The sequence below is a fragment of the Dactylosporangium sp. CS-033363 genome, from assembly GCF_050942475.1.
GTDB lineage: Bacteria > Actinomycetota > Actinomycetes > Mycobacteriales > Micromonosporaceae > Dactylosporangium.
The window spans coordinates 2,150,236-2,377,379 of record NZ_CP192032.1; the positions used below are offsets into that span (position 1 = coordinate 2,150,236).

General features: G+C 72.3%; 201 protein-coding genes, 4 tRNA genes and 1 pseudogene (2 of these 206 only partly in view). 127 read left to right on the top strand and 79 right to left on the bottom strand.

The annotated features are described in order from the left end of the window. Positions 1 to 92, bottom strand: partial view of a hypothetical protein gene (locus ACQPZ4_RS09895; protein WP_433058121.1) — the start only. 3,076 nt of this gene lie to the left of the window's left edge; only the first 92 of its 3,168 coding nucleotides appear in the window; it begins with the start codon at positions 90 to 92; its stop codon lies beyond the left edge, outside the window. A 587-nt stretch (positions 93 to 679) separates the two neighbouring features. On the opposite strand from ACQPZ4_RS09895, the gene ACQPZ4_RS09900 reads away from it, so the two are divergent. From ACQPZ4_RS09900 to ACQPZ4_RS09910, 3 genes are all read left to right on the top strand, one after another. Continuing rightward, entirely contained in the window at positions 680 to 1,537 is an 858-nt protein-coding gene (locus tag ACQPZ4_RS09900) for an AAA family ATPase (RefSeq protein WP_433058123.1), read from the top strand. A gap of 294 nt (positions 1,538 to 1,831) precedes the next feature. Further along, positions 1,832 to 2,872 (top strand): vWA domain-containing protein, encoded by a 1,041-nt coding sequence (locus ACQPZ4_RS09905; protein WP_433058125.1) that lies wholly within the window; start codon positions 1,832 to 1,834, stop codon positions 2,870 to 2,872. Next, positions 2,865 to 3,977, top strand: a complete 1,113-nt coding sequence (locus tag ACQPZ4_RS09910; protein WP_433058127.1) for an XdhC family protein — start codon at positions 2,865 to 2,867, stop codon at positions 3,975 to 3,977. The genes ACQPZ4_RS09905 and ACQPZ4_RS09910 overlap by 8 nt, the downstream gene beginning before the upstream one ends. A gap of 2 nt (positions 3,978 to 3,979) precedes the next feature. Here the strand turns inward: ACQPZ4_RS09910 and ACQPZ4_RS09915 are convergent, their stop codons facing one another. The 4 genes from ACQPZ4_RS09915 to ACQPZ4_RS09930 form a co-directional block, all read right to left on the bottom strand. Further along, on the bottom strand, positions 3,980 to 4,903 hold the full coding sequence (locus ACQPZ4_RS09915; RefSeq protein WP_433058129.1) for an NADP-dependent oxidoreductase: 924 nt from the start codon (positions 4,901 to 4,903) through the stop codon (positions 3,980 to 3,982). A 120-nt stretch (positions 4,904 to 5,023) separates the two neighbouring features. Further along, positions 5,024 to 5,407, bottom strand: a complete 384-nt coding sequence (locus tag ACQPZ4_RS09920; protein WP_433058131.1) for a MerR family transcriptional regulator — start codon at positions 5,405 to 5,407, stop codon at positions 5,024 to 5,026. 53 nt (positions 5,408 to 5,460) lie between these two features. Continuing rightward, positions 5,461 to 6,306 (bottom strand): alpha/beta fold hydrolase, encoded by an 846-nt coding sequence (locus tag ACQPZ4_RS09925; protein ID WP_433058132.1) that lies wholly within the window; start codon positions 6,304 to 6,306, stop codon positions 5,461 to 5,463. Between the two features lie 41 nt (positions 6,307 to 6,347). Then, positions 6,348 to 6,941 (bottom strand): hypothetical protein, encoded by a 594-nt coding sequence (locus ACQPZ4_RS09930; protein ID WP_433058134.1) that lies wholly within the window; start codon positions 6,939 to 6,941, stop codon positions 6,348 to 6,350. A gap of 78 nt (positions 6,942 to 7,019) precedes the next feature. On the opposite strand from ACQPZ4_RS09930, the gene ACQPZ4_RS09935 reads away from it, so the two are divergent. The 6 genes from ACQPZ4_RS09935 to ACQPZ4_RS09960 all read left to right on the top strand — a co-directional run bounded on the left by ACQPZ4_RS09935 (position 7,020) and on the right by ACQPZ4_RS09960 (position 14,188). Then, a complete protein-coding gene (locus ACQPZ4_RS09935; RefSeq protein ID WP_433058136.1) occupies positions 7,020 to 7,265 on the top strand; it encodes a hypothetical protein in 246 nt (81 codons plus the stop codon). A gap of 149 nt (positions 7,266 to 7,414) precedes the next feature. Further along, complete coding sequence (locus tag ACQPZ4_RS09940) at positions 7,415 to 7,903, top strand: (2Fe-2S)-binding protein (RefSeq protein ID WP_433058137.1); 489 nt, start codon at positions 7,415 to 7,417, stop codon at positions 7,901 to 7,903. Continuing rightward, on the top strand, positions 7,900 to 10,254 hold the full coding sequence (locus ACQPZ4_RS09945) for a xanthine dehydrogenase family protein molybdopterin-binding subunit (protein ID WP_433058139.1): 2,355 nt from the start codon (positions 7,900 to 7,902) through the stop codon (positions 10,252 to 10,254). Before ACQPZ4_RS09940 ends, ACQPZ4_RS09945 begins: the two co-directional genes overlap by 4 nt. After that, on the top strand, positions 10,251 to 11,102 hold the full coding sequence (locus ACQPZ4_RS09950; protein ID WP_433058141.1) for an FAD binding domain-containing protein: 852 nt from the start codon (positions 10,251 to 10,253) through the stop codon (positions 11,100 to 11,102). The genes ACQPZ4_RS09945 and ACQPZ4_RS09950 overlap by 4 nt, the downstream gene beginning before the upstream one ends. Before the next feature lie 66 nt (positions 11,103 to 11,168). After that, the gene (locus ACQPZ4_RS09955) at positions 11,169 to 11,858 is read left to right on the top strand and encodes an SRPBCC family protein (RefSeq protein ID WP_433058142.1); all 690 of its coding nucleotides are present in this window, start codon (positions 11,169 to 11,171) and stop codon (positions 11,856 to 11,858) included. 77 nt (positions 11,859 to 11,935) lie between these two features. Next, positions 11,936 to 14,188: a S8 family serine peptidase gene (locus tag ACQPZ4_RS09960; RefSeq protein WP_433058144.1), complete on the top strand. Its 2,253-nt coding sequence runs from the start codon at positions 11,936 to 11,938 to the stop codon at positions 14,186 to 14,188. A gap of 6 nt (positions 14,189 to 14,194) precedes the next feature. Here the strand turns inward: ACQPZ4_RS09960 and ACQPZ4_RS09965 are convergent, their stop codons facing one another. Further along, the gene (locus tag ACQPZ4_RS09965) at positions 14,195 to 15,394 is read right to left on the bottom strand and encodes an NAD(P)/FAD-dependent oxidoreductase (RefSeq protein WP_433058145.1); all 1,200 of its coding nucleotides are present in this window, start codon (positions 15,392 to 15,394) and stop codon (positions 14,195 to 14,197) included. Between the two features lie 149 nt (positions 15,395 to 15,543). Here ACQPZ4_RS09965 and ACQPZ4_RS09970 point away from each other — a divergent pair, with 149 nt between their 5' ends. Together ACQPZ4_RS09970 and ACQPZ4_RS09975 are read left to right on the top strand one after the other, a co-directional pair. Next, a complete protein-coding gene (locus ACQPZ4_RS09970; protein ID WP_433066425.1) occupies positions 15,544 to 16,929 on the top strand; it encodes an OFA family MFS transporter in 1,386 nt (461 codons plus the stop codon). After that, a complete protein-coding gene (locus tag ACQPZ4_RS09975) occupies positions 16,926 to 17,036 on the top strand; it encodes an MFS transporter small subunit (RefSeq protein WP_433058147.1) in 111 nt (36 codons plus the stop codon). The genes ACQPZ4_RS09970 and ACQPZ4_RS09975 overlap by 4 nt, the downstream gene beginning before the upstream one ends. Before the next feature lie 509 nt (positions 17,037 to 17,545). Here the strand turns inward: ACQPZ4_RS09975 and ACQPZ4_RS09980 are convergent. Next, on the bottom strand, positions 17,546 to 18,127 hold the full coding sequence (locus ACQPZ4_RS09980; RefSeq protein WP_433058149.1) for a hypothetical protein: 582 nt from the start codon (positions 18,125 to 18,127) through the stop codon (positions 17,546 to 17,548). A 211-nt stretch (positions 18,128 to 18,338) separates the two neighbouring features. On the opposite strand from ACQPZ4_RS09980, the gene ACQPZ4_RS09985 reads away from it, so the two are divergent. From ACQPZ4_RS09985 to ACQPZ4_RS10000, 4 genes are all read left to right on the top strand, one after another. After that, positions 18,339 to 19,550, top strand: coding sequence for an alginate lyase family protein (locus ACQPZ4_RS09985; protein WP_433058151.1), 1,212 nt, complete (start codon positions 18,339 to 18,341; stop codon positions 19,548 to 19,550). Positions 19,551 to 19,941: 391 nt separating this feature from the next. Beyond that, the gene (locus ACQPZ4_RS09990) at positions 19,942 to 20,487 is read left to right on the top strand and encodes an RNA polymerase sigma factor (RefSeq protein WP_433058153.1); all 546 of its coding nucleotides are present in this window, start codon (positions 19,942 to 19,944) and stop codon (positions 20,485 to 20,487) included. Continuing rightward, positions 20,480 to 21,073 (top strand): permease-like cell division protein FtsX, encoded by a 594-nt coding sequence (locus ACQPZ4_RS09995; protein ID WP_433058155.1) that lies wholly within the window; start codon positions 20,480 to 20,482, stop codon positions 21,071 to 21,073. Before ACQPZ4_RS09990 ends, ACQPZ4_RS09995 begins: the two co-directional genes overlap by 8 nt. A gap of 307 nt (positions 21,074 to 21,380) precedes the next feature. Further along, the gene (locus ACQPZ4_RS10000; protein ID WP_433058157.1) at positions 21,381 to 22,220 is read left to right on the top strand and encodes an amidohydrolase family protein; all 840 of its coding nucleotides are present in this window, start codon (positions 21,381 to 21,383) and stop codon (positions 22,218 to 22,220) included. Positions 22,221 to 22,375: 155 nt separating this feature from the next. Here the strand turns inward: ACQPZ4_RS10000 and ACQPZ4_RS10005 are convergent, their stop codons facing one another. From ACQPZ4_RS10005 to ACQPZ4_RS10015, 3 genes are read right to left on the bottom strand one after another with little or no spacing between them, the layout of a single operon-like run. Continuing rightward, entirely contained in the window at positions 22,376 to 23,011 is a 636-nt protein-coding gene (locus ACQPZ4_RS10005; RefSeq protein ID WP_433058159.1) for a nucleoside/nucleotide kinase family protein, read from the bottom strand. A gap of 1 nt (position 23,012) precedes the next feature. Further along, positions 23,013 to 23,801, bottom strand: a complete 789-nt coding sequence (locus ACQPZ4_RS10010; protein WP_433058161.1) for an SDR family oxidoreductase — start codon at positions 23,799 to 23,801, stop codon at positions 23,013 to 23,015. Positions 23,802 to 23,850: 49 nt separating this feature from the next. Then, complete coding sequence (locus tag ACQPZ4_RS10015; protein ID WP_433066428.1) at positions 23,851 to 24,819, bottom strand: LLM class F420-dependent oxidoreductase; 969 nt, start codon at positions 24,817 to 24,819, stop codon at positions 23,851 to 23,853. A gap of 150 nt (positions 24,820 to 24,969) precedes the next feature. Here ACQPZ4_RS10015 and ACQPZ4_RS10020 point away from each other — a divergent pair, with 150 nt between their 5' ends. Both ACQPZ4_RS10020 and ACQPZ4_RS10025 read left to right on the top strand, forming a co-directional pair. After that, the gene (locus tag ACQPZ4_RS10020; RefSeq protein WP_433058163.1) at positions 24,970 to 25,176 is read left to right on the top strand and encodes a hypothetical protein; all 207 of its coding nucleotides are present in this window, start codon (positions 24,970 to 24,972) and stop codon (positions 25,174 to 25,176) included. Positions 25,177 to 25,281: 105 nt separating this feature from the next. Further along, positions 25,282 to 26,742 (top strand): GH1 family beta-glucosidase, encoded by a 1,461-nt coding sequence (locus ACQPZ4_RS10025; RefSeq protein ID WP_433058164.1) that lies wholly within the window; start codon positions 25,282 to 25,284, stop codon positions 26,740 to 26,742. Here the strand turns inward: ACQPZ4_RS10025 and ACQPZ4_RS10030 are convergent. Both ACQPZ4_RS10030 and ACQPZ4_RS10035 read right to left on the bottom strand, forming a co-directional pair. Continuing rightward, complete coding sequence (locus ACQPZ4_RS10030) at positions 26,703 to 27,368, bottom strand: response regulator transcription factor (RefSeq protein ID WP_433058166.1); 666 nt, start codon at positions 27,366 to 27,368, stop codon at positions 26,703 to 26,705. The genes ACQPZ4_RS10025 and ACQPZ4_RS10030 overlap by 40 nt on opposite strands. Then, a complete protein-coding gene (locus ACQPZ4_RS10035; protein WP_433058168.1) occupies positions 27,365 to 28,612 on the bottom strand; it encodes a sensor histidine kinase in 1,248 nt (415 codons plus the stop codon). The genes ACQPZ4_RS10030 and ACQPZ4_RS10035 overlap by 4 nt, the downstream gene beginning before the upstream one ends. 189 nt (positions 28,613 to 28,801) lie before the next feature. On the opposite strand from ACQPZ4_RS10035, the gene ACQPZ4_RS10040 reads away from it, so the two are divergent. The 4 genes from ACQPZ4_RS10040 to pth2 all read left to right on the top strand — a co-directional run bounded on the left by ACQPZ4_RS10040 (position 28,802) and on the right by pth2 (position 31,245). After that, on the top strand, positions 28,802 to 29,326 hold the full coding sequence (locus ACQPZ4_RS10040) for a DUF1707 SHOCT-like domain-containing protein (RefSeq protein ID WP_433058170.1): 525 nt from the start codon (positions 28,802 to 28,804) through the stop codon (positions 29,324 to 29,326). Positions 29,327 to 29,406: 80 nt separating this feature from the next. Further along, positions 29,407 to 30,039, top strand: a complete 633-nt coding sequence (locus tag ACQPZ4_RS10045; protein WP_433058172.1) for an SDR family NAD(P)-dependent oxidoreductase — start codon at positions 29,407 to 29,409, stop codon at positions 30,037 to 30,039. 43 nt (positions 30,040 to 30,082) lie between these two features. Further along, complete coding sequence (locus ACQPZ4_RS10050; RefSeq protein ID WP_433058174.1) at positions 30,083 to 30,898, top strand: metal-dependent hydrolase; 816 nt, start codon at positions 30,083 to 30,085, stop codon at positions 30,896 to 30,898. Next, positions 30,895 to 31,245, top strand: coding sequence for a peptidyl-tRNA hydrolase Pth2 (gene pth2, locus ACQPZ4_RS10055; protein ID WP_433058176.1), 351 nt, complete (start codon positions 30,895 to 30,897; stop codon positions 31,243 to 31,245). The genes ACQPZ4_RS10050 and pth2 overlap by 4 nt, the downstream gene beginning before the upstream one ends. A gap of 3 nt (positions 31,246 to 31,248) precedes the next feature. Here the strand turns inward: pth2 and ACQPZ4_RS10060 are convergent, their stop codons facing one another. The 6 genes from ACQPZ4_RS10060 to ACQPZ4_RS10085 form a co-directional block, all read right to left on the bottom strand. Continuing rightward, on the bottom strand, positions 31,249 to 32,142 hold the full coding sequence (locus ACQPZ4_RS10060) for a DUF72 domain-containing protein (RefSeq protein ID WP_433058178.1): 894 nt from the start codon (positions 32,140 to 32,142) through the stop codon (positions 31,249 to 31,251). 708 nt (positions 32,143 to 32,850) lie between these two features. After that, a complete protein-coding gene (locus tag ACQPZ4_RS10065; RefSeq protein ID WP_433058179.1) occupies positions 32,851 to 35,091 on the bottom strand; it encodes a DUF3488 and transglutaminase-like domain-containing protein in 2,241 nt (746 codons plus the stop codon). After that, entirely contained in the window at positions 35,085 to 36,194 is a 1,110-nt protein-coding gene (locus ACQPZ4_RS10070; protein ID WP_433058181.1) for a DUF58 domain-containing protein, read from the bottom strand. The genes ACQPZ4_RS10065 and ACQPZ4_RS10070 overlap by 7 nt, the downstream gene beginning before the upstream one ends. Before the next feature lie 4 nt (positions 36,195 to 36,198). Continuing rightward, complete coding sequence (locus ACQPZ4_RS10075; protein ID WP_433066430.1) at positions 36,199 to 37,173, bottom strand: AAA family ATPase; 975 nt, start codon at positions 37,171 to 37,173, stop codon at positions 36,199 to 36,201. A gap of 33 nt (positions 37,174 to 37,206) precedes the next feature. Next, positions 37,207 to 39,786 carry a fibronectin type III domain-containing protein gene (locus ACQPZ4_RS10080; protein ID WP_433058183.1) on the bottom strand — a complete coding sequence of 860 codons (2,580 nt, stop codon included), beginning with the start codon at positions 39,784 to 39,786 and terminating at the stop codon, positions 37,207 to 37,209. Between the two features lie 103 nt (positions 39,787 to 39,889). Then, complete coding sequence (locus ACQPZ4_RS10085; protein ID WP_433058185.1) at positions 39,890 to 41,155, bottom strand: hypothetical protein; 1,266 nt, start codon at positions 41,153 to 41,155, stop codon at positions 39,890 to 39,892. Positions 41,156 to 41,285: 130 nt separating this feature from the next. Here ACQPZ4_RS10085 and ACQPZ4_RS10090 point away from each other — a divergent pair, with 130 nt between their 5' ends. Next, complete coding sequence (locus ACQPZ4_RS10090) at positions 41,286 to 42,020, top strand: TetR/AcrR family transcriptional regulator (RefSeq protein ID WP_433058186.1); 735 nt, start codon at positions 41,286 to 41,288, stop codon at positions 42,018 to 42,020. Between the two features lie 889 nt (positions 42,021 to 42,909). Here the strand turns inward: ACQPZ4_RS10090 and ACQPZ4_RS10095 are convergent. Together ACQPZ4_RS10095 and ACQPZ4_RS10100 are read right to left on the bottom strand one after the other, a co-directional pair. Beyond that, positions 42,910 to 43,731: a helix-turn-helix domain-containing protein gene (locus ACQPZ4_RS10095; protein ID WP_433058188.1), complete on the bottom strand. Its 822-nt coding sequence runs from the start codon at positions 43,729 to 43,731 to the stop codon at positions 42,910 to 42,912. A 101-nt stretch (positions 43,732 to 43,832) separates the two neighbouring features. Further along, the gene (locus ACQPZ4_RS10100) at positions 43,833 to 44,273 is read right to left on the bottom strand and encodes a hemerythrin domain-containing protein (RefSeq protein ID WP_433058190.1); all 441 of its coding nucleotides are present in this window, start codon (positions 44,271 to 44,273) and stop codon (positions 43,833 to 43,835) included. Positions 44,274 to 44,560: 287 nt separating this feature from the next. Here ACQPZ4_RS10100 and ACQPZ4_RS10105 point away from each other — a divergent pair, with 287 nt between their 5' ends. The 12 genes from ACQPZ4_RS10105 to ACQPZ4_RS10160 all read left to right on the top strand — a co-directional run bounded on the left by ACQPZ4_RS10105 (position 44,561) and on the right by ACQPZ4_RS10160 (position 56,255). Beyond that, positions 44,561 to 45,145, top strand: coding sequence for an aldolase/citrate lyase family protein (locus ACQPZ4_RS10105; protein WP_433058192.1), 585 nt, complete (start codon positions 44,561 to 44,563; stop codon positions 45,143 to 45,145). 490 nt (positions 45,146 to 45,635) lie between these two features. After that, the gene (locus tag ACQPZ4_RS10110; RefSeq protein WP_433058194.1) at positions 45,636 to 48,389 is read left to right on the top strand and encodes a sensor histidine kinase; all 2,754 of its coding nucleotides are present in this window, start codon (positions 45,636 to 45,638) and stop codon (positions 48,387 to 48,389) included. A 57-nt stretch (positions 48,390 to 48,446) separates the two neighbouring features. Next, a complete protein-coding gene (locus tag ACQPZ4_RS10115) occupies positions 48,447 to 48,839 on the top strand; it encodes a roadblock/LC7 domain-containing protein (RefSeq protein WP_426511112.1) in 393 nt (130 codons plus the stop codon). Further along, entirely contained in the window at positions 48,836 to 49,414 is a 579-nt protein-coding gene (locus ACQPZ4_RS10120) for a GTP-binding protein (RefSeq protein ID WP_433058195.1), read from the top strand. The genes ACQPZ4_RS10115 and ACQPZ4_RS10120 overlap by 4 nt, the downstream gene beginning before the upstream one ends. Before the next feature lie 22 nt (positions 49,415 to 49,436). Continuing rightward, complete coding sequence (locus ACQPZ4_RS10125; protein WP_433058197.1) at positions 49,437 to 50,627, top strand: ABC transporter substrate-binding protein; 1,191 nt, start codon at positions 49,437 to 49,439, stop codon at positions 50,625 to 50,627. 4 nt (positions 50,628 to 50,631) lie between these two features. Further along, entirely contained in the window at positions 50,632 to 51,498 is an 867-nt protein-coding gene (locus tag ACQPZ4_RS10130; RefSeq protein ID WP_433058199.1) for a branched-chain amino acid ABC transporter permease, read from the top strand. After that, on the top strand, positions 51,495 to 52,532 hold the full coding sequence (locus ACQPZ4_RS10135; RefSeq protein ID WP_433058201.1) for a branched-chain amino acid ABC transporter permease: 1,038 nt from the start codon (positions 51,495 to 51,497) through the stop codon (positions 52,530 to 52,532). Before ACQPZ4_RS10130 ends, ACQPZ4_RS10135 begins: the two co-directional genes overlap by 4 nt. Further along, a complete protein-coding gene (locus tag ACQPZ4_RS10140) occupies positions 52,529 to 53,230 on the top strand; it encodes an ABC transporter ATP-binding protein (protein ID WP_433058203.1) in 702 nt (233 codons plus the stop codon). The genes ACQPZ4_RS10135 and ACQPZ4_RS10140 overlap by 4 nt, the downstream gene beginning before the upstream one ends. Then, positions 53,227 to 53,361, top strand: a complete 135-nt coding sequence (locus tag ACQPZ4_RS10145) for a hypothetical protein (protein ID WP_433058205.1) — start codon at positions 53,227 to 53,229, stop codon at positions 53,359 to 53,361. Before ACQPZ4_RS10140 ends, ACQPZ4_RS10145 begins: the two co-directional genes overlap by 4 nt. Beyond that, positions 53,358 to 54,059, top strand: coding sequence for an ABC transporter ATP-binding protein (locus tag ACQPZ4_RS10150; RefSeq protein WP_433058207.1), 702 nt, complete (start codon positions 53,358 to 53,360; stop codon positions 54,057 to 54,059). The genes ACQPZ4_RS10145 and ACQPZ4_RS10150 overlap by 4 nt, the downstream gene beginning before the upstream one ends. A 237-nt stretch (positions 54,060 to 54,296) precedes the next feature. Next, positions 54,297 to 55,115 carry an AraC family ligand binding domain-containing protein gene (locus ACQPZ4_RS10155; protein ID WP_433058209.1) on the top strand — a complete coding sequence of 273 codons (819 nt, stop codon included), beginning with the start codon at positions 54,297 to 54,299 and terminating at the stop codon, positions 55,113 to 55,115. Positions 55,116 to 55,673: 558 nt separating this feature from the next. Further along, complete coding sequence (locus ACQPZ4_RS10160) at positions 55,674 to 56,255, top strand: PadR family transcriptional regulator (protein ID WP_433058211.1); 582 nt, start codon at positions 55,674 to 55,676, stop codon at positions 56,253 to 56,255. A gap of 236 nt (positions 56,256 to 56,491) precedes the next feature. Here the strand turns inward: ACQPZ4_RS10160 and ACQPZ4_RS10165 are convergent, their stop codons facing one another. After that, the gene (locus tag ACQPZ4_RS10165) at positions 56,492 to 56,848 is read right to left on the bottom strand and encodes a DUF2795 domain-containing protein (RefSeq protein WP_433058213.1); all 357 of its coding nucleotides are present in this window, start codon (positions 56,846 to 56,848) and stop codon (positions 56,492 to 56,494) included. Positions 56,849 to 57,004: 156 nt separating this feature from the next. Between ACQPZ4_RS10165 and ACQPZ4_RS10170 the strand changes: the two genes are divergently transcribed. Beyond that, positions 57,005 to 57,733 (top strand): hypothetical protein, encoded by a 729-nt coding sequence (locus tag ACQPZ4_RS10170; protein WP_433058215.1) that lies wholly within the window; start codon positions 57,005 to 57,007, stop codon positions 57,731 to 57,733. Positions 57,734 to 57,739: 6 nt separating this feature from the next. On the opposite strand, the gene ACQPZ4_RS10175 is transcribed toward ACQPZ4_RS10170, so the two are convergent. Then, complete coding sequence (locus ACQPZ4_RS10175) at positions 57,740 to 58,660, bottom strand: DMT family transporter (protein ID WP_433058217.1); 921 nt, start codon at positions 58,658 to 58,660, stop codon at positions 57,740 to 57,742. 101 nt (positions 58,661 to 58,761) lie between these two features. Continuing rightward, the gene (locus ACQPZ4_RS10180) at positions 58,762 to 59,847 is read right to left on the bottom strand and encodes an S-(hydroxymethyl)mycothiol dehydrogenase (protein WP_433058219.1); all 1,086 of its coding nucleotides are present in this window, start codon (positions 59,845 to 59,847) and stop codon (positions 58,762 to 58,764) included. 24 nt (positions 59,848 to 59,871) lie between these two features. Here ACQPZ4_RS10180 and ACQPZ4_RS10185 point away from each other — a divergent pair, with 24 nt between their 5' ends. Then, positions 59,872 to 61,503, top strand: coding sequence for a RecQ family ATP-dependent DNA helicase (locus tag ACQPZ4_RS10185; protein ID WP_433058221.1), 1,632 nt, complete (start codon positions 59,872 to 59,874; stop codon positions 61,501 to 61,503). Here the strand turns inward: ACQPZ4_RS10185 and ACQPZ4_RS10190 are convergent. Continuing rightward, positions 61,472 to 63,826, bottom strand: coding sequence for a putative bifunctional diguanylate cyclase/phosphodiesterase (locus tag ACQPZ4_RS10190; protein ID WP_433058223.1), 2,355 nt, complete (start codon positions 63,824 to 63,826; stop codon positions 61,472 to 61,474). The two genes, ACQPZ4_RS10185 and ACQPZ4_RS10190, sit on opposite strands and share 32 nt — an antisense overlap. 105 nt (positions 63,827 to 63,931) lie before the next feature. Here ACQPZ4_RS10190 and ACQPZ4_RS10195 point away from each other — a divergent pair, with 105 nt between their 5' ends. From ACQPZ4_RS10195 to ACQPZ4_RS10205, 3 genes are all read left to right on the top strand, one after another. Then, positions 63,932 to 64,933, top strand: coding sequence for a glycosyltransferase family 4 protein (locus ACQPZ4_RS10195; protein WP_433058225.1), 1,002 nt, complete (start codon positions 63,932 to 63,934; stop codon positions 64,931 to 64,933). 212 nt (positions 64,934 to 65,145) lie between these two features. After that, a complete protein-coding gene (locus ACQPZ4_RS10200) occupies positions 65,146 to 66,315 on the top strand; it encodes a tetratricopeptide repeat protein (RefSeq protein WP_433058227.1) in 1,170 nt (389 codons plus the stop codon). 67 nt (positions 66,316 to 66,382) lie between these two features. Then, entirely contained in the window at positions 66,383 to 66,943 is a 561-nt protein-coding gene (locus ACQPZ4_RS10205) for a GtrA family protein (RefSeq protein WP_433058229.1), read from the top strand. A 642-nt stretch (positions 66,944 to 67,585) separates the two neighbouring features. On the opposite strand, the gene ACQPZ4_RS10210 is transcribed toward ACQPZ4_RS10205, so the two are convergent. After that, the gene (locus ACQPZ4_RS10210) at positions 67,586 to 67,978 is read right to left on the bottom strand and encodes a roadblock/LC7 domain-containing protein (RefSeq protein ID WP_433058231.1); all 393 of its coding nucleotides are present in this window, start codon (positions 67,976 to 67,978) and stop codon (positions 67,586 to 67,588) included. Next, positions 67,975 to 69,819, bottom strand: a complete 1,845-nt coding sequence (locus ACQPZ4_RS10215) for an ATP-binding protein (protein WP_433058232.1) — start codon at positions 69,817 to 69,819, stop codon at positions 67,975 to 67,977. The genes ACQPZ4_RS10210 and ACQPZ4_RS10215 overlap by 4 nt, the downstream gene beginning before the upstream one ends. A 200-nt stretch (positions 69,820 to 70,019) precedes the next feature. On the opposite strand from ACQPZ4_RS10215, the gene ACQPZ4_RS10220 reads away from it, so the two are divergent. Both ACQPZ4_RS10220 and ACQPZ4_RS10225 read left to right on the top strand, forming a co-directional pair. Continuing rightward, the gene (locus ACQPZ4_RS10220; protein WP_433058234.1) at positions 70,020 to 71,927 is read left to right on the top strand and encodes a DUF1800 domain-containing protein; all 1,908 of its coding nucleotides are present in this window, start codon (positions 70,020 to 70,022) and stop codon (positions 71,925 to 71,927) included. Positions 71,928 to 71,931: 4 nt separating this feature from the next. Next, complete coding sequence (locus tag ACQPZ4_RS10225) at positions 71,932 to 73,293, top strand: DUF1501 domain-containing protein (RefSeq protein ID WP_433058235.1); 1,362 nt, start codon at positions 71,932 to 71,934, stop codon at positions 73,291 to 73,293. Here ACQPZ4_RS10225 and ACQPZ4_RS10230 read toward each other — a convergent pair. Beyond that, positions 73,283 to 73,702, bottom strand: coding sequence for an SSI family serine proteinase inhibitor (locus ACQPZ4_RS10230; RefSeq protein ID WP_433058237.1), 420 nt, complete (start codon positions 73,700 to 73,702; stop codon positions 73,283 to 73,285). The two genes, ACQPZ4_RS10225 and ACQPZ4_RS10230, sit on opposite strands and share 11 nt — an antisense overlap. A gap of 158 nt (positions 73,703 to 73,860) precedes the next feature. Between ACQPZ4_RS10230 and ACQPZ4_RS10235 the strand changes: the two genes are divergently transcribed. Together ACQPZ4_RS10235 and ACQPZ4_RS10240 are read left to right on the top strand one after the other, a co-directional pair. Further along, on the top strand, positions 73,861 to 74,466 hold the full coding sequence (locus tag ACQPZ4_RS10235) for a MarR family winged helix-turn-helix transcriptional regulator (RefSeq protein WP_433058239.1): 606 nt from the start codon (positions 73,861 to 73,863) through the stop codon (positions 74,464 to 74,466). 145 nt (positions 74,467 to 74,611) lie between these two features. After that, a complete protein-coding gene (locus ACQPZ4_RS10240) occupies positions 74,612 to 74,959 on the top strand; it encodes an STAS domain-containing protein (protein WP_433066433.1) in 348 nt (115 codons plus the stop codon). Here ACQPZ4_RS10240 and ACQPZ4_RS10245 read toward each other — a convergent pair. Together ACQPZ4_RS10245 and ACQPZ4_RS10250 are read right to left on the bottom strand one after the other, a co-directional pair. Then, positions 74,956 to 75,963: a YihY/virulence factor BrkB family protein gene (locus tag ACQPZ4_RS10245; RefSeq protein WP_433058241.1), complete on the bottom strand. Its 1,008-nt coding sequence runs from the start codon at positions 75,961 to 75,963 to the stop codon at positions 74,956 to 74,958. The genes ACQPZ4_RS10240 and ACQPZ4_RS10245 overlap by 4 nt on opposite strands. 44 nt (positions 75,964 to 76,007) lie before the next feature. Next, a complete protein-coding gene (locus ACQPZ4_RS10250) occupies positions 76,008 to 76,403 on the bottom strand; it encodes a response regulator (protein ID WP_433058243.1) in 396 nt (131 codons plus the stop codon). A 43-nt stretch (positions 76,404 to 76,446) separates the two neighbouring features. Here ACQPZ4_RS10250 and ACQPZ4_RS10255 point away from each other — a divergent pair, with 43 nt between their 5' ends. Beyond that, a complete protein-coding gene (locus ACQPZ4_RS10255; RefSeq protein WP_433058244.1) occupies positions 76,447 to 77,289 on the top strand; it encodes a hypothetical protein in 843 nt (280 codons plus the stop codon). On the opposite strand, the gene ACQPZ4_RS10260 is transcribed toward ACQPZ4_RS10255, so the two are convergent. After that, the gene (locus ACQPZ4_RS10260; RefSeq protein ID WP_433058246.1) at positions 77,250 to 77,630 is read right to left on the bottom strand and encodes a MerR family transcriptional regulator; all 381 of its coding nucleotides are present in this window, start codon (positions 77,628 to 77,630) and stop codon (positions 77,250 to 77,252) included. The two genes, ACQPZ4_RS10255 and ACQPZ4_RS10260, sit on opposite strands and share 40 nt — an antisense overlap. Before the next feature lie 52 nt (positions 77,631 to 77,682). Here ACQPZ4_RS10260 and ACQPZ4_RS10265 point away from each other — a divergent pair, with 52 nt between their 5' ends. The 4 genes from ACQPZ4_RS10265 to ACQPZ4_RS10280 all read left to right on the top strand — a co-directional run bounded on the left by ACQPZ4_RS10265 (position 77,683) and on the right by ACQPZ4_RS10280 (position 82,788). Further along, on the top strand, positions 77,683 to 78,651 hold the full coding sequence (locus ACQPZ4_RS10265; protein ID WP_433058248.1) for an aldo/keto reductase: 969 nt from the start codon (positions 77,683 to 77,685) through the stop codon (positions 78,649 to 78,651). 178 nt (positions 78,652 to 78,829) lie between these two features. Beyond that, positions 78,830 to 80,659: an anthranilate synthase family protein gene (locus ACQPZ4_RS10270; protein WP_433058249.1), complete on the top strand. Its 1,830-nt coding sequence runs from the start codon at positions 78,830 to 78,832 to the stop codon at positions 80,657 to 80,659. Between the two features lie 2 nt (positions 80,660 to 80,661). Next, on the top strand, positions 80,662 to 81,489 hold the full coding sequence (locus ACQPZ4_RS10275) for a YhjD/YihY/BrkB family envelope integrity protein (protein WP_433066436.1): 828 nt from the start codon (positions 80,662 to 80,664) through the stop codon (positions 81,487 to 81,489). A 54-nt stretch (positions 81,490 to 81,543) separates the two neighbouring features. Next, positions 81,544 to 82,788 carry an MFS transporter gene (locus ACQPZ4_RS10280; RefSeq protein ID WP_433058250.1) on the top strand — a complete coding sequence of 415 codons (1,245 nt, stop codon included), beginning with the start codon at positions 81,544 to 81,546 and terminating at the stop codon, positions 82,786 to 82,788. A gap of 85 nt (positions 82,789 to 82,873) precedes the next feature. On the opposite strand, the gene ACQPZ4_RS10285 is transcribed toward ACQPZ4_RS10280, so the two are convergent. The 4 genes from ACQPZ4_RS10285 to ACQPZ4_RS10300 form a co-directional block, all read right to left on the bottom strand. Then, entirely contained in the window at positions 82,874 to 84,163 is a 1,290-nt protein-coding gene (locus ACQPZ4_RS10285) for a methyl-accepting chemotaxis protein (protein ID WP_433058252.1), read from the bottom strand. 166 nt (positions 84,164 to 84,329) lie between these two features. Further along, the gene (locus tag ACQPZ4_RS10290; protein ID WP_433058254.1) at positions 84,330 to 85,256 is read right to left on the bottom strand and encodes a sugar kinase; all 927 of its coding nucleotides are present in this window, start codon (positions 85,254 to 85,256) and stop codon (positions 84,330 to 84,332) included. Next, entirely contained in the window at positions 85,253 to 86,146 is an 894-nt protein-coding gene (locus tag ACQPZ4_RS10295) for a dihydrodipicolinate synthase family protein (protein WP_433058256.1), read from the bottom strand. The genes ACQPZ4_RS10290 and ACQPZ4_RS10295 overlap by 4 nt, the downstream gene beginning before the upstream one ends. Before the next feature lie 46 nt (positions 86,147 to 86,192). Beyond that, a complete protein-coding gene (locus ACQPZ4_RS10300) occupies positions 86,193 to 87,803 on the bottom strand; it encodes a mandelate racemase/muconate lactonizing enzyme family protein (protein WP_433058258.1) in 1,611 nt (536 codons plus the stop codon). A 166-nt stretch (positions 87,804 to 87,969) separates the two neighbouring features. Between ACQPZ4_RS10300 and ACQPZ4_RS10305 the strand changes: the two genes are divergently transcribed. From ACQPZ4_RS10305 to ACQPZ4_RS10340, 8 genes are read left to right on the top strand one after another with little or no spacing between them, the layout of a single operon-like run. After that, positions 87,970 to 88,797: an IclR family transcriptional regulator gene (locus tag ACQPZ4_RS10305; protein ID WP_433058260.1), complete on the top strand. Its 828-nt coding sequence runs from the start codon at positions 87,970 to 87,972 to the stop codon at positions 88,795 to 88,797. 12 nt (positions 88,798 to 88,809) lie between these two features. Beyond that, entirely contained in the window at positions 88,810 to 89,676 is an 867-nt protein-coding gene (locus ACQPZ4_RS10310; protein ID WP_433058262.1) for a carbohydrate ABC transporter permease, read from the top strand. Continuing rightward, a complete protein-coding gene (locus ACQPZ4_RS10315; RefSeq protein WP_433058264.1) occupies positions 89,673 to 90,560 on the top strand; it encodes a carbohydrate ABC transporter permease in 888 nt (295 codons plus the stop codon). Before ACQPZ4_RS10310 ends, ACQPZ4_RS10315 begins: the two co-directional genes overlap by 4 nt. 43 nt (positions 90,561 to 90,603) lie before the next feature. Beyond that, positions 90,604 to 91,896 carry an ABC transporter substrate-binding protein gene (locus ACQPZ4_RS10320; protein ID WP_433058266.1) on the top strand — a complete coding sequence of 431 codons (1,293 nt, stop codon included), beginning with the start codon at positions 90,604 to 90,606 and terminating at the stop codon, positions 91,894 to 91,896. After that, the gene (locus tag ACQPZ4_RS10325; RefSeq protein WP_433058268.1) at positions 91,893 to 93,053 is read left to right on the top strand and encodes a mandelate racemase/muconate lactonizing enzyme family protein; all 1,161 of its coding nucleotides are present in this window, start codon (positions 91,893 to 91,895) and stop codon (positions 93,051 to 93,053) included. The genes ACQPZ4_RS10320 and ACQPZ4_RS10325 overlap by 4 nt, the downstream gene beginning before the upstream one ends. Then, entirely contained in the window at positions 93,046 to 93,783 is a 738-nt protein-coding gene (locus ACQPZ4_RS10330; protein WP_433058270.1) for an SDR family NAD(P)-dependent oxidoreductase, read from the top strand. The genes ACQPZ4_RS10325 and ACQPZ4_RS10330 overlap by 8 nt, the downstream gene beginning before the upstream one ends. Beyond that, entirely contained in the window at positions 93,780 to 94,397 is a 618-nt protein-coding gene (locus tag ACQPZ4_RS10335) for a bifunctional 4-hydroxy-2-oxoglutarate aldolase/2-dehydro-3-deoxy-phosphogluconate aldolase (RefSeq protein WP_433058272.1), read from the top strand. The genes ACQPZ4_RS10330 and ACQPZ4_RS10335 overlap by 4 nt, the downstream gene beginning before the upstream one ends. A gap of 11 nt (positions 94,398 to 94,408) precedes the next feature. After that, the gene (locus ACQPZ4_RS10340; protein ID WP_433058273.1) at positions 94,409 to 95,563 is read left to right on the top strand and encodes a family 16 glycosylhydrolase; all 1,155 of its coding nucleotides are present in this window, start codon (positions 94,409 to 94,411) and stop codon (positions 95,561 to 95,563) included. Positions 95,564 to 95,605: 42 nt separating this feature from the next. Here the strand turns inward: ACQPZ4_RS10340 and ACQPZ4_RS10345 are convergent, their stop codons facing one another. Together ACQPZ4_RS10345 and ACQPZ4_RS10350 are read right to left on the bottom strand one after the other, a co-directional pair. After that, on the bottom strand, positions 95,606 to 97,057 hold the full coding sequence (locus tag ACQPZ4_RS10345; RefSeq protein WP_433058275.1) for an MFS transporter: 1,452 nt from the start codon (positions 97,055 to 97,057) through the stop codon (positions 95,606 to 95,608). Between the two features lie 89 nt (positions 97,058 to 97,146). Beyond that, entirely contained in the window at positions 97,147 to 97,719 is a 573-nt protein-coding gene (locus ACQPZ4_RS10350; RefSeq protein ID WP_433058277.1) for a TetR/AcrR family transcriptional regulator, read from the bottom strand. Between the two features lie 198 nt (positions 97,720 to 97,917). Here ACQPZ4_RS10350 and ACQPZ4_RS10355 point away from each other — a divergent pair, with 198 nt between their 5' ends. Both ACQPZ4_RS10355 and ACQPZ4_RS10360 read left to right on the top strand, forming a co-directional pair. Further along, positions 97,918 to 100,155, top strand: coding sequence for a glycoside hydrolase family 6 protein (locus tag ACQPZ4_RS10355; RefSeq protein ID WP_433058279.1), 2,238 nt, complete (start codon positions 97,918 to 97,920; stop codon positions 100,153 to 100,155). Between the two features lie 73 nt (positions 100,156 to 100,228). Continuing rightward, the gene (locus ACQPZ4_RS10360; RefSeq protein WP_433058281.1) at positions 100,229 to 101,101 is read left to right on the top strand and encodes an SCO6745 family protein; all 873 of its coding nucleotides are present in this window, start codon (positions 100,229 to 100,231) and stop codon (positions 101,099 to 101,101) included. Here the strand turns inward: ACQPZ4_RS10360 and ACQPZ4_RS10365 are convergent. Next, positions 101,076 to 101,342 (bottom strand): GNAT family N-acetyltransferase, encoded by a 267-nt coding sequence (locus tag ACQPZ4_RS10365; RefSeq protein WP_433058282.1) that lies wholly within the window; start codon positions 101,340 to 101,342, stop codon positions 101,076 to 101,078. The genes ACQPZ4_RS10360 and ACQPZ4_RS10365 overlap by 26 nt on opposite strands. Then, the gene (locus ACQPZ4_RS10370; protein WP_433058284.1) at positions 101,343 to 102,308 is read right to left on the bottom strand and encodes a pirin family protein; all 966 of its coding nucleotides are present in this window, start codon (positions 102,306 to 102,308) and stop codon (positions 101,343 to 101,345) included. A 122-nt stretch (positions 102,309 to 102,430) separates the two neighbouring features. Between ACQPZ4_RS10370 and ACQPZ4_RS10375 the strand changes: the two genes are divergently transcribed. From ACQPZ4_RS10375 to ACQPZ4_RS10385, 3 genes are all read left to right on the top strand, one after another. Further along, positions 102,431 to 103,114 carry an ArsR/SmtB family transcription factor gene (locus ACQPZ4_RS10375; protein ID WP_433058286.1) on the top strand — a complete coding sequence of 228 codons (684 nt, stop codon included), beginning with the start codon at positions 102,431 to 102,433 and terminating at the stop codon, positions 103,112 to 103,114. 67 nt (positions 103,115 to 103,181) lie between these two features. Further along, the gene (locus ACQPZ4_RS10380; RefSeq protein WP_433058288.1) at positions 103,182 to 103,373 is read left to right on the top strand and encodes a hypothetical protein; all 192 of its coding nucleotides are present in this window, start codon (positions 103,182 to 103,184) and stop codon (positions 103,371 to 103,373) included. Between the two features lie 11 nt (positions 103,374 to 103,384). After that, on the top strand, positions 103,385 to 103,585 hold the full coding sequence (locus ACQPZ4_RS10385) for a hypothetical protein (RefSeq protein ID WP_433058289.1): 201 nt from the start codon (positions 103,385 to 103,387) through the stop codon (positions 103,583 to 103,585). On the opposite strand, the gene ACQPZ4_RS10390 is transcribed toward ACQPZ4_RS10385, so the two are convergent. Continuing rightward, positions 103,582 to 104,529, bottom strand: coding sequence for a glutathione S-transferase family protein (locus ACQPZ4_RS10390; RefSeq protein WP_433058291.1), 948 nt, complete (start codon positions 104,527 to 104,529; stop codon positions 103,582 to 103,584). The two genes, ACQPZ4_RS10385 and ACQPZ4_RS10390, sit on opposite strands and share 4 nt — an antisense overlap. Positions 104,530 to 104,548: 19 nt before the next feature. Here ACQPZ4_RS10390 and ACQPZ4_RS10395 point away from each other — a divergent pair, with 19 nt between their 5' ends. From ACQPZ4_RS10395 to ACQPZ4_RS10410, 4 genes are read left to right on the top strand one after another with little or no spacing between them, the layout of a single operon-like run. Further along, entirely contained in the window at positions 104,549 to 105,301 is a 753-nt protein-coding gene (locus tag ACQPZ4_RS10395) for a crotonase/enoyl-CoA hydratase family protein (protein ID WP_433058292.1), read from the top strand. A 4-nt stretch (positions 105,302 to 105,305) separates the two neighbouring features. Beyond that, entirely contained in the window at positions 105,306 to 106,223 is a 918-nt protein-coding gene (locus ACQPZ4_RS10400; protein ID WP_433058293.1) for a serine/threonine dehydratase, read from the top strand. Further along, a complete protein-coding gene (locus ACQPZ4_RS10405) occupies positions 106,210 to 106,758 on the top strand; it encodes a QsdR family transcriptional regulator (RefSeq protein WP_433058295.1) in 549 nt (182 codons plus the stop codon). Before ACQPZ4_RS10400 ends, ACQPZ4_RS10405 begins: the two co-directional genes overlap by 14 nt. Beyond that, positions 106,758 to 107,945 (top strand): FAD-dependent oxidoreductase, encoded by a 1,188-nt coding sequence (locus ACQPZ4_RS10410; protein WP_433058297.1) that lies wholly within the window; start codon positions 106,758 to 106,760, stop codon positions 107,943 to 107,945. Before ACQPZ4_RS10405 ends, ACQPZ4_RS10410 begins: the two co-directional genes overlap by 1 nt. On the opposite strand, the gene ACQPZ4_RS10415 is transcribed toward ACQPZ4_RS10410, so the two are convergent. Continuing rightward, positions 107,942 to 109,549, bottom strand: coding sequence for an alkaline phosphatase D family protein (locus ACQPZ4_RS10415; RefSeq protein WP_433058299.1), 1,608 nt, complete (start codon positions 109,547 to 109,549; stop codon positions 107,942 to 107,944). The two genes, ACQPZ4_RS10410 and ACQPZ4_RS10415, sit on opposite strands and share 4 nt — an antisense overlap. Positions 109,550 to 109,703: 154 nt before the next feature. Between ACQPZ4_RS10415 and ACQPZ4_RS10420 the strand changes: the two genes are divergently transcribed. From ACQPZ4_RS10420 to ACQPZ4_RS10455, 8 genes are all read left to right on the top strand, one after another. Continuing rightward, positions 109,704 to 110,390, top strand: coding sequence for a response regulator transcription factor (locus tag ACQPZ4_RS10420; protein WP_223102380.1), 687 nt, complete (start codon positions 109,704 to 109,706; stop codon positions 110,388 to 110,390). A 38-nt stretch (positions 110,391 to 110,428) separates the two neighbouring features. Further along, complete coding sequence (locus ACQPZ4_RS10425) at positions 110,429 to 111,826, top strand: sensor histidine kinase (protein ID WP_433058301.1); 1,398 nt, start codon at positions 110,429 to 110,431, stop codon at positions 111,824 to 111,826. Between the two features lie 239 nt (positions 111,827 to 112,065). Continuing rightward, positions 112,066 to 114,129 (top strand): RICIN domain-containing protein, encoded by a 2,064-nt coding sequence (locus tag ACQPZ4_RS10430; protein WP_433058303.1) that lies wholly within the window; start codon positions 112,066 to 112,068, stop codon positions 114,127 to 114,129. Beyond that, entirely contained in the window at positions 114,126 to 114,767 is a 642-nt protein-coding gene (locus ACQPZ4_RS10435; RefSeq protein ID WP_433058304.1) for a hypothetical protein, read from the top strand. Before ACQPZ4_RS10430 ends, ACQPZ4_RS10435 begins: the two co-directional genes overlap by 4 nt. 99 nt (positions 114,768 to 114,866) lie before the next feature. Continuing rightward, a complete protein-coding gene (locus tag ACQPZ4_RS10440) occupies positions 114,867 to 115,100 on the top strand; it encodes a hypothetical protein (protein WP_433058306.1) in 234 nt (77 codons plus the stop codon). A 107-nt stretch (positions 115,101 to 115,207) separates the two neighbouring features. Next, positions 115,208 to 116,272, top strand: coding sequence for a LacI family DNA-binding transcriptional regulator (locus tag ACQPZ4_RS10445; RefSeq protein ID WP_433058308.1), 1,065 nt, complete (start codon positions 115,208 to 115,210; stop codon positions 116,270 to 116,272). A gap of 229 nt (positions 116,273 to 116,501) precedes the next feature. Continuing rightward, positions 116,502 to 117,098: a hypothetical protein gene (locus tag ACQPZ4_RS10450; RefSeq protein ID WP_433058310.1), complete on the top strand. Its 597-nt coding sequence runs from the start codon at positions 116,502 to 116,504 to the stop codon at positions 117,096 to 117,098. Further along, positions 117,095 to 117,817 carry an isocitrate lyase/PEP mutase family protein gene (locus tag ACQPZ4_RS10455; protein ID WP_433058312.1) on the top strand — a complete coding sequence of 241 codons (723 nt, stop codon included), beginning with the start codon at positions 117,095 to 117,097 and terminating at the stop codon, positions 117,815 to 117,817. Before ACQPZ4_RS10450 ends, ACQPZ4_RS10455 begins: the two co-directional genes overlap by 4 nt. Here ACQPZ4_RS10455 and ACQPZ4_RS10460 read toward each other — a convergent pair. Further along, positions 117,799 to 118,815, bottom strand: a complete 1,017-nt coding sequence (locus ACQPZ4_RS10460) for a LacI family DNA-binding transcriptional regulator (protein ID WP_433058314.1) — start codon at positions 118,813 to 118,815, stop codon at positions 117,799 to 117,801. The genes ACQPZ4_RS10455 and ACQPZ4_RS10460 overlap by 19 nt on opposite strands. Positions 118,816 to 118,897: 82 nt before the next feature. Here ACQPZ4_RS10460 and ACQPZ4_RS10465 point away from each other — a divergent pair, with 82 nt between their 5' ends. Genes ACQPZ4_RS10465 through ACQPZ4_RS10475 form a run of 3 tightly spaced genes read left to right on the top strand, consistent with a single transcriptional unit; the run spans position 118,898 to position 121,547 of the window. Further along, the gene (locus tag ACQPZ4_RS10465; protein ID WP_433058316.1) at positions 118,898 to 119,584 is read left to right on the top strand and encodes a cupin domain-containing protein; all 687 of its coding nucleotides are present in this window, start codon (positions 118,898 to 118,900) and stop codon (positions 119,582 to 119,584) included. Continuing rightward, positions 119,581 to 120,738: a Gfo/Idh/MocA family protein gene (locus ACQPZ4_RS10470; RefSeq protein ID WP_433058318.1), complete on the top strand. Its 1,158-nt coding sequence runs from the start codon at positions 119,581 to 119,583 to the stop codon at positions 120,736 to 120,738. The genes ACQPZ4_RS10465 and ACQPZ4_RS10470 overlap by 4 nt, the downstream gene beginning before the upstream one ends. Next, complete coding sequence (locus tag ACQPZ4_RS10475; protein ID WP_433058320.1) at positions 120,735 to 121,547, top strand: sugar phosphate isomerase/epimerase family protein; 813 nt, start codon at positions 120,735 to 120,737, stop codon at positions 121,545 to 121,547. The genes ACQPZ4_RS10470 and ACQPZ4_RS10475 overlap by 4 nt, the downstream gene beginning before the upstream one ends. A 3-nt stretch (positions 121,548 to 121,550) precedes the next feature. Here the strand turns inward: ACQPZ4_RS10475 and ACQPZ4_RS10480 are convergent, their stop codons facing one another. Both ACQPZ4_RS10480 and ACQPZ4_RS10485 read right to left on the bottom strand, forming a co-directional pair. Next, entirely contained in the window at positions 121,551 to 122,948 is a 1,398-nt protein-coding gene (locus tag ACQPZ4_RS10480) for a serine/threonine-protein kinase (RefSeq protein WP_433058322.1), read from the bottom strand. 231 nt (positions 122,949 to 123,179) lie between these two features. Continuing rightward, entirely contained in the window at positions 123,180 to 123,644 is a 465-nt protein-coding gene (locus ACQPZ4_RS10485; RefSeq protein WP_433058324.1) for a MarR family winged helix-turn-helix transcriptional regulator, read from the bottom strand. 324 nt (positions 123,645 to 123,968) lie between these two features. On the opposite strand from ACQPZ4_RS10485, the gene ACQPZ4_RS10490 reads away from it, so the two are divergent. Further along, on the top strand, positions 123,969 to 124,883 hold the full coding sequence (locus ACQPZ4_RS10490) for a Kelch repeat-containing protein (protein WP_433058326.1): 915 nt from the start codon (positions 123,969 to 123,971) through the stop codon (positions 124,881 to 124,883). Between the two features lie 172 nt (positions 124,884 to 125,055). Here ACQPZ4_RS10490 and ACQPZ4_RS10495 read toward each other — a convergent pair whose 3' ends face one another. After that, positions 125,056 to 125,823 carry a DUF72 domain-containing protein gene (locus ACQPZ4_RS10495; RefSeq protein WP_433058328.1) on the bottom strand — a complete coding sequence of 256 codons (768 nt, stop codon included), beginning with the start codon at positions 125,821 to 125,823 and terminating at the stop codon, positions 125,056 to 125,058. A 172-nt stretch (positions 125,824 to 125,995) separates the two neighbouring features. On the opposite strand from ACQPZ4_RS10495, the gene ACQPZ4_RS10500 reads away from it, so the two are divergent. The 11 genes from ACQPZ4_RS10500 (at position 125,996) to ACQPZ4_RS10550 (ending at position 137,080) form a co-directional block, all read left to right on the top strand. Then, positions 125,996 to 126,124 carry a hypothetical protein gene (locus tag ACQPZ4_RS10500; RefSeq protein ID WP_433058329.1) on the top strand — a complete coding sequence of 43 codons (129 nt, stop codon included), beginning with the start codon at positions 125,996 to 125,998 and terminating at the stop codon, positions 126,122 to 126,124. A gap of 306 nt (positions 126,125 to 126,430) precedes the next feature. Then, positions 126,431 to 129,190 carry a helix-turn-helix transcriptional regulator gene (locus ACQPZ4_RS10505; protein WP_433058331.1) on the top strand — a complete coding sequence of 920 codons (2,760 nt, stop codon included), beginning with the start codon at positions 126,431 to 126,433 and terminating at the stop codon, positions 129,188 to 129,190. Between the two features lie 72 nt (positions 129,191 to 129,262). Beyond that, positions 129,263 to 129,517: a DUF6412 domain-containing protein gene (locus ACQPZ4_RS10510; RefSeq protein ID WP_433058333.1), complete on the top strand. Its 255-nt coding sequence runs from the start codon at positions 129,263 to 129,265 to the stop codon at positions 129,515 to 129,517. Between the two features lie 86 nt (positions 129,518 to 129,603). Then, on the top strand, positions 129,604 to 130,203 hold the full coding sequence (locus ACQPZ4_RS10515; protein ID WP_433058335.1) for a YidC/Oxa1 family membrane protein insertase: 600 nt from the start codon (positions 129,604 to 129,606) through the stop codon (positions 130,201 to 130,203). Between the two features lie 151 nt (positions 130,204 to 130,354). After that, positions 130,355 to 131,461 (top strand): inositol-3-phosphate synthase, encoded by a 1,107-nt coding sequence (locus tag ACQPZ4_RS10520; protein ID WP_433058337.1) that lies wholly within the window; start codon positions 130,355 to 130,357, stop codon positions 131,459 to 131,461. Beyond that, positions 131,458 to 132,276 carry an SCO3242 family prenyltransferase gene (locus ACQPZ4_RS10525; RefSeq protein WP_433058338.1) on the top strand — a complete coding sequence of 273 codons (819 nt, stop codon included), beginning with the start codon at positions 131,458 to 131,460 and terminating at the stop codon, positions 132,274 to 132,276. The genes ACQPZ4_RS10520 and ACQPZ4_RS10525 overlap by 4 nt, the downstream gene beginning before the upstream one ends. Then, the gene (locus ACQPZ4_RS10530) at positions 132,273 to 133,100 is read left to right on the top strand and encodes a sugar phosphate isomerase/epimerase family protein (protein ID WP_433058340.1); all 828 of its coding nucleotides are present in this window, start codon (positions 132,273 to 132,275) and stop codon (positions 133,098 to 133,100) included. The genes ACQPZ4_RS10525 and ACQPZ4_RS10530 overlap by 4 nt, the downstream gene beginning before the upstream one ends. Then, positions 133,097 to 133,687: an EboA domain-containing protein gene (locus ACQPZ4_RS10535; protein ID WP_433058342.1), complete on the top strand. Its 591-nt coding sequence runs from the start codon at positions 133,097 to 133,099 to the stop codon at positions 133,685 to 133,687. The genes ACQPZ4_RS10530 and ACQPZ4_RS10535 overlap by 4 nt, the downstream gene beginning before the upstream one ends. Beyond that, entirely contained in the window at positions 133,687 to 134,535 is an 849-nt protein-coding gene (locus ACQPZ4_RS10540) for a TatD family hydrolase (RefSeq protein ID WP_433058344.1), read from the top strand. The genes ACQPZ4_RS10535 and ACQPZ4_RS10540 overlap by 1 nt, the downstream gene beginning before the upstream one ends. Next, the gene (gene eboE, locus ACQPZ4_RS10545) at positions 134,535 to 135,719 is read left to right on the top strand and encodes a metabolite traffic protein EboE (protein WP_433058346.1); all 1,185 of its coding nucleotides are present in this window, start codon (positions 134,535 to 134,537) and stop codon (positions 135,717 to 135,719) included. The genes ACQPZ4_RS10540 and eboE overlap by 1 nt, the downstream gene beginning before the upstream one ends. Further along, positions 135,716 to 137,080: an alkaline phosphatase family protein gene (locus ACQPZ4_RS10550; RefSeq protein WP_433058348.1), complete on the top strand. Its 1,365-nt coding sequence runs from the start codon at positions 135,716 to 135,718 to the stop codon at positions 137,078 to 137,080. The genes eboE and ACQPZ4_RS10550 overlap by 4 nt, the downstream gene beginning before the upstream one ends. Here the strand turns inward: ACQPZ4_RS10550 and ACQPZ4_RS10555 are convergent. Next, on the bottom strand, positions 137,031 to 138,116 hold the full coding sequence (locus ACQPZ4_RS10555) for a diguanylate cyclase (protein WP_433058350.1): 1,086 nt from the start codon (positions 138,114 to 138,116) through the stop codon (positions 137,031 to 137,033). The genes ACQPZ4_RS10550 and ACQPZ4_RS10555 overlap by 50 nt on opposite strands. Before the next feature lie 138 nt (positions 138,117 to 138,254). Here ACQPZ4_RS10555 and ACQPZ4_RS10560 point away from each other — a divergent pair, with 138 nt between their 5' ends. The 5 genes from ACQPZ4_RS10560 to ACQPZ4_RS10580 all read left to right on the top strand — a co-directional run bounded on the left by ACQPZ4_RS10560 (position 138,255) and on the right by ACQPZ4_RS10580 (position 143,416). Further along, positions 138,255 to 139,208 carry an ABC transporter ATP-binding protein gene (locus tag ACQPZ4_RS10560; RefSeq protein WP_433058352.1) on the top strand — a complete coding sequence of 318 codons (954 nt, stop codon included), beginning with the start codon at positions 138,255 to 138,257 and terminating at the stop codon, positions 139,206 to 139,208. Continuing rightward, a complete protein-coding gene (locus ACQPZ4_RS10565; RefSeq protein WP_433058354.1) occupies positions 139,192 to 140,058 on the top strand; it encodes an ABC transporter permease in 867 nt (288 codons plus the stop codon). Before ACQPZ4_RS10560 ends, ACQPZ4_RS10565 begins: the two co-directional genes overlap by 17 nt. Before the next feature lies 1 nt (position 140,059). Then, positions 140,060 to 140,974, top strand: coding sequence for an ABC transporter ATP-binding protein (locus ACQPZ4_RS10570; RefSeq protein WP_433058356.1), 915 nt, complete (start codon positions 140,060 to 140,062; stop codon positions 140,972 to 140,974). Further along, on the top strand, positions 140,971 to 141,684 hold the full coding sequence (locus ACQPZ4_RS10575; RefSeq protein WP_433058358.1) for an ABC transporter permease subunit: 714 nt from the start codon (positions 140,971 to 140,973) through the stop codon (positions 141,682 to 141,684). Before ACQPZ4_RS10570 ends, ACQPZ4_RS10575 begins: the two co-directional genes overlap by 4 nt. A gap of 265 nt (positions 141,685 to 141,949) precedes the next feature. Further along, on the top strand, positions 141,950 to 143,416 hold the full coding sequence (locus ACQPZ4_RS10580) for an MFS transporter (RefSeq protein WP_433066438.1): 1,467 nt from the start codon (positions 141,950 to 141,952) through the stop codon (positions 143,414 to 143,416). Here ACQPZ4_RS10580 and ACQPZ4_RS10585 read toward each other — a convergent pair. The 3 genes from ACQPZ4_RS10585 to ACQPZ4_RS10595 form a co-directional block, all read right to left on the bottom strand. Beyond that, positions 143,379 to 145,532: a transglycosylase domain-containing protein gene (locus tag ACQPZ4_RS10585; RefSeq protein ID WP_433058360.1), complete on the bottom strand. Its 2,154-nt coding sequence runs from the start codon at positions 145,530 to 145,532 to the stop codon at positions 143,379 to 143,381. The two genes, ACQPZ4_RS10580 and ACQPZ4_RS10585, sit on opposite strands and share 38 nt — an antisense overlap. Positions 145,533 to 145,632: 100 nt before the next feature. Then, positions 145,633 to 146,388: a 3-ketoacyl-ACP reductase gene (locus ACQPZ4_RS10590; protein WP_433058362.1), complete on the bottom strand. Its 756-nt coding sequence runs from the start codon at positions 146,386 to 146,388 to the stop codon at positions 145,633 to 145,635. Between the two features lie 43 nt (positions 146,389 to 146,431). Further along, on the bottom strand, positions 146,432 to 147,718 hold the full coding sequence (locus ACQPZ4_RS10595; RefSeq protein WP_433058363.1) for a hypothetical protein: 1,287 nt from the start codon (positions 147,716 to 147,718) through the stop codon (positions 146,432 to 146,434). A 388-nt stretch (positions 147,719 to 148,106) separates the two neighbouring features. On the opposite strand from ACQPZ4_RS10595, the gene ACQPZ4_RS10600 reads away from it, so the two are divergent. Continuing rightward, on the top strand, positions 148,107 to 148,469 hold the full coding sequence (locus ACQPZ4_RS10600) for a hypothetical protein (protein ID WP_433058365.1): 363 nt from the start codon (positions 148,107 to 148,109) through the stop codon (positions 148,467 to 148,469). 1,463 nt (positions 148,470 to 149,932) lie between these two features. Here the strand turns inward: ACQPZ4_RS10600 and ACQPZ4_RS10605 are convergent. The 5 genes from ACQPZ4_RS10605 to ACQPZ4_RS10625 all read right to left on the bottom strand — a co-directional run bounded on the left by ACQPZ4_RS10605 (position 149,933) and on the right by ACQPZ4_RS10625 (position 155,254). Continuing rightward, positions 149,933 to 151,540, bottom strand: coding sequence for a DUF2334 domain-containing protein (locus ACQPZ4_RS10605; protein WP_433058367.1), 1,608 nt, complete (start codon positions 151,538 to 151,540; stop codon positions 149,933 to 149,935). A gap of 18 nt (positions 151,541 to 151,558) precedes the next feature. Beyond that, the gene (gene wecB, locus ACQPZ4_RS10610) at positions 151,559 to 152,731 is read right to left on the bottom strand and encodes a non-hydrolyzing UDP-N-acetylglucosamine 2-epimerase (RefSeq protein WP_433058368.1); all 1,173 of its coding nucleotides are present in this window, start codon (positions 152,729 to 152,731) and stop codon (positions 151,559 to 151,561) included. 71 nt (positions 152,732 to 152,802) lie between these two features. Further along, positions 152,803 to 154,113: a glycosyltransferase gene (locus tag ACQPZ4_RS10615; protein ID WP_433058370.1), complete on the bottom strand. Its 1,311-nt coding sequence runs from the start codon at positions 154,111 to 154,113 to the stop codon at positions 152,803 to 152,805. 3 nt (positions 154,114 to 154,116) lie between these two features. Continuing rightward, on the bottom strand, positions 154,117 to 154,284 hold the full coding sequence (locus tag ACQPZ4_RS10620; RefSeq protein ID WP_433058371.1) for an LPXTG cell wall anchor domain-containing protein: 168 nt from the start codon (positions 154,282 to 154,284) through the stop codon (positions 154,117 to 154,119). 178 nt (positions 154,285 to 154,462) lie between these two features. After that, on the bottom strand, positions 154,463 to 155,254 hold the full coding sequence (locus ACQPZ4_RS10625; RefSeq protein WP_433058373.1) for a serine/threonine-protein kinase: 792 nt from the start codon (positions 155,252 to 155,254) through the stop codon (positions 154,463 to 154,465). A 163-nt stretch (positions 155,255 to 155,417) separates the two neighbouring features. Between ACQPZ4_RS10625 and ACQPZ4_RS10630 the strand changes: the two genes are divergently transcribed. Then, on the top strand, positions 155,418 to 156,413 hold the full coding sequence (locus ACQPZ4_RS10630; protein WP_433058375.1) for a LacI family DNA-binding transcriptional regulator: 996 nt from the start codon (positions 155,418 to 155,420) through the stop codon (positions 156,411 to 156,413). Position 156,414: 1 nt separating this feature from the next. Next, positions 156,415 to 157,773 carry a serine/threonine-protein kinase gene (locus tag ACQPZ4_RS10635; RefSeq protein WP_433058377.1) on the top strand — a complete coding sequence of 453 codons (1,359 nt, stop codon included), beginning with the start codon at positions 156,415 to 156,417 and terminating at the stop codon, positions 157,771 to 157,773. Here ACQPZ4_RS10635 and ACQPZ4_RS10640 read toward each other — a convergent pair. Beyond that, a complete protein-coding gene (locus tag ACQPZ4_RS10640; RefSeq protein ID WP_433058379.1) occupies positions 157,770 to 160,445 on the bottom strand; it encodes an ATP-binding protein in 2,676 nt (891 codons plus the stop codon). The genes ACQPZ4_RS10635 and ACQPZ4_RS10640 overlap by 4 nt on opposite strands. A gap of 157 nt (positions 160,446 to 160,602) precedes the next feature. On the opposite strand from ACQPZ4_RS10640, the pseudogene ACQPZ4_RS10645 reads away from it, so the two are divergent. Further along, positions 160,603 to 161,319: pseudogene (locus tag ACQPZ4_RS10645) on the top strand (PP2C family protein-serine/threonine phosphatase); the annotation flags it as partial. 71 nt (positions 161,320 to 161,390) lie between these two features. Here ACQPZ4_RS10645 and ACQPZ4_RS10650 read toward each other — a convergent pair. After that, positions 161,391 to 162,404: an FAD-dependent oxidoreductase gene (locus tag ACQPZ4_RS10650; protein WP_433058381.1), complete on the bottom strand. Its 1,014-nt coding sequence runs from the start codon at positions 162,402 to 162,404 to the stop codon at positions 161,391 to 161,393. Between the two features lie 127 nt (positions 162,405 to 162,531). On the opposite strand from ACQPZ4_RS10650, the gene ACQPZ4_RS10655 reads away from it, so the two are divergent. After that, on the top strand, positions 162,532 to 165,177 hold the full coding sequence (locus ACQPZ4_RS10655) for a putative bifunctional diguanylate cyclase/phosphodiesterase (RefSeq protein WP_433058382.1): 2,646 nt from the start codon (positions 162,532 to 162,534) through the stop codon (positions 165,175 to 165,177). A gap of 140 nt (positions 165,178 to 165,317) precedes the next feature. Here the strand turns inward: ACQPZ4_RS10655 and ACQPZ4_RS10660 are convergent, their stop codons facing one another. Continuing rightward, entirely contained in the window at positions 165,318 to 167,972 is a 2,655-nt protein-coding gene (locus tag ACQPZ4_RS10660; protein WP_433058384.1) for an MGH1-like glycoside hydrolase domain-containing protein, read from the bottom strand. A 155-nt stretch (positions 167,973 to 168,127) separates the two neighbouring features. Between ACQPZ4_RS10660 and ACQPZ4_RS10665 the strand changes: the two genes are divergently transcribed. The 6 genes from ACQPZ4_RS10665 (at position 168,128) to ACQPZ4_RS10690 (ending at position 176,116) form a co-directional block, all read left to right on the top strand. Continuing rightward, positions 168,128 to 170,056, top strand: coding sequence for an amylo-alpha-1,6-glucosidase (locus ACQPZ4_RS10665; RefSeq protein WP_433058386.1), 1,929 nt, complete (start codon positions 168,128 to 168,130; stop codon positions 170,054 to 170,056). Positions 170,057 to 170,274: 218 nt separating this feature from the next. Continuing rightward, positions 170,275 to 171,546, top strand: coding sequence for a glycosyltransferase family 4 protein (locus ACQPZ4_RS10670; RefSeq protein WP_433066441.1), 1,272 nt, complete (start codon positions 170,275 to 170,277; stop codon positions 171,544 to 171,546). A gap of 134 nt (positions 171,547 to 171,680) precedes the next feature. Beyond that, on the top strand, positions 171,681 to 173,372 hold the full coding sequence (locus tag ACQPZ4_RS10675; RefSeq protein ID WP_433058388.1) for a protein kinase domain-containing protein: 1,692 nt from the start codon (positions 171,681 to 171,683) through the stop codon (positions 173,370 to 173,372). Continuing rightward, positions 173,365 to 174,198 carry a patatin-like phospholipase family protein gene (locus tag ACQPZ4_RS10680; RefSeq protein WP_433058390.1) on the top strand — a complete coding sequence of 278 codons (834 nt, stop codon included), beginning with the start codon at positions 173,365 to 173,367 and terminating at the stop codon, positions 174,196 to 174,198. The genes ACQPZ4_RS10675 and ACQPZ4_RS10680 overlap by 8 nt, the downstream gene beginning before the upstream one ends. After that, positions 174,199 to 175,188, top strand: a complete 990-nt coding sequence (locus tag ACQPZ4_RS10685; RefSeq protein WP_433058392.1) for a lysophospholipid acyltransferase family protein — start codon at positions 174,199 to 174,201, stop codon at positions 175,186 to 175,188. Between the two features lie 34 nt (positions 175,189 to 175,222). After that, complete coding sequence (locus ACQPZ4_RS10690; RefSeq protein WP_433058394.1) at positions 175,223 to 176,116, top strand: Gfo/Idh/MocA family protein; 894 nt, start codon at positions 175,223 to 175,225, stop codon at positions 176,114 to 176,116. Positions 176,117 to 176,138: 22 nt separating this feature from the next. Here ACQPZ4_RS10690 and ACQPZ4_RS10695 read toward each other — a convergent pair whose 3' ends face one another. Continuing rightward, positions 176,139 to 179,981: an SCO7613 C-terminal domain-containing membrane protein gene (locus tag ACQPZ4_RS10695; RefSeq protein WP_433058396.1), complete on the bottom strand. Its 3,843-nt coding sequence runs from the start codon at positions 179,979 to 179,981 to the stop codon at positions 176,139 to 176,141. Positions 179,982 to 180,327: 346 nt separating this feature from the next. Here ACQPZ4_RS10695 and ACQPZ4_RS10700 point away from each other — a divergent pair, with 346 nt between their 5' ends. Next, complete coding sequence (locus tag ACQPZ4_RS10700) at positions 180,328 to 180,675, top strand: hypothetical protein (protein WP_433058397.1); 348 nt, start codon at positions 180,328 to 180,330, stop codon at positions 180,673 to 180,675. Positions 180,676 to 180,961: 286 nt separating this feature from the next. Next, positions 180,962 to 181,261, top strand: coding sequence for a hypothetical protein (locus ACQPZ4_RS10705; protein ID WP_433058399.1), 300 nt, complete (start codon positions 180,962 to 180,964; stop codon positions 181,259 to 181,261). On the opposite strand, the gene ACQPZ4_RS10710 is transcribed toward ACQPZ4_RS10705, so the two are convergent. From ACQPZ4_RS10710 to ung, 3 genes are all read right to left on the bottom strand, one after another. Next, complete coding sequence (locus ACQPZ4_RS10710) at positions 181,258 to 181,890, bottom strand: response regulator (RefSeq protein ID WP_433066443.1); 633 nt, start codon at positions 181,888 to 181,890, stop codon at positions 181,258 to 181,260. The two genes, ACQPZ4_RS10705 and ACQPZ4_RS10710, sit on opposite strands and share 4 nt — an antisense overlap. Before the next feature lie 549 nt (positions 181,891 to 182,439). Further along, positions 182,440 to 183,585: a MacS family sensor histidine kinase gene (gene macS, locus ACQPZ4_RS10715; RefSeq protein WP_433058400.1), complete on the bottom strand. Its 1,146-nt coding sequence runs from the start codon at positions 183,583 to 183,585 to the stop codon at positions 182,440 to 182,442. A gap of 232 nt (positions 183,586 to 183,817) precedes the next feature. Beyond that, complete coding sequence (gene ung, locus ACQPZ4_RS10720; protein ID WP_433058402.1) at positions 183,818 to 184,504, bottom strand: uracil-DNA glycosylase; 687 nt, start codon at positions 184,502 to 184,504, stop codon at positions 183,818 to 183,820. Between the two features lie 75 nt (positions 184,505 to 184,579). Between ung and ACQPZ4_RS10725 the strand changes: the two genes are divergently transcribed. From ACQPZ4_RS10725 to ACQPZ4_RS10740, 4 genes are all read left to right on the top strand, one after another. Continuing rightward, complete coding sequence (locus tag ACQPZ4_RS10725; RefSeq protein WP_433058404.1) at positions 184,580 to 185,878, top strand: hypothetical protein; 1,299 nt, start codon at positions 184,580 to 184,582, stop codon at positions 185,876 to 185,878. Between the two features lie 235 nt (positions 185,879 to 186,113). Then, positions 186,114 to 187,397, top strand: a complete 1,284-nt coding sequence (locus ACQPZ4_RS10730) for a citrate synthase (protein WP_433058406.1) — start codon at positions 186,114 to 186,116, stop codon at positions 187,395 to 187,397. Positions 187,398 to 187,523: 126 nt separating this feature from the next. Further along, positions 187,524 to 188,183 carry a hypothetical protein gene (locus ACQPZ4_RS10735; protein WP_433058407.1) on the top strand — a complete coding sequence of 220 codons (660 nt, stop codon included), beginning with the start codon at positions 187,524 to 187,526 and terminating at the stop codon, positions 188,181 to 188,183. Positions 188,184 to 188,762: 579 nt separating this feature from the next. Beyond that, positions 188,763 to 189,518 carry a hypothetical protein gene (locus ACQPZ4_RS10740; RefSeq protein WP_433058409.1) on the top strand — a complete coding sequence of 252 codons (756 nt, stop codon included), beginning with the start codon at positions 188,763 to 188,765 and terminating at the stop codon, positions 189,516 to 189,518. Here ACQPZ4_RS10740 and ACQPZ4_RS10745 read toward each other — a convergent pair. Together ACQPZ4_RS10745 and ACQPZ4_RS10750 are read right to left on the bottom strand one after the other, a co-directional pair. Continuing rightward, on the bottom strand, positions 189,515 to 189,895 hold the full coding sequence (locus ACQPZ4_RS10745) for an STAS domain-containing protein (RefSeq protein WP_433058411.1): 381 nt from the start codon (positions 189,893 to 189,895) through the stop codon (positions 189,515 to 189,517). The two genes, ACQPZ4_RS10740 and ACQPZ4_RS10745, sit on opposite strands and share 4 nt — an antisense overlap. A gap of 47 nt (positions 189,896 to 189,942) precedes the next feature. Then, a complete protein-coding gene (locus ACQPZ4_RS10750) occupies positions 189,943 to 190,908 on the bottom strand; it encodes a sodium:calcium antiporter (protein WP_433058413.1) in 966 nt (321 codons plus the stop codon). Positions 190,909 to 191,443: 535 nt separating this feature from the next. Between ACQPZ4_RS10750 and ACQPZ4_RS10755 the strand changes: the two genes are divergently transcribed. From ACQPZ4_RS10755 to ACQPZ4_RS10790, 8 genes are all read left to right on the top strand, one after another. Further along, entirely contained in the window at positions 191,444 to 192,151 is a 708-nt protein-coding gene (locus ACQPZ4_RS10755) for a hypothetical protein (RefSeq protein ID WP_433058415.1), read from the top strand. Between the two features lie 58 nt (positions 192,152 to 192,209). Further along, positions 192,210 to 192,620 (top strand): response regulator, encoded by a 411-nt coding sequence (locus tag ACQPZ4_RS10760; RefSeq protein WP_433058417.1) that lies wholly within the window; start codon positions 192,210 to 192,212, stop codon positions 192,618 to 192,620. An 82-nt stretch (positions 192,621 to 192,702) separates the two neighbouring features. Beyond that, positions 192,703 to 193,323 (top strand): hypothetical protein, encoded by a 621-nt coding sequence (locus ACQPZ4_RS10765; protein WP_433058418.1) that lies wholly within the window; start codon positions 192,703 to 192,705, stop codon positions 193,321 to 193,323. Between the two features lie 265 nt (positions 193,324 to 193,588). Then, positions 193,589 to 193,661 (top strand) — tRNA-Leu (locus tag ACQPZ4_RS10770). A 47-nt stretch (positions 193,662 to 193,708) separates the two neighbouring features. Further along, complete coding sequence (locus ACQPZ4_RS10775) at positions 193,709 to 194,152, top strand: HNH endonuclease (protein WP_433058420.1); 444 nt, start codon at positions 193,709 to 193,711, stop codon at positions 194,150 to 194,152. 59 nt (positions 194,153 to 194,211) lie between these two features. Then, positions 194,212 to 194,284 (top strand) — tRNA-Ala (locus ACQPZ4_RS10780). Between the two features lie 11 nt (positions 194,285 to 194,295). After that, positions 194,296 to 194,381, top strand: a tRNA-Ser gene (locus ACQPZ4_RS10785). Positions 194,382 to 194,396: 15 nt separating this feature from the next. Next, a tRNA-Ser gene (locus ACQPZ4_RS10790) sits at positions 194,397 to 194,482 on the top strand. Positions 194,483 to 194,708: 226 nt separating this feature from the next. On the opposite strand, the gene ACQPZ4_RS10795 is transcribed toward ACQPZ4_RS10790, so the two are convergent. Both ACQPZ4_RS10795 and ACQPZ4_RS10800 read right to left on the bottom strand, forming a co-directional pair. Further along, positions 194,709 to 195,605: a glycosyltransferase family 2 protein gene (locus ACQPZ4_RS10795; protein WP_433058422.1), complete on the bottom strand. Its 897-nt coding sequence runs from the start codon at positions 195,603 to 195,605 to the stop codon at positions 194,709 to 194,711. A 1,466-nt stretch (positions 195,606 to 197,071) separates the two neighbouring features. Beyond that, positions 197,072 to 199,600 (bottom strand): hypothetical protein, encoded by a 2,529-nt coding sequence (locus ACQPZ4_RS10800; RefSeq protein WP_433058424.1) that lies wholly within the window; start codon positions 199,598 to 199,600, stop codon positions 197,072 to 197,074. A 408-nt stretch (positions 199,601 to 200,008) separates the two neighbouring features. On the opposite strand from ACQPZ4_RS10800, the gene ACQPZ4_RS10805 reads away from it, so the two are divergent. After that, positions 200,009 to 201,562 (top strand): DUF2334 domain-containing protein, encoded by a 1,554-nt coding sequence (locus tag ACQPZ4_RS10805; protein WP_433058425.1) that lies wholly within the window; start codon positions 200,009 to 200,011, stop codon positions 201,560 to 201,562. A gap of 709 nt (positions 201,563 to 202,271) precedes the next feature. Here ACQPZ4_RS10805 and ACQPZ4_RS10810 read toward each other — a convergent pair. Further along, positions 202,272 to 203,549, bottom strand: coding sequence for an MFS transporter (locus ACQPZ4_RS10810; protein WP_433058426.1), 1,278 nt, complete (start codon positions 203,547 to 203,549; stop codon positions 202,272 to 202,274). Between the two features lie 99 nt (positions 203,550 to 203,648). Between ACQPZ4_RS10810 and ACQPZ4_RS10815 the strand changes: the two genes are divergently transcribed. Further along, on the top strand, positions 203,649 to 204,212 hold the full coding sequence (locus ACQPZ4_RS10815; RefSeq protein WP_433058428.1) for a hypothetical protein: 564 nt from the start codon (positions 203,649 to 203,651) through the stop codon (positions 204,210 to 204,212). A gap of 17 nt (positions 204,213 to 204,229) precedes the next feature. Here ACQPZ4_RS10815 and mgrA read toward each other — a convergent pair whose 3' ends face one another. After that, positions 204,230 to 205,222 (bottom strand): L-glyceraldehyde 3-phosphate reductase, encoded by a 993-nt coding sequence (mgrA, locus tag ACQPZ4_RS10820; protein WP_433058430.1) that lies wholly within the window; start codon positions 205,220 to 205,222, stop codon positions 204,230 to 204,232. A 17-nt stretch (positions 205,223 to 205,239) separates the two neighbouring features. Between mgrA and ACQPZ4_RS10825 the strand changes: the two genes are divergently transcribed. Next, positions 205,240 to 205,737: a response regulator gene (locus ACQPZ4_RS10825; protein ID WP_433058432.1), complete on the top strand. Its 498-nt coding sequence runs from the start codon at positions 205,240 to 205,242 to the stop codon at positions 205,735 to 205,737. Here the strand turns inward: ACQPZ4_RS10825 and ACQPZ4_RS10830 are convergent. The 9 genes from ACQPZ4_RS10830 to ACQPZ4_RS10870 all read right to left on the bottom strand — a co-directional run bounded on the left by ACQPZ4_RS10830 (position 205,724) and on the right by ACQPZ4_RS10870 (position 215,452). Next, a complete protein-coding gene (locus ACQPZ4_RS10830; RefSeq protein WP_433058434.1) occupies positions 205,724 to 205,972 on the bottom strand; it encodes a ribosomal protein L7/L12 in 249 nt (82 codons plus the stop codon). The genes ACQPZ4_RS10825 and ACQPZ4_RS10830 overlap by 14 nt on opposite strands. An 83-nt stretch (positions 205,973 to 206,055) precedes the next feature. Beyond that, positions 206,056 to 207,090, bottom strand: coding sequence for an ABC transporter ATP-binding protein (locus ACQPZ4_RS10835; protein WP_433066446.1), 1,035 nt, complete (start codon positions 207,088 to 207,090; stop codon positions 206,056 to 206,058). 107 nt (positions 207,091 to 207,197) lie between these two features. Continuing rightward, positions 207,198 to 208,277 carry an ABC transporter ATP-binding protein gene (locus ACQPZ4_RS10840; protein ID WP_433058436.1) on the bottom strand — a complete coding sequence of 360 codons (1,080 nt, stop codon included), beginning with the start codon at positions 208,275 to 208,277 and terminating at the stop codon, positions 207,198 to 207,200. Positions 208,278 to 208,329: 52 nt separating this feature from the next. Next, a complete protein-coding gene (locus ACQPZ4_RS10845; protein WP_433058438.1) occupies positions 208,330 to 209,331 on the bottom strand; it encodes an ABC transporter permease in 1,002 nt (333 codons plus the stop codon). Between the two features lie 151 nt (positions 209,332 to 209,482). After that, positions 209,483 to 211,243, bottom strand: coding sequence for an ABC transporter substrate-binding protein (locus ACQPZ4_RS10850; protein ID WP_433058440.1), 1,761 nt, complete (start codon positions 211,241 to 211,243; stop codon positions 209,483 to 209,485). A gap of 181 nt (positions 211,244 to 211,424) precedes the next feature. Continuing rightward, positions 211,425 to 212,507 (bottom strand): ABC transporter permease, encoded by a 1,083-nt coding sequence (locus tag ACQPZ4_RS10855; protein ID WP_433058442.1) that lies wholly within the window; start codon positions 212,505 to 212,507, stop codon positions 211,425 to 211,427. A gap of 414 nt (positions 212,508 to 212,921) precedes the next feature. Further along, positions 212,922 to 213,737: an exodeoxyribonuclease III gene (locus tag ACQPZ4_RS10860; protein WP_433058444.1), complete on the bottom strand. Its 816-nt coding sequence runs from the start codon at positions 213,735 to 213,737 to the stop codon at positions 212,922 to 212,924. 19 nt (positions 213,738 to 213,756) lie between these two features. Beyond that, on the bottom strand, positions 213,757 to 214,767 hold the full coding sequence (locus tag ACQPZ4_RS10865) for a LacI family DNA-binding transcriptional regulator (RefSeq protein WP_433066449.1): 1,011 nt from the start codon (positions 214,765 to 214,767) through the stop codon (positions 213,757 to 213,759). Positions 214,768 to 215,068: 301 nt separating this feature from the next. Beyond that, positions 215,069 to 215,452, bottom strand: coding sequence for a hypothetical protein (locus ACQPZ4_RS10870; RefSeq protein WP_433058446.1), 384 nt, complete (start codon positions 215,450 to 215,452; stop codon positions 215,069 to 215,071). 92 nt (positions 215,453 to 215,544) lie between these two features. On the opposite strand from ACQPZ4_RS10870, the gene ACQPZ4_RS10875 reads away from it, so the two are divergent. Together ACQPZ4_RS10875 and ACQPZ4_RS10880 are read left to right on the top strand one after the other, a co-directional pair. After that, complete coding sequence (locus ACQPZ4_RS10875; protein ID WP_433058449.1) at positions 215,545 to 216,087, top strand: AAA family ATPase; 543 nt, start codon at positions 215,545 to 215,547, stop codon at positions 216,085 to 216,087. Between the two features lie 32 nt (positions 216,088 to 216,119). Then, complete coding sequence (locus ACQPZ4_RS10880) at positions 216,120 to 216,620, top strand: hypothetical protein (RefSeq protein ID WP_433058451.1); 501 nt, start codon at positions 216,120 to 216,122, stop codon at positions 216,618 to 216,620. Here ACQPZ4_RS10880 and ACQPZ4_RS10885 read toward each other — a convergent pair. Further along, positions 216,617 to 219,763: a penicillin acylase family protein gene (locus ACQPZ4_RS10885; protein WP_433058454.1), complete on the bottom strand. Its 3,147-nt coding sequence runs from the start codon at positions 219,761 to 219,763 to the stop codon at positions 216,617 to 216,619. The genes ACQPZ4_RS10880 and ACQPZ4_RS10885 overlap by 4 nt on opposite strands. 128 nt (positions 219,764 to 219,891) lie before the next feature. Between ACQPZ4_RS10885 and ACQPZ4_RS10890 the strand changes: the two genes are divergently transcribed. Beyond that, positions 219,892 to 222,789: a DEAD/DEAH box helicase gene (locus tag ACQPZ4_RS10890; protein ID WP_433058457.1), complete on the top strand. Its 2,898-nt coding sequence runs from the start codon at positions 219,892 to 219,894 to the stop codon at positions 222,787 to 222,789. 79 nt (positions 222,790 to 222,868) lie between these two features. Then, the gene (locus ACQPZ4_RS10895) at positions 222,869 to 223,255 is read left to right on the top strand and encodes a hypothetical protein (protein ID WP_433058459.1); all 387 of its coding nucleotides are present in this window, start codon (positions 222,869 to 222,871) and stop codon (positions 223,253 to 223,255) included. Here the strand turns inward: ACQPZ4_RS10895 and ACQPZ4_RS10900 are convergent. Genes ACQPZ4_RS10900 through ACQPZ4_RS10910 form a run of 3 tightly spaced genes read right to left on the bottom strand, consistent with a single transcriptional unit; the run spans position 223,229 to position 225,844 of the window. After that, positions 223,229 to 224,140: a septum formation family protein gene (locus ACQPZ4_RS10900; protein WP_433058462.1), complete on the bottom strand. Its 912-nt coding sequence runs from the start codon at positions 224,138 to 224,140 to the stop codon at positions 223,229 to 223,231. The two genes, ACQPZ4_RS10895 and ACQPZ4_RS10900, sit on opposite strands and share 27 nt — an antisense overlap. After that, the gene (locus tag ACQPZ4_RS10905; protein ID WP_433058465.1) at positions 224,124 to 224,927 is read right to left on the bottom strand and encodes a DUF3105 domain-containing protein; all 804 of its coding nucleotides are present in this window, start codon (positions 224,925 to 224,927) and stop codon (positions 224,124 to 224,126) included. Before ACQPZ4_RS10905 ends, ACQPZ4_RS10900 begins: the two co-directional genes overlap by 17 nt. 35 nt (positions 224,928 to 224,962) lie before the next feature. After that, positions 224,963 to 225,844 carry an SDR family oxidoreductase gene (locus ACQPZ4_RS10910; protein ID WP_433058468.1) on the bottom strand — a complete coding sequence of 294 codons (882 nt, stop codon included), beginning with the start codon at positions 225,842 to 225,844 and terminating at the stop codon, positions 224,963 to 224,965. Positions 225,845 to 225,907: 63 nt separating this feature from the next. On the opposite strand from ACQPZ4_RS10910, the gene ACQPZ4_RS10915 reads away from it, so the two are divergent. Beyond that, complete coding sequence (locus tag ACQPZ4_RS10915; protein WP_433058471.1) at positions 225,908 to 226,483, top strand: TetR/AcrR family transcriptional regulator; 576 nt, start codon at positions 225,908 to 225,910, stop codon at positions 226,481 to 226,483. A gap of 62 nt (positions 226,484 to 226,545) precedes the next feature. After that, positions 226,546 to 227,144: the 5' portion of a hypothetical protein gene (locus tag ACQPZ4_RS10920; protein ID WP_433058474.1), read on the top strand. It continues 37 nt past the right edge of the window; 599 of the gene's 636 nt are visible here — the first part of the coding sequence; the start codon lies at positions 226,546 to 226,548; the stop codon falls past the right edge of the window.

Sequence of the window (227,144 nt, forward strand, 5' to 3'; positions counted from 1 at the left end):
GCGACCGGCCGCCCGGGACCTGCGACGTCACCCAGGGGCCAGACGCCCTCGCGGGCGGCCGGCAGCACCCCACCCGCAAGCCGAGTCGTCACGCCGCCATGATGGCGCCGCGGGCATCGACCGCGCAGCGCATTTTCCGCCCGCCGACGCTCTCGGGGCGCCGGACGTTTTCGCGGGGATCGGCAGCAGGCCACATCGACCGGCCGAAGCACTCGCGGAGCCGGACGCTCTCGCGGGCGGCCGTTTGCACCGGACGCTCTCGTGGGCGGCCATTGGCCCCCCACCGGCGAGCCGCGTCATCACGCCGTCGGGATGGCGCCGCGGGCGTCGGTCGCGCCGTTGTGATGGTGCGGCGGGCGTCGGTCGCGCCGCATGATGGCGCTGCGGGCGTCGCGTGCGCAGGGCGCTTTCGGCCTGCCGAGGCGCTCGTGGGGCCGGACGCTCTCGTGGGCGGCCATTGGCACGCCACCGGCGAGCCGCGTCATCACGCCGTCGGGATGGCGGCGCGGGCGTCGGGCACGCCGTCGGGATGGCGCCGCGGGCGTCGGGCACGCCGTTGTGATGGTGCGGCGGGCGTCGGTCGCGCCGCGTGATGGCGCCGTGGGCATCGGCCGGGCAGCGTATTTCCGGCCGCCGAAGCTCTCGTGGAAGGCACGGGTCGTGGCGCATAGTTGGGGGCGTGCCGGACTTCGCGTCGCCGGCCGCTCTCGCGGCGCGCCTGGCCGACGTGGGCTACCTCGCCGACGAGGGGCTCGCGATGGCGGGCTTCCTCGCGCTGCGCCTGCACCGGCCGATCTTCCTGGAGGGTGACGCCGGGGTGGGCAAGACCGCGTTCGCCGGCGCCCTGGCCGACGCGGCCGGCGTCGAGCTCATCCGCCTGCAGTGCTACGAGGGCCTGGACGCCGCGCAGGCGCTCTATGACTGGGACTTCCCCCGCCAGGTGCTGCACCTGCGCGCCGTGGAGGCGGCGGCAGGCGGGCAGGTCTCGGCCGAGGAGCTCGAATCCGGCCTGTACTCCCGCCGCTTCCTCCTCGCCCGCCCCCTCCTGCAGGCCGTCGAGCGCGCCCCGTGCGTACTGCTGGTCGACGAGATCGACCGGGCCGACGACGAGTTCGAGGCCTACCTGCTCGAACTGCTCGCCGACGCCGCGGTGACCGTCCCCGAACTCGGCCGGATCGTGGCCGAGGTCCCGCCGGTCGTGGTGGTCACGAGCAACCGCACGCGCGAGGTGCACGACGCCCTGAAGCGCCGCTGCCTGTACCACTGGGTCGCGCACCCCACCCCCGAGCGCGAGGCCGCCATCCTGCGGACCCGCCTCCCCGGCATCGAGGAGCGCCTCGCCGCCCGGGTCGCCGCCGCCACCGCCACGCTGCGCACCCTCGACCTGGTCAAGCCGCCGGGCGTGGCCGAGGCGATCGACTGGGCGGCCGCCCTGCGCGCCCTGGGCCTGACCGCGCCGGGCCTGGACACCCTGGGCGTCGTGCTGAAGGTCCGCGAGGACATCGAACTCGTCCGGAGCGCCGATGTTCTCGCCTGACCGCGTCGCGCTGGACCGGCGGCTCGCCCTGCTGCGAGTCGCTGCCAGACGGCGTGGAGCGACGCACGCACGAACCGGCGCGGATGTCGCGCCTGACCGGGTGGCGCTGGACCGCTGGCCGGCCTGCGTGCGAGGTGCCGATGTTCTCGCCTGACCGCGTCACGCTGGATCGGCGGCTCGCCCTGCTGCGAGTCGCTGCCAGACGGCGTGGAGCGACGCACGCACGAACCGGCGCGGATGTCGCGCCTGACCGGGTGGCGCTGGACCGGTGGCCGGCCTGCGTGCGAGGTGCCGATGTTCTCGCCTGACCGCGTCGCGTTGGATCGGCGGCTGGCCTTCCTGACCGCGCTCGATGCGGTGGGCGTCGAGCACGCGTACTGGGTCGGCCGCCTCACGCTGTGCGGCTCGCCGGAGGACATCGCGCGGTACGACGCCGCCTTCCTCGGTCAGCAGCGCGAGCCCTCGCCGCGGGGCACGCCGTGGCAGGTCCGGCGGCTGCCCGAGCGGTCGCTGTTCCGGGCCACGATGCCGCCCGAGGCGCCGACCAGCGAGGGTGACCCGGGGCTGGCCGTGCGCGCGAGTGCCGAGGAGGTCCTGCGCCACCGCGACCTCGCGACCCTCTCCGCGGTCGAGCGCGCCGAGGCGGGCCGGCTCCTGGAGCTCACCGCGCGGGCGCACCCGATGCGGGCGGGCCGCCGGTACCGGCCGGCCTCCCGTGGTGTCGTCGACCGCCGCCGCACCGTGCGCGGGCTGCTGCGCGGCCCCGATGCGCTGCTGCGCAAGACCCGCCGGCCGCGGCCCCGGCGGCTGGTGCTGCTGTTGGACGTGTCGGGCTCGATGTCGCCGTACGCCGACGCGCTGCTCCGCTTCGCGCACGCCCTGGTCCGCAACTGTCCACGGTGGACGACGGCGTACGCGCTCGGCACCCGCCTGACGCCGCTCACCACGGCCCTGCGCACCCGCGACCCGGAGACCGCCCTGCGCGTGGCCGGCCAGGCGATCCCGGACTGGCGCGGCGGCACCCGGCTGGCCGACACGATGGGCTCCTTCGTCCGCGGCGACGGCCACCGCGGCGCCGCCCGCCGCGCGGTCGTGGTCGTCTTCAGCGACGGCTGGGAGACCGGCGACGCCGCCCGCCTGGCGGACACGGTCGCTCACCTGCGCCGCCTGGCCGCGCGCGTGATCTGGGTGAGCCCGCACGCCGGCCGCCCGGGTTTCGCCCCGTCGGCGGCCGGCCTGGCGGCGGTCCTCCCGCACGTCGATGCCCTCGTCGCGGGCCATACGATCGCGGCGCTCGACGAAGTGGCCCGGAACCTGGAGGTGCGCCGTGCGTGAGGTGATCGACGATCTGCTCGGCTGGTGGCGCTCCGGGGCGACCGTGGGCATGGCCACCGTGGTGCGGACCTGGCGCAGCTCGCCCCGCCCGCCCGGCGCCACCATGCTGGTCGGCCCCGACGGTACCGCGGTCGGCAGCGTCTCCGGCGGCTGCGTCGAGGGCGCCGTCTACGAGCTCGCCCAAGAAGTGGTCGGCAACCGCGCGCCCGTCGTCGAGCGGTACGGCGTCAGCGACGACGACGCGTTCGCGGTCGGCCTCACCTGCGGCGGGATCATCGAACTGCTGGTCGAGCCGGTCGATCGGACCAGCTTCCCGGAGCTGGAACGCGTCGCCCAGGCCATCGCCCGCCGCGACCCGGTCGCCGTGGTGTCCATCGTGGAGGGTCCGGCGGACAGCGTCGGCCGGCGCCTGGTGGTGTGGCCGACCGACGCGGACGGGACGCTGGGCTCGGCGCGGCTGGACGCCGCGGTGACCGATGACGCGCGCGGGCTGCTCGCGGCCGGGCGTACCGACACGCTGCACTACGGACTCGGCGGGGAGCGGCGCGGCGAGGGGCTGACGGTGTTCGTGGCCTCGTACGCCCCGCCCGCGCGCATGCTCGTGTTCGGGGCCATCGACTTCGCCGCGTCGGTCGCGCGGATCGGGGGCTTCCTCGGGTACCACGTGACGGTCTGTGACGCCCGCCCCGTCTTCGCCACCTCGAAGCGGTTCCCGGGCGCCGACGAGGTGATCGTCGATTGGCCGCACCGGTACCTCCAGGGCGAGATCGACGCCGGCCGCGTCGACGACCGGACGGTCATCTGCGTGCTCACCCACGACCCGAAGTTCGACGTGCCGGTGCTGCAGGTCGCGCTGAGCCGCGAGTTCGCGTACGTGGGCGCGATGGGTTCCCGCCGCACCCACGACGACCGCATGGACCGCCTGCGCGAGGCCGGGGTGACCGCGACCGAGCTGGCCCGCCTGTCCTCGCCGATCGGCCTCGACCTGGGCGCGCGCACCCCGGAGGAGACCGCGGTCAGCATCGCCGCCGAGATCATCGCCGGCCGCTGGGGTGGCGGGGGAGCGCGCCTCACCACCACCGCGGGCCGGATCCACCACGACTGATCTCATGCCACCTTGATTACAACCTTGCCCGAAACGTGACCGTTCTCGACGGCGGCGAGGGCGGCCGGAGCGCCGGCGAGTGGATGCATCGCAGTGATCGCGGGTGTGAGGACTCCGTCGAGGGCCAGGCGGGCGGCCCGCTCCAGATTCTCGCGGTCGAGGCGACGTTCGACGAATCGCCCACCGATGTCGGACACCGACGTGTCACTCACGGCGATGACGTTGCGGGGATCCTTGGCCAGTGGGGCGACCGTCCGCAGCGAGGCGCCTCCGACCAGGTCGACGATCCCGTCGAAGTCCTCCGGAACCAGCTCGCGGGCCGCGGTGGCCACGCCCCCGGCGGTGTAGTCGATGAACCGCACCCCGATAGCCTCGGCGGGCTCGCGCTTGGTGCTGCTCCCGGTGCCGACCACCCGCAGCTCGCGCTGGACGGCCAACCGGGCGACCAGGAGCCCCACCCCGCCCCCGACCCCGTTGACCATGACAGTGGCGCCGGGTGGGAGGCCGAGCTGGTCGAGCGCGTCCACCGCGGTTGTTCCGGCCACCGGCAACGTTGCCGCCACCGTCGCGGACAGGCCTACCGGGATGCGAGCCGTGTTCAGTGCGGACAGCACCGTCGTCTCGGCGTAGGTCCCGCCACCGGTGAGGGCGAAGCCGAAGACCAGGTCACCCACCGCGAGCCCATCGACGCCCTCGCCCAGGGCGAGAACGGTTCCGGCTGCCTCCATGCCCAGAACCCGGGGAAACGGACGCCCGCTGTCGAGCCCGGGGATCGGGGTCGAGCGCAGAACGTGGTCCATCGGGTTCACGCCGGCGATGTCGACCCGAATCAGCACCTCGCCGTGGCCGGGGACCGGGTCGGGACGATCAAAGAACTCCTGTACCTCGGGCCCGCCAAACCTGCCGAAACCCCACGCCTGTCCCATGTTCTGCCGCCTCCTGCATGACCGGCCCGGTCGTTCCGGGCTCCAAGGCCATGCTCACCGCTGACATCGGTGTGAAGGGCAACCGGCTGAGGCGCGAGTCACAACGTCGGGCCTGCGGTGTCACCCCGGGACCGGGGCCGAGGTCAGCTCCGCCCAGTACCTACGGTTGATCCCGATCAGTACATCGAGTGCATCCCGGGTCTGGAGCAGGTGCGCGATGTCGGCGTCGATCCGCTCGCGCTCGTGCGTCATTGTGACGAAGGCCGACTCGGTGATCGCCGGGTCGGTCGGAGTGTCCACGCATGGCAGCACAGACGCGATCACCCGGCTGGACATGCCCGCGTCGAACAGCTGCCGGATCAACGCCACGCGCTTGACGTCGGCATCGGAATAGTGCCGCTGCCCGGCATCGGAGCGCGCACTGGCCAGCAGGCCCTGATCCTCGTAGTACCGCAGGGACCGCGGACTCACGCCCGTGCGCTTGGACAACTCGCCGATCCGCATTCCTGAAAGCCTACGCGCGCATGATCAAGGGCTCAGAACTTGTGAAACGCAGCCTAGTCTGCGGGTACGACAGAAAAGTCGGTCGTCAACAGCTCGGCCAGGCGCCCCGGCTGATCCAGCGGGATCAGCGTGTCCGTGTCCGCCACCTCGACCAGCCGCCCCTGCGGCAACAGCTCCGCGAGCCGCCGCCCGTGCTCCGGCGGCATCACGCGATCCTGCGCCGCCCAAACCACCAGAGCCGGCCTGTCGTACCCGCGCAGCTCCGAAGCCGCCCGCACGAGCACCGAGCGATCGCGGAAGATCGAGCGCAGCACCCGTACCGTATCCGCCGCAATCCCCGGCGTGGACAGCAGCGGCTCCATCCAGCCGCGCGTCACGGCGTCGCCGCACCGGGTCAGCCAGCCGAACGCGATCGGCAGCCGGCGCATCGGGCGCAGCCGCATCTGCTGCATGAACGCCCGGAACAGCCCGGCCGGCAGCCGGCCCAGCAGCGCGACCGCGCGGCCCGTCAGGCCCGGCGGCAGGTTGTCGAACGCCTCGCAGGACACCAGCACCAGCCGCCCCACCCGCGGGTGCCCGGCGGCCAGCTGCGCCACCGCGCCGCCCGTGTCGTTGCCGACCAGCGTCACGCCGTGCAGGTCGAGCCGCTCCAGCAGCTCCCCGACGATCGCGGCCTGTCCCGGCAGCGACAGATCGGCGTCCGCGCGTACCGCATGCCGGTGCGCCCCCAGCGGCAGCGTCGGCGCGACGACGCGGAACCCGCCCGCCACCACGAGCGGCACCACCGCGTCCCACAGCGACGCGTCCATCAGCAGGCCGTGCAGCAGCACCATGACCGGCCCGTCGCCCCCGGTGTCCCGGTACTCGACGGTCCCCACCCCGAGCTCGACCGATGTCATGCCAAAAGTGAACCACGTGGTTCGCATTCGGCGCCAGACCCTCAGCCCGACTGCTCCTCGCGCTCGAGGGCCCGCAGCAGCGCCCGCAGCCCGGCGGCGATGCCCTCCTCGTCGCCGCCGGTGACCCGGTCGAGCAGCAGCCCGCGCAGCGTCGCGAGGACCATCTCGGCCACCTCGGCCCTGCGTTCGGCCGCCCAGTCCGGCGGGCACAGCGAGAGCAGCGCGGGGAGGTACCGGTCGGTGGCCTCCCGCCCGAACTTCGCGTACCGGGTGGGGTCGTACATGGCCAGCCCGGTCGACTGCTCCAGCACGCGGTGCCCGAAGCGCGGATCGGTCAGTACCGGCCACAGTGCGGCGACCCGCGACGCCAGCGTCCCCGAGCCCGCCACCGCGAGCGACGTGTCGATCCGCCGCTCCCGCAGCCGGTCGACCGCCTGGACGAGCAGGTCGTCGACGCCCGCGAAGTGGTACAGCAGCACCTTGTGCGTCGCCCCGGCCGCCCGCGCGGCCCGGCGCAGCGAGAAGTCCACGAGCCCGTTCGCGGCCAGGTCCTCGACGACCGCCTCCAGCAGTTCCTGCCTGCGCGCCTCGCCCCGTGACGTCCCGGCCGACCGCCGATACCCTGCGCTCTCCACGGTTGTCAGCATCGCAGCCGAAAAAATACGGCTGGGAGGATGGTCCGCCCAGCGGAACAGCCACGTAGCATCCTGCGAATGCTCGCGACGATGTGCGCCGCGGCGGCGATCGCCGGCGTCTACGTAGTGCTGATCGGCCGTCACCTGTACAAGGCCGCCGAGTCCGGCCGCCCCCAGCGCCGCCGGGCCACGGCCGAGCGCCTGGCCACCATCCGCCTGTTCACGGGCGACCTGGACCGCGCCGGCTACCGCGCCGAGCTGGAGGCGCTGGCCGCACTCGACGCCGTGGAGCGCCCGCTGACCGTGCCGGCTGCGGAGCACTGACGAGCAGTACTGACGAAACAACCCCTTGCTTTGATCTTCGTGGGTGCGGTCTGCTGATCAGGCAGTGGCCCGTGTTGCGTCCGCCGCGTGACGGGGCCGTTCGGCACCCCAGAGCGGGAGGCAGCATGTCCTCTGGCCAACGTGTTCGCGTGAGTGTTGACGTCGACGGCAGCCGCTACGTCGATGATGTCGAGCCGCGAACCCTCCTCGTCCAGCATCTTCGCGAGCGGCTCGGCAAGGTTGGCACGGTCGTCGGATGCGATACCAGCAACTGCGGCTCGTGCACCGTGCTGATGGGTGGTGCCGGCGAGGCGCCGCAGAGCGTCAAGAGCTGCTCCGTGCTCGCCGTGCAGGCCGACGGGGCCGGCGTCACCACGATCGAGGGGCTGGCCGGTCCCGGGGGCGAGCTGCACGCGGTACAGCAGGCCTTCCACGAGCTGCACGCGCTCCAGTGCGGCTACTGCACCCCCGGCATGATCATGTCCGCCGTGGACCTGCTGCGCGACAACGACGACCCGTCCGAGGAGGAGATCCGCGAGGGGCTCTCCGGGAACCTCTGCCGCTGCACGGGGTACCAGAACATCGTCCGTGCCGTGCAGAAGGCGGCGAAGAGCCTGCGTGAGGTGGTGCCCGCATGAGCACCACGGAGGTCGGAACGGCCCGGCGGCGCAAGGAGGACGCGCGGCTGATCACCGGGCGGACGCGCTGGACCGACAACATCGCCCTGCCCGGGATGCTGCACCTGGCGATCCTGCGCAGCCCGCACGCCTCGGCCCGGATCGCGCGCGTCGACGTCTCGGCCGCCCTGCGCGCGCCCGGCGTGGTGGCCGCGTTCAGCGGGGCCGACGTCGCCGACGTGCAGGGCAGCCTGCCGTGCGCGTGGCCGGTCACCGAGGACATCGTGCACCCGGTCCGGCCGCCGCTGGCGGTGGACTTCGTGCGCCACCACGGCGAGGCCGTCGCGGTCGTCGCCGCCCGGGACGCGGCGAGCGCGATCGACGCGCTGGAGGCGATCGAGGTCGACTACGAGCCCCTGGATCCGGTACTCGATCTTGACAAAGCATTTGAAAACCAAGGACTTGTCCACCCGGACAAGGGCACCAACCGCTCGTACACGTGGATCTTCGATTCGGCCGACGCGGGCACCGGCACCAGCGTGGCGGACGCCGAGGGCGAGGTGCGCATCGAGCGCCGCTACGTGCAGCAGCGCCTGATCCCGGCCTTCATGGAGCCGCGCAGCGTCGTGGTGGACCCGGGCGCCGGCGACTTCACCATCTGGTCGGCGACCCAGATCCCGCACATCCTGCGGGTCTTCTACGCCCTGCTCACCGGCGTGCCCGAGCACAAGATCCGGGTCATCGCGCCCGACGTGGGCGGCGGGTTCGGCGGCAAGCTGCAGGTCACGCCGGAGGAGATGATCGCCTTCCTGGCCGCGCAACGCATCGGCAAGCCGGTCAAGTACACGGAGACGCGCGGCGACACGATGCTCTCCGCGCACCACGGCCGCGACCAGATCCAGCACATCACGCTGACGGCCCGGCGGGACGGCACGCTGACCGGCATCGACGTGAAGCTCATCGCGAACATGGGCGCCTACCTCGGCCTGGTCGGGCCGGGCGTGCCGATCCTGGGCGCGTTCATGTACAACGCGATCTACAAGGTGCCCGCCTACCGCTTCGAGTGCACGGGCGTCTTCACGAACACCACGATCACCGATGCGTACCGCGGGGCAGGGCGGCCCGAGGCGACGTACGCGATCGAGCGGGCCATGGACGAGCTCGCCGCCGAGCTGGGGCTGGACCCGATCGAGGTGCGCCGCCGCAACTGGATCAAGGCCGAGGAGTTCCCGTTCACGACCGTGGCCGGCCTGGTCTACGACTCCGGCGACTACGACGCGGCCACGGACCGGGCGCTGGAGCTGTTCGGCTACGACGAGCTGCGCGCCGAGCAGGCGAAAAGGCGAGAAGCGGCGGATCCGGTACAGCTTGGGCTCGGGGTTTTGACCTACACCGAGATGTGCGGCCTGGCGCCGTCGCGGATCCTCGGCGCGCTGCGGTACGCGGCCGGCGGCTGGGAGAGCGCCTCCGTGCGTGTCCTGCCGACCGGCAAGGTCGAGGTGGTGACCGGCACCAGCCCGCACGGCCAGGGCCACGTCACGGCGTGGAGCCAGATCGTCGCCGACGAGCTCGGGGTGGCCTTCGACGACGTCGAGGTGCTGCACGGCGACACCCGCACCTCGCACAAGGGGCTGGACACGTACGGCTCCCGCTCCCTCGCGGTCGGCGGCGTCGCGCTCGTCGAGGCGTGCCGCAAGGTCCGCGACAAGGCGCGCACGGTCGCCGCCCACATGCTCGAGTGCAGCCCCGACGACGTGGAGTTCAGCGCGGGGGCGTTCCGGGTGCGCGGTACCCCCGACGCCGCCAAGACCCTCGGGGACTGCGCGTTCGCCGTGTTCGCGGCGCACGACCTGCCCGACGGGGTGGAGGCGTCGCTGGACGCCGACGCCACCTTCGACCCGCAGACGTTCTCGTTCCCGCACGGCACCCACCTGTGCGCGACGGAGGTCGACACGCTCACCGGGCGGGTCACGATTCGCCGGTACGTCGCCGTCGACGACGTCGGCCGCGTGGTCAACCCGCTGATCGTGGAGGGCCAGGTGCACGGCGGCGTCGCGCAGGGCATCGCGCAGGCCCTGCACGAGGAGGCCGTCTACGACGCCGGCGGCACCCTGCTGACCGGGTCGTTCGTGGAGTACACGATCCCGACGGCGGCCGATCTGCCGACCATCCTGTCCGACCGGACCGAGACCCCGGCGACCTCGAACCCGCTCGGCGTCAAGGGCGTCGGCGAGGCGGGCGCGATCGCCGCCACGCCGGCCGTGGTCAACGCGATCGTCGACGCGCTGCGGCCGTACGGGGTGTCCGACGTCCCCATGCCGTGCACGCCCGAGCGCGTGTGGCGGGCCGTGCAGCGAGGAGGTGCGGCATGATCCCGGTCCCGTTCGACTACGTGCGGGCGTCGACCGTCGAGGAGGCGATCGCCGCGCTCGGCTCGGCCGAGGAGGGCAAGCTGCTGGCCGGCGGGCAGTCGCTGCTGCCGGTGCTGCGGCTGCGGCTCGCGGCGCCGACGGTGCTCGTGGACCTCGCGGCGATTTCGGGGCTCAGGGGAGTACACGTGGAGGGAAACGAACTCGTGATCGGGGCCATGACGACCCATGCGGAAGTCGCGGCCTCCGACCTGGTGCGCGAGCACGCGCCGCTGCTGGCCGAGGCGGCCGCCACCGTCGGCGACCGCCAGGTGCGCCACCGCGGCACGATCGGCGGCTCGCTCGCGCACGCCGACCCGGCCGCCGACCTGCCCGCCGTGGCGGCGGCCCTCGACGCGACCTATGTCGTGCAGGGCCCGGCGGGGCGGCGGCCGGTCCCGGCGGGCGAGTTCGCGGTCGACCTGTTCACCACCGCCCTCGCCCCGGACGAGATCGTGGTCGAGGTGCGCCTGCCCTCGACCGCCGGCTGGGCCGTGCAGTACGAGAAGTTCCACCGCACCGCCCAGTCCTGGGCGATCGTGGGGGTGGCGGCGGCCGTGCGCCGGGACGGCGGCGGCATCGCGGCGGCCCGGGTCGCGCTGACCAACGTCGGGCCGGTGCCGCACCGCGCCCGCGCGGTCGAGGCGGCCCTGACCGGCGCCGCGGCCACCCCGGCGGCGATCGCCGAGGCCTGCGCGCAGGCGGCGGCCGGCACCGCGCCGGTCGACGACCTGAGCGCGTCGGCCGACTATCGCCGGGAACTGGCCCGCGTCCTCACCACCCGCGCCGTGTGCAAGGCACTTGGCGTCTAGGGTGGAACAGTTCAGGTGGCCCCGGCTCCTGTGCCGGGGCCACCTACTTCTTGGAGGTAGGGGCCCGTGCAACTGGAGAACACCTTCACCGTCCCCGTCCCGGTCGAGCAGGCGTGGAGCGTCCTGCTCGACATCGAACGGATCGCGCCCTGCATGCCCGGGGCGACGCTGACCTCGGTCGTGGGCGACGACTTCACCGGCACCGTCAAGGTCAAGCTCGGCCCGGTCAGCCTGACCTTCAAGGGCAACGGGCGCATCGCCGAGCGCGACGAGGAGGCCCGGCGGGTCGTCATCAACGCGTCCGGCGCCGACAGCCGGGGCGGCGGCACGGCCCGGGCGACGGTCACCGCGGCGCTGGTCACCGAGGGCGACGGCACCCGGGTGAACGTCTCGACCGACCTGGACATCACCGGCAAGGCCGCACAGTTCGGCCGCGGGCTCATCGGCGACGTCAGCGGCCGGCTGATCGGGCAGTTCGCCGACTGCCTGGCCGGCAAGCTGGCGGGCGACGCCGAGGCGCCGGCCGAGGCGCCGAGCGAGACGGCCCCGGCCCCCGAGGGCACCGCGCTGCTCACCACCGACGCGGCCCGCGCGGGCGAGCCGGTGGCGCCGGTGCAGCCCGAGGCGGAGCCGATCGACCTGCTCGCCGTGTCGGGCGTCGGCGCGGCGGTGCGGCGCGCGGCGCCGTACGTGGTCACCGCGGCCGCGAGCTTTGCGGTGGTCCTCGGCATCATCTGGTGGATCCGCCGCCGCTGAGCGGTCTTGATCCAGACCCGCGGTTCATCCGATAAGGTGACGTTGAGTAATTGTCGGATGACCAAAGGTGATGGCTGATGATCGGCATCGGATCACGGCGCCGCCTCGGCCCCCTGGCTGTCGCGGTGGTCGCCGCGCTCGGCCCGGGGGCGCCGGTGAACGCCGCTCCGCCCATGGGGATCCTGTTCAACGCGGACGCGACGGCGGTGTCCAGCGGCTACGTGGTGACGCTGAAGAAGCCCGCGGGCGCGCAGAGCGCCGGGCAGGCCAAGGCGGCGGTCGCGGAGGCGGCGGAGGACATCGCCGATCAGTACGGCGGGGACGTCGGCGCCCAGTACAGCCGGGCGGTTCTCGGGTTCAGCATCGACGACATCAGCGACGCCGACGCCAAGCGGATCGCGGCCCAGTCGAACGTGGACAGCGTCGAGCGCAACATCCTGCTGCACAAGGACGCCACCCAGTCCTCGCCGCCGTGGGGGCTGGACCGCATCGACAGCCACCCGTACTCGCTCGACAGCTCGTACACGTACCCGAACTCGGCCCCGGCCGTCACCGCGTACGTGCTGGACTCCGGCATCCGGATCAGCCACAACGACTTCGGCGGCCGGGCCACCTACGGGCACAACTTCGTCGACCGGGACCTGCACCCTTCGCCGACCCCGGCCAACGTCAACAACAGCAACGACCCGGCCAACGCCAACGACTGCGACGGCCACGGCACCCACGTGGCCGGCACCATCGGCGGCACCAGCTACGGCGTGGCCAAGCAGATCTCGCTGGTGGCCGTGCGCTCGCTCGACTGCGACGGCAACGGCTGGCTGGACGAGGTGCTCGGCGGCATCGACTGGATCACCACGTACGCGCAGCAACCGGCCGTGGCCAACATGAGCCTCGGCTCCGACGAGCCGACCGTCTCGCTCACCCAGGCCCTGCAGAGCTCCATCGCATCCGGGGTGACCTGGTCCGCCGCGGCCGGCAACGGCGACGCCGACGGCAACCCGACCAACGCGTGCAACAACTCGCCGGGCAACGTCGGCGAGGCGATCATCGTCGGCGCGACGGACCTCGACGACCGGCCGGCGCCCTGGTCCGACTACGGCCCCTGCGTGGACCTCTACGCGCCGGGCGTCGGCATCACCTCGGACTGGATCACCACCGACGCGGCCACCAAACAGCTCGACGGCACCTCGATGGCCTCGCCGCACGTCGCCGGGGCGGCCGCGCTGATCCTCCAGGCGCACCAGGACTACAGCCCGGCGCAGGTCCGCAACGCGCTCGTGCAGGGCTCGTCGGTCAACGTGCTCGACATGTCGTCCTATCCCGTGTACGCCCGGGCCAGCTCGCCGAACCGGCTGCTCTTCGTCCGCCAGGCCGACCCGCCGCGCCCGGTCGGCAAGCCGCAGAACCTCTACAACCCGCGCTTCGGCACGACCGAGGTCTATGCGCGCTCGAACACGAGCAACCACCTGATCTACGCGTACTGGGCCGGCGACTGGTCGGACTGGGGCGACCTCGGCGGCAACCTCCAGGGCGACCCGGCGGTGCTCTACAACCCGAACTACGGCACGACCGAGGTCTATGCGCGGCTGTCGAACAACCATCTCGGGTACCGCTACTACGCCAACGGCTGGTCGCAGTGGATCGACCTCGGCGGCGACCTCGCCGGCAACCCCGCGGTGATCTACAACCCCAAGTTCAAGACCACCGAGGTGTACGCCCGGACGTCCGCGAACGCGCTCGCCTACATCTACTACGCCAAGGGCTGGTCGGGCTGGAACGACCTCGGCGGGACGCTCACCAGCGACCCCGCGGTGCTCTACAACCCGAAGTACGGCACCACCGAGTCGTACGCGGCGACCGGCAACGGGCTCGCGTACCGGTACTGGTTCAACGGCTGGAAGGACTGGATCACCCTCGGCGGGACCGTGCAGGGCACGCCGGCGGTGCTCTACAACCCTTCAGTCGGTACCACCGAGGTCTACACGCGCACCGCGGGCAACCAGCTGGCCTACGTGTACTACTACAACGGCTGGTCCGGCTGGACCGGGCTCGGCGGCAGCGTGGACCAGGACCCGGCGGTGATCTACAACATGGCCTCCAAGACCACGGAGGTGTACGTCCACACGCCCGGCAACGAGCTGCAGTACCTGTACTACTTCCGCGGCTGGTCGGGCTGGAACGACCTGGGCGGGAACACGGCCGGGAGTCCGTCGGTGCTGTACAACCCGCGGTTCGGCGACACCGAGGCGTACACGTTGCAGGGCGACGGGCACGCGTACTACCGGTACTACGCGAGCGGCTGGTCGGACTTCATCGATCTGACGCCCTGATCTCTGCTAGAGGGTCAGGCCTGGATACGGCGGCTGGGGGAGGGTGAAGGTCGCGACGCCTTCGGGCGCGCTTCCCGAACCCACCCAGTCCGCCAGGGCGGCGCCGGTGGCCGGGGCCATCATGATCCCGGTGGTGAAGTGGCCGCCGGCGAACCAGGCGTTGGACACGCCGGGGAGCCGGTCCACGACCGGGGTGCGCCTTTCGACCTGCGGTCTGAAGCAGCACCATCGGTGGGTGATCGTGGCCTCGGCAGCAGCCGGGAGCAGGGTGGCCAGGTCCTTGGCCATCGGGTCGCTGACCTCGGGCCGGACCTCTGAGCTGGTGTCGCCCTCGTCGAAGGTGCCGCCGCAGACGATGCCGCCGCCCGGGAGCGGGGTGCCGCCGCCGTAGGGGCCGGCCAGGACGCTGCCGAGCCGCCACGGGCCGGGGGCGAGGGCGAGCATGTGACCCTTGATCCAGCGCTGCGGCACGCCCTGGTGCCACGGCGGCGGGACCAGGCCGGTCGCCACGATCAGCGCGCCGGGGGTGAGATCGCCGGCGGTGGTGTGGACGGTCGTGACGCGGCCGCCGCGCACCGAGACGCCGATCATCGCGACGCCGGTGACGACCTGCCCGGCCCGTTGCGCGAGCGCCGCGGCCAGTCGCACCGGATCGACGCCCAGTTGGTGCTCGACCATCAGCGCGGCGGCGCCGTCGGGCAGGCGGACGTCCGGTTCCAGGGCGCGCAGCTCGTCCTGGTTCAGTACTTTTCCGGTCTCCTTGGCTTTGTCGGTCTCCTTGGCTTTGTCCGTCTCCTTGGCTTTTTCCGTCTCCTTGGCGATCGACTCCAGCGGGCGGATGTCCAGCCAGCGGGTCGGCCAGGTGCCGATGGCGTGGTGCCATTCGTCGTCGAGTTCGCGGTACAGCTGCCGGCTCCTGCGACCGAACGCCACGAACTGCGGGGTGTCGGTGCGCTCGTGCATGTCCGGGGCGATCGCGCCGCCGTTGCCCGAGGAGGCGGCCGGGACCAGGCGCGGGGCGCGCTCGATCAGCACCACCCGGCCGAGCCCCGCCCGCCGGGCGAACACCGCCGCGGCCAGGCCGATCGCGCCGCCGCCGACCACGAGGACGTCGGGGCTGCGGTCCAGGTCCTGCGGGCGGCCGGGCGCGAGCAGAGCCCGGTGGTCCGCGCTGCACCGGTCGTCCCAGACGGTCACTCGATCCACCGGGCAATTGTTCCTCACGCATGGCCAACTTTGGATCACAGCTCCTTGTCATTGCTGCGCCCATCTTTCTGATCAGCGGAAAGCTGCGCTGCGAGATAGACCGTCTGCGATCTAGACTGTGGCTCTGCCAAAGGAGGTGTCCGATGTCACTGTTATCGGCTCTGGACTCCAGGCACACGGTGGCCCCGGAGGGTTACAGCCGCTGGCTCATCCCGCCGGCGGCGCTCTCCGTGCACCTGTGCATCGGTCAGGCGTACGCCACGAGCGTCTACAAGAACTCGCTCATCGCCCACTTCGGCGTCAGCCAGACCGCGATCGGCATCATCTTCAGCATCGCGATCGTGATGCTCGGGCTGTCGGCCGCGGTCGGCGGCACCTGGGTCGAGCGCAACGGGCCGCGCAAGGCCATGTTCGTCTCGGCGTGTTTCTGGGGCGCGGGCTTCCTGGTGGCCGCGCTCGGGATCAGCACCAAACAGCTGTGGCTGGTGTACCTCGGCTACGGCGTCCTGGGCGGCATCGGCCTGGGAATCGGGTACATCTCGCCGGTCTCCACCCTGATCAAGTGGTTCCCGGACCGCCCCGGCCTCGCCACCGGCCTGGCCATCATGGGCTTCGGCGGCGGCGCACTGATCGCCAGCCCGCTGTCCCGCCAGCTCCTGTCCCTCTACGACGCCGGCTACGACCCGGCCGACGCCAAGTCCGTGGCCGGCGGCTCCGCCCTGGTCCTGCTCTTCGTCACGCTGGGCATCGGCTACTTCCTCATCATGATGTTCGGCGTCTTCAACGTGCGCGTACCCCGCGAGGGCTGGCGCCCGGCGGGCTTCGACCCCGCCTCGATCCGCGAGAAGCCCCTGGTCACCACCGCGAACGTGAGCGCCGCCAACGCCCTGCGGACCCGGTCCTTCTGGCTGCTGTGGATCGTGCTGTTCTGCAACGTCACCGCCGGCATCGGCATCCTGGAACAGGCCAGCCCGATGATCCAGGACTTCTTCCGCGACAACGGCGCCTCCACCGTCAGCGTCGCCGCCGCGGCCGGCTTCGTAGGCGTCCTCTCCCTGTTCAACATGGCCGGCCGCTTCGCCTGGTCAGCCACCTCCGACGCGATCGGCCGCAAGCCCATCTACATGCTCTACCTGGGCGTCGGCATGATCCTCTACGCCCTGCTGGCCTCGGTCGGGCACACCGCCACGGCCCTGTTCGTCCTCCTGGCCGGCTTCATCCTCTCCTTCTACGGCGGCGGCTTCGCCACGGTCCCCGCCTACCTGCGCGACCTCTTCGGCACGTACCAGGTCGGCGCCATCCACGGCCGCCTCCTGACCGCCTGGTCCGCCGCCGGCGTGGCCGGTCCCCTGATCGTGAACGGCTTCCTCGATGCCCAGGGCAAGCCGGGCACCCTGACCGCGTCCGCCTACCAGCCCGCCCTCTTCACCATGGTCGGCGTACTGGCGGTGGGCTTCATCGCGAACCTCCTGATCCGCCCGGTCCCCCAGCGCTACCACGAACAGGCCCCAGAACCCGAGAAGGTGGCGTCATGAACAACTCCCACTCGGTGCGCCTGCTGGTGAGCTGGGCGCTGGTGGCCGTCCTGCTGGGCTACGGCGTCATCGAAACCATCATCACCGCCGCCAAACTCTTCAACTGACAGCTCTTTCGCCGCACTCCGCCGGCGCCCCACCGCCCAACCGATTCCCCGGGGCGCCGGCGACCTTTCCGCTCGCTTCGCGGGCCCGAGCTTCGGTTCGCCGACTCGGGCCTCGGTGCGGGGGCGCGCGCTTCGGTTCGGCGGCCGGCGCTCCGCTTCGCGGGCCTGCGCTTCGGTTCGCCGACTCGAGCCTCGGTGCGGGGGCGCGCGCTTCGGTTCGGCGGCCCGCTCTCCGATCTGCGGACGCGCGCTTCGGTTCGGCGGTCCGCGCTTCGGTCCGTGGGCGCGCACCTTTGGTTCGTCGGCCCGCGCTCCGATCTGCGGGCGCGCCCTTTGGATCGCCGGCACGTGCCGATCGGCGCTCGGAGCCATCGGCTGCCGGGCCGATGCTCTCGGCTGCTCGTTGCTGGTCTCTGCGCTCGTTGGCGCTCGGGGCGTCGGCTGCCGGGCCGGTGCTCCCCGTGCTTGGTTCGTGCTCGGTTCGCCCTCGGGGCGTCTGCTCGCTGGGCTCAGTCGGCTTTCGGTGCGTCGGCGGCCAGGCGGCGGCCCTCCTCGAAGAACGACAGCAGGTCGGGCAGCTCCCGGACCGGGTGCGCGGCGCCGAAGGGCACGTTCCAGAAGTCGCCGGTGCGGGGGTGCCAGGGGCCGACGTACGCGTACGGTTCGTCGATCGTCGAGTCGCCCGCGGACACCCCGAAGTTCACCTCGTCGAGCGAGATGCCGAGGTCGAAGTGCTCCGGCCAGAGCACCGGGGTGACGTCGGCGCTCAGCGAGCGCAGCGCGGCATCGCCCTGGACGAACGCGGCCAGGATCTCCTCGGCGTCGTCCAGCACCACGCGGTCGTCGGCGGTCGCCCCGGACCCGTCCGGGTACAGGCCCGTGGGCGCGCCGATCTCGACGCCCGCGACGGACGCCAGCTCGCCGAGCGTGCGGCCGGCCAGGGGCACGCACCGCCCCGGGCCGAGCACGAGCTCAGTCGCGGTCACCCCCAGGTCCGGCGCGGCCACGGTGGCGAACCCGCCGTTGACGATCCGCAGCCGGATGGTGCCGCTGGCGCGATACTGCGGGCCGGCCAGGACCAGCTCGCCCAATCCATGAAGCGAACGTCGCGTCTCGTTGGTCACCGACCCATGATGCCTGCTCCGTCATGCCCCAAACGCTAGACCCGGGGTACGACACTTTTCCCGGACAACCTCATCGACGCCCGAACGGACTCTTAAGTTTCGATGTGTTGGCTTCCCGGGGCTGGTCGCGGCGCGTTAGGCAGACTGCCTAACAGATGTGACACCCCCGGGAGGCTCCATGTCACGACGGCTCGTTCTCCTTGGCGCGGCCGGGCTGGCGGTCGCCATAGCGGTGGCCGGCGCCACGTACGCGTCCGCCGCATCGTCGTCGTCCGGCCGCGCGCCGCAGGTTGCCGCCGTCGCCGCTGCCCCGGCGACCTTCGCGCATCCGGGCGTGCTGGTCAGCCAGGCGCAGCTCGACTTCATGCGCGGGAAGGTGCAGGCCGGCGCGCAGCCCTGGAAGGCGGCGTACGACCAGATGATGGGCTCGAAGTACGCCTCGCTGACGCGCACGCCGAAGCCGCGGGCGACGGTCGAGTGCGGGTCGTACTCGAATCCGAACAACGGCTGCACCGACGAGCGCGAGGACGCGATCGCCGCCTATACGTTGTCGCTCGCGTGGTTCGTGACGCGGGACAGCCGGTACGCGGCCAAGGCGATCGCGATCATGGACGCGTGGTCGACGACGATCAAGGACCATACGAACAGCAATGCCCCGCTGCAGACGGGTTGGGCGGGCTCGTCCTGGCCGCGGGCGGCGGAGATCATCCGGTACACCTATGGGAATTGGCCGAATCAAGCGCGGTTCGCGACCATGTTGCGCACCGTGTATCTGCCGAAGGTGATCGGCGGTAGCAGCAGCAACGGCAATTGGGAACTGTCCATGCTGGAGGCCGCGATCGGGATCTCGGTGTTCCTCGAGGACCGGGCGAGCTGGGACAAGGCGATGGCGAAATTCCGCGCCCGGGTGCCCGCGTACATTTATCTCGCCACGGACGGCGCATATCCCAAGGGCATCGGATCCATCGACACGAAGTCGGAGATCATCGGGTACTGGCAGGGGCAGGCCACCTTCGCCGACGGCATCGCGCAGGAGACGTGCCGCGACTTCACGCATACCGGATACGGCATTTCCGCGATCTCGCACATCGCGGAGACGACACGCATCCAGGGGCAGGACACGTACCCGGAAATCGCCGATCGTCTACGTCATGCGCTCGGGTTCCACAGCAAGTACCAACTGGGGGAAAATGTGCCGGGATGGCTCTGCGGCGGCAAGCTGAACCTCGGGCTGGGGCCGGTGACCGAGGTCGCCTTCAACGCGCTGCACAATCGGATGGGCATCGCGATGACGAACACGCAGCGGCTGACCGAGCAGTCGCGGCCGGCCGGTAGCAACAACCTGTTCGTGGCGTGGGAGACGCTGACGCACGCGGACAACCCGGCCTGAGCGCTGTGACCCCCGGCGGCCGTGCAGTCGCGGCCGCCGGCAGCCTTGTCGCGCCGAACGAACCGGGCCTGAGCGGGTGCGACACCAGGCGGTCGTGTGGCCGTCGGCAACCGCGGCCCGTTCGTGGCGGCAAAGCCGTCGGCGCAGGCGCACAGTGCGGTCTGAGCGGGTGTGACGCCGTCGGCCGTGTGGTCGTAGCCGTCGGCGAGAGCGGGCCGTTTGTGGCGCCGAAGATGGCGGCGCAGGCGAACAACGCGGTCCGAGCGGTGTGACGCCGGCGGTCGTGGCCGTCGGCAACCGCGGCCTGTTTGTGGCGCAGGAGACGCCGGCGCGTGTGAACAACCCGGCCCGAACGGTGTGACACCCGGGCGCCGTCGGGCGTGTAGATGGTATGACGACGATCCACACGCTCGACGGTGTTCCGCCGTCGGCCGTCGCCGGGAGGGGCATGCCGCCCGATTTCGCGGAGTGTTACACCGCCTCGTTCGCGCCGATCGCGGGGCAGCTCGCGGTGTACCTTGGGAGCGCCGAGGAGGCTCAGGAGGTCACGCAGGAGGCCTTCGTGCGGGCCTGGGTGCGCTGGGGCCGCATCGCGCGGTACGAGGACCCGGCCGCCTGGGTGCGCCGCGTCGCCTGGAACCTCGCCACGAGCCGCATTCGCCGCGCCCGGGTTGCGCTGCGGCACTGGCGGGGGCAGCGGGCCGAACCGGTCGTGGCCGGTCCGGGGCCCGAACGCGTGGCGCTCGAACGCGCCCTCGCGACGCTCCCGCCTGACCAGCGGCGGGCCGTCGTGCTCTTCTACCTGGCCGGCCTGCCCGTCGCCGAGATCGCGGAGCTCTGCCGCGTGCGCGAGGGGGCCGTGCGGACCTGGCTGTACCGGGCGCGGCTCGCCCTGGCCAAACACCTGACCGACGACGAGGGGGACGATCATGCCTGAGTTCGACGAGCACCTTGATGATCGCCTTCGCGCCGCCCTCGGCGAGCTGGGCGACGGCGCACAGTCCGCGCTGCGACCGCCCGGTGCCGCGGGGATTCCGGCCGCCGCACGGCGTCGTCGTCTCGCGGGCCTTTCCGCCGGTACCGCGACGCTCCTCGCCGCCGTCGGCGCGATTTGGCTCATCGGCGGCCCGGTGACGGGGTTGGGGCCGGCCGCTCCGGCCTGCCTGCCGGCTCAGGGGCGCACGTTCCTGCCGGACGGGGCGACGGACGTGCAGAAGGAGCAGCTTCGCGCGGCGATCGCGGGCTCGCCCTACATCACGTCGTACACCTACGTGTCGGAGACCGAGGCCTGGGAACGCTTCCGCGTGATGTACAGCGATGCGCCGGAACTCGTGGAGGCGACCGATCCCATGTCGATCCCGGCCGGGTGGGACTTCACGCTGCGCTGCGCCGGAGACTTCCCGGCGTTGGAGGAGCATTTGCTGCCGTACTCGAGAGGCGTCTGGTGCTCGTGCGTGCCGATCGACAAGCCGGTTGAGCCCGCGGGCACGCCGTCGAGCTGGGAGCCGCAGCCGACCAACTGAGGTGGCGCGGTGTCGGTGTCGGCGCCTGCTGCATCGGCACCGCCCTGGCTCGGCTGCTGCCCTGGTGGCGAGCCGGTTCGCGAAAAAGTGTCGTACCCCCTCGTTAGGTTTGGGCCACGAAACCCGGTCGGTCTGCCGGAACCAGCCGGGGTTCGAAGACCAGGCCGGAACCAGCCGGGGTTCGAGGACCAGGCCGGAACCAGCCGGGGTTCGAGGACCAGGCCGGAACCAGCCGGACTGGCCGGACCCGGCCGGGGTCCGACGAGACGAGGAGGGCGATGCGAACGAGGGACATAGACTTCGAGCCGTGACGCGAGCGCTGTTCGATGTGCACACGCACTTTCTGCCGCCGCGGATGATGCGGAAGGTCTGGGCGTACTTCGACGAGGCCGGGCCCCTCGTCGGAAGGCCCTGGCCGATCCTCTACCGCGGGTCGGACGAGGAGCGCGTGGAGACACTGCGCGAGTTCGGGGTGCAGCACTTCTCCGCACTGGCGTACGCACATCGGCCAGGGATGGCGGCGGACCTCAACACGTGGACCATGGACTTCGCCGAGCGCACGCCGGGGTGCCTGCCGAGCGCGACGTTCTTCCCCGAGCCGGGCGTGCCCGGCTACGTGGAGGACGTTCTCGCCCGAGGGGCGCGGATCTTCAAGGTGCACCTGCAGGTCGGGGGGTACGACCCGCGGGAGGCAGCCCTCGATCCCGTCTGGGGCCGGCTGGCCGAGGCGCGCGTGCCGGTGGTCGTGCACGCCGGATCGGGCCCGGTCGCGAACGGGTTCACCGGCCCGGGACCGTTCGGCGAGGTGCTGCGGCGCCACCCGGGGCTGGTGGCGATCGTCGCGCACATGGGCGCGCCGGAGTACGACGGCTTTCTGGAACTGGCTGAGGAGCATCGGGAGGTGTACCTGGATACGACGATGGTGTTCACCGACTTCTTCGGTTCGCCGGCCGCCTCGCTGCTGCCGCGGATCAGGAAGCTCGGGCTGGCCGGGCGGGTGCTGCTGGGGAGCGACTTTCCGAACATCCCCTATCCGTACGAGCACCAGCTGGAGTCGCTGGAACGGCTGGAACTCGGGGCGGAGTGGCTGCAGGCGGTGTACTGGGACAACGCCGCGCGGCTGTTCGGGATCGAACCCGCGGCATAACCACGCCAACCCGAGAAAACGCCGCGCGAGGTCGGGCGGCCATCCGCGTGAACCCGAGAAAAACGCCGCGCGAGCTCGGGCGGCAGGGAGTCGTGCGAATCTGCGGCGAGGCGCGCGGAATCGGGGAATCTGGCGCCCGTGAGTGAGGCGGGGCGTCAGCGGGTGAGGATCAGGTCGGCGCGGTCTCGGGTGCCGGCGATCACGGCGGCGTTGCGTTCGTCGCTGCGGAAGACCCAATCCTCAGCATCCGGCAGGTCCAGGCCCTTGGCCAACTGGCGGCGCACCAGCGAGTCCTGGCGTACCGCGTCCGGAGCGTCCAAGTACAGCACCAGATCAACCAACCCCCGCACCGACGCCCAAGGGCCGTGGTCCAGCAGCAGGTAGTTGCCCTCCACCACGATGACACGGACGTCGGCGGCGATCGGGATCACGCCGCCGATCGACTCGTGGAGGGTGCGGCTGTAGGCGGGCGCGTACACCAGATCCTCGCCCGCCCGGAGGCGGCGCAGCAGATGCACGAAGCCCGCCGCGTCGAACGTCTCCGGAGCGCCCTTGCGGTCGGCCAGGCCGAGCCGCTCCAGCTCCACATTGGACAAGTGGAAGCCGTCCATCGGCACCGCCACACTGGACAGTCCATCGTGGACGTTCAGGGCGTCCGACAAGGCCGTGGACAGCGTCGACTTCCCGGCCGCGGGCGGGCCGCAGATGCCGACGACCGTGCGGCCCTGGCGAGCGCGGACGTACGGGACTACCACGTCCAGGGCCGGTTGGAGCACGTCGGGGTGTCGCATCTCAGGCCAGGTTGTCGCGCAGGTTGCGCATGCCGGCCAGCCAGCGGTCGGTATCCGTAGCGCGGTGCAGGTAGTACTTGGCGACCTCGGGGTGCGGCAGGATCAGGAACTTCTCCGTGTCGAGCCCGGCCACGACCGATTCGGCGACGGACTCGGCGGACAGCACCGCCCCGCCCGCCGCGGTGACCTTGGCGCCGATGTGGCCCTCCGCCAGCCCGTCGCGCAGCATCGGGGTGTCGACGCCCTGGGGGCAGAGGGCGCTGACCTTCACGCCCTGGTTGCCGTAGGTGATGGAGAGCCACTCCGCGAAGGAGACCGCGGCGTGCTTGGTCACCGCGTACGGGGCGTCGCCGACCGCCGTGAGCAGGCCGGCCGCCGAGCACGTGTGCAGCAGGTACCCCGAGCCCCGTTCGAGCATCGAGGGGAGGACGGCGCGCGCGGAGTACACGTGGGACAGCACGTTGACGCCCCAGGTGCGCGCCCAGGTGTCCGCCGAGGCCTCCAGGCCCGCGCCGGTGGTGATGCCGGCGTTCGCGCAGAAGAGGTCGATGTGGTCGTAGCGTTCGAGGGTCTCCTCGACCAGCTCGGCGACCTGCTCCTCGTGGGTGACGTCGGCCTCGACGCCGATCGCCTCGCCGGGCAGGGACGCCGCGAGTTCGGACGCGGCCGCGCCGTCGAGGTCGGCGAGCACCAGCGCGGCCGTCTTCTCCGCGGCGAACCGCCGGGCCAGCGCGGCCCCGATGCCGCCGGCCGCCCCGGTGATCACGACGACCTTCCCGTCCAGCTTCACGACCGCATCCCCAATCCTCGCAACGTTTCGAGCAAAACCGGCACGGCGATCACGGCCGCGCTCCCAAGCCGCGCAGCGTCTCGAACAGCACCGGCGCGCCCCCCGCGACGAGCTCCCGCGTCGGCAGCAGCGCGATCACCGGCGTCGTGACCCCCGCAGCCGCGTACCGCGCCACGTGCTCCCGGCAGGCGGCAGGCGAACCGTGCACGATCAGCTGGTCCACGACCTCGTCCGGGATCGCGGCCAGCGCGCCCTTGCGATCGCCGGCCGCCCACGCGTCCCACATCGGCTTGAGCACGTCGCCGCGGCCGAGCCAGCGGTGGAACGCCGCGTACGCGGGCACCGTCAGGTAGGCCGTGATCAGCCGCCGCGCCGTCGCCCGGGCCTCGGCGGCGTCGTCGGTCGGGCAGACGAAGATCCGCGCCGCGATCTCGAAGTCCGCCGGCGCGCCGGTCAGCTCGGCCCGGGCGGTCGCCACGTCCTCGACCGAGAGCCAGTTGAGGACCGCACCGTCGGCCTCGGCCGCCGCGAGGCGCAGCATGCGGCCACGAAGACCAGCCAACAGAAGCTTCGGTTGTACTGCCGGTGCTCGCTCCAACCGGAACCGCCGCACGGTGAACGTGTCGAAGGTCCCGTCCACGAGCTCGCCGGCCAGGGCGGCGCGCAGGAAACGGAGCAGGTCGCGGCTGCGTTCGAACGGGCGGTCGAACTCCACCGCGTTCCAGTCGCCGACCACGACGGGCGACGAGGCGCCGATGCCGAGCGCGAACCGGCCCGGCGCGGCCTCGGCGAGGGTGGCCGCCTGCATGGCGAGCAGGCCGGGTCCGCGGGTGAAAACGGGGACGATCGCGGTGCCGAGGCGCAGGCGCGGCGACCAGGCCGAGGCCAGCGCCAGCGGGGTGAACGCATCGGTGCCGGCGACCTCCGAGGACCACACGTCCGAGTACCCGAGATCCGGTAGCGCGGCGAGCAACGCAGCGTGATCGGGCAGCGGGACCCCGGTCAACGGGATCGTCAGCCCCCATTGGCTGTTCATCAGCCGATCATCTCCGCGAAACGGCCGATGTGGCAAGCAGAACGGCACAGTCGTCTACGGACCCTCACGTTGCAGTGGGTAGGGACGCGACGTAGCCTGGCGCGGGTTTCCATTCGAGAGAAGGAGCACAACATGCTTGGTCTGGAAAAGAAGCTCATGAAGGAGTGGGAAGGCAAGAGCGCGCAGGAGCTCGCCGACGCCCCCGTCACCGCGATCGCCGGCGTTTCCGACGGCGACGCCGAGAAGCTGCAGGCCGCCTTCGGCATCAAGACCGTGCGTGACCTGGGCACGAACAAGTACTTCCGCTGGGCCCAGGGCATCGTCGCGCTCGCCGACTGATCACCCTCACGCTCCGCGACGGCCGCTCCCCGCCCGGGGGCGGCCGTTTGTCATATTTCACAGAAAAATCAGCCCGCTGGCGCGCACCCGTTACCGTGTCTGGGCATGCGACGGCGCCAGGTGCTCACCCTCGCCGCCGTAGGAGCGGCCGTCGCCGGCTGCACCCCGGAGCCACCCGCGTCCGCGCCCGCACCGGGTGCACCCGCCGCGCCGGGCGGCGCCGCGACCGGGCTCGTGTTCCCGCCGGGCTTCGCGTGGGGCGCGTCGACGTCGGCGTACCAGATCGAGGGCGCGGCGGCGGAGGACGGGCGCGGCAAGTCCGTCTGGGACACCTTCAGCCACCAGCCGGGCCGGACCCGCGGCGGCGACACCGGCGACGTGGCCGCCGATCACTACCACCGCCTGTACGAGGACCTCGACCTCATGAAGGACCTGGGCCTCAAGAGCTACCGGTTCTCGATCTCCTGGTCGCGGGTCCTGCCCGAGGGCCGGGGCGCGCTCAACGCCAAGGGGCTGGACTTCTACCACCGGCTCGTGGACGGCCTGCTCGCGCGCGGGATCACCCCCATGGCGACCCTGTTCCACTGGGACACCCCGCAGGCGCTGCAGGACAAGGGCGGCTGGGAGCAGCGCGACTGTGCGCACTGGTTCGCCGACTACGCGCAGCAGATGTTCTACTCCCTCGGCGACAAGGTGCCCGCCTGGCTGACGCTGAACGAGCCGAAGACCGTGGTCTCCCTCGGGTACACCTCGGGGATCCACGCTCCGGGCAGGAAGGACCGGCGCGCGGCGTATGTCGCCGGCCATCACCTGCTGCTCGGGCACGGGCTCGCGGTCAAGGCCTTCCGCGGTACCGGCCGCAAGGGCACGATCGGCGCCGCCCTGAACCTGTCGCCGGTGTACCCCGCGGACGGCTCGGCCGGCGCCGCCGAGCAGGCGAAGGCCGTGGACCTCGACGAGAACCGGCGCTGGCTCGACCCGGTGCTGCTCGGGCGGTATCCCGACGGCTGGCTCGCCGGACAGCCCGCCGATGCGCCGGTGCACGCGGCGGTCAAGGACGGCGACGCGGCCCTGATCGGCGAGCGCTCGGACGTGCTCGCCGTGCAGTACTACAACCCGATGCACGTCACCGCGCAGGGCGGGCGGGTCACGAAGCACCCGACGACCCAGGCGACCTGGCTGGAGGTCTATCCCGACGGCCTGTTCGACCTGCTCACCCGGATCAAGCGGGACTACGGCGACATCCCGCTGACGATCACCGAGAACGGCATGCCGACCGTCAACGACGTGCAGGACGACGACCGGATCGCGTTCCTGCGCGACCACTTCGCCGCCGCGCACCGGGCGATCGCCGCCGGCGTGCGGCTGCAGGGCTTCCACGTCTGGTCGCTGCTGGACAACTTCGAGTGGGCCGAGGGGTACTCCCAGCGCTGGGGCCTCATCCGCGTGGACCCCGCCACCCGGGACCGGCGGCGCAAGGCGAGCGCCGAGTGGTACCGCGGCGTGATTGCGAAGAATGGCTTGGCTCAACCGAGCCAGCCCGGTCGGACCAGTCCGGCCTCGTAGGCGAAGACCACCAGCTGCGCGCGATCCCGGGCGCCGAGCTTGATCATCGCCCGGCTGACGTGGGTCTTGGCGGTGGCGGGGCTGACGAAGAGCTTGGCCGCGATGTCCTCATTGGACAGTCCGGCCCCGACCAGGGCCATCACCTCGCGCTCGCGGTCGGTCAGGGTGTCCAGCGACATCGGGGCGAGCGGCGCGCGGGAGCGGCTCGCGAACTCCTCGATCAGGCGGCGGGTCACGCCGGGGGAGAGCAGCGCGTCGCCGGCCGCGACCGCGCGCACCCCGCGCAGCAGGTCGACCGGCTCGGTGTCCTTGACCAGGAAGCCGCTGGCGCCGACCCGCAGCGCCTCGAAGACGTACTCGTCGAGGTCGAACGTGGTCAGGATGACGATCCGCACGTCGGAGAGTTCGGCGTCGGCGGCGATCTGCCGGGTCGCCTCCAGGCCGTCCAGCACCGGCATCCGGATGTCCATCAACACTACATCCGGGCGGGTACTGGCGGTCTGGCGCACCGCGTCCGCGCCGTCCACCGCCTCGCCGACCACCTCGATGTCGGACTGGGCGTCGAGCAGGGCCCGGAAGCCGGCCCGGACCAGCGCCTGGTCGTCGGCCAGGAGAACCTTGATCACGTCGTCTCTTCCTCGCTGAGGGGGATGGTCGCGCGCACCTCGAAGCCGCCGTCCTCGCGCGGGCCGGCCTCGACCGAGCCGCCGAACGTGGCCGCGCGGTGGCGCATGCCGGCGATGCCGTTGCCGCCCTCGCCGGCCGGGGCGGCGGTGCCGTCGTCGGTGACGGTCAGGGTGAGCTCGCGGGGCGCGTACGTGACGATGACCGTGGCCGTCGCCTCCGGGCCCGCGTGCCGGCGGACGTTGGTGAGGGCCTCCTGCACGATGCGGTACGCCGCGCGGTCCACCTGCGGCGGCAGCGTCCTCGGCGCGCCGACCGTGTCCAGCGTGACCGGCAGGCCGGCGCCGCGGGCCTCGCCGGCCAGCCGCTCCAGGTCGTGCAGGCCGGGGGCGGGGGTGCGCGGGGCCGCCTCGCCCGGGTTGAGCCCGGCCAGCACCGCCCGGGTCTCGCGCAGGGCCTCGGCGCTGGCGTGCTTGATCGCCGAGAGGGCCACCCGGGCCTGCTCCGGCTGCTCGTCCATGAGGTGCAGCCCGACGCCCGCCTGGACGTTGATCAGGGACAGGTGGTGCCCGATGACGTCGTGCAGCTCGCGGGCGATGAGCAGGCGCTCGTCGCTGGCCTGGCGGCGCTGCTGCTCCTTGCGGGCCTTCTCCTCCTCGGCCCGGGCGAGCGCCTCCTGGTGCGCGCGGTCGCGGGCCATCTGGCTGTACCGCATCCCGCGCACCCGAGCCGCCTCCCCGAACACGGCGATGATCAGGCACCAGACCCCGATGACGACCAGGTGCCCGACGGACGTGCGGGGCAGGGCCAGGATCACGTACGACGCGTAGGCGACCAGCACCGCCAGCCAGGTCAGCCAGCGGAACCCGGCCGACAGCGCGCCGAAGACGGCGACGATCGCGGCGAGGAAACCGGGCCCGTTGGGGTACGGATGGGCGAAGTAGGCCACGGTGGCGGCCAGGGCGCCCGCCAGCGAGAACAGCGGCAGCTTGCGCCGGAACAGCAGGGCGGCCGGCCCGGCCACCAGCAGCAGGTAGCCCGCCTGATCGAGGGCCTGCGCGGTCGAGCCGTAGGCGGCGGCCCGGGTGCCGAAGACCTGCACGAGCGCGAGGAACACGGCGATCGGCAGCGCGTGCGGGCCGTTGAAGCGCTGCCCGCGCCGCCGCTCGAGGCGCTCCTCGAAGCGCTCGAACTTGCGCTCGAGGCGCGCGGCGCGATGCTCGCTGTGCCAGGGCGCGTGTCTCACAGGTCAAACGGTAGTGGAGCCGGTTCACCAGCGGCATCGCCTTCCCGGCGCGGCGGCGACTACTCCCGCTGGAGTACGCGGGGCGGCCGGCTGCGTCCAGGGGGGTACCGCACGAGCCGTCCCCGGTGCGACGCGCCGGCTCGCCGCGTTCGGCACTCTGGAGTCCGTCAACGGAAGGGGGCCGGGAACATGGCCGGCGAGAGGGTGCGAGCCTCGGACGAGGAGCGCGAACAGTACGCCAACATGGTGCGGGCCGGCATGACCGAGGGCCGGCTCACGCTCGAGGAGGGGGAGGAGCGGCTGGCGCAGGTCTACGCGGGGAAGTACCGCGACGAACTGCCGCCGCTCACCGCGGACCTGCCCGAGGGGGGCCGGCGCGGGATCTACGAGACGCCCGAGGCCAAGGAGCAGTTCGCCCGGGACAGCCGCCGCCACCTGTGGGGCCACGCGGGTTTCGTCGCCGTGATCGCCGCGGTGCTGACCGGATTGTGGGTGCTCTCGGGCGCGCACTTCTTCTGGCCGGCGATCCCGCTCTTCTTCATGGTGTTCAGCCTGGCCAGGCATGCGCGCTGGCGGGCGTACGGCGGCCACCCGGGCTTCGGCCGGGGGCCGTGGGGTCATCATCACCACCACCGCGGCCAGGGGGGCCAGGGCGGCTGGGGGCGCGGACCGTGGGGGGCCGCGTCGGACCGGCAGCAGGGCTGGGGCCGCTAGCACCACCACCGGGGGCCGCCGCCGGCACGCGGCGGCCCCCGCCGTCCACGAGGGAGTGAGGCGTCGTGTTGGGATCATCGTTGGAGCTCAAGGGTCGGGTCGCGGTGGTGCTGGGCGGCCCCGACGGGGTCGCGGCGGCGGTGTGCCGGATGCTGGCCGAGCGGGGCGCGCGGGTCGCGGTGGTCGGGGGCGACGAGCTCTCGGTCGGCGACCTCGTCGACGAGCTGCGCTGGAACGGCGCGGAGGCGGTCGGGATCGTCGCCGCGGGCGGGGGCGACGCCGCCGCCATGGACTCGGTGCGGCACAGCGTCCTGGGCGAGCTCGGCGCCCCCGAGATGCTGTTCGTGCTGGCCTGCCCGGCGGTCACCGGCGGCTGGCAGCGCACCGTCGACAGTGGACTGACGGCGACCTTCCTGGCCCTGCAGGCGTTCGTACCGGCCATGGCCGAGTCCGGCGCCGGCGCGGTCGTCACCCTGGCCCCGGTCGGCACCGACCCGGCCACCACCGCGGTCGGCGGCGGTGTGACGGCGCTCACCCAGCACTACGCGCGCCTGTTCGCCGAGCACGGCGTACGGGCGAATGTCGTGTCCTGGACACCGCGCGCGGCGACCGTCGACGACGCCGCGTTCGCCGCCCTCTACCTGGCCTCGGACGCCGCGGCGAGCATGACGGCAACGACACTCGACGTTGCGGGCACATTGATGCGACTGTAGATCCTATGTACGAATGACCGTCCACCTGGGATAGTCACTGCGCATGATGGGATCGTCACACGCGTTGTCCGGGGCGGCCGTCTGGTTGACGGGATCGCTCGCGCTGGACCAGCTCGCGGGATTCCACCAGACGCCCCTCCAGCTCGCCGTCGGCACCGCGATCTGCGCCGGCGGTGCCCTGCTGCCCGACCTCGACCTCTCCGGCCGCGTCACACGGCGCCAGGGCGGCGCGACGGTCGCGCACACCTTCGGCGTGTTCTCGCTGTTCCTGGCCGAGTGCATCGAGAAGCTCTCACTCGGCGTGTACCGCCTCACGCGCATGAAGTACGACCCGCCCCGCCGCAACGGGCACCGCACGCTCACCCACACCATCGTGTTCAACGTGGGCGTCGGCTACGGCACGCTCGCCCTCTGCGAGGCGTACGGCAAATGGGCCGTCATGGGCGTGCTCTTCTTCGCCTTCGCCCTGGCCCTGCGCGGCCTGTTCGAGAAGTGGGCCGAGCGCGCCGGCTGGGTCATCGTCACCCTGGCCTCGGCGGGCGCCGCCTTCGTCGTCTTCGAGCGGCTGCCGGGCGACCGCGGCTACCCCCTGCTCGGCGTCGCGGTCGGCATCGGCGGCCTCATCCATCTGCTCGGCGACATGGTCACGAGGCACGGCTCGCCGATCCTCTGGCCGATCCCGACGGGCCGCCGCATGTGGCGCTGCTTCGGCCTGCCGCACCGCATCGCCCTGACCGCGGGCGACAGAACAGAAACCGTCTTCCTGCGTACCGTCTTCGCGACCGTAGCCATCTTCGCCGCCGCCGTCCTCGTGGCGCCGATCATGCTCGACCGCCTTCACCTAACCTTGGGCACGTGAGCGAAACCCGGCTGGTCATCGTGATGCGGACCGACCTCGGCATGGGCAAGGGCAAGATCGCCGCCCAGGCCGCCCACGCCGCCGTCGGCGCGGCCATGCGCAACCAGCGAACCGCCGCCTTCGCCGACTGGTGGCGGGCCGGCCAGCCGAAGGTGGTGCTGAAGGTCCCGGACGAGGACACCCTGGGCCTGGTGGTGGCGGCCGCGGAGGAAGCCGGTCTGCCGATCGAGGTCATCCACGACGCCGGCCGCACCCAGGTCGCCGCCGGCACCGCCACCTGCTGCGCCATCGGCCCGGCCACGCAGGACGCCCTGCACCCGGTGACGGGCTCGCTGTCCCTGCTCTGAGCGCTACGCCGTCAGCCGCAGTCCGGGCGGATCGATGCCGAGCAGTTCCGCGAGCCGGGCCGCGTCGCGCTGGGCCTGCCCCGCGCAGCAGGTGTTCATCAGCACATGCACCTCGTCGGCGTCCTTGCTGAGCATGCGCAGCCGCTCGGCCCAGTCGGCGAGCTCGCGCTCCGAGTAGGCGTACCGGAACTTGTCCTCTTTGGACCCGCGCTCCCAGTTCGAGCTGTGCCCGTGAAACCGCACGACGGCTGGGGAGGCGGTGACGGCGAGCACTGGGGGTACCGACGAGGGAAACCCCTGCGGCATGTCGACCGCCACGAACGAGGCCCCCGCGCGCTGCAACATGAGCAGCGTGTCGAGCGAGCGCTGGGGTCCGGCAAACCACGACCCGTGCCGCAGCTCAACGGCCGGGCGCAGGGGCCGGGTCCGGGCGATGGTGTCCTCGATCCGCCGCACGGCCGCATCCCCGGCAGCCAGCCACGGCGGGAACTGCAACAACTCGGTGCCGAGCCGGCCGCGGAGGGGCTCCAGGGCCGCGTGGAAGCGCCGCCAGAGCTCGTCGATGGTCTCGGCTGGCAGATCGGAGCGGCGCAGCGTGCCGGTGGCGCCCTCGGGCCGCAGATCGGGCGGCAGCGTGTTGGCCCGGGTGGGATGCCCGGTGAGCAACGCGTATGCCTTCACGTCGAACGTGAACCCGTCGGGCGTGGCCGCGGCCCAGCCTTCGGTCATCTCGGCCGCCGGGATGGCGTAGTAGCTGGTGTCAGCCTCGACGATGTCGAAGTTCATCGCGTAGTAGGCCAGGCGTTGAGCAGCAGTCCGCGCCACGCGCGGATACCAACCGGACGCGAGCAACTGCCGATCCGCCCACGACGCCGTGCCGAGCCGAATGACACCCATGTAATTCAGTAGACGCCCTCAACGTCAACGCCGCCACCGGAGCATGGTCTTTTGCATTTCTCCTCCTGGACCACCGAACGTCGACCACGGCGGACCCGGCTCCCGAATGTACGGTCTGGACCACCGAACGGTGACCAAAATCGTCTGCGGGACCACGCTAATACATTCCGGTCGCGCCAGCGGCCGGGGACCATCGGCCGAGGGCACTTCGCGGTGCCCATCGGTCCGGCGCGGGGTCTTTTCCACCCGCCCGATGGTCACCAGAATTGTGCGTTCGGCCGATGGTTCGGCCCGCCTGTCGGCGGCCCACAGGGTTGAGTGGGCGCGGTTCGACGCTGCTTGCGGGGAGGTGGGCCAGACCGTTGGGGGCTGCCGGGTTCGTCGTGGTCGACGATCGGTGGTACAACTCAGGAATTTGCTTCATATGGAGTCGTCTGGGGTTTGTGCGGGGCTGGTGGGACAATTGTTGTGTGGGGCAGATGTCATTGTTTGGTCGGGCCGAATTGACCGCCATGCGAGATACCACGAAGCGCCGGAATTACTCGCCTGCGAATGAGGCATTTCGGCGGGAACACAAGCGGCATCGGGATTGGGGGCTTGCTCGGCGGCATGCTGAGAAGCTGCGGTTGCTGGCGTTGGAGCGCGAGGCCGCCAAAGTCGCCGAGGCCGCCAAAGTGGCCGAGGCCGCTGAGGTCGAGGCCGAGCCGGTCAGCGCTTGCGGTGCCAGCGGAGCGGGCGCGGGTCGAATGTCCACAGGAGACGGCGCCACCACGGGCGGCGGGAGCGAAGATCGTCCACGTACGCCGTTGCCGCCGCCGTTGCCCGTGCCGCCTGGGGCTCCCCAGGGCCCGCGGCACCCGCGAACGCCACCGCGTTCACCAGCGTCGCCAGCTCGTCCACCGGAGGTACGGCCGGGCGCAGGGAGCGGCCGGGGACGTGGGCGCGGGGTTCGGCCGCCTGCGTGGCGTACCGGGCGACCTCGCCCGCCGTCAGATGGGGCGGTGCGGGGCGGCCCGCCTGGCGCAGGCCGATCAGCACTTCGTTCCAAGCCGCGTCGATGCGTACCGAGGGCGGCCCTGCGGTCAGGCGACGTTTGCGGCGGTTGGCGAGCACTAGCGGTACCGACGCGAAATAAGCCAGCACGAGAACCACTGCCGCCGAGGTGGCGGCCAGGGCCAGGAGGGTCGTGTTGCCGCCGGTTGCCGGGGCGGCTGCCGCCGACGCCGGCGCCGAGTGGGAGGGGGCGGTGCTGGTGTCGGCCGACGGGGGAGGGACGGACGGGGGCGGGGGCTGCGAGGGCGGGGCCTTGGGCTTGAAGTCGTCCTCGACGGGGCGCTGGACCGTGTCGGACTTCGGGAGGGGGTCGAACGGGACCCAGCCGAAGCCCTTGAACTCGACCTCCGGCCACGCTATTGCGTCGGCGCCGTGGATTGCGGTCGATCCCTTGTGGGTCTGGAAGCCGACCGCCACGCGGGTCGGGAGGCCGGCCAGCCTGGCCAGGACGGCGAAGGCGGCGGTGAACTGTTCCGAGGTGCCCTTCTGGCCGCCGAGTTGCTTGTTGCCGAAGAGGAAGTGCTCGACGTTGGGGTACGCGTGGCCGCTCGGGGCGTCCGCGACGAGTTTGTAGTGTTCCTCGAGCCACTGCTGGATGGCGAAGGCGCGCTGGTACGGGTTGGAGACGCCCTCGCCGAGGTGGGTGGAGAGCTGGGCGATCGAGTCGGGGACCTTGCCGGGCAGGGCGACGAAGCGGGCGGCCTGTTCCGGGGTGGGGACCTCGGCGACCAGCAGCTCCTGGTCGTTCGGGAGCGGCTTCTGGCGGGACGTCACCGTGTACGTCAGGCCCTTGCGCAGGCTGTCGGCCAGCGCGACGGTACCGGTCTCCGCGTCGTACGCCACCCGCACGCCCTCCACGCGCTCGGGCGTGGCGATGCCGGGCAGGAGCCGGCCGTCGAGCTCGTCGATGGTGATCGTCTGGGTGACCTCTGGGCCGTCGCCGTCGGAGCGGCCCAGGACGCGGCCGGCGTTGCGGTACACGGAGCCGATCCGCCAGGTCACGCCGTCGTAGTCGTTGAGCACGGCGAGGCGGATGACCGGCTCCTCCTGCGCGCCCGGGCCGGGCTGGACGACCGCGTCGAAGAGGTGCTGGTCCTTGTTGAGGTTCCAGCCCGACAGCCGGACCAGGGGGTTCTCGTCGAGCGCGTCGAGCTGGGGCGGGGTGACGTAGTTGCGGGGGTCGACCGGGGTCGCGTTGCCCTGCTCGGCCACGGCCGGGCCGAGGAACTGCGACAGCAGCACGATCACGGCCAGCCCCGCCGCCGCGCCCGCGCCGACCCGCAGGCCGAGGGTGCGCCGCTGGGCCCCGGTCAGCGCGTCGCCGCCGAGGTCGGGCCGCGCGCTCGCGACCAGGCCGACGATCGCCAGCGCGGCGTAGGCCAGCGGGATCCACGTCGTCGCGCGGGCCGCGGTGGTGTCGGGCCCCACCAGATAGAGCGCGCCGCCGAACAGTGCCGTGGGGGCGCTGTAGGACAGGAGCACGCGGTTGTACCGTACGCCGGCCTCCGCCGCCGCCAGTCCCGCCAGCCAGGTGGCGATGACCGGCAGCAGGACCGTGTCCGGCTGCGGCTCGATCGGGATGAGGGCGGTCAGCAGGCGCGGGATGCTGTTGCCGAGCGCCTCGCGGGCCACGTCCGGCACCGGGCCGGCGATCTGCCCGGCCTTGGCGGAGACGCGGACGGTCACGAAGACCATCACGGCCAGGCCCAGCACGGAGGCGGGCGCGGCGGTGTACGCGGGCAGCCGGCGCACGGCCACGCTGATCAGTACGGCCCCGGCCGCGGCGACCGTGGTGAGCAGCGGCAGCAGGGTGCCGTTGTAGATCGGCGCGAGCTGCAGCCCGCTGAGGATCAGCATGCCGAGCAGCGCCAGGGGCACGAAGACCCGTCTCACCATGCCTGGACCCCGTCCCAGGCGGCGGCGAACTCGGCGCCGTCGCGCACGGCCAGGACGACCACCCGCTCCAGGGCCGGGCGGGCGTCGCCGAAGACGCCCGCGACGAGCGTCGGGTACGCGGTGCGCAGCGTGCTGACCCGCGACAGGTCCGGATCGCCGGTGAGATAGATGAGCGTGTCGCCGACTCTCTGGGTGCGCAGCTCTTCGACGGACTTTTCGGACATTTCCGAAAAGTCGGCCTCGGCGAGCAGGTCGAGGAAATCGCGCGCGGAGTTCCCGGCAGGCGTCCGCCCCGACAGCAGGCGCAGGGCGATCGGGAGCTCCTCCCGCGTGGCCGCCATGACCAGCGAAGCCGCGGCCTCGCAGGCGGACTCGAAGCGCTCCGGGTCCGGGTACGAGGCGCGCCGGTCGTCCAGCAGCACCGCCAGCCGCGGCAGCGACGTGTCCAGCTGCTCGCGCACCATCAGCTCGCCCACCTTGGCCGACGTGCGCCAGTGCACGCGGCGGAGTTCGTCGCCCACGACGTACTCGCGCAGGGTGTCGAAGGTGATCGTGCCGTGCGGGACCCTGTCGTCGCGCCCGTCCAGCGACCTGGTGATGCCCGTGGGGATCGCGGTCAGGCGGTGCACCAGCGGATAGACCCACACCTGGGCCGTGCCGCCGTAGCCGCGCGCCAGGGCCAGCAGCCCGAGCGGGTCGCGCCGCACCACGCGCAGCGGCCCGATCGCGACCACCCCGCGCCGCGCGGTCGGCACCGGATAGTCCGCGGTCGTCTCGCCACCGGCCTTCAGACGCAGCAACGGTACGGGCACCGAGACCGCCCCGCACCGATCGTGCGCGACCAGCGTGGCCCCGCGCAGCCGGCTGGTGTTGCCGACCCGCAGCGTGACGGTGCTCGACTCGCCGCGCATGACCCGGTCCGGCTCGACCGACCGGGCGACGGTGAGCCTCGGGCGCCACCAGACGTACCCCGCGGCGAAGATCAGCGACGCGGCGCCGGCGGTGCCGAGGACGACGAGGTGGCGGTACCCGAAAAGGAGCCCGACGGCCAGCAGGACCACGGTCGCCAGGCTCAGCCCGGCCCCCCGCGCGGTGAGACGCATGACGTCAGGCCGCGACCGGGGACGGCACGGGCACCGCCTCGAGCACCTGGCGCACGACGTCGGCCGGCGACACCCCGCGCACCTGGGCGTCGGGGGAGAGCACCAGCCGGTGCGTGAAGACCGGCTCGGCGAGCGCCTTGAGGTCCTCCGGCACGACGTACCCGCGCCCGTCGGTCAGCGCATAGGCACTCGCGGCCCGGGTCAGCGCGATGACGCCGCGCGGGCTCACGCCGATGCGGACCTGCGGATGGGCGCGGGTCGCGTTGCCCAGCTTCACCGCGTAGGCGAGCAGCGGGTCGGCGATGTGCGCGCGCCGGGCCAGCCGCACCAGCTGGGCCACGGTCTGCGTGTCGGTGACCGGGTCGAGCGCCTCGGGGGAGCGGCTGACGGCGCCGCGCAGCACCTCGATCTCGACCGCCTCGGCCGGGTACCCGATCGAGAGCTTCATGAGGAACCGGTCGAGCTGGGCCTCGGGCAGCCGGTAGGTGCCGTCCATCTCGATCGGGTTCTGGGTCGCGACGACCAGGAACGGGCGGGGCACGCCGTGGCGGACGCCGTCGACGGTGACGTACCGCTCCTCCATGACCTCCAGCAGCGCCGACTGCGTCTTCGGGGAGGCCCGGTTGATCTCGTCGGCGATGACGATGTTGGCGAACACCGGGCCCGGGTGGAACTCGAAGCCGCGGGTCGCCTGGTTGAAGATGGTGACCCCGGTGACGTCGGAGGGCAGCAGGTCGGGCGTGAACTGGATGCGCCGCCACTGGCCCTGCACGCTGGCCGCGACCGCGCGGGCGAGGGTGGTCTTGCCGACGCCGGGCACGTCCTCGAGCAGGACGTGCCCCTCGGCCAGCAGCGCGGTCATCGTCAGCCGCACGACGTGCGGCTTGCCCAGCACGATCGACTCGACGTTGCGCGCGAGCCGACCCACCAGCTCGGCCGCCGCGCCGACCTCCTCCGCGCTCGGTGGACCCTGGGCAATGGACTGTTCAGCCGAGACGACCACGGTGCTCCATCAGCATTGCTTGAGCGGCCCCGTGCCGCTGGGCAGATTCAACCAGGCGTAGGGGATGTAGTTCTCCCCCATGAACTGGATCTTGATCCACTGCGTGCTCTTCTTGCCCCCGTACGGCTCGGCGTTGATGCTCACGCTGGTGTTGGTCTGGCAGATCGCGACGTAGCTCTCGCCGTTGAACACGTCGCCGATGCCCGAACCGGACTGCGACGGGCTCTTGTAGACCCAGATGCCGCCGCCGCTCGCGGTCTTGCCGCAGTAACCGGGGTCGTTGCAGACCACGGTGCCCTTGTACACCGGGGTGCTGATCGACCCGGTGCCGCTCGCGGTCATCCCGGCCTGGTTGGTGATCGTCACGGTGTACGTGTACGCCGTGTTCGGCCACAGCCCGCCCTGGGTCAGCGAGCCCGAGCAGTTGCCCGACGTGCTGCCGGCCCCGGCGACGGCGAGCACGCAGGTGCCGGGCGAGCCGCCGTCGGTCGCGGTGAAGTGCGCGGTGATCGAGTTGAGGGCCGCGGTGTCCCCGCCGTCGTTGACGGTCATCTTGGGCGCGGCGAGCGTGGTGCCCGAGCCGGTCGCGGGCGCGCTCTGGCCCGCCTTGTTGACCGCGCGCAGCTGGATGGTGACCGCCTCGGCGTCCTTGAACCCGGCGAACTCGTGGGTCAGCGCGGTGCCGATGGTCTGCTTGGTGCCGTTGACCGTCGCCTCGTACCCGGTGAGGGGCGAGCCGTTGTCCGCCGGCGCCTTCCAGGTGGCGACCACCGTGCCGCGCTTGGTCGTCGAGGCCTTCACGGTCAGGCCGGTCGGCGCGCCGGGCTTGTTGAACGGCACGACCGACGGGCTGAGCGGCGACTGCTCCGAGCTCGCCCCGATGTCGTTGATCGAGGCGACCTTGAAGGCGACCTGGGTGCCGTACGCCAGCTCCCCGGCGGGCACCGTGAGCTGCGGCTGGGCCGACTCGAAGGTCTTCGACTCGCCGGTGCCGACGGTGGTGACGACGTACTTGGCGATCTTGTGGCCCTGCCCGTTCGCGGCCGGCCAGGTCACCGCGACCGTGCCGTCCGGGTTGGCCACGGCGGCCGCGCTCACCGGCGCGTCGGGCACGTCGCGGGTCGGCACCACGGGGTTCGCGGCCTTCTTCGGCCCGTTGCCCTTGGCGTTCACCGCATAGACCGTGAACTTGTACGTCTGCCCGTTCGTCAGCCCGGTCACGTCCAGGGCCCGCAGGCTCGCCCCGACCTCGTGCGGCGGCTGCCCGTCGCCCTCGACCACGTACTTCGTGACCGTGCTGCCGTTCGGCGGCGCCGCGGTCCACGTGATCCGCGCGGTCGCGTTGCCGGCCACCGCGTTGACCCGGGCCGGCGCGCCGGGCGGCCCGACCGGCGGCTTGGTCTGCTGCGGGGGCGGCGGGGCGGGCGGCGCGTCGCCGCCGAGGACGTCGTTGGCGTACTTGTCGACCGTGGTCACCTTGTTCTTGGCGTCCACGACCCGCGCGGTCTGCCCGCCGGGCGCGTTGATGAACATCCGGTCCTCGCGGACCTCGATCTCCAGCGGCTTGCCGCCCGCCTGGATGCGGATCGGGTCGAGGGCCTTGCCCTGCCCGTCGAGCACGTAGACGGTGCCGGTCGCGTCGTCGGCGCAGTAGAACCGGCCCGACCAGGCCACGCAGGGCTGCAGCTTGGGGCTGTCGCCGGGCACCGCGAAGTCGCTGACCTTGTCGTTGTCGACGATGTAGACGTGGCTGCCGTCGACCACCGTGACCGGCACGTCGCCGCCGACGGTGCGCCCGGGCATGCCGCCCTCGCCGTCGAGCTTCAGCGGGACCTTCTTCACCGCGTCGCCGCGCAGGGTGGTCAGCGTGGTGGCGGTCTTGTCCAGCACGGCGACGCCGGTGTCCAGAATGGACAGTGCGAGGTCGTGGCTGGGATCGGCCACGCCGACCGTCTTGACCTTCACCGGGTCGCCGGCGAACCCGCCGCCCTGGCCGCCGCCGGGGGAGGCGGGCGCGCTCTTGGCCGCGTCGATCGCCACCACCGTGCCCTCGGAGGGCACCAGCAGCCACAGCTTGCCGCTGTCGTCGAACGCGCCGCCGGAGATGCCCGGCGGGAAGCTCAGCGTCTCGCCGACCGGCAGCAGTGTCATCGGGTCGAGCTGGCGGACCTGGCCCTGCACGGTGTCGATGATGAAGGCGGTGTCGTTGTGCACGGCGACGGTCACGCCGAGGCCGGGGGTCGACTGGGTGGTCGCGCCGAGGGTCAGGCTGGACAGGTCCAGGACGCTGACCTTGCCCGTGTTCATGTCCCGGAGGATCACGAAACGGTCACTCTGGGTGACCTGCATCGTGTGTCCCTGGGCGTCCGTGATCTTCGTGCGGGTGTCCACCTTGCCGGTCACGCCGTTGACGCGGGCGATCTCGCCCTTGTCGGCGCTCCACAGCCAGGCGCTGACGTCGAAGCTCGCGACGGCATGGTTCGCCGAACCCGTGCCCCACAGCGTGAGCCCCAGCACCGCGACCAGGGCGACGATCGTGCCGCCCGTGATCAGCGCACCGCTGCGGCCCGAGCGCAGGTTCAAACGCATGTCATCACCATCCCGGTCCCTCCCCGAAACCGGCGCCCATCATATTCCCGTCGATGAGTGCCGGATACCCGGTCACGGAGCGTGCTCGGCGGAAGTCTTCGCACTATTTGCGCTTGGTGCACGCAAGGTCCGACAGCTGGACATCCTGCGTGCCATAGACGGCCGCCACGGTGAAGCAGTACTCCAGCTTCTCGCTGAGCCCATTGATCTTGTACGTCGTGGTGCCCGCCGGCAGCCCCTGGAGCTTCTGCATCGCGCCCTCGGTGCCGCCCGCCACGACGAACGGGACGGTCCCCTTGGTCGGGTCGGTCCAGGTCAGCGTCACGCTCGTCTTGTCGTCGCGCAGCTGCAGGTCGCGCGGGGCCCGGCCGTTGCCGAGGACGGGCTGGGACGGCTCGGCCGCGGTGCCGCCCTGTTCCGGTGCGGTCGCGGTGCTTGTCGGCTGCGGGGCGGCCCGGTCGTCGCGGGCGGTCATGAACGCCACGCCGGCCGCGGCCGCGCCGCCGAGCACCGCCACGACGGCGATGATGACGATCGCGATCATGGCCGTACGGCGCGGCGGCTCCTCCGGCTGCGGCAGCCGGGGCTGCACGGGGCGCGGGGGAGCGCTGACGGGCGGCAGTGGTGGCGCACTGATCGGCGGGATGCTCACCGGCGGCGCACTGATCGGCGGCACGCTCACGGGCGGCCCGCTGATCGGCGGCGACGACGTCTGGGCCGGCCAGGTCGGCTGGTAGTCGGGGCGCTGCATGACCCCGGGGGCGGCCTGCTCCCACTGGCCCTGCTCCCACTGCGGTTCCTCGCGCTGTGGGATCTCCTCGTAGCGCGGCTCGGGCCGGAAGATCGGCCGGTCGTCGAGCGGCTGGCGGGGCGAGGGCGGCGGCGTGACCGGGTCGAACGTCACCGGCGGCGGGGCCGGCACGTGGATGTCGCCCTCCGGCTCCGGCAGCCCCAGGTACTCCCGGGCCGCCCGCACGCTCGGATGCCCGTCGCCCAGGGCCTGCGGGCCGAGCTTGACCAGCTGCGTGTACCGCCGCTTGGCCTCGAAGACGTTGCCGAGCTCGTCGGCGACCCGGGCCAGCTCGTACGACAGCGTGAGCATCACCGCGTGCCCGTCGCCGAGCCGGTGGTACCCGGCCGCGAGCCCCTCCTCGAGCACCCGCCGCGCGTCGTTGAGCTCGCCGATCTCGACGTGGTACCGCGCCAGCTGCGCCGTCGCGGCCAGCACCTCGGCATCGTCGCTGCCGAGCGTCATCGAGGCGGCGTCGACGGCCTGGTCGAGCAGGACCAGGGCGCCCCGCTTGTCCCCGTGCGCGGCGATCGCTCGCGCGCCTTGCACGGCGTTGGCCAACTGGGCGGACGTGGACACGCCGATACTCTGCCCTGTCGGCCCGGTCGTTCGCCACCCGGTGGCCCGTTCGGTCCGCGATCGATGCCCCAGGTGTACTGAGGTCAGTCAGGAGTGGGCGCGTGTTGCCGATCGATTGATACTTGGTGGCATGGCGACCGACTCGCTGGGCCAGCTGCCGGGTGCGCGCGAGGGCCGCGACCCCGCCCGGGCGATCAAGCGCGGCCCGAGCCGGGTCCCGCCCGAGGTCATCGCGGCCAACCAGCGCGAACGGCTCTTCGACGCCCTGGTGCACACGGTCGCCGAGAAGGGCTACGCCAACGCCACGGTCAGCGACATCTGCCGCGCGGCGGGCGTGACCAGACCCGCCTTCTACGCCCTGTTCGCCGGCAAGGACGACGCCCTGATCGCCACGTACCGCCACGGCACCGACATCCTGTTCAAGATCATGGATGACGCCTACCGCGACGCGACCGGCTGGCGCGAGGGCACCCGCGCCGCCCTGCGGGTCATGCTGCAGGTCCTGACCGAGCTGCCCGCCTTCGCCGCGATGGCGGTGGTCGAGATCGACTCGGCCGGCCCGCACGGCCGCGCGGAACGGGCCCGCACCCTGCGCCGCTTCGACCGCTTCTTCGCCGAGGCCCCGACCGCCGCGGACCTGCCGATGCCGGAGGAGCTGGTGGAGACCATCGTCGGCGGCATCTACGCCACGGTGTACCGCTACGTCGCCTCCGGCCGCGTGAGCGAACTCCCAGCCCTGCTGCCCACGCTCACGTACTTCACGCTGGTCCCCTTCGTGGGCCGCGAGGAGGCCGCGCTGGAACTGGAGATCGAGTCGGCCCACACCGGCCCGGCCAAACCGGCGGAGTGCCGGATCACGCCGTAAAGGCGGCCTTTTCCCGAATTGCCGGAATGCGGCGCTGCGTACAGTTCTTGTTCTATTACTCCAGCCTTCGCTGCGCCATTACTCAATCGACTTTGGCATTACTCCAATTGCCGTCGGGGTCCGCTCGGCGGCGTTGTGGGGCTCGATATGTCGGGCGCTGGCGCGCCGCGACATATCGGACTTATACCCCGGCGGGCGAAAAATCCGATTCCGCCGGATTCTGGGCCCGCATCCGCCACGATCGAGTGAACGGTCGGTCCACGATCGGGTGAACGCGAACGACTTGGCACGAAACAAATGCTTGACCGGCCCCAGCCCCGCCAACGCGCGCGCGATGGCGCACCCGGCACCCGGCACAGGACACCCGGCACCTCGCGCAGGGCACCCGGCACGCGCAATGGACGCGCCGCAGGGCGGATGGGGTGGACCTGGCGTGCAGAGCGGACGCGGCGGAGGGCGGACGCGGTAGACGTGCGCGCAGGGCGCACGTGCGCGCATGGCCGAGGCGGCGCACGACGGCGCCCGGCGGAGACGGACACGGGCGCACGATGGACCACGTGGCGGCACGGTGGACGTGGCGGCACGGTGGACGTGGCGGCGCGGTGGACGTGGCGGCGCGGTGGACGTGGCGGCGCGGTGGGCGTGGCGGCGCGGTGGGCGTGGCGGCGCGGTGGACGTGGCGGCGCGGTGGACGTGGCGGCACGGTGGACGTGGCGGCACGGTGGACGTGGCGGCGCGGTGGACGTGGCGGCGCGGTGGACGTGGCGGCGCGGTGGACGTGGCGGCGCGGTGGACGTGGCGGCGCGGTGGACGCGGTGGAGTGGCGCGCGGTGGAGATGGCGCACAGCGGGCGCGAAGCACGCCCGACAAGCTGGCGCGGCCCAGCGTGTCAGGCGGTGCGCGGCGTCAAACGCCCCGGCAGCGCCGATCGCTGGTGCGGCACCCGAGGCGCCGGCAACCGATGCAACGCCGCCCGGAACGACCCCGGCGACTGCCCAGTCTCCCGGGCAAAGAACCGCCCGAAGTTCGTAGGCTCCTCGAACCCCAGTTTCCGCCCCACATCGGCGGCCGGAAGGTCGCTGGTCGCGAGTACCCGCTTCGCTTCCAAGGCCACCCGCTCGTCAATGAGCTGCTTCGCGCTGCGTCCAGTGACGGCGAGGCTGGCCCGGGTCAGCGTCCGGACGGAACAGCGCAACTGGTCGGCATAGTCCTCGACCCGCCGGTGCCGCACCTCGCGCTCGAGCTCCTTGCGAAGCTGTCCGATGAGCAGGTCGGCGGGGCTGCGTCGCGGTACCGGAGCCAGAGCAGAGATGCGCATGAGCAGCACCGCCACCGAGTGTGCCAGCAGGGTCGCGCCGAACGCGGTCCCGCCGAAACGCACCTGGTCGACCCCGATCTGCGCGATCTCGGCGACGATCGCGTCCTCGTCCTCGCCCGCGGGCTGCCAGCACGCCGGGGCGAACGGGTCGCTGACGAGCTCGGGCAGCGGCAGGTCCGGGAGGATGGCCGGCGAGAACGACAGCACCGTGGCGTCGAAGCCGGTCTGCGCGCCGAACTGGTGGACCTGGCCCGGACGGCCCCACAGCAGGGTTCCCGGGCGGCAGGCGTACGTCACGAAGTCCAGCGCATGCGTGCCCTGCCCGGCGCTCACCAGGATGACGACGTGGTCGGCGGTCCGCACGGGCGAACGCCCCACGGGCAGGTCGCTCACGCGCGCCGCGCCGACAGGGTCCACGGTAAGGCCGCCGAAACTGACCATGACCAGCCCGACTGTACCGAAGGCCCGCCAATCGGCAAGCTGAAGTGCGGCAATTACACCCGGATGCCGGCGACCGCGAGCTCGGCGATGCGGATCTCCTCGAAGGCCGCCCCGAGCTCCTCCAGCCTTTCCGGCGACACGGCTTCGCGCAACTCGGGCAGTACCACGGATTCCTCGTGCTCGACGTGGTGCCGCACGGCGGCGATGAACTCCTCGAGCTTCTCGTCGAAGTCCGGGCCCTCGGGCGAGATGCGCTGCAGGTCGTGCAGCAGCCGCTCGGCCTCGTGGTGCTCGTCGGCGCCGTGGTGCGCCTCCTCGGCCGAGGGCAGCTCGGTGTACACCTTCTGCTCCTCGGCGTGACTGTGCGCGGTGAGGCGGGCCGCGCACTCGTCGAGCAGCAGCTGGCGGTCCCCGTCGCCGTCGCGCAGGCGGTCGAAGAGCTGCTCCATCATGCGGTGGTCGTTCGTGATCAGCGTGACGGCGTCGGAAGCCATGTCCCCTCCTCAGAGTCGGCCCCTCCACGGTCGCGCGCGGAGCCCGGGCCCGCGGCCGAATGGCCGAATTCCGGCGCCGGCCTGCGGATCCGCGGTCGCGCGCCGAGACCGGTCCCGCGAATGGGCCGAAATCCGCTGCCGGCCTGCGGATCCACGGTCGCGCGCCGGGGCCGGGCGCGCGGCCGAATGGCCGAAATCCGCTGCCGGCCTGCGGATCCACGGTCGCGCGCCGAGGCGGGGCGCGCGGCCGAATGGCCGAAATCCGGCGCCGGCCTGAAGATCAGAGGATGGTGTCGTACCTGTACGTTGCCGGCCTCCGCCCCGCCCGCCTGCACGACGTGGCGCCCATCGGCCCCGGCGGCTGGGTGCGGCTCCCGCCCGGCGCGGCCGGGATGCGCGCGACCAGGGCCGTGGTGGCACCCGGGCTCGCGGGCGTCTGCGCCTCCGCCGCCGCGTCCGCGCCCGAGCTCGCCGCCCTCGGGGCCGCGCTGGCCGAGGCCGAGGAGGCGGCCGGGCTGCCGATCGGGTGCATCGCGGTCATCCCGGCCCTGGAGACCGCGGCCGGCGTGCTGGCCGCCTCGGAGCTCGCCCGGGCCCCGCGGGTGGCCCGGCTGCTGCTCGGCGAGGCGGCCCTGCGCGCCGAGCTGCGCATGCGCCCGGGGCCCGACGAGGCGGAGCTGCAGTGGCTGCGGTCGATGGCCGTGCTGGCCGCCGCGGCCGCCGGGATCGGGGCCCCGGTGGCGGACGTCTGCGCTGATCCGGGCCGGTTCGAGGCGTCGTCGCGGACCCTCGCGCGGCTGGGTTTCGGCGGCCGGGTCTGCGCGGATGACCAGCAGCTGAAGCTTGCCGGTGAAATATTTGCCTGCGCATGAACATTGTCGTCCGAACATATTCCGCGGCGACAATCAATTACCCAATGTGTTGTCGACAATGCATTCTGTGATTATTGCCGCAACGTAAAGTTAACATCACACCAGGGTTGCTCATATCGGAATGCATCAGTCAGAAATCCGTCCGGTCCAGCCGTTTGGGTCCGAAGGGGTTGACCCGTCGTCGGCGAACGGATGAGCCGGAAAGAGGCGATCGTCGTTCGATCACGTACGTCGGTATTGACACAGATCGGCCGCTCTGTGATTGTGCACAACGTCGATGCGACAGCCGGGCAATTGGGCCACTTACCCAGGCCGGCTGGGACCGCGTCCGACGCGCATTGTCAATCTCGGATGCCTGCGGGGACTTTTCGTGACCCAAAGCCAGAGCTCGCTGCCCGTGCCCGCCCAACGGCAGGGTCGCGACTCGCGGCAGAGCCCCGAGCGCCGGCCTACCCGCCACACCGCCGCTCTGGCTCGCCGTGAGGAGCCGATGCCCCCTGGGCGCGGCCAGGAACGGCGGTCCGGACAGCGGGCCGGCCGGCGCATCGTCGACCAGCTCCGCCTCATCGTCGCCCTGCCGCTCGTCGCCGTGGTCGTGTTCGCCGGCGTCGCCTTCTACTCCACCGTGCAGGAGGTGAACCGGGCGCGGACCCTGCAGGACCTCTCCGCCCTGGCCACCGACGCCGGTGGCCTCGCGCACGCACTGCAGCGCGAGCGCGCCGCGGCGGTCAACGTCGTGCTGCACAACGAGGCGACCCAGCAGGACGCGTTCCAGCAGCAGTCGATGCTGACCGACGACGCCGTACACAAGTACGACACACAGCGTCACAACCTCGCCGGCGGCGGGGACTCGGAGACGCTCGACCGCATCGACACCGGCCTCTCGAGCCTCGCCAAGCTGCGCGACCAGGTGCGCAACGGCAAGCAGGCCTCGGTCTCCGCCGTCGCGTTCAGCTACCGGATCATGATCGCCGACCTGCTGGACTACCGCGAGTCGGTGGCCCGCTCCGGCGCCCCGACCGACCTGGCCGACGAGATCCGCGCGGCCGCCGCGCTCTCCCGCGCCTCCGAGGCCATCGGCCAGCAGCAGGCCGCGGTGCTCCGCGGGATTGCCGCCGGCGAGCTGACCCCGGCGCTGCAGCAGGAGATCACCGCGACCCGCACGAGCTTCACGGAGCAGTCGGTCGCCTTCTCCCAGCTGGCCCCGCCGGAGTGGCGGACCTGGTACGAGCAGGCCGGTATGGGCGACCAGGTGGTGGCCGCCCAGCGGCTGCAGGACCAGGTCGGCCGCACCCAGCCCGGCCAGCGCATCAACTTCGAGTCGGCGGCCTGGATCAACGCCATGTCCGGCTACGAGGGCCTGCTGTACCAGGTGGAGCAGCAGGTCGACGAGAGCATCGAGCAGGCCGTCGCGGCCGTGCACGACGACCAGATGACCCGGGCCGCGCTGCAGACCGTCGGCGTGGTGGTCGTCCTCCTGGTCGCCATCGTGCTGACCGGTTTCGTGGCCCGGCGCCTGACCCGGCGGCTGCGATACCTGCAGGACGCCGCGCGGACCGTCGCGTACGACCAGCTGCCCACCGTCGTTTCCGAGCTGCGCGCCGCCGCGCCCGGTACGGTCGACCCGGACGAGGTCGCCGAACGGGCCTCCGCGACCCTGGTGGTCTCCGGGGCGGACGAGGTCGCCGACGTGGCCCAGGCCTTCCGCGCGGTCCACCGCGAGGCGGTCCGGATCGCCGGTGAGCAGGCCGTCATGCGGTCCAACGTCGCCGAGATCTTCGTCCACCTGTCCCGCCGCGAACAGCGACTGGTCGACGCGGTACTGGCCCAGGTCGACAAGGTCGAGCGGGACGAGACGGACCCGGACCGGCTGCAGGAGCTGTACCAGCTCGACCACCTCGCCACCCGGATGGCCCGGATCAACCTGAGCCTCCTGGTGCTCGGTGGCTCCGGCGCCGCCCGCGTCCGCCGCGAGGACGCGCCGCTGGGCAAGGTGCTGCAGGCCGCCATCTCGCAGATCGAGCACTACGTGCGGGTCCGCTTCGGCAGCGTCGACGACGACGTCGCCGTGGTCGCCGAGGCCGTCGACGAGATCGTGCACCTGCTCGCCGAGCTGCTGGACAACGCGACGGGCTACTCGCCGCCGGAGTCCGAGGTCTGGGTCACCGCCCGCGGCCTGGGCGACCGGGTGATCGTGCAGATCGTGGACGTCGGCGTGGGTCTTTCCCCGACCCGGCGGGAGCAGCTCAACCAGCTCCTGGCGCAGCCGCCGGCCATCGACATCGCCGCCGTCCGCGCCATGGGACTCACCGTGGTCGGGCACATCGCCGCGCGGTACAACATCAGCGTTCAACTGCGCCCCGGCCAGCACACCGGGACCCTGGCGGAGATCATCATCCCCAAGGAGGTCTTCCGCCCGATCATGGCGTCGGAGCGGGGACCGCAGCTGGCGCCGGCGACCGTCGGCGCGCCGGACCACAACGGCAACGGCTCCCGGCCGGGCAACGACCTGTTCACGCCGCAGCGCCCGAGCGAGCCCAGCCTGTTCGAGGTCCCGGCGCCGGCCCAGGCCCAGCAGTGGGCCACGCAGGAGCTGACGACGATCCAGTCCTCGGCGCCGACGCAGGTGTTCCAGGCCCCGGACTACGACGCGCCCTACCCGGCGCAGTCCTACCAGGCCGAGCCGGCGCAGTCCTACCAGGCGCAGCCCACGTACGACGCGTACGAGGCGTACGAGCAGCCCAGCTCGAGCCGGCCGGCCGCCCCGCCCGGCCCGGGCATGTGGCCGCCGCTGCCGGAGCCCGAGGTCTCGTCGATCCTGGCCTCGGCCGAGGACGACGCGATGGAGCTGCCGATCTTCAACTCGGTCAGCGGCTGGTTCCACGTCGAGACGCCGCCCGGCCTCGGCGAGCCCGAGCCGGCCATGGCGATGAGCGCGCCGGCCCCGGCGCCCGTCGCCGCGGCGGCCGCGCCGGAGCCGAGGAACTGGGAGTCGAGCGCGGACGCCGGCTGGCGGGCCGCCGCCGAGGCGGCCACGCCCTCGGTCAGCGACACGACGGCGGCGGGTCTGCCGGTGCGCGCGGCGGGCCGGCACCTGGTGCCGGGTGCGGCCGAGCCGGCCCAGCAGCAGCAGCGTCCGGGCACACCGATGCAGACGGGCACGCCCAAGCGCGACCCCTCCCGGGTGGCCGCGGCGATGTCGGCATACGCACGAGGCGTCGCGAACCGACGCCCGCAAAGCTGATCGGCTCCGGGGGGAACCGTTGGGATGTATATGCAACAGCTGGAGAGGACCACGTCTGTGACCGACCCGAGTAATCTCGGTTGGCTGCTGGATAGCTTCGCGAGCCGTACCCCCGACGTCAGCCACGCGCTGGCGATCTCAACCGACGGTCTCGTGCTGGCCCATACCCGGGCCTTGCCCCGGGACCGGGCCGACCAGCTCGCCGCCACCGGCAGTGGTCTCGTCGCGCTCCTCGCCGGCGCCGCCCGGTTCTTCGACGCCGGCCAGGTCATCTCCAACGTGACCCAGCTCGACGGCGGGTTCATGTTCTGCATGGCCTTCAGCGACGGCGCGTCGATGCTCGTGCTGGCGTCGCCGAACGCGGACGTCGGCAAGGTCTCGTACGAGATGACCGAGCTCGCCAACCGCATCGGCGACGCGCTGACCCCCGCGGTGCGGGGCCCGTCGTGACCGATCCGAACCGCCGCGGCCGTCCGACCGCGGTCAAGATCATCATCGCCGGCGGGTTCGGCGCGGGCAAGACGACCCTGGTCGGCGCGATCTCCGAGATCCCGCCGGTCACCACCGAGGCCGTCATGACCGCCGCCAGCCTGGCGCACGACGACGCCTCCCTGGTGCCGGACAAGGGCAGCACCACGGTGGCGATGGACTTCGGCCGGATCACGCTGTACCAGGACCTCGTGCTGTACCTCTTCGGCACGCCCGGTCAGAAGCGGTTCTGGTTCATGTGGGACGAGCTGTGCCGCGGCGCCATCGGGGCGGTCGTCATCGCCGACACCCGGCGGCTGGCGGACTGCTTCGGCGCCATCGACTACTTCGAGAACCGCCGCCTGCCCTATGTCGTGGCCGTCAACAACTTCGACGGCGCGGCGCGCTACCACCTCGAGGACATCCGCGACGCGCTGGCCGTGCACCGGAGCGTCCCGATGCTCAATGCCGACGTACGGTCCCGGGCATCGGCCAAGGAGATCCTCGTCGCCGTGACCGAGCACGCCCTTGCGCAGCGCGCCGGCGCTCGCCGCTAGAAAACCCCCCTCAAGGAGAGCAATGTTTCTGCCTCGACGTCTGGTCAGCCTCGCGCTGGCCACCGGCCTGGTACTCACGGGCGCCGCGTGCGCCAACGACGACGACGCGAAGTCCGACAGCGCCGGAGCGGCGTCGACCCTGAAGATCGGCTTCCTCGGCTCGTTGACCGGCACCTACCAGGCCGTCGGCACGGATCTGAAGAACGGCTTCGAGCTGTACCTCAAGATGCACGACAACAAGCTCGGCGGGCACCCGATCGACCTCAAGGTGGCCGACGAGGGCGACGGCGCGCAGACCGCCGTTCCGGCCGCGACCAAGCTGGTCAAGGAGGACGGCGTCCTCGCCATGACCGGCATCGTCGGCGGTGGCTCGGTGGCCGCCGTGGCGCCGCTGCTGTCCCAGGCGAAGGTGCCGCTGATCGGCTCCAACGGCCGCCCGGACCTCAAGGACCTCAACGGCGTGTGGACGACGAGCTTCATGTCCTCCGACCCGGGGCAGTCCATCGCGCAGTACATCAAGGACAAGGTCAACGGCCCGGTCTTCGCCATCGGCCCGGACTACCAGGGTGGCTACGACGAGGTCGGCGGCTTCACCACCGAGTTCGCCAAGATCGGTGGCACGCTGGCCAACACCGGCGGCAAGACGCTGTGGACGCCGTTCCCGCAGACCACGAACTTCCTGCCGTACTTCAGCCAGATCAAGTCCAGCGGCGCGAAGGCGGTCTACACCTTCTACGCCGGCAAGGCCGCGATCGACTTCGTCAAGCAGTACAAGCAGTCGGACGTGAAGGACCTGCCGCTGTACGGCGCGTTCATCACCGAGGGCACCGTGCTGCAGGCCGAGGGCGACGCCGCCAAGGACGTCTTCACCACCTGCAACTACTCGCCCGACCTCGACAACGAGGAGAACCGCAAGTTCGTCGCCGCCTGGCGTCAGCAGTTCCCGGACGCCACCCCGACCACGTACGCGATGGCGTCCTACGACGCGGCCGCCGTGCTGGACCGGGCGATCGCCGCGGCCGGCAGCAACGTGACCTCGGAGACGATCAACGAGCAGGTCGGCAAGCTGGGGCAGATCTCCAGCCCGCGCGGCCAGTGGCAGTTCGGCAAGAACCACGCGCCGATCCAGAAGTGGTACCTGCGCCAGGTCCGCAACGACGGCCGCGCACTGGCGAACACGCTGGTGCAGGACCTCGCCACGGTTGGCCAGTAGTCCGTTGGACCTGTACCTGATCCCGGCGGTCGACGGCGTGGCCTACGGGCTGTTGCTGTTCGTCGTCGCCGCCGGGCTCACCCTCGCCTTCGGCGTCGGTGATGTGCTCAACCTGGCGCACGGGACGCTGTTCGCGTTCGGTGCCTACGCCGCTGCGAAGATCAGCGACGGCAGCTGGGGTTCGCTCGCGCTCGCGGTGCTGGTCGGCACCGCGGCCGCGGGCCTCGGCGGCGCGCTGCTCTCGGCGATGCTCGTCCCGCTGGCCGGTCGCGGCCACCTCGCGCAGGCGCTGCTCACGTTCGGCGTCGCGCTGGTGGCCGGCGACCGGCTGACGGCCTTGTTCGGCAAGGACGAGCTGCCGATCGCCGTGCCCAAGGTGCTCGACCGGCCGGTGGACCTGGCCGGGCACAGCTACCCGGGGTACCGGCTGGCCTTGATCGTCGTCGCCGCGCTCATCGCGGCCGGCCTCTTCGCCGTGATCACCCGCTCCCGGGCCGGGCACTTCGTGCGCGCGACCGTCGACGACCGGGACATGGTCGCCATGCTCGGCGTGTCGCCGTTCACGGTGCGCACCAGCGTCCTGGCCGGCGCGGGCGCCCTGGCCGGGCTGGCCGGCGCGCTCGGCGCCCCCATCATCGGCGCCGGTCCCCGCACGGCCGACCAGGTGCTGATGCTCTCGCTCGTCGTGGTGGTCCTCGGTGGCATGGGCTCGATCGTGGGCACCCTGATCGCCGCGCTGGCCGTCGGCGAGATCCAGACCATCGGCGTCACCAACTTCGCCACCGCCGCCCCCTTCGCCCTCTTCGGCGCGATGGCGATCGTGCTGGCCGCACGGGCTCGCGGGCTGCTGCCGTCGGGGCGGTCGGCATGAGATTTCTCCGGTACCTCCTGACGCTGGGCATCCTCGGCCTGCTTGTCTCGTTCGCCTGGACGCTCAACCACTACGCCGTCGGCATGCTCACCCGGATGCTGATCATCGGCCTGCTCGCGGTCAGCGTCGCGCTGCTCACCGGCGTGGCCGGCCTGCCGACCCTGGGCCAGACCGCCCCGTTCCTGGTCGGCGCCTACACGACCGCGATCATGATCGACAACGACCTGAGCGTCGGCGTCGTGCACCTGCTGGCCTCGGCCGGCACCGGCGCACTGTTCGCCCTGATCACCGCGCCGCTCGTGGTCTACGCCCGCGGCGTCGTGGTCCTCATGATCACGCTGGCCCTCGGCGAGCTGACGTCCACAGTGGCCGGTCGCTGGAAGAGCCTGACCCACGGTACCGACGGCTTCACCTCCTGGGCGCCCGTGCACCCGCTGCCGGGCCTGGTGGACCTCGACACCGACGCGTCGAAGTACCTCTACACCCTGGCGGTCGTCGCCGTCCTGGTCGGCGCCGTGCTCCTCGTGCTGCGCACCCCGGCCGGCGCCCTGCTGCGCGCGACCCGGGACGACGCGCGGCGCATGCGGGCCAGCGGGCACCCCGTCAACGGGTACCTCACCGCCGCCTACGTCGCCGCCGGCGCCCTGGCCGGCGTGGCGGGGGCGCTGCTGTTCACGGTGCAGTCGTACGTCTCCCCGGGCGACGGCGGCTTCGACGTCGCCGCGCTCATCCTGCTCGCCGTGGTGATCGGCGGTTCCACGTCGATGGTCGGCGCCCTCATCGGCGCGGCCCTGGTCGTCGCCACGCGCGACTGGATCGCCGGCGCCGGCCACGCCCCGCTGCTGCTCGGCATCCTGTTCATCATCTGCGTCTACCTGCTGCCCAACGGCCTGCTGGGCGAGCACGCGGCCCTGTCCTTCCTCAACCGCCTCCGTCCAAAGCCTGCTTCGGTACCGCCTGTGCCGATTCCCGCCCCGCGCGAACCCCACCCGGCGGACGAGGCGGCCGTGCCCGAGCGGGGAGCGGCCCGATGATCCTGCGGGTGGAGAACCTCGGCCGGCGCTACGGCGACCTGGCCGCCCTGGACGGCGTGGCCCTGGACCTGGCCCCCGGCGAACGCCGTGCCCTCATCGGCCCGAACGGCGCCGGCAAGTCCACACTGCTCAACCTGATCGCCGGCGCCCAGCGCCCGACGGCCGGCCGCATCCACTTCGACGACCGCGACGTGACCCGCATGTCCCCGGCCCGCCGGGCCCGGCTCGGCATCGGCCGCACCCACCAGCACCCGGCCGTCTACTCGACGCTGACCGCGCTGGACAACGTCCTCGTCGCCGCCCGCCGCCCGTGGGGCCGCCTGCGCCCCGGCGCGCCCGGGTACCTGGCCGCCGTGGGCCTGGAGTCGGTCGCGGGCGTGAAGGCGGGCAGCCTGTCCCACGGCCAGCGCCGCCAGCTGGAGCTCGCCATGGCCCTGGCCGGCGACCCCAAGCTGCTGCTGCTGGACGAGCCGGCCGCGGGCCTGGCCCCGCCGGAGGTCGAGCTGCTGGCCGGCCTGCTGGCCACGCTGCCCAAGACGGTGGCCGTCCTGCTGGTCGAGCACCACCTGGACCTGGTGTACGGCTTCGCGGACCACGTCACGGTCCTGCACTCCGGCCGCCACGTCCACACCGGCACCGTCGCCGAGACCAGGCGCTCGCCGGAAGTGAAGGCTGCCTACGCCGGGGTGACACCGTGACGCTGACCGTCGAGGGCCGGCGTTCCGGCCGCCGCATCCACGCCGTGGCCGTCGCCGTCGGCGGTGCCGTTGCCTTCGCGTTCGCCTTTGTCTTTGTCTTTGTCTTTGCCTTCGTCGGGGTGACACCGTGACGCTGACAGTCCAGGGCCTGCACTCCGGCTACGGCGGCGGCACCGTCCTGCACGGCGTGGACCTGACCGTGCCGACCGGCGCGGCCCTGGCCGTCCTCGGCCGCAACGGCGCCGGCAAGACCACGCTTGTGCACACCATCTGCGGCCTGATCAAGCCCAAGGCCGGCAGCGTCAGGCTGGACGACACCGACCTGGCGGGCCGCCCGGCCCACCGCGTGGCCCGGGCGGGCATCGCCCTGGTCCCGCAGGGCCGCCGTGTCTTCACGAGCCTGACGGTCGCCGAGCACCTGCAGCTGTCCCGCCGCAAGGGGGAGTGGACCCAGGACCGGGTCCTGCAGCTCCTGCCCCGCCTCAAGGAGCGCATGCGCAACCGAGGCGACCAGCTGTCGGGCGGCGAGGCCCAGATGCTGGCGATCGCGCGGGCCCTGCTGACCCAGCCGACGGTACTGCTGCTCGACGAACCCTGCGAAGGCCTGGCGGTCGACCTGGCCGACCGCGTACGCGCGGTGGTGGCCGAGCTCGCCCGCGGCGGCCTGACGGTCCTGCTGGTCGAGCAGCAGCCGGAACACGCCCTGGCGGTGGCCGACCGGGTGGCCCTGCTCGCCGACGGCGTCGTGGCCTCGACCCACACGGCGGCCGAGCTGCGAGCCGACCCGTCCCTGACCGACCACGTCCTGAGCGTCGCGAGCCACGCCTGACCCGTCCGGCCCGCCGTCCGATCCACGCGGTAGCGTCGCCGGCCACGCCTGACCCGTCCGACCCGCCGTCCGACCCACGCGGTCGGGCGTGTTGGCTTATGTCGGGCGCTGACGCGCCACGACATAAGCACATTTAAGTCGCGCCACGGTATAAGTCCGAAATGTCGGGCTGAGGTACGAAGCCCGACATTTCGCTTGAAACCGGACGCGGGGCAGGTCGGGAGTAGTGTGCCGGGCATGGGTGAGTCGGCGCACTGGACCCGGGTCGAGGCCGGTCCGCACGCGCTCGACCTGCTCACCGCGAGCTACCGGCGGCACCAGTTCGCGCGGCACTCGCACGCCACGTACGCGATCGGCGTGGTGACCTCCGGCGAGGAGCAGTTCCGCTACCGGGGCGAGCTGCGCCGGGCCGGGGTGGGAACGCTGGCCATTCTGGAGCCGGACGAGCCGCACGACGGGATGGCGGCGCGGCCGGAGGGGTGGGCGTACCGGGTGCTGTACCCGAGCGAGTCCCTGCTCTTCGAGGGCCGCGTCGAGCGCACCGGGTTCCGGGAGCCGATCGTCACCGACCCGCGCAGCGTGCACCTCATCCGGTCCGCGCACGAGGAGCTGACCGCCGGGGAGGACGAGCTGGCCGGGCAGTCGAAGCTGGCGTGGGCCTTCGCCGCGGTGATCCAGCGCCACGGGGAACCCCGCAGCGCCGGCGCGGGCATCCGGGTGTCCGACCCCGCGGCCGGGCGGAAGGTGGCCGAGATCCGCGACCGGCTGCTGGCCGACCTGCGGTGTGCGCCGAGCCTGCGCGAGCTGGCCGCCGGCGTTGAACTGTCGCCGTTTCACATGCTGCGCGTGTTCCGGGAGGCGACCGGGTTTCCGCCGCACGCCTGGCTGGTGCTGGAGCGGGTCTGCCATGCGCGGCACCTGCTGGCCGCGGGGCGTACGCCGGCCGAGGTGGCCGGGATCGTGGGCTTCGCCGACCAGGCGCACCTGACGCGCTGGTTCAAGCGTGTCACAGGCGTAACCCCGGCCGCGTTCCGCAACGCCGCCCGCGTTCCGTGACGCTGCCTGAGGTTGCGTGACGCCGGCCGCGTTCCGCTACGCCCGCCCGTGGTGCGTCGGGCCGCCGCTCGTCGTGCGTGACGCCGGCCGTGTTCCGCTGCGCCCGCCCGTGGTGCGTCGGGCCGCCGCTCGTCGTGCGTGACGCCGGCCGCGTTCCGCTGCGCCGCTCCGTCGGTGCGTGGGGCCGCCGCCCGTGGCGCGTGGGGGCTCGCCGCGTTCCGCACCGCCGCGCGGTGCGTGCGGCGGCCGCTGCCCGTGATGCGTGAGGGCGCGCACCCGTGGCGCCTGAGGCCGGCCGGGTTCCGCAACGCCGCCCGTGGCGCGTAAAGCTCGTGGCGCGCGTAAAGCTCGTGGCGCGCGTAAAGCTCGTGGCGCGTAAGACCCGCGGCGTGCAGAACCCCGAACCGCGCGCTGATGCGGGCATATCCGATTTATCGCCTGGCAGGGGATGCGTCCGGTTCCGTGCCAACGTTGTGGTGGTCACTATCGGGAAGGGTTGTCGGCGATAGGTTCCCGATATATCGTCGAACTATCAAACGACGATAAAGGAGGAGCGACATGAGGTCGCATCACGGAATGTTTGACACGGGGGCCTGGCAGCGCGGGTTTGGCAGCTTCATCCCCCCGTTCCCGCCCGAAGGCGGGCGCGGCGGCTGGGGTCGCGGCGGACATGGGCACGGCGGGCACGGTGGCCGGGGCCGGGGACGCGGTGGCCGTCCGAACGTGCGCGTCGCGGTGCTCGCGCTGCTGCACGAGCGCCCCATGCACGGGTACGAGATGATCCAGGAGCTCGAGCAGCGCACCGGCGGCATCTGGCGGCCGAGTCCGGGGTCGGTGTACCCCACGCTGCAGATGCTCGAGGACGAGGGGCTGATCGTCGCCGAGGAGTCGGGTGGGCGGAAGCGCTTCGTGCTCACCGACACCGGGCGGCCGGAGGCCGAGCAGGCGGCGCAGAACGCGCCGTGGCAGGAGTACGGCGACGAGAACGTCTCGCAGGCGCAGGAGTTTCGCGACGCGGCGTTCGGGATCATGGACGCGCTGCGGCAGGTGGGCTTCAACGGTACGCCCGAGCAGCGGGCCCAGGCGCTCGAGGTGCTCACCGAGACCCGGCGCAAGCTCTACGCGATCCTGGCCGACTGAAAGGCCGACGGAGAGGCCGACGGAGAGGCCGACGGAGAGGCCGACGGAGAGGCCGACGGAGAGGCCGGCTGCAAGGGCCACTCGAAGGCCACACGGACGCGATCCCTGGGGCGTGCGGGCCCCAGGGATCGTTCAACGCGCACAACGCACAAGGGACAGGGCCATGCGCTGGTGGACCGTGAACCCGACCCCGCCACCGCGGGAGCCGGTGCAGCAACAGCAGAAGATCCAGGAACCTATGGCCGCCGGGCCGGATCCTCGTTCCGGCCGCCCAGTGCTGCCCACACCTGGTTGACCGTCTCGTACTGCGTGTCGTCCGCCGGCAGCGCCTCCAGTGCGTCCAGCACCTCGTCCGGCGCGTCCAGCTCGGTCGCGCCCGCGATCAGGTCGTCGCGGTCGCCGGGGAGGCTGGCCTTCGGGATGTACCGGCCGAGATTGCTTCTGGCTTCGACCTCGTCCGGCGTCATGCCGATCGGGGCCCCGCCCGAGCGGTCGCCCCCGCCCTCGGGGTCGACGTCGCGGGCCTCTATCGCGTCCTCGCGCGCGAGCCGCTCGTCGAGCGCGACTCCGTGCTTCGTGTTTCCTCGCTCCATGAAGCGTGACGTACCCGGGCGAAATCCCCCGAAACGGGCTCACCCCCGATTGGAAACCGGCGTGCTTGGGTAGCCGGTTGACATCCGCCCGATATACCCCGGTCTCCGAATCCCCCCGGCGGACCGGACGGGCGCTTCGCAGGAGGTGAGCACACAGTGGCACGCATCGGGCAGCTGTTCGGCGGCCGCGGGGCGACCGACCGTGACGGCGACGGCGTGGACGACCGCACCGGGCGCCCCATCGTCGACCGCGACCGTGACGGTGTGGACGACCGTGTGGAGACGCCCGCCGCCGAGTCGCCGGCCGTCGACCGCAACCGCAACGGCGTCGACGACCGCGCCGAGGCCGCGAGCGAGACGCGCACGTGGCGCCTCGGGCGCAAGCACGACAAGGACGGCGACGGGATCGACGACCGTACCGAGGCGAAGACCACCGGGGCCATCCCGCCGGTCGGCGTCATGGACCGGGAGAGCGACACGACCCCGATGCGCCGCACGATCGACCGCGAGCCGGTCACGGAGCCGGTCGTCGAGCCGGTGCCGGTGCGCCAGGCCCCCGCGCGGGTGAGCATGCTCGCCACGCTGGGCGTCATGGTGGGCCTCGCCGGTGTGGCGGCCGCGCTGACCGGGCTGCTCGCGCCGTGGGCGATCCCGGTGGGCGCGCTGGGCCTGCTGTTCTCGTTCGGCGGCATCATCGCGGGTGTACGCCCCAACGTGGCCGGGCGCGGGCTCGGCACGCTGGGCGTGCTGATCAGCGGTACCGCCGTGGTGTTCGGCATCCTCGCCATGACCGGCCAGGTCAGCTGGCTCGACACCGACGTCGACCAGGTCGCGCGCCTCAACGACTGGCTGGACACCCAGCTCCCCTGGATGAAGAACTGGTGACCTGAGCTACGTCCCGATGCCGGCCGGATCCGCCTCTTGGATCCGGCCGGCATCGTCGTCTTCCGCCGGGGGCTTGCGGCGGGTGGCGAGGATCGAGCCGGCCAGGATCAGCGCGAACGCGGCGCCGGTCAGCCAGGTCACCGGCTCGTCGAGGACCAGCGCGCCGAGCACCACGGCGACGGCGGGGTTGACGAACGTGATGACGGTCGCGCGCACGCCGCCGACCTCGGCCACCAGGGCGAAGAACAGCACGAACGCGAGCGCCGTGCAGATGACCGCGAGCGCGAGGGCGGCCAGCGCCGGGCCGGTGGTCACGTGCCGGGCGAGGTCCGGGAGCTTCGGCACCGAGACGGGCGCGAAGAGCACGGCGCCGATCACGAGCGAGGCGGCGGCGACACCGTAGCGCGGTACCTCGGAAAGCCAGCGCTCGATGATGAGCGGGCCGGCCGCGTAGCAGACGACGACGCCCACGAGTTCGAGCAGCGGGATCGGGCCGGAGCCGGCCGCGTGGAAGCCCAGCAGCAGGGCCACGCCGGCCAGGCCGACCAGCAGGCCGCTCACCCGGCTCGCGGTGAGGCGCTCGGTGCGGTTCATCAGCCGGGCCATGATGGCGGCGACCAGGGGCACGCCGGCGATGACGAGGCCGGTGAAGGAGCTGTCCACGTGCCGCTCGGCGTCGGAGAGCAGCAGCCAGGGCAGGCCGATCTCGACGACGGTGTAGGCCAGCAGGGGCAGCCACGGCCGCAGCGACGCGCGCAGCTCGCGGCGGGCCAGGGCGATCGGCAGCAGCAGCACGGCCCCGAGCGCGGTGCGCACGAAGACCAGCTCGGCCGGGCCGATCTCGCGGACCGCGACCTTGATCAGCAGGTACGGGATGCCCCAGATGACGCACATGGCGCCGAACAGGAGCCAACCACGACGACTCATGGCCCGATTCCACGCCAAGACGAGCCGCCGGTCTTGAACGTCGTTGCGCAACGGCCCGCGGTGCGCGTCACACCGCGGGCCGTGGCAAACAGCGCAGAAACTCAGAGCACGATGACCGAGCGCAGCACCTCGCCGCGCTCCATCTTGTGGAAGGCCTCCTCGACGTCGCCGAGCGAGCCCGTCTCCGTGACGAACTTGTCCAGCGGGAACCGCCCCTGCAGGTGCAGGTCGACGAGCATGGGGAAGTCGCGGGTGGGCAGGCAGTCGCCGTACCAGCTGGACTTGAGCGCCCCGCCGCGGCCGAAGACCTCCAGGAACGGCAGCGTCAGCTGCATGTCGGGGCGCGGCACGCCGACCAGCACCACGGTGCCGGCCAGGTCGCGGGCGAAGAAGGCCTGCTCGTACACCTGCGGCAGGCCGACCGCCTCGATGACCACGTCCGCGCCGAATCCACCGGTCAGGGCCTTGATCGCCTCGACCGGGTCGGTCTCGCGCGAGTTGACCACGTGGGTCGCGCCGAACTCGGTGGCCCAGTTGAGCTTGCGCACGTCGACGTCCACGCCGATGATCGTCGACGCGCCGGCCAGGCGGGCGCCGGCGATCGCCGCGTTGCCCACGCCGCCGCAGCCGAAGACCGCGACCGAGTCGCCGCGCCCGACGTTGCCGGTGTTGACCGCGGCGCCGACGCCGGCCATCACGCCGCAGCCGAGCAGGCCGGCGACGGTGGCCGGGGCGTCCGGGTTGACCTTCGTGCACTGGCCGGCGGCGACCAGCGTGTGCTTGAGGAACGCGCCGATGCCCAGGGCGGGGGAGAGCGGGGTGCCGTCCTTGAGCGTCATCTTCTGCTTGGCGTTGTGGGTGTTGAAGCAGTACCACGGCCGCCCCCGCAGGCACGCCCGGCACTGCCCGCACACGGCGCGCCAGTTGAGGATCACGAAGTCGCCCGGGGCCACCTCGGTCACGCCGGGGCCGACGGACTCGACGATGCCCGCCGCCTCGTGGCCGAGCAGGAACGGGAAGTCGTCGCTGATCCCGCCCTCGCGGTAGTGCAGGTCGGTGTGGCAGACGCCGCACGCCTGCACCTCAACCCGCGCCTCGCCGGGTCCGGGCTCGGGGACGACGATGGTCTCCAGGCTTACCGGCTGTCCTTTGCCGAGGGCAACGACACCTTGCGTCTCGATTGGCATACCTGTCGTCCTACCATGCCTTCCATGAGTGCGGACGAACTGCGGCGGGTCGCCCGGGAGAGTTTCGGCTGGGAGCGTCTGCGCGACGAGCAGCTGCGGGCCATGGAGGCGGTCATGGCCGGGCGGGACGCCCTCGCCGTGCTGCCCACCGGGGCCGGCAAGTCGGCGATCTACCAGGTGCCGGCGCCGCTGCTGCCGGGGCCGACGATCGTCGTGTCGCCGCTGCTCGCGCTCCAGCAGGACCAGATCGCCTCGCTGACCGCGCGCAACCACGAGGACCTGGTCGCGGTGCGGCTCTCCTCGGCCGAGGGCAAGACCGAGCGCGAGGAGGCGCTGGAGTCGCTGCGCAAGGGCGACGCCGAGTTCGTCTTCCTGACCCCCGAGCAGTTCGCCGACCCGGCCCGGGTGGCCCAGATCAAGGCGCTCAAGCCGAGCCTGGTCGCGGTCGACGAGGCGCACTGCGTCTCCGCCTGGGGCCACGACTTCCGCCCCGACTACCTGCAGCTGGGCCAGTTCATCCGGGAGCTCGGCCGGCCGCCGATCGTGGCGCTGACCGCGACCGCCTCGCCGCCGGTGCGCGAGGACATCATCGAGCGGCTGGGCATGCGCGACCCGGAGGTCGTGGTCACCGGGCTCGACCGCGCCAACCTGTACCTGGAGTCGGTGCACTGCCCCGACGAGGAGACCCGCCTGCGCCGGCTGATCGCGCGCGTCCGCGAGTCGGCGCCGCCGGGCATCATCTACGCGCCGACCCGCCGGTCCACCGAGGAGCTCGCCGAACGCCTCGAGAAGGAAGGACTGGACGCGGTCGCCTATCACGGCGGCATGAGCGCGGGCGAGCGCGAGCGGGCGCACGAGGCGTTCCTGGCCGACGAGGTGCCGATCATGGTCGCCACCACCGCGTTCGGCATGGGCATCGACAAGCCCAACATCCGCTGGGTCAACCACGTCTCCCTGCCCGACTCGCCGGACTCCTACCTGCAGGAGATCGGCCGCGCCGGGCGGGACGGGCAGGCGGCGCACGTGCTGCTGCTGCACCGTACCGAGGACACGGGTCTTCGGAAGTTCTTCAGCAACGTCTCCGTGGACAAGGAGGAGGTCTCCGAGCTCGCGGCCCTGCTCCGCGCGGCCAAGGAGCCGATGACCCGCGACGAGCTGGAGGAGCGCACCGGGCTCGGCGAGCGCAAGCTGGGGCAGCTGCTGGGCCTGCTGGAGGAGGTCGGCGGCGCGCGGATGCTGCACGGGGGCAAGGTCAAGGCCCCGCGCTGGGCGCCGACCCCGGCCAAGGCGGCCGAGCTGGTGGAGGCCCAGGCCGAGCGGCAGCAGACGGTGAGCCGGTCGCGGCTGGACATGATGCGCAACTTCGCCGAGACCGAGCAGTGCCGGGGCCGCACGCTGCTGGCGTACTTCGGCGAGCACCTCGACGGCATCTGCGAGCACTGCGACAACTGCACCGACGGCAGCGCCGCCGCGGGCCTGGCCGCCGCCGAGGACGCGCCGTTCCCGATCCACGCCGAGGTGCGCCACGGCGAGTGGGGCAAGGGGGTCGTGCTCTCCTACGCGGGCGAGCAGATGACGGTGCTGTTCGAGCAGGTGGGGTACAAGACGCTGTCGGTTCCGGTGGTCAGGCAGCACCGGCTCTTGCGGAAGGCGTAACCCCAAGAGAAGGCGTAGCCCCGCTCAGCACGCCGCCGGAGGCCGTGAGCACCTCGTCGAGGGCCGCGGCCGGCAGCGGGCGGGAGAAGTGGAAGCCCTGTGCCTGCGGGCAGTCCAGCTCGCGCAGCCGGGCGGCCTGCTCGGGCGTCTCGACCGCCTCGGCGATGGAGGACAGGCGCAGGCTGTTGCCGAGCTCGACGATCGCGCGGGTGAACGCCAGCTCCTCGGCCACCTCGCCGCCGGGCGTGAACGCGCGGTCGATCTTGAGGATGTCGACCGGCAGGTGGCGCAGGTAGGCCAGCGAGGAGTAGCCGGTGCCGAAGTCGTCCACGGCGACCCGCACGCCCTCCTCGCGCAGCCGCATGAGCACCGCGGTCACGTCGTCGGCCTCGCCGGCGCCCGCCGACACGAGCACCGTCTCGGTGATCTCCATGATCAGCGCTTCCCCGGGCAGGCCGGCGTCGTGGAGCGCCCCGATCACGGTGGCCGCGAAGTCCGGCTCGCGCAGCTGGCGGCCGGAGACGTTGACGGTGACCGAGATGCCGAAGCGCTCGTACCACGTGTGCACGTCCCGGCACGCCCGGCGCAGGACCCAGGCGCCGATGGGGACGATCAGGCCGTACTGCTCGGCGATGGGGATGAAGTCCAGCGGCGGCACCGCCACGCCGTCGCGGGACCAGCGCAGCAGTGCCTCGACCGCGGTGACCCGCCCGGTCGCGAGGTCCACGACGGGCTGGTAGTTGACCGTGAACTCCTCGGCCGCGATGGCCCGGCGCAGGTCGGCCGCGATGCGCAGGTGCTCGGAGCGCTCGCTCGCCAGCCGCTCCTCGTAGGCCGCGAGCTGGTTCTTGCCGGCCGCCTTGGCCGCGTAGAGGGCGAGGTCGGCGTTGCGCAGCGCCTCCGACGGGGTGGCCGGCGCGGCGAAGAGCAGCGAGCCGACGCTGGCGGTGACGGACAGCTCGCGCTCGTGCACGGTGACCGGCCGCGCGAGCTCGTCGATGATCCGGCGGCCGGCCGCGGCGACCTGCCCGGCGTCGGCGTCCTCCATCAGGATCGCGAACTCGTCGCCCCCGAGCCGCACCAGCGTGTCGGAGACCCGGACGATGCCGACCAGCCGGGCCGCGACCTCGATCAGCAGCGCGTCGCCGGCCGGGTGGCCGAACGAGTCGTTGACGTCCTTGAAGCCGTCCAGGTCCAAGAGCAGAAGACCATGGGCCGCACTGGTACGGGTGAGCGCGTGCTCCAGTCGCTCCTGCAGGAGGGCCCGGTTGCCCAGGCCGGTCAGCGCGTCGTGCAGCGCCCGGTGGGTGAGCTGCTGGCGGAGGGCCTCCTGCTCGCGCAGCGCCTCGCCGAGGGCCAGCGCGTGGGCGTCGAGCTCGAGCACCCGGCGGTTGGCGAAGCGCACCAGCTGGCTGAGCCGGGCGATGAGCAGCACCGCGGTGACGGCCGACGTGGCCAGCGGCACGAGCACCCACCAGCGCGACGGCATCGGGTGCACCGCGAGCATCAGCGTGATGGCGACCGCGGGGCCGACGAGGGAGAGCACGGAGTACAGCCAGATCCGATGCCGCGGGATGAGGTGCTGCGGGCGCTCGGGCCGGCCGGCCGCCCCGGCCATCGAGGGGTGCAGGGCGGCGGTGCCCAGCAGGGTGTAGGCGCAGAGGTACAGCATCGTCGAGAGGCTGTCGCCGCTCGCGTCCCCGGTCCAGGCGAGCCCGGCGTAGAAGACGACGTCCCCGGAGATGACCATGGACAGGGCGAGGCCGACCAGGGCGTGCGCGGGGCCGCGGACGCTGGAGCTGAACATCATCCGCGCCGTGAACACCACGAGGACCAGGTCGATCGTGATGTACGTCAGGTCGCTCACCAGCCGGCCGCCGTCCCCGCGGCCGCCGAACAGCATCGGGTGGACGATGAACGTCCAGTACAGCGCGGCCACCCCCGAGGCCACGATGCCCGAGTCGATGAACCGCTCGATCCGCGGCCGCTCCGGATCGGGGCGCACCCAGAGCAGGGCGCCCGCGACCAGCAGCCCATAGGCGGCCAGGTAGGCCAGGTCCTTCCAGTGCGCGCCGGCCACCACGTACAGCACGGCCGAGCCGACCGAGGACCACAGCGCGGCGGCGAACAGCAGCCAGACCCGCCGCTCCCGGGGCTGGTAGCGGCGCATCCCGATGCCGACCGCGGTCGCGGCCGCGATCCCGAGCAGCGCGTACAGCCCCTGCCGGGCCAGCACCGGCAGGAAGCCGCCGACCGCGATGGCGCCGAGCCCGAGGCCCGCGTACCAGCGCCAGGCGGCGGTCGGCTTTCCGGCGGATGTCATGGTTTTGTCCGTTATGTTGAGAGGTGGGGGTTGGCCGTGTTCCTATCGGCACTCGGGACCGCTGTTGTGAGGATTCGCGCGGGGGCGCGGGGGTAGGGGCCTGTGATGAAGGTGGCATTGCTCGGACCGATCGCCTGGCGTACACCCCCGCGGGCGTACGGCCCGTGGGAGCAGATCGTCTCGCTGCTGGCCGAGGGCCTGGTCGCCCGCGGCGTCGACGTCACCCTGTTCGCCAGCCTCGACTCGGTCACCGCGGCCCGCCTCGACGGCGTCGCCGCGCGCCCGTACAACGAGGACGCGAGCTACGACGGGCGCGTCTGGGAGGCCATCCACATCGCGCACTGCTACGGGCGCAGCGGCGAGTTCGACCTGGTGCACAACAACCTCGACTGGCTGCCCCTCGCCATGGGCGAGTTCTGCCGGGCCCGGCTGCTGACCACGGTGCACGGCTTCTGCTCGGCCGCGATCCTGCCGGCGTACCAGCGGGCGCGCTCGGCGTACGTGTCGATCTCCGACGCCGACCGCGGGCCGGGCCTGGACTACGCCGCCACCATCTACCACGGCATCGACACACGGCAGTTCCCGTTCCGCGCCGAGCCGGGCGACACGCTGGTGGCCTTCGGGCGCATCCACCCGGACAAGGGCACCGCCGAGGCCGTGAAGATCGCCCGCGCGACCGGCCGCCGGCTGCTCATCTGCGGCCCCGTCCATGACGAGGTGTACCACGCTGAGCAGGTGCTCCCGCACGTCGACGGCGAGCAGATCGTCTACGGCGGCAACGTGGGGCCGGCCGAACGCGCCGAGATCCTGGGCTCCGCGGCGGCGCTGCTGCACCCGATCGGCTTCGCCGAGCCGTTCGGGCTGTCGGTGGTCGAGGCGATGGCGTGCGGTACCCCCGTCATCGCCTATCCGCTCGGCTCGATGCCCGAGGTCGTCGACGAGGGGATCACCGGCTACCTGGCGTCCGACGCGCACGAGGCGGCCGGGATGCTCGACGACGCGCTGAAGCTCGACCGCGCGCGGGTCCGGGCCCGGGCGCTGGAGCGGTTCTCGGCGGACCGCATGGTCGACGACTATCTCGCGCTGTACCGGCGAATGCTCGGCTGAAGTTCTCAAGGCCTCTGGCGGGCGGCCGAACCTTCACAGTGTGCGGCGCCCGCGGCTTCTGACGCGGTAACGCGGACGGCTCGGCTCCGGCAGCGACGTGGCAGGCTGCCGGAGCCGATGCCTTGCCCGGAGCTGGAGATCTTGGCTTTCTGTGATCGAAGGCTGGCGTTGCGTCACCGGTGTCCTTAAGCTCTGCGGGGCGGAGGGATACTGTGAGTACGGTCGATGTCACCGAACGGCTGGACGAGGTCGAGCGCCTCATCCGGGGCTGGGACTTCCCCGGCGCCCGGGCCGCGGTCCAGCGCCTGCTCGACGAGCCGGAGCTGTCCGACGACGAGCGGCTGACCGCCCGCCGGCTGCTGGCCGAGGTGCTGCGCGAGCTGGGCGACCTGGACGCCGCCTACGACCTCGCCGAGGCGGTCGCCATGCAGGCCGAGCGCCGGTACGGCCAGACGCACCCCAGCACCGTGCACGCCGTCGCCGTGCTGGCCGCCGTCCGCCACGACTACGACGAGTGGGACGAGGCCGAGCGGCTCTACCACCGGGTGCTGGACAGCGGCGTCGACGAGGACGGCCCCGGACCGGTCGCGCGGGCGGTGCGCCTCGCCCGGGTCAACCTGGCCCTGCTCCAGCGCGACCGGGGCGAGACGGCCCTGGCCCTGGCCATGCTGAACGCGGCGTACGTGATCCACCGGCGGGAGTACGGCGCGGAGGACCTCGACACGATCCGCATCGCGGCCGAGCTGGCGGCGCTGCTGTACGCGACGGGGGATGTGCTGCAGGCGCGCCGGCTGTTCACGCTGGCGCACGCGGCGGCGCGGGGCCGGCTCGGGACGCGGCATCCGTTCACCAAGGCGGTGGAGTGGGAGCTGGCCTCGGTGGAGCCGCCGATGCCCTCGGCGCCGATCTCGATGCCCCCTTTGGTTGTGGATCCCGTGGTGGTTCCTCCGGCTCCTCCTGCTGCTTCTGGGGCTTCCTCTTCTTCTTCCTCTAGGGCCATATGGCCGCTGTTATCGGTGGTCGTGCTGCTGGCCGGGGTCTTCGCCGGGCTCTGGGTGTGGCGGCACGGCGGTCCGGACCTGATCCCCGACACGCCCGCCGTGGCCTCGTCCTCGTCGCCGGAGTTCGCCGTGCAGGACCTGACGCTGGCCGACGGGGGCACGACGCTCACCGTGCACTGGACCGCGCTGCCGGTGGGCGTGGTGATCGCGCTGTCCCGCGCCGGGGAGCCGCCGGCGGTGGTGGACACGGTGCCGCCGGGCACGACCGAGTACGTGGTGCACGACGTGGATCCCAAGGCCGCGTACTGCGTCGTGCTGGGCCCGGTCGACGAGGCGGTTTCGGTCACCGCGGCCACTTCTGTGTGCACGGGCGATCGCTGACCGTCGCCGTGCAGTTTGTGCCACCGCGGAGGGCGTAACTTCAGCTTTGCCGGGTATAGTCGCGCCGATGCGGCTTACAGACCGGACCCTCAATCTGCTGCCGGAGTCAGTGGCCTCGCTGCTGCGCAAGCGGCGCGAGACGGTGAAGTTCATCATCGTCGGCGGCCTCTGCTACGTCGTCAGTCTGGTCCTCAACTACGGTTTGCGGTTGACGGTTTTCGAACACAAACCAGTCACCGCTTTGACCATCGCCAATATCATTGCGACGGTCGTCTCCTACTTCCTCAACCGCGAGTGGTCCTTCCGCACCCGCGGCGGCCGGCGCCGGCACCACGAGATGCTGCTGTACACCGTGGTCAACGGCATCGGCGTGGCCCTGAACTCGGCCCCCCTCTGGGTGGCGCAGTACATGTTCGGCCTCCACACCCCGAACGTGAGCGTCGCCGTCGAAGAGGTCTCGGACTTCGTTTTCGGCATGATCATCGGCGTGGCGCTGGCCATGGTCTTCCGCCTGTGGGCATACCGCGTGTGGGTCTTCCCGCACGACGACGTCCGCCCGGCCCCGCAGAACCGCTACGAGGTCCCGGCCCAGGCGGGCGCGGTACCGGCGCCTACGGACGCCCCGTAACTTTCGCAGCATCTCCTGATCTCCCGGGTCTGGTTCCGTCGCAGGCCACCCGGGAGATCGCTCTTTTTGGGGTCCGATAAGTCGGGCGCTGGCGCGCCGCGACTTATCGGATTTTTCGCCTGTGGGGCGACTTTTCCGATTTGCGCAGCTTCTGGGTCGCTCCGCGCCAAGATCGCGATGGTCGCCGCGGTCCCCGCCCTGGTCGTCACGCTGCCGCGGTCGAGGTGCGCGCGCCATCGTGGTGGTGGGCACGGGTCGCGGCCTCGGTTGTGCCAGCGCCGCGGCGGGAGACGCGGGCGCGATCGCGGTGGTCGTCGCGGTCACCGGCGCCGGTTGTCACGGCGCCGCGCGGGCGGTCGGCCCGACCGGGCGGTGCGGTGCGTGGGCGGCCCGCGGTGCGCGGGCGGTCCGCGGTGCGTGGGCGGTCCGCGGTGCGCGGGCGGTCCGCGGTGCGCGGTGCGGTGCGGTGCGCGGTGCGCGGTGCGCGGTGCGGTGCGGTGCGGGCGGTGCGGGCGGTGCAGTGCGGTGTGCGGTGCGGTGCGGGCGGTGCGCGGACGGTGCGGTGCGAGCGGGCGGTGCGGTGCGTGGGCGGTGCGCGGGGCGAGGCGACTGAGGACGCTGCGCGGGGGAGTCGCGCCGGGATCAGCGCAGCGAAGGCGTGAGCGCGGTCCCGACCTGCTCCACGAGCCCGGTCATCTCGAACGCGACCTGCCCCACGTCGCACCCCGGCTCCACGATCGCCGCCAAAGAGGCGAGGGAGTCCCCCTTGCCCAGGGCGAGCACGAACAGCAGGCTCCGCCCCATCTCGACGATCGTGCGCACGACGGGGCCCTGGGCCGTGAACGACGACACCCCCTGGGCCAGCGACACCACGCCCGCCACCATTGCGGCGAGCTGGTCCGCCCGCGCCGGTGGGAGTTCCTGTGAGGCGGCCACCAGCAGCCCGTCCCCCGAGACGGCGACGGTGTGGCGGACCCCCGGGACGCGCTGCGTGAAGCCGCTCAGCAGCCAGTCCAGCCCCGTGGTCGGTGTCATGCCGAAGAACGTCCTTCCGTCAGGAGGTCCCGGGCGGCCTCGGGTTCGAGGTCAACCGTAGGGGTGTCGGGCGTCCGCACGGGACCCGGGACCACCGGGACGAGGGTCGAGCGCGGGTGCGGCACGTCGACCGGCTCGTTGCCCGGCAGGACCTGGCCGCGCTCGAACGGGCGGGGCGGCGGGAGGCGGCGCGCGACGGGGGAGTCGGGGGGGAAGGAGATCGGGTCCAGGATCAGCTCGGGGGGCAGCTGGACCACCGCGCGTAGGCCGCGGCCCGAGGGCGGCGGGCGCAGGGTCACCGTGAGGCCGTGCCGGGCGGCGAGGCGGGCCGCGACCGCGAGGCCGGTGCGGTGCGCCTCGGCCGCGTCCAGGGGCGGCGGGTCGGCCAGCCGGGCGTTGAGCTCGGCCAGGCGCTGCGGGTCGAGGCCGGGGCCGCGGTCGGCCACCTCGACGACGGCGCCGGCGCCCTCGCGGCGGCCCTCGACGAGGACCGGGCGGTCGGACGGGCCGGAGCGGGTCGCGTTGTCGAAGAGCTCGGCCAGCAGGTGGACCACGTCGTCCACGGCGTCGGGGGCGACGTGGACGTCGGGGGCGATCATGGAGTACTCGATGCGGGGGTAATCCTGAATCCGCGACTGTGCCGCCCGCAGCAGGTCCAGCAGCGTCACCGGGTCGCGCCGGCCGAGGACCGTGTCGGCGCCGGCGAGGACGAGCAGGCTCTGGTTGTCGTGGCGGATGCGGGTGGCGAGGTGGTCGAGGGCGAAGAGCTGGGCCAGGCGGTCCGGGTCGGCCTCGTCGCGCTCGGCCGCGTCGAGGTGGTGCACGAGTTCGTCGGCGAGGCGCTGGCTGCGGCGGGCCAGGCCGATCACCGCGGCGGAGGTGCCGGCGCGCAGGGCGGCCTGCTCCGCGACGGCTCGCGCGGCCTCCTGCCGGACGACCTGGAACTCCTCCGGGTCGATCGGCGGCGACGAGCGGCGGCGCGGGCGGCGGGCCGCCCGGGCGGCGCGCACGGCCAGCGCGATCGAGGCGGCCACGACCACCACGACGGCGGCGAGCCCGGCGAGCAGGGTGCGGTTCTGCTCGTCGCGTACCGCGTCGGCGATGCGCCCCTCGTCGGCCCCGGCCCAGGCGGACAGGGCGGCGAGCGCGTCCAGGGCCGGCTGGGCGTCGCCGCCGAGGCCGGACGGGACCTGGGTCAGCCGGTCCCGCCAGGCGGTGGGCGCGACCTCGGCGAAGCGGCGCAGGGCGTCGAGGTGGGCGGCCCGGTGCGCGGCCAGGTTCTCGTGCCAGGCCGGGGTGTCGGCGTCGCGCCGGTCGATGAGCTGGATCTGGGCGAGCTCCTCGCGGGCCACGGCGAGCCAGCCCGACGCGCGCAGGGCGGCGTTCACGGTCCCGGGGCCGGTGCGGCGCGGGAGGTCCTGGCGCAGCTCGACGAATTCGCTGATCATTTCCGTGTACTGCATGAGAAAGTCCCCCGCCGCCACCTCCTGCGGCGCCGCGGCGACCCGGGTGCGCAGCTCGGCGAGGCCGGCGGGTCGGAGCTTGGACAGTACCGAATCCGAGGCTTGGGTTTGGGCGGTGAAGGCGCTGCGGGCCGGCTCGGACCCGGTCAGCAGGAGGTTCAGGGCGGCCAGGCGCTCGTTGGACAGCTCGGTGGCGGCCCGGTCGGCGGCGACCCCGGTGGCCACGCCGGCGCGCGGGTCGTCCATCCGCCCGCCGGGGCCGGCGTAGAGGTACGCGGCCAGGCCCGCGACGGCCAGCAGGCCCAGCAGCGGCAGCAGCAACACGGTCGCCAGGCGCGGCCCGGAGGCCCGCCCGGCGGGAGCAGCATCGACCAGCACCGCTACCCCCTGCCATTGTCCGGTCACCTATGCGTACCACCATCAGCGTTCGGTACGGAAGAGATGACTTTGAGTGAACGACCGGTTTGCCCTCATTCACGAGGAAGGCGGGGCACTTAAGCAAGAAGAAAGGCAAAGTTGAGACGGCCTCGCACCGCGCCGCTTGAGCGCCGATCGACCGCTCACTAGATTCTCTAGACGTGCCAGAACGGCTCTTCCCGGACGATGAGCCGGGCGACGCGCCCAAGAAGGTGAAGGGCGCGTTCTTCTCCGACTTCACCGGCGAGTTCCCCGTGCCGCGGATCCTGCGCCAGACGCAGGACTCCGACGCGGACCCGGACGCGCCCAGGCGGAAGGCCGGTGGCCCCGCGCCCGCGTGGCTGCGCACCGGCCGGCCCGCCCTGCACGAGCTGACCCGCAACCGGCGCCAGGCCCTGATGGCCCTCGGCGGCGGCGCGGTCGCCCTCGGCGCGCTCGGCACGACCGCGGCGGCCGTGTTCGGCCCGCCCACGGCCGACCCCGACGACTTCGTGAAGACCGGCAGCGGCGGCGGCAACGTCTCGCCCCGCGACGCCGGCTCGTTCTCCAACCGCGACGCCAGCTACACCAGCGGCCAGGGCGACCTCAACGACCTGGGCGCCTCCGGCACGGCCGACACGCCCTCGGCGGCGGCCGTCGCGGCGATGCGGGCCACCCCGCGGTTCCCGACCCCGCTCAACCGCGACCCGGTGCTGCACCTGCTGCGCCGCGCCACCTTCGGCCCGACCCCGGGCGACGTGGCGGCGGTCAAGGAGATGGGCATCGACGCCTGGATCGACCAGCAGCTGGATCCGGCCAAGATCGCCGACCCGGTCGCCGACGCCGCCCTCAAGGCCGTGCCGACCGCCACCATGACCACCGCGCAGCTGCGCACCACGGTCAAGGACGGCGACAACAAGGCGCAGATGGACCTCACCAAGGCCGTCATCGCCCGGCAGATGTGGAGCAGCCGGCAGCTGCTCGAGGTGATGGTCGACTTCTGGAACAACCACCTCAACGTCACGAGCCCGTTCGACGGCGGCTGGGACGTGCGCGGCCCGTACGACGTCGGGGTCATCCGCCAGCACGCGCTGGGCAAGTTCTCCGACATGCTCATCGCGTCGGCGCGGGACCCGGCGATGATGCGGTACCTCGACAACACCAGCTCGGACAAGCGCAACGTCAACGAGAACTACGGGCGCGAGCTGCTCGAGCTGCACACGGTCGGGATCGACGGCGGGTACAACGAGAAGGACGTGCGCAACTCGGCCTACCTCATGACCGGGCGCACGGCGACGCGCGAGGGCACGTTCAAGTACGACCAGAACAAGCACTGGACCGGAGCGGTCAAGGTGCTCGGGTTCCAGCACGCCAACAAGTCGGCCAAGGACGGTCTGGCGGTCGGGGACGCGTATCTGCTGTACCTGGCCACCCACCCCTCCACCGCGCGGTACGTGGCGCGGAAGCTGTGCGTGCGCTTCGTGTGCGACACCCCGCCGCAGGGCCTGGTCGACCGGCTGGCCAAGACCTACCAGGAGAGCGGCTCGGCGATGGTGCCGGTGCTCAAGGTGCTGTTCCGCTCGCTGGAGTTCTGGATCGCGTCCGGCCTGAAGACCCGCCGCCCGCTGGAGAACTTCATCGCCACCGGGCGCGTCGTCGGCACCACGCCGGGCGCCGACACGGCCAAGGCGCTCGACGACATGTACAACTTCACCAACAAGCTCGGGCAGCCGCCGCTGGGCTGGGGGCCGCCGGACGGGTACCCGGACGTCGCCACCGCGTGGAGCTCGGCCGCCGGCATGCTGGAGACCTGGAACGCGCACCGGATGTTCATGCAGCAGCAGTGGAAGGGCCTGAACAACCCGACGGCCGCCAGCCTCATGACGCAGCCCGCCGCGACCCTGGGCACCTACCTCGACGTGCTGTCCAACCGGCTGGTCTTCCAGCCGATGGCGCAGGCCGAGAAGGACGCCCTCGCGAAGTTCCTCGGGTCCAAGACCGACGCCCGGATCACCGACAACAACCTCGGCGGCAAGCTGCCCCTGCTGGCCCCGCTGATCCTCGACTCCGTCTACCACGCGCTGCGGTGAGGCCATGAGCAACGAACTTCCTGACGGCGAGCGGCGGCCGAAGAACCTCGAGGAGCTGCACCGGCACGGGCCCAACCTGTGCGAGGCGGCGCTGCGGGTGCACGCCGAGAAGGTCACCGACGAGCTCGCGGCCGAGCGCGACAAGTGGAGCAAGGGCTTCACCCGCCGCCGGCTCGTGCAGGGCGCCGGGTTCGTCGGCGTGGCCGCGCTCGGCACCCAGCTGGTGACCAGCCGGGTCTCCTTCGCCGCGCCCGAGGACAACAAGAACACGCTCATCGTGATCTTCCTGCGCGGCGGGATGGACGGGCTGTCCGTGGTGGCGCCGGGCGACGACGCGAACTACCGGCAGATGCGGCCCAACATCGCGGTGCCGATGGCGGCGATGAAGGCGGTCGGCCGCGGCTTCGGGCTGAACCCGGCGATGACCTCGCTGTACCCGCTGTGGGACGCCGGCAAGATGGCCGCCGTGCACGCCGTGGCCTCGCCCGACGCCAGCCGCAGCCACTTCCAGGCCCAGGACGCGCTCGAGCGCGGGGCCGCCTCGGTCGCGGTACGCACCGGCTGGCTCGACCGCGTGCTCGCCCAGATGGGCCCGGGCACCACGTTCCGCGCGATCGCGCAGGGCTCGGCGCTGCCCCGCTCCCTCGTCGGCGGCGAGCAGGCGATCGTGCTCAACGGCATGCGCGACTTCCGCATCGACAACGACAACATGCGCACCCAGACCATGGACGCGCTCAAGACCCTGTACACCGGGCTCGACCACCCGCTCGCCGGCACCGCGGGCTCGACGCTGCAGGCGATCGCGACCGCGCAGAAGCTCTCGAACACGCAGTACCGGCCGGCGGAGGGCGTGCAGTACCCCGGCGGCGGTCTGGCGGACCGGCTGCGGGACATCGCGCAGCTGCTCAAGGCCGGCGTGGGCCTGCGCATCGCCGCGCTCGACGTCGGCGGCTGGGACATGCACACCAACCTGGGCCGCGTCGACGGCGGCGACATGAAGAACTCGCTGACCAACATGTCCGACGCGATCGCCGCGTTCTGCACCGACATCGGCCCGCTGCTGGAGAACACGACCATCATCACGATGAGCGAGTTCGGCCGCCGCGTGCAGGAGAACGGCAACGTCGGCGTCGACCACGGCCACGGCAACGCGATGCTGCTCTTCGGCGGCGGCCTCAACGGCGGCAAGGTGCACGGCAACTGGCCCGGGCTGGCCGCGTCCTCGCTCGACCAGGGCGACGTGGCCGGGGCCAACGACTACCGCGACATCCTGGCCGAGATGCTCAAGAAGCGCTTCGGCGTCGGCGACTCGGCCGCGGTGTTCCCGAACCGCGACTTCAAGCAGCTCGGGGTGTTCAAAGGCTGAAGACGGCGCCGGTGGTCATGCTCAGGCTGCAGGCGTTGCCGAAGGTGTGGCGGTAGGCGACCTTGCGGCCCTTCCAGGTGCCGTTCGCGGTGACCGTCACCGGGTCCCACTGCATGGTGCAGGCGCCGCCGCCCAGCTGCAGCCGGTCCGGTCGCCCGCCGACCTTGGCCAGCTGCGAGCACGCGCTGCGGGCCTGCTTGTGCGTGCCGCCCGCCGGCTGGCAGGTCAGCGAGGCCCGCTGCCGCCCCGGCGCCGCCGAGGACTCGCCCTTGGCCAGGGTCAGCACGAGCCGGATCGTCTTCGCGTTCGCCGCGGTGGCCGCGAGCGCCGCCCCGGGCGCCACCGCCTCCGTCGCGCCGACCGCCGCCAGCAGCACCGCCGCCGACACGACCACCCGTGCTACACCCATTCGTGACCTCCGCTGCACCCGATCCGGTGAGCGCAGCCTACGCCTATATGTCCAGAAAATCCGGATTTTGTACTTCCTGAGCGTATGACAATTTCCCGCGTCTCGTTCCCACGCATCGACGCGCAGGACTAGGGTGCTCGGTGTTGGAGGTTTGCCCCGTGCCCCAGGAAGCGCAGGCCCAAAAACTCGTCGCCGGCTTGGTCCGGGTGGCCGTGATGGCGCCCGTGGACGGCCCGGAGCCCGCGCACGGCCTCCCGCCCGCCCATCGGCAGGTCATGCTGCTGCTCGGGCGGCGCGACCGGGAGTACCGGCTCTCCGACCTCGCCGGTGACCTCGGCTCCTCGGTCGCCGCCACGATGGCGCTGCTCTCCCCGCTGATCGCCGAGGGCCTGGTCGAGATGCGCCCCGCCCCGTCCTACGCGGCCCGCGACATGCGGGTGGCCGCCACCGACAAGGGGCTCGCGACCACCCCGGCCCCGGCGAACTGGGCCGACCAGCTGCTCGCCGAGGTCGAGGGGCTCAACGACAGCCAGCAGGCCCGCCTCCTGCGCATGGTCACCGCGCGGATCGGCCTGCTGCAGCAGCAGGGGAGCATCCCGGTCACCCGGATGTGTCTGTCCTGCCGCTTCTTCGACGGGTACCGCCATCCCGGCACCCCCACCCCGCACCACTGCTGGTTCGTCGACGCCCCGTTCGGGTACCGCGAGCTGCGCCTGCACTGCCCCGACCACATCCCCGGCGAGCCACCGAAGCCGAAGTACTGAGCGTCCGCGCACGCTCCGTGCCCACATCCCCGCAGCGGTCCGCCTACCGTCCGTGTGCGAGGCGGCCGTTGTGCACGCACCGGTGAACCTCGGCGGGCCGCCCGCTGCGCACGGCGGGAAGTGCTCTTATGCTGTTCGCGTGAGTATGTCGGTGACCGTCAACGTGACCATGGACGGATCGACCGTGCTCTCGGTGCGGGGCGAGATCGACCACAGCAACGCGGCCACGCTGCGTCAGGAAATCGTCTCCGCCGCCGCCGAGCGCCGGCCGAGCACGCTGCGCGTGGACCTCGGGCTGGTCACGTTCCTCGACTCGGCGGCCGTCGGCGCCCTGGTCGCAGCCCAGCGCGAGGCCGGTGCGGAGGGCGTCCGCATGATCGTGTACCGCGCCAGCCCCTTCGTCCACCGCCAGCTGCGCATCGCGGGCGTGCACGAAATGCTCGGCGCCCCCGTGGAGCAGGACGCCGACCACATTCCGTACACCCCGTTCTAGCTCGAGCTCAGGCCCGGTTCGTGGTCGGGCTTGATGTGGCGGTCGTCGCGCAGCGGGACGTAGGGCTCTTCCTCCGGCTTCAGGCCGGCCTCGATGGCGCGCTCGCGCTCGAGTTCGGCGTCGAACTCGGCGCCGAGCAGGATCGCCATGTTCGAGATGTACAGCCAGACCAGGAACGCGATGATGCCGCCCAGGGTGCCGTAGGTCTTGTTGTACGACCCGAAGTTCGACACGTAGATCGCGAAGCCACCCGAGGCGAGCAGCCAGATGACGACCGCGAGCGCACCGCCCGGCGTGATCCAGCGGAAGCCGTGGTGGCGGGCGTTGGGCGAGGCCCAGTACAGGATGGCCAGGATCAGCATGACGACCAGCAGCAGCGCCGGCCACTTGGCGATGTCGAAGACCTGCACCGACTCCTTCGACAGGCCGACCCAGCCGCCCGCCTGCTCGGCGAACCGGCCGGTGAAGACGATGCTGAGCGCGGCCACGGCGATGAGGGTGCCGACGGCGACGGTCACGCCGAGCCGGATCGGCAGCACCTTCCAGATCGGCCGGCCCTCGGGCACGTCGTAGATGGCGTTGGAGGCGCGGATGAACGCGCCCACGTACCCCGAGGCGGTCCACACCGCGCCGAGCAGACCGACGGCGGCGAACAGGCCGGCCACGTGCGAGCCCTTCCTCAGCTCGTCGATGGCGTCGGTCATCGGCCCGGCGATCGAACCCGGGAAGAGCTGCTGGACGTTGCTCAGGACCGCCGACTGGGTCGTGCCGGTGAGCAGCAGACCGGAGAGCGACAGCAGCACCAGGATGCCGGGGAAGATGGACAGCACGCCGTAGTAGGTGAGCGCGGCCGCCCAGTCGCTGAGGTTGTCGTTGTTGAATTCCTTGACGGTCCGCTTCAGCACCTCGAACCACGAGCGCCTGCTGAGGTCGGTGGGGCTGTCGGGACCGCCCGACCTGGGGTCTTCGGACTGCTCTTCGGCGTGTTCCGGTTCAGCTGCCATGGGTCGCCACCTCCACGGTCCCTATGCCCGCGCGCGAGTGCCGGTTAACCCTCCGGCTGGACCCGTCCGGCCCTGATGAGGGCGGTTTGCACGGTGTCGACCAGTTCTGTGGCGCGGAACGGCTTGGCGATGACCGACGCGTCCTCGCCCAGGTCGATGACGGCGGCGTCGAAGTACGGCAGCCCCGACATGTACATGATCAGCGCGTCCGGGCTGCTGGCCCGCACCGCCTCGGCCACCTGCACGCCGGTGCCGTCGTTGAGCTTGAGGTCGGTGATGGCGAGGTCGACGCCCTTGGGGTGCTCGGCCAGCACGCGCTCGGCCCCGGCGAGCCCCGAGGCGGTCAGGACCTCGGCCCCGGCCCGGCTGAGCACCCGGCGCACGATCTCGCACAGGTCCGGCTCGTCGTCGACGACCAGGATGCGCAGGTGCTCGAGCATGCCACCACGATATGCCGAGCGGCGGATGCTAGCGTGCGGTTCCATGAACGGCGGAGGGCGCTCACTCGGCGACTTCGTGCGGCTCGAGCGGCCGCCGCCGCCGACTCCGGCGAGTCGCCGCCTGCGCCGCCTGCTGCTGCTGACCGCCGTGGCGACCGTGGCGGTCGACGTGATCAACCTGCAGTACTCCGCCGAGGCGGGCTTCGGCCTCGGCGTGCGCACGTTCTGGGCGGTGCTGCGCGCGATCGGCTTCCTGTTCCTGATGCGCGAGGTGCGCTTCGGCCGGCTGACCGCCCGCCCGCTGGGCCTGATCCTGGCCGTGACCACGGTGTTCGCCTCGGCCCGGCTGGTCCAGCCGAAGGAGGGCGACTTCCTGCCGCACCTGCCCGTGGTGGCCGGGCTGGTCGTCGTCGCGGTGCTGTGCGCGGCGGTGGTGTGGCAGCTGTTCCGCTCCCCGGGCATCGACGAGCACCTGACCCGGCGCAAGCCGCGGCGCGCGGTGCCGCCGTGGGCGCTCACGGCCCGGGTGGCCGCCCTGTCGTACTCCGCCCTCATGTTCGTGCCATGCCTGGTCGCGCTCGGCTCGCTGTTCGACACCCCCCGCCTGCGCCCGGAGATCTCGGTGCCGCTGGTGGTGTCGTGGTTCGTGCTGGGCCTGGTGATCGGCCTCGTCGCGGGCATCATCAGCTTCGTGACCCTGTTCGGGCACGGCTGGGCGCGGCTGCTGCTCGGCTTCATCTCGGTCTTCGTCCTGCTGGTCCAGCCGGCGCTGTGCTACCTGCTGCTGGGCTGGGACGGCCTGATCCGCGACGGCACGCCGATGGTGATCGCCGCCCTGGTCTGCCTCTACGGGCTGGGCCGATCCCGCGTGTCGCCTTCCGCGTAGAACTTGATCTTCGACTCGATCAGCTCCAGGTCGGTCTGCAGCGCGGCGATCCGGTCGAGCACCTGCTGGCGATGCGCCTCCAGCAGCACCCGGCGGTTCTCGTACGTGCCCGGCCCGATCCGGCACAGCTCCGCGTACTGCCGCATCTCCGCGATCGACATGCCGGTCGCCTTGAGCCTGGTGAGGATGCGCAGCATGCCCAGGTCCTGCTCGGAGTACCGGCGATGGCCGTTCGTGCCCCGGTCCGGCGGCGCGAGGAGGCCGGCGCGCTCGTAGTACCGCAGCGTATGGGCGGTCAGCCCGGTCTGCTCGGACACCTCGGCGATGGTGAGACCCTGCATGTTTCCCGAGTCTATTTGACTTCGAGCGCACTCTAAGGGGGAGTGTGAGGACATGCGCAACAGAAACCTCGGTGCTCTGACCACGTCCGCCCTCGGCCTGGGCTGCATGGGCATGAGCGAGTTCTACGGCCCCGGTGACGACGCCGAGTCGATCGCCACCATCCACCGCGCGCTCGACCTCGGCGTGACCCTGCTCGACACCGCCGACATGTACGGCCCGTTCACCAACGAGCAGCTCGTCGGCCGCGCCATCGCCGGCCGCCGCGACGAGGTGGTGCTCGCCACCAAGTTCGGCATCCAGCGCGAGGACGGCAACCGCCGGATCAACGGCCACCCCGACTACGTGCGGCGGGCCGTCGACGCCTCGCTGCAGCGCCTCGGCGTGGACCACATCGACCTCTACTACCAGCACCGCGTCGACCCGACCGTGCCCGTCGAGGAGACCTGGGGCGCGCTCGCCGAGGCGGTCGCCGCCGGCAAGGTGCGGCACCTGGGCATCTCGGAGGCGTCCCCGGACAGCGTCCGGCGCGCGCACGCGGTGCACCCGATCAGCGCCGGGCAGTACGAGTACTCGCTGTGGACCCGCGAGCCCGACGACGACATCCTGCCGCTGTTCCGCGAGCTCGGGATCGGGCTGGTGGCCTACAGCCCGCTCGGCCGCGGCTTCCTCAGCGGCGAGATCACCAGCCCGGACCAGTTCGGCCCGGACGACTTCCGGGCGAGCAACCCGCGCTTCCAGGGCGCGAACTTCCAGAAGAACCTGGACCTGGTGACCGAGGTCAAGCAGCTCGCCGAGGCCAAGGGCGCGACCCCGGCCCAGCTGGCCCTGGCCTGGGTCCTCGCCCAGGGCGACGACGTCGTGCCGATCCCGGGGACCAAGCGGCGCTCGTACCTCGAGCAGAACGTGGCCGCCCTGGACCTCACGCTCACCGCGGACGACCTCGCGGCCATCGAGAAACTGTCGATCGGCCGGGACGTGGCGGGGGAGCGGTACGCCGAAATGGGTTCCCTGAACAAGTGAATGCTGGCGCGCACGGGCAGGCGTCGCGTACGCTCTGCCCGTGACCGCGCGAATGAACAGTTGGTGGCCCGCCTGACCGGCGGCCATCCACTTCGCGCTATCGCGGCCGTCCTCCGAGGCGGCCGCTTTGCTTTTCCCGCAAGGGGCCGTCTCCCGAGCCCTTTGAAAGGGAAACGCCATGCTTGCTCCGTTCGCTCTCCTGCGCCGTGAAGGCCGGGACACCGTCGAGGTGCTCACCGGCCCGGTGTCCACCGTGGACACCCTGGCCGAGCTCCCCGACGAATGCCTGGCCCTGGTCCCGTTCCGGCAGGTCCGCGAGCGCGGCTTCGACTGCGTCGACGACGGGACGCCGCTGTCGGTGCTGCACATCGAGTCCCGCCGCGAGGTGCCGGTTTCCGCCCTGTGCGACGAGCTTCCGGACGTCTCCATCGAGCTGGCGAACGCGGGCTTCGACGTGAGCGACGACGAGTACGCCGGCATCGTGGAGACCGTCCTGCGCGAGGAGATCGGCCGGGGCGAGGGCTCGAACTTCGTCATCCACCGCGTCTTCGAGGCCGACCTCACCGGCGACCCGGCCGCCGCGGCGCTGACCGTCTTCCGCCGCCTGCTGACCCGCGAGCGGGGCGCGTACTGGACCTTCCTCGTGCACACCGGCACCCGGATCCTCGTCGGGGCGACGCCCGAGCGGCACGTGAGCGTGGACGGCGGCCTGGTGATGATGAACCCCATCAGCGGCACCCTGCGCGGCACCCCGGCCAAGCACGCGGTCCTCGAGTTCCTGGCCGACCGCAAGGAGATCGACGAGCTGTCGATGGTGCTGGACGAGGAACTCAAGATGATGGCCACCGTGGCCGACCTCGGCGGGCAGGTCATCGGCCCGTACCTCAAGGAGATGACGCACCTCGTCCACACCGAGTACCTGCTCGCCGGCCGCGGCTCCCGGGACGTCCGCGAGGTCCTGCGCGAGACGATGTTCGCCCCGACGGTGGTGGGCAGCCCGATCGAGAACGCCTGCCGGGTGGTGGCCCGCCACGAGCACCGGGGCCGCGGCTACTACGGCGCGGTGCTGGCCCTGCTCGGCCGGGACGATGCTGGCCGCCAGACGCTGGACGCGCCGATCCTCATCCGCACCGCCGACATTTCCGTCGAAGGCCGCCTGCGCGTCCCGGTGGGCGCGACCCTGGTGCGCCACTCCACCCCCGCGGGTGAGGTGCTGGAAACACATACCAAAGCCGCGGCGGTACTGGCGGCGCTGGGCCTCAAATCGTCCACAGTGGACGCCTCGGGGGCGGCCCCGGACGTGCGCCTGGCCGCCGACCCCGAGGTGCAGGCGGCGCTGACCGCGCGCAACGCCACGCTGTCGCCGTTCTGGCTGCAGCCGCGCGACGGCCTCGCCGCGGACCCCGCGCTCGCCGGCCGCCGCGCCCTGATCGTCGACGCCGAGGACACGTTCACCGGCATGCTGGTGCACCAGCTGCGCGTCCTGGGCCTGGACACGACGCTGGTCCGGCACGACGCCGAGTTCACCACGGCCGGCTACGACCTGCTGATCCCGGGCCCGGGCCCGGGCGACCCGCGGCAGCTGACCGACCCGAAGATGGCCCGTATGCGCGGCATCGTGGCGGAGTTGCTGGAGGCCGGCCGCCCCATGCTCGCCATCTGCCTGAGCCACCAGCTGACGGCCGGCCTGCTGGGGCTGCCGCTGCGCCGGAAGGCGTCGCCGTACCAGGGCATGCAGCGCGACATCGACCTCTTCGGCCGCCCGACCCGGGTCGGCTTCTACTCCACGTTCGCGGCCACCCACGACGCCGGCGCGCTGACCACCCCCTACGGCCCGGTGGAGGTGGCCCGCGACCCGGCCAACGGCGATGTCCACGCGCTGCGCGGCCGGACGTTCGCGAGCCTGCAGTTCCACCCGGAGTCGGTCCTCAGCCAGGACGGTCTGGACGTGCTGCGGGAATTGTTGGCTGTTCTGCTCGACCTCCCAGTGGGTACTGCATCCGAGTGAACATGGTGGTGCGCTTCGGTCGCCTGGTTGGCCGCTTCTTCCGCGGCCGCGACCTGAACCTCCACGCCGCCGCGATCACCTTCTACGGCGGGATCGCGGTCGTCCCGGTGGCGCTGCTGGCCCTCCGCCTGGCCGCCGCGCTCGCCGGGGCCGGCCGCGTGCGCCACCTGGCCGCGCCCGTGCTCGCCGCCATGCCGACCCGCATGGCGGCGGGCGCCGGGGTGCTGCTGGACGCCGGCCTCGCGATGAGCTGGTGGCTGACCCTGATCGCCCTCATCCCGGCCACCCTCTACGGCGAGGGCCTGCGCCGCGCCCTGGCCTCGCTCTCCGGCGAACCGGGCGGCGCCACCGTCGGCTGGCGCGGCCGCATCCTCGTGCTCCCGCTGATCGCCTGCGGCCCGGTCCTGGTCCTGGCCCTGCTCGCCGCGCTCGGCGCCCCGGCCCGCCACCTGCGCGCGGGCGGCTGGACGGCGGTGTGGGCGGTGGTCGTCAGCTTCCTCATCGTCTGGCTGGTTCTCAGCCCCGTGTTCATCCTCGTGTACCGCCTGATCTCCCCCCTCCGCCCCGGCTGGGCCGTCACGGCCGCCGTCGGCTCGTTCACGGCCGCGAACGTGTCCGGCTTCGCCCACGGCTTCGTGCTGTTCTGGTCGCTGCCCCTCGACCTGGGCGCCCCGTTCGGCGGCCTGGACGCGGTCGGCGCGACGGTCGCGGTCGGCCTGTGGCTGTACCTCTTCCACCTGCTCACCCTGATCGGCTACGCGGCCACCGTGCAGGCGAACCGCATGCTGCTCTTGCGCTCCGCCGCACGGTCGACAATGCTTCCGAATTAGTTTCACCTCTGTTCGTCTGTCTTCGTCTCCCCCCGCCCCTCGAGGAGCCGGCCAGTGGATCAGCTCTCGGCCCCCGCGAGCCCCGCCGCGCCCGGCCAGCGTGACCGCCGCGCGCGGCTCGCCGTCGCCGGCGCGTACCTCGTGCAGGGCTTCTGCTTCGCGGGCCTGCTCACCCAGGTCGCCAGCCTGCAGAAGCGGTTCGGCTTCGACGACACCCAGCTCTCCCTGGTCCTCCTGGCCGTCCCGGTCGTGGCCGGCATCGGCAGCGTGGTCGCGGGCCTGCTCTCCGCCCGCCTCGGCAGCTCCCCGGTCCTGCGCGCCGGCGGCCCCGGCGTCTGCGTGGCCATCACGGTCACCGGCTTCGCCGCCGAGCGCTGGCAGCTGTACCTGGCGCTGGCCCTCGTCGGCCTGATGCTCGGCCTGGTCGACGCGACGATGAACATGCAGGGCGTGGGCGTGGAGCGCCGCTACGGCCGCCCGGTCCTCAACTCCTTCCACGCGGTCTGGAGCGCCGGCGCGATTCTCGGCGCCCTGGCCACCTCCGGCACCGCGCGCCTGGACTGGTCGATCGGCGCCTCGCTGGCGACGGTGGCGGTCATCGGCGCGATCCTCGCCCTGATCGCCGGCCCCGGCCAGCTCCGCCGCACCGAGGAGGCCGCCGAGATCCCGGCCGCGACGCAGGCCGCCGCCGAGGCCTCGATCCCCTGGCGCCCGATCATCCTCATCGGCGTGGCGATGATGCTCATGTTCATCGCCGACTCGGCCGTGTCCAACTGGAGCTCGGTCTTCATCGAGAAGGCCCTGCACGCGAGCACCGCCGTGGCCGCCCTCGGCCTGGCCGCCTACCAGGCCACGATGCTGGTCGGCCGCACCGCCGGCGACCGCCTCGTGAGCCGCTTCAGCCCCACGGCGGTGGTCTCGGTCGGCGGCGTGGTCGGCGGCCTGGGCCTGCTCCTGGTGGCCGCCTCGACCACCCCGGCCCTGAGCATCGCCGCCTTCGCGGTCGTCGGACTCGGCCTGTCCCTGGTAGTGCCTCAGTCGTTCTCGGCCGCGGGCCGCCTGGACCCCGCCGGAACCGGAATCGCCATCGCACGCGTGAACCTCTTCAACTACGTCGGCTTCGTCGTCGGCGCAGGGCTGATCGGCGCAGTGGCCGAAAGTCTCTCCCTGCGCTGGGCCTTCGTCATTCCGGCGGTCATGGCCGCCGGCATCGTCGTCCTGGCGCCGTCCTTCCGGACGCACGCCCCGTCTGCGACCGCACCGGCCGCGCCCGCCGCGGCTCCGGAGGCCGCCGGCTGATCCCTGTATGTCGTGTTCCTGTGTTTCCGAGGCCGAGCCTAGCCGCGGGGTACGACATTTTTCCGGCGGCGGCGGCGCCGAGGCCTCAGGGCTGGTGGGCCGTAGCGCTGACCTTCTCCGCAGCCGCGGCCACCGAGCTGCGGGTGGTCGTGGCCAGGTTGGTCTGCTCGTGCAGCGACGCGGCCACCTCGCGCTGGGCCGTCGCGACCGCGCCCAGCCGGTCCGCCACGCCGCCGACCGCGCTCGCCGCCGCCGTCGCGCCCGCGGTGACCTGCCCGACGGTCGTCTCGATGCGGCTGGTGGCCGCGGCCGTCTGCGCCGCGAGCTCCTTGACCTCGTTGGCCACCACGCCGAAGCCCTTGCCGGCCTCCCCGGCCCGCGCGGCCTCGATCGTCGCGTTGAGCGCCAGCAGCTTGGTCTGATCGGCGACGGCCTGGATGAGCCCGGCGACCGTGGCGATGTCCGCGATCGACGTCTCCAGCTCGCTGATGACCGCCCGCGCGTGGTTGGAGTCGGTGAGCGCCGACTCGACGTCGCCGACCGCGCCCTCCACCCTGGCGTTCATCCCGGCCAGCGCGGCCTGGAAGGACTCCATCGCCGAGCCGGCCTCCGCGCCCAGCCGCACGCCGGCGTCGGCCACGTCCGCGAGCACCGTCTCCAGCCGCCGGCCGAGCTGCTCGCTGCGCTCCACCTGCTCCGCCGCGTTCGCCGCGGCCTGCTCCTCGCGCAGCGCCGCCGTCGAGGCCGCCGCGCGCAGCTGCTCCTGGTTCTCCGCCGCCAGCCGCTCGCGCTCGATGTCGGCCTCCGCGTCGGCCGCGGCCGAGAAGCGCCAGTACGTCAGCTGCGTCGCGCACATCGCCACCACGAACACGACGTGCAGCAGCGAGAACCAGACGGGATGCTCCTTGGCCTGCGGCGTGGAGTACACCATGTCGGGCATCGTCATCCCGATCGCCACGTGGTGCACCCCGACCAGCAGGACGCCCAGGAACAGCGGGACCCAGTCCTGGTACAGGCTGACCAGCCCCACCACCACGAAGAAATGGAAGTGCAGGTCGGTGAGCCCGTTCCCGGCGTGCACGAGCGCCATCGCGCCCAGCAGCAGCCCGATCGAAACCGCGACCGACCCGCCGCGCCGCGTCCGCGCGATCCCGCCCGCCATCGCGCACAGCACCACGCCGGCGATGAAGCACCAGACCAGCCAGGCCTCGCCGTGCGCGTGCTCCCCGACGACGTCGTGCCCATCCACGACGGCCAGCACGATGAGCAGGGGCGCGTGCAGCCACAGCACCACGGTCAGCGCGCGGTGCCGCGAACGGAACGCCGCGTCGCTCAGCCTGACCTTCGGCATGAGCCAGGAGAGCAGTCCGGGCATGGTCGTGGGCCCCCTACGTCCGTCGGAACACCCACTTCATCGGCAGTCCGCTGTGGATCTGTAGGGACGCGTTCACATCAGCGAGGCGTCCGCGACGAGCGCCGCCGCCGCGTCCGCACCCGGCAGCCCGTCCGTGGCAGTCCGCTGTGGATCTGTAGGGACGCGTTCACATCAGCGAGGCGTCCGCGACAAGCGCCGCCGCCGCGTCCGCACCCGGCAGCCCGTCCGTGTCCCCGGGCGCCCCGATCACCCCGGCGGCGAACCGGGACCCGAGCCAGGCCGCCCCCCGCGGCCCGATGCCCCGCAACCGAGCCCCCAGATACGCCCCCGCGAAGGCATCTCCAGCGCCAACGGGATCCACAATGTGCACCGCCGCGCTCGGTATGTGCACGGGACTTCCGTTCTCGGCAATCCAGCACCCGTCGGCGCCACCCTTGAGCACGACCTCGCCCACCCCGGCCGCCGCCGCGCGCCGGAACACCTCGCCCGGCTCCGCGGTCCCGAACAACGGCAGGGCCTCGTCGACCCCGAGCAACAGCCACGCCGTCACCGGCAGCAACTCCAGCAACAGGTCCGTCACCGGCGCCAGCCCGGGCCGCAGATTCGGATCCAGCGCCAGGTGTACCCCCGGTGCCCCCGCCACCCGCCGCACCGCCCGCCGAGGCCCGGGGCCCAGCGCCGCCGTCAGCCCGGAAACGGCCACGACGGTCGGCCCGGCGGCCAGCGCCCGCTCCGCGTCCCGCTCGTCGAGCGCCGACGCCGCCGATCCGGACCGGTAGTAGTACACCCGCCGCGCCCCGTCCCCGCGGACATCCTTGGCGAACACGCCGGTCGGCCGCCGCGGGTCCACGGCGACCAGCCCCGTCTCCACCCCGAGCTCCTCCGCGGCGCTGACGACCCGCTCCCCGAACGGATCGGCCCCGACCCGGCTGCAGAACCCGGCCCGCACCCCGGCCCGGCGGACCGCGGCCAGCAGGTTCAGCTCCGCCCCGGCCACGTGCACCGAGGCGGTCGCACACTCCGCGAGCGGCCGGCCGTCGGCGGGCTGGAAGAGCACCATCGCCTCGCCCAACCCGACCACGAACGGACTCACAGGCCCAGGTCCGTCAGAATCTCGTCCAGCGCGCCCAGGGTCCCGGCGTCGGCCTCGGTGGCGGGGGAGCGGACCGCGGTCGAGGCGATCACCCCGCGCCGGTGCAGGACGTGCTTGTGGATGGACCAGGCGATCCCCGGCTGCAGCCCGAACCGGATCAGCGGCAGCAGCCGGTTGAACGCCGCCCGCGCACCCGCCCGGTCGCCGCTCGTGAAGGCGGCGAGCACCGGAGCGAGCAGGTCCGGAAACTCGCTCGCCGGCATCGTGCCGACCGCCCCGCGCGCGTACTCCTCCAGGACGAACAGCGCGTTCTGTCCGCCCAGCACGAGAAAGTCGTCGGCCGTGGCATCGACCACGGCACCCAGCTTCGGCGCGGTCGGCTGCGTCTCGATCTTCACCGAGGTCACCCCGTCGAGCTTGGAGAGCTCCACGATCAGCGGTACCGGCAGCTGCACCCCGGTGGACGCCGGCGCGTCCTGCACCATCACCGGCAGCCCGCCCTCCGCCGCCACCGCCCCGTAGAAGTCCACGATCTGGCCCGGCGACGGCTTCACCATGAACGGCGGAATCACCATCCCGACGCCGGCCCCGCCCTCGGCCGCCGCGCGCGACTGCGCAATCGCGTCGGCGGTCCCGGTCGCCGAGATCCCCGCGATCACGGGAGTTCCGGCGGGAAGCTCCGCCACCACGGCCCGGAGAATCTGCTCCCGCTCGGGCGCGCTCAGCGAGAACCCCTCGCTCGCGAACCCGAACACGGCCACCCCGTCGACGCCGCCGCCGACCGAGAACGCCACGAGCCGGCGCAGACTGTCGAGATCGAGCCCCCCATCCTCACGAAACGGCGTGGCCAGCACCGGAATCAGACCGCGGGCATCGGACGAGCGGGTCACGGGACCTCCAAACGAGCGGTTCACTGCTTCTCCACGAGCGGGTGGGTCACTGGTCTTCCACGAGCGCGCTGATGTCGACGTCGACGCCCAGGCCCGGCGCCGTAGGCAGGGGGAACGAGCCGGGGCCGCCGGTGAGCGGCGTGGTCAGGATGCGGTTGGCGACCGGGAACGGCCCCGGCTGGAACTCGAATGCCGGCATGGCCTCGATCGCCGCCGCGACGTGCAACCCGGCTGCCAGTACCACGCCGAGCCCGACCGAATGGTGCGGCGCCACCGGCACGTGGAAGGCGGACGCCAGCTCGGCGATCGCCATGGCCTCGGTGATCCCGGTCCGGCCCACGTCGGGCTGGGCCAGATCGAGCGCGCGGGCCTGGAGCCACTGCCGGAACTCGTACCGGTGCCGCATCGTTTCGCCCACCGCCACCGGCGTGACCAGGGCCGCCGCCAGTTCTCGGTGCCCGTCCAGGTCCTCCGGCGCGAGCGGCGCCTCCAGGAACCACGCACCCCGCTCGTCCAGCGCCCGCCCGAGCCGCAGCGCGCCGGCCAGGTCGTAGGCCCAGTGCGCATCCACGGCGACCCGGATCCCGGTCGCGGCCACCGCGTCATACGCGGCGAGGTCCTCGTCAACGCCATGCCCGAGATGCAGCTTCACGTGCGTTGCACCATCTGCAAGCCACTTGCGAGCCAGCTCCGCTCGGGCCGCATTGTCGGGAACCGGCAACCCGGACACGTACGTCGGCACGGCCTGTCGGAACGCCCCTCCCAGAAGCGCGTGCACGGGGAGCCCGGCCGCCTTCCCGGCCAGATCCCACAGCGCGATGTCCACCGCGGCGAGCGCGTCGGCCTGATGCCCGCCGAGATGCCCGCGCTCGCGCATCAACCCGGAGAGCCGCGCCCACCACGGCCGCACCGCCCGCGGATCGACACCGAACGAGCCCGCGCCCGCGTGGCCCGCGCCCGCGCCCGCGTGGCCCGCGCCCGCGCCCGCGTGGCCCGCGCCCGCGCCCGCGTGGCCCGCGCCCGCGCCCGCGCCCGTGTGGCCCGGGCCCGCGCCCGTGTGGCCCGGGCCCGCGTGGCCCGCGTCCGCGCCCCCGCGGCCCGCACCCGTGTGGCCCGCACCCGTGTGGCCCGCACCCGTGTGGCCCGGGCCTGTGTGGCCCGCGTCCGCGCCCGCGCGGCCCGCACCCGTGTGGCCCGCACCGGCGCCCGCACCCGTGTCGTCCTGGCCCGCGCCCGCGCGGCCCGCACCCCTGTTGCCCGCGCCCGCGCCCGCACCCGTGTGGCCCTGGCCTGCGCCCGCGGCGCCCGCGTGGCCCGTGGCGCCCGCGTGGCCCGCGTAGCCTGCACCCGCGTAGCCCGCGTAGCCTGCGCCCGCGTAGCCCGCGCCCGCCGGCGGCAATGGGCCGGCGTCCAGCAGGATCGGGGCGATCAGCCGATCAACGATCGCCTTCGGCACCTCCGGACCGACCGGGGCCAGGCACTCGCCCCACCCCACCGTGCCGTCGTCGCAGGTCAGGCGGACGACCATGGTCTCGTAGCGGTCCGAGTACAGGCTGCGCCACGGCGGGCGCAGGTAGTAGGGGCGGTCCGAGGCCTCCCGGGTGGCCGCGCCGAGGTACACGTCCTCGCCGCGCAGCTTCACCGCCCACGTCGTCACGTCAACGATTCTCAAGCGCGCCTCCCGCGGCCAACCGTGCACGTCGCTTCCAGAATTCGACATCGGCGGCGCGGATTTTGCAAGTGATCACCACATAGCGGTTGACCGCTTGCAGCATGCGGGCTATGTTTCCGTACCACGCAACGGATTTCCAGAGAGGGATCTGATGGCCACGGATGTCGGAGGCAACCAGAGCGTCGAGCGCGCGCTGTCGATCCTGCGCGTGTTCACCGTGGGGCGCAGCGAGCTGCGGGTCTCCGACATCGCCAAGCTCGCCGATCTCGGGCTCTCCACGACCTCGCGGCTGCTGGCGACGCTCGAGGTGGCCGGGTTCGTCGACCGCGACCCGATCAGCGGGCTCTACCGGATGGGGCTGGACATCGTCAGCCTAGGCGGGGCCGTGCTCAACCTGCACCCCGTACACCGCGAGGGCCGCCAGATCGCGCAGAACCTGGCGGCCGAGGTCGGGCTCGGGGTCAACGTGGCCGTCCGGCGCGAGGGGCACCTGTTCTACCTGCTGAACTTCGAGGGCCGGCAGGCCCCGCGCTCGTTCACGCTCGCCGGGCAGCACAACCCGCTGCACGCCACCGGGCTGGGCAAGGCGCTGCTCAGCGGGATGAACCACGAGGAGCGGATGCAGGTGCTGCGGCCGGTGCTGCAGCGGGGGTACACGCCGCGCACCATCACCGACCCCGGCGAGCTGGACGCCGAGATTCGCCGGTCCCGCGCGCGGGGCTACTTCACCGAGGTCGAGGAGCTGGCGCTCGGGCGGGCCTGCCTGGCGGTGCCGATCCGCGACGGCTCGGGCGACGTGGTGGCCGCGCTGTCGGTCTCCGGGCCGCTGTCCGCCATCGACCTGCCGAACCGGGAGGCCGAGCTGGCCCGGGCGGCGATCGAGGCGGCCGACTCGATCAGCATCGGCCTGGGCTACATCGGCCCCGGCTACCAGGGCTCGGCCCACTTGTACGAAGCAAGCGTGGAAGAACCGCTGTGAGGTGGTGAGGAGATGAAGGACCGCACGTTCGGCTTCCTGCTGACGTTGCCGGCGCTCGCGCTGCTGGGCGCGGTCGTGCTGTACCCGCTGGTCGGCGCCCTGTCCACCAGCCTGTTCCACCAGAGCCTGGTGCTGCCGGGCCGCTCCTTCGCCGGGCTGGACAACTTCACCGCGGTGCTGCACCAGAACTTCTGGCCGGTCCTCGAGCACACGCTCGTGTTCACGGTCGGCTCGACGGTCGTGCCGGTGCTGATCGGGTTCGCGCTCGCGCTGGCCCTCAACAGCCGCATCCGGGGCCGGGCCGTGCTGCGCGGGCTGTTCCTGATGCCCTGGGTGATCCCCGGCGTCGTGGTGTCGTTCGTCTGGCTCTGGATCTTCAACGCGAACTACGGCCTGCTCAACGGGGTGCTCACCACCCTGCATCTGACGGACGAGCCGATCACCTGGCTCGGGCAGCCGGGCACCGCGATGGCCGCCATCATCGTGGCCAAGAGCTGGGCCAGCTTCCCGTGGATCATGGTCATGCTGCTGGCCGGGCTGCAGACGGTACCGGTGACCCTGCACGAGGCCGCGGCGCTGGACGGCGCCGGGCCGGTGGCGCGGTTCTGGCACGTGACGCTGCCGCACCTGCGCGGGATTCTCGGCATCGTCGTGCTGCTCGAGGTGATCTGGAACGTCCAGCACTTCGACATGATCTACGTGCTCACCGGGGGCGGGCCGGCCGGTTCGACGACGACGTTCGCCGTCGCCGTGTACGACACCGCGTTCAAGGCCTTCGACCTGGGCACCGCGAGCGCGCTCGGCGCCCTGTGGCTGGTGCTGATCCTCGGCCTGACCGTCGTCTACGTGCGCCTGTCCGAGCGGGGGGAGCGGGCATGACCGTGCAGGAACTCGTACGGCCCCAAACGACCCGGCCCGCTGCCGACCGGCCGCGCCGCCCCCGCCGGCCGCGGACGTTGCTGGCCGCCAGTACCGTCGCCGTCATCGGGATGTTCGCGTTCGGCCCGATCTACTGGGTGCTGGTGACCGCCCTCACCCCGACCCAGGACGTGTTCCGGTTCCCGCCCCACCTCGTGCCCGACCACATCACGTTCGAGCACTTCGGGGCCATCTTCGAGAACCCCAAGCTGCTGCGGTACCTCCTGAACTCCCTCATCGTCTCCGCGATCACGGCCGTCCTGACCGTCATCGTGTCCGCGTACACCGGATACTCGTTCGCCAAGTTCCGCTACCGCGGCCGCCGCTCGCTGATGTACCTGGTGCTCGCCTCGCAGATGTTCCCGCAGGCGCTGCTGCTGATCACGCTGTACCTCGTGTTCAGCCAGGCCGGCCTGCTCAACTCGTACCTCGCGCTGATCCTGTCGTTCACCACCTTCACGCTCCCGCTGTGCGTGTGGATGCTGAAGGGCTTCTTCGACACCATCCCCGACGAGCTCATCGAGGCGGCCAAGGTGGACGGGGCCGGCCAGGGCGCCATCATCCACCGCATCCTGCTGCCGGTGTCGCTGCCGGGACTCGTCGCGACCGGACTGTTCGCGTTCATCCGCGGCTGGAACGACTTCATCTTCGCCCTGACGCTCGCCGGCCCGGACAAGCAGACGCTCCCGCCCGGCCTGGTCAACACCTTCCTCGGCGAGTTCGAGACCGCCTGGCCCGACCTCATGGCCGCCTCACTCGTCGTCTCCCTCCCCGTCGTCATCGGCTTCACCGTGCTGCAGCGCTACCTGGTCGCCGGCCTCACGTCCGGCGCGGTCAAGGGCTGACAACGCGATACACCCCGAACACCCCGAACGAAAAGAGCCAGCCATGAGCATCACCAGACGCTCGCTCCTGAGCGCACTCGGCATCTCCGCCGGCGCCGCCGCGCTGGCCGCCTGCGCCCCGTCCACCAGCGCACCCACCCCGGCCGGCACCGAGGGGCTCAAGGACGACGGGGTCAAGGAGTTCCCGCTCACGTCCTGGTCGTACAACGAGGCCGTCACCAAGCAGCCGATGCAGGACGCCATCGACAAGTACAGCGCCGCCAACGCCGGGGTGAAGATCAGCACGCCGTCGTACCCCTACAACGACTACCTGAACCAGCTGCTGCTGCAGGTGCAGGGCGGCCGGCTCACCGGCGCGATCCAGCTCGACGTCGCCTGGCTGGCCACGCTGGCCGCGACCGGCAAGCTGCTCGACCTGAAGCCGGTGGCGAGCGGGCTGGACTACGCGCCCGCGGCGCTGAGCCTGGGCCAGTCCCAGGGCACCCAGTACGGGCTGCCGTGGACGTTCGCCGGCATCGGCCTGATCGCCAACAACGAGCTGCTCACCAGGGCCGGGGTCAGCGGCCCGCCGAAGACGGTCGCCGAGTTCGAGGCGGCCCTGACCGCGGTCAAGGGGCTCGGCAACGGCATCGTCCCGTGGGCCGGCATGACCAAGGTCGACCAGCTCAAGGACGTCATCCCGTGGATGTGGGAGTTCGGCTCGCCGATCGTGCAGGACAACAAGGTGGTGATCGGCGACGACGGCAGCGTCGAGGCGATGACCTGGTACAAGAAGCTCTACGACCAGAAGCTCATCGCGCCCGACGTGAACCGGGTCGACGCCCGGGCGCTGATGTCGCAGGGCAAGACCGCGTTCTACGAGGACGCGATCGGCGGCAAGGCGACGGTCGCGAAGTCCTCGCCGGACAAGGACCTCGGCACCAAGATGACCCCGGTCGCGCGGCCGGTCAAGAACGCCGGCGACAAGCCCCGCCACCTCGCCTGGGGCCAGGTCATCGCGGTCATGAACGGCTCCGGCGCGGCGGCCGCGGCGAACTTCGCCAAGACCGTCACGACCGACAAGGGCTACACCGTCGACTGGTTCACCAAGACCGGGCTGCCGCCGACCACGAACGCGGGGCTGGCGGACGCGACGGTGAAGAACGACAAGTTCGCCACCGACTTCACCGCCCAGATCGGCGCCAACTCCAGTGCCAGCCCCTTCTGGGTGTACCCCCAGTTCTCCCAGATGGAGAAGGTGCTGGCCGAGGAGGTGCAGGCGATCCTGATCGGCAAGAAGTCGCCCAAGGATGCCCTGACGTCGGCCCGCGACCGGATGAACGCCCTGATCAAGTGAGCCTCACCATCGCCTCCGTGGAGGCCGTCGCGCTCGCCGCCCCCTTCGCGCGGCTGTACGGCGGCGCCGACCGGGTGCCGGACTGGCTGCTGACGCCGGCATCGAGCCATCGCGTGCTGCCCCGGCTCGGGCAGTACACGACGCTGGTCCGGATCAGGACGACCGACGGGCTGGAGGGCATCGGCGAGGCCTACGGCCTGCCCGAGCCGCGGGTCACCGCGACGATCGTCGGGAGCCTGCTGGCGCCGATGCTGCTCGGGCGGGACGCGGGCGCGTCGGAGGCGCTGTGGGAGCTCATGTTCGGCGCGCAGGCCGCGGCCGGGCGGACCGGCGGCTTCTACCTGGAGGCGATCAGCGGGGTCGACCTCGCGCTGTGGGACCTGCGCGGCAAGGCCGCCGGGCTGCCGGTGCACCGGTTGCTCGGCGGGCCGGTCCGCACCACGGTGCCGGTGTACGCCTCGCCGGTCCCGTTCCTGCCGTCCACAGTGGAGTCGGCCGAGCACGCACTGTCCTTCGTGGACGCCGGGTTCCGCGCGGTGAAGCTCAAGCTGGGCCGGGGCTTCGACACCGACGTCGCCCACGCGGCGGCGGTGGCTGCGGCGCTGGGCGGCAAGGCCGCGCTGAAGGTGGACCTGAACTGCGCGTACGACGTGAAGACGGCGATCCGGCTCGGGCTCGCGCTGGAGGACCTGGGCGTGCGCTGGCTGGAGGAGCCCCTGGCGACGGATGACGTCGCGGGGCTGGCCGAGGTGCGCGCGGCCGTGCGGATCCCGGTCGTGACGGGCGAGAGCGAGTTCAGCCGGTACCGCTACCGGGATTTCCTGATGCAGCGGGCGGTGGACGTCGTCATGCCGAACCTGGCCCGGGCCGGCGGCATCACCGAGGCGCGGCGGATCGCGGCGCTCTGCTCGGCCTTCCATGTGGACGTCTCGCCGCACGGCGTCGGCTCCGCGGTCGGCGTCGCGGCCGCGCTGCAGTTCGCCGCGGCCACCCCGAACGTGCCGGTCTACGAGTACAACCGGCTGCCCAACCCGCTGCGCGACGACCTCGCCGCGTTCGAGCTGCGCGACGGCGAGCTGGTCGTGCCGGACGGGCCCGGGCTCGGCATCGCGCTCGACGAGGAGGAGATCGTGCGGTACGAGGTGTTCCGTGCCTGACCTCGCGGTGGTCACGGGCGCGGCCGGGGGACTCGGCGCGGCGATCGCCGCCCGGCTGTCCGCCGACGGCTTCGCGGTGCGCGGGGTGGACCGGGCCGACGGCGACCTGACCACGGAGGACGGGGTGGCCGCCGCGTTCGCCGGGCTCGCCGCGGTGCGGGTCCTCGTGCACTGCGCGGGCATCACGGCCGGGGCGCCCGCGCACGAGACGTCGCTGCGGGACTGGCACGCGGTGCTCGACACCAACCTCACCTCGGCGTTCCTGTGCGCCCGCGCGGTACTGCCGGGCATGATGGCGGCCGGCCGCGGCGTCGTCGTGACGATCGGCTCGATCCACGGCCGGGCCCACTTCCCGGCGCTGCCCGCGTACGCGGCGTCGAAGGCCGGCCTCACCGCGTTCACCCGCCAGCTCGCGGTGGACTACGGCCGGTACGGCATCCGCGCGGTCACGATCTCGCCGGCCTGGGTCCGCACCCCGGACACCGAGACGCGGGTGGCGGACCCGGACGACCTGGCCCGCCTGGCCGAGACCCAGCGGCTCGGCACGCCGCACGACGTGGCGGCCGCCGTGTCGTACGTGGTCTCCGACGCCGCCGCCCTGCTCACCGGCACCGAGCTCGTGCTCGACGGCGGCGCGGGCGCGGTGCAGCCGGCCGCGCTGCTGCGCCCCGGCCCGCGCGCCAAGCTCGGCCTGCCACCGCTGCGGGAGACCGGCGAGGACACGCCATGACCTTCGACATGACCTTCGACATGACCTTCGACGACGTCCTGCGCGGGCGCCGCCTGGTCGCCATCCTCCGCGGCGTACCGGTGGAGCGCGCGCTGGAGCTGGCCCGTGCGGTGTGGGCCAGCGGGGCCGGCCTCGTGGAGGTACCGGTGCAGACGCCGGAGGCCCTCGCGTGCCTGCGGGCCCTCGCCGACGCCGCGCCCGCGGGGGAGGTGGTAGGGGCGGGCACCGTGCGCAGCCCGGCGCAGGTCGAGCAGGCCCGCGCGGCCGGTGCGGGCTTCACCGTCGCGCCCGGCCTCGACCTCGACGTGCTGCGGGCCAGCCACGACGCCGGGCTGCCGCACCTGCCCGGCGTGGCCACCGCCACCGAGGTGCATCACGCGCTCAACGCCGGCTGCACCTGGCTCAAGGCGTTCCCGGCGGGCGCCCTCGGCCCGCGCTGGATCGCCGAGATGCGCGGCCCGTTCCCGCAGGCGCGGTTCGTGGCCACCGGGGGCGTCGACGCGTCCAACGCCCGTGACTTCTTCGCCGCGGGCGCGGGGGCCCTCGGCGTCGGCGGCGCGGTCACCCGCGAGGGCGGCCTCGCCGCACTGCTGGAGCTTCTGCCGTCCGATTGAAGGAGGAACCGATGCGCCGCCTCGCAACCGTCCTCGTCACCGCCGCCCTGATCCTGACCCCGGCCGCCGTCGCCCATGCCGATCCCACCGGCACCGGCTGGACGCTGGTCTTCTCCGACGACTTCAACGCGTCCACCGTGGACACCGCGAAGTGGAACTACCGCACCGACAGCAAGGCCTACAGCACCCAGCGCCCCGAGAACGTCTCCGAGTCCGGCGGGAACCTGAACATCGCCCTCAAGCAGGAGACCTTCGGCGGCAAGGACTACACCGGGGGCGGGGTCGTGTCGAAACAGGCGCTGCGGTACGGCTACTACGAGACCCGCGCCAAGCTCAACGACGGCGCCGGCTGGCACAGCAGCTTCTGGATCATGTCCGGCGACGGCGCGACGACGTTCCCGGCCTCGCAGCGCACCGAGATCGACGCGTTCGAGATCGACTCGATCACGCCGAACCGCATCCACCACGGCGTGCTGACGTGGAAGGGCAACGGGGTGTCGGCCGGCAAGTCGTACGGCACCACCTACAACAGTTCCACAGTGGACACCCGGCAGTGGCACACGTACGGGCTGGACTGGTCCGAGACGAGCGCGCGGTTCTATGTGGACGGTGCGCTGGCCTACACCGCGCCGTACCTGCCGAGCGACTGGACGCACGACTACACGAACATCTGGCTCACGAGCATCGCGTACGGCTCGGTCCCGGACGCGGCGAAGCTGCCGGCGACGGTGCAGTTCGACTACGTGCGGTACTGGCAGAAGGACTACTACGTCGACAACGACGGCCCGGCGGCGTACGGGTACTCGGAGACCGGCACCTGGGCGGACTCCACGCTGACCGGCTGGACGGTGGCCTCGCCGACCCGCTGGTCGGCGTGCGGCGCGGCCGGCAACACGGCGACCTGGCGGCCCAACCTCCGCGCGGCCGGCACCTACCAGGTCTACTACTACAAGGTCGCGGCCGCGAACAGCGACCCGGCCACCCGCCTGGACGTCGTGCACTCCGGGACGACCTCCACCACGGCGGTCGACGGCACGTCGGGCCCGGCGGGCTGGGTGAGCCTCGGGACGTACACCTTCGGCTCCGGCACTTCGGGATCGGTGAAGCTCACCAGCTCCGGCTCCGGCTGCGCCCGCGCGGACGCGGTGAAGTTCGTGCGGGTCTGAGCGCCGGGGGGCCCGCCGCCGAGCGGGCCCCCCGGGCGCCGTTCAGCCCAGGTGGACCGGGGTCACCTCGGCCGCGTCGGGCTTGACGTTGCGCACCATCGTGATGACCAGGATCGTGGCCACCGCCAGGAGCACGGCGCTCGCGGTGAACGCCACGTTGTACCCGTGGATCGCCGCGTGGGCCTGGGTCAGCGGGGAGCCCGCCGTGGCCGCACGGTCCGCGATGAAGCCGGTCACCGCCGTGGTGAAGATGGTGTTGAGCAGGGCGGTGCCGAGCGAGCCGCCCACCTGCTGGGTCGTGTTCACCATCGCGCTGGCCACGCCGGCGTCGTGGTTGGCGATGCCGGCCAGGGCCAGGCTCGACATCGGCACGAAGACCAGGCCCATGCCCAGGCTCATCGCCACGAACGCCGGCAGGATGCTCACCGCGTAGCTCGAGTCGAGGTCGAGGCGGGTCAGCCAGATCATCGACGCGGTGGCGAGCACGCCGCCGACCGACATGAGGACCTTCGGGCCGGTGCGGGGCAGCAGGCGCGAGGCGATGACCGCGGCGGCGATGATGCCGCCCGAGAACGGCATGTACGCCACGCCGCTCTTCAGGGCCGACCAGCCCATGGTCTGCTGCAGGTAGAACGTCATGAACAGGAACATGCCGAGCATGCCGGCCCCGAGCAGGATCGAGACCAGGTAGGACGCGCCGCGGTTGCGGTCGAAGAGCACGCGCAGCGGCAGCAGCGGGTGCTTGGTGCGCGACTCCCAGTACAGGAACGCGCCCAGCAGCACGACCGCCGAGGCCAGCCAGGAGATGGTCACGCCCGAGCTCCAGCCGTCGGTCGCCGCCTTGGTGAAGCCGTAGACCAGCGCCACCTGCCCGGCCGTGGCCAGGATCGCGCCCGGGATGTCGTACCGCGTGTCGCCCGACGCCTTGCTCTCGCGCACCAGCGGGACGGCGGCCACGAACGCGAGGATCGCGATCGGGATGTTCACGAGCAGGCACCAGCGCCAGTCCGCGTACTCCGTCAGCACACCGCCGGCGAGCAGGCCGATCGCGGCGCCGCCGCCGGAGATGCCGCCGAACACGCCGAACGCCTTGGCGCGCTCCTTGGCCTCGGTGAACGTCACGGTGATGAGCGACAGGGCGGCCGGGGCGAGCAGGGCGCCGAACAGGCCCTGCAGGCCGCGGGCGGCGAACAGGGTGCCCGCGTTCACCGCGGCGCCGCCCAGCGCCGAGGCGCCCGCGAAGCCGAGCAGGCCGATGAGGAACGTGCGCTTGCGGCCGAAGTAGTCGGCGATCCGCCCGCCGAGCAGCAGCAGGCCGCCGAAGGTGAGCGTGTACGCCGTGACGATCCACTGCCGGTCGGCCGTCGAGATGTCCAGCGCCTGCTGGGCCGACGGCAGCGCGATGTTCACGATCGTCGCGTCGAGCACGACCATGAGCTGCGCGACGGCGATGACGGCGAGCGCGAGCCAGCGCCGTCGATCAGGCTGTACCAAGGAAGGCTGTACCAAAGAAGATGATTTAACGGATATGTCAGGAGTCAGGACAGCATCGTTCGCCACGTGGCAAACCCCCAGTGAAGTCTTCAGCCCCGCTGAAGAATCGGCATCAACACACCGTCGACCAGCCGCTCGACGAACTCCTCGTCGAGGGGGCCGCTCTGCCACATGCGGCGGCTCGTGACCATCGCATGCAGGACCTCGTGCAGCAGGTCCGCGGAGGTCCCGGGAGGAACCTCGCCGCGGGCGGCCGCACGTTCGAGCATCGACTCGTACATGCCGTGCTTGGTCGAGTACGCACATCGGTACATGACCTCGGCCAGCTCCGCGTGGTGCGTCGCCGCCGTCAGCAGCCCGGTGAACACCGCGCCGTCCGGCCCGCACGCGGCCGCGCACACGGCGGTGAGCTGCGCGAACAGGTCGCCGCGGAGGGAGCCCGTGTCGGGGGGCTGCGCTGCCCCGCCGTACCGGTGCTCGACCGCCTCCATGACCAGCTCCGGCTTGCTCGGCCAGCCGCGGTAGATGGTCGCCTTGCTCGCACGGGCCCGCGCGGCGACGGCGTCCATCGTCATCCGGTCGTAGCCGACCTCGCCGAGCAGCTCGAACACCGCGTCGCAGATGGCGGCGCGGCGGTCGGCCTTGGTGGAGGTCGCGGTCACGAGTCCGAACCTAGCGCGCGGTTCCAGCGAAACGAAACCGTTTCGTACACCTAATGTGTGAGCGCCGCCACACCGAAAGTTTCATGGGGTGTTCCCAGGTGGAAGGCCCTGCGGTGAACGGATCGTTGACGTCCGGGAGCGCTCCCGCGCAGCTTGATCGGGCCAGAACTGCCCACATCTCCACAGAGGAGCACCAGGATGAGGCGGAAGCTCGCCATCGTCTCGATCGCCGCTGTCGCGGCAACCGGCGGCGCGATAGCCGTCATGCAACCCGCTTCGGCCGCGACCGGCTGCAGCGTGAAGTACACCGTGACGAACCAGTGGCCGGGGGGCTTCGGCGCCTCGGTCGAGCTCACCAACACCGGCGACGCGCTGACCAGCTGGAACATCGGCTGGGACTTCGTGGCCGGGCAGGGCATCCAGCAGATGTGGTCGGCCGTCCCGACCGTCTCCGGCCTGCACGTCACGGCGAAGAACGAGAGCTACAACGGCGCCGTCCCGGCCGGTGGCAAGGTCTCGTTCGGCTTCAACGGCACCTGGACCACCGCCAACCCGGTCCCGGGCGCCTTCACCCTCAACGGCGCCGCCTGCAACGGCGGCACCACCGCCAACCAGGCCCCGTCGGTGAGCCTCACCAGCCCCGCCGCCGGTGCCTCCTTCACCGCCCCGGCCACGGTCGCCATCGCGGCCAACGCCTCCGACGCCGACGGCACGATCGCCAAGGTCGAGTTCTACAACGGATCGACCCTCCTCGGTACCGACACCAGCGCGCCCTACGCCTTCTCCTGGACCGGCGTCGCCGCGGGCACGTACTCGGTCACCGCCAAGGCCTACGACAACGCGGGCCTCTCCACCGCCAGCACCGCCGTGCCGGTCACGGTCACCGCGGGCGGCGGCACCGGCGCCCCGAGCGTCGCCCTGACCAGCCCGACCGCCGGCTCGTCGTTCACCGCCCCGGCCACCGTCGCGCTCGCCGCGACGGCGTCGGACAGCGACGGTACCGTCGCCAAGGTCGACTTCTACAACGGCACCACGCTGCTCGGCACCGACACCTCCGCCCCCTACACCTGGTCCTGGACGGGCGTCGCGGCCGGCAGCTACACGGTCTCCGCCAAGGCCACGGACAACGCCGGCAACAGCACGAGCAGCAGCGGTACCGCCATCACGGTCACCTCCGGCACCAGCACCCCGGACACCCACGTCGACAACCCCTACGTCGGCGCCAAGGGCTACGTGAACGCGGACTGGTCGACCAAGGCGGCCGCCGAGCCGGGCGGCAGCAAGATCGCCGGCACCTCCACCGCCATCTGGATCGACCGGATCGCCGCCATCGCCGGCTCCAGCTCCAGCAAGGGCGTGCGCGAGCACCTCGACGCCGCCCTCGCGCAGGCCGCCGGCGGGGTTCCGGTCGTCGTGCAGTTCGTCGTGTACGACCTGCCGAACCGCGACTGCGCCGCCCTCGCCTCCAACGGCGAGCTCAAGGTCAAGGAGAACGGGCTCGCGCGGTACAAGAGCGAGTTCATCGACCCGATCGCGGCCATCATGACCGACGCGAAGTACAACAGCCTGCGCATCGTCAACGTGGTCGAGGACGACTCCCTGCCGAACCTGGTCACCAACCTCGGCATCGCGAACTGCGCCGAGGCGAACACCAGCGGCGCCTACGTGCAGGGCATCCAGTACGCGCTGAACAAGCTGCACAAGGCCAACATCTACAACTACCTCGACATCGGCCACCACGCGTGGCTCGGCTGGGACTCCAACTTCGGCCCGGCCGTCACCCTGCTCGCCAACACCGTGAAGGGCACCACCGCCGGCTTCAACTCCGTCGACGGCTTCATCTCCAACACGGCGAACTACTCCTCGCTGACCGAGCCGTACTTCACGGTCAACACCCAGGTCGGCGGCAACACGATCCGGCAGTCGAAGTGGGTCGACTGGAACATGTACGTCGACGAGCTCAGCTTCACCCAGGCGTTCCGCAACGCCCTCGTCACCGCGGGCTTCCCGGCGACGCTGGGCATGCTCATCGACACCTCGCGCAACGGCTGGGGCGGCACCGCCCGGCCCGCCGGCCCGAGCACCTCGACCGACGTGAACACGTTCGTCAACACCAGCCGCATCGACCGGCGCATCCACGCCGGCAACTGGTGCAACCAGAGCGGCGCCGGCATGGGCGAGCGGCCGCGGGCCACCCCGGCCACCGGCATCGACGCCTACGTCTGGATCAAGCCCCCGGGCGAGTCCGACGGCTCCAGCACCGCGATCAGCAACGACGAGGGCAAGGGCTTCGACCGGATGTGCGACCCGACGTACACCGGCAACACCCTCAACGGCAACAACCTGACCGGCGCGCTGCCCGGCGCCCCGATCTCCGGCGCCTGGTTCTCGGCCCAGTTCCAGCAGCTGATGACCAACGCCTACCCGGCCCTGTAACGCAAGACAGTGTGACAAACCTGCGGGCCCCGGCGGTACGCGCCGGGGCCCGCACCCGCCTATCGTCAGGTCCATGACGACAGAGCTGTCGACCGAGCGGCGCATGTGGGCGCTCTTCGAGCCGTTGCACGCGGTCACCTACTTCGCCCCGCAGGGCCGCGCCGCGTTCGAGGAGGCCGGGCTGCACGGCTTCTGGCGCGGGTACTTCGCCGGCCGCGCCGCCCCGCTCGGCCCGGTCAGCGCCGCTCCCGTCGTCGCCGCCTTCTACGGCTTCGCCCCGCGCATGGTCGAACGGGCGCTGCCCGACCTGTGGACCCGCCTGTCACCCGAGGGTGCCCTGGCCGCCCGCCTCGACGGCGCCCGCCGCGCCCTCGCCCCCGCGGTCGAGGGCCTCGACGACGTCGAGGAGATGGCGGAACTGCTGCGCGCGGCCGCGCTGGGCGCCGAGACCTACGGCCGGGTCCTCGCCGCCGCCAACGCCGCCCAGCCCTGGCCCGACGACGCCCTCGGCACGATCTGGCTCGCCGCCACCGTCCTGCGCGAGCACCGCGGCGACGGTCACCTCGCGGCCCTGCTGGTCGAGGGCCTGGACGGCGCCGAGGCGATGGTCTGGCGGGTCGCCCTCAACGACGGCCGCGGACGCAAGATGGCCCAGCCGTCCCGCGGCTGGACCGACGAGGAGTGGGACGCCGCCCGCACCCGGCTCCACCAGCGCGGCTACCTCGACAGCGAGGGCACGGCGTCGGAGAAGGCGCGCTCGGCGTACCGAATCCTCGAAGAGACGACCGACCAGCTCGCCGCCCGCCCGTGGCAGACGCTCGGCCCGAAGCGGACCGAGCGCCTGGCTGAACTGCTCACCCCGGTCACCGACCGGATCAACGCCGAGCTGGCGGCGTTTTATCCCAACTGGATCAAGCTGCCTAGGCCAGCTCGGGGTGCCGCTTGATGTAGGCCGCGATGAACGGGCACTGGGCGATGATGCTCAGCCCGGCGTCCTTGGCGAGGGTCAGGGCCCCGTTGGCGAGCTTGCTGCCGACGCCCTGCCCCTCGTACTGCGGCTCCACCTCGGTGTGCGTGAAGGTGACGGTGTCCCCGCCGAGGCGGTAGTAGGCGAACCCGGCCTTCTCCCCGTCGACGCGAATCTCGTACCGGTGCTCAGCGGCGTTGTCGCTGACCTCGAAGTCCACTCAGGACGCCTCTCCCCGAACGTGCGCGTGCGCCGCGGGGATGCTGCCGAGCCGACCGGCCTGGTAGTCCTCGAACGCCTGCATCACCTCGGCCTTGGTGTTCATGACGAACGGACCATACGCCACCACGGGCTCCCGGATCGGCTGACCGCCGAGGAACAGCACGTCCATCGTCTGCTTCGGGTCGGCCGCGACGGTGATGGTGTCACCCGCGCCGAAGACCGCCAGCTGGCCCAGCTCGACCGGGCGGCCCTTGCCGCCGACCGTGCCCTTGCCGGCCATGACGTAGGCCAAGGCGTTGAAGTCCGCGCGCCACGGCAGCGTCAGCGAGGCCCCCGCCGAGAGGGTGGCGTGCACCAGCGTGATCGGCGTGTAGGTGACGCCGGGCCCGGCCTGCCCGTCGAGCTCGCCGGCGATCACCCGCAGCAGCGCCCCGCCGTCGGGCGAGGTCAGCAGCGACACCTGGCCGCCGCGGATGTCCTGGTAACGGGGCGCGACGAGCTTGTTCGCCTTCGGCAGGTTCACCCACAGCTGGAACCCGTGGAACAGGCCGCCGCTGACCACGAGGTGCTCGGGCGGCGTCTCGATGTGCAGAATGCCGGCGCCTGCCGTCATCCACTGCGTGTCGCCGTTGGTGATGGTCCCGCCACCGCCGTTGGAGTCGTGGTGCACGAACTCGCCGTCGATGATGTAGGTGACCGTCTCGAAGCCGCGGTGGGGATGCCAAGGTGTTCCCTTCGGCTCCCCGGGCGCGTAGTCGACCTCACCCATCTGGTCCATGTGGATGAACGGGTCGAGTGCGCGGAGGTCGACGCCGGCGAATGCGCGGCGGACCGGGAAGCCCTCGCCCTCGTAGCCCTTGGGCGCCGTCGTCACCGAGACGACCGGGCGCGGCCGCGACGAGATCGGGTCCGGGGTGGCGACGCGGGGGAGTGCGAGGACGTTGTCGACGGTGATCGCGGGCATGTGAGGCCTCCAAAGGTCCTGGCTTGTCGCCTGTCCAAACAGTACTTGCAGAGCGAGTATTCCGCAAGTCAACTAAATCAAGTTCGGTGGGGACCGAAGCGTTGGCGGGGAGGATGGGAGGTATGGGTACCGAGGCGCGTGGGCTGGCCGGGCTGGCGATGTTGCTGGCGGACGAGACGCGGGCCGCGATGTGCCTCGCCCTGCTCGACGGGCGCGCCTGGACCGCCGGCGAGCTGGCAGCGCACGCCGGGGTGGCCCGCTCCACCGCCACCGAGCACCTCGACCGCCTGGTCGGCGGCGGGCTGCTGCAGGAGGAGCGCCAAGGCCGGCACCGGTACGTCCGGCTCGCCGATGCCGAGGCTGCGCATCTCATCGAGGACCTGTCCGCGCGGCTGGAGCCCGATCGGACGCCGCCGCGCGGGTTGCGACAGGCGGCGGCCACCGCCGCGATGAAGCGGGCCCGGACCTGCTACGACCACCTGGCCGGGGAGCTGGGAGTGGCCGTGGCCGATGCGATGACCGAACGCGGGCTCATCGACCAGCGCGGCGGGTTCGCGATCACCGAGGCCGGGCTCGGCTGGCTGAGCGACGAACTCGGCATCGTGCTGCAGGCCAAGCGCCGGCCCCTGGCCCGGGGGTGCATCGACTGGACCGAGCGCCGCCCGCACCTCGCCGGGGTGGCCGGGGCGCGGTTGTGCGAGCGGTTCATGGAGCGGCGGTGGGTGGTACGCATCGGGACCACCAGAGCCGTCAAGGTCACCGACGAGGGGCGGCAAGGGCTGCACGCACTTCTGGGCATCGATTAGGTTTTCGTGCGCCTGGGTAGACAGCGGTCAACACCGACGTGAACCCCCGGAGGCTGACGTGTTCGCTGTGATCGCCGCGATCCTGTTCGCGGTAGCCCTTTTGCTTGATCTGCTCGGTGCCGACACCGGGCCGGTGCTCGACCCCGGGACGCTGAGTCTGGCCGGGTTCCTGTGTATCGCGCTGCACCTTGCCGGTGCGGGCGCCTGGACGTCGAGCCGGTGGAGCAACCGGCGCCGGCGGGGTTACGCCCGCCGGTAACATCCATGAGCATGGCCGCGCTGTTGGTGCTTGCCGTGCTCGCTGTGGTGTGCGCCGGGCTGGTACTGCTGGCCCGGCGCATCCGCAGTCGCAACCTTCACGGCGGCCTCATGAGCGTCGCCGAGGAGATCTACCTGCCGTCCGCGAAGCGGCTGCGGGGTGAGACCCAGGAGGTACGGCAGGCGGAAAACCAGTCAGGCGAGAAGCCCTAGCCGATCCAGGCCGACAGGTCCGGGCCCTTCGGGACGACGCCCGACGGGTTCAGGTTGGCGTGGGTGCCGAAGTAGTGCCGCTTGATCTGGTCGAAGTCGACGGTGTCGCCGAAGCCCGGCGTGCCGTACAGCTCCCGCGCGTACCGCCACAGGCTCGGCATCTCGGCGAGTTTGTTGCGGTTGCACTTGAAGTGCGTGTGGTACACGGCGTCGAAGCGCACCAGCGTGGTGAACAGGCGCACGTCGGCCTCGGTGAGGTGCTCGCCCATGAGGAAGCGCCGGACGGCCAGCCGCTCCTCGAGGTCGTCGAGGCGGGCGAACAGGCGCTCGTACGCCTGCTCGTAGGCCTCCTGCGTGGTGGCGAAGCCGCAGCGGTACACCCCGTTGTTGACGTCCTCGAAGATGTCCTGCATGAGCCGGTCCATCTCGGCCCGGCCCGCCGCCGGCAGCAGCTCGGGGCGCCTGGTGGCCAGCGGCGCCCAGTCGGTGGACAGGTCGAGCGTGATCTGCGGGTAGTCGTTGGTGACCACGCAGCCCGTGATGGTGTCGATGATCGCGGGGACGGTGACCCGGCCGTCGTAGGTGGGGTCGGTGCCGGCGTACGCCTCGGCCAGGAACTCGATGCCGAGCACCGGGTCGCGGCCGCCGGGGTCGAGGGTGAAGCGCCAGCCGCGCTCGTCGCGGATCGGGTCGACGGTGCCCAGGGAGAGCGCGTCCTCCAGGCCCATCAGGCCGCGGACGATGACCGCGCGGTGGGCCCACGGGCAGGCCCGGGACCAGATCAGCCGGTACCGCCCCGGCTCCAGCGGCCATCGCCCCTGCTCGTCGGGGCCCTCGCCGGGCGCGGACGTGGACTCGGCGGTGATCCGGCCGGTGAAGTGGTTGGGCTGACGGACGAACTCGCCGCGGGATGACGTCTCCCGCTGGAACTGCGCCGTGCTCATGTCTACGACACTAGCCCCTATGACCGTTCGTGTTGAGCGCCGAGACCGGGTGTGGACCGTCGTGCTGGACCGGCCGGAGGTCCGCAACGCGGTGGACCGGCCGGCCGCGGACGCCCTGGCGGCGGCGTTCCGCGAGTTCGACGCCGATCCCGGGTTCGACGTGGCCGTGCTCTGGGGCGCCGGGGGTACCTTCTGCGCCGGAGCGGACCTGAAGGCCTTCTCGAACCGTGTCGAGCCGGACGGCGACGGTCCGATGGGCCCGACCCGCATGCGGCTGTCCAAGCCCGTGATCGCCGCGGTGTCCGGCCACGCGGTCGCCGGCGGGCTGGAGCTGGCCATCTGGTGCGACCTGCGGGTCGTCGAAGAAGACGCGGTCTTCGGCGTGTACTGCCGCCGCTGGGGCGTCCCGCTCGTCGACGGCGGCACGGTGCGGCTGCCCCGGCTGATCGGGGCCGGCCGCGCCCTCGACCTGATCCTGACCGGCCGCCCCGTCGACGCGCAGGAGGCGCTACGCATCGGCCTGGCCGACCGGGTGGTGCCGCCGGGTACCGCGCGCGAGGCGGCCGAGGCGCTGGCCGCCCAGCTGTCGGCGCTGCCGCAGGAGTGCCTGCGCAACGACCGCAGCTCGCTGTACGAGTCGATGGGCCGCACCGTGGAGGAGGGCCTGGCGATCGAGCACCGGCTCGGGGTGGCCTCCCTGGCGAGTGGCGCATTGCACGGGGCGGGCCGCTTCGTCGCGGGTGAGGGACGCCACGGCGCGGGCTTAGGGTGATCGAGTGGTGAACAGGGAAGACGTCGAGGCCGCGGCGCGGCGGATCGGCGCGTTCGTGCGGCCCACGCCGTCGTACGAGGTGCGCCCCGGCCTGTGGTTCAAGCTCGAGCTGCTCCAGCACAGCGGGTCGTTCAAGGCGCGGGGCGCGTTCAACCGCATCCTCGCCGCCCGCGAGGAGGGCGCGCTGCCGGCGGCCGGGGTGGTCGTCGCGTCGGGCGGGAACGCGGGGCTCGGGGTGGCGTACGCGGCGGCGACGCTCGGGGTGCCGGCCGAGGTGTTCGTGCCGCTGACCGCGCCCGCGACGAAGGTGGCCCGGCTCAAGGAGCTCGGCGCGCGGGTGGAGCAGCACGGCCGGGAGTACGCGGAGGCCCACGCCGCCTCGGCGGTGCGGGTGGCCGAGACCGGGGCGCTGTTCGTGCACGCGTACGACCAGCCGGAGATCGTCGCCGGGCAGGGCACCCTCGCGCTGGAGCTGCCGCCGGCCGACACGATCGTCGTCGCGGTCGGCGGGGGCGGGCTGGTCGGCGGGGTCGCGGCCGCGATCGGGGACCGGGCGCGGATCGTGGCCGTCGAGCCGGAAGGGGCGCCGACGCTGCACGCCGCCCTGGCCGCGGGGGCACCGGTGGACGTCCCCGTCGACAGCGTGGCCGGCGACTCGCTCGGGGCTCGCCGGGCGGGCGGGATCGCGTTCGATCTGGCGGTACACCATAAGGTGGAAAGCATCCTCGTGAGCGATGCGGCGATCGTGGCCGCGCGCCGGCGGCTGTGGCAGGAGCACCGGCTCGCGGTGGAGCACGGGGCGGCCGCCGCGCTCGCCGGGCTGGAGCTGGTCGCGGACCCGGGCACGGCCGTGGTGGTGCTGTGCGGGGCGAACACCGACCCGGCGACCCTGCACGCCGAGCCGGCCCATGCCGCCCGATGAGGTCTTCGACGCGGCGCTGAAGCGGTTCCTCGCCCAGCAGCGCGTCGACATGCGCTCGCTCGCCGCCGAGCTCGGGATCGGCCGGGCCACCCTGTACCGGCGCGCGGGCGGGCGGGACCAGGTGCTCGGGCACGTGCTGTGGTACCTCACCGACCGCAACCTGGACCGGGCCGTCCGCGCGGTCGAGGGCCGCCGCGGCGCCGACCGGATCGTGGCGATGATCGGGCACTTCCTCAACGCCGTGCAGGACCAGCCGGCGCTGCGGCACTTCCTGGCCACCGAGCCGGAGGCGGCGCTGCGCATCCTGACCTCGAAACGGGGCATCGTGCAGGGGCGGGTCGTCGCCCACCTGGAGGGGCTGATCCGGGAGGAGATCGCGACTGGGGCTTTTGCCCCAAGACTCGATGCGCGCACGCTGGCGTTTGTCGTCGTGCGGATCGGGGAGAGTTTCCTGTACGCCGACGCGATCGCGGACGGCGAGCCGGACGTGGAACAGGCACTGGAGATCATCGGGCGGTTGCTGGAAGGTTCGTGATGCTGGTCAAGGCAGATGTGTGCGTCGTCGGCGGCGGCCCCGCCGGCCTGGTCCTCGCGCTGCTGCTGGGCCGGCGCGGCATCGACACCGTGGTGCTGGAGAAGCACGAGACGTTCCTGCGCGACTTCCGCGGCGACACCGTGCACCCGTCCACGCTGCAGCTCATGGACGAGCTCGGCCTGGGCGACGAACTGGCCCGGCTGCCGCACCGCATCGTGCGCGACTTCCGGATCAGCTACGAGGGCGGCGGCACGTTCCACCCGGCCGACTTCAACCGCCTGAACGTCCCGCATCCGTACGTCATGATGCTCCCGCAATGGGACTTCCTCGAACTGCTGGCGCGGCACGGCGACTTCGCGCTGTACCGCCGGTGCGAGGTGACCGCCGTGAACCGCCGCGACCGCCGCGTGGTCGGCGTGACGGCCCAGACCCCGCAGGGCCCCGTCGAGGTCGTCGCCCCGCTGACGGTCGCGTGCGACGGGCGCCATTCGACGGTACGGCGGGAGCTCGGACTCCGCTCGAAGGACTTCGGCGCCCCGATCGACGTGCTGTGGTTCCGCCTGCCCCGCTCCTCGGGGGATCCCGAGGGCCTGGCCGGCCAGGTCGGCGACGGACAGCTCTTCATCGGCATCGACCGCGGCGAGTACTGGCAGCTGGGCTGGGTCGTCCCGAAGGGCGGCGACGAGCGCATCCGGGCCGCCGGCCTCGCCGAGTTCCGCGCTGCCATCGCCGCGAGCATCCCGTGGCTGGCCGACCGGGTCGGCGAGCTGCACTCCTGGGACGACGTGCACACCCTGACCGTGCGCATGGACCGCCTGTACCGCTGGAGCGTCCCCGGCGCCCTGCTCATCGGCGACGCCGCGCACGCCATGTCCCCGGTCGGCGGCGTCGGCATCAACCTCGCGATCCAGGACGCGGTGGCCGCGGCCCGCGTGATCGGCGCCGCCTTCGACCAGGGCCGCCCGCCGACGGAGCGCGAACTCGCCGCGGTCCAGCGCCGCCGCTCCCTGCCGACCGCGGGCACCCAGCTCGTCCAGCGCGCGATGCAGCGGGGCGTGCTGTTCCCGGCGGTGACCGGCCGCCCGAGCCGGCCACCGCTGCCCGTCCGCCTGCTGGACCGCTACCCACCCCTGCGCGCACTCCCGGCGCGCGTCCTCGGCGTGGGCATCCGGCCCGAACACGTCTAGCCAGCGACGAGCCGCGAGACGCCCTTGTTCACCTTGAACGACTTGACCTTCGTGGCCGTGGTGTTGGGGTCCTTGCGCTCGCGGACGTGGTACCAGTCCATGCGGCACGAGTCCGGGCGGACCTCCAGCACCCCGTAGCCGTGCCCGTCCAGCTCGGCCCACTTCACGTGCGGGTTGGCCGCGCGCACGATGCTCGCCGCGATCGGCCCCACCAGCCCCGGCGGCACGCCGACGAAGTCGTTGACGTTGTCGCTGGTGATCGACGGGACCACGAACTCGACGGCGGTGGGGGAGTTGAGCGTCGACAGCGTGGTCAGCTCGTTCGCCCAGCTGGTGTGGATGTCGCCGGTGATGAACACGGTGTCGCGCACGTTGTTGGCGCGCAGGTGGTTGACCAGCTCGTCGCGGTCGGCGTTGTACCCGTCCCACTGATCCGTGTTGATCGCGTACCCGTTCGACGGGATCCCGAGCAGCTTGCCGACCGGCCCGAGCAGCCACGCGGGCAGCGTGCCGACGTCGACCCGGGCGATCATGTCCGGGTTGCCGACGATCTTCCACTGCGCGCCCGACGCGGCCAGCCCCTGCTTGAGCCAGCTCATCTGGTCGTCCCCGGTGATCGTGCGGCTGGGGTCGTCGACGGCCGCGCCCGAGGCCTGCTGCGACCGGTACGAGCGCAGGTCCAGCATGCTCAGCTCGGCCAGCTTCCCGAACCGCACCCGCCGGTAGATGTGCCCGTCCCCGCTGTCTTGATCAAAGGCGAGCCGCACCGGCATCCACTCGGCATACGCCTGGCGGGCGGCGGCGACGCGGGCCGCGAAGGAGCCCTCGGTCGCCGGGTCGTGGTTCTCGGCGCCCCCGGCCCACATGTCGTTCGCCACCTCGTGGTCGTCCCACGTGATGATCCACGGCACCGCCGCGTGCAGCGCCTGCGCGTCGGGATCCGTCTTGTACTGCGCGTGCCGGATCCGATAGTCCGCCAGCGAGACGATCTCGTGGGTCGGCTGCGCCTGCCGCACGACGGTCCCGCCGGCCGTGAACCCGCCCGACGCGTACTCGTACAGATAATCGCCAAGGTGCACGACCGCCTGCAGGTCCCCGCGCTGGGCGAGCAGCCGATAGGGCGCGAAGTATCCCGCCTCCCAGTTCGAGCACGACACCACTCCCAGCCGCAGCAGCGCCACGGCGGCGTCGTCGGCGGGCGCCGTCAACGTCCGCCCGGTCCCCGACCACTGGCCGTTCACGCCGAACCGGTACCAGTACGTCGTCGCCGGTTGCAGCCCGCGCACGTCCACCTTCACCGTGTGATCGCGCTCGGGCCCGGTCAGGAACTCGCCGGACCGGACCACGGAGGCGAACCCGGGATCGGTGGCCACCTGCCAGGTGACGCTGGTGGCCGGCCCCACGCCGGAGCCAGGGGTCGCCTGGGCGGTGGGCGTGACCCGGGTCCACAGCAGAACGCCGTCCGGCAACGGGTCACCGGAGGCCACCCCGTGCACGAAGAGCGGAGCGGCGGCGGACGCCTGGCCCGCCACGGCGACGGCGGCCGCGGTGGCGCCCCCGGCAACGAGCAGAGCGCGCCGGGTCAGGGCTGCATCGACAGTCATGGTTGCCGTTTGTACTGCGAGCAGGTACTGAGCAGTACCCGTTCGAATGGAAGTTGTGGCGAACGGGCGATGTCGCCTGTCGAAAATTAGTACATGTCGGATTCGTCCATAGACCAGAAGGACTCGGACTGGACACAGGCGTTACCTTCTTCGCATGGCCACGGTGTTGCTGGTTGAAGATGACCACGTAGTGCGGGGTGCCTTGCTGCGTTCCCTGACCGACCGGGGTCACACGGTGCACGCGGTCGGCACGGCCCTGGAAGCCCTGCGCCGGTTCGCCGCCGAGACCCCCGACCTGGTCGTGCTCGACCTGGGTCTGCCCGACCTCGACGGCGCGGACGCGCTGCGCATGCTGCGCGGGATCGCGGACACGCCGATCATCATCGCCACCGCCCGCGACGACGAGGCGGAGATCGTCCGGCTGCTCAAGGCGGGCGCCGACGACTACATGATCAAGCCGTTCACCTCGGCCCACCTGGACGCGCGGATGACCTCCGTGCTGCGCCGCACGGGACGGGCGAGTCGCGAGGAGCCCACCGCCATCGAGGTGGGAGGCTTGCGGGTGGACATCGGCCAGCGCCAGGCGTACCTGCACGGCGAGCCGCTGACCCTGACCCGCAAGGAGTTCGACCTGCTGGCGTACCTCGCCGCCCGGCCCGGCCGGGTGGTCTCACGCCGTGAGCTGTTGGAGGAGGTATGGCGGCAACCCTCAGTGGGCGAGGACCAGACGATCGACGTGCATCTGTACTGGCTACGCCGGAAACTTGGCGAGAGCGCGTCAGCGCCCAGATACCTGCACACCGTGCGGGGCGTGGGCTTCAGGTTCAGCGCCCCGGACTGAGGCGCACCCTCGCCTACGTCTCCGCGGCGGTCACCACGATGGTGGCGCTCGCCTTCCTGATCCCGCTGGGTCTCGTCGTCCAGCAGCTCGCCCGCGAGCGCGCGCTCGCCGACGCCGAACGCCAGACCGCCGTGGTCGTGGCGGTCCTCACCGTGACCACCGACCCGCTGAGCATCGAGCGGGCCATCGCCAGCACCGGCGGCCCGGCGGTCACGCGCGTCTCCGTGCACAACCTCGGGCAGGCCGGCGCGGAGATCGGGATGGGGCACGCGGCCCCGGCCGACCTGACCCGGGCCGCCGACGCCGCCGCGCCGGTCGTCGCCGACGTCAAGGGCGGGCAGTCGTACCTCGAGCCGGTCGACCTCGGCGAGGGCCGCACGACCGTCGTGGAGGTCTTCATCCCCGAGTCGGAGCTGTCCAACGGGGTCGCGGGGGCCTGGTGGGCGCTCGGCGCCGTCGCGCTCGGGCTGATCATCGCCTCGGTCTGGGTCGCCGACCGGCTGGCCTCGCGGATCATCATGTCCGCGCGGCAGCTGGCGGGCGCGGCCGGGGCGCTCAGCGAGGGGTACCTCGACGTCCGCATCGACCCGCAGGGCCCGGCCGAGCTGGCGGACGCGAGCTTCGCCCTCAACGTCATGGCCGACCGGATCATGGCGCTGCTGTCCAACGAGCGCGAGCTGGTCGCCGACCTCTCGCACCGGCTGCGCACCCCGCTGACCGCGCTGCGCCTGGACGCCGAGACCCTCGACGACTCCCAGGACGCCGACCGCATCCGCGACGCCATCGCCGCCCTCGAGGTCGAGGTGGACAAGCTCATCCGGGCCATGCGCGAGCCCATCGACGCGCACTCGCCGACCCCGGACAAGGGCGAGCGGGTCGACGGGGCGGCCGCCTCGATCGGCGACGAGGGCTGCGACGTGGCCGAGGTCGTCCGGGACCGGATGATGTTCTGGTCGGCCGTCGCCGGCGACCAGGAGCGCGACTGCAAGGCGATCGGCACCGACGCCCCGGCCCCGGTCAACGTGCCCAAGGGCGAGCTGGCCGCGGCCCTGGACGCGCTGATCGGCAACGTCATCCGCTACACGCCGCAGGGCGTGCCGTTCGAGGTCGCGGTGACCCGGCGCGAGGACGGCTACGTCGTGCTGCGCGTCGAGGACGGCGGCCCCGGCATCCCCGACCCGGAGCTGGCCATGCAGCGCGGCGAGAGCCAGCAGGGCTCGACCGGCCTGGGCCTGGACATCGTGAAGCGGGTCGCGATCGCCGGCAACGGCACCGTGAACATCGGCACCAGCTCGGCCCTGGGCGGGGCCAGCGTGGTGATCGTCATGACCGACGCCGACCCGGCCCCGAAGGAGGCCCCGCCGCCGTCGCGCTGGCTGGTCGGGCGGCTGTCCCGGGAGCCCAACGAGCGTCGATCGCGGCGGCGTTCGGCATAGGCAGCCACCCGTACATATGACTGGAACAACTTTCACTTAGAACTCTCTTAACTGGCCCGTTCCAGGTGGAACGGGCCGGTGCCACCTGGCTATGGTCAGCGCGTTCCCACGTGGACGCCCGGCACTCACCCGCCTTGCCACCCTCGAAGGCCGGTCGTCCCGCGCGCGGTGAGGATCGGTACCTCTGCCCTGTGCCGGTCCTCGCCGCGCGCCTCTTTCCCCTCCCGGAGGAACCGAGCGTGCAAGCGCGACCCGACAAGCCCCGCCGCCCCGTGCGCCGCATCGTGACGGCCGCTGCCGTCGTCGTGCTCGGCGCCGGCGCGGCCATCGCCGGACCCGGCGCCTTCCAGACCCTCTTCCACGAGCGGGACCGCGAGCCCACCGCGATCTCCCAGGTCCCCGGGGACAACCCCGAGCAGGGCCTGATCTACGAGGGCCTGACCCCGGCGAAGAAGGGCGAGCCCTGCGTCGGCGGCTACCAGCTCACCGAGCGCGAGCAGTGCAGCCACGGCCCGGACGTCCCGCCGACCGGCCTGAGCGTGCGCACCCAGGTCAAGGCGGTCGCCGCGGTGACCAAGGAGGACCTGCCGCCCGCCGACACCGCCGCCGCTCCCCAGGAGCAGACGGTGCTCGCCGACGAGAACGTGGCCGAGGGCGCCGACGGCGGCTTCGCGGTCGTTCCGGACGCGGTGGCGGCCGACGGCACGGCCGCCGTGGCGGTCGGCGCGAGCGGCGTGGTCTGCGACGGCGACGGCGTGACCGGCAAGCGCGTGCAGGTGCTCTACGCCCGCGACGTCAACACCAAGAGCCGCTTCGGGGAGTTCCTCGAGTCGTTCCGGACCTGGTCGGCCGGCATCGAGACGATCTACAACGCCAGCGCCCAGGAGACCGGCGGCGAGCGCCACGTGCGCTTCGTGACCACCCCGGACTGCAAGGTCGACGTGCGCGAGGTCGAGCTCGCGGCGGGCGGCATGGCCACCTTCGACGCCACGATCAACGGGCTGAAGGCGCTGGGCTACAACCGCACCGACCGCAAGTACGTGATCTTCGGCGACGCCACCGTGTACTGCGGCATCGGCACCTTCGCCGGCGACACCCAGCCGGGCGAGAAGAACCGCAGCAACGGCGGCCCCGGCTACGGCCGCAGCGACAGCGGCTGCTGGGCGGCCAGCGTCGCCGCCCACGAGCTGGGCCACAACCTCGGCGCCGTGAACAACAACGCGCCGAACTCCAGCAAGGCCGGGCACTGCCTCGATGAGCACGACATCATGTGCTACAACGACTCGGGCGGCCTCAAGACCGCGGTCAAGTGCGCGGACGAGAAGCACGAGCAGCGCCTCGACTGCAACCACGACGACTACTACAACACCAACCCGAGCCCGGGCAGCTACCTGGCGAACAACTGGAACGTGGCCAACAACCAGTTCCTGATCGCCGGCAGCGGCGGCAACACGCCGCCGCCGACCCCGACGGCGACGGCCAACCCCACGCCGACGAAGACGACCGCGTCTCCGACTCCGACCCCGTCGAAGACCACGTCCTCGCCGACCCCGACGCCGACGAAGACCACCGCCTCGCCGACTCCGACGAAGACGGCCCAGCCGACGCCGACGCCCACCAAGACGTCCACGGGTGGTCTCAAGGAGCTTCGGACCAGTGCTATCGACGCGACCTCTGTTCGCCTGTCCTTCGACGCGGCCGGGTCCGGTGCCCGGTACGCGATCCAGGTCAACGGCCGGACCATCGGCATCACCCCCGCCACCAACGTCCGGATCGTCGGCATGCGCGCCGACACCGACTATCAGGTCGGGGTTTCGCTCGCGCAGAACCGCACCCTGACCCCGTGGACCAAGACCGTGCCGGTGCACACCGCAGCGGCCGCGTCCCCGGCCGCCGGGGCGTGGATGGTGTTCGGCAACAGCCTGACCGGCGGGGTCGTCGACCTCTTCGGCGCGCGGCGGGCGGCCGGCACGCCGGTCATCCTGTACAGCCGGCACAACGGCGCCAACCAGCAGTGGAAGCTCGAGGCCTCGGGCAACGCGTTCCTGATCCGCTCGAAGGCGACCAACGAGTGCCTGAGCACCGCGGGCAACAAGGACGCGGCGGGCACCACGGTGGTGCAGACGGACTGCGACTCCGCGCTGAAGTGGACCGTGGCCAAGACCGACAGCGGCTTCGCGCTCACCTCGCCGTCCGGCCTGGTGGTCGGCGTGAGCAACAGCCAGTACTTCGGCAGCCGCCTGCTGGTGCTGCAGAAGGCCTCCGGCGCGAAGTACCAGAGCTGGGTGCCGCAGCAGGCATGACGATCCCCCCGTACGGAACTGCCGGCCCGGCGCCCCTGTGGCGCCGGGCCGCGGCGTGCCTGACGGCGACCGTGCTCGCGGTCGCCGTCGCGGTCTTCGGGTTCGCCGAGGACGCCGACGCCCACGGCGGGGTCGTGCTGACCCTGCACGGTGACGGGGCCGGCTCGGTCTGGGTCACCGCCGTCTGGCAGGACGGGCACCCGGTGACCGAGCCGATGGGCGTGACGATGCTGGCCACGTCCGGCGCGGGGGAGCGCGTCGGGCCCGCCCCGCTGAAGCGCAACGGGGACGCGGTGACGTACAGCGGAACCCTCACCCCCGGCGACTGGACCATCGTCGCCGACATGGGCACCCCGGCGATCGGCCGCTGCGAGGGCGTCCTGCACGTCGCGGCGGCGGGCGCGGCTCCCACGCCCGACGAGAAGACGTGCACCCCGCCGCCGGGCCCCTCGACGGCCGCCACGGCCCCGGTGGAGTCCTCGTCGTCCTTCACTTGGCTCTGGTACGTCCTGGGCGCGGTCGTCCTCGCCGGTGCCCTGGCCGCCGTGTTCCTCCGCCCGTCCCGCACGCCGCCCCCGTCCGGCAAGAAGTCCGCCAGGAAGTCCGCCAGGCAGCAGGCGAAGGCGCGCCGCAAATAGTCTCGCGCGTCACGTTGGCCGATATTCGCTTGACCGGTACAGCCGGTCGGCCTACTGTACCGGTATAGGCATCGTTTACCGGTACAGAAGGAGCCCGCGATGAGCACTTTCCCGTTCGCCATGGTCGTGTCGCAGTCCGCGCTGGCGGAGCAGTACGGTCCCGCCTGGAACGGCGAGTCGTTCGAGTACGCCAGCGCCCTGCCGCACGCTCCCGTAGTCGGCCACGAAGTGCCGGTCCGGCCGCCGCGCTCGCAGCGCACCCGGGCCGCGCTGGCCGGCGCCCTGCACCGCGCCGCCGAGCTGGTCGCCCCGGCCGCGGTGGCCGCGCGCTGACGGTTCCCCCGCTGTTCGCCGCGGCGGTCTCCCCTTCCCGGGGCGGCCGCCGCGCCGCGCGTTATGGTTCTGCGGGGGGGCCATGCATAGATGAGGGAGGCGCTGCGGTGGGACGAGTGACGCTGCAGACCATCGCCGACCGGGTCGGCGTGAGCCGCATGACGGTCTCGAACGCCTTCTCCCGCCCCGACCAGCTGTCTCCCACCCTGCGCGACCGGATCCTGGCGGTCGCGGACGAGCTCGGCTACGTCGGGCCCGACCCGGCCGCCCGGGCCCTGGCCAAGGGCACCACCGGCGCCGTGGGCATCCTGCTGACCGACTCCCTGAGCCAGGCCTTCAGCGACGAGGTCGCCACCACATTCCTGGGCGCCATCGCCGACGAGCTGGCCTCGACCGGCCTGGGCCTGACCCTGCTGACCACGAACACCGCGGGCAACGTCATCCCGGCCCGCGACGTGGCCATGGACGGCGCCATGGTCTACTCCTGCGACCCCGAGAACCTCGGCGTCGACTGGCTCCTGCGCCGCAAGATCCCGCTGGTCTACGTCGACCAGATCCCGGCCGAGGGCATCCCCGCCGTCAACGTCGCCGACCGGGCGGGCGCCCGGGCCGCCGCCCAGCACCTGGTCGACCTGGGCCACCGCCGGGTGGCCGTGGTGACCTCGGGCATCCGCGGCCGCCACGGCCTGATCGGCCCGGACGACTCCGCCGACGTCATCGACGGGTACGTGGCCGGCCAGCGCCTCTCCGGCTGGCTCGACGCCCTGACCCCGGCCGGCATCGCCCCGATGATCGCCCGCCGCCCGCACGGCGACCCGGACTCGGGGTATCAGGCCGCGCAGCTGCTCCTGGCCGCGGACGAGCCGCCGACGGCCATCCTGTGCTTCTCCGACGCCCTGGCCCAGGGCGTGATGGAGGCCGCCGTGGACCTGGGCCTGACGGTCCCGGACGACCTCTCGGTGGTCGGCTTCGACGACAGCCCGGCGGCGGCCCGGATGCGCCCGCCGCTGACCACGGTCCGCCAGGACATCCACGCCAAGGGCCACGCCGCGGCGGCCGCCCTGACCCGCTCCATCGAGGCCGGCCGCACCGGCGACGACCCCCCGGCCGACCACCTCTGCCTCCCCGCCGAGCTGATCGTCCGGGCCAGCACCGCCGCCCCGCGCTCCTGAAGGTTCGGCGGGCCGCCGAACGGGTCGGGGTCGAGCTGATCGTCCGGGCCGGCACCGCCGCCCCGCGGTCCTGATCGTCCGGGCCGGCGCCGCCGAACGGGTCGGGGTCGAGCTGATCGTCCGGGCAAGCACCGCCGCCCCGCGGTCCCGATCGTCCGGGCCGGCGCCGCCGCCCCGCGGTCCTGACGGTTCGGCGGCCGCCGAACGGATCGGGGAATAGCGTCGGCGTATGCCGATCAGCGAACTCTCGCTCCCCGTGCCCGAACCGGAACCCGCGCCGAGCGGCATCGGCTGGTTGCGCGCCACCGTCAGCCGGTTCGCCAACGGGGCGGTCCACGCCCGCCGCCGCGCGATCGTCGAGGAGCTGCTCGCCGGGGTCGACCCGGCCGGCCTGAGCAAGCCGTACGACGGGCATCCGGTCGCGCCGCTCGCCGCCGCCCTCGGGGCAAGCGGGGACGTGGTCGCGGACCTGGTCGACGACGTGCGGACGGCGGCCGCCGCGTACCAGACCGGGGACCCCGCGGCCGACGCGGCGGTGGACCGGCTCGTGGCCGTGTTCGGCGGCGCCTACGACGAGCGCACGGCCGCCCGCATCCAGCTGCTCGTCCAGGCCTGCGACGCCACGGCGAAGCTGATCGAACGGTCGCGCACCCGGCCGGTCGGCGCGGTGCTGCGCGACGACCCGCCCGTGCCCGCCACCCGCAGGGTCGCGCCCGATGGCACCGTGGTCGCGGTCTCGCTGGCCGAAAGCCCGTTCGGCGCCGGGCCGCGGGCCTGTCCGGGCCGCGCGCACGCGCTCGCGCTCGTGGAAGGGGCGCTGCGGTGAGCGGGTTCAGGGACCTGCACGTGCCTGGACGGCCATTGCTGCTGCCGAACGTGTGGGACGTGGCCGGCGCGCGGATGCTGGCGCAGGCGGGGTTCGCGGCCGTCGGTACGACCAGCCTCGGCGTCGCCGCGAGCGAGGGGCTGCCCGACGGGGAAGGGGCCGCGGTCGACGCCACGGTGCGGCTGGTGGAGCGGCTCGCCCCGCTGCCGTTGCTCGTGACCGCCGACATCGAGGGCGGGTCCGTCGAGGCCGCCGTGGCCGCCGCCGAGGCCGGGGCCGTTGGCGTCAACGTCGAGGACGGGTTCGGGGACCCGGCGGCGCACGCCCGGCTCGTCCGGGACATCAAGCGCGCAGCGCCCGGGCTGTTCGTCAACGCCCGCACCGACACGCACTGGCTGCGCGACGGCGATCTCGACGAAGCGGTTCGACGCATCCGCATGTATCGCGATGCCGGGGCCGACGGGGTGTTCGTGCCGGGAGCCAGCAAGCCGCACGACATCGAATGGCTCGTCGCCGTGGTCGACGTGCCGCTCAACGTGCTGGCGCTGCCCGGCGGGCTGACCGCGCACCAGCTGGGCCAGCTCGGGGTGGCGCGGATCAGCCTGGGATCCCTGCTGTTCCGCGCCGCGTTGGAGGCGGTGGTGGCGACGGCACAGGCGGTACAACGGAATCTGCCGCTGCGGGAGGACCTTCCGAGTTATCAGGACGTCAACGGCTGAGTGCTCTCCCGGCGGACCAGGGTCGCCTGGGCCGGCTCGACGCGCGCCGTGTCGTGGGCGTCGTCCAGGGCCATCGACATCGCGCGGGCGCCCATGTCGGCCAGCGGGAGGCGGATCGTGGTCAGGGCCGGGGTCACGTCGCGGGCGATCGGCATGTCGTCGAAGCCGATGAGCGACAGCCGGCCCGGCACCTGGACGCCGCGGGCGCGCAGGGTGCTCAACGCGCCCACGGCCATCTGGTCGTTCAGGGCCACGATCGCGGTCAGGTCGGGGTTGGCGTCCAGCAGGGTCGCGGTGGCCTCGGCGCCGCCGTCGCGGTCGAAGCCCGCGTACGCCACGCGGCGGGACGGCACCGTGCGGCCCGCCTCGCGCGCGGCCCGGCGCAGGCCGGCCAGGCGGTCCGTGGTCGTGGTGAGGACCTTCGGGCCGGCGATGACCCCGACCTTGCGGTGGCCCGAGCCGAACAGCTCGCAGCCGGCCAGGTAGCCGCCCTCCTCGTTGGCCGGCATGACCGCGTCGCCGGGCAGCTCGTGGCGGCCGATGACGCTGACCCGGCCGCCGGTGCGCGTGTACGCCGCCAGCTTCGCCTTCAGCGCCTTGGTGAACGCGGCGTCGTGGTAGCCCGAGCCGGCCAGGACGATCGCGGCGACCTGCTGGGCCCGCAGCAGCTCCACGTACTCCAGCTCGCGGGCCGGATCGCGGTAGCTGTTGCAGATGATGACGAGCCGGCCGTTGGACTGCGCGACCTGTTGCAGGCCGCGGGTGATCTCGGCGAAGTACGGGTCGGAGACGTCGTGCACGATCACGCCCACGGCCGTGCGCTGGGCGCGGGCGAGCAGCTGGGCGTGCGCGTTCGGCACGTACTGCAGCTCGTCCACCGCCCGCAGCACGCGGGCCCGCAGCTCGTCGGTGACCAGCTTGGTGCTGCCGCTGATGATGCGGGAAGCGGTGGCCGGTGACACGCCGGCGCGGCGCGCGACATCGGCAAGCGTCGCCATCAAGAGCCCCTCTCCATTGACCCGCGATCAGCCTACCGGTTAGCCTCAGGAAAGCGGTTTCCTGAATCTCCGGGGGTTTGCCATGACGTCCCATCTGCCCGGCGCGATCGGCGTGTCGCGGCTGTCGGTGTATGACACCACCGCACCCGACGGTCTGCACGGGGGCACGCCGCACATGCACCTGACATGCTCCGAGGGGTACGTCGTGACCGCCGGCCAGGGCCGCGTGCAGACCCTGTCCGGGGAGGGCTTCCGCGAGACCCCGCTGCGCCCGGGGACGGTGGCCTGGTTCCGGCCGGCCACCATCCACCGGCTCGTCAACGACGGCGGGCTCCAGCTGGTGGTGCTCATGCAGAACAGCGGCCTGCCCGAGGCGGGCGACGCGGTGTTCACGTTCCCCACCGACGTCCTCGCCGACCCGGACGCCTACCGCGCCGCCGCCTCGCTGGAGAACGGCCCGTACCCCCGGCGCGACCTCGCCGTCACCGGCTTCCTCGCGATGCGGGCGGCCGGGCCGCAGGCGTTCACCGAGTTCTGCCGCACCGCCGCCGCGATCGTCGCACCGCGCCTCGGCGACTGGCGCAAGCGCTGGGAGGCGGGCGCCCTGGAGACCGCGCTGGAGACCGGCCGCCAGCTCGACGCCCTGGAGCGCGCCGACCTCGCGCACCTGGCCGCGGGCGGCCTCGAGGTGCTGACGGAACCGACCGAGTCCGGCAAGCACGGCATGTGCGGGCTGCTCGAGACCTACATCCCAGAAGGAGTCCAGTGAACCGCGTTCCGATCGGCATCGTCCTCAACGGCGTGACCGGCCGCATGGGGTACCGCCAGCACCTCGTCCGCTCGCTGCTGGCCATCCGCGAGGAGGGCGGCCTGCCCGCCGGGGACGGCCGGCGGATCTGGCCGGAGCCGATCCTCGTCGGGCGCAATGCCGCCAAGCTGCAGGAGATCGCCGAGCGGCACGGGCTCACCGAGTGGACCACCGACCTCGACGCCGCGCTGCAGCGCGACGACGTGCAGATCTACTTCGACGCGCAGGTGACCCAGCAGCGCGAGAAGGCCATCCGGGCCGCGATCGAGGCGGGCAAGCACATCTACACCGAGAAGCCGCTGGCCGAGGACACCGCCGCCGCCGTCGACCTGTTCCGGGCGGCGCGCGCGGCCGGGGTCCGGCACGGCGTGGTGCAGGACAAGCTGTTCCTGCCCGGCCTGCGCAAGCTCGCGCGGCTCGTCGAGGGCGGGTTCTTCGGCCGCATCCTGTCGGTGCGCGGCGAGTTCGGCTACTGGGTCTTCGAGGGCGACTGGCAGCCCGCCCAGCGGCCCTCGTGGAACTACCGGGCGGCCGACGGCGGCGGGATCGTGGTCGACATGTTCCCGCACTGGCAGTACGTCCTGGAGCGCATCTTCGCGCCGGTCCGCACGGTGCAGGCGACCATCGCGACGCACGTCCCGTCCCGCGTCGACGAGTCCGGCGCCGTGTACGACGCGACCGCCGACGACGCCGCCTACGGCACGTTCGAGCTCGAGGGCGGCATCGTCGCGCAGATCAACTCGTCCTGGGCCGTGCGGGTGTACCGCGACGAGCTCGTCGAGTTCCAGGTCGACGGCACGCACGGCAGCGCCGTGGCGGGCCTGCGCGAGTGCCACATCCAGCACCGCGGCGGCACGCCCAAGCCGGTCTGGAACCCGGACCTGCCCGCGACCGAGCGCTTCCGCGAGCAGTGGCAGCGGGTGCCGGACAACGAGCCGTTCGACAACGGGTTCAAGGTGCAGTGGGAGCACTTCCTGCGGCACGTCGTGGACGGCGGGGCGTTCCCGTGGGACTTCGCCGCCGGCGCACGCGGCGTGCAGCTGGCGGAACTGGGGTGGCAGTCCGCGCGCACCGGGCAGCGCATCGAGATCCCGGCGCTGGACCTCGATCGATGACGGACCTGGCGCGGTTCTCGCTCAACCAGGCGACCACCAAGCGCTGGCCGATGGCGGACACGGTCGCCGGCTGCGTCGCGGCCGGCGTGTCCGGCCTCGGGCTGTGGCGCGACCAGGTCGCGGAGCTCGGCGTCGAGCGCACCGCCGCCCTGGTCCGCGCGGCCGGCCTGACCGTGACGACCCTGTGCCGCGGCGGCTTCTTCACCGCCGCGGACTGGCGCGACGACAACCTGCGCGCCATCGACGAGGCGGCCGCCCTCGGCGCGCCGGTGCTCGTCCTCGTCAGCGGCGGCCTGCCGGCGGGAAGCCGCGACCTCGACGGCGCCCGGCAGCTCGTGGCGGACGCGATTGCTGTTCTGGTACCGCACGCGCAGGCCGCCGGCATCAAGCTCGCGATCGAGCCGCTGCACCCTATGTTCGCCTCGGACCGGTGCGTGATCGCCACGCTCGGCAACGCCCTGGACCTCGCGGAGCCGTTCCCCGCGGACGCAGTCGGGGTCGCGGTCGACACCTACCACCTGTGGTGGGACGACCAGGTCTGGACGCAGCTGGCCCGCGCCGGGGCGGCGGGCCGGATCGCCTGCTTCCAGGTCGCGGACTGGATCACGCCGCTGCCCGAGGGCGTCCTGCTCGGCCGCGGGCTACCCGGCACCGGCTGCGTGGAGCTGCGGCGATTCCGGGAGGCGGTCGACGCGACCGGCTACGACGGCCCGATCGAGGTCGAGGTCTTCCACGAGGACGTCTGGTCCCGTCCCGGCGCCGAGGTCCTCGAGCAGGCCATCGAGGGCTACCGGGACCACGTGCTCTGAGCGCTAGGGCTGCTGGCCCGGCAGTTGGTCGTCCGGCGGCGTCGTCGTGGTCGGCGGCGCCGTCGTGGTCGGCGGCGTCGTGGTGGGCGCCGTCGTCGTGGGCCCCGCGGTGGTGGGGGCCGGTGTCGTCGGCAGCGCCGTGGTGGTCGTCGGCGTCACCACCGGCCCGTCCACGGTCTGCGTCGGCGCGGGCGGCTGCGCGGCGTTGGTCGGGTTGCCGATCTGCGTCTGGCCGTTGCGCTCGCCGGGGCGCAGCCCGTTGTTGCCCGTCGCGGCCGGGGCCGGCTGCGGGGACAGGTTGGTGTTGACCGAGTCGCCGCCGGTCGTGCCGTGGTGCGTGTCGGTGCCGGGGTTGCCGCCGATCAGATCCGACGTCGTCTCGGCGGCGGCAAACACAAGGGCCAGCGCCATCGGTACCGCGATCGCCATCGACGTCACCCGCCGGCGCGACATCTGCGCGGGCCCCCGCAGCCAGCGCTTCTGCACCGGGACGGTGGCCGCCTCGAGGTCGTCGATGGCCAGGCCGAGCAGCAGCTGCCGGGCGTCCGGGCGGTCGTGCGGGTCGCGGCTCAGCGCGGCGGCGACGAGGTCGCGCACCGGGTCGGGCACGCCGCTGAGGTCCGGCTCGCCCTCCAGGATCTTCCAGGCGCGGGCGGCCGCCTCCTCCCCGCCGTACGGGTGGCGGCCGGTCGCCGCGAACGCGACCAGGCAGCCCCAGCCGAAGATGTCCATCGCGGCCGTGGGCTCCTCGGCGCGCAGCTGCTCGGGGGAGGCCCAGCCGAGGCTGCCGACGATGTTGCCGGTGCCGGTGATGTCGCTCGCCGCGTCCAGCGCCCGCGCGATGCCGAAGTCGATGATGCGGACCCCGCCGAGCGTGACCATGAGGTTGCTCGGCTTGAGGTCGCGGTGGACCAGCCCGACGTTGTGGATGGCCGCCAGCGAGGCCGCGACGCCGAGCGCCACGCTGTGCAGCATGGCCGGGTCGAGCGGGCCGTCGTCGGCGACGAGGCGGGACAGCGGGATGCCCTCGAGGTATTCGGTGACGAGGTAGGGGCGCTCCTCGTAGACCCCGGAGTCGAGCACGCGCGCGGTGCAGAAGCCCGGCACGCGCTGCGCGGCGCGGACCTCGCCGGCGAAGCGCACCCGGAAGCGGGGGTCGCGGGCCAGGTGCTGGTGCACGAGCTTGACCGCGACGCGGGTGCCCTCGGGCGACTGGGCCAGGTAGACCGTGCCCATGCCGCCCACGCCGAGCTGGCCCAACAGCCGGTAGTCGTTGATGCGGACCGGGTCGTTGGCGGTCAGGTCGCCGACGGTGCCGCGCCGGGCGGGCGCGGCCGAGCGCAGCGGCAGGTCCGGCGGGCCGGACTCGCCGGCGTCGTCGTGTTTGCCTGCCTCGGTCATCGGGGTCCTTCCATGGTCTATGGGGGGAAGCTGAGGTTCCAACCTGCAGTCTGGCCTTTTCATGGGGCGTTGAAAAGACCGTGCTGTATGCAGAGGTTGTACCCGTTCGGCTACCTTCGCGGGGGGCGGTGCCGCCTCGAACAGTAGTCCAGCAGAGCCGAATCGTCCGCGCTGGACGTCACACCTGTCGACGCATTTCCCCTTAACGGGGTCAATCGGACAATGCGTGTGCTACCGCGGTCGCTCCAGGTGATCGACCAGTCCACGCAGCGCGGCCGTGATGCGGGCCAGCTCGGCGGGATCGAGGTAGGACAGGGCGTACGCCTCGGCGATCTCCGACTCCGGCAGCAGCTCGCGGATCATGCGGTGCCCCTTGCGGGTCAGCTGCAGCAGGACCAGGCGGCCGTCGGCGGGGTGGTTGGAGCGTTTCATCAGCCCGCGCCCGGACAGCGTGTCGACCACGCCGGTGAGGGTCGCCTTGGAGATGCCGGCCTGCTCGGCCACGTGCCGGGTCTCGATGCGGCGCGCGGCCCACACGGTGCGCAGCACGACGAAACCGGTCCAGGTCAGCTGGCGGGGGCGCAGGACCTCCTGCTCGACGTGCTGGCGGACGGCGTTGGCGGCGCGGTGCAGATGCAGCACGGCCTCGGTCGCGCCGTTGAACGCGCCACCGTCGCGGCCCACCGTTGCGGTCACCGTGACCCGCGCAAACGTGCCCGTGCCGACGCCACCCCGTGCGTGCCCATATGGGCGGCCCCCCTTTGGTCCCCACATCGAACACACAGAATATCGGGAACGTGCCGGTTCCGTTGTCCCGCCACTACCCTGTGCAGTCTCATGGCGACCCTTCGGTGGCGGTCCTGCCGGATATCCGGTGAATTGAAAGTTCATAAGATCATTGGGAGACTCGTTGGCATGCGTCCGTACTTCTGGACGGCCGCAGTCCTGCTCGCCTCCGCCTGTTCCACAGGAGGAGAGACCGGCTCCGGCCCGCCTGATACATCGACTCCGAGTGGCGCGATGTGGTCCGCGCAACCCGACGCCCCGTCATCGCGCACGGAGGTCGCCGCAGCCGTCGCGGGCGGCACGGTCGTCGTCGCCGGCGGCCTGCGCGCCGACGGCGGCACGGTCACCACGGTGGAGCTCTTCGACCCGCGAACCCGCACGTGGACGGCGGGTCCGCCGCTGCCCCTGCCGGTCAACCACGCCATGGCCGCCGCGGCCGGGGGAGCGGTGTACATCTTCGGCGGGTACCTCGCCGACGGCAGCCCCAGCGCCGCCGCCTTCCGCCTGGAGCCCGGTCCTGCCGGTGGTTCTGCCGCCGTTTCTGCCGGTGCCCGGTGGCGCTCCGTAACCGACCTCCCCGCGGGCCGGGCGGCCGGCGCGGCCGCCGCGATCGGCGACAAGGTCTACCTCGCGGGCGGCATCGGCCCCGCCAAGGACCAGCTCGCCGAGTCGACCCTGGTCTACGACACGAGGACCGGCACCTGGTCGACGGCCCCGGGCGTCCCGACCCGCCGCGAACACCTGGGCGGCGCCGCCGCGGGCGGCCTGTTCTACACCGTCGGCGGCCGGACCGCCACGGGCGGCAACCTGGCCGTCGTCGAGTCCTACGACCCGGCGGCCGGCGCCTGGACCCGCCGCCCCGACCTGCCGACCGCACGGGGAGGCCTGGCCGCGACGGCATCCTGCACCGGCCAGGTCATCGCGGCGGGCGGCGAGGGCCGGCACACGTTCCCGCAGGTGGAAATCTTCTACCCGGAGCGCGACGCGTGGCGGTCACTGCCGCCGATGCCGCACCCGCGCCATGGACTGGGGCTGGTCACGGTGGGTACGACGCTGCTGTCGCTGCCGGGCGGCCCGGAGCCGGGGCTGCACGTCGCCAGTACGACCGAGGCCTTGGATCTTTCGTTCCTGGGCCCGTGCCCGTCTTGACGCGATAAGTCGGGCGCTGACGCGCCGCGACTTATCGGACATATCACGATTTATCGCGGCGGCGGTTCGGATCGTTTCGGTTGATCAAATAGCGCCGCTGCCAGACGAGCAGGGTGAGGACAGAGACGGCCACGCAGAGCACGCAACACAGCTTGGACAGCACCGTCGCAGCCTACGACCAGCGCGGCACCCGCTCCGGGGCGCGTCCGGTCCGCAGCCCCCGCCGCTCGGCCAGCCGCGCGAACGCCACGGCGTCGGTGATCGCCGCGCAGCCGGGGTCGTTGTTGCAGTACACGTAGACGTCCTGGTTCGAAAACGCGTCCGCCAACCGCGCCGTCCACGTGTCGAGGGCGGCGCGGCCGTAGCGCGGCCAGGGTGCGGCGCGGCCCTCGTGCAGCCGCAGGTAGCCCCAGCCCGCGGTGCGCCACAGCGGCGACTGCGGCCGGCCCTTGCGGTCCGACCAGCACAGCGCGGCGTCGCGGCGGGTCAGCACGTCGCGCACGTCGGCGTTCCACCACGACTCGTGCCGCGGCTCGACGGCGACGCGCACGCCGCGCGGGAACGCCTGCAGGGTCCGGTCCAGCGCGTCCGGGTCGGCCGGGAGGGTCGGCGGGAGCTGCAGCAGCACCGGGCCGAGCTTGCGCCCCAGCCCCTCCGCCCGCTCCAGCAGCCGCGCGACCGGCTCCTCCGGCTCCTTCAGCCGCTTGACGTGGGTGAGGAACCGGCTCGCCTTCACCGTCACGACGAAGTCGGCCGGGGTGCGCGCCCGCCAGTCCGCGAACGTACTGCGCTCGGGCAGCCGGTAGAACGCGTTGTTCACCTCGACCGTGTCGAACGCCGCCGCGTAGTGCTCCAGCCACAGCCGGTGCGGCAGGTCGCGGGGGTAGAAGCGGTCGCGCCAGTCCTTGTACTGCCAGCCGGAGGTCCCGATCCGCATCATGTATGGCAATTTCCCCAGGCCGGGGCGGTGTAACCCGGGGGCGTAGGCATACGTAGACGGGCGGGGCGGGCGACTACGTATGTCGGGGCGGCGCGGTTACGTAAGCGATACCGATGGAACCGGGGCCTTACTCCGACACGATGGAGTCACAAGGTTGAAAGGGGTCCACACCATGAACATCCACGACACGCTCCTCAGCGAGATCGTCCGCCAGCGCCGCTTCGACATGCTCGACGAGAGCAAGCACTGGACAAGCCGCGTGCGGCTCCGGCGTCGAAACCAGCGCGAGCACCTCTCCTGAGGAACTTCCCGTGACCGAACCACGGGAGAGCGACAGCCCCGGCCCACGGCCGGGGCTGTTCTGTATGACTAGGCCGGCCGCCGGCCGAAGATACGTAACAGGTACAGATGGCAGGCGTCCCTTACGCCGACACGATTGACCTATGCATCCAGTCTTCTTGTACAGCCAGTTGCAGCACCGTCAGCAGGGCCTGCTCGGCCTCGAGGGGCACCGCCGCGCGAGCGAGCGCGCGGAGCGCCGCGGGTGGTGGCGCAGGTCGCGTCCGTCACAGGCCGAGGAGAGCCCGCCCGCCGGTAGGCTGGTGGCGTGCGGGCCAGCCGTAGCGGAATGAGCCAGGTGATGGTCGGCCGCGACGACGAGCTGCGCCGCCTGCGCCGTCTCCTCGACGGGTCCGAGCCTTCCATCGCCATGCTCGGCGGGGAGCCGGGGATCGGCAAGAGCCGCATGGTCCAGGAGCTGTTCACGGGGCTGCCCGAGACGGTTCCGGTCCTGGATGGCCAGGCCGATCCCGGCACCCTCAGCCGCCCGTTCGAGGTGCTCCTCGACGCCATCGACGACAGCCAGCGCTCCGAGCTGCTCGACCCGGAGCTGCTGCGCACGGTCACCGACGCGTCCCGCTCGATGCTCGACCGGATCCAGGCCGGGCTGGAGATCGTGCGGCTGCTGACCACGCCCGGGCCGTCCATCGTGGTCTTCGAGGACCTGCACTGGGCCGACTCGGAGAGCGTGGCCCTGTTCGAGCGGATCGCCGAGCTGCCCGGCAGCCGGCTGCTCATCGGCACGTACCGGCCCGACGAGATCACCCGCCGCCACCCCCTCGCCGACCTGCTGACCCGGCTCGAACGGCGTTACACGGTCACCAACGTGCGGCTGGAGCGGCTCAGCCTGGCCGACACGTCGATGTTCCTCAAGTCCGCCACCGGCCGCCCGCCCGCCTACCGCACGGCGTTGTCGCTGCACAACCGTACCGGCGGCAATCCGTTCTTCCTCGAGGAACTGCTCAAGAGCAACGGCGACGCCGACCTCGACACGCTGTGCGACCGGCCGCTGCCGTGGAACATCGCCGAGGCGCTGCGCCGGCAGGTCGACGACCTCGACGCGGCCGAGAAGCGGATCGTCGAGGCGGCCGCCGTGCTCGGCCGCAAGGTGCCCTTCGACCTGCTCGCGGCGGTCACCGGCTTCGACGAGAACGAGCTCATCGACGGCCTGCGCGACCTGGTGCGCCGCGGGCTCATGGTCGAGACCGGCGACGACGAGTTCAGCTTCCGCCACGCCCTGACCCGCGAGGCGCTGGTCGACGAGATGCTCGCCCGCCAGCGCCGCCGCCTGCACGAGCTCGCGCTGGAGACGCTGCTGTCCACCGGCTCCAAGGACTACGCGCTGGTCGCCCACCACGCCCGGGGCGCGGGGCGCTACCTCGACATGGTGGAGGCCGCCCGCCGGGGACTCGTCGTGTACCTCGCGATGGGCTCGCCGTACCAGGCCCTCCAGCTCGCCGAGATGGGCCTCGACGAGCTGCCCGACGACGTGGAGCTGCTGTCCTGCGGCGCCCGCGCGGCCTGGCTGGCCGGCCTGCTCGACGACGCCCAGGAGCTCGGCCGGCGCTGGCTCGACGCCGCCGCCACCCGCGAGGAGCGCGCCGACGCGCTGCGGCTGCTGGTGCGGCTGAGCTGGGAGGTCGGCAGCAGCGGCAGCATGCAGGAGCGCGCGGCCGAGCTGCGGCGGGAGATCGCACCGCTGGAGGACGGGCCGGCCAAGGCGCACGCGTACGCCGCGATCGCCCAGGCGTACATGCTGCACGACGACACCGAGCGCGCCGTGGCCTGGGCCGACATGGCGATCGCCCTCGGCGAGCAGCTCGGCCTGCCCGCCGTCTGGCTGGCCGGCAAGGTCGAGAAGGGCTCGGCCCTCGTGAACGTCGCGGCCGGCGTCGACGAGGGCGTCAAGCTGCTCAACGAGGCCGCGCAGGAGGCCGAGGAGGCCGGCGAGTGGCTGCTGGCGGCCCGCTCGCTCAACAACCTGTACAACCTGCTGCCCGGCGGCCCCGCCGACTGGTCCGCCGCGCTGGAGCGGATGCGCACCTTCGCCGAGCGGGCGGGCTTCGACTCGCTGGCCGTGGCCGCGTACTTCCAGGGCCGCGCCCGCCTCGCCGTGCAGGAGGGCAACCTCGCCGAGGCGCTGGCCGAGCTGGAGGCCGCGCGGCGCCGCGACCGGGGGCTGCTGCGCACCCGCAACGGCAGCGACTACCACGGCGTGCTCTTCGCCGGGCTGCTGCTGGAGGCCGGCGAGCTCGACAAGGCCGACATGGTGATCCGCGGGCTGATCGAGTCCTCGACGGACGCCTACACGATGCTCACCCAGACGTCCGTGCCCGGCCTGCAGTTCCACCTCGCGTGCCGGCTCGGGCGCACCGAGCTCGCGCGGGAGCTGCTGCGCACGGTCCTCGACGCCGTGCGGGTCACCGGCGTCACCGGGCGCGACTTCGCCCACGACCTGATCTCGGCCGGGCTCGCCACCGGCCTGTCCGCGGACGAGCTGCGGCCGATCGCCGCCGCCATCGACGACCCGCTCTTCGACGACGCCTACCGATGGCTCGCCGACGCGCAGATCGCCGAGGCCTCCGGAGCAACAGACGAAGCCCTTCGCCTGTACCGCGCAGCCGTCGCCGAACCCACCATGCTCCTCCCGCCGCATCGCGGCACGGGGCACCTCGGCGCCGCGCGGTGCCACCTGGCGCGGGGCGATCTGGAGTCCGCCCGGGCCGCCGTACGGGCCGCGGAGCCGCACCTGGCCCGCTGGGCCGGCTGGCGGGTCGCCGAGCTGACCGGGCTGCGCGGGCGGCTGGGCATGACGGCGCCCTCGGCCGGCGGCGACGAGTCGCTGACCCCGCGCGAGCGCGAGGTGGCCGTGCTGCTCGCCGAGGGGCTGACGAACGCCGAGCTGGCCCGGCGGCTGTACATCTCGCCGCGCACCGCGGCCGTGCACGTCTCGAACATCCTGAGCAAGCTGAACCTGGAGTCGCGCACGCAGATCGCGGCCTGGGTCAGGTCGCGCCGGGCGCCGTAGATACTCCGGCGGGCTTCAGAGATACGCCCGCGGGCGGATGTGCCCGTTGCCCGGTGCGCCTACGCTTCAGGCATGTCGTGGTCGATGACCACCCTCCTGGCCGCGTGGGCCTTCGCCGGGACGCCCGGTGACGTCCTCGCCGTGGCGACCGCGGTGCTGGCCGCGCTCGCCGTCGTGCTGGCGGCCCGGCTCGTCGCCGGCGCCCCGGCCGCTCCCGCGCAGCTGCACGCCCTGCCGGCCCGGGCGCGGACCGCCCTCGGGCAGGCCGTTCGCTCGGTCGACCCCGACGCGGCGGGCCGTCCGCGTCCCCGGGCGCCCGGAGTCTGATCCCCGCACCTCGCATCCGACGTCTGTCCACGTCGGACGGTGCGCGCTGCCCTCATCGGACTCCCTGCGATCGAAAGGTCGTTGCCGTGCTGCACCATGTCCTGCTCGCCCTGTCCACCCTCCTCGGCTCCGTCCCCGCGGCGATCGTCGTCGCCACCCTCGTCCTGCGCGCCCTGCTGCTCCCGCTCAGCCTGCGCGGCTACCGCGCCGAGCGGATCCGCGCCGGGCTCGCACCCCAGCTCGCCGAGATCCGCGAGCGCCACCAGCACGAACCGGTCGTGCTGGCCGAGAAGACCACCGCGGCGCTGCGCGCGGCCGGCTCGGGCCCGTTCGCGGGGCTGCTGCCGGCGCTCGCGCAGGCCCCGTTCATCTGGCTGCTGTACCGGGAGTTCACCAACGGCACCATGCACGGCCACACCCTGCTGGGCGCCGACCTCACCGAGCGGCTCATCGGCCACCCGGCGCTGCTCGCCGGCTGGCTGATCGTGGTCGCGCTGGCCGGGATCGCCCTGTGGAACGTGCGGCAGCTGCCCGCCGGCTCGCCGGGATTCGTGCGGATCCTGTCGTTCGCGACCGTGGCGTTCGCGCCGTTCGTGCCGCTCGCGGCCGGGATCTACCTGGTGACGACCGGCGCCTGGACGGCGACCGAGCGGTACGTCTTCCGCCGCCGGACTTTGGTGAGCTAGATGGCGAAGTTCTTTTGAAATCTGCAAAAGTTCGGTCGGTACTAGCGGAAGCATCGGCCTCCATCTACGCTCTTCACTCAAGCGACATTCGGCGATGTCGTGCCATCCATCGATCCCCATCGTCACGTTTCCTCACCGCTAGGGGGAGCCCGTGCGTACGGGTGTGTGGCTGGTCGGCGCCCGTGGTTCAGTCGCCGTCACCAGCATTGTCGGGGCCGCCGCGCTGCGGGCCGGGCTGACCGAGCCGATCGGGTGCGTCACCGAGCACCCGCGGCTGCGCAGCCAGGCCCTGCCCGCGTACGCGGACCTCGTGTTCGGCGGCCACGACGTCGTCAACACCGGCCTGATCAAGAAGGCCGAAGCGCTGGCCGCGGCCGGGGTCGTCCCGGCCCGGCTGGTCGCGGCCCTCCACAGTGAACTGTCCGCGGTGGACGACGACATCAGGCCGATGCCGAAGGACGCCGCGGCGATCCGGGGCGACCTGGAGGCGTTCCGCGACCGCCACGCGCTCGAGCGCGTCGTCGTGGTCAACGTCGCCTCGACCGAGCCGGCCCCCGAGGCGCATCCGGCGCACGCCTCGCTCGCGGCGCTGCGCGCGGCCGGGGAGGGGGTGCTGCCGCCGAGTGCCGTCGCGGCGTACGCGGCGTTCTCGGCGGGCTGCGCGTTCGTGGACTTCACGCCGTCGACCGGGGCGCGGCTGCCGGCCCTGCACGAGCTGGCCGTGGAGCACGGGCTGCCGTACGCGGGGCACGACGGCAAGACCGGCGAGACGCTGCTCAAGTCCGTGCTCGCGCCGATGTTCGCGATGCGCCGCCTGCACGCCACCTCGTGGTCCGGCCTCAACCTGCTCGGCGGCGGCGACGGGGCCACCCTCGCCGAGCCGGGCGCCAACGCGGCCAAGTCGGCCAGCAAGCAGCGCGTGCTCGGCGAGACGCTCGGCTACGTGCCGGACGGGACGACCCGCATCGAGTACGTGCCGGCCCTCGGCGACCACAAGACCGCCTGGGACCTGGTCACCTTCGAGGGCTTCCTCGGCACCGCGATGCGCATGGAGTTCACCTGGCACGGCTGCGACTCCGCGCTCGCCGCGCCGCTCGTGCTCGACCTCGCCCGCCTGGCCGCCGCCGCGCACCGCAACGGGCGGGTCGGGCCGCTGAGCGAGCTCGCGTTCTTCTTCAAGGACCCGATCGGCGCCACCGACCACGGCCTGGCCGCGCAGTTCGAGACCCTGGCCGCGTTCGTGGCGGGCCTGCGATGAGGGCGCGGGACCTCGCGGAGCTGGTCCGGGCGCCCGCGGCGCTCTCGGTGCCGGGGGACATCGTCGCGGGCGCGGCGGCGGCGCAGGACCTGGGCCCGCGGACGGCCGGGCTGGCCGGGGCGAGCGTGCTGCTGTACTGGGCCGGCATGGCCGCCAACGACTGGGCCGACCGCGAGGTCGACGCCAAGGAGCGGCCCGAGCGGCCGATCCCGTCCGGCCGGATCAGCGCGAACGCCGCGCTGGGCGTGGCGGGCGGGCTGACCGCGGCCGCCGTGGTCGCCGCCGGCCTCGCCGGCGGGCGCAGGGCGCTCCGGGTGGCGGTGCCGCTGGCCGGGGCGGTGTGGGCGTACGACACGCGGCTCAAGACCCCCGCGCTCATGGCCACCTGCCGGGCGCTCAACGTGCTGCTCGGGGCGAACCGCCGGCCGCGCCGGGCCGTGGTGCCGGCGGCGATCGTGTTCGCGCACACGTACACCGTGACGGCGCTGTCGCAGTTCGAGGTGCACGGGGCGACGCCGGCGCTGCCGAGACGGACGCTCGCCGGGACGGCCGCGATCGCCGCCGCCGCCGGGGGAACGCCCGCCGCCGCGGGGCTGGCCGCGTGGTACGCCATCCGCTACGGCCGCCCGCAGCTCGACGCCGTCGACAAGCCCGACGCCGAGCACATCCAGCGCGCGGTCGGGGCCGGCATCGTGAACCTCCCGGCGCTGCAGGGCGCGCTCACCGCCCGCGCCGGGAAGCCGCTGCTCGGGCTGGCCGTGGCCGCCGCCGCGCCGCTCGCCAAGCGGCTGGCGCGGTGGGTGAAGCCGACATGAGGTACGGCTACGGGACCAACGGCTTCAGCAACCACCGGCTCGACGACGCGCTCGCGATCATCGCCGGCCTCGGGTACGACGGCGTGGCGCTCACCCTCGACCACCACCACCTCGACCCGTTCGACGCGAACATCGCCCGGCACGTGCGCGAGGTCGGCGCCCGGCTGGCCGAACTGCGGCTCGGCGTCGTCATCGAGACCGGCGCGCGGTTCCTGCTCGACAGGTGGCACAAGCACGCGCCGACGCTGCAGGACGACGAGCCCGGCCCGCGCATCGACTTCCTGCGCCGCGCCGTGCGCATCGGGGCCGACCTCGGCGCCGAGGCGGTCAGCTTCTGGGCCGGGGTCCCGCCCCGCGGCCTGGACCGGGACGAGGCCTGGCGGCGGCTGGTCGGCGGCTGCGCGGACGTGCTCGAAGCGGCCGAGGGCGCCGAGATGATGCTCGGGTTCGAGCCGGAGCCGGGCATGCTCGTCGAGTCCATCGCCGACTGGGAGCGGCTGCGCGCGGACCTCGGCGCGCCGGTCCACTTCGGACTGACCCTGGACATCGGGCACTGCCGCTGCCTGGAGCCGGTCCCGGCCGACGAGTGCGTACGCCGCGCCGGCGATTCCCTCGTCAACGTCCAGATCGACGACATGCGCCGCGGCGTGCACGAGCACCTGGAGTTCGGCACCGGCGAGGTCGACTTCCCGCCGGTCCTGCGCGCCCTGGCCGACATCGGCTACGGCGGGCTCGTCGCGGTCGAACTGCCCCGGCACAGCCACGCCGCCCCGACCATCGCCCGCGATTCGCTGGCGTTCCTGCGCGCCAAGGAGGCCGCGTGAACCTCGCCGACACCCTGCGCGAAGAGCTCACCGACACCGTCTGGCTCGACACGGCCCTGGAGACGGTGGAGCGCCAGCCGTCCGCGATCGCCCGGCTGTTCCCGGCCGTCGGGAGGCAATGCGGCCGCTGGATGCTCAAGGAACCGGCCGGGTGGAGCGTCGACGACGCCGCAAGGGTGCTGCTGCTGCAGCGGTTACAGACCAAGGACGAGGTGCCGCAGCTGTACCGCCACGGCGACGCGGCCGAGAAACGCGCGATCCTGCGGGCGTTGCCGCTGCTCGATCTGCCGGCGGACAGTGTCGTGCCGATCCTGCAGGACGCGCTGCGCACGAACGACGCGCGGCTCGTGTCCGCCGCCCTCGGCCCGGCCGCCCGCGCGCTGGACGCGGCGGCGTGGCGACAGGGAGTACTGAAGGCGGTCTTCATGCAGTTGCCCCTCGACACCATCGCCGGCCTCGACGAGCGCGCGGACGCCGAACTCGGGCTGATGCTGCGCGGCCTGGCCGACGAACGCCGCGCCGCGGGCCGCACCGTGGCCGCGGACGCCACCGCGCTGTTGCACCGGATCGAGCAGAGGGGCCAGTGATGCGCATCTTCGACCCGCACATCCACATGACGTCCCGGACCACCGACGACTACGAGCGGATGGCCGCCGCCGGGGTGCGGGCGCTGGTCGAGCCGGCGTTCTGGCTCGGGCAGCCGCGCACCAGCGCCGGGTCGTTCACCGACTACTTCGACGCGCTCGTGGGCTGGGAGCCGTACCGCGCGAGCCTGTTCGGCATCCGCCACCACGCCACCATCGCGCTCAACCCGAAGGAGGCCAACGACCCGCGCTGCCGCGAGGTGCTCGGCGAGCTGCCGCGCTACCTGGAGAAGGACGGCGTGGTCGCGGTCGGCGAGGTCGGCTACGACTCGATGACGCCGGAGGAGGACGAGGTGTTCGCCGCGCAGCTCGCGCTCGCGATCGAGCACGACCTGCCGGCGCTCGTGCACACCCCGCACCGCGACAAGGCGCGCGGGACCGAGCGCACGCTCGCCGTCGTGCGCGAGTCCGGCCTCGAACCGGGCCGCGTCGCCGTCGACCACCTCAACGAGGTCACCGTGGGGGCCGTCGCCGAGTCCGGGTGCTGGATGGGGTTCTCCATCTACCCGGAGACGAAGATGACGGCCGAGCGGATGGTGCACATCCTGCGCGAGTACGGCCTGGAGCGGATGCTCGTGAACTCCGCGGCCGACTGGGGCCGCTCGGACCCGCTGCTCACCGCGCGGACCGGCGAGGCGATGCTGGCGGCCGGGTTCACCGACGACGACGTGGACCGGGTGCTGTGGCGCAACCCGGTCGAGTTCTACGGCCAGTCCAAGCGGCTCGACCTGTCCGACGTGGACGCCGCCGACTCCTTCGCGGGCAACTCGATCCGCCGCGGGGGCTCGTGATGCGGCTGCGCCACCCCGACGGGCAGACCGTGCACCTGGCGTACTGCACGAACGTGCACCCGGCCGAGGACCTGAACGGCATCGTGGGGCAGCTGTCCACCTACGCCACACCGATGCGCGAGCGGCTGGACACCGACGTGCTCGGCCTGGGCCTGTGGCTGAGCGCGGGGGTCGCCGCCGAGCTCGCCGCGGACGCGTCCGCGCGCCGCCGGCTGCGCCGCGAGCTGGACGTGCGCGGGCTGGAAGTGGTGACCCTCAACGGCTTTCCCTACCGCGAGTTCCACGCGCCGGTCGTGAAGCGCGCCGTCTACGTGCCGGACTGGGCCGATCCGGCGCGGTTGCGGTACACCCTGGACCTGGCCCGGATCCTGGTCGACCTGCTGCCCGACGACGCCGCCCGCGGCTCGATCTCCACGCTGCCGCTGGGCTGGCGCGAGCCGTGGGACGGCCCGCAGGCGGCGCGGGTGGCCCGGGCCCTGGACGCGCTCGCGCAGGGGCTGGCCGGGCTGGAGGTGCTGACGGGCCGGACGATCCGGGTGGCGTTCGAGCCGGAGCCGGGCTGCGTCATCGAGAACACGCTGCAGGCCACCGTGCACCTGGCGCGGGTCGACCGGCAGCGGCTGGGCGTCTGCGTCGACCTCGCGCACCTGGCCTGCGCGTGGGAGGACCCGGTCGCCGCCGTCCAGCGCCTGGCCCGGGCCGGCCTGCCGGTCGTGAAGGTCCAGGTCTCGGCGGCGCTGGAGATCGCCGCGCCGGCGGCCGCCCGGGAGACGCTCGGCCGCTACGCGGAGCCGCGCTTCCTGCACCAGACGCGGACGTCCGGCTGCCGGCACTCGTTCGACGACCTGGACGAGGCGCTGGCCGACGCCACGGTCGCGGGGGAGCCGTGGCGGGTGCACTACCACGTGCCGCTGCACGCCGAGCCGGAGCCGCCGCTGCAGTCGACCACGGCGGTGCTGCGGGCCGGGCTGGCGGCGCTGGTCGGCGGGCCGGTCGCGGCGTGCGACCACCTGGAGGTCGAGACGTACACGTGGGGCGTCCTGCCGCTGGACCGCCGGCCCGACGGCCCGCGCGCGCTCGCCCACGGCATGGCGGCCGAGCTGGCCTGGACCCGCGACACCCTCCACGACCTGGGGATCAAGGATTTTTCGCTGGGCGCCGACGATCGGGGTGCGACGACATGAGCCGCAAGCTGGTGGTCCTGAACGTGGTCGGCCTCACCCCGCGGCTGCTGCCGCACATGCCGAACCTGTCCGCGCTCGGGCCGGCCGCGCCGCTCGAGCCGGTGCTGCCCGCCGTGACGTGCTCGGTGCAGTCGACGTTCCTGACCGGGGAGGAGCCGGCCGGGCACGGGATCGTCGGCAACGGCTGGTACTTCCGGGACCTCGGCGAGGTGCTGCTGTGGCGCCAGCACAACGCGCTCGTCGGCGGCGAGAAGCTCTGGGACGCGGCGCGCCGGGCTTCGCCCGGGCTCACGGTGGCCAACGTCTGCTGGTGGTACGCGATGGGCGCCGACGTCGACTGGACCGTCACGCCGCGGCCGATCTACTACGCGGACGGGCGCAAGGAGCCGGACTGCTACACGTACCCGCCGGAACTGCACGACGAGTTGCAGGACGCGCTCGGGCCGTTCCCGTTGTTCACCTACTGGGGCCCGAATGCGGGCATCGCCTCCAGCGCGTGGATCGCGCGGGCCGCCGAGCGCATCATCGCTGCCAAGGACCCCGATCTGACCCTGGTGTACCTCCCGCACCTCGACTACGACCTGCAGCGCTACGGGCCGTCCGACCCGCGGGCCGCGCAGGCCGCCGCCGCGCTCGACGCCGTGCTCGGGCCGCTGCTGGACGCGGCGCGCGCGAGCGGGCGGGCGATCGTGGCGCTGTCGGAGTACGGCATCACCGACGTGCACCGCCCGATCGACATCAACCGGCTGCTGCGCGCCGAGGGCTGGCTGAACGTGCACACCCAGGACGGCATGGAGTACCTCGATCCGTGGACCTCGCGTGCGTTCGCGGTCGCCGATCACCAGATAGCGCACGTGTACGTGCGCGATGTGCACGACATTCCCGCTGTGCGCAAGCTGTGTTCCACGCTCGACGGGGTCGGCGAGATCCGCGACGGGCTCGGGCACGAGCGCTCCGGCGAGCTCGTGCTGCTCGCCGAGCGGGACGCCTGGTTCACGTACTACTACTGGCTCGACGACGCGCGGGCGCCCGACTTCGCCCAGCTCGTGGAGATCCATCGCAAGCCCGGCTACGACCCGGCCGAGCTGTTCTTCGACCCCGCGGGGCCGGGTGCGGCCAAGGCCCGGGCCGGGATCGCGCTGCTGCGCAAGAAGGCCGGCCTGCGGTACCGGATGAGCGCCATCGGCCTGGATGCCGGTGCCCGCGCGGTGAAGGGGTCGCACGGGCTCCTGCCGGCCGACGACGCCGACGGGCCGGTCTGGCTCTGCGACGACCCGGCGTTCCGGCCGGACCGCGTGCCGGCCACGGGCGTCAAGACCCTGCTGCTACGGCTTCTCGCAGCAGGTGATGCGCGGACTTGATGCGGTACATCTCGGCGTCCGCCACGCGCATCAGGTTGTCCAGGTCGCCGTCGCGCGCGGTCGCGGCGCCGATGCTCGCGTCCACGTGCACGGTGTCCGCGCCCAGCCGCACCGGCTGGGTGAGCGACTCGCGCAGCCGCGCGGCCACCTCGTGCGCGCGGTGCGCGTCGGTGTCGTGCAGCAGGATCACGAACTCGTCGCCGCCGAGCCGGACCACCAGGTCGTGGTCGCGCACCTCGGCGCGCAGCCGGGCCGCGGTCACCTGCAGCAGCTCGTCGCCGGCGGCGTGGCCGAGGCGGTCGTTGACCTCCTTGAACCCGTCCAGGTCGAGCACGAGCACGGACGTCGGGCCGCCCGGATGCACGCTCGCCCGCGCGTGCTCGTGCAGCAGGTGGCGGTTGCCCAGGCCGGTGAGCGGATCGTGCAGCGCCTGTTCGCGCAGATCCCGGGCCTGCGCGCGCAGGCTCGCCCGGGCCGCCGCGAGCTGGTCGAGGTGGTTGTGGTGGGCGCGGGACAGCAGGCCGGTCAGCACCGCGACCACGAGCTCCAGGCCCGGCGCGATGCTGACCAGGTCGGCCTCCACCTGGCGGCCGACGAGCTGCGGCGAGTAGACGTAGAGCAGCGCGCCGGCGACCGCCTCGGCGGCGAAGACGGAGAGGGCGCCGGTCAGCTGGTGGCGGTACGCGCCGACGATGATCGGAATGACCATGAGCGGCCAGAACACCAGGTCGGGATTGCCCGCCGAGCTGTAGACCATGGCGATGATGGCCAGCGTGTCGACGGCGAGCAGGACCGCGCTGACCCTGGGGTACCGGCGGTGGGCGACGCTTCTCAGGGCGTACACGCCGAGGATGTTGATGAGGGCCTCGGCGACGGCCGCGCTGATGCCGATCAGGGTCGACATCCCCGGGATCGCGGGGAGCACGACGAGCTCGGCGACGATCCACACCACGGCGGCGGCCCGGCTGATCAGACCCGCCCACTCCAGGCTGCGGCGCATGCGCACGAGCGCGTCGTCGACCGGGGCGGGTTGCATGCATGTTCACTCGGCGGCGTCGACCCTGACCTGAGCCGACGCCGAACCTGAGAAGAATCACAGGTTAAACCCCTAAGGAACGGCTTTCAGGTGCGTTCCGGATAGGCGAGGGGGTGCACGGTCCGTAGTCTCGGCGACGTGACACTCATCGAGACGCGTGCGCTGACGAAGCGCTACGGGGGTGGCGTCACCGCCCTGTCGGATCTGACCCTGGCGGTGCAGCCGGGGATCATCGGCCTGGTCGGGGCCAACGGCGCCGGGAAGTCCACCTTCATCAAGATCATGCTTGGCCTGCTGGCGCCCTCCGACGGCGATCTGCGCGTGCTCGGGATGGACCCGACCACGCGCGCCGAAGAGGTGCGGGCGCGGGTCGGCTACATGCCCGAGCACGACTGCCTGCCCAGCGAGGTATCGGCGGCCGAGTTCGTGACACACCTGGCGCGGATGAGCGGCCTGCCCGCCACCGCCGCCCGGGAGCGCGCCTCCGAGGCGCTGCGCCACGTGGGGCTCTACGAGGAGCGGTACCGCCAGATCGGCGGCTACTCGACCGGCATGAAGCAGCGGGTCAAGCTGGCCCAGGCGCTGGCCCACGACCCGGACCTGCTGCTGCTGGACGAGCCGACCAACGGCCTCGACCCGGCCGGCCGCGACGCCATGCTGGAGCTGGTGCACCGCATCGGCACCGAGTTCGGCATCTCCATCGTGGTCTGCTCGCACCTGCTTGGCGAGGTCGAGCGCATCTGCGACTCGATCATCGCCATCGAGGGCGGCCGGCTGCTGCGCTCGGCCACGGTCGAGGACATGACGACGAGCCGCGACGTGCTGACGGTGGAGGTGTCGGAGGGCGTCGACCAGCTCACCGCGCGCCTGGCCGAGCTGGGCATCCCGGCCTCCCGGGACGGCATGGCGCTGTCGGTGCCGCTGGACAGCGAGGACGTCTACGACCGCATCCTCGTGGCCGTGGCCGAGCTCGACCTGCCGCTGCACCGGCTCGACCAGCGCCGCCACCGCGTGGCCGAGCTGTTCCAGACCCACACCGTCACCGCACCCGCGATGAGCGCTCAGGAGGCCGGCCGTGGCGCCGCAGACTAGTGTCATCCACGACATCGGCTATCAGCGGTACAAGGGACCGCGGCTGGGCCGGTGGTACGCCAACCGCTCGCTCTACGAGCACAGCGTGCGCGCCGCGTTCGGGATCGGCCGCGGGGCCAAGGCCAAGATCTTCCCCTGGCTGATCATCGGCATCGTGCTGCTCGTGGCGGTCGTCGTCATCGCGTACCGCTCGATCTCCGGGCAGACCCTGATGTCCTACGCCGCGTACGTCGACGGGCTGAGCTACCCGGTGATGCTCTTCCTGGCCATCGTGGCCCCGGAGCTGGTGTCCCGGGACCTGCGCGACCGGACGCTGCCGCTGTACTTCTCACGGCCGCTGGCCCGCACCGACTACGCCCTGGCGAAGTTCGCCGCGATCGGCACCGCGGTGCTGATCCTGCTCGCGGCGCCGCAGCTGCTGATCTACATCGGCGCGGTGTTCACCCGCACCGACGGCTTCTCCGGCGCCTGGGACGAGCTCGGCGACCTCGGTCCCGGCCTGGTCGGCGCGCTGGTCCGGGCGCTGATCCTGGGCTCGATCTCGCTGCTGGTCGCCTCGCTGTCGGGCCGCCGCGCGTTCGCCGCCGCGTTCATCGTCGGCGTCTTCGTCATCACCTCGCCGATCGCCGGCATCCTCACGGTGCTCGGCAACGACACCATCACGCACCTGGCCTTCCTGGTGAACCCGATGTTCCTGATGATCGGCCTCGAACAGTGGATGTTCGGCGCCCCCGACGGCGGCGGCATGCCGATCGGCAACCTCGGCTGGGCCTACGGCGTCGGGGCCGTGGTGCTCTTCGGCGGCTCGCTCGCCCTCCTGCTGCAGCGTTACCGGAAGGTGGCCGCCTGACATGAGCACCGTCGACCTGCAGCACGTTTCGCGTTGGTACGGCAACGTGGTCGCCGTCAACGACGTGACGATGACGCTCGGACCGGGCGTCACGGGTCTTCTGGGCCCGAACGGTGCCGGAAAGACCACCCTCCTGCACATGATGTCCGGGTTCCTGGCCCCGTCCCGCGGCACGCTGACCGTGGACGGCGCCCCGACCTGGCGCAACCCCGACGTGTACCGCACCCTGGGCCTCGTCTCCGAGCGCGAGAGCGTGCACGGCTTCCTGACGGGCCAGGAGTTCGTCCTCGCCAGTGCCAAGCTGTTCCGCCTGTCCAACCCGGAGGAGGCGGCCCGCCGGGCGCTCGCCCTGGTGGAGATGGAACCGGCGCAGGACCGGCGGATCGAGACGTACAGCAAAGGCATGCGCCAGCGCATCCGGGTCGCCGCCGCGCTCGTCCACGAGCCGAGCGTCCTGCTGCTCGACGAGCCGTTCAACGGCATGGACCCGCGGCAGCGCTTCCACATGATGGACCTGCTGCACAAGATGGGCGACGAGGGCCGCACCGTCCTGTTCTCGTCGCACATCCTGGAGGAGGTCGAGCAGGTCTCCGGCACCGTGCAGGTCATGGTGGCCGGCCGCCTGGCCGCCTCCGGCGAGTTCCGCACCATCCGCCGCCTCATGACCAACCGCCCGCACGTGTTCACCCTGCGCTCCAGCGACGACCGCCGCCTCGCGGTCGCCCTGATGGCCCTGGACTCGGTGGCCGGCGTGGACATCGACCAGACCGGCCTGCAGGTGCGAGCGTCGGACTACGGCACCTTCACCCGAGCCCTGCCGCGCGTGGCGCTCAAGGAGGGCGTCCGGGTGCGCCGCCTGATCCCGGCCGACGAGTCCCTGGAAAGCGTCTTCTCCTACCTGGTGGGTGCCGCATGAACGCCACAGTCGCGATGATCACGGCCCGCGGCCTGCTGGGCCGCCGGCGAATCTGGCTCCTGGTGCCGCTGCCGCTGCTGCTCATCGGCCTCACCCTGCTCGTCAAGGCGTTCGGCCCCGAACCGGCCGAGTGGGGCGAGGGCGTCATCGGCGGCCTGGGCTTCTCGGCGGTACTGCCGGTCATCGCCCTCATCGTCGGCACGGGCGTGCTGGGCTCCGAGATCGACGACGGGACCATCACGCACATCCTGTCCAAGCCGCTGCCCCGCTCGGAAATCATCCTGACGAAGCTCGCGGTGGCAACCGGCGTGACGGCCCTGTTCGCCGGTGTGCCGCTGTTCATCGTGGGGCTGATCGCGGGCGAGCCGCCGCTGGCCTTCGCGCTGTTCGTGGGCGGTGTGATCGGCTCGCTGGCGTACTGCTCGATCTTCGTCCTGCTGAGCGTGATGACCCGGCGGCCGGTGCTGGTGGGGCTGGCGTACGTGGTGCTGTGGGAGGGGGTGCTGGGCAATATTCTGACCGGCACGCAGAAGCTTTCGATCCAGCAGTACGTGCAGGCGATCGTGGACTGGCTGGCGCCTACCGAGCTGCTGCACGGGAATGTGGCGGTGCCGCTCTCCTGGGTGATGGCGGCGGTGTTCACCGTGGGTTCTACCGCGTATGCGGTTCAGCGCCTGCGGACCCTCTCGGTCGCCGGCGAGACTGGCTGACGGTTTTCTCTGCTCCTTGTGCGGCGCGCCCTTGCTTTTCGCGGGGGTGCGCCGCTCTTTTGGTGGTGCCCTCTTGCTTGGGCCGCTCGTCCGATGGTTCCGGGCCGCCTGCGGCGTCCCGAGGGTCGTGGCGCCTTGCGGCGCCGAGGGGTGCTGAGCTGCGAAAACGTTAAGTCGGGCGCTCCGCACCGCGACTTAACGGATTTATCGCCCGACAGGGTATAAATCCGATATGTCGGGTTAGCGAAGCGCCCGACATATCGCGATCAAGCCCCTCACCAGGGCAGTCGAGTGGCGGACCAGCCCAAGGCGATGGTTGGGTGTGAGCGTGCATCGGGTCTACAGCGTGGTCGTCTTCATCATCCTGGCCTCGCTCGACAACGTCGCGATCAGTCTTGTGCCGCCGCTCTACTCGCCCATCAGCCGTGCGTTAGGCGTTGGCGAAGGCGCGCTAGGAGTCGTGACGGCCATCGGCTATCTCGTGACGGCGGTCGCCGCGGTCCTCTGGGCGTACGCCGGAGACCGGACCGACCGCAAGCCCGTGCTCATGATCGGGACGCTCATCTGGGCGATCGGCACCGCCGGGAGTGCGCTCGCCGGGGGGTACTGGACGTTTCTCCTGATGCAGCTGTTCGCGGCCGTCGGGCTCGGGGCCGTCGGGTCGGTCGGGTTCTCCGTGGTCAGCGACCTGATCTCGCCCAAGCGGCGGGGGCTCGTGATGAGTCTCTGGGGGCTCTCGCAGGGCGTCGGCACCCTCGCCGGAGTGCTCGTCGCCAGCCAGCTCGGCGGCGCGAACTGGAAGACCCCCTTCTGGGTGCTCGCCGCGCTCGGCGTGACAGCCTCCATCTTGTACTTCACGACAGCCGACATCCGCCGCGGCCAGAGCGAGCCCGATCTGGCGGCGGTGTTCGCGGCCGGCGAGGAGTACGAGCATCGCATCTCCCGCGCCGACCTCCCCGGAATCGTCGCGCGGCGGACCAACGTGTGGCTGATCCTGCAGGGGCTCACCGCGCAGGCCGCGTTCGGGTCGCTCGTCTGGCTGCCGCGGCTCTTCCAGGCGCGCGCCGAGGCGCAGGGCTACGACGAGCGCACGGCCATCGCGGTCGGTGGGCTGCTGGCCACCCTGTTCCAGCTCGGCGGGGTGCTGTCGATCGTCGGCGGGCTGATCGGGGATCGCTGGCAGCGGCGTGACGGCGGGGGACGCGCCAAAGTCGCCGCCATCGGGATCCTCGCCGGGATCCCGTTGTACGTCCTGTTGTTCTTCGCCCCGATCGGGCTCCCGGATCCCGAGGGGCGCGGGGCGCTCGCGATCGTGCTCGGGTCGCTGTTCACGTCGCCGAGCCTGCTGGGGGCGTTCCTGCTCGCGCTCGTGGCGCTGGCGCTGACGTCGGCGAACTCGCCGAACTGGTTCGCGCTCATCGCCGATGTCAATCCGCCTGAGCATCGCGGGACCGTGTACTCGCTCGGGAACCTGGTCAACGGGGTCGGGCGGGCGGCCGGGAACGGGCTGGTCGGCGTGGTGTTCGCGGCGCTCGCGCGGGCCTTTCCACCGCCCGCCAACCTGGCCATCGGGCTGGCGGCGTTCCAGGTGTTCTTCATTCCAACCGGGGTCATGTACTGGCTGGCGTCGCGCACCTCGCCGGCGGACATCGACGAGGTGCACGCGCTGCTGCGGGCCCGGGCGAGCCAGGAGGTCAGTTCCCGAACGCCCGCTGGTGGCTCGGCGGGGTGAACTGCACGACCGGCTGACCCTGCAGGGCGGCCTTCAGGGTGTAGGCCACCGCGTTGTTGATGACCGGGTGCGACATGGTCTTGTTGACCTGCGGCCAGTCCGGGTCGGTGAGCATGCCGGCCACGGCGAGCTGCTTGGTCATCGCCACGAAGGTCGCGCTCTTGCCGCTGTCGGTGGTGCCGGTCTTGCCGGCGACCGGGCGGCCGACGTCGCCGCGGGTGCCCGTGGCGGTACCGCTGCCCGGGCACGCGCCGAACGCCGACTGGTCGCCGACGGGGCAGCGGGCCATGTCCACGGCCGCGCGGGCGATGTCCGGGTCGACGACCTGCTTGCACGACGGCTGGCCGGCGTCGATCTTGTTGCCGTTGAGGTCGCGGATCTCGGTGATCGGGGTCGGCGCGCAGTACTTGCCGTCGGCCGCGAGCGCCGCGTACGCCCCTGCCAGGTCCAGCGGCGTGGTGTCGGACACGCCCAGCGTGAAGGCGCCCCACTCCTTGGCGTCCTTGGCGAAGTCCGCGTCCTGCTGCGAGCGGAACTGGATGCCCAGCCGCTTGGCCACGTCCACCACGTGGTCGGCGCCGACGCGCTGCTCGAGCGGCACGAAGTACGTGTTGAGCGACATGCCGAAGCCCTGCCACATGTTGAACACGCCGGTCGGGTCGCCCTCGGAGTTCTTCGGGCAGTAGTGCGGGCCGTTGCAGGCCGCGGGGCTGCTCGCGTCGATCGGGTAGTCCGACTGGAACTGCGCCTGCACGTCCTCGGTGTGGTTCAGCGGCAGCCCCGACTCCATCGCGGCGACCGCGGTGAAGATCTTGAAGCTCGAGCCGGCCTGGTAGCCGGGCACATCCGGGCCGCCGGTGATGAAGGGCACCGTGGTGTTCGGATAGTTGCCCTTCTGGCCCTTCTTCGCCGGGTTGGTGCTGTTGCCGTTCGCGCTCTGGTCGTTGCTGAAGTTGCGGTTGGTGGCGAGCGCCTGCACCCGGCCGGTCCCGGGCTCGACCGCGGCGACCATCACGGCCTCCGAGTTGCCCAGGCCGACATTGGCCCCACCGACATTGGGCTGATTCTTCGCGTACTTGAACGCCGCCGTCTGCGTCTGCACGTTCAACGAGCTGATGATGGTGTACCCGCCGGAGCGCAGCTTGTTCTCCCGGTCGAACGCGTCGGCGCCGAACGCCGGCTGCTCGTCCCACCAGCGGCGCAGGTAGTCGCAGAGGAAGCCGGCGCCCAGGTCGGCCCGCTGCACCTGCTCGCAGCCCTCCGGGGTGCGCTGCCCGACGATGGTCAGCTTGACCGCCTTGGCCTCGTCGCGCTGCTGGGCGGTGATGTACTTCATCGCGACCATCTGGTCCAGCACGTACGACTCGCGGGCGATCGCCTTGGGCAGCCCGTCCGCCGTCGCCGGGTCGTTGGTCGACGGCGCCTTCACCAGACCGGCCAGCAGCGCCGACTCGGGCAGCGTCAGGTCCTTGGGGTCCTTGCCGAAGTAGACGTGCGCGGCCGCGTAGATGCCGAACGCGCCGTGGCCGAACGTGGAGATGTTGAGGTACCGCTCCAGGATCTGCTGCTTGGTCAGCTTCTTCTCGAGCGCCATCGCGAGCTTCATTTCCTTGAGCTTGCGGGCCGGCGTCTTGGCGGTCGCGTCCACCACGTCCTGCGGGGTGCGGGCCGAGTACGAGGTGGCCTGCCGCACGTACTGCATCGTCAGCGTCGACGCGCCCTGCTGGTCGCCGCCGTTCTCGTTGTTGACGAACGCGCGGGCCACACCCTTGAGGTCGACGCCCTTGTGCTCGTAGAACCGGTTGTCCTCGGCCGCGACCATCGCCTCGGTCATGAACTGCGACACATCCGCGATCGGCACGTCCCGCCGGTTCTCGTCGTACATCATCGCCAGGAGCGTCTTGCCGTCACTGGCGTAGATGTAGGAGATCTGCGGCGAGGGCAGCACGTCCAGGTCGGTGGGCAGGTCCTCGAAGGTGTCGGCCCCCGACTTCGCGGCCAGCCCGGAGAAGGCCAGCCCCGGGAAGGCGGCCGCGGCCACCACCACCCCGGCGAAGAGACCGCAGAGCAACAACGAGGCGACGGCCTTCAGGGCCACATTCGGACGCAGACGCACTCTACAAGCCGTACCCGATGCGGCCGCTCGCGACACGTCATCCGGCCGCCGGTATTCCGTGAAAAACGACACCGGCGGCCGTGACAACCGAATATGGGCCTTACAGGGTCTTCAAATGAAAGCCCCCGTCTACGTCGATCACCTGCCCCGTGGAGAACGCCAGCAAACCGCTCGCGATCGCCACCACGGCCTTTCCGACGTCCTCGGGGGTGCCCCAGCGGCGGATCGGCGAAATGCCCTCGTCGAAAATCAGCCTGTCGTACTTCGCTGTGACCCCGCCGGTCATGTCGGTGGCGATGATGCCGGGGCGCACCTCGTACACGTTGATGCCGTGCTCGGCCAGGCGCGCGGCGTACAACTTGGTGAGCATCGACAGTCCGGCCTTCGTGATGCAGTAGTCGCCGCGGTTGACGCTGGCGGTGTATGCGCTCATCGAGGAGATGGTGACGATCTGGCCCTGCGTGCCGGCCGCGATCATGCGGTTGGCGACCAGCTGGGTCAGGAAGTACGGTCCCTTCAGGTTGATCCCGACGAGCCGGTCGAACGACTCCTCGCCGGCCTCGAGGATGTCCGCGCGCACGTCGGGCGCGACGCCGGCGTTGTTCACGAGCAGCTCGATGTCGCCGAACGCCGCGTAGGCCTCCGCCACGAGGCGGGTGCGGTCATCGGATCGACTGAGATCAGCCTGTACCGTGGCGGCCTTGGATCCTTGCTGTTCGACCTCGGCCGCCACCTCCCTGGCGGCGTCCGCGTTGCTCGCGTAGTTGACCACGACGTCCCATCCGGCCCGGGCCAGGGCGATCGCGATGCCGCGGCCGATCCCGCGGGAGGCGCCGGTGACGAGGGCCGCACTCATGCGGTGCCCCCGAACCCGCGCCGGGCCGGGGTGGTCGCGGTGCTCACTCGGTGCCTCCGAAGAAGGTGTAGTAGGGACCGTCCTCGATGCGCAGGAGGTAGAGGCCGAGCTCGCGGAGGTGGTAGTCGCCCCACATGCTCGACTCGCCGTTCGGGACCTGCTGACCCTCGTGGATCTGGTCCCAGCCGTTGGGACGGTGGTACACCGAGTGCAGCAGCAGCCCCTGATGCGCGGGGTCGGTCGCGACATAGTGTGTCAGCAGGGTCTGCGCGACCGTGAGTCCCGCCTGGGTGTACCGCGCGTCGCCGAGCGTCCGGCCCAGCCTGAGCAGGCCCTGGGCGCCGATCGCGGCCGCGCTGGCGTCGACCGGCTCGTGCGCGTTGTACGGGTCGGCGGGCGCGTCGAGATCCAGGTGCGCGATCCCGGGGGCGCCGGTGTCCCAGTACGGCACGCCGTCGGCCGGGGACGAGTCGATGTAGAAGTCGCACGTCGCGCGGGCGGCCCGTTCGAACGTGTCGTCGTGCTCGAACTCGAGCAGCTCCGCGAAGCCGAGCATGGCCCAGGCCAGGCCGCGGGTCCAGGTGGAGAAGGGGGAGTACCCCTGCTGCGTGCTCGGCGCGCGGAACCGGCCGTCGTTCACGTTGAACAGCGCCTCGTGTGCGGTGCGCCCCCGCACGTCGTAGGCGTCGCGCCCCTCGCCGTAGAACACGTTGTACTTCGCGGTGTTGTACGCGTGTTCGCGCATCCGCACGCGCAGGTCGATCCGCTCGTCGTGCTCGCCCATGAGCACATGCCCGAGCGAATGCGCGACGGCGAGCGAGCGGCACGAGCGGATCGTGTCGACGAAGAGCGACTGGGGGCCGTTGAAGCTGTAGATGTACCCCGTGCCGTCCTCGATCTTCTGCCAGCGCGCGGCCTGCACGGCTCCCGACACCTTCAGCGCGAGCTCGGCCGCGGGCGCCTCGCGCTCGGCGATGCGCCCCTCCTTGACCAGTCGCAGGATCGCCCCGTACGTGCTGACGTTGTTGAACCCGTGATCGTGCACCCCGACGTGGCTGACGTGCGGCGCCATCACCCGCCGGGTCTGCTCCAGCCCCAGGTCGCGGAACGTCTCGTCGCCGGTGGCGTCGAACTGCAGCAGTGCGGACCCGACCTGGAACCCCTGCGTCCACTCGGTCCACCCGCGCGCGGTGTACCGCCCGTCCACGGTGAACACGGGCGAACTGCCGCCGACCTCCAGCGCCAGGATCTTCCCCGCGGACAGCTCGAACATCCGCTCGACCCCGGCCCTGAGATCCTTCGCGGCAATCCCCGCCTCGATGCGCAACATGCGGGCGATGGTACCGAGGAAAGCCCTTTCCTGGAAGTGCCGGGCCGTGCGCTCGGGTTTTTCACGCGCGTGGCCCGGCTGCGTGCGATCGTTCTCGCGCGGGTGGCCCGGCTGCGTGCGATCGTTCTCGCGCGGGTGGCCCGGCTGCGTGCGATCGTTCTCGCGCGGGTGGCCCGGCTGCGTGCGATCGTTCTCGCGCGGGTGGCCCGGCTGCGTGCGGTCGTTTCGCGCGCACGGTGCGGTCAGGGTTCGGTCGTTCGTTCTCGCGCTCGGGATCTGGCTGTGTGCGGTCGTTCTCGCGCTCGGGACCTGGCTGTGTGCGGTCGTTCTCGCGCGCGCGGCCCGGCCATGCGCGGGCGTTTTTCGGGGTCGTGCGAGGATATGCGGCGTGGACATCGCGGTGGAGGACGTCACCGCCCGCTGGGTCACCGCCTGGACCACGGGCCGCACCACGGACCTCTTCAAACTCCTGGCCGCCGCCCCGACCATCGAAACCAACCTGGACCCGGACGGCGACTTCATCGAGCTGCTGACGGACTACGCGGCAGCACTGGAGTCGATCGCGGTCTTCTCCCAGACGGTCCTGGACCGCCGGGTGGCTCTGATCTACGACTGCACGCTGGGCGACGAGACCTTCCGCCTGGCCGAGTTCCTGACCGTCAACGCCGCCGGCCTGGTCACCGAAATCCGCCGGGTCTACGACCTGAACGCGGTGGAACGCCTGATGCCGCACCTGCTGCTGGAGCACTGAAGCCGGGTTATCCACAGGCAAAAAGTTTCTCTTCCGGCGGGGTTGGCGGGGGAGCAGGCTTATGGGCATGAAGGAATTGAGCTCGGGTCGCCGGCCAGACGAACAAGCCATTCTGCGAGGCCCGCCGAACCTCACCTGAGGTTCCGAAATCGCGCCGGACGGCGCGCCTGCCCGGCCGCGTCGACCTCGCAGACGCGTCGCATCCCTCACGCGGAACCCGCACCGCGCCGGATGCGTCGCGCCGCGATGTGCCGTGCCCGCGCCGTCATGGGCGGGGCCGGGCCGACCCGAACCAAAGTCTGCGAGCCGGGGTCGGCCCAGTCCCCCCGCCAATCCGCGAGCGCCAAGTTCACCGCGCCGGCCCAGCGCACCCGGCACCGTGAACCGAACGCCCGCGGCGGCGATCCACACAGAACCGCAACGCAAGCGATCAGCGACCACCCGTCACCGCAACCCGAGCAATCGGCAACCGACATCAACCGTGGCCTGCGTGATCGGCGGCCGCACACCAACCGCGCGGTGAGCGACTAGCCGCCGCACATCAGCCCGCAATGCAAGCAGATCGGCGACCACGCATCACCGCAATGCACGCGGTCGGCGGCCGACATCAACCGCGGCGTGCATGATCGGCAGCCGCACACGATCCGCGCGGCGAGCAATCGGCGACCCGCGCGGGGGAGGGGGCAATTCGCAGCGCAGTTCGTCAGCGCAGTTCGTCAGCGCAACGAGAAGCAACGAAACGTGCGCGCGCCGAGGGGGAGTGCGCACGGCTCGGAAAGCGGTTCGCACTGCGGCAACAAGCGGCTTTCGCGGCCGGCGTGTGCGCAAACGGGGGCGTGCACGCCAAACGCGAGCGAGCCGTTGACATAAAGCGCCGCCGACGTTTCGCGAGAGGTGGTGCACGGCTAAAGGCGACCACCCGTCGACGACAGCGCCGTCAATGTGCACGGGAGGGTGGTGCACGGCGGGGTGGCGACGGGCCGTTGACCGGCGCGCGGTCCACGTCCGCGGGTAGGTGGTGCATGGCGAAAGGCGGTCACCCGTCGACGACAGCGCCGTCAATGTGCACGGGAGGGTGGTGCACGGCGCGGCGGCGACGGGCCGTTGACCGGTGCGCGGTCCACGTCCGCGGGTAGGTGGTGCATGGCGAAAGGCGGTCACCCGTCGACGACAGCGCCGTCAATGTGCACGGGAGGGTGGTGCACGGCGCGGCGGCGACGGGCCGTTGACCGGTGCGCGGTCCACGTCCGCGGGTAGGTGGTGCATGGCGAAAGGCGGCCACCCGTCGACGACAGCGCCGTCAATGTGCACGGGAAGGTGGTGCACGGCGCGGCGGCGGGCCGTTGACATAAAGCGTCGCCGACGTTTGCGAAAGGTGGTGCACGGCGAGGGCCGGGCTCCGGAAGGTCGGAGCCCGGCCCTGGCCAGACGGTGGTGGTGCTATTCGGTTGGGGTAGGAGGGATCAGGCGACGGTCGTCATCGAGGAGGCCGAGACGAAGGTGTAGCCCAGGCCCTGGATGCCCTCGACGGTCGACTTCAGGTAGGAGGTGCCGAGGTACGGGTGGTAGAAGAAGCTCGCCACCCCGTCGCGGATCGCCAGGTTGGCCTTGGCGTTGGCGATCAGGTCGGCCGGCAGTACGGCCGGGTGCTGGTTGAACGGCTCCGGCTCGATGTTGCCGATGTTCTCCGGGATGATCGTCGAGCCGTAGACGTCGCGGACCGTGTAGGGGAAGAACTGGCCGACCATGTGGGCGACGCTGTTGTCGACCGTGGTGCCGGACAGGACGCCGGGGAAGTACAGGCCGCGGTCGTAGCGGACGCCGAAGAGGGTGTTGATGGTCTTGTAGTCCAGGGCCGAGGCGGCGTAGTGCGGCGGCTCGAAGATGGTCGGCTGGGAGAGGCCGGCGAGCATCCAGTCGGCGCGGGAGGCCACGACGCGGGCCGTGACGTTGAGGGCCGAGTCGTTCTTCACCGGGCCGTCGTAGATGACCGCGTCCGAGGCGTCGACGTGGGCGGTGAAGAACTCGAAGTCGTTCGCGCTCACGCCGTCGTACGGGTTGTTCAGGGAGTCCAGCTGGTGGGTGTAGCCGTGCATGAGCAGGGTGCCGCCCTTGCTCTGCATGTACTTCAGGGCGCTGACCACCAGTGGCCGCTGGCGCAGCGTGTAGTCCTGGGCCTTGCCATTGTTGTCCACGCCCTTCGGGTTGCGGTAGCGGCTGTAGACGGCGACGGTGAACGGGATCTTCTTGCTGGACAGGTAGTCCGCGACGGCGCGCAGCTCGGCCGGGTCGGCGTCCGGGCCGACGTCCTCGATGCGGACGAGGGCGCGGTGGCGGGTGGCGGTCTGCGGGGCGAGCACGTCGTACAGCAGGTCCGAGAACGCGAGGTAGCGGTCGTTGGACGTGATGTAGGAGAACGGGATCTCGCCGATGTAGGTCAGGTTGCCGGACTTGATGCCCCACGGGAACTTCGTGCCGTCGGCGCGCACGGCGTCGCCGACGCTGACCGCCTTGCTGCTGTCGTAGACGGCGTAGTCCATGATGCCGGCGAGGTTGCGGGTGTCGCGGGTCAGCGCGGTGCCCTTGTAGTCGACCTCGGCGACGGTGGAGACGTCGAAGCCCTTCCAGGTGTACCCGTACTTCGTCGCGAAGTCCGCCGAGCGCGCGGTCAGCTGCCAGATGTTGTCGTACAGCCACACGACGGGCTTGCTGGTGGCCAGCACGTCGTCGAGGAAGGCGGTCGGGATCGGCTCGTCGTAGGTGGAGCCGACGTAGACGACCGCGCTGTACTTCTCCAGCTCGCCCTTGGTGTAGGTGCCGACCGGGTGGGCGGTCCAGGCGCCGAAGTGCGAGACGAGGTTGGTGGCCATCATCCCGTAGTCCTCGCCGAGCCAGGCGTACTCGCCCGAGTAGTCGTAGAGGACCAGCGTCTTCGTCGCGGGGTTGGAGCCGGTGGCGCCGGCGCCGGAGACCGTCTTGGCGGTGGTCGCGGCCAGGGCCGGGGCCGCCGGAGCGGCGAGGCCGAGCACCGCGACCAGCACCAGGCCGAGCAGAGCTGACAACTTACGCATGAACAGGTACACCCAATCTCAGACGAGCGAGGCGGACGAGGGCATCGGGGAGGGGATCGGCGCGAGGCCGAGCATGGCGGCGACGGCCTGCTCGGTGCGCTGCGACGCGAGACCGTCGCCGTAGGGGTTGCCGCTGGCCGTCATCGACTGGCGCAGCATCGGGTCGTCGAGCAGCTTCGCGGCCTCGGCGACGATCAGGTCCTCGTCGGTGCCGACGAGCTTGGCGCACCCGGCCTGGAGGGACTCGACGCGCTCGGTGACCTCACGCAGTACCAGAGCGGGAACCCGGAAGGAAGGGGCCTCCTCCTGGATGCCGCCGGAGTCGGTGAGGGCCAGGTAGGCGCGGGACAGCAGCCGGGCGAGCGAGGGGTAGGGCAGCGGGTCGGTGATCGTCACGCGGGGCACGCCCGCGAGGCCGGCCTCGACCTGGGCCCGCACGGCCGGGTTGGCGTGGGCGGGCAGCACGACCCGGATGTCCGGGTAGGCCTCGACCAGGCGCTTCACCGCGGACAGGATGCGGTCCAGCGGCTCGCCCCACGACTCGCGGCGGTGCGCGGTGACGAGGACCAGGCGGGCCTCGCCGTGCTCGGCGGCGTCGACCGCGGCGGCCACGCCGGCGTCGTCGAACGGCAGCTCCTTGGCCGCGATCTCCAGCGCCGCGTCCACCACGGTGTTGCCGGTGATGAGCACGTTGGCCGGGGCCACGCTCTCGTCGAGCAGGTTGGTCGCGGCGAGCGCGGTCGGGGCGAGGTGCAGCGCGGCGAGCTGGCCGACGAGCTTGCGGTTGGCCTCCTCCGGGAACGGCGAGTCGAGGTCGCCGGAGCGCAGGCCGGCCTCGAGGTGCACGACCGGGATGCGGCGCCAGAACGCGGCCATCGCGCCGGCCAGGGTCGTCGTGGTGTCGCCCTGCACGACCACGGCGGCCGGCTTGCGGGTCTCCAGCAGCGCGTCGAGCTGCTTGATCATCTCGGTGAGCAGCTCCGGCTGGCTGCCGGTCACGCGCTGCAGCGGCAGCGTCACGTCGGCCTCGACGTCGAAGGCGGCCAGGGCCTGGGTGACCATCGCCGGGTGCTGGCCGCTGGCGACCAGGACCGGGGTCAGGCGACCGGCGGCGCGCATGGCGGCCGCGACGGGGGCGAGCTTGATGGCCTCGGGGCGGGTACCGGCGATGAGGAAGACTTCAGGAAGCATGTGTGCGTCACCTTGGGAGGAGTAAGTGACCGCATCCGTGCGGATATATCCAGAAAAATCGGGCGAGAGCGTCAAGCTGCGACCGGCTCCTCGGCGAGCCGTTCGGTCTTGGCCCAGGCGTTGCGCCGGGCCACCTGCCGGCCGATCGCCCGCCAGGTCGCGACCAGGCCGAGGATCAGGAAGAACGGGTAGGCCACCGCGGCCTTGAGCAGTACCGAGGTCCGCTCGTCGCCGAGCTGCACCCGGTGCACCGCCGCCCAGACCAGGCCGGGGACGGTCATCCCGACGGCCCAGAAGAGCGCGACCTGCCCCATCTGACCCCACGAGTGGATCAGGAACGTGTCGCCGTGGCCGGGGACCAGGTTCCACATCGCGTACCCCCAGAGCCCGAACACGGCCGCGGTGCCGAACGCGTTCATCCAGGGCGCGAGCAGGTAGTACAGCATTTCCAGCAGCGCGTGGTTGCGGATGCGGCGCGAGGCGATCAGCCGCGGGACGTACGAGATGCACTGCAGGTTGCCCTGCGCCCAGCGGGTCCGCTGCCGGACCAGGCGCTTGACGTCGACCAGGCCCTGCTGCTTGACGTGGGCCATCGAGGTGTAGCGGATGCGGTCCCCGCCCAGGTGCATGCGCAGCCCGAGCTCGAGGTCCTCGACCAGGCAGTGCGACCAGGGCGCGTTGCCCAGCCGCATCAGCGACGACAGCCGGGCGAACTGCCCGTTGCCGCCGAGCCCGACCGTGCCGGCCGCGTCGCGCAGCAGCTGGCTGGCGTTCGCGATGGCCGCGAACTCCAGGTCCTGCACGGCGCCCAGCACCCGGTTGCGGTTGTGGATCCGCACGCGGACCTGCACCGCGCCGACGCCGGGGTCGCGCATCAGCCGCGAGACCTCGGACAGCAGGTTGGCGCTGCCGCGGCCGTCGCCGTCGATGACGCCCACGGCCACCCGGTCCGGGTCCTCGCCGTTGAGCAGGGTCAGGTCCCGGATCGCCCGGAACGCCGCGTTGAGCGCCTCGCCCTTGCCCTTGCGGGCGTTGGGGAAGTCGCGGCGCAGGACGGTGAGCCCGTGGTGGTCGATGGCGGCCAGTACGTCCGGGGTGCCGTCGTCCGATCCGTCATCGACCACCAGGACCCTGGTGCGCGTGCCTTCCGGGCCGCTGAGCGCCAGTGCGGCGCCGACGGTCCGGCCGACCACCCGCTCCTCGTTGAGGGCGGGCACGACGATCCAGAAGGTCAGCGGCTCGTTGCCGTTCGGCGCGATGGCATCGCGCCGCCGGCGGCGTCCGGCGGTGGCCGCGTCGCCGGCGGAGAACGCCACCAGCGCCAGGTTGTACGCCGGCCACAGCGTCAGCAGCGCGAAGCCGACCAGAAGGATCGCCGTCATGGATCAGGCGGCGCTGCGGTTGAAGCGGGACGCCCGAACCATCAGAAAACCGGTGACGACGAGCGCGACCCCGGCGATGACGATGGCGAAGACCGGGCTTCCGGTGACGGGCAGCGAACCGGCGGTGGCTCCGCCTGTCACGACCACGCCGGTGACCTTCGAACCTGACATGACAGCTTCCCCTCGGCTATCCGGTGGTGGTGCTCGGCGGCTCCCTGCCGGCAACCGTCGTGCACCTTGTCCGAGAAGCTTGGCCTGCCGCCGCGCCGATTACAACCGGTGACGGGGGTGCTGAAGGCAACTCCAACCGAGCACCTGACACGGGGCTTACGCAGCCAAAACGCCCTGATTACGCACCGTGATGAGAGGGTGTGCCGTAGCTCTCAGTGAAGTCCCGGGGCTGCCGCCAGCCGGGCGCGAACTCGGCCCACAGGGAGAGGGCGACGGCGGCGCTGTCCGGGCGCTCGTCGGGGCGCTTGGCCATGCACTGGCGGCACAGCTCGGCCACCGAGCGGGGCAGGCCCGGCGTGAGGACCACCGGCGTCGGGGCGGCCGCCAGCAGCCGGGCGCCGGGCGCGTGCGGGGAGCGGCCGGTGAGCATGTGGTACAGCAGCACGCCCAGCGCGTACACGTCCCACGCCGGGGACTGCTCGACGCGCGAGGCCGACGGGTGCGCGAACGGTACCGCGAGACCGAAGTCGATGATCTTCACGCCCGCCGTGGTGAGCATGACATTGTCGGCGGTCAAATCCCGGTGCGCGATCCCGCGGCGATGCGCGACGGCGAGCAGCTCGGCCACCGAGGCGGCGATCTCCACCGCCTCCTGCCAGGGCACCGGCCCCTCGCCGAGGCGGGTGGCCAGCGGCACGCCGTTCAGCAGTTCCATGGCCACGGCCGGCACGTGCACGCCCTCGGCCTCGATCTCGCCGAACGCGAACACCTTGGGCACCGTGGGGTGGCGCATGCGCTGCATCAGGTGCGGTTCGCGGCGCGCGGCGTGGCAGGCGCGGGTGTTGTTCGCGAACGCCGGCGCGAGTACCTTCACCGCGGCCGGTCGGATCCGCTCCAGGTCGACGGCCTCGTAGACCAGCGACATCCCGCCCCGGGCGATCGGACGGACCAGCAGGTAGCGGTCGAGCACCCTGCGGCCAACCTCGATCCCGGACACAAACGACGACTATTCCCTATCCGGGCTGGTTGGCGATAGCCCTGGCGAAGTTCATAAGTGTGATCGAAACCTATAGTTGACATCGCGGTAACTCTGACTGACGCTGACCGCAGGAATCGCTCCCACAGGAGACTTGATGCCTGAGCACACCGAGCCAGCACCACAACCCACCGTCACCGAGGTCGCCGCCGCCGCGGGGGTCTCCGCCGCCACCGTGTCGCGCGTCCTCACGGGCCGGGTCCGGGTCAGCACCTCCGCCCGGGTCTCGGTGCACGACGCCATCGCCCAGCTCGGGTACGTCCGCCACCGCGCGCCGCGCCGCGCCGACCGCCAGAGCGCCGGGCTGCCCGTCGCCGCGGTCGTGTTCGAGCCGGCCGCCCGGCTCTTCCGCGACGGCTTCGTGGCCCGGCTGCTGGCCGGGGCCGAGGAGGAGCTGTCCGAGCGCGGCGTGCCGCTGATCACGATGTCGGCCACCCGGGGCACCTTCGCCAGCTCCACCCAGTTCCTGACCGCCGGCGGGGTCGGCGGCGTGCTGCTGGTCGGCGCGCCCGCGCAGCACCCCCTCGCGGTGTCGCTGGCCGCGTCCCGGGTGCCGCTGCGCTCGGCGGGCCGCCCGGAGCTGGCCGTGCCGTTCGCCGACGTCGACAACCGCGACGGCGCCCGCCAGGCCGTCGAGCACCTGCTGCTGCGCGGCCGGCGGACCATCGCCACGATCGCCGGGCCGCCCGACTCGCCGGCCGCCGTGGACCGCCTGGAGGGCTACCGGCGCGCCGTGCTCGCCGCCGGGCGCCAGCCGATCATCGCGTACGGTGACTACTCCACCCCGTCCGGTGGGCACGCCGCCGCGTGGCTGCTGGACCGCACCCCCCGCCTCGACGCGCTCTTCGTCGCCTCCGACGCGATGGCCGCCGGCGCGCTGCAGGCCCTGCGCAAGTCCGGCCGCCGGGTCCCCGAGGACGTGGCCGTGGTCGGCTTCGACGACGCGCCCCTCGCCGGGTTCACCACGCCGGCCCTGACCACGGTCCGCCAGCCGGTCGAGGAGCTCGGCGCGGTCACCGCCGCCCTCCTGCTCGACCCGGCCGACGACGACCCGGTCCTGCCGACCGAACTCGTTGTGCGGGCCTCCACGTAGGATGCCCGGTGCCCAGCTGCGGGAGGGCGACATCCTCGCCCGCCGCTACATTCTCAAACAGCCCGTCGCGGCGGGCGGCATGTCGGTCGTCTGGCGCGCCTGGGACTCCACCCTGGAGCGCACGGTCGCGGTCAAGGTGCTCGACGGCCCCATCGCGTCCGACGGCGGGCAGCGCGACCGCATCCGCCGGGAGGCCCGCGCGGCCGCGCGCATCGAGCACCCCAACGCCATCGGCGTGTACGACTACGGCGAGACCGTCACCCCGCGCGGGCGCGTCGCCGCCTACGTGGTGATGCAGCTGCTGGAGGGCATCTCCGTCGCCGCCCGGCTCGAGGCGGGCCCGGTGCCCTGGCCGGAGGCGGTGCAGGTGGCCGCCACGGTCGCCGACGTGCTGCACGCCGCGCACCGCCGCGGCGTCGTGCACCGCGACGTGACCCCCGAGAACGTCATGCTGACCAGCGACGGCGTGCGGCTGCTGGACTTCGGCATCGCGGCCGACATCGGCCAGCGCGAGGAGGCGATGACGTTCGGCACCCCGCCCTACGTGGCGCCCGAGCGGCTCACCGGCGCCCCGGCCAGCGGCGCCACCGACGTGTACTCCCTCGGCGTCCTGCTCTACGAGATGCTCACCGGCGCCCCGCCGTACCCGGCCCAGACCTGGGAGGAGCTGGAGCGCGCCCTGGCCGCGGAGCGCCGCCCGGCGCTCAACGTCCCCGGGCTGCCGGCCGCGGCCGCCGCGGCGTGCCTGCGCTGCCTGTCGACCGACCCGATGCGCCGGCCCACCGCGGCGGAGCTGGCGAGCATCCTGGGTTCGAGCGCACCGGCCGCCCGCAACCGGCGCCGGGTGCTGCTGGCGGTTCCGGTCGTGGTGGCCATCGCGACGGTACTGACCGTGCTCCTGCTCAGAGACGACGACCCGGGCCAGCGACGGGGCGAGAACGCGGCCCCGTTCCCCTCGGTGAGCATCTACGTCTCGGTGGTGCCCGGCCCGCCCGGCGCGCAGGCCACGACCACGACCGGGCAGCCCCGCCGCTCCGGCACGGCCACGTCGGGCGCCCCGGCGACCGGCCCGGCCTCGACCCCCGCGCTGCCGTCCCCGCTGACCCGCCAGGCCGCGGGCAAGGCCGTCCTCGACGTCGTGGACCGCCGCGAGCAGACGGGGGAGATCCGCCAGGACGCCGCGCTGGACATCCGCAACCAGATCAACAACCTGCTGTCCGACTCCAACGACGCCGCCCGGCGCATCGAGCTGCTGCGCAAGCAGCTCGTCGACCGCCGCCGCGACAACGCCGTCCAGGAGGCGGCCTACCAGGAGCTCGACGCCGCGATCGTGCAGTTCGGCAAAACGTTCAGCACCTAGCGTTCAGGGGCGAGGCGGTGCCGAACCGCCCAGAGGGCTGCCTCGGTACGGGAGGCCGCGCCGGTCTTGCGCAGCAGGTTCGACACGTGCACGGCGACGGTCCGGATCGAGATCCCCAGCGAGCTCGCCACCTGCTGGTTGGTCATCCCGGCGGCCAGGCAGCCGAGCACCTCCAGCTCCCGCGCGGTCAGGTCGCCGCCCGCGCGCAGGCTGTGCAGGAGCGTCTCCGCCTCGGCCAGCCGCCACCCCGGCCAGTGGCCCAGCAGCGCCACCGCGCGCTCGGCGTGCCGGCGGGCCTCGCCGGCCCGGCCCAGCCGTACCAACGCATGCGCCACCGCCGTGTGCACCGCCGCGTCCTCGGCCCGCTCGGTCGCGTCCCCGCGCGCGTCCGGCAGCAGCCCGACCGCCTCGGCGTCGCGCCCCGCGGCCACGGCCAGCAGCAGCCGCAGCGGGACCGGCCGCTCCGGGACGTGCTCCTCGACCACCGCCGCCGGCACCCCGCCGTGCACCGCCCAGCGCGCCGCCTCCGCCAGCCGGGCCGGTCCGCAGTGCCCCACGCAGTCGCGCAGGGCGTCGGCGGGGTCCACGGGATGTACACCCCGGGCCGCGACGGCCACCCGGAGCACCCGGACGAGGCCCGAATCGCGGCCCTCGGCGTCGGCGCGGGCGAGCATGCGCACGGCGAGGGGGTCGTCGCCGCGCTCCAGGGCCAGCAGCCCGGCGCGGGCGGTGAACCGGACCCGCTCGACCGGGTCGCCCTCGATCGGCAGGCGGGACCAGACCAGCGCCTCCGCGCGCGCCAGGTCGCCGGTGCGCATGGCGTGGGCGACGCCGAGCGTGGTCGTGCGGCCGGCGCAGAACTCCAGGCCGTACCGGCCGATCGTGGCCATCGCCTCGTCGAACAGCCGCCAGCCCATCACCTCGCCCAGCCCCGGCAGGGTCACCGCGACCAGGTTGTGCACCGCGCGCCCGATCGTCACCGGATCCTGCTCCTGGGCGGCGAGCTGGCGGGCCGCGCGCAGCAGGGCGACGCCGCGCTCGACGTCACCGGTGAGCGCGAGCGCGGTGCCGAGCGTGACCGACGCCGACGCGATCCCGGCCCCGGCCCGCTCGCACGCGGCGAGGGCGGTCTCGGCCAGCGGCAGCGCGCTCGCGGCGTCCTCGGTGCGCAGCGCGCTCTCCGCCTCGGCCGCCCGCTGCCGCGCGAGCGACGCCGCCGAGCCGCCGACGGCCGCGGCGCGGTCCAGCGAGCGCCGATGCCCCGCCGGGTCCCCGAGGCACCAGCGCACGGCGGCCAGGACGCGGTGCGCATCGGCCGTCTCGTCGCGCCCTTCCGTCTCCTGTACCGCACGCAGCCAGTCGCCCGCGTAGTCCGCCGCCGTCTCGAAGCGCGCCGACACGAAGGCGGCCGCGGCTCCCACGGCGACCAGCCCGGCCGCGTGGCGCGGCTCCTCGGGCCCGCTGAGCCCCAGCGCGACGAGCTCGACCGCGGCCTCGGGCAGGCCGGCGGCGAGGCTGGCGGCGGCCCCGCGGGAGGCGGCGGTGCGGGCTTCGGCGGTACGCCCCAGGGCCGCCGCATGCCGCGCCAGCGCCGCGTCGTCGCCGAGCTCCGCGGCCAGCCGATGGGCGAGGGTGTGCACGCGGGCCCGCTCGCGCGGCATGGCCCCGGCGGCGAGCGCCTCGCGCAGCAGCGGGTGGCGGAACCGCAGCGACCCGGCCGGCGCGAGGTCCGGCGCGATGAGCAGGACCCCCAGGTCGAGCAGCCGGCGCAGGGCCGGCTCGACGTCCCCGCCGATCACGTGCAGCAGCACGTCGCTCTCCACCGGATCGCCCAGCAGCGCGGCCGCCCGGGCCACCCGCCCGACCAGCGCCGGCTCGCTGGTCAGCGGCTCGACCAGCAGCCCGGCCACGTGCGCGGGCAGGGGAGCGGCGGGCAGGTCGTCGGCGGTGCCGTACGCGGCCAGCAGCTCGGCCAGCCAGAACGGGTTGCCGCCGGTGCGCCGCCGGGCCCCGCGCACGGCCTCCGGGGCGGGCGCGCTGCCGTAGGTGGCCTCGATCAGGTCGGCGGTCTCGCGGGCGGTGAACGGCGCGACGTGCACGCGCAGGACCGACGGGGAGCCGCCGAGCCGGCGCAGGGTCCGCGCGGCCGCCGGCGCGAACGCCGCCTCCTGCGGGGGCCGGCTCGTGACCAGCATGAGCGCGGGCAGCGACTCGGCCGCGACCGCCAGCTCGGCGACCAGCGCGAGGCTGGCCGGGTCGAGGTCGTGCAGGTCCTCGACGAGCACGATGCCGAACGAGGAGCCGAGCAGGGCCCGCACCACGTCGACCGCGGCGCGCAGCGTGGTCGCCGGGGCCAGCCGCGGCTCGGCGGCGTCGGAGGAGCGCTGCCCGAGCCGGTTGAGCAGCGACTCGTCGACCGGCAGCGACTCGGCGGGGCGGCCGTTCAGCACCGACGCGAGCCAGTCGTGCGGGGCGGCGCCCTGGGCGCGGGCCGATCCGCGCAGTACCGTGGTGCCGGCCAGATCCATCCGCCGCAGCGCCTCGGCGACCAGCCGGCTCTTGCCGCTGCCGCCCTCGCCGGTGATGACCACGATCCCGGGGCGCCGGGCTGCCCACGCGGCCTCGATCTCGGCGAGCTGGGCGGCTCGTCCGATGAAGGGGGCGGTCGGCATGCGGGCCACGATACGCACAAGTGCGTAGAGACGCCCGCGGGATCGATACGGCACGCTGTCACCCATGGCAGAGGGCGTGGCGGAGGGCGTGGCGGAGGCCGACCACCAGGAAGAAGCGGCGGCCCCGCAGGCCGAGAGCGGACCGCAGCCGCTCGCCCTGCACTGGGCGGCGCGGACCGACACCGGCCTGGTGCGCACCTCGAACCAGGACTCGATGTTCGCGGGCGACCGGCTCCTGGCCGTCGCCGACGGCATGGGCGGCATGGCGGCCGGTGACGTCGCCAGCCGGCTCGCGATCGAGGCGATGACCCCGCTCGACGAGGAGTTCGCCGGCAACGACCTGCTCACCGCCCTGCGCACGGCCGTGTCGGACGCCAACCGGCGCATCCGCGACGAGGTCGAGGAGGACCCGGCCAAGCTCGGCATGGGCACCACGCTGACGGCGATCCTCTTCTCCGGCGAGCGCATCGGCCTGGTCCACATTGGAGACTCCCGGGCCTACCTGCTGCGCGGCGAGGAGTTCGGCCAGATCACCAAGGACGACACCTACGTGCAGCTGCTCGTCGACGAGGGCCGCATCACGCTCGACGAGGCGGCCACGCACCCGCAGCGCTCCCTGGTCAGCCGGGTCCTGCAGGGCCAGCCGACCGATCCGATGTACTCCGTGACCGCCGCCCGCGCCGGCGACCGCTACCTGCTGTGCAGCGACGGCCTCTCCGGCGTCCTGCGCGCGGAGACGATCGAGGAGGCGATGCGGGAGTACGCGGACCCCGACGAGCTCGTCGAGCGCCTCGTCGACCTCGCCCTGCGCGCCGGCGGCCCGGACAACATCACCGCCGTGGTGGCCGACATCGTGGGCGACGACGTCCCCGAGCGCAAGGGCCTGCGCAACCGCCTGCGGCACTGGCTCGGCCGCGACGAGATCAGCAACGCCCGCCTCCCCGCCTAGGCCGGCGGCTCCCAGGCCGCGATCCGCTCCGCCCCGCGCAGCATCACGCGCTCCGGGGTCAGCCGCGCGACCGTGCGCAACGCGGCGTTCACGATCGGATTGGTGGCTCCGGCGATCCGGCCGACCTGCCACGACCGTTTGGCAATCTGCGCGACCCGGGGGCGCCTGATCCTGTCGTACTCCCTGAGCCCTTGTGTGACCCCGCGCGACACGAAGATCGCGAGGGTGACCGCGTCCTCCAGGGCCTGGCAGGCGCCCTGCCCGAGGTTGGGCGTCATGGCGTGGGCCGCGTCCCCGACCAGGGCGATGTGGTCTCCGAACCGCATCGGCGCCACCGGGTCCAGGTCCAGCAGCGGATGGTGCAGCAGGGCGCCCGGGTCGGTCGCCGCCACCAGCCGCGGGATCGGCTCGTGCCAGCCCGCGAACGTGCCGGAAAGCTCGGCCAGCTGCTCCTCCGCAGGCGTGGTGCGCAGCGGGGCGGGCACGGCGGCGTACCAGTAGATCCCGCGTGTCCCCAACGGCAGGAAGCCGAACCGCCGCCCGCCCGGTCCCATCGTCTCCCCGCCGCCGGTGATGCTCGGGTCCGGCGCGACCACGGCCCGCCACGACACCTGGCCGCTGTCGCGGATGCGGACCTCGGGGGCGTACTCGGCGCGCACCGCGCTGCTGATGCCGTCCGCCCCGACCACCAGGTCGGCCTCCAGTTCGCGCACGTCGGTGACCGTGGTGCCGGTGTGCACGGTGAGGCCCGCGCCGAGGATCTCGTGCAGGTCGGCTCGGTGCACCCCGAACACGGCGCTGCCGAGGATCGGGCGGCCGGCCGCCCGCACCCGGTCGCCGACCCCGAGCCAGTCGAGCGCGCGCAGGGCGTTCGGCCAGAGCGAGAGCCCGGCGCCGACCGCCTCGATCCGCGGCTGCCGCTCCAGGACCGTCACGTCCCAGCCGCGCTGCCCCAGTCCCCGGGCCGTGGCCAGCCCGCCGATCCCTCCGCCGACGACGATCGCATGCATGTGGCTCCCCCTATCGAGTGACACATCGAAATGTCACAACCGGCCAGTAACTCCGGGCGGCGCTCCTCGTTGGGCGGGGTGAGCACGACCACAAAGCGAGTACCCCCCTCGTGAAAGCGGCACTGCAGTGATCGGCAACCCGCGCACGTTCTGGCTCATCATGCTCACCGCGGCCGCGGCCCTCACCGCCGCCGCGGTCATCGGGCCGGTGCTCGGCCTCGTCGCGGTGGCCGCCGCGGCCGGGGTCGCCGCGATGGCCCAGGCCGGGGCGCTGATCCGCCTCGCGCTGCGCATCCACCACGGCCGGCGCGACTTCGGGCCGTGCCGCGGGGCCGGGTTCCTCGGCATGGGTGCGCTGTTCACGGGGGCCGGCGTGGCCGCCACCGGGCTCCCGGGCACCGACCCGGGGCTGGTCGCGGCGGGCACGACCCTGATCGCGGCACCGACGTACCTCCTGGGCCTTCTTCTGCTGCCGGGCACCGCGCCGACCCTCGGTGCCCGGCTGCGCCGCCTGCTGGACGGGGCCGGGATCGGCGTCAGCCTGTTCTACTGCGCCTGGGTGCTCGCCCTCGGTCATGCCCAGCCGCCCGGGACCGCGCCGCTGCGCCTGGCCGTGGCCGTCACCGGGTCGGTGGCGGTGGCGGTGGCCGTCGTCACCGGGCTGCGCGCGGTGCGCCACCGTCCCGCGGCGCTGGGCTGCAGCGGAGGGGCCGCCCTTTCGATCGTCGGCCTTGTCGTGTACTGCCTGTTGCTCCTCGGTCACCAGCGCGCCTGGCCCGCGGCGCCCGCCGTGGTCGTCGCCGGCCTGGTGCTCGCCGGCCTCGCGATGGTCGCGGGCCCGTTCCTCGTCACCGCCGGCGCCCGCCGGGCCGGCGACGAGCCCACCCAGCCGGAGGCGTACGACGAGCCGGGGACCCTCGCGGCGTACCCGCTGCTGATGGGCCCCGCCCTCCTCGCCGTCGCGGTGTCGGCGCTGCACCTGCTCACCGGCGGGCACTTCGACGCCGTCGCGGTGGGGCTGGGCGTGGCCTCGTTCGGGGTCCTGGCCGTGCGGGAGCTGCTCGCGGCGCGGGACATCAGGCGGTACGCGCGCAGGCTCGCCGGTCGCGAGGCCCGCTTCCGCACCCTGGTGTCCGGCTCGACCGACGTGACGATCGTGCTCGACGCCGACCTCGTGGTGCGCTGGCAGAGCCCGGCCGCCGCCCGCCAGTTCGGCCTGTCCGACCAGGACGCCCTCGGCCGGCCGCTGACCGACCTGCTGCACCCGGACGACGCCGGGCAGATGCGGGCCGCGCTGCGCGCCGTGCTCGACGGGCACCAGCACGTGCTCGTGCAGGCCCGCCTCCGCGACGGCTTCGGCCGCTGGCGCGACACCGAGTCGACGGTCAGCGATCAGCGCACCGCGCCCGAGGTGGCCGGCCTCGTCGTGCACGTGCGCGACATCGCCGACCGCGCCGAGCTGCAGCGCGCGTTCGACGAGGTGGCCTGGACCGACGACCAGACCGGCCTGGCCAACCGGCGCAAGTTCGTGGCCGCGGCGACCGGCGCGTGCGCCGACGGCCGGCCGGGCTCGCTGCTCGTGTTGGAGCTGGACCGGTACGAGAGCGTCGCCGACCTGCACGGCCAGGCCGTCGCCGGCGCGGTGCTCATCGAGGCCGCCCGCCGCCTGCGCACCGCCACCGGCGCCGAGGACCTCCCGGCCCGCCTCGGCGGCGCGGGCTTCGCCGTGCTCACCGGGGCCCCGCTCGTGCACGCGTTCGCGCTGGCCACCCGCCTGGCCACCGCCCTGGCCGAGCCGTTCCAGCTGCCCGGCCTGACCGTGCACCTCGCCGCCGACGTGGGCGTGGCCGACCTGCTCGGGGCCGGCAGCGCCGAGGAGGCCCTGCGCCACGCCGACGTGGCCCGCCGCCGCGCCCACCAGCTCGCCCGCGCCCGCGACGGCGGCCGGGTCGAGTGCTACGACAAGTCCTTCGAGGCCGCGCTGGTCCGCCGCACCGAGATCGAGCAGCAGCTGCCCGGCCTCATCGGCCGCGGCGAGCTCGACCTGGTCTTCCAGCCGGTGGCCGACCTCGCGACCCGCCAGCCGGCCGGGGCCGAGGCGCTGTTGCGCTGGCGGCATCCGCGGCTGGGGGCGGTACCCCCGGCGGAGTTCCTCGCGATCGCCGAGGAACTGGGCGGCGGCCTGGCCGACGAGATCGGCTCCTGGGTCCTGCACAAGGCCTGCCGCCAGCTCTCCCGCTGGCGCCGCGATGGCCGCGACCTGTGGATCTCGGTGAACGTCACGGCGCGCCAGCTCGCGGCGGAGGGCTGGCTGCGCACCGTGGCCACCGCGCTGGACACCCACGACGTGCCCGCCGAGTCCCTGGTCGTCGAGGTGACGGAGGCCGCGCTGCCGGACGACACGCTGGCGGTGGAGCAGCTGGCCGGCCTGCGCGCCCTGGGAGTTCGGACGGCGCTGGACCACTTCGGCACGGGCCCGACCGCGCTGGCTCACCTGCGCCGCCTGCCGATCGACGTGCTGAAGATCGACCAGTCCCTGTTCAGCGAGCCGGCGGGGCGGCGCGGCCCGGCGACGCCGATCGTGGACGTGGTGGTCGCGCTGGCCCGGCGGCTGGGCATCGACGTGATCGCGTGCGGCCTGGAGACCGAGTCGCACGTGGACGTGGTGCGGGCGGCGGGGTGTCCGCTGGGGCAGGGGTACGTGCTGAGCCGGCCCGACCATGCCGAGCACGTCGAGGCGTACTTGGAGCGGCACCGCGCTCCAATGCTCTGAAATCGGATAAGTCGGGCGCTGACGCGCCGCGACTTATCCGATTTATACCCTGACGGGGGATAAATCCGACTATGTCGTGGCGCGGAGCGCCCGACATGTCGGTTTCAGCGGTTGACGCCCGCCATGTCGGGCTTCCCAGCTCAGGGCCGCGGGTCCGGCGGGGGCGTGCGCAAGGTCAGAATCAGGTCGAGCACGAGCGCCGTCCACCCCGTCTGGTGCGCCGCGCCCAGGCCGGCCCCCGTGTCGCCGTGGAAGTACTCGTAGAACAGCAGCAGATCGTGCCATTCCCCGTCCGGGCGCTGGAACAGCTCCACGTCCCCGAAGAACGGCCGCCGCCCGTCCGAGTCGTTCATGAACAGCTTGACCAGGCGGCGCGACAGGTCGTCCGCCACCGTGGCCAGCGTCGCCATCCGGCCGCTCTTCGCCGGGTACTCCACCTGCAGGTCGTCGCCGAAGAACTCGGCGAAGCGGCGGACCGCCTCGATCAGGATGTAGTTCACCGGCAGCCAGATCGGGCCGCGCCAGTTCGAGTTGCCGCCGAACAGGCCGCTCGTCGACTCTCCGGGCTCGTACCCCACGGTGTACTCGTGGTCGCCCAGGTGCACCGTGAACGGCTCCTCCTTGTGCGCCCGGGAGAGCGTCCGCAGCCCGTACGGCGACAGGAACTCGTCCTCGTCCAGCATGCGCTGCAGGATGCGGATGAGCTGGTCCGGGCCGACCATCGACAGCAGGCGCAACTGCTGCCCGCCGCGGCTCTTCTTGGCCCCGACCACGTCGCCGTACTCCGGCTTGTTGGTCAGGAACCAGCGCAGCCGGGCGGCCACGTCGGGCAGCCGGCGCAGGGTCGACGAGCTGATGATCGTGGTCGCCGTCAGGGGCAGCAGGCCGACCACCGAGCGGACCTTGAGCGGGATCTGGTGGCCGTCGGCGGTGCGCAGGACGTCGTAGAAGAAGGCCTCCTCCTCGTCCCACAGGCCGAACTCGTAGGCGGCGTCGGCGATGTACGCGAAGTGCTCCAGGAACTTCGCCGCGATGTCCTCGTAGACGCGGTCGTGCACGGCGAGGGTGAGCGACATGTCGAGCAGGTTGAGCGCGTACATCGCCATCCAGGCGGTGCCGTCGCTCTGCTCGAGGCGGCCGCCGACCGGCAGCGCGGCCGAGCGGTCGAACGGGCCGACGTTGTCCAGGCCGAGGAAGCCGCCCTCGAAGACGTTGTTGCCCTCGGCGTCCTTGCGGTTGACCCACCAGGTGAAGTTCAGCAGCAGCTTGTGCAGCGTCCGGGCCAGGAAGTCGAAGTCGCGCGAGCCGTCGAGGACGAACACCCGCAGCGCGGCCCAGGCGTGCACCGGCGGGTTCACGTCCCCGAACGCCCACTCGTACGCCGGGATCTGCCCGTTGGGATGCATGTACCACTCGCGCAGGAGCAGCAGGAGCTGCTCCTTGGCGAAGCCGGGGTCGACGCGGGCGATCGCGACGCAGTGGAACGCGAGGTCCCAGGCGGCGTACCACGGGTACTCCCACGGGTCGGGCATGGACAGCACGTCGCAGCTGTTCATGTGCCACCAGTGGGAGTTCCGGCCGTACCGCCGGCTGTCCGGGGGCGGCTCCGAGACCGGGTCGCCCTGCAGCCAGCGGGCCACGTCGAAGTGGAAGAACTGCTTGCCCCACATGAGCCCGGCCACGGCCTGCCGGACGATCATCTTCTCCTCGGCGGTGGCGCCGGCCGGGACGAGCTCGTCGAAGTACTCGTCGGCCTCGGCCCGGCGGCGGGTCATCGTGGACTCGAAGTCGGCCCGGAGGTCGGCCGGGGCGAGGTCCCTGGCCCCGGGCGCGTTGAGGTTGAGCCGCAGCCGGATCTCGTGCGTGCCGCCGGGGGCCACGGTGACCTCGTAGTGCAGGGCCGCCTTGGTGCCGACGCTGTCCGGGTTCACGCTGTCGGTGCCGTGGATGATGTGGTCGCCGATGCCGTCCTTGGGGTACTCCTCGCCGGCCTTGCCCCAGATCCGCGGCCCGTTCGTCTCGTTGTTGCAGAACAGCGCGCGCGGCTTGCCGTCGCCGGTCAGCGCCAGGCGGCCGAGCAGGCGGTGCTCGGCGAGCAGGCCGTTGTCCTTGGCGCGGATCTCCGGGCGGTAGTCGCGGCCGGGCAGCCCCCAGGCCCAGGTGTTGCGGAACCACAGGGTCGGCAGGATGTGCAGCTCGGCGGGTTCGGGCCCCATGTTGCGGACCCGGATGCGCACGCACATGTCGGTCGGGCCGGCCTTGGCGTAGTCGACCTCGACCGACCAGTACCGGTCCTCGTCGAAGATGCCGGTGTCGACCAACTCGTACTCGGGGTCGTTGCGCCCGCGCCGGGTGTTCTCGGCGACCAGGTCGTCGTACGGGAACGCCTCCTGCGGGTAGTGGTAGCGCCACGACATCCAGGAGTGCGTCGGGGTGGAGTCGGTGTACCACCAGTACTCCTTGACGTCCTCGCCGTGGTTGCCGAGGTCGCCGCCGAGGCCGAACATCCGCTCCTTGAGGATCGAGTCCTTGCCGTTCCACAGGGCGAGGGCGAAGCAGAACGTCTGGCGGTCGTCGCAGATGCCCGCCATCCCGTCCTCGTTCCACCGGTACGTGCGGGACCGGGCCTGGTCGTGGGGGAAGTAGTCCCAGGCGTTGCCGTAGGGGCTGTAGTCCTCGCGGACCGTCCCCCAGGCCCGCTCGGACACATAGGGCCCCCAGCCCCGCCATGGGCGCTCCCCGCTGTCGGCTTCGGCCAGCCGCCGGCGCTCGGCGTTCCCATCGTCCTCGATCACGCAGCTATTCTCCGTTGTTCATGTTTCGGCCAAGTTGAGACCCGACCAATCGGCCCAATCGGTGGCATTTGTTCCTACACCAATGAGGCCCGTGATCAATAATTCTGCGGGGGTCGCTCGGTCGTGTGCCACCCGCAGCCACCAAGATTGTGCGCATGGTGGTGTACGGCACGCAGGTATGTGGTGATTTGACGCTCGGTGCGACACGTGAGTGGCTTGTCCCGGATGGCACCGGTGGCTACGCGATGGGCACCGTCTCGGGACTGCGGACGCGGCGGTACCACGGGCTGCTCGTCCTGGCCGAGCCCGGCCGACCGGCCCGGCGGCACCTGGCGCTCGCCGCCCTCGACCCGGTGATCACCCTGCCCTCGGGCGCGGAGATCGAGCTCGCGGTCCACGAGTGGGCCGGTGGCGCGGTCAGCCCGGCGGGCCACGCCCTGCTGGAGCGGTTCGAGCTGGTCGACGGCCTGCCCCGCTGGCGCTGGCGGGTCGGCCCGATCGTGATCGAGCGCGAGCTGGCCATGGTCCACGGCCGCGGCCACCTCGGGATCGTGCACCGGGTGATCAGCGCCCCCGGCCCGGTCGACCTGCACCTCAAGGCCCTGGTCACCTGGCGCGACGCGCACGGGGAGCGGACCGCGGGAGGACCGGCGCCGCACGTCGACGCGCACGGGGCCGGGGCCGTGGTCGAGGGCGCCTTCCGGCTCGCCGGGCCGGATTTCCAGAAGATCGGCCAGTGGTACCGCGGGGCCTGGGCGCGCCTCGAGTCCGACCGCGGACTGACGGCCCAGGAGGACCTGTGGTGCGCCGGCCGGTTCACCGCCCGCCTGGAGCCGGGCGCGGCGATCGAGGTCGAGGCCTGGGCCGGAACCGATGACGCCCAGCGCGGCGCGCAGCGGATCATCGACCGGGCCCGGCTGCGCAACCGCGCGCTCACCCACGACGCCGCCGACAAGACAGATGCGGCACTTGTACTGGCGGCAGACGCGTTCGTCGTCGCCGGCGCAGCTGACGCCCCGGACGTGGTGGCCGGCTACCCCTGGTTCGGCACCTGGTCGCGGGACACCATGACCTCGTACGAGGGGCTGTTCCTCTCCACCGGCTGGTACGACGAGGGCCGGGAGCTGCTGCGCGCGTACGCGGCGACGCTCGACGACGGGATGCTCGCCAACACGGCGGACACCGGGCAGACGGAGCACAACACGGTCGACGCCACGCTGTGGTTCCTGCACGCGGTCGAGCGGCATGTCAGCGGTACCGGCGACGACGACCTCGCGGCCGAGCTGCTCCCCGCCCTCGACGGCGTGGTCGCCGCCCACCTGCGCGGCACCCGCTACGGCATCCGGGCCGACGGCGACGGGCTGATCACCCAGGGCGCCCCGGGCGTCGCGCTCACCTGGATGGACGCCCGGGTCGGGGAGATCCCGATCACACCCCGGGCCGGCAAGCCGGTCGAGGTGAACGCGCTGTGGATCAACGGGCTGGCCGGGCTGGCGGTCCTCAACGAGCGGCTCGGCCGCGACGCCGGCCCGATCGCGGCGCTGCTGGACAAGGCGCGGGCGAGCTTCGCGCGCCGCTTCCCGATCGCGCCGCCGTTGCACTCGGCAACCGGCGTGCAGGATGCAAGGCCCCTGTTCGACGTCGTCGACGGGCCCCACGGGGACGACCCGGCGCTGCGGCCGAACCAGCTGCTGGCGTGGAGTCTCCCGTACGGCCCGATGCGCGGCCACCCCGTGCCGGTGGAGCTGTCCGCCCTGTTCACGCCGCTCGGACCACGCAGTTTGGCGGTAGGGGAAGCGGGCTACACCGGGGTGCACGCGGGCGGCCCGGCCGAGCGGGACGCGGCCTACCACCAGGGCACGGTCTGGCCCTGGATGATCGGCCCATACGTTGATACCCATCTGGCTCGATCTGCGAAAAATCACGGTGAGCTACTGGGTGGTATCGAAGCGCATCTGTTCGAGTGGGGTGTAGGTTCGGTCTCCGAGACAGCCGACGGGGACGCTCCGCACCGGGCCACGGGATGTCCGTTCCAGGCCTGGTCGGTCGCGGAGGTGCTCCGCGTTCGAAGGAATGTCGGCTGACCGTTACACCCCAGAAATGAGATTTGCCGCTCTGGTAACCCTCGCCAGGCAGGATGAGTCTCAAGCCCACCCCAACAGCTCACACGCGGGGGAGAAATCGCGTGTGTATGCCCTGCTGCGCGTGGGTATCTGGGCGAGCGTTTTGATCAACGATCTGTGGGGGCGGCCACGTGAGCGAGACCATCGGGACCGGAAGACGACGACCATTGCGCATTCTGATGTTGTCGTGGGAGTACCCGCCGGTGGTGGTCGGCGGGCTCGGGCGGCACGTCCACGCGCTGGCGACGTCGCTGGTCGAGGCGGGCAACGAGGTGACGGTCGTGACCCGGCACGCGCCGGGGGCACCCCTGGAGGAGTACTCCGAGGGGGTGCGCATCGTGCGGGCGGCCGAGGACCCGCCGCTGTTCCCGCTGTCCACGTCCACCCTGCTGGCCTGGACGATGGCGTTCAACCACACGCTGACCCGGGCCGCGCTGCGGGCCGCGGCCACCGGTGAGTACGACGTCATCCACGCCCACGACTGGCTCGTCACGCACACCGCGGTGACCCTCAAGGAGAGCCTCGACCTGCCGCTGGTGGCGACCATCCACGCCACCGAGGCCGGCCGGCACCAGGGCTGGCTGCCCGACGAGATGAACAAGTGCATCCACTCCGTGGAGTGGTGGCTCGGGCACGAGGCCTGCCGGGTGATCGTCTGCTCCGAGTACATGCGCTGGGAGGTCACGCGCCTGCTCGACCTCGCCCCGGCGCGGGTGTCGGTGGTCGCCAACGGCGTGGACGCGAGCGTGTGGCGGGCGCCGTCCCGGGCGGTCAACGCGGCCCGCGCGCGGTTCGCGGGGGAGGGGCCCCTGCTGGGGTACGCCGGCCGCCTGGTCTACGAGAAGGGCGTGCAGGACCTCATCGCGGCGCTGCCCGAGCTGCGGGCCCGGCACAACGGGCTCCGCGTGGTCATCGCCGGCGACGGCCCGCACAAGGGCGAGCTGCTGGAGGAGGTCCGCCGGCTGCGGCTGCAGCGGGCCGTCTCCTTCGCCGGGTTCATGGGCGAGGGCGAGCTGCCCGCGCTCATGGCCGCCACCGACGCGCTGGTCGTGCCGAGCATCTACGAGCCGTTCGGCATGGTCGCGCTGGAGGGCGCCTCGGCCGGCGCCCCGCTCGCGGTGGCCGCGACCGGCGGCCTGGCCGAGATCGTCGAGCCCGGCGTGACCGGCGTGACCTTCCCGGCCAAGAGCCCCGACGCGCTCGCCGCCTCGGTCGCCACCCTGCTGGAGGACGAGCCGTTCGCCCGCCGGGTCGCCAAGCAGGCCCGCTCCATGGTCAGCGAGCGCTACGGCTGGTCGACCATCGCCGGCGACACGGCCGACGTGTACGGCACCGCGATCACCGAGGCCCCCGGCTTCGCGGCCAAGCAGGCGGCGGCGTTCCTGGAGCACGGGCGCCCGCAGATCGTCGTACCGGACGGTAACCTTCTGAGCTCCGACCTGCTCGTTTGATACATCAAGTTTCCGACTGACCCCGGCATCCACATTTGCCGGGGTCGGTCACATTTTGGGTCTCGCCAGGGCGTTCCATCCCCGGTACGGTTTGCCAGGAACAGCGACCGGAATCGATCAGGACGGCAACTGGGTTGAGCGGCAGCGCCGACGAGGTCCTCGGCAACAGATATCGGCTGATCGCACCCGTCGGCACCGGCGGTATGGCCGTGGTCTGGCGCGCCCGTGACCTCGTGCTCGACCGGGACGTCGCCGTGAAGCTGCTCGCCGGGGAGCTGGCCAGCAAGGCCGGCAACCGCGAGCGGATCCGCTCCGAGGCCCAGGTCGTGGCCCGCCTGCAGCACCCCAACATCACCGCCGTGCACGACTACGGCGAGGCCGGGGACGTCTCCGCCGGGCGCAACGGCCGCCGCCCGTACGTCGTGATGGAGCTCCTCGAGGGCGAGCTGCTCTCCGACCGGCTCCGCTCCGGGCCCATGTCGTGGCGCCGGGCCACCCAGATCTGCGCGCAGGTCGCCGCCGGGCTGGCCGCCGCGCACGAGAAGGGCATCGTCCACCGCGACATCAAGCCGAGCAACGTCATGCTGACCTCGGCCGGGGCCAAGATCCTCGACTTCGGCGTGGCCGGGCTGGCCGGCTCCTACGACCCCGACGACGAGCGCGACGGCACCGTCTTCGGCACCCCGGCCTACCTGGCCCCCGAGCGCCTGCTCGGCGGCGGGGTCGTCTCGGCCACCGACGTGTACACCGTCGGCCTGCTCGTGTACCGCTGCCTCACCGACCGCCTGCCCTGGCACGCGGACACGCCGACGCAGATGATCGCCAACCACGTGTACGAGCCGCCGCACCCGCTGCCGGAGATCCCCGGCATGCCCGGCGACGTGGCCAAGCTCATCACCCGGTGCCTGGCCAAGGACCCGGACGTCCGCCCGCCCGCGGCCGAGGTGGCCCGGGTGCTGGCCGGTGCGACCGGCATCCACATCGTGCTGCCCGGCCAGGACGCCTCCTCCACCCAGGAGGTGCACGCGCCGCCGGCCGGCGAGGACCTCCCGCCGCGGCGCCCCGAGTTACCGGCGCGGCGCCCCGGAGGCAGTCAGCACCGGGCCGCCGCCAGCCGGACCGCCCGGCGCACCTGGGTCGCGGTCGTGGCCACCCTGGTCGCGGCCGGCGCCACGACCGGAATGATCATCTGGAAGCCGTGGGCGCCCAAGCCCGGCTGCAACGTCGACTTCTACATCCACCCCGTGAACACGGCCGGAGTGGACAAGGGCTTCGAGGCGCGCGTTACGGTTGCCAACATCGGCAACCGCACGCTCGACCCCTGGCAGCTGGTCTTCATCTTCCGAGGTGGCCAGCAGATCGACCATGTCGAGGGGGTCGGCGCCTACGAGCCCGGCATCGGCGGCCAGCGGATCAACGGCCAGAGCCCGCTCCCGCCCGGCAAGGCGGTCACCTTCGGCATCTGGGGCCACGGCGGGGCGGGCAACCCGCCGCTGCCGCCGAGCGGCTTCACGCTCAACGACACCGCCTGCGACCTGCGCCTGGAGATGCGCCGGCCGGACTCCGAGCTGCCCGCGATCACTGAGAACGTCGACGCCCCGGCGGAGAAGGCCCGCCCGCCGGCCGGCCAGGGGGGCCCGCCTCCGGGTGGCGACCCCAACGGCGGCCCGGGCGGTCCGGGCGGCCCCGGAGACCCGAACAACCCGTTCGACCCGAACAACCCGAACCCGAACCAGAGCCAGCGGCTGCCGGGTCAGACCCCGCCGGCGTACGTGCAGACGAACCCGTCGGTCAACCAGCGCGCCCGGCGCCGGCGGCATGCCTGAGACGACCGGCCCCGTCGGCTTCGTGTTCGGAGGCGGCGGGGTGCTCGGGGCGTACGAGGTGGGCATGGTCCGCGCCGTGCTGCACTACGGCATCCGGCCGGACTTCGTGCTCGGCACCTCCATCGGGGCGATCAACGGCGCGGCCGTCGCCGCCGGCCCCGACGAGCAGGTCGCCGACCGGCTCACCGAGCTGTGGGCCTCGCCGCAGGCCCGCGCCGTGTACGGCGACTCGCTGCCCCGCCAGATCGGCCGCTTCGCCCGCCGGACCCACCTGCACTCGCCCGGCCCGCTGCGGCGCACCCTGGAGCGCGAGCTCGGGATCGACACCCGCTTCGAGGATCTGGCGGTGCCGTTCCACTGCTGCGCGGCCAGCATCGAGCGGGCCTCCGAGCACTGGTTCTCGTCGGGCCCGCTGATCGACGCCGTGCTCGCGTCGTCGGCGGTGCCGGGGCTCCTGCCGCCGGTACACCTGGGGCAGGAGCATTTCATCGACGGCGGCATCGTCAACTCCGTGCCCGTCGGCCACGCGGTCGCCCTCGGCGCCCGGACCGTGTTCGTGATGCAGGTCGGGCGGATCGAGCGGCCCCTGCGCCCGCCCCGCCGGCCGTGGGACGTGGCCCAGGTCGCCTTCGAGGTCGCCCGCCGGCACCGCTTCGCCCGCGAGCTGCAGGAGGCGCCCGACGACGTGGCGGTGCACGTGCTGCCCACCGGCGGCGGTTCGGCGAAGGACGACTCTCCGCTGTCGTACCGCAACTTCGCCGCCGCCCGCGGCCGGATCGAGCGCGCCTACGAGGCGACCTGCGCGTACCTCGAGGGCCTGGCCTAGATGCCGCCCCGCTGGATCCGCCGGCTCGTGCTGACCCCGATCCTCCTGGTCGTCATCGCGGCGCTGCTGCTCACCATGCCGCTCTGGCTGCTCATCGCCGGCGTCCTGGGCCCGCTGGGCTCCGGGCGGCTGCGGGCGCTGCGGGTGTCGTGGATGCTCGCGGTGTACCTCTTCCTGGAGGTCGTCGCGCTCGTCGTGCTGTTCGCGCTGTGGGTCGGCAGCGGCTTCGGCTGGCGGCTGCGCGGCCCGCGGTTCCAGCGCGCCCATTACGTGCTCACCGGCACGTTTCTGCGGATTCTGTACCACCAGGCGCGCTGGGCCCTCGGCGTGAAGGTCTCCGTCGTCGGTACCGATCCCGACGTCGCCGCCCCCGGCCAGCCCGAGCTCGTCTTCTGCCGGCACGCCGGGCCGGGCGACTCGTTCCTGCTGGTCCACTCGCTGATCAACTGGTTCGACCGCGAGCCGCGGATCGTGCTCAAGCAGACCCTGCAGTGGGACCCGGTCATCGACGTGATGCTGAACCGGCTGCCGAACCACTTCGTGACGTACGGCGCGAACAGCGAGGAGCGCATCAGCGAGCTCTCCACCGGGCTGGACGAGAACGACGTGCTCGTGCTCTTCCCGGAGGGCGGCAACTTCACCCCCAGCCGCCGCGAGCGGGCCATCCAGCGGCTGCGCGACCTCGGCCTGACCTCCATGGCCGAGCGGGCCGAGCGGATGCGGCACGTGCTCGCCCCGCGCCCCGGCGGCACCCTGGCCGCCCTGGACGCCGCGCCCGAGGCCGGCGTGATCTGGGTGGCCCACACCGGGCTGGAGAAACTGCTCACCGTGGGTGACCTGTGGTCGCACCTGCCGCTGGACCTGACGATCACCATGCGCTGGTGGTCGGTCGAGCCGTCGGAGATCCCGCAGGGGCGCGAGGAGCGGGTCGAATGGCTGTACGAGTGGTGGGCCAAGATCGACGATTGGATCGATCACCACAACCCGTGAGGATGCCGCCCGCCGCGTAGGGAAGAATGGTCCGATGCGATTCGGTGTGCTGGGCACGGGACATTGGGCGACGGTCACGCAGGCGGCCGCGCTGGCGACTCACCCTTCGGCGACGCTCGCGGGCGTCTGGGGCCGCAGCCCCGACAAGGTGGCCGACATGGCCTCCCGCTACGGCGTCCCCGGCCACACCGACCTCGACGCCCTGCTCGCCGACGTCGACGCGGTCGCGATCGCCGTGCCGCCGGACGTGCAGGCCGACCTCGCCGTGCGGGCCGCCAAGGCCGGCAAGCACCTGCTGCTGGACAAGCCCCTCGCCCTCGACCCGGCCGCGGCCGACGAGGTCGTCGCCGCGGCCGACGCGGCCGGGGTCGCCACGGTGGTCTTCTTCACCAACCGCTTCGTCCCGTCGATCGAGTCCTTCCTGACCGCCAACGCGGAGCTCGGCGGCTGGTACGCGGCCCACGGCACCATGTACACCTCGATCTTCCAGCCCGGGAACCCGTACTCCGGCTCGGTCTGGCGCAAGCAGCACGGCGGCCTGTGGGACCTGGGGCCGCACGCGCTGTCGGTGATCCTGCCGCTGCTCGGCCCGGTCGTGGACCTCTCGGCCGCCGAGGGCCCGCGCGACACCGCCCACCTGCTGCTGCGCCACGAGGGCGGCGCGGCGAGCACGCTGTCGCTGACCCTGGACGCGGCCCCGGACGCGACGAGCTTCGGCTTCTCGTACTTCGGCGAGCACGGCGCCACTACGCTGCCCGAGTGGGACGCGACGCAGGTCGAGGCGTTCGGCAACGCGGTGAACGCGCTGCTGGACGTGGTCTCGACCGGCAACCGGCACGCCTGCGACGCCGCCTTCGGCGCTTCGGTGGTGCGCATCCTCTCCGCCGCGGAGCGGGCGCGCACCTCCTCCACCATCGTCACCGTCTGAGCTTTTGCCCTGGGTCGGGTGTTCATCGCATCCGGCCCATCGCGTTGCGCAGGCGGTGCAGGTCTCGCAGGCGTCGCTCGTACGTCACGGCCAGCCCGACCAGCACCGCCCCGGCCACGGCGAGCGGCGCCCAGCGGGGGAGCAGGTCCCAGTAGACGACGACCTCGTGCCAGGCGAGGACGGCCAGCACCAGACCGCCGGTGACGATGGGCGCCTTGAGGCGGAGCAGGGCCCCGGCGAGTACCACGGCGACGGCCCCGATCCCGAGCAGCAGCCGCCGCCCGGGGTCGCCCGGCGTCACGATCACCAGCGCGAGGCTGGGCAGCATCCCGGCGAGCAGCCCCGGCCCGAACGCCGTCCAGCTGCCGAGGCTCGGGTTCCGGCGGGCGGCGAACCACCCGACGACGAGCGCGGCGACGCCGGCGGGCGCGGTGTAGGCCTCGACGACCCCGACGTGCTCGGCGACCAGCATGAACTCGTACGCCACGACCTCGGCCAGGACGGCCGCCACCGTGTACGCGAGCCGGGCCGGCCCGCCGATCGCCCGGAGCCCGAGCGCGACGCCCCAGAGCGCGGCGATCCCGGCCGCGGCGCCCAGGTCCCCGATCGCCAGGAGGAAGGCGATCACGCCCACGGCGTGCGCGACGGCATCGAGGATCGGCCCCTCGATCTCGCGGCTTTGGAGCAGATAGCCGGCACCGAGGGCGACCGCCGCGGCGCCGAGCACGACGTACGCGGTCGCGGCCAGCGGGAGGTCGGCCGCCTGCCCGGTCGCGAAGGCGAACCAGGCCAGGGCGACCCCGCCGACCGGCCAGGCGATCGCGCGGGCCACGACGCTGCGTCCGGCGACTCCGGCCGCGGCGGCCGCGACGACGACCGCGCCGAGCGCGGCCAGGGTCGACCAGGAGGTGGCCAGCAGCCCGGCCATGCCGGGCACGATCCCGAACCAGCAGGTCACCGCCCCGACCACCGTGCCGGCGGAGGGCTTGCGCAGGGCGGCCCCGAGCGCGGTGACCAGCCCGGTCGCGAGCGTCACCGCCGGCACCACCGGCCACGGCGCCCCGATCGCCACGCACCCGAGCACGGCCGCGAGCAGGGCCGGCGGGGCGGCGAGGCTCCACCGTCCCAGCTTGAACCTGCCTGCCACCAGTACGGCCAGGCCGGCCAGCACCGCGAGCGTCACGGCCGCGGCGGCGGGGCCGAACGCCGAGGGCTCGTTCTCCCACCAGGCGGAGCCTTCGGGGCCGAGGCCGACCCCGCTCGGCGCGCCGGACCAGATCGCCCCGAGCCAGGAGAGGGGCCGCAGCAGCACGTCGAGTACGGCGGGCAGCAGCGAGATCACCGCGAGCACCGCCGGGATGACCGCCGCCACGGCATGCCCGGCGTGCGCCGCCCCGTCCGACACCCGCCACCTCGCGACCGGCGTTGCGTTCTGCCCTTGCTCATCGCGGACGGTGCCGTGCTCATCGGGGGCGATGCCGGCCTCATCGCGGGCGTTGCCGGCCGGTGGTGGGGTTGCATTTCGGCCTTGCTCACCGCGCGCGTTGCCGGCCGGAACCGACGTTGCATTCCGGCGTTGCTCATCGCGTGCGTCGTTGGCCGGAACTGACGTTGCATTTCGGCCTTGGTCACCGCGCGCGTCGTTGGCTGGAACGGACGTTGCATTCCGGCCTTGCTCACCGTGCGCGTTGCCGGCCGGAACTGACGTTGCATTCCGGCGTTGCTCCCCGCGCGCGTTGTCGGCCGGAACCGGAGTTGCAGTATGTGCAAGCGGGTTGCCATTCGCGGCCGGCGTGAAGGCCCGGGCGGCAAACCAGGTGCAGAGAAGGGCGGCCGCGGCGTACGTGCCGAACCAGGTCGCCCCGCCGTTCACGCTCGTCTCGGCCACGGCCGCGATCGCCACCCCGGCGCCCGCGACTGCGGTGGCCAGAGTCCCGGCGTTCCAGGCCCGGTTGCGCAACGCCACCGCGGCCGCCGTCACCAGCGCGAGGCCGACCGCGGCACCGGCGAGCGCGGTGCCGCCGAGCGCGGTGCCGCCGAGCGCGGTGCCGCCGAGCGCGGTGCCGCCGAGCGCGGTGCCGGCGGAGAGCTCGCGAGCGGCGGCCGCCCCCAGGACCGGCAGGCTCAGCAGCGCCACCGTGCCCGCGACGAGCCCCGGCCCACGGGCGGAGACCCGGATCGCGACGGAGGCGGCGACCAGTCCGAGCACCGCGTACGCCCCCAGCGTCACCGGCGGCGTCACCAGCCCCGCCACGGCCAGGTGCGCCGCCACGAACGGCATCGCCGCCAGCGCGACCCGCGACGGCCAGGCGGCCAGGATCGCGAGCGCCGCCGCGTCGAACAGGCAGGCCAGCGCCGGGTCGGCCCCGCTCGCGATCGCACCGGGCGTTGCGTACGCCAGGAGCACGAGCGCCGCCACCAGAATCACCCGCGTCATGACCGTTACCACCGGCAGACCTGCGCCGGTTCGTTCCGCGCCGCCGCCCGCGGGCGCACTGGTGGCGAGGCCGCGCGTTCGGGTGGACGGGGCCTGCGCCGGTGTTTCTGCGCCGCCGCTCGCTGGCGCAGTGGTGGCGAGGCCGCGCGTTCGGGTGGACGGGGCCTGCGCCGGTGTTTCTGCGCCGCCGCCCGCGGGCGCAGTGGTGGCGAGGCCGCGCGTTCGGGTGGACGGGGCCTGCGCCGGTGTTTCTGCGCCGCCGCTCGCGGGCGCAGTGGTGGCGAGGCCGCGCGTTCCCGTCGACGGGCGGGTCAGCAGCCAGACCGCCGCGGCCAGGACGACCAGGGCCGCCGGTTCCTGCCAGCCGAAGAGCGGAGTCCCGGAGGTGGCCGGGTCCGCGTTCCAGGCGGGGAGCGCGTGCACCGCGGTACGCGCGGCGGCGAGGCCGGCGAAGGCCGCATAGGGCACGGCGAACGCCAGGCTCATGACGAGCGCGCCGATCCGCGTCCCGGCCCGGAAGCGGCGCGGGGTCACCAGTGCGGCGCCGGCGAGGAGCAGGATGAGGACGGCGAAGGCGACGTACCGCTGCGCGGGGAACACCTCGGCGACCAGCCGCGCCGCGCCGAGCGTGACGATGCCCGTGGCGATCCCCGCACCCAGGTTCGCCGTCCGCGGGTGCATCGCCCCGGCCGTGACGACCAGCGCGGCCAGCAGCACCAGCACCCCGGCGATCCGCAGCGCGGCCGGCACGTGCTCGACCGTGGCCAGCGCGTGCAGCGCCGGCGGGAGCGCGGCCAGCACCGCCGCGCCCGCCGCGGCCCAGGCCACCGGCTCGACCGTCCGGGCCAGCAGCAGCGCGACGGCCGCCACGCAGACGAAGACGAGCGTCCACCCGGTAGCGCCGAACCCGCGGTGCAGAGCCAGCAGCGGCAACACCGGTTGGATCGCGACCACCGCCGCCAGCCGGGGCGCCCGCAGCCTGGTCAGCGCCGCATACCCGCCGGCAATCACGGCCGTCGCGGCAAACGTGATCCCGGCATAGGTGGTGGGAAGCGTGCCGCGGGCGAGCCCGGCAAGGTTGACGTACCACGCCGCGTACCCGTCGAGCACGACCAGCAACAGCCCGAGCGACGCGAACGTCTCAGCCGTCGCCCGCAGCCCCCGCCGCATGACCAGCGGCGGGACGGCGAGGGTGAGCAGCGTGACCACCGCGAGAATGGTCGCCCGCCCGAGCACCCCGAAGCTGGCCCACGCGACCGCGGTGAACACGATCGCGGCCGCGGCCAGCAGCAGCCCGCCGAGCACGAACAGCACGTTCTGCACCGTCTTGGTCGACGCCTCGGACCGCCCCGCCGAAGCCGGCGCCGCCCCGCCCACCGGCGAAGGCGTCATGCCCGGCCGCAGCACCGCACCCGGCGGCAACGTCACGAACGGCGGCTGAGCCGTCGCACCCGGCATTGCACCGGGCATTGCACCGGGCATTGCACCGGGCATTGCACCGGGCATTGCACCGGGCATTGCACCGGGCACTGCACCGGGCACTGCACCGGGCATTGCACCCGGCACCGCGCCCGGCGTTGCGCCGGGCATTGCACCCGGCATTGCACCGGGCACTGCACCCGGCATTGCACCGGGCACTGCACCGGGCACTGCACCGGGCATTGCACCGGGCACCGCGCCCGCGTGCGGGACCGATCCGGCCGGTGTCGCGCCTGGCACTGCGCCCGTCGCCGGGACTGTCGTGCCCTGCGGCGAGGTCCATCCGCTCTGCGTCGTGCCCGCGGGCGAGGGGCTCATGCCCGGCGTCGGGACCGGCCCGGTCGGCGTCGTGCCCTGTGTCGGGGTCGGCCCGCTCGGCGTCGTGCCCTGTGTCGGGGTCGGCCCGGTCGGCGTCGTGGCCGGCGGGGTCGGAGCGCCCGGCGCCGTGGCCGGCGGGGTCTGCGCGCCTGGGGTCGTGGCCGAGGCCGGAGGCGTTGTGCCTGGCGTCGGGGTCGCCGATGGGGGCGCCACGATGGTGGGAGTGGGCGGCATGAAGCGCGGCACTGGGAGTACACCGGAAGCGAGGACCGCTGCCTTCACCCGCGCGGCGACGATGTTGCGCTGGGAGACTGCCGCGTTGTAGGCGAGCACGGCCGAGCCGAAGCGCGTGCGGGCCGCCTCGGTTTCGGTGTGCAGGTCGCGCAGGCGGGCGTTGAGGCGCAGGACCTCGGCCGCGTCGGGGAAGGGCGGGCGCCCACAGCCGCGGCACCCGGCGTCGAGGTCGGCCGGTGCGCCGCAGAACGGGCACGGATAGCTCACCATGCCGATCAGCATGCGGCAGCGGGGCAGGAAGCGAATCGGCGTTCCTACTCAACCGGGCCTGAGTACCCGCGCTTTCTGTCCCGGGCACGACGGGGCATGCTGTCGTGATGCGGTTGCTGAGCGAGGACGAGTACAGGGCGACCATGGAGCCGGAGCCGGTGCAGATCGGACCGGACGACGAGCCGCCGTTCGACTTCTGGCCCTACTTCGACCAGATCCCGCGGGCCGACCTGCAGGGGCACGACTTCTCGGAGGGCACCGTCACGTACGCGTGGCACATGCCCCAGCGCAACCTCCAGCACGTCCTGGTCAACTGCGAGCGCGCCAACGTCTTTCTGGTACTCGTGCTCGACCTGACCGCCAAGGTCGTCCTCGGTCACTATCTGCTGGACATCATGGCCGTTTAGGCGTCGAGCCCCCGCTCGATCGCGTACCGCACCAGGTCCACCCGGCTGTGCAACTGCAACTTGCCGAGCGTGTTCTGCACGTGGTTCTGCACCGTCCGGTGGGACAGCACCAGCCGCTCGGCGATCTCCCGGTACGTCACGCCCTTCGCCACCAGCCGCAACACCTCGGTCTCCCGCTCGGTGAGCCGCGGCGCGTCGGGGTCCTCGGCCCGCGTCACACTGGCGAGCCGCCGGAACTCCCCGAGCACCAGCCCCGCCAGCCCCGGCGTGAACACGGGGTCCCCATGCGCCGTCCGCCGCACCGCGGCCAGGAACTCCTCACGGGCCGCCGACTTCACGAGGTACCCGGTCGCCCCGGCCTTCACCGCGTCGAGCACATCCTGCTGCTCCCCGCTGGCCGACAACATGAGAATCCGCGCCTCGGGACACGACGCCAGCACGCCCTGAATCACCTCGACCCCGGACAGGTCGGGCAGCTGCAGATCGAGCACCACCACCGCGGGCCGCACCGACCCCGCGATCCGCACGGCCTGGGCACCCTCCCCGACGGCGGCGACGACCTCGTACCCGGCCTCGGCCAGATCCCGGGCCACCCCCTCGCGCCACATCGGATGGTCATCGACCACCATCACCCGCAGCTTCGCCCCGTCGTCCACATGAGCAGCCTAATCAATCCCACGACCACAGAACGTTCCGGCTCGGTACCGTTTCCGCGCCCACCAACGGCCGCGACGCGCTTGGCGCCGTCCCGCGCGAGGTGCGGCCGCCGCGATGGCGTTTCCGCTCGGCGGGATGCTCACCACGGCCGGGTGGGCTCTCGCGGCGGCGCCGATTCCGTGCGTGACGTGCTCGCCGTGGTTCCGTTCCGCGCGCGGGTTGTTCGCGGGGCGCGCACGATGCTGGTTCCGTGCACTTCGGGTTTCGCGGCGTGGTGTCTCCGTGCAGTGGGTGGTGCCGTTCCGCGCGAGGTGTGGCGGCAGTGATGGTGTTTCCGTACGGCTGGGTGCTCATGACGGCCGGATGGGCCTTCGCGCCGGCGCCGATTCCGTGCGGCGGGCGCGCCCGATGGCGTCTCCGCGCGGCGGGCGCGCGGTGGTGTCACCGTGCGGCGGGGTGCCCGGCGGGACGCGGCGCGGGCGGCCGGGGATCGGGCGGCCGGGGATGCGGCGCGGTTCGGGTCAGCGTGGGACGGTGAGTTCCACCTCGGTCCCGTTGCCGCGGGCCGAGCTCACCGTCACCGAGCCGCCCAGATCCCGGATGCGCCCCCGGATCGACTGGGCGACGCCGAGCCGGCCGTCGCGCTCGGCCTCGGCGAGGCGGCCGTCGGGGATGCCGGTGCCGTCGTCGCGTACCGAGACCGTGACGCGGTCGGCGAGCTCCTCCAGCAGGATCCAGGCGCGCGCCCGCTCGCCCGCGTGGCGTTCCACGTTGTCCAGGGCCGCGCCGACCGCGGCCGCCACCTCGGCCGCGACCGAGGCCGGCAGCAGGACCGGGGTGGCGGGGGCGGCGATGGTCACGGCCGCCGAGCCGTACGCGTTCAGCAGGGGGCGCAGGTCGATCACGGCCACGGCGGGCGCGGCGGCGGGGGCGGGGGAGTTGGCGGCGACCAGCGAGCGCAGCACCGACTCCTGCTCGCCGGCCAGCCGGCCGAGCTCCGCGGCCTCGCCGCCGAGTTCGGTGCCGCGGCGCTGGACCAGGGCCAGGACCTGCAGGACCGAGTCGTGGATGCCGCGGGCCAGGCGTTCGCGCTCGCGGGTGGACGCCTCCAGCTCGATGGCGCGCTGCAGGCGGGCCTCGGCGTCGATGGCCAGGCGGGCGATGTGGCCGACGCCGATGCCGACCAGGATCATGAGGACCGGGCCGTTGGCGGTGGCCTGGCTGAAGCCGTTGCGTACGATCACGTCGGCCACGCTGAGCAGGATGGCGGCGATCGCGCCGCGCCTCCGGCCGCCCGAGATGGCCCAGGCCACGACCGGGCTCGCCACCCAGGCCATGGGCAGCGTGGGGGCGCCGACGCCCAGGCCGGACGGGTTCACGATCCAGCGGGAGGCGAGCAGGCAGCCCGCCGCGACGGCGAGGTCGGCGACGAGCAGGGGCCAGCCCCGCCGCTCGGGCCGCGCATACGCGAGGCTGCTGACCGCGGTCCACACGGTCATCGCCGCGACGATGAGCCAGCCGCCGAGCGGCCAGGCGTACTCGCGGAAGTTGTTGACCATGAGCACCGCGGCATATCCGAGCGCGGCGAAGCGGAAGACGAGCAGCGCACGCCACAGCGGGCCCTCCAGCCCCGGAAGGCGCCGCCGCTCATCCCCGCCGACACTCACGTCAGCCCGCCCCGCGCACCAAACCGCCCGCGGAAAGGCCCGCCCCGTGCAACGAACCGCCCGTGGGAAGCCCCGCCCCGCGCGACAAACCGCCCGCGGGAAGCCTCGCCCCGGGCAGGAAACGGCCCGTGGGAAGGCCCGCGCCGCGCAAGCGACCGCCCGCGGGAAGGCCTCGCCACAAGCGACGCCCCGCCCACGACCGGCGCTCGGCCGAAGCCAAGCCCCCGCGCGGTCACGGCTGGTCCGGCACCCAGTGCACCGGCGGCAGCCCCGCCTCTTCCAGCGCCGCGTTGACCTTGCTGAACGGCTTCGACCCCAGGAACCCGGCCGGGTTCATCGGCGACGGGTGCCCGGCCTCGATGACCACGTGCTGCGGGTTGGTCACGAGCACGGCCTTCTTCCGCGCGTACCCGCCCCAGAGCACGAACACCACCCGCCGGTCGAAGGCGTTCAGCGCCTGGATCGCCGCGTCCGTGAAGTGCTCCCAGCCCTTGCCCGCGTGCGAGGCGGCCTTCCCGGCGCGCACCGTCAGCACCGCGTTGAGCAGCAGCACCCCGTCCGCCGCCCACGGGGTCAGGTCGCCGTTGGCCGGCGGGGTCACGCCCAGGTCCTCGCGCATTTCCTTGTACACGTTGCGCAGCGACGGCGGCACCGACACGCCCGGGCGCACCGAGAAGCTCAGGCCGTGCGCCTGGCCCTCCTTGAAGTACGGGTCCTGGCCCAGGATGAGCACCCGCGCCTGGTCCGGCGGGCACAGCCGGAACGCGGTGAACAGGTCGGGCAGCGGCGGGTAGACCGGGCCGGCCGCGTACTCGTCGGCCACGAACGCCTGGAGGCGCTGCACGACCTCGAGGTCGAGGTGCGGCTTCATCACGTCACGCCAGCCGGCGGGGAGGAGCTCCAGCAGATCCAACGACATGACGGCACTCTACGAGTAGGGTGCGACATTTTTGGTACCGGCCGTAATGCGGATTTATCCGGATAAAATCGGACCATGACGCAGGTCGGACCCGTGGGCAGCAACGGCGGTGAGCCGCTCGCGGTGCTGTGGTCGTGGCGGCAGCGGCTCGAGCAGGGCGAAGAAAAGGCGAAAGAGCACGAGACGCCGCAACGGCGGCAATCGCCTGAGCCGAAGGACAGTCTCCCACAAGACGGGCCCCTGGATGGGCCGAAAGAGGGCGATCAGGGCTATCTCCCGCAGCTCAAGGCCCGGCTCCGCGAAACGCTCGGGGACGTGAGCGGGGTGGTGCGGCGCCTGTCGGAAGTACCACCGGAACAGCGCACTGTTCTGCACACGGCCGTCGCCGCGGACCCGGCGGCGGCCGAGCGCGGCCTCGCCTGGCTGCTCGACCACTTCAGTCAGCCAAGTGCGGTCGTGCCCGCCCTCGGCAAGATCGCGCCGGCGCTCGACGCGCTGATCGGGACCCGGCCCCGGCAGCTCGATCTGTTCGGCGACGCGCTGGTCGCGGCCGCGCGCGACGCCCGCGGCGAGGCCTGGACCGACGAGGACGCCAACGCCTGGCGCGACGCGTGGCGGTTCATGGTCGGCTGGCTGCGGCAGGGCGCACAGCTGCACCACGGCGAGACGCCCTACTGGACCGGCACGATCCTCGGCCACGACCGGCGCCGCGACGATGTGGCCGTGTTGACCGTGGGTACCGACCTCCCGTACCCCTTCCGCGCCGGTCAGCGCGCGATCGTCGAGTGCCACTCGGTGCCGGGCGCGTGGCGCGCGTGCTGGATCGGCGACCCGCCGGCCGAGGACCACCACATCGAGATCCACGTCCAGGCGCTGCCGGGCGACAAGGCCACCGGCGCGCTGGTGCGCGACGGGGGCGTGGGCGACCCGATCCGCCTGCACGCGGCCGAGGGCGACTTCGCCATCGAGCCCGGCCGGCCCGGCTCGGTGCTCATCGTCGCCGAGGACGTGCACGTCACGCCGGTCAAGGCGCTGCTGAGCGAGCTCGCCGAGCGCGGCGACGAGCGGGTCGTGCACCTGTTCTGGGGCGTGTCGACCCGCGAGGACCTCTACGACCTCGAATCGCTGCGCGAGCACGCCACGCGGTGCGCCCACGCGTTCGTGCACGCGGTCGTCGCGCGGGGGCCGGCCCACCCGTACACCAGCGGCTCACTGCCCCAGGTCGTGGTGGACTTCGGCGAATGGACCTCGCACGACGTGTACCTCAGCGGAAGCCCCCTGGCCGTCGGCGTGATGCGCAACATGCTGCGGCAGCGCAGCGTCGATCCGCGCCGTATCCACACGGTGACGCTGGAGCCGATCAGCGCGCCCTGAGGGAAAGTCCATAGGAACGTCGTATAGGAAAGATGGTCCGGCCGGTGCGGCGATGCGACGATGGATTTTCAGGCGCGACCGGATGTCACGAGTAGGAAATATCGCAGTGACACGCCCCGGCTGGATGCGGGACGGGATCATCTGTAATCCTGCGCGGAGGCGCCATAAGCGCCGGTCGCGGGCAATGACGGCCGCGGCCAGGAGCCGACTGCGGGATGAGACGGGAACGACGCGCATGAGTGAGTACAACATCACATACCCCGACGGCGAGCTCGAGCTCAAGGTACGCAAGGCAACCGAAGGCCCGGGCGGGCTGGAAATCGGCTCGCTGCTCAACAAGACCGGTCAGGTCACCCTCGACACCGGCTTCGTCAACACCGCCTCGTGCGTCTCGTCGATCACCTACATCGACGGCGACGAGGGCATTCTGCGCTACCGCGGGTACCCGATCGAGCAGCTGGCGGAGGGCTCGACCTTCCTGGAGAGCTCGTACCTGCTCATCCACGGCGAGCTGCCGAGCGCGACGCAGCTGCAGGAGTTCACCAACCGCATCCAGCACCACACGCTGCTGCACGAGGAGATGCGCCGCTTCTTCGACGGCTTCCCGCGCGACGCGCACCCCATGGCGGTGCTGTCCTCCGCGGTCAGCGCGCTGTCCACCTTCTACCAGGACAGCCTGAACCCGTTCGACGAGGAGCAGGTGGAGATCTCCACCATCCGGCTCATGGCCAAGGTGCCGACCATCGCGTCGTACGCGTACAAGAAGGCCATCGGGCAGCCCATGCTGTACCCCGACAACTCCCTCGGCTACGTCGAGAACTTCCTGCGCATGACCTTCGGCGTCCCCGCCACGCCGTACGAGATCGACCCGGTCATGGTCAAGGTGCTCGACATGCTCCTGCTGCTGCACGCCGACCACGAGCAGAACTGCTCGACCTCCACCGTGCGCCTCGTCGGCTCCAGCCAGGCCAACCTCTTCGCCTCGGTCTCGGCCGGCGTCAACGCCCTTTTCGGCCCGCTGCACGGCGGGGCCAACCAGGCCGTGCTGGAGATGCTGCAGGAGATCAAGAACGACGGCGGCGACGTCCAGGCCTTCGTGCGCAAGGTCAAGAACAAGGAGGCCGGTGTACGCCTCATGGGCTTCGGCCACCGCGTGTACAAGAACTACGACCCCCGCGCGGCGCTGGTCAAGAAGGCGGCCCAGGAGGTCCTCGGCCGGATGGCGACCCCGGACCCGCTGCTCGACCTGGCCATGCAGCTCGAGGAGATCGCGCTGGCGGACGACTTCTTCGTCTCCCGCAAGCTGTACCCGAACGTCGACTTCTACACCGGCCTGATCTACAAGGCCATGGGCTTCCCGACCACGATGTTCACCGTGCTCTTCGCGCTCGGCCGGCTGCCCGGCTGGATCGCCCAGTGGCGCGAGATGATCAACGACCCGGAGACCAAGATCGGTCGCCCGCGGCAGGTCTACACCGGCTACGGCTCGCGGGATTACACGCCGATTGCCGCCCGGTAAAGACCCGCAGCGCCGAGCGGTTCTTGCTCGTTTGTCTACTTGACGGAGATCGACCCCGGCTGTCTCATACATGGGTCTGTCTGGGGTCGATGTCCGTTTCGGGCGAATGAGCATTCGGGAGCCGGCATGAGCGCGCCAACGTTGTCGCCGCTGTTGACCGCGGCGGTGCAGGACCGCACATCGGGGGCCACCGGGGTGGCCCGGCAGGTGCTGGACGGGCTCGCCGAGTTCGTGCACGATCCGGCCACCCTGCGCGCGATGGTGGCGCCGCTGCCCGGGCTCCTTCCGGGGTACGCCTCGATGTGGCACATCGCCCGCGCCGCCAACAGCCCCGATCCGGGCCCGGCCCTGCGCACGATCCGCGAGCAGCTCGACCGCGACGTCGAGCGCTCGGTGGCGCTCGCCACGCGCATCCTCGAACAGCGCGGCGGCTGGGTCCGCACCGCGCCGAGCAGCGCCCTGGTCAAGGCGGCCGTTGCGGCACTTCCCGCCGGTACCGTCGACGCCCCCGGCACCGAAGGCCTGGAACCGGTCACGGGGCTCGCCGGGGCGGACGCGATCAGCCCGACGCGGGTGCTCAACATCAAGGGAACCCTCGACCTGGCGCGCAAGGTTCCCACGATCGTGGTCACCACGTCGTTGAAACTGGTGCCGGAGGACGTGTTCGAGGGCCTCGGGTCGCCGCTGTTCGAGCGCATCCCGCTGGACGCCTTCTGGGCCGTGATCCTCGACGGCGAGCTGCTGACCCCCGCCGAGGCCGGCCACCGCGCGGCGCACCTGACCTGAGCCCGGCCCCCGCGCCGCCGCCATGCCACCGCGCCACCTTCGCCTGAGCCCCGGCCGCCGGTGGCCGCGTGCGGACACCGCCCGCATCGCCGCGTTCGCGTCCGTCACACCGGCGTGCCGAGGCCCTCACCGCGCGGCGCGGCCGGCCTGAGCCCGGCCCACGCGTGAGACGGCACGTCGCCGGCGGCTCAGGCCGGCGGGCGGCCCGCGGCGATGCCGCCCCTGCGGATTCCGTCGCCGGGCCTGGGCCGATCTTGGGAGCGCTTCCACTCGGGACGTGATCTTGTGGCCACGAATGATTGTCGTCCGTGGATGCATGTTACCTAGCAACAGACAACATTCCTTCGAATTGATTCGCCGCGGAATCCGTGGCCAGGCAACGGATGCGCGGCCCGGCTCCACATTGGACAGATCCGAAGACGGCACGATTCGGGGCTGTGCAATCGGTCGTTCCCGGAGTACATTTCCTGCAACCCGAGGACTGCCGGGGCCGCCGCTTCCCCCGTGGCGGCGGCCCCGGTCTCGGGCATCTTGCGCCGCGCGCGTTTGCCCCGGTTCCCGCCGGGAGACCAGGACGTCATGGCTGCTGTCGATACGCGACCTGACGAGACGACCACTGTGCCTCCGGGACCGCCGCCCCGCACGGTGTACCTCATCGGCGCGCTCATCCTCGCGGCGCTCGTCGTCATCGCGATCGTCGCCGCCCTGACCTGGCCGCGCGTGACCGGTCAGCGGGCGGAGGGCACCGCCCACACCGTCACCGGCGACGTGCACGGCCGCGACCACGCCACGCTCGACCTCGTGACCGGCACGACGTCGGTCAACGTGCGGGCGGCGGACCTGGGCGACACCCTGTACCAGGTGGAAAGCTCGCAAACCCCGAGCGTCGACGACACCGACGACCGGATCGAGGTCCACGTCACCGGCGGCGACGCCTCGGTCACCATCCGGCTGAACCGGGACGTGCGCTGGACCGTCCGCTTCACCGCCGGTTCCCAGAGCAACACCGCCGACCTGCGCGACCTCAAGCACCTGGCCGGCGTCGAGTACGTCGGCGGCGTCTCCTCCATCGACCTGACCCTGCCCAGGCCCGGCGGCACCGTCCCGGTCCGCGTCGACGGCGGGGCGAGCGCCGTGCGCGTGCACGCCCCGGACGGGGCAGCGGTGCAGGTCAAGGCCGGCGGGGGAGCGGGCCGGGTGGCGATCGACGGCGAGGAGCACAACGGCATCAGCGCCGGTGCCACCTTCGCCTCCGGCGGCTGGGAGACGGCGACCGACCGCTACGACGTGGACGCCGTCGGCGGCGTCTCAGCCATCACCGTGGACCGCTACTAGCCCCGGCGGGACTCCCCGCCCAGCTCGACCGGCGCCCCGGACACCGGGGCGTCATCGGGCAGGTCGGGGAGGCCGAACAGCTCGGTCAGGCCGGTGATCTGCAGCAGCCGGTGCACGAACGGCGACGGGCTGCGCACCTCGATGCCGCCGCCGACCTCGCGGACCTTGTTGTTCGCCGCCACCAGCGCACCGATGCCGATCGAGTCCATGAACGGCACCCGCCGCAGGTCGATGGCGAGCAGGCGCGGGCGGTACGTCTCCACGGTGTCCAGCACGACCGAGCGCAGCGCGCCCACGGTCGCCGCCTCGAGCGGGCCGAGCACTTCCACCACGACCGTGCCGCCGGGTACTTTGCCGGACTGGTGCGTCCGGACCATTGCGTCGCCCATTCAGCCCGGGTACCCGGGCCACCCGGTCGGAAACGTCACGGACTGGCCGAGATCAACAGCGGCAGCATGAGTCCATAGGCGCACAGCAGTACGCAAGCCTCCGGACGGGTGATGCGATTCCCCCGTTTGAGCAGCAGCCACGCGAGGATGCCGGCCGCCACCATCGCCGTGACCGCCGCGAAGCCGAACGGCGCGATGGACTCCCGGCCGGCCGCCAGCCCGACGACCGCGCCGCCGATGAGGCTGTTGAACAGGTTGGAACCCAGCAGATTGCCCACCATCAGATCGCCCCAGCCCCGCCGCTGCGCCTGCACCGAGGTCATCAGCTCCGGCAGCGACGTGCCCAACGCGACCAGGGTGAAGCCGATCACCGCGTCGCTGACCCCCCACCGGTGCGCGAGCGTGGACGCGTTGGCCACGAGCAGCTGCGCGCCGCCGAGGGTCGCGGCGAGGCCGGCGGCACACCTGGCCGCCTCGACCCACCAGCGCCCGGGTGCGGGCGGGGGCTCCACGAACGCCGCCACGTCCTCGGGCAGAGGATCGTCCGCCGGTACCCGAGAAAGCCTGACGAGCAGCACCAGCGCGCCGATGCTGAGCACTGCCAGCAGTACACCGGCGACGAACTTCAACCCGACCAGGGCGAACGCCCCGAACACGCTGACCCCGGCGACCATGAGCGGCGCCTCGCGGACCGGCACCGACGAACGGACCAGCACCGGCGAGACGAGCGCGACCATGCCCAGGATGAACGTCACGTTGAGGATGTTCGACCCGACCAGGTTGCCCAGCGCCAGGCCGGCGTTCCCGCGCACCGCGGCGGTGCCGGAGACGACGAACTCGGGCGCGCTCGTGCCCAGCCCGATGACGACCACGCCGACGATCACCGGCGCGACCCGCAGCACGGTGGCCAGCCGGCCCGCGCCGACGACGAGCTGATCGGCCCCCACGGTGAGCAGCGCCAGGCCGACGATGCCGAGCCCGGCGACGAACAGGGTCGACATCCGCCTCCTCCCACCGACGTCTGGCTCGACACCATACCGCCCGCCCGCGCGGCCCCCGCGCACGCGCCGCGGATCGTATGCGAAACCCGAAACCGGTTCCGGCGGATTGACCGCTTCCACGGCTGGCGCAAAAGCGCGGAGCACTCTACAGTTTTCAACGAGACCGGCGTCTTCCCCCGTGGATGCCGGTCTCACCATTTGTGCGGGCCCTGCGTGCTTGCCGGCACCGCGTACCCTGGCCGGGGCTGCCTCCACTGTGGACGCCACGGAGCATTGGCCCTTGGGCGGAGGGAGCGATCCGGTGCGTTGTCCACGTTGCGGAACCGAGGGCGTCGACTCGGCCGGCCTGTGTCTGGGCTGCCGCCTTCCCCGCGCAGCGGCCACGCCCCCTCCCGCGCAGCCGGTCGCACCGCCGACGGTTGCTTTTCCCGCGCAGCCGCCCGCCCCGCCCGCGCCCGCCGCGCCGCCGATGGCGCATCCCGCGCAGCCGATGGCTCATGCCGCGCAGCCGGTCGCCTATTACCCGCCGCCTCCGATGACGGCGCCGCCGCCGCCGCGGCAGCGCAACCCGCTGCTGATCCCCGGCATCATCTTCGGCGTCGTCGCGCTGCTGCTCGTCGGGGGCGTGATCGTGTACGCGTTCGCCGGCGGTGACGACAAGCCGCAGGATCAGGGGCTGACCGGGGGTACCAACCCGATCGTGGCGCCGAGTTACTCCGCCACCGAGGAGGACCCGACCCCGACGCCCACCTCCACCGGCGCGATCGGCGGCGTCCCCGGACCCAGCGGCTCGGCCGGCGCCCAGCCCAGCGCCTCGGCGACGCCCTGCATCCTCGGCGTGTTCCTCGAGGAGCAGCACACCGAGCAGGTCACCGTGGTCAACACCGGCACGTTCCCCTTCACGGGAAGCGGCGCCTACCAGCGGTACAACGAGAGCGGCCGGGTCACGTTCAGCTATGGCGACGGCATGCACCTGCGCGGGAGCAACGGCTCGACCCAGTTCGAGTACATCTTCGAGGGCTTCATCTCCTACGCCTTCAAGTTCGACGGCCGCACGGTGACCTACTCCTCCCCGCGGCCGGACGGCACCGAGACGTTCATCCGCAACGGGCACGTGGACTACAAGGGCAAGCTGGAGGCCCGGGTGCCCCCGCCGATGCAGGTCAACTGCGGCCCGGTCGCCATGAGCCTGACCAACCAGATCAGCAACATCCAGCTCAAGCGCACCAGCAAGGCTCCGTAGCGGGATTGCTCAGGTGCTCCGCCGCCGTGCCGATCATGCACGCGGAGGTGGAGCCTGCATGGACAACACGCTCGCCATGGTCATTGACGACTCGCGCGCGATGAGGGGCATTCTGAAGCGGATTCTGCTGCCCCTCGGCTTCGAGATCCGCGAGGCCGCGAACGGCAAGGAGGCGCTCGACCAGATCTGGGACGACGACCTCAAGCCCGCGCTCGCGCTCATCGACTGGAACATGCCCGAGATGAACGGGCTGGAGTTCGTGATGGCGGTGCGCAAGCAGAAGCACCTGCGCCAGATGACGCTCATGATGGTGACCACCGAGAGCGAGCACGGCCAGATCGTGCGGGCGCTGGCGGCCGGCGCGCACGAGTACGTGATCAAGCCCTTCACCGCCGAGGCGATCGTGGAGAAGCTGACCTACCTGGGGCTCGTCCCGCTGGCCGACGCCGAGCCCGCGGTGAGTGCCTGATCAGGCGCGTTGCCACGAAAGGCACGGCACACGGTCCGATAGGCGACGGAAGAACCCCGGACGCCGAACTACCGTGCGACACATGACGATCGACTTCCCGCACGGCTGGTGGGGCACGGACCTGGGCGCCGCCCGGGCGAGCATCGGAACCTACGAGCTCTACACCACCGACAGCCTGCCGGCGGTGGACGAGTCACGCTCGGACGGTACGTTCGCCTGGCTCGTGCCCGACGCCCCGCACGACCCGCTGCGGGCGATGGAGGTCGCCGCCCTCGCCGAGCACATCGCGCTGCCGGAGCCGTTCACCCGGTTCATGAGCAGCCAGGTGCTGATGGACGCGATCCCGTCCTGCACCGGGTGCGACTTCGACCTGGCGCCGCGCCCGGTGCCGAGCCCGGTCGAGCCCTCGGCCCAGGTCGTGCGCTTCCTGCGCGATCAACGGGACGCCGTCATCTGGTACCTCTACCTGCGCCCCGGCACCGAACCGTTCGTCATCGCCTCGCCCTGGCTGCTGGAGATCATCGGCCTGGAGGACGTCGACCGGGCCGGCCTGATCGCCAACATGGTCAACGTGGCCGACTCCTTCGAGCAGTTCATCCACCGCTTCTGGCTCGAGAACGCGCTGTGGTTCAGCGTCAACGAGGGCGACGAGTCGACCGATGAGATGAACCTGTACCTCGCGCATTACACCGCCGCTATTTAATCTCTTGCGCCACCCGCGTGGCGGGCCTATCTTTGAATACGTCAAGGCGATAACGGACAGGGGAGACGAGACGATGAACGGACACGTGCGAGCCGCATGGCTGTCCTTCGGTGACGCGTCTTCGCTGCTCAGTAGCTTGTCGATGCGCGCGGGCAGGTGGTTGCACTAGCGGGTTCGCCCGACAGTCCAGCCAGCCGCCCGGGTGTGTACCGGGCGGTTTTTTCATGCCCAAATGCATTGACGTGCATCATTGTGTGCATTTCTTGCCGTGGTGGCCCAACGGCAGAGGCATCCCCCTCAAAAGGGGAGCGGTGCGGGTTCGACTCCCGCTCACGGTACGCAAGATCGTTTGGTTTCGAATGTGCAGATGAAGGGAGGAGGCCCGGTGACCGCGGTTCTCGTTCTCAACGCCGACCTCGGACCCCTGCACCGGGTCTCACTCCGCCACGCCATCCGCATGATCCTGCGCGAGGTGGCCGTGATCCACGAGGCGGAGCCGGACCGGTTGATCGGGGTCTACCCGCTCCCGCGGGTCGTGCGGCTCGTGTCCTACGTCGTCACCCGCTGGCGCTTCACCGGCGGGCCGGCCTGGTCCCGCCCCGGCGTCCACGCCCGCGACGGCCGCCGCTGCGGCTACTGCGGCGCCGAGGCGACCACCATCGACCACATCCTGCCCCGCTCCCGCGGCGGCCGGAACACCTGGAAGAACACCGTTGCGGCCTGCACGGGCTGCAACCAGCGCAAGGGCGACCGCACCCCCGCCGAAGCGGGCCTGGTGCTGCGCGTGAAGCCGTCGATTCCGACGTGGCACGCGCTCGTCCAGCGCTGACCAGACGGCCCCGGCGGGTCGGCTCCTTCGCTACCGCCGACCCAGCCGGGGCCGTCCGAGGGCTCGTAGCTCATCAGGAAGAGCGCCGCTCTTGCAAAGCGGAGGCGACCGGTTCGAGTCCGGTCGGGTCCACGGTTCGCATTGGAAAGTTGGCTGAGTGGTAAGGCTGCGGCTTGCTAAGCCGTCGACGGGAGGAGATCCCGCGGGGGTTCGATCCCCTCACTTTCCGCTGTACGACCGGCCTGGGAAGGCCAGCCGATTGGTGCCGGCACCCGTCTCGAAAACGGCGTTGGGTTCACGCCCGTGTGGGTTCGACTCCCACCCTTCCCGCAAACTCCATCGACCTCGTTGAGATCCCAGGGCCCGGCGCAGCCGTTGTACGCCACGCTGAGCGCTTTTGGCGAGGCGGCCCAGGTTCGCATCGACGTCGATCCGCTCGGGGGCGCTGAGGGCCGTCTGCTGCCATACGGGAATCATCACGTTCACTCCTGTTCGCCATGTCCGGTTGTTTGCCTTTACCGGTATGACGAACGGCGCGACCGAATCTGGACAGGTCCTAGCGAGGTTTCCCGAACGCGTACCTCGTCAGGACCCGAACGCTGCCCCCACTGCGCTGCTTGGCCGCCGCCGGCAGCATCGTCAGCGCATGGATCCGCGACGACAGGTGCCACCGAGCGGCCTTCCCGGCCCGCGGCCACCCGTGCGCGTCCATCTCGGCGGCCGCGGCGAGGAAGAACGAGCGCGCCTCGCTGAACCGCCCCCCGGTCACCGCCGACGAGGCCGACAGGCTCTCGTTGTGCCGCCGATACTGGAACACGACCTCGGAGTCGGCCACCAGCGCCCCACCGCGGGTCACCAGCCCGAGAATGAGCTTCAGATCCTGAATGACCTTGAGCTCAGGATCAAAACCAACCGCCTGGATCTCACTGGTACGCCACGCCAGCGCCGGAAAGTACAGCCAGTTCCCCCGCAACAGGCTGACCGCGAGCGCCTCACCCGCCATGCGCACGGTGCCCTGAATCTTCGGCGCATAGACCCGCCGCTTGGTGGTGTCGGCCAGCGTCCGCACCACGTGCCCGTCGGCCCCGATCACCTCGACCCCAGGCTGCACCAGCACAGCGTCGGGCTGCTGCTCAACCAGCGCATGCACCCGCTCGACATACCGAGGCAGCATGACGTCGTCACACCCCATGATCACCATGAACGGCGCCTCGGCCCGGTCCACACACTGCTGAAAGTTCCTGGTGATGCCCAGATTCTCAGGATTGCGCTCGTACCGCACCCGAGGATCGCCAAGCCCCGCAAAGTACTCCGGCACCCCCGTGACCCGCCCGACGGGATTGTCGTCAAACACCGTCAGCCGCCACCGCCCATCACGCTGCGCGAGAATGCTCTCCACGGCGATCTTGAGCAACGGCAGCTCACCGTAGTGCGGCAGCATGATGTCGAGCACCGTGCGATCCTAACGACCTCCCGCCCCGCCGCTCGCCCAGGCCGCACCCGCTGCCCCAGCCAAGCGCCGGACCCCCGCCCTCACCTCACCCGCGCCACCACGTCCCGGCCCGCACCGTGCCCACCATGCGGCGCCGCTCCACTCCGGTCCGCGCCGGTCAGGTCCGCCCCACGCGCTGCTGGCCAACCTTGACCCGCGCCGCCCAGCCTGCCGGAACGCGCCGCGGCGCCCTGGCCCGCCAGGCCGCGTCCGCCCGCGCCAGCCCGCACCCGTGCCGCATCGGCCCGTGCAGCATCGGCCCGTGCCGCGCCAGCCCGTGTCTGCCCGCGCCAGCCTGCGTCGCGTCGGTCCGCGCCGCGCGCCAGCCGCGCTCGGCTCGCGCCGCGTTGGCCCGCGTCCGTGCCGCGCCAGCCCCCGTCCGTGCCGCGCCGCGCTCGGTCCGCGCCGCGCTCGGCTCGGCCTGCGCCAGTCCGCGCCGCGTTGGTCCGCGCCGTGCACAGCCGTGCCAGCCCGCGCTCGGCCCGTGCCGCGTCGGCCCGTGCCGGGCTCGAGCCGCGTTGGCCCGCGTCGGCCCGTGCCGCGCCAGCCTGCGTCGCGTCGGTCCGCGCCGCGCTCGGTCCGCGCCGTGCTTGGCTCGGCCCGCGCCGACCCGCGCCAGCCCGCATCGGCCCGCGCCGGCCCGCATCGGCCCGCGCCGGCCCGCGCCGCGCTCGGCTCGGCCCGCGCCGGCCCGCATCGGCCCGCGCTAGCCCGCGCCGCGCTCGGCTCGGCCCGCGCCGGCCTGCATCGGCCCGCGCCGGCCCGCATCGGCCCGCGCCGGCCCGCGCCGCGCTCGGCTCGGCCCGCGCCGGCCCGCGTTGCGCTCGGCCGCGCTAAGCCCGCGTCCGTGCCGCGGCGGCTTGATCCGGCCCGCGCTTGTGCCGTGCCAGCCCATGCCGGCCCGTGCCGCGCTCGGCCGCGTCCGCCCGCGCCGTGCGCTGCGGCGGTTCTTGTGAGCCCGCGTCGGCTCCCAAGCGCGTCGTCCATCGCCGGGCGCTTTCCGGATCGATGCCACAGTCCGAGGTCGGGCACCGCACCACATCGGGCCGGTCCGAACGTGGTGCCGAACTCGTCTCGAAGCTGTTTTCTCGACGGTTCGAGCCTAATCCGCGGCAGGTGTCATCCAGGTGTCAACGCAACCGGGCCTGCCGCATCGCGGAAACCAGCGCGACGCCCATCCAGGATGCCGGGAGGGGCGGCGTGGGAGGGGCGGTGTGGGAGGGGCGGTGTGGGAGCGGCGGCGTCGGAGCAGCGGTGTGGCAGGGGCGGTGTGGCAGGGGCGGTGTGGGAGCGGTGCGAGGCGCATCCAGGGACGCCGGGGTGGGCGGCGCGGGGGAGGGCTGCCGAACGTACGAACCCGAATGGATGACGGCAGAAAAAAACCGGCCCGTCCGTGGCAACGGACGGGCCGGGTCGATGCGTCTAGATCAGTGCCGGGCTCGCCGCGGACCGGCCGGGGGCTGGCCCGCCGCGGCGCGCTTGGCGGCCTGGTCGCCCGGGTCCTCGTCCCATGCCTTCGCGCGGCGGATCTCGTCGAAGAAGCCGAGGAGCCGGTCGAGCTCCTGCGTGCTCGTCTTGTCGTCCGCGCGAACCGTCTTGCCCTTTTTGTTGTGCGAACGGATCTCGCGGCCGGTGACCGAGGAGGTGTCGTCCGCCGGCTCGCTCTCGTCCGACATCGGGGGCCGCTGGGTCGGCATGTAGCCGGTCGGGTCCTCGTGATGCCGGGAGGGCGGCGGCGTCACCGGGTCGAAGTGGTGCTCGTCGTAGTCGGGAGCATCGAAGCTGTACCCGTGCGGCGCGCCCGGCCCGGAAGGGTGCAGCGGCTGGTCCTCGCGGTGGAACGCGCGCGGCGGGGCCACGTGCAGATCCGGGTGCGACGGCCCGTGCCCGGGAGCGCCGTTGAAGCCGTTCGGCTGCTGCCCGTTGAACCCGTTGGGCGGCGGACCCGCATAGCCACCGTGCCCGTTGGCCGAACCGTGTCCGTTGCCCGGGCCATGCCCATTCGAAGGGCCATGCCCATTCGAAGGACCGTGCCCATTCGAGGGACCGTGGCCATTGACCGGGCCGTGGCCGTTCGAGGGGCCGTGACCAGGGCCCGGAACGACAGGCACCATCGGCGCCGTCGCGTCCGGGTTGCCGCCGCGGAACTGGGCCGCCGGGAACGAGCCCGTGCTGTCACCGGTCGGCCGCTGGCGCGGCTGCTGCATCGGCGGCTCAGCGGGGTACCCACCAGGACGGCCGGGCCGCTGCGAACCATTCGGCGTCAGTGGAGCGAACGACCCGGTCGGCGACTCGGGCACCGCCGGGAACGAGCCCGTGTGCGGCGAGACGGCCGGGAAGGCGCCGGTGGCCGGCGAGGACCCGTTGCGCGGCATCCGCGGGGCGTCGAACGAGGTCGTCGGAGCGTCCTGCGGTACCGCCGGGAACTGGCCGGTGCGCGGGTTGTAGCCGCGCTCGTAGTCCTGCTCGTGCGGGGCCGACCGCTGGACCGTCGGGTGCGCGCCGGACGGGTGCCCGTTGGCGGGGCGCCCGTCGACCAGGTACGGCCCGTTCGCGTCGCCGTGGCGGCCGTGGCGCGGGGCGTTGTCCGGCGTGATGGCCGGGAACGTGCCCGTGTTGGTCGGCGTCGGCGAGGCCACCAGCTCGACCTCGCCCGGCTCGGGCAGCGACTCGCGCAGCCCGGTGGCGAGGATGAAGACGTTGGGAGCGGCCCCGCGCGGCACGGCGATGTACGCCCGCTTCCGCGCGTCGATCGGGAGCTTCTCGAGAACCTCGGCGATCGTGTGGGCCGGCGGCGGGATCTCGGCGGCGTTGGGGGCCCCGACGATCACGGCGCAGCGGTTCACGTCGACCGGCAGCTCGCGCACCCAGTCGGCCGGGTCGTTGAGGTGCTCCGGGCGCAGCCAGAGGCCCGCCTGCACGACCTCGAGCACCCAGCCGGAGCCGAGGTCGAAGGTGGCCTGGCCGGCCGGGGTGCCGAGCACCTCGGGGCAGGGGTTGATCCAGTCGACCGGGCGGGGCGCGCCGTTGCGAGGGGCGTGCCAGAGCTCGCGGGCGAACGTACGCCAGCGGGGAAGGCCCTTGTTGTCGATCGTGACCACGGCACGCTGGCCGGCGGGCGCGCACAGCGGCAGGCCGGTGCGCACGTGCACGGCGCGGCCGAGGACGTCGGCCACCACCGGACCCACCGGACCGTCGGCGATGGGATTCTGCCCGTACGGCGTGAAGACGCACCGGTCAGCCGCCAGTGTCGGCACGGCGGAGACGGCGCGCGCGAGCTCCTCGCGGTGCAGCGGCTCGTCGCCGGGGTGGCCGAGGATCATCGCCGGGTTCTCGTGGTCGGTCGGCACCGAGTAGGCGAGGTCCGTGACGCTGCCGACGCGGCGGCGGTGCAGCCACAGGCCGGCCGGGATCTGGTCCATGACGAGGTCGCCGGGCAGCTCGGGCATCTCGGCGCACAGGTCCGACTCCCAGGCCGGGGCCGGGAAGCGCCAGCCCACCCGTACCGCGGGCGTGCCGGTCCGGAACCGCCAGAACCCTCCGGGCCGCTGCTCGCCGCGCCCGACCGGGGCGAACAGCGAGCCGCCGGGCACCCCCAGCAGCGGGCCGGCCGCGGCGATCACGTCGATGCCGAGGCGCTGGGCGATCATGTGGGCGGCGGCCGGGCGCTCGTTGGTGGCGCAGGCGCCGTCCCAGGCGACGAAGCGCATCGCGGTGAACCCGCGGGGCAGCCCGTTGGCGAGGACCTCGGCGAGCTCCTCGATCATCGCGGGCTCCAGCTTCACCGTGTGGGAGCTGATCACCACCGCGCACTCGGTGGAGCCGTGTGGGCTGACGACCAGCGTCGCCGCGCCCGCGCTGGGTTCCTCACCGGAGTGAACGACCGCACCGGCACCGAGCCAGGACACCTTCATCCCGGGCCAGTGACGCAGCCGCACCTGCATCGCCGTGCTCATGCGGACCTCTCTGTGCATTTGAGCCGTACCCCGAGGGCGGTTGCTGCCGGCCGCGGCACCACCGTCCCGGCGCTTGGCCGCGAACGGCCGAGCTCGTCCGGCGTGCAAGCTGCAAGCGGGCAGCAACGAGTCAAGATCGCCCTCCGTCGGGTTTGCCACGAGCGGTGCGATGTGGAGGGGGTTCCACACCGATCACCGCAGGGCGGCCTTGCCGGATCGTACCGCGCTGAGTGACGGACGCAACCATCTCGTTTGTCGGCGAACCCGTTTGGAAACGCCAACCGGCGGGGGGATTGCGCCCGATTTGATAGCCTTGGTGGCGACTTCTCCGGAGAGTTGCTCATGCTTCGAGCCGCAGTCCGACGAACACTGTCTGTCACCGTCGAGCCCTTCCGGCGTACCGCCGTCATGGTCATCGGGATCGTGCTGGTCGTCGTGGCCGCATCGGTGCTGAGCGCCTGCAAAACCTCTCCAATCGGTACTTCCGGGGCGGGCCCGTCGCCGAGCCGTTCTCCTGCATACCCGCCCAGCGGGGTCCTCGTCCTGTATGACACGACCGGGCAATACGGCTCCCTCGGCGAGCTATATGCCGTCCAAGCAGGCAATCTGGCCTCGCACTTCGCCGAGTGGCAGGCGCTGCCAGTGACGAAGTACACGTCCGGAACGGCACAGCGACACGTGTTGACGATCTATATCGGATCGACCTACGACGAGCCGTTGCCCGAGGCCTTCCTCGCCGACGTCGCCTCCGGCGCCAACGTCCTGTGGCTCGGCGGCAACCTCTGGCAGTTGATCAGTAAATTCCCCGAAATCGGTTTTCAGGCAGCGACGATCGACGATGCGAGCCCCACCGAGATCCGTTATCGAGGCGTCGCGCTGACCCGCAACGCCAACGCCGGCGGCTTGGTTCACGCGGTGCTCTCCCAGGGTGTGTACTCCACGAGCCTCGCCGAGGCCACCATGCCCGACGGCACGTCACGGCCCTGGGCGGTGCGCGTCGGCGGCCTGACGTACGTGGCGGAGGTGCCCTTCACGTATGTCACCTTCGACGATCGGTACCTCGCCATCGCGGACATGCTGTACGACCTGCTCGCCCCGAAAACTCCCGAACGCCACCGCGCCCTGGTCCGCATCGAGGACGTAGGCCCCCACTCGGACCCGGCGCAGCTGCGCCAAATCGCCGATTATCTGCATTCTCGTAATGCCCCGTTCGCCGTAGCGGTATTCCCCGTCTACGACGACGCCAAGGGCGTCTATTCCGGCGGCGTCCCAGTACACCGGACGCTGAGCCAATCTCCGCAGGTCGTGGCCGCTTTGCGCTACATGGTCGACCAGGGCGGGACCCTGCTCATGCACGGCTACACGCACGGTTTCGCCGGCGGCCCCAACCCCTACGGCGTGAGCGCCGAGGACTACGAGTTCTACCGGGCCCACGTGGACGAGGGCGGCGTCGTGGTCCTGGACGGCCCCGTCCCGGACGACTCCGCGGACTGGGCCCTGGGCCGCCTGGCCGCCGCCCGCGAGGAGTGGACCAAGGCCGGCCTCACGCCCCCCGACATCTGGGAGTTTCCGCACTACACGGCCAGTGCGGTCGACTACCGCGCGATCGCCTCGGCCCCGGGCATCAAGGCCAGATACGAGCAGGTTTTGTACTTCAACGGCATCCTCGGCGGCGCCGGAACACGCTCAGTGAGCCAATACTTCCCATACCTCGTGAAGGACGCATATGGGACACCGGTCATCCCGGAAACACTTGGAAACGTTGCAACACAAAGATTTAACCAGCATGGCGTCCGCCTGGCGCCCGATCTTCTCGCCTCCGCCAAGCGCCAACTCGTGGTCCGGGACAACGTGGCGAGCTTCTTCTACCACCCCTTCCTGGGCCTCCAGTACCTCCCGCAGTTGATCGAGGGCATCCAAGGCCTGGGCTACACCTTCGTGTCAGCCCCCTCCCTCCTCTGAGTCCCCGCCATCCGAAGACTGGGTTCGTTCCAATCTTTCACTCTTAACTGACGACCATGGTTTTTATGCTGAACGTTCAAGCACTTCAGCACGATTGAAGAAGCCCGCCACCGCTCCAAACCCGCCGAGGTCCCACCCCGCGAGACCCGGACCGCGGGCACTCCCGCCGCCCGAAAGCGGCGAGCGCGCGCGGGTCGCGGACCTCGCCCGCCCGCGGCCGCGGGAAGGCGCAAAACGGGCACCGAGCTGGGATCGGCGGACGAGGCGGCCGGTCGAAATCGCGCGACGACCGACGCCGGGGATATCGGCTCGTTCTGGCGCCGTCGGCGCTACAACCCGCAGCCAGCGACGAACCGCGAGCCCTCACGCGGGCGCCGCAAGGCGCCTCGGCCCGCAACCAACAACGAACCGCAACAGCCTTTCGCCGCAGGCGCCCTCGGACCGGGACCACCGAACGACGACCGCGACGGACCCGGCAGCGAACCCACGGACCCGGACCACCGAACCGCAACCAGACAACGGTCCGGACCACGCCAACACCGTCGGGACGCCGCAGGCGGCCCGGAACCATCGGACGAGGGCACATATGCGGTTGCCCATCGGTCCGGGCGATGCTTTTTACCCCAGCCCCATGGTCACCGCGAAGAGATCTCAGCCGGTCGGACAGCCGCCCAAGCGAAAAGCGCGGCGCACCCCCGCGCCAAAGGGATCAACGAGCGGGGGCAGCGCCGCTCGGGGTCGGGCTGGCGTACTCGTCCGTGAGAGCGACCGCCACCGCATGGCCGTCCGCGCCGGCGCCCGTCGCGGGAGCGTCGGCGGCCGGTGCCGGGGCGTCGAGGTGCCGGAAGAACAGCAGGATCACCGCCGCCAGCACGCCGACCAGGCCCACCGCGGCGAAGCCCCAAGCCGGCGACCCGGCGTCGATCGCCCAGCCCGCCAAGGGAGAGCCGATCGCCAGGCCCACGGTCAGCGAGGAGCCGTGCCAGCCCATGGCCTCGCCGCGGGCGGACGGCGGCACCAGGCGGCTCACCAGGTCGGCGCTCGTCGTCAGGGTCGGGGCGCACAAGAGGCCGGCCGGCAGCAGGGTCAGGAACAGCAGGGGCCAGCCGTCGCCGACCAGGCCCGCCGGGATCGTGCAGACCGCCAGGGCGCCGACCAGGACGACCAGCGGGAGGCCGCGGGGGAGGGCGCCGTAGATGAAGCCGCCCACGAGGGAGTACACGGCCCACGCGGCCAGCAGGGTGCCGACCAGGCCCACCTGGTTCGCGGCCTGCAGCATGGCCACGATGCCCAGGTCGGTGCCGGCCAGGACCATCGTGGTGGCGGAGGCGGCGGCCAGGACGGCCACGAAGCGGGGGGTCAGCCAGTCGCGGCGGCGGACCGGCGTGACCGGGCCCTCGCTGTGGGAGGTGTGCACCGGCGGGTTGGTGATGAAGAGGGCGATGCCCGCCAGGACCATGGCGCCGCCGATCGACCACATGGCCACCCGGCCCGAGAGGGCGCTGGTCAGGAGTACGGCCAGCGGGGGGCCGGTCATGAAGGAGAGCTCGACCGACATGGCGTCGAGGGCGTACGCCTGGCGGCGCCGCTCCGGAGGGACGAGGGCGGCGATCGACTGGCGGATGACCGAGAAGACGGGGAGCGAGAAGAGGCCGGCTACGAAGGCGCCTGCCAGGAGTACCGGAAAAGCCAGGAAGGGGGCGACGGACCAGAAGACGGCCTCCGCCACCGTCGTCACCACGAGCATGGGGCGCAGGCCGCGCCGATCCACGAAGCGGCCGTTGAGCGGGCCGCCTACCGCCGTGCCGACCGTCAGGGCCGCTCCGACCAGGCCGGCCGCGCCATACCCCTTGTGGAGGTCCTGGGCGACGTGCAGGGTCATCGTCACGCCGATCGCGGTGATCGGGATGCGGGCCAGCAGGGCGAGCAGCATGAGCGACCGCACGCCCGGTAGGGCGAGAACGCGGCGGTAGGGGTCGAGTTGCATGGGCACATCATGCACAGGGGGTACGACAAAATCTCGGGGGAACCGTTGGCCCCGCGCCGTGGTCCAATGAGCAAGACCTATGGATGGAGCTGAACCACGATGAAGTCCCGAGTCCTCGCCGCCGCCCTGCTCACGCTCACGTTCGCGCTGGCCGCGTGTTCGGACGACAGTTCGAACCAGGCCGGGGCCGGGGCCGGCGGGGCCGCGACGACCGGTGCGCCCACGGCCGGCAGCAGCGCGGGCGCCGGCAGCAGCGCCGGGGCCGGCGGTACGAGCGCGGGGCCGCAGACGGACCCCAGCTCGAAGAGCAACACCGGCGGCAACGCGACCAACACCGACTCGCTGGTGACGTTCACCCGCACCGGGGGGCTGGCCGGCAACAACGACTCGCTGACCGTGAAGCCCGACGGGTCGTACACCATCCAGACCAAGCAGGGCAGCAAGAACGGCAAGCTGACCGACGACGAGCTCGCCGCGCTCAAGGAGGCGCTGACCACCGCCGACTTCAACAAGATGCCCACGGTCAACGACGGCGGGAACGTGGCGGACGCCTACACGTACACGGTCACGTACGCCGGCAAGCAGATCACGGCGAAGGACGGGTCGATCCCGCCCGCCCTCCAGCCGGTGATCAGCGCGCTCGGGGCCTTCCTCAGCAAGTAGGCCCGAGAGCACAAAACCTAAGCGAGTAGCCCGTCGATCCTGGCCAGCTCGGACTCGGAGAGGGCCAGGTTCTCCAGCGCGCCGAGGTTGTCCAGCAGCTGCTTCACGCTGGAAGCCCCGATGATCAGCGAGGTGACCCGCGAGTCGCGCAGCGCCCACGCCAGCGCCAGCTGGGCCAGGCTCTGCCCCCGCTCGCGGGCCACCTCGTCCAGGGCCCGGATGAGCTGCAGCCGCGACGGCGTCAGGTCGCTCTCGTTCAGGAAGCGGCTGGTCCGCACCCGCGAATCGTCAGGAATGCCGCCGAGGTACCGGTTCGTCAGCAACCCCTGCGCCAGCGGCGAGAACGGGATGCAACCCGCCCCGGCCTCCTCGAGCACGTCCAGCAGCTCGGGCTCGATCCAGCGGTTCAGCATCGAGTACGACGGCTGGTGGATCAGCAGCGGCGTCCCCAGCTCGCGCAGGATGCGGGCCGCGGCGACGGTCTGCTCGGGGGTGTAGTTCGAGATGCCGACGTACAGCGCCTTGCCCGCCCGCACCGCCGCGTCCAGCGCCCCCATGGTCTCTTCCAGCGGGGTGTCCGGGTCGGGGCGGTGCGAGTAGAAGATGTCGACGTACTCGAGCCCCATCCGCTTGAGCGACTGGTCGAGCGAGGACAGCACGTACTTGCGCGACCCCCACTCCCCGTAGGGCCCGGGCCACATGTCGTAGCCGGCCTTGGTGGAGATGATCAGCTCGTCGCGGTACGGCCGCAGATCCTCGGCCAGGATGCGCCCGAAGTTGCTCTCGGCCGACCCGGGCGGGGGCCCGTAGTTGTTGGCCAGGTCGAAGTGGGTCACACCGGCGTCGAACGCGCGCCGCACGATCATGCGCTGCGTCTCGATCGGCCGCTCGTGCCCGAAGTTGTGCCACAGGCCCAGCGAGATCGCCGGCAGCTTGAGCCCGCTGCGGCCGCTGCGCCGGTAGAGCATGTCCTGGTATCGGCCCGAAGCCGCCTCATACGCCACGATCATGATCCTAAACTGAGCAAATGGAGGAGCCGGAGGCTGCAGAGCCGGAGGCCGAGACGCCCGAGGCCGAGACGGCGGAGGCCGAGACGGCGGAGGCCGAGACGCCGGAAGAGGAAGCACCCAAGCCGCCACCCGTCGCCAGCATCCTCGTGGCCGAGGACGACCCGGACATCCGCGACCTGTTCGCGATGGCCCTCGAGGGCGCCGGCGTGGACGTCACCGCGGTCGACAACGGCGAGGCCGCCCTGGCCGCCCTGGAGCAGAAGACCTTCGACATGATCGTCACCGACATGTGGATGCCCAGGGTCTCCGGCCTCGACCTATGCAAGAAGGTCCGCGCCGAGCCCGCCACCCGCAACCTCCCGGTGCTCATGCTGAGCGCCTACGGCCGCCTGAGGGGCCGCGAGGAGGCCAAGATGGTCGGCGCCAGCGACTACCTCATGAAGCCCCTGCGCCCCAGCCAGCTCATCAGCAAGGTCGACGCCATGCTCGGCGGCCGGCTCGTCATGCGTTCCTGATGAGGGCCTCCACGGCGTCCTTGGCCTCCTTCAGCCCGGCGCCGGTCACCTGGCGGTAGATCTTGATCGCGGCGATGAGGTTGTTCTGCCGCAGCGCCTCGGCGAACTCGGGCGGCATCCCGGCGGGCCGGCCCGGGAACGACTCGGCGAGGTTCGGGTCGAGGCCGAAGTGGCGGTACAGGAAGGCGACCTGGCGTTCGAGGCGGGCCAGTCGCATGCTCTCGTCGGCGTCCATGCCCGACACCGTAAATCGGCCGGGCCCGAAACAAAGTCGGGGAGCCGCCAGAACGGCGACTCCCCGGCTCATGACAACAGCGCTCAGGCGATCGGCTCCGCGAACGGGTCCTCAGCCGTGTCGACCGGAATCTCGGCCGCCGCCGCCCGGGCCCGCTCGGCCCCGCGCGCCGACCGCTCGTCGTCCGTGATCGGGAAGTGGCACGCCACGGTCTGCCCCGGCAGCAGCTCCCGCAGCACCGGCTCCTCCTGGGCGCACAGGTCCTGCGCCTTCCAGCACCGCGTGCGGAACCGGCACCCCGACGGCGGGTCGATCGGGCTCGGCACGTCGCCGGTGAGCAGGATCCGCTCCCGCTGCGCCTTGTCGCGCCGCGACGGGTCCGGCACCGGCACCGCCGAGAGCAGCGCGAACGTGTACGGGTGCAGCGGCGTCGCGTACAGCCCGTCGCGCCCGCCCACCTCGACGACCTTGCCCAGGTACATCACCGCGACGCGGTCCGAGATGTGCCGGACCACCGACAGGTCGTGCGCGATGAAGACGTAGGTCAGGTTGAACTCGCGCTGCAGGTCGTCGAGCAGGTTCACGACCTGGGCCTGGATCGACACGTCCAGGGCCGAGACCGGCTCGTCGGCGATGATGAGCTTCGGCTGCAGGGCGAGCGCCCGGGCGATGCCGATGCGCTGGCGCTGGCCGCCGGAGAACTCGTGCGGGTACCGGTTGTAGTGCTCCGGGTTGAGCCCGACCAGCTCCAGCAGCCGCTGCACCTCGCGCTTCTGCCCGTGTGCGGTCTTGATGTTCTGCACCTGCAGCGGCGCCCCGACGATCGAGCCGACCGTGTGGCGCGGGTTCAGCGACGAGTACGGGTCCTGGAAAATCATCTGGACCTCGCGGCGCAGCGGGCGCATCTTGCCCACGCCGAAGTGCGAGATGTCCTGGCCCTCGAGCAGCACCTGCCCGGCCGTGGGCTCCAGCAGGCGGGTCATCAGCCGCCCGGTCGTGGACTTGCCACAGCCGGACTCGCCGACCAGGCCGAGGGTCTCGCCGGTCTTGACGGCCAGGTCGATGCCGTCGACCGCGCGGACCGCGCCGACCTTCCGCTTGATGAAGGCGCCCCGCATGATCGGGAAGTGCTTCTCCAGGCCGCGTACCTCGAGGAGGTTCTCGCCGCTGCGCTGTGGCGCCGCCGCCGGCTGGGATTCTGTCGTCGTCGACACTGTCGTGCTCCTCAGAGGTTCGGGGCGATGTCCGACTTGAAGATGGCGTTGCGCTCCGCCGGCGGGATGTGGCAGGCGACGCCGTGCTCGGGCGTCCCCTCCGCCAGGGTCGGCTCGACCGTCTTGCAAGGGATGCCGTTGCGCTCCACGTACGGGCAGCGCGGGTGGAAGGAGCAGCCGCTCGGGAGGTTGATCAGCGACGGCGGGCTGCCCTTGATCGGCACCAGCCGGTCGCGCACCTCGCGGTCGACGCGGGGCATCGACGAGAGCAGGCCCCAGGCGTACGGGTGCTCGGGGCGGCGGAAGATGGTCTCCGCGGTGGCGTGCTCGACGCACTTGCCGCCGTACATCACCAGGATCTCGTCCGCCACCTCGGCCACCACGCCGAGGTCGTGGGTGATGATGATGACCGCCGAGTTGAACTCCGACTGCAGGTCGCGGATCAGGTCCAGGATCTGGGCCTGGACCGTCACGTCGAGCGCCGTGGTGGGCTCGTCGGCGATCAGCAGCTGCGGGTTGTTGACCAGCGACATGGCGATCATCGCGCGCTGGCGCATACCGCCGGAGAACTGGTGCGGGTAGTCGTCCACGCGCTTCTGCGGCTGCGGGATGCCGACCCGGTCGAGCATCTCGATGGCGCGCTTGCGGGCCTCGTTCTTGCTGACCTTGTGGTGCACCCGGTACGCCTCGATGATCTGGGCGCCGACCGTGTAGTACGGGTGCATCGCGGTCAGCGGGTCCTGGAAGATCATCGACATCTTGTCGCCGCGCAGCAGGCGGACCCGCTCGGGGGAGGCGCCGATGAGCTCCTCGCCGTCGAGCCAGACCTCGCCCGAGATCTTCGCGGAGCCGCGCCGGTGCAGGCCCAGGATGCCCAGGCTCGTCACGCTCTTGCCGGAGCCGGACTCGCCCACGATGCCGAGGGTCTCGCCGCGCTCGAGCTGGAACGTCAGGCCGTCGACGGCCTTGACCACGCCGTCGTCGGTGTTGAAGTGGATCCGCAGGTCCCGCACGTCGAGGAACGACTCTGCGGTGTGCGGCCCGGGCCCGGCGGGGCTCGGCGTGCCGTCGGTGAGCAGGCTGCTGGACATGCTCACTCCTTTCCTGGGGTGCCGTGAAGCGGGGACCGGGACGGGGAACGGGTCATGAGAGCCGCACCCGCGGGTCGATCACGGCGTAGAGCACGTCCACGATCAGGTTGGCCATGACGATGAAGAACGAGGCGAACAGCGTCGCGCCGAGGATGATCGGCAGGTCCTTCTGGGTCACCGCGTCGACGCTGAGCTTGCCGATGCCCGGCAGGCTGAAGACGCGCTCGGTGAGGATCGCGCCGCCCAGCAGCGTGCCGAGGTCGAGGCCGAAGATCGTCACGATCGGCGTGAGCACCGCGCGCATGGCGTGCTTGCCGATGACGACCCGTTCCTTCAGACCCTTGGCCCGGGCGGTGCGGATGTAGTCCTCACCCATGGTCTCGAGCATCTGCGCCCGCGTCAGCCGCGCGTAGGTGGCGGCGAACAGCAGGGCGAGGCTCACCCAGGCGAGGAAGAGCTTGTTGGCCCAGCCCCACGGGTCGTCCACGAAGTTGATGTACTCGCCACCCTGGAAGATCTTCCATTGGTGGACGAACAGCGACTGGAAGACGAGACCGGTGAAGTAGACCGGTAGGGAGACGCCGGCGAGCGCGACGATCATGACGGCTCGATCGGCGAACTTTCCGCGTTTCAGCGCGGATATGATGCCGCCCGCCACGCCGCCGACCAGCCAGAGGATCGCGGCGCCGATGGCGAGGGAGATGGTGACCGGAAGCCGGTCCAGCAGGAGCGGCCAGACCTCGCGGTCGGTGCGGAACGAGTAGCCGAAGCAGGGGGCCGAGCAGTGCGTGACCGACGGACCGCTGTTGTAGTCGCGGCCGACGACCAGGCCCTTCACGAACCGGCCGTACTGGACGTAGATCGGCTGGTCGAGGCCCAGCTTGATCCGCGTCGCCTCCACGTCGCGCGGGGTCGCCGACTTACCGACGTACATCTCGGCGGGATCTGCGTTCGACGCCTTCGGGATCAGGAAGAAGATCGCGAAGGTGACCATCGAGACGGCCACGATGAGCAGTGCCGCGGTGACCAGGCGGCGCAAGATGTAGTTGATCACGTGTGCGGCCTGACGCCGGCCGGCTCGACGGGGTTCCCGTCGCACCGGCCGGCGCCGTGGCCCTCACCTGCCTTCTGTACTCGTGAAGGGCGGGTTACCGGCTGTTCAGGCTTGCTGCTTCGACGCTAGAGCGAGCAATCCGACCCGAGGGTCAGGACTGGACGCCCAGGCTGCCGAAGTCGTACATGCCGTAGTACTCCGTCACGAACACGTTCGTGACGCGGGGGTTGCGGTAGTTGAGCGCCTTGTCGTAGACGAACGGCACCATGACGGCCTGGTCCATCACCTTGTGGTTGATGGTGGTCCAGATCGTGGCCGCCTTGGCCGGGTCCTTCTCCGCCTTCGCCTGGTCGATCAGGCCGTTGATCTCCTGGTCGTTGAGCTCGGCGTAGTTGTTGTTGCCCGACGGCAGGATGTTGCGGCCGTCGACCAGCACGGACAGGAAGCCGTACGCGGTCGGGAAGTCGGCACCCCAGCCCGCCATCATGAGGCCGTAGCCCTTGGCCGCCACGTTCGACGGCGCACCGATGGTCGAGCGGAAGTACAGCGACGGCTCGGTCGGGTCGAGGCGGGCGTTGATGCCGACGTTCTTCAGCGCGGCCTGCAGCGCCTCGGCCGTCTTCGGCTCCTTGCCGCTGGTGCGGGTCGCGATCACGGTGTCGAAGCCGTTCGGCTTGCCACACGCGGCGAGCTCTTCCTTGGCCTTGTCGATCTGCGGCTTGCCCGACTTGGTGTTGTACGGGTCGTAGTCGTCGTGACCCGCGATGTTCGGGGGCAGCATGTTGGTGGCGATGTCGCCACCGGCCTCGGCGCCACCACGAGCGGTCTGCATCGTGATCTTGTCCGTCGCGTACTGCACGGCCTTACGGCAGTGGATGTTGTCGAACGGCGCGACCTTGGTGCTGATCGAGAAGTAGCGGATGAAGCCCGTGTTCGGGGTGTCCGCGTTCTTCTTCTTCTCCGGGTCGAGCAGGATCTTCGGCTGCGAGCCCTGCTGGACACCGGTCTGCGCGGTGTCGATGTCGATCTCGCCGCTCAGCAGCTGGTTGTCGATCTCCTCGACCGCCGTGCCGATGGTGAAGTCGATCTGGTCCGGCAGCGCCTTGCGCACGGTGTCGGACTTCGGGTCCCACTGGTCGTTGCGGACCAGCACGGCCTTCTTGCCCTGGTCGTACGACTGGAACTTGTACGGGCCGCTCGAGACGGGCTTCTCACCGTACTTGTCGCCGGTGTCCTTGGCCTGCGGGATCGGGCCGGCGGACGGGGTGGCGAGCAGGTACAGGAAGTCCGACAGCGGGTCCTTCAGCGAGAAGACGATGGTGGTGTCGTCCGGCGTCGTGACCGACTTCAGACCCAGCTTGTTCGGGTCGGTGTCCTTGTAGGGGCCCTTGTAGTTCTGGCCCTGGTCGAGCACGTCGATCAGGTAGGTCGGACCACCGGAGAGGACATCCTGCGCGAAGACGCGCTCGATGCCGTACTTGATGTCCTTCGAGGTGATCGGCGAGCCGTCCTCGTACTTCAGGCCCGACTTGAGCTTGAAGGTGTAGGTCTTGCCGTCGGCGGAGACCTCCGGCATGGCCTGCGCCAGGTCGGGAACCAGCTTCAGACCGTCCTCGCCCGGCTTCGACTCGTTGGTCAGCAGGGTGCGGACGTAGTAGCCCTTCATGAAGTTCCAGACGTAGGCGTAGTACGCCCGCGCCGGGTCCCACGAGTCCGGGTCGGAGTTGTTGACGAGCTTGAGCGTGCCGCCCTTCTTGTCAGAAGGGTTGACCACGCCCTTGGTGGCGGCGTTGAAGCCGCTCACCCCCGAGCCGCCGCTCTCGCTGGTCTTGGGGCTGTCGCCGCCCGACCCACAGGCGGACAACACCAGGGCGATAGCAGCCGAGCCGGCCACCAGAGCCCCTGTCCTCATTCTCACTGGGTTTTCCCTCCTTGTTTGGCGCGACCCGCCGAGGGACGGGCCGTCCGAGCTGTGCTGCTGTGCGCGTGAAGCTTGGGGTGACGTGCACACGGTTCGGCCGGGCTGGCGGCCATGGCCGGACAGGATGGTGCTGTGGTGCGTGACGGCCGAAGGCCCCGGCGGCCCTTGCGGGCTACCGGTTGGCCTTCGGGTCCAGGGCGTCACGCAGGCCGTCGCCGAACAGATTGAAGGCGAGGACCATGAGGAAGATCGCGAAGCCGGGCACGAACATGTACATCGGGTCGTACTCGTAGTACTGCACGGCGTCGGAGAGCAGCCGGCCCCACGAGGGGGTGGGCGGCAGGACACCGACGCCGAGGAACGACAGCGCGGCCTCGAAGAGGATGTTCGTGGGAATGATCAGCGTCGCGTAGACCAGGATCGGGGCGACGAGGTTGGGCAGCAGCTCACGGAAGAGGATGCGGCCCGGGCCCGCGCCGATGCTGCGCGCGGCCTCGACGAACTCGCGTTCCCGCAGGGAGAGAGTCTGACCGCGGACGATACGCCCGATGTACGGCCAGCTGAAGAACGCGATCACCGCGATCACCACGCCGACCCGCCAGCCCGTGCTCGCCGGCACGACGGAGATCAGAGCGATGGAGAACAGCAGGTACGGGAAGGCCAGGATCAGATCCATCAGGCGGCTGATGGCGCTGTCGATCGCGCCGCCGAAGTACCCGGACACGATGCCGAGCACCACGCCGAGGGTCACCGCGACGATCGTGGCGGACAGCGCCACGAGCAGCGAGACCTGGGCGCCGTAGATGATCTGCGAGAACAGGTCCCGGCCGGTGACGGGCTGGACGCCGAGCAGGAAATCACTGCTGACGCCGCCCCAGGTGCCGACGGGCGGAATGCCGCCGAGCAACGGATCGATCTTGTCTTGGTGGAACTCGTTGACCGGGTGCCCCCACACCTTGTTGATCAGGGGGGCGAACACCGCGACAAGCACCAGGAAAACAATGAACCCGGCTCCGACGAGCGCGACCTTGTCACGCTTGAGCCGCGTCCACGCAATCTGACTGAGCGAGCGACCTTCGATGGCCTTCGCGGGAACACCGGCAGGCGTGGCGGTCGCCTCTTCGACCGTCGGTACCTGTTCGTCGCTCTTCGACGTGACGGGTCCCATAGTCATGGGCGTGGTGCCCCTCTCCCCGGCCGCCTGCCCGCCTTCCGAAAGCCGCCAGCGATGACCGTCGCACCGTGCAGCGAGCATGCGGCGGCCAGACCGGGGCCCGTGGCAGTCAGCAGCCGATCGGCTGTGTCTTCGTGGACTCCTGGTGCCCTATCCGCAGGTTCGGTCCACGGGCAGAGCGTGCACGAAGCCGACGTGGTGTCGTCGCCTTCGTTGGTGGAACCCTGTCTCCCGTTTGGCCGATCGTCAAGGGTCACCCCCTGTCCTGTAACCAAGTCCACGCCGCGCCGTGATGAGGGCGTGATCCAAGCACAGCGACTTTTGGATCATACACCCCCTAAACGGGCGAATTACCGGCGAATCGTAACGGTGCGGTCACGCAACGTGCCGGAAACATGGCAGCAAGTCCGCCGAGATCGGGCTATCCAGGACGATCGTTGATCGTTTAACACTTAACAGCACAGCCCGGTCGGGGTTCATCGTGACACAGTGTGTTCAAATATTGAAATCGATCACGACGGGCGCGTGGTCAGAGGGCCCTTTGCCCTTGCGGGCCTCGCGATCGATGTAGGCACCCTTGACCGCACCCGCGATCGTCGCGCTGGCGCAGACCAGATCGATCCGCATGCCCTTGTCCTGGTGGAACATACCGGCCCGATAGTCCCAATAGGTGAACGGGTTGGGGCCTTTCATCGGCTTCGGGACGATGTCGGTCAGCCCCGTGGCCAGCAGCGCGGCGACGGCGTCGCGCTCGGGCTGGGTGACGTGTGTCGAGCCGGCGAAGGCGGCCGGGTCGAACACGTCCGAGTCGGCCGGCGCCACGTTGAAGTCGCCGCAGACGGCCACCGGTGCACCGCCGGCCAGATCCGCCGCCACCGCCTGGCGAAGAGCTTCGAGCCACGTCAGCTTGTACCCGTAGTGCGCCGACTCCGGCGTCCGCCCGTTGGGGACGTAGACGGACCACACGCGCACCCCGCCACACAGCGCGGAGATCGCCCGGGCCTCCTGCTTGGGCTCCTCGAACAGCGGTTCCTCGCCGCCCGGCTCCCCGCTCCAGCCCGGATCGCCGTCGAAGCCCCGCCGCACGTCGTCGAGGCCGGCCCGGGAGAGCAGCGCGACGCCGTTCCAGCGGCCCTCGCCGTGGTGCGCGGTGTCGTACCCGAGCGCCTTGACCTCCTCGAACGGGAAGGCGTCGGTGGCGAGCTTCGTCTCCTGCAGGCACAGCACGTCGGGGGCGGACTGCTCCAGCCACTCCAGGAGCCGGGGCAGTCGCGCCTTGACCGAGTTCACGTTCCAGGTAGCAAGCCTCACGCCTGCCACCCTCCCACGCCTATGCCGATTCGCGCTTCACCAACTCGGTGGGTAGCAGTAGTACAGGTTCGATCTGCTCGCCGGAGGCCATCCGCAGCACCTGGCGGGCCGCCATCCGGCCCAGGTCGGTGATCGGCTGGCGGACCGTGGTGAGCGGCGGCTCCGTGTCGCGGGCGAAGTCCATGTCGTCGAAGCCGACCACGGCCACGTCGTCCGGGACCCGCCGGCCGGCCTGGCGCAGCGCCCGCAGCGCGCCCTCGGCCATCGCGTCGGAGGCGGCGAACACCGCGTCGAGCTCGGGGTCGTCGCCGAGCAGCTGGCTCATCGCGAGCGCGCCGGACTGGCGGGTGAAGTCGCCGACCGCGACGAGCGAGCGGCGGCCGCTGTCCTGCATCGCCGCGCGGTACCCCTTGAGGCGGTCGATGCCGGCGCTCATGTCCTGCGGCCCGGCGATCGTGGCCACCCGGCGGCGGCCGGTGTCGAGCAGGTGGCGCACGGCGGCGCGGGCGGCGTCCTCGTTGTCGACGTCGACGTACGGCACCGAGGACTGGATCAGCAGCCGCCCGTTGCAGACCACCGGCACACCGGCCCGGCTCAGCCGCTCGGGCAGCGGGTCGGCGCCGTGCATGGAGAAGATGATCGCGCCGTCGACGTGGCCGCCGGTGCAGTACCGCTCGACGCGGTCGTGGCTCGGGCCGCTCGGGCCGACCATCATGAGCACCAGCTGCTTGTCGACCGCCTCGAGCTCGAGGCTCACCCCGCGGATGATGCTGGAGAAGAAGGGGTCGTCGGAGAAGACCCGGCTCGCGGTCTCGGAGGCGACCAGCGCGATCGAGTCGGTGCGCTGGGTGACCAGGCTGCGGGCGGCCTGGTTGGGGACGTAGCCGAGCGCCTCGACGGCGCTGAGCACCTTGTCCCGGATGTGCGGGGCCACCGAGGTGGAGCCGTTGACCACGCGCGAGGCGGTGGCGCGCGACACCCCCGCGCGTTGCGCGACGTTTTCGAGAGTGGGCCGGTCCCGCCCCGACATCACCATTGTGGCGTCCCCCATATCTGTTCGCCGGACCATCATGACTGAAGTTCAGCAATGTGCAGCGCACAAACAATGACGGGCGATGGAGCATGTCGCTCCATCGCCCGTCGCACCCTCACACCGGTTACACCCTGATCACGATTCGCCGGAACACGATACGCCGGTCACCCAAGCCGCCGTATCGGCCGGAGAGCGCTCTCAAGACTGGAATCAGACTGGCCCATGACTAGCCCAATGTCAATCAGAGAATCGGTTGAGAGCGCTCTCTGGAATATGTTGTGGGAAACGCCAAATCCCGTTATGCCGCCTGGCGGCGCCGGCAGGCCTCCAGGTGGGCGGCGATGACCGCGGCCGTGGCGGAGCGCACACAGGCGTCGGCGCCGGCCTCCAGCACGTCGATCACGGCCTGGTGATCGCTGTACGGGCTCAGCACGGCCACGATCGAGGCGGCCGGATGGCGCAGGCAGGCGGCGGTCACCGAGCGAGGGCCGGGGTCGTCGAGGACGACGATGTCGGGCTCGCGGCACCCGGCCGGCATCTCGGCCCGCCGGGTCACCACCCAGCCCTGGGGAAGGTACCTGTCCAGCTCCGGAAGGCGATGTGCGGGCGCGATCAGCAGGACGTCGATGCGCTCCTGGTCGAGCACGGCAGTGTTGCGCGGGGGAAGGGTCAGGATCGTCATGCCTTATTTATGGCCTGTCAGACTGGCATCCCCCTCGGTCCCGCCTGCGAGAATCCTGGAAGCCGCACCAGAACGCACCGCTGGAGGCGACCGTGATCGTCTGGCTCAACGGCCCGTCGGGCGTCGGCAAGGGCACCGTGACCAACGAGCTGTGCCGCCGCGAGCCCCGGGCCCGCGCGTTCGACGCCGAGCGCATCGGCTGGGTGATGCAGCGCGCCGCCGGGCTGGTCCGCCCCGGCGTCCGGCACGGCGACTACCGGGACCTGCCGGCCTGGCGCGCGGCCACCGTGGCCGCCGCGGCCCGGCAGGCCCGTGGGGCCGACCCGCTGCTGGTGCCCATGACGATGCTGCGCCGCGGGCACCTCGAGGAGATCCTGGGCGCGCTGCGCGACCGCGGCCACGAGGTACGCCACGTGCTGCTGGACGTCTCCGCGCCGGCGCTCGTGGAGCGGGTCGAGGCCGACGACGGCCCGGACTCGCGCGGGTGGCGGCTGGAGGATCTCGGCGCGTACCTCACCGCCCGCCGCGACCTGCGCCCGCTCGGCGAGGTCGTGGACACCGACGACCTCGACCCGGACGAGGTCGCCGACGAGGTCCAGCAGCTGATCGACGCCTGGCGCAGAAACGTGCATTGACCCGGCGCCGCCGGTGCGCGAGTCTGGGCGCCATGCTCTCGTGGGGGCGGTTCCGGCGCTCGGCCCCGGATCTCGCCGCGGCCGGCCGCGCGCTGCTCTACCGCGGCGGCGTGGGCCTGGCCTACCTGGGCACCGTGCGCGCCGACGGCGGCCCGCGGGTGCACCCGGTCAGCCCGCTGCTCGTCGAGGACGGCCTCTACCTGCTGCTCATGGTCTCGCCGAAGCTCGAGGACCTGCTGCGCGACAGCCGCTTCGCGCTGCACACGTTCCCGATGGACACCGGCGAGGAGGCCTTCTACCTCACCGGCCGGGCCGTGTTCCCGCGCGACCGGGCCCTGCGCCGCTCGGTCGCCGCGGCGTTCGTGGCCGAGCGGGCCCTGGCCGCGCCGCCGCCCGGCTTCAGCCAGCAGGTGCTCGTCGAGCTGCTCGTGAGCACCTGCGTGCTGAGCCGGGCGGGGCAGTACGTCACCTGGGCGGCCGCCGAGGTGCCCGCGCACGAGCTCCCCGCCGGCCGCCATCGCGCGGCGATCTAGCTCCTGTAGATCTCGAACTCCCAGAGGGAGTACCCGTAGCCGGTGGCGCGGGCGACCCCGGTCATGCGCACGTACCGGGCGGTGACCGGCGCGAACGTCACGTTGTCGATGCCGCCGTTGCCCGCGTCGACGGTCGCCGCCGTGGTCCAGGTGCTGTTGTCGGTGGACACCTCGATGCGGTAACGCGTCCCGTACGCCGACTCCCAGCGCAGGATCACCCGCCGGACGGACTGGGCCGAGCCGAGGTCCACGGTGAACGACTGGTTGTCGCTCCACCCGCTGGACCAGCGGCTGGTCGGGTCGCCGTCGACGGCCGCCCCGGTCGAGTAGAAGAGCTGCGTGCTGCTGGCCCTGACGCTCCTGCCCTGGGCCAGGTTGGCGATGTCGTCGCCGCGCTTGGCCGGGAAGGAGACGACCTGCTGGTACGTCGGCCGGTTCTGCCAGGAGATCTTGTCGTGGGTGATGCCGCCCAGCGGCGACTGGATGATCGTGTCCGCGCACCACTGGTCGCCGGCCGAGCAGGTGCTGTCGCCCGGGTAGGTGGTGGTGGCGGGCTCCGCGGCGGCCGTGGCCAGGGTCGAGGTCAGCACCTGCCGGCAGGCCGCGAGGTTGCCGCCGCCGCAGTAGGTCTTGCCCAGGCCGCTGCGCACCGGGTCGCCGAGGACCGAGCGGAGGTCCTTGTCGAGGTACCCCCACCACCCGTACTGGAACGCCGAGCCCTTGTGGCCCTGGGTCTGGTTCAGCGAGCCCGCGTTCGTCGGCCCGGTGGCCCCGGACGGCGACTCGTCGATCTGCAACGCCCTGGTCAGCGCCGCGTAGACGTCGTCGCCGAGGCCGGGCCGGAAGGTGCCGTCGACGAGCTTGGGCCACCAGGCGTCGAAGGTGCGGATCGCCGCCGCGTGCTGGTAGACGTGCGAGCCCTGGCTGGTCTCGACCCGCTTGGTCCCGGCCGCGAGCCAGGCCCGCAGCGCCACCACGTTGGCATCCGTGCTGGTCCCGGCCGGGTCCAGGATGCGCAGCAGCTCCGGCAGCAGGTTCTCGGCCCGCAGGTCGGTGACGGCGGCGTCCTCGACGATCCGCACCACCCCGGCCCGGTCCACCTTGCCCGCGCTCAGCGCCGATTTCACGCGCTTGTCGAGCAGGTCCGCGCGGTGCACGGCGCCGAAACTGAAGTTTCCGTCGGCTGCCGAGAAGTCCTTACTTTGCTTGTTATTCCAAGAGACAAAATAATCCTGTCCCGTGGACTGCGGATGCTGGGCCACCGGAATGTAGTCGGCCGTATTCGTATCCGCATTCCAGCCCGACCATTCATATGCCGCGTCGGCCTTCGTCGGCAGGTTCGGGTTCGCGCCGGACTTGCGGACCGGGTCGCTGCCGGAGTTGAAGTACGCGGTGTCGGTGGCGTTGACGTAGAACCAGTTGAACGCGTACCCCACGTTGCTCGCCGAGTCGATGAACCGGGCCGGGTTCGCCATCGCCGCCGGGTCGTTGAAGGCCTGGAAGCCGATCGCCGAGTCCGCCTCGTGCCGGTAGGTCGAGCGCAGCTGGGTGAAGGCCACCGGCGCCCCGCCGACCGTCCCGCGCCAGGCGACCAGGCCGTACTTCGTGCGGTACGAGATGAGCTGGTAGGACCCGGCGGCGGTGCCGTCCGCGACCGTCGGGGTCCAGGCGTTGTTCTGGGTCAGCGCCTCCATCGGCGTGCAGGTGCCGCGGAAGCGGTAGGCGGTGGACTGCGCGGTGGCCGGGGAGCCGTCGGTGTTGCACAGCGGGACCGCGTAGGTGTCGGTGATGTCCTGCTCCGACGAGGTGGCGCTCCAGGCGTAGTCCTGGCCGCGGCCGAGCAGCACGTAGAGGTTGAGCCCGGCGAAGGCGACCCCGTGCGCGCTGATCCCCGGGCCCTGCAGCTCCTGCAGCATGAGCAGCTGCGGCGAGAAGTACCCGGTCTGCGGCCCGAACACGGCGATCGGGTGGCCGGTGGAGGAGTGCGCCGCGTCCACCACGACCGCGTTGGACATGCCCCGCTTGGTCGCGCTGCCCGGGGCGAGCCCGGCCGTGGTGGTCGCCGAGCCGGTCGGGTTGAACACCACCGGCTGGGCGGAGACGCTGCCCGCGTCCGGCATGGCGACACCGGCGGCGTCGGGGTCGCCCGCGCCGTACGGGAAGGACTGCCCGTTGTGCAGCGTCAGCACGGCCTCGTCGTCGTTCTGCGAGCGGAAGGCCGCCCACAGCCGGTCGCCCTCGGCCGCGCCGTAGCGGGCCCGCGCGGTGACCCGGACCAGCGCCGACTCCACCTCGCCGCCCCCGCCGCCGCCGAACAGCCCGCCGACCACGCCGGCGATGGCGATCAGGTCGGTCATCTGGAACGGCTCTGGCCCGCCGGCGTTGGTGATCGCGTCGAGGTGCCCGGTGAGCACGTACTCGCCGGGGCAGTTGCGCCCGGACATGCACGCGGCGATGTAGGCGTTGATCCCGGCGATGTAGTTCTGCACGTCGTCGTAGAGCTGCTGGCCGCGGGTGCCCTTGGTGCGCAGCGCGTTGACCTGGGCCTGCAGGTCGGCCTCGGTGTACGGGGCCTGCCGCCAGATGCTCTGCTCCAGCTCCCGGTTGCCCGGCGCGCCGCCCGCGAACGGGGTCAGCTTGCCGCGGCCGACCCGGCGCAGCAGGTCCATCACGAAGAGCCGGTCCTCGGCCCCGGCATACCCGGCGCCGTACATCGTCCCGGCCCGGGTGGTGCCGGTGACGTGCGGGACGCCGAGGGACTTGTCGCGCACGATCGTCACGTCGGAGCGGGGGCTGTAGGTGCGCGCGGCCTGGCCGGCCGGCACCCCGAACGACGCGTCGTTGTAGAAGGACGAGATCTGCTCGTCGGTCAGCCCGGTGTAGGCGGAGACGAGGTTCGCGTACGGCCCGAGCTGGTCGGCGGAGTGCGCCGGCCGGGTGCCCAGGGCCTTGTGGGCCAGGATGTCGGCGAGGGTGGCGTTGCCGTTCTGGCCCGGCGGCAGGATGTCGTTGCACTGGTCGAGGCAGTAGTCGTTCGGGGTCAGGACCGCGGCCTCGGCCGGCGCGGCGAGCGCCGGGGCGACGAGGACGGCCGCGGTGAGCAGGAACGCCCCCAGGGCGCGTTTGACGACGGGCAGGGACATGGCGGATCCCTCCGGGGGTTGCGAGCCAATATGAAAATGACTCGGATTACCGGATGGTAACAACGACGCCCGTCACTGAACAGAGGTGTCATCCCGTCTATACGCAGGGATTCCACTACGCTTCACCGGTGCTCGTGGTCCATGCCCTCTGGGTCGAAGGCCGCCTCGGTCTGTGGGCCGAGGAGGACGGCACTGCGCTCGCGGGCCTGAACCTCGACGGCGACACGGGCGTCGCGGCCGAGCGCCGGCTCGCGCTGCCGACCCGCAACCGCCGGCCCGAGCCCTGGCCCGCGGTCACCGAGAAGGCGCAGCTCAAACCGTGGACGGTGGCGACCGTCGAGTACGAGCCGGACGACGCGCTCGGGCTGCTGCGCGGGATCCCCGGGCTGGCCGGCGACGACATCGCGCTGGCCCAGTCCACCGAGTGGTTCGTCGCGCTCGGCGAGTTCGCGGCCGGCCTGGTCGCGCGGGGGCGGATGCTGCCCGCGATCGTCGGCGCGGAGGCGCGCTGGGCGCCGGTGCTGACCGGCCGCGACGCCGCCCACGCCCGGGCCCTCGCGCTCGCCCTGCCGTCCGCCGCGCTGGCCGCCACGCCCGGCGTGACCCGGGTGGCCGCGGTGACCGAGGCCCTGGACGCCTTCGTGGACGCGGCGACCCGGGCGACGATTCCGGCCGGCGCCGCGCCGGGCTGGCTCGGCGCGCTCGCCGGAACAGATCGGTCAATCAACCACGAAACTGCCGCATTGCTGCAGAAGCGGCTGGCCGCCTGGGAGGCCGACGCCGTCGGGGGATCGGTCCGGGCCTGCTTCCGGCTGGTCGAGCCGCCCGAGCCGGAGGTCGGCGAGGAGCCGGCGCCCGACCCGCACTGGACCCTCGAGTTCGCGCTGCAGGCCGCCGACGAGCCCACCCTCGTGGTGAACGCCGACCGGGTGTGGCGCTCGCGCGGCGCGCTGAAGGCGTTGCAGCGGCACATCCCGGCCCCGCAGGAGACGCTGCTGGCGGAGCTCGGGCGGGCGAGCCGGCTGTACCCCGCGCTGGAGGACGCCCTGCGCGACGCCCGCCCGGTCGCCCTGCGCCTCGACACCGACGGCGCCCACCGGCTGCTCAGCGAGGGCGCCCCGCTGCTGGCCGCGGCCGGTTTCGGCGTCGTGCTCCCCGGCTGGTGGCGCCGCGCGTCGGCCCGTCTGGGCGCCCGCCTGAAGGTCAAGGACGGCAGCGGGGGTACCGCCCCCGGCACCGTCAGCACCGACAGCGGCCTCGGCCTCGGGGCGGTGGTCGACTACCGCTGGGAGCTGGCCCTCGGCGGGGAGCCGCTGACCGAGGACGAGCTGCGGAGGCTCACCGACCTCAAGGCGCCGCTGATCCGGCTGCGCGGCCAGTGGGTCGAGCTCGACCCGCGCCGGCTCGCCGAGGGGCTCTCGTTCATCGAGCGGCACCGCGAGCAGGAGTCGATGACCGTCGCCGATCTGCTGCACATGGCGGGCGGGGCGGCCGAGGGGCCGGGCGGGCTGCCGGTCATCGAGGTGGCCGCCGAGGGGTGGCTCGGGGACCTGCTCAGCGGCGAGGCGGACGTGCGCATCGGCGACGGGGACGTGCCGCCGGCGTTCAGCGGGGAGCTCAGGCCGTACCAGCGAAGGGGTTTGAACTGGCTGCGCTTCCTGGAGCGCGCCGGGCTGGGCGGCATCCTCGCCGACGACATGGGCCTCGGCAAGACTGTGCAGCTGCTCGCGCTGCTGGCCGGGGCCGCGCCCGGTCCGACGCTGCTGGTGTGCCCGATGTCGCTGGTCGGCAACTGGCAGCGGGAGGCCGCGAAGTTCGCGCCGGGCCTGCGGGTGCACGTCCACCACGGGGCGGATCGCGCGCGGGCGCTGGACCCGGCCGGCTTCGACGTCGTCGTGACCACCTACGCCGTGGCGACCCGCGACGTCGAGCTGTTCGCGCGGGTGCCGTGGCACCGGGTGGTGCTCGACGAGGCCCAGGCCGTGAAGAACGCGGCCACCAAGCAGGCGGCGGCGGTGCGGCGGCTGCCCGCCCGGCACCGCGTGGCCGTCACCGGCACCCCGGTCGAGAACCGGCTCGCCGACCTCTGGTCGATCATGGAGTTCGCCAACCCGGGCCTGCTGGGCAGCGCGACGAAGTTCAAGGAGCGCTTCGCCGAGCCGATCGAGCGCGACGGGGACGCCGACGCGGCCGCGCGGCTGCGCCGGATCACCCAGCCGTTCGTCTTGCGCCGGGTCAAGACCGACCGCACGATCATCTCCGACCTTCCCGAGAAGCTGGAGATGGACGTCGTGTGCAGCCTGACCCCGGAGCAGGCCAGCCTGTACCAGGCGGTCGTGGACGACATGCTCGCGCGCATCGACAGCAGTGAGGGCATCGAGCGGCGCGGCCTGGTGCTGTCGACCATGACCCGGCTCAAGCAGATCTGCAACCACCCGGCGCTGGCCCTGCGCGACGGCAGCCGCCTGCCCGGCCGCAGCGGCAAGCTGGCCCGGCTCGAGGAGCTCGCCGAGGAGATCCTGGCGGCGGGGGAGCGGGCGCTGATCTTCACGCAGTACGCGGAGTTCGGCGGCATGCTGCGGGCCGAGCTCTCCGCCCGCTTCGGCCGCGAGGTCGCGTTCCTGCACGGCGGGGTGCCCAAGGCCGGCCGGGACGCGCTGGTGGCCCGCTTCCAGGAGGCCTCGCCGTCCTCGCCGCCGCTGTTCGTGCTCTCCCTCAAGGCGGGCGGGACGGGGCTGACGCTGACCGCGGCCAACCACGTGATCCACGTCGACCGCTGGTGGAACCCGGCCGTGGAGGACCAGGCGACCGACCGGGCGTTCCGGATCGGGCAGCGCAAGGCCGTGCAGGTGCGCAAGTTCGTCACCGCGGGCACGGTCGAGGAGAAGATCGCCACGCTGATCGCCGACAAGCGCGGGCTGGCCAAGCAGATCGTCGGCACCGGCGAGGGCTGGCTGACCGAGCTGTCAACCGCCGACCTGCGCTCGCTGCTGACCCTGGATCCGGCCGCGGCGGTGGCGGGGTGAGTGGTCCGGAGCGGAGCGGAGGGGCCGCTCACTGGAAGCACAGTTCCACGCCGGCGCCGGAGCCTGCGGAGGCGCTGGCGTGACTGAGCGATTATGCGCGTTCGTACTGCTCGTCGGCCCGGTGCTGCCCGCGCGGGAGGAGCTGCACTGGCGGCTGCACGACGCCATCGAGCAGGCGGCGGGGCGGGCCGGGATCGCGTTTGCGCAGGTACAACTGCAGATGCTCGGTGACGGCGCGCTGGTGGTCTTTCCGGCCGACGTGAACGAGCCGCGGGCCTTCGCCGCGCTGTGCCGGGTCTTCCGCGCGGGGCTGCCGCCCGACGACCAGACGCCGGTGCGCATCCGCCTCGCGGTGGCGTTCGGGCCGCCGTCGGTCGCGACCATGGAGGTCACCCGGCTCGTCGACGGGGCCGATCAGGGCGGCCTGCTGCAGGTCGTGCTAGGCCGGGAGGGGATTGGCCCCTAGGCCCTTCAGCGACCGGTGCAGCGTCTTCGCCGTCGACACGTTGAGGAAGCAGTGCGCGGTGCGGTCGCCGAGCTGCCACTGGGCCTGGGTCAGCCCGTCCCAGAACGTGTAGACGTCCTTGCGCTGGTACAGCTGCAGCTCACTCAGCCCCATGAACGCCGCCACCAGCGTGAAGCAGGCCTTGCTCACGGTCGCGTTGAGCGCCTGCGCGTCGGCCGGGAACGGGCCCGCCGGGGCCGCCCACGCCCCGACGAACTCGGTGTCGTGCGGCTCGGTGCAGGCCACCGGCGTGACGGCGTCGACGCTGCGGTAGAACCCCTCCGGCGTGAGGTCCCCGCCGTCGAGGTCCACGCAGGTCAGGGCCAGCGGCCGCGGGTCCTTGAGGCCGTCCTTGACGCTGCCGGTACGGGGCGCCGGCGCGAAGAGGTCGTCGCCCGCCTCGGCCAGCCCGCACACGTACGTGCGCACCCCGCCCTGCCACGCCGCCTGGCTGGGCAGGGACAGGAACGGGAACAGCCGCCCGGTGCGCCAGTCCCCGCCGGCGTACGCGCTCGACTGCTGGTCGCACGCGGCGTACGCGGCCCGGGTCGGGTCGGAGTCCCAGGCCGGCAGGGCGTCCCCGGCCACCGTCCCGGTCGCGACCACCTCGACGCTGTGCTCCTGGGCGCAGTCGACGGCGACGAGCACCGCCCGGTCCGGCTTCTCGAACGCGCTGAACGGCCCGCCGGCGAGGCACTGCCCGGCCTGCGGCGGCACGTACTTCGCGCTCGGCAGCATCGGCCACCCGTTGGTCAGGTCGCCGTCGGTGTGCGCGGGCGCGCCGCAGGCCGCCGCCGTCGCGAGGACGGCGGCGGCCAGGAGCAACCGGCTACTCCGCCAGGCCATTGCTGCAGGGCGTGCCCGGTTCGAGCGACGCCGTCTGGCGGTACTTCCTGATGAACTGATCCACCCGCGGGTCGTCGGCCTTGTCCACCCGCAGCTGGTACCCCCACGCCTGCAGCGAGATCGCGCTGGGTTGGCCGTCGTACGGGCTCATCAGCATGAAGTCGGTGTTGCGCACCTTGGCCGCGAGCTTGTCCACCTCGGACCTGGCCAGGCCCGGCTGGTAGGTGATCCAGACCGCGCCGTGCTCCAGGCTGTGCACGGCGCGGCCCTCGGGGATCTCCTTGTCGTACACGTCGCCGGCGCAGCGCTGCCACATCCCGAAGTGGTTCCCGCCGGCCGCGGGGACCATCGGGTAGTCGGGCTTGGCCGTGTCCTCGACGTGGTCGCGGCCGAGCCAGTCCGGGTGGGTGAGCCGGTAGTCGATGACGCCCGGGATGTCCTTGCTCACGTCGGCGTCGTCGGTGGCGCTGTCGTTGCGGGAGCCGACGAACCAGAACACCCCGACGACTCCGGCCACACACAGGATCGCGAGCACGGCGGCGACGCTGCTGAGGATGATGATCAGGTTCTTGTTGCTCTTCGGCTGGGCCGGACCCCCTGGCATGCCCGGTCCGCCCGGCCCCGGCATGTAGGGCGGGGGCGGGTAGGCCGCGGGCGGCGGATACTGCGGCGGCGCGTACGGCGCCTGCGGCTGCTGCGGCGCGTACGGCGCTTGCTCCTGCGGTGCGTACGGCGCGGCCGGGGGCTGCTGCGGCGCGTACGGCGGCTCGGGGTAGGGGCCGGTCATGGCGCCGAGATTACCGGAATGCCCGCCTGATCCCGTCAGGGCTGGATGTTCTCCAGATCGGCGAGCAGGCTCGGGTGCTTCGGAGCCCAGCCGAGCTCCGCGCGGGTCTTCGCGCTCGACGCCGGCTGGTCGGTCGCGAAGATCGGGCCGAGCGGGCCGTACGTCTCCACCGGCACCGGCTGCACGGGCAGCCCCAGCCGCCGGCCGATGACCGCCGCGATGTCCCGCACCGCGTCGCCCTCGTCGTCGACCGCGTGCCAGGCGGTCCCGGCCGGCGCCCGCTCCAGGGCGAGCCGGAAGAGCACGGCCGCGTCGAGCGCGTGGACGGCGGGCCAGCGCTGGGTGCCGTCGCCCGGGTAGCCGGAGGCGCCGGACTGCCGCGCGATCTGGGTCAGCAGGCCGGCGAACCCGCCCGTGCCGTTGTTGTGCACGGTGCGCGGCAGGCGGATCGCGGAGCTGCGGACCCCGCGCCCGGCCAGGCCCAGGATCGCCGTGACCGTGCGGCCGCGCCCGCCGACCGGGCCGTCGGTCGGGACCGGGTCGTCCTCGGTGGCCGGGCGGCCCGGCGCGAACGGCGTGCCCGAGACGGTGACGAGCGGCCGGTCGCTGCCGGTCAGGACCTCGCCCAGCGCGGTGAGGGCGGCGGTCTCCTCGGCGATCGCCCCGGCCAGCGCGTCGGCGCTGCTGAAGTCGTTGCTGAAGGCGAGGTGGATCACGCCGTCGGCCCGCTGCGCGCCCGCGCGGACCGCGTCCAGGTCGGCCAGGCCGCCGGCGAGGGGCTCGGCGCCGGCCGTCTTGAGGGCCAGGGCCGAGCGCTCGGAGCGGGCCAGCGCGAGGACGGTGTGGCCGTGGGCGAGCAGTTCGGCGACGACGGCCGAGCCGACCAGGCCGCTGCCGCCGGTGATGAAGACCTGCATGGTGGTTCTCTCCCCAAGGTGATGGGACCTTTGTCCCATCACTCTACTCGTAGAATCGCCGATGTGGCTCGATGGGAACCAGGCGCGCGCGAGCGGATCGTGGTCGCCGCGCTCGAACTGTTCGTCGAGCAGGGGTACGACGACACGACGGTGGCGCAGATCGCCGAGCGGGCCGGGCTGACCAAGAGCACCTTCTTCCGCCACTTCCGCGACAAGCGCGAGCTGCTGGTGGCCGGGCAGGAGACGCTGAGCCGCCTGCTGGCCGAGGGGATCGCCGCGGCGCCGGCGGGGGCCAGCCCCCTCGAAGCGGTGGCGGGCGGTCTGCGGGCCGCCTCCGGCGCCATGGGTCCGCTGAACCGGCAGCTCGGGCCGCGGCTGCGGGAGGCCATGGCCACCAACGCGGAACTGCAGGAGCGCGACGCGCTCAAGAGCGTCGGGATGGCGGCCGCGATGACCGCCGCGCTCGTGGCCCGCGGCGTGCCCGACCCCCTCGCGGCCCTGGCCGGCGAGCTCGGTGTGCTCGCCTTCAAGCGAGGTTACGCCGAGTGGTCGTCGGGTGACGGTGAGAAGGACGAGCTCGCGACCTTCACCCTGGCCGCGCTCGATGAGCTGCGCGCCGCGAGCGCGGGCCTGGGCTGAGCGCTGCCCGGTCGCCCCAGGGTGGCGCGCGCTCGACCAGACGAGCGGATAGGGTCGGCCCCATGGCCGCCGAATGCGAGATCGATCGATGCGCCGTGCTCGCGATCGGGCGGTGCCGGGAATGCGGCCGCGCCTTCTGCATGTCGCACCAGGCGCACAACGAGGTCACCGGCGAGGGGTACGCCGCGCTGTGCATCCAATGCCTCGAGCGCCGCTCCCGGGTCCGCGGCGGGCGCGACGGCCGGGAGGCGCGGGACGCCAAGGTCGAGGCCCGCGAGGCGACCGAGCGGACCTGGGTCACCTCCGGCCAGGCGGCGATGGACTTCTACGCGGCCGGGATCGCGCCCGTCCCGATCGTCGAGCGGCGCAAGCGGCTGGTGCCGCAGCGCTTCGGCCGGCCCCGCGAGGTGATCGACGAGCTGGAGGTCGGGGCGCTGTGGGTGATCGGGCGCTTCGAGTGGACCGAGATGCAGGAGATCCCGGAGACCCGCGAGTGGACGACCGGGCTCCTGGCGCGGCCGGGCGGCGGCTATCCGGTGTCGATGTTCGCGCGGGCCGTGGCCCGGTGCAAGGTCACCGAGGGGCTGGCCACGCTGGTGCGGGACGCGACCTACGGGGACAGCTGGACGCAGCTGGAGCGGCGCGAGATCCCGCGCATCGT

Bases quoted from the DNA above. Each gene is read 5' to 3' on its own strand.
- ACQPZ4_RS10480 (WP_433058322.1), bottom strand. From the start codon at position 122,948: ATGACCGAGGCAGGCAAACACGACGACGCCGGCGAGTCCGGCCCGCCG.
- ACQPZ4_RS10865 (WP_433066449.1), bottom strand. From the start codon at position 214,767: ATGTCGGGGCGGGACCGGCCCACTCTCGAAAACGTCGCGCAACGCGCG.
- ACQPZ4_RS10410 (WP_433058297.1), top strand. From the start codon at position 106,758: ATGCTGGTCAAGGCAGATGTGTGCGTCGTCGGCGGCGGCCCCGCCGGC.
- ACQPZ4_RS10025 (WP_433058164.1), top strand. From the start codon at position 25,282: ATGCGACGGCGCCAGGTGCTCACCCTCGCCGCCGTAGGAGCGGCCGTC.
- ACQPZ4_RS10225 (WP_433058235.1), top strand. From the start codon at position 71,932: ATGAGCAACGAACTTCCTGACGGCGAGCGGCGGCCGAAGAACCTCGAG.
- ACQPZ4_RS10815 (WP_433058428.1), top strand. From the start codon at position 203,649: ATGAAGTCCCGAGTCCTCGCCGCCGCCCTGCTCACGCTCACGTTCGCG.
- ACQPZ4_RS09950 (WP_433058141.1), top strand. From the start codon at position 10,251: ATGATCCCGGTCCCGTTCGACTACGTGCGGGCGTCGACCGTCGAGGAG.
- ACQPZ4_RS10555 (WP_433058350.1), bottom strand. From the start codon at position 138,116: ATGCAACCCGCCCCGGTCGACGACGCGCTCGTGCGCATGCGCCGCAGC.
- ACQPZ4_RS10710 (WP_433066443.1), bottom strand. From the start codon at position 181,890: ATGGTGGTCGATGACCATCCGATGTGGCGCGAGGGGGTGGCCCGGGAT.
- ACQPZ4_RS10740 (WP_433058409.1), top strand. From the start codon at position 188,763: ATGGCTGCTGTCGATACGCGACCTGACGAGACGACCACTGTGCCTCCG.
- ACQPZ4_RS10005 (WP_433058159.1), bottom strand. From the start codon at position 23,011: ATGCGACACCCCGACGTGCTCCAACCGGCCCTGGACGTGGTAGTCCCG.
- ACQPZ4_RS10530 (WP_433058340.1), top strand. From the start codon at position 132,273: ATGAGGTACGGCTACGGGACCAACGGCTTCAGCAACCACCGGCTCGAC.
- ACQPZ4_RS10245 (WP_433058241.1), bottom strand. From the start codon at position 75,963: ATGGCAGCTGAACCGGAACACGCCGAAGAGCAGTCCGAAGACCCCAGG.
- ACQPZ4_RS10160 (WP_433058211.1), top strand. From the start codon at position 55,674: ATGAGGTCGCATCACGGAATGTTTGACACGGGGGCCTGGCAGCGCGGG.
- wecB (WP_433058368.1), bottom strand. From the start codon at position 152,731: ATGCTTCCTGAAGTCTTCCTCATCGCCGGTACCCGCCCCGAGGCCATC.
- ACQPZ4_RS10040 (WP_433058170.1), top strand. From the start codon at position 28,802: ATGGCCGGCGAGAGGGTGCGAGCCTCGGACGAGGAGCGCGAACAGTAC.
- ACQPZ4_RS10885 (WP_433058454.1), bottom strand. From the start codon at position 219,763: ATGTCCCTGCCCGTCGTCAAACGCGCCCTGGGGGCGTTCCTGCTCACC.
- ACQPZ4_RS10355 (WP_433058279.1), top strand. From the start codon at position 97,918: ATGAGGCGGAAGCTCGCCATCGTCTCGATCGCCGCTGTCGCGGCAACC.
- ACQPZ4_RS10240 (WP_433066433.1), top strand. From the start codon at position 74,612: ATGTCGGTGACCGTCAACGTGACCATGGACGGATCGACCGTGCTCTCG.
- ACQPZ4_RS10810 (WP_433058426.1), bottom strand. From the start codon at position 203,549: ATGCAACTCGACCCCTACCGCCGCGTTCTCGCCCTACCGGGCGTGCGG.
- ACQPZ4_RS10575 (WP_433058358.1), top strand. From the start codon at position 140,971: ATGAACGCCACAGTCGCGATGATCACGGCCCGCGGCCTGCTGGGCCGC.
- ACQPZ4_RS10855 (WP_433058442.1), bottom strand. From the start codon at position 212,507: ATGCTCGCTGCACGGTGCGACGGTCATCGCTGGCGGCTTTCGGAAGGC.
- ACQPZ4_RS10285 (WP_433058252.1), bottom strand. From the start codon at position 84,163: ATGCCCGGACTGCTCTCCTGGCTCATGCCGAAGGTCAGGCTGAGCGAC.
- mgrA (WP_433058430.1), bottom strand. From the start codon at position 205,222: ATGATCGTGGCGTATGAGGCGGCTTCGGGCCGATACCAGGACATGCTC.
- ACQPZ4_RS10435 (WP_433058304.1), top strand. From the start codon at position 114,126: ATGACGATCCCCCCGTACGGAACTGCCGGCCCGGCGCCCCTGTGGCGC.
- ACQPZ4_RS10415 (WP_433058299.1), bottom strand. From the start codon at position 109,549: ATGACTGTCGATGCAGCCCTGACCCGGCGCGCTCTGCTCGTTGCCGGG.
- ACQPZ4_RS10250 (WP_433058243.1), bottom strand. From the start codon at position 76,403: ATGCTCGAGCACCTGCGCATCCTGGTCGTCGACGACGAGCCGGACCTG.
- ACQPZ4_RS10210 (WP_433058231.1), bottom strand. From the start codon at position 67,978: ATGACACCGACCACGGGGCTGGACTGGCTGCTGAGCGGCTTCACGCAG.
- ACQPZ4_RS10335 (WP_433058272.1), top strand. From the start codon at position 93,780: ATGACCTTCGACATGACCTTCGACATGACCTTCGACGACGTCCTGCGC.
- ACQPZ4_RS10680 (WP_433058390.1), top strand. From the start codon at position 173,365: ATGCCTGAGACGACCGGCCCCGTCGGCTTCGTGTTCGGAGGCGGCGGG.
- ACQPZ4_RS10550 (WP_433058348.1), top strand. From the start codon at position 135,716: ATGAGCCGCAAGCTGGTGGTCCTGAACGTGGTCGGCCTCACCCCGCGG.
- ACQPZ4_RS10195 (WP_433058225.1), top strand. From the start codon at position 63,932: ATGAAGGTGGCATTGCTCGGACCGATCGCCTGGCGTACACCCCCGCGG.
- ACQPZ4_RS10850 (WP_433058440.1), bottom strand. From the start codon at position 211,243: ATGAGGACAGGGGCTCTGGTGGCCGGCTCGGCTGCTATCGCCCTGGTG.
- ACQPZ4_RS10825 (WP_433058432.1), top strand. From the start codon at position 205,240: ATGGAGGAGCCGGAGGCTGCAGAGCCGGAGGCCGAGACGCCCGAGGCC.
- ACQPZ4_RS10395 (WP_433058292.1), top strand. From the start codon at position 104,549: ATGACCGTTCGTGTTGAGCGCCGAGACCGGGTGTGGACCGTCGTGCTG.
- ACQPZ4_RS10205 (WP_433058229.1), top strand. From the start codon at position 66,383: ATGCGGCTTACAGACCGGACCCTCAATCTGCTGCCGGAGTCAGTGGCC.
- ACQPZ4_RS10510 (WP_433058333.1), top strand. From the start codon at position 129,263: ATGTCGTGGTCGATGACCACCCTCCTGGCCGCGTGGGCCTTCGCCGGG.
- ACQPZ4_RS10370 (WP_433058284.1), bottom strand. From the start codon at position 102,308: ATGCCCGCGATCACCGTCGACAACGTCCTCGCACTCCCCCGCGTCGCC.
- ACQPZ4_RS10265 (WP_433058248.1), top strand. From the start codon at position 77,683: ATGCGCAACAGAAACCTCGGTGCTCTGACCACGTCCGCCCTCGGCCTG.
- ACQPZ4_RS10690 (WP_433058394.1), top strand. From the start codon at position 175,223: ATGCGATTCGGTGTGCTGGGCACGGGACATTGGGCGACGGTCACGCAG.
- ACQPZ4_RS10175 (WP_433058217.1), bottom strand. From the start codon at position 58,660: ATGAGTCGTCGTGGTTGGCTCCTGTTCGGCGCCATGTGCGTCATCTGG.
- ACQPZ4_RS10080 (WP_433058183.1), bottom strand. From the start codon at position 39,786: ATGCGTTTGAACCTGCGCTCGGGCCGCAGCGGTGCGCTGATCACGGGC.
- ACQPZ4_RS10140 (WP_433058203.1), top strand. From the start codon at position 52,529: ATGATCCTGCGGGTGGAGAACCTCGGCCGGCGCTACGGCGACCTGGCC.
- ACQPZ4_RS10735 (WP_433058407.1), top strand. From the start codon at position 187,524: ATGAGCGCGCCAACGTTGTCGCCGCTGTTGACCGCGGCGGTGCAGGAC.
- ACQPZ4_RS10670 (WP_433066441.1), top strand. From the start codon at position 170,275: ATGTTGTCGTGGGAGTACCCGCCGGTGGTGGTCGGCGGGCTCGGGCGG.
- ACQPZ4_RS10490 (WP_433058326.1), top strand. From the start codon at position 123,969: ATGTGGTCCGCGCAACCCGACGCCCCGTCATCGCGCACGGAGGTCGCC.
- ACQPZ4_RS09935 (WP_433058136.1), top strand. From the start codon at position 7,020: ATGCTCGCGACGATGTGCGCCGCGGCGGCGATCGCCGGCGTCTACGTA.
- ACQPZ4_RS10360 (WP_433058281.1), top strand. From the start codon at position 100,229: ATGACGACAGAGCTGTCGACCGAGCGGCGCATGTGGGCGCTCTTCGAG.
- ACQPZ4_RS10835 (WP_433066446.1), bottom strand. From the start codon at position 207,090: ATGCGGGGCGCCTTCATCAAGCGGAAGGTCGGCGCGGTCCGCGCGGTC.
- ACQPZ4_RS10425 (WP_433058301.1), top strand. From the start codon at position 110,429: ATGGTGGCGCTCGCCTTCCTGATCCCGCTGGGTCTCGTCGTCCAGCAG.
- ACQPZ4_RS09975 (WP_433058147.1), top strand. From the start codon at position 16,926: ATGAACAACTCCCACTCGGTGCGCCTGCTGGTGAGCTGGGCGCTGGTG.
- ACQPZ4_RS09920 (WP_433058131.1), bottom strand. From the start codon at position 5,407: ATGCGGATCGGCGAGTTGTCCAAGCGCACGGGCGTGAGTCCGCGGTCC.
- ACQPZ4_RS10620 (WP_433058371.1), bottom strand. From the start codon at position 154,284: ATGTCAGGTTCGAAGGTCACCGGCGTGGTCGTGACAGGCGGAGCCACC.
- ACQPZ4_RS10465 (WP_433058316.1), top strand. From the start codon at position 118,898: ATGACGTCCCATCTGCCCGGCGCGATCGGCGTGTCGCGGCTGTCGGTG.
- ACQPZ4_RS10500 (WP_433058329.1), top strand. From the start codon at position 125,996: ATGAACATCCACGACACGCTCCTCAGCGAGATCGTCCGCCAGCGCCGC.
- ACQPZ4_RS09960 (WP_433058144.1), top strand. From the start codon at position 11,936: ATGATCGGCATCGGATCACGGCGCCGCCTCGGCCCCCTGGCTGTCGCG.
- ACQPZ4_RS10440 (WP_433058306.1), top strand. From the start codon at position 114,867: ATGAGCACTTTCCCGTTCGCCATGGTCGTGTCGCAGTCCGCGCTGGCG.
- ACQPZ4_RS10450 (WP_433058310.1), top strand. From the start codon at position 116,502: ATGCCGATCAGCGAACTCTCGCTCCCCGTGCCCGAACCGGAACCCGCG.
- eboE (WP_433058346.1), top strand. From the start codon at position 134,535: ATGCGGCTGCGCCACCCCGACGGGCAGACCGTGCACCTGGCGTACTGC.
- ACQPZ4_RS10060 (WP_433058178.1), bottom strand. From the start codon at position 32,142: ATGGGTGTCATTCGGCTCGGCACGGCGTCGTGGGCGGATCGGCAGTTG.
- ACQPZ4_RS10525 (WP_433058338.1), top strand. From the start codon at position 131,458: ATGAGGGCGCGGGACCTCGCGGAGCTGGTCCGGGCGCCCGCGGCGCTC.
- ACQPZ4_RS10315 (WP_433058264.1), top strand. From the start codon at position 89,673: ATGACCGTGCAGGAACTCGTACGGCCCCAAACGACCCGGCCCGCTGCC.
- ACQPZ4_RS10705 (WP_433058399.1), top strand. From the start codon at position 180,962: ATGCGGTTGCTGAGCGAGGACGAGTACAGGGCGACCATGGAGCCGGAG.
- ACQPZ4_RS10185 (WP_433058221.1), top strand. From the start codon at position 59,872: ATGAGTGCGGACGAACTGCGGCGGGTCGCCCGGGAGAGTTTCGGCTGG.
- ACQPZ4_RS10605 (WP_433058367.1), bottom strand. From the start codon at position 151,540: ATGCGTAAGTTGTCAGCTCTGCTCGGCCTGGTGCTGGTCGCGGTGCTC.
- ACQPZ4_RS10100 (WP_433058190.1), bottom strand. From the start codon at position 44,273: ATGGCTTCCGACGCCGTCACGCTGATCACGAACGACCACCGCATGATG.
- ACQPZ4_RS10155 (WP_433058209.1), top strand. From the start codon at position 54,297: ATGGGTGAGTCGGCGCACTGGACCCGGGTCGAGGCCGGTCCGCACGCG.
- ACQPZ4_RS09905 (WP_433058125.1), top strand. From the start codon at position 1,832: ATGTTCTCGCCTGACCGCGTCGCGTTGGATCGGCGGCTGGCCTTCCTG.
- ACQPZ4_RS10180 (WP_433058219.1), bottom strand. From the start codon at position 59,847: ATGCCAATCGAGACGCAAGGTGTCGTTGCCCTCGGCAAAGGACAGCCG.
- ACQPZ4_RS10260 (WP_433058246.1), bottom strand. From the start codon at position 77,630: ATGCAGGGTCTCACCATCGCCGAGGTGTCCGAGCAGACCGGGCTGACC.
- ACQPZ4_RS10135 (WP_433058201.1), top strand. From the start codon at position 51,495: ATGAGATTTCTCCGGTACCTCCTGACGCTGGGCATCCTCGGCCTGCTT.
- ACQPZ4_RS10390 (WP_433058291.1), bottom strand. From the start codon at position 104,529: ATGAGCACGGCGCAGTTCCAGCGGGAGACGTCATCCCGCGGCGAGTTC.
- ACQPZ4_RS10630 (WP_433058375.1), top strand. From the start codon at position 155,418: ATGCCTGAGCACACCGAGCCAGCACCACAACCCACCGTCACCGAGGTC.
- ACQPZ4_RS10385 (WP_433058289.1), top strand. From the start codon at position 103,385: ATGGCCGCGCTGTTGGTGCTTGCCGTGCTCGCTGTGGTGTGCGCCGGG.
- ACQPZ4_RS10570 (WP_433058356.1), top strand. From the start codon at position 140,060: ATGAGCACCGTCGACCTGCAGCACGTTTCGCGTTGGTACGGCAACGTG.
- ACQPZ4_RS10745 (WP_433058411.1), bottom strand. From the start codon at position 189,895: ATGGTCCGGACGCACCAGTCCGGCAAAGTACCCGGCGGCACGGTCGTG.
- ACQPZ4_RS10765 (WP_433058418.1), top strand. From the start codon at position 192,703: ATGACGATCGACTTCCCGCACGGCTGGTGGGGCACGGACCTGGGCGCC.
- ACQPZ4_RS10310 (WP_433058262.1), top strand. From the start codon at position 88,810: ATGAAGGACCGCACGTTCGGCTTCCTGCTGACGTTGCCGGCGCTCGCG.
- ACQPZ4_RS10760 (WP_433058417.1), top strand. From the start codon at position 192,210: ATGGACAACACGCTCGCCATGGTCATTGACGACTCGCGCGCGATGAGG.
- ACQPZ4_RS10110 (WP_433058194.1), top strand. From the start codon at position 45,636: ATGCCCCCTGGGCGCGGCCAGGAACGGCGGTCCGGACAGCGGGCCGGC.
- ACQPZ4_RS10495 (WP_433058328.1), bottom strand. From the start codon at position 125,823: ATGATGCGGATCGGGACCTCCGGCTGGCAGTACAAGGACTGGCGCGAC.
- ACQPZ4_RS10750 (WP_433058413.1), bottom strand. From the start codon at position 190,908: ATGTCGACCCTGTTCGTCGCCGGGCTCGGCATCGTCGGCCTGGCGCTG.
- ACQPZ4_RS10755 (WP_433058415.1), top strand. From the start codon at position 191,444: ATGACGGCGCCGCCGCCGCCGCGGCAGCGCAACCCGCTGCTGATCCCC.
- ACQPZ4_RS10615 (WP_433058370.1), bottom strand. From the start codon at position 154,113: ATGACGGCGATCCTTCTGGTCGGCTTCGCGCTGCTGACGCTGTGGCCG.
- ACQPZ4_RS10320 (WP_433058266.1), top strand. From the start codon at position 90,604: ATGAGCATCACCAGACGCTCGCTCCTGAGCGCACTCGGCATCTCCGCC.
- ACQPZ4_RS10590 (WP_433058362.1), bottom strand. From the start codon at position 146,388: ATGAGTGCGGCCCTCGTCACCGGCGCCTCCCGCGGGATCGGCCGCGGC.
- ACQPZ4_RS10340 (WP_433058273.1), top strand. From the start codon at position 94,409: ATGCGCCGCCTCGCAACCGTCCTCGTCACCGCCGCCCTGATCCTGACC.
- ACQPZ4_RS10375 (WP_433058286.1), top strand. From the start codon at position 102,431: ATGGGTACCGAGGCGCGTGGGCTGGCCGGGCTGGCGATGTTGCTGGCG.
- ACQPZ4_RS10070 (WP_433058181.1), bottom strand. From the start codon at position 36,194: ATGCGTCTCACCGCGCGGGGGGCCGGGCTGAGCCTGGCGACCGTGGTC.
- ACQPZ4_RS09925 (WP_433058132.1), bottom strand. From the start codon at position 6,306: ATGACATCGGTCGAGCTCGGGGTGGGGACCGTCGAGTACCGGGACACC.
- ACQPZ4_RS10640 (WP_433058379.1), bottom strand. From the start codon at position 160,445: ATGCCGACCGCCCCCTTCATCGGACGAGCCGCCCAGCTCGCCGAGATC.
- ACQPZ4_RS10460 (WP_433058314.1), bottom strand. From the start codon at position 118,815: ATGGCGACGCTTGCCGATGTCGCGCGCCGCGCCGGCGTGTCACCGGCC.
- ACQPZ4_RS10905 (WP_433058465.1), bottom strand. From the start codon at position 224,927: ATGACCGGCCCCTACCCCGAGCCGCCGTACGCGCCGCAGCAGCCCCCG.
- ACQPZ4_RS09985 (WP_433058151.1), top strand. From the start codon at position 18,339: ATGTCACGACGGCTCGTTCTCCTTGGCGCGGCCGGGCTGGCGGTCGCC.
- ACQPZ4_RS10805 (WP_433058425.1), top strand. From the start codon at position 200,009: ATGGTCATCGGGATCGTGCTGGTCGTCGTGGCCGCATCGGTGCTGAGC.
- ACQPZ4_RS10725 (WP_433058404.1), top strand. From the start codon at position 184,580: ATGACGCAGGTCGGACCCGTGGGCAGCAACGGCGGTGAGCCGCTCGCG.
- ACQPZ4_RS10635 (WP_433058377.1), top strand. From the start codon at position 156,415: ATGCCCGGTGCCCAGCTGCGGGAGGGCGACATCCTCGCCCGCCGCTAC.
- ACQPZ4_RS10090 (WP_433058186.1), top strand. From the start codon at position 41,286: ATGGCGACCGACTCGCTGGGCCAGCTGCCGGGTGCGCGCGAGGGCCGC.
- ACQPZ4_RS10540 (WP_433058344.1), top strand. From the start codon at position 133,687: ATGCGCATCTTCGACCCGCACATCCACATGACGTCCCGGACCACCGAC.
- ACQPZ4_RS10910 (WP_433058468.1), bottom strand. From the start codon at position 225,844: ATGCAGGTCTTCATCACCGGCGGCAGCGGCCTGGTCGGCTCGGCCGTC.
- ACQPZ4_RS10730 (WP_433058406.1), top strand. From the start codon at position 186,114: ATGAGTGAGTACAACATCACATACCCCGACGGCGAGCTCGAGCTCAAG.
- ACQPZ4_RS09990 (WP_433058153.1), top strand. From the start codon at position 19,942: ATGACGACGATCCACACGCTCGACGGTGTTCCGCCGTCGGCCGTCGCC.
- ACQPZ4_RS10870 (WP_433058446.1), bottom strand. From the start codon at position 215,452: ATGACGATCCTGACCCTTCCCCCGCGCAACACTGCCGTGCTCGACCAG.
- ACQPZ4_RS10190 (WP_433058223.1), bottom strand. From the start codon at position 63,826: ATGACATCCGCCGGAAAGCCGACCGCCGCCTGGCGCTGGTACGCGGGC.
- ACQPZ4_RS10305 (WP_433058260.1), top strand. From the start codon at position 87,970: ATGGCCACGGATGTCGGAGGCAACCAGAGCGTCGAGCGCGCGCTGTCG.
- ACQPZ4_RS10800 (WP_433058424.1), bottom strand. From the start codon at position 199,600: ATGAGCACGGCGATGCAGGTGCGGCTGCGTCACTGGCCCGGGATGAAG.
- ACQPZ4_RS10685 (WP_433058392.1), top strand. From the start codon at position 174,199: ATGCCGCCCCGCTGGATCCGCCGGCTCGTGCTGACCCCGATCCTCCTG.
- ung (WP_433058402.1), bottom strand. From the start codon at position 184,504: ATGTCGTTGGATCTGCTGGAGCTCCTCCCCGCCGGCTGGCGTGACGTG.
- ACQPZ4_RS10880 (WP_433058451.1), top strand. From the start codon at position 216,120: ATGCTCTCGTGGGGGCGGTTCCGGCGCTCGGCCCCGGATCTCGCCGCG.
- ACQPZ4_RS09995 (WP_433058155.1), top strand. From the start codon at position 20,480: ATGCCTGAGTTCGACGAGCACCTTGATGATCGCCTTCGCGCCGCCCTC.
- ACQPZ4_RS10275 (WP_433066436.1), top strand. From the start codon at position 80,662: ATGGTGGTGCGCTTCGGTCGCCTGGTTGGCCGCTTCTTCCGCGGCCGC.
- ACQPZ4_RS10255 (WP_433058244.1), top strand. From the start codon at position 76,447: ATGAACGGCGGAGGGCGCTCACTCGGCGACTTCGTGCGGCTCGAGCGG.
- ACQPZ4_RS10050 (WP_433058174.1), top strand. From the start codon at position 30,083: ATGATGGGATCGTCACACGCGTTGTCCGGGGCGGCCGTCTGGTTGACG.
- ACQPZ4_RS10125 (WP_433058197.1), top strand. From the start codon at position 49,437: ATGTTTCTGCCTCGACGTCTGGTCAGCCTCGCGCTGGCCACCGGCCTG.
- ACQPZ4_RS10840 (WP_433058436.1), bottom strand. From the start codon at position 208,277: ATGTCCAGCAGCCTGCTCACCGACGGCACGCCGAGCCCCGCCGGGCCC.
- ACQPZ4_RS10105 (WP_433058192.1), top strand. From the start codon at position 44,561: ATGGTGTCGTACCTGTACGTTGCCGGCCTCCGCCCCGCCCGCCTGCAC.
- ACQPZ4_RS10595 (WP_433058363.1), bottom strand. From the start codon at position 147,718: ATGTTGCGCATCGAGGCGGGGATTGCCGCGAAGGATCTCAGGGCCGGG.
- ACQPZ4_RS10405 (WP_433058295.1), top strand. From the start codon at position 106,210: ATGCCGCCCGATGAGGTCTTCGACGCGGCGCTGAAGCGGTTCCTCGCC.
- ACQPZ4_RS09915 (WP_433058129.1), bottom strand. From the start codon at position 4,903: ATGGGACAGGCGTGGGGTTTCGGCAGGTTTGGCGGGCCCGAGGTACAG.
- ACQPZ4_RS10420 (WP_223102380.1), top strand. From the start codon at position 109,704: ATGGCCACGGTGTTGCTGGTTGAAGATGACCACGTAGTGCGGGGTGCC.
- ACQPZ4_RS10165 (WP_433058213.1), bottom strand. From the start codon at position 56,848: ATGGAGCGAGGAAACACGAAGCACGGAGTCGCGCTCGACGAGCGGCTC.
- ACQPZ4_RS10065 (WP_433058179.1), bottom strand. From the start codon at position 35,091: ATGGTGAGACGGGTCTTCGTGCCCCTGGCGCTGCTCGGCATGCTGATC.
- ACQPZ4_RS10830 (WP_433058434.1), bottom strand. From the start codon at position 205,972: ATGGACGCCGACGAGAGCATGCGACTGGCCCGCCTCGAACGCCAGGTC.
- ACQPZ4_RS09945 (WP_433058139.1), top strand. From the start codon at position 7,900: ATGAGCACCACGGAGGTCGGAACGGCCCGGCGGCGCAAGGAGGACGCG.
- ACQPZ4_RS10665 (WP_433058386.1), top strand. From the start codon at position 168,128: ATGGTGGTGTACGGCACGCAGGTATGTGGTGATTTGACGCTCGGTGCG.
- ACQPZ4_RS10230 (WP_433058237.1), bottom strand. From the start codon at position 73,702: ATGGGTGTAGCACGGGTGGTCGTGTCGGCGGCGGTGCTGCTGGCGGCG.
- ACQPZ4_RS10270 (WP_433058249.1), top strand. From the start codon at position 78,830: ATGCTTGCTCCGTTCGCTCTCCTGCGCCGTGAAGGCCGGGACACCGTC.
- ACQPZ4_RS10650 (WP_433058381.1), bottom strand. From the start codon at position 162,404: ATGCATGCGATCGTCGTCGGCGGAGGGATCGGCGGGCTGGCCACGGCC.
- ACQPZ4_RS10475 (WP_433058320.1), top strand. From the start codon at position 120,735: ATGACGGACCTGGCGCGGTTCTCGCTCAACCAGGCGACCACCAAGCGC.
- ACQPZ4_RS10900 (WP_433058462.1), bottom strand. From the start codon at position 224,140: ATGGCCTGGCGGAGTAGCCGGTTGCTCCTGGCCGCCGCCGTCCTCGCG.
- ACQPZ4_RS10020 (WP_433058163.1), top strand. From the start codon at position 24,970: ATGCTTGGTCTGGAAAAGAAGCTCATGAAGGAGTGGGAAGGCAAGAGC.